The organism is Streptomyces sp. PA03-3a (assembly GCF_033792735.1).
Taxonomy (GTDB): Bacteria; Actinomycetota; Actinomycetes; order Streptomycetales; family Streptomycetaceae; genus Actinacidiphila.
Map to the genome: position 1 here is coordinate 1 of NZ_JARAVM010000010.1, position 229577 is coordinate 229577.

The 229577-nt window shown below is 72.5% G+C and carries 193 protein-coding genes, 6 tRNA genes, 2 rRNA genes, 1 other RNA gene and 5 pseudogenes; 108 read left to right on the forward strand and 99 right to left on the reverse strand.

From position 1 onward, the window contains the following. Window positions 1-94: 94 nt before the first annotated feature. From PV342_RS14250 to PV342_RS14265, 4 genes are all read right to left on the reverse strand, one after another. Complete coding sequence (locus PV342_RS14250) at window positions 95-3871, reverse strand: ABC transporter ATP-binding protein (protein ID WP_400805560.1); 3777 nt, start codon at window positions 3869-3871, stop codon at window positions 95-97. A gap of 255 nt (window positions 3872-4126) precedes the next feature. Beyond that, window positions 4127-5734 carry a thiamine pyrophosphate-binding protein gene (locus tag PV342_RS14255; protein ID WP_500317344.1) on the reverse strand — a complete coding sequence of 536 codons (1608 nt, stop codon included), beginning with the start codon at window positions 5732-5734 and terminating at the stop codon, window positions 4127-4129. After that, entirely contained in the window at window positions 5731-6693 is a 963-nt protein-coding gene (speB, locus tag PV342_RS14260; protein WP_018563937.1) for an agmatinase, read from the reverse strand. The genes PV342_RS14255 and speB overlap by 4 nt, the downstream gene beginning before the upstream one ends. 52 nt (window positions 6694-6745) lie before the next feature. Next, complete coding sequence (locus PV342_RS14265) at window positions 6746-8215, reverse strand: sodium:solute symporter family protein (RefSeq protein ID WP_500317346.1); 1470 nt, start codon at window positions 8213-8215, stop codon at window positions 6746-6748. 126 nt (window positions 8216-8341) lie between these two features. Here PV342_RS14265 and PV342_RS14270 point away from each other — a divergent pair, with 126 nt between their 5' ends. From PV342_RS14270 to PV342_RS14280, 3 genes are all read left to right on the forward strand, one after another. Beyond that, the gene (locus PV342_RS14270) at window positions 8342-9847 is read left to right on the forward strand and encodes a PucR family transcriptional regulator ligand-binding domain-containing protein (RefSeq protein WP_400805416.1); all 1506 of its coding nucleotides are present in this window, start codon (window positions 8342-8344) and stop codon (window positions 9845-9847) included. A gap of 103 nt (window positions 9848-9950) precedes the next feature. Beyond that, window positions 9951-10760: a phosphatase gene (locus PV342_RS14275; RefSeq protein WP_018563940.1), complete on the forward strand. Its 810-nt coding sequence runs from the start codon at window positions 9951-9953 to the stop codon at window positions 10758-10760. A 26-nt stretch (window positions 10761-10786) separates the two neighbouring features. Beyond that, a complete protein-coding gene (locus PV342_RS14280; RefSeq protein ID WP_391578509.1) occupies window positions 10787-10993 on the forward strand; it encodes an ATP-binding protein in 207 nt (68 codons plus the stop codon). 28 nt (window positions 10994-11021) lie between these two features. Here PV342_RS14280 and PV342_RS14285 read toward each other — a convergent pair whose 3' ends face one another. The 3 genes from PV342_RS14285 to PV342_RS14295 are packed head-to-tail and all read right to left on the reverse strand — an operon-like array spanning window position 11022 to window position 13753. After that, entirely contained in the window at window positions 11022-11903 is an 882-nt protein-coding gene (locus PV342_RS14285; protein ID WP_329187759.1) for an acyl-CoA thioesterase, read from the reverse strand. A gap of 31 nt (window positions 11904-11934) precedes the next feature. Further along, window positions 11935-13092, reverse strand: a complete 1158-nt coding sequence (locus tag PV342_RS14290) for an acyl-CoA dehydrogenase family protein (RefSeq protein WP_018563943.1) — start codon at window positions 13090-13092, stop codon at window positions 11935-11937. 37 nt (window positions 13093-13129) lie between these two features. After that, window positions 13130-13753 (reverse strand): SACE_7040 family transcriptional regulator, encoded by a 624-nt coding sequence (locus PV342_RS14295; RefSeq protein WP_018563944.1) that lies wholly within the window; start codon window positions 13751-13753, stop codon window positions 13130-13132. A 141-nt stretch (window positions 13754-13894) separates the two neighbouring features. Here PV342_RS14295 and PV342_RS14300 point away from each other — a divergent pair, with 141 nt between their 5' ends. The 6 genes from PV342_RS14300 (at window position 13895) to glmS (ending at window position 21874) form a co-directional block, all read left to right on the forward strand. Then, window positions 13895-15523: a carboxyl transferase domain-containing protein gene (locus PV342_RS14300; RefSeq protein ID WP_375819761.1), complete on the forward strand. Its 1629-nt coding sequence runs from the start codon at window positions 13895-13897 to the stop codon at window positions 15521-15523. Between the two features lie 21 nt (window positions 15524-15544). Then, entirely contained in the window at window positions 15545-17539 is a 1995-nt protein-coding gene (locus PV342_RS14305) for an acetyl/propionyl/methylcrotonyl-CoA carboxylase subunit alpha (RefSeq protein WP_500317347.1), read from the forward strand. Beyond that, entirely contained in the window at window positions 17536-18492 is a 957-nt protein-coding gene (locus tag PV342_RS14310; RefSeq protein WP_018563947.1) for a hydroxymethylglutaryl-CoA lyase, read from the forward strand. Before PV342_RS14305 ends, PV342_RS14310 begins: the two co-directional genes overlap by 4 nt. Window positions 18493-18500: 8 nt before the next feature. Continuing rightward, on the forward strand, window positions 18501-19667 hold the full coding sequence (locus PV342_RS14315; RefSeq protein ID WP_386990969.1) for an acyl-CoA dehydrogenase family protein: 1167 nt from the start codon (window positions 18501-18503) through the stop codon (window positions 19665-19667). Between the two features lie 73 nt (window positions 19668-19740). Then, window positions 19741-20016, forward strand: coding sequence for a hypothetical protein (locus PV342_RS14320; RefSeq protein WP_386990967.1), 276 nt, complete (start codon window positions 19741-19743; stop codon window positions 20014-20016). Window positions 20017-20059: 43 nt separating this feature from the next. Continuing rightward, on the forward strand, window positions 20060-21874 hold the full coding sequence (gene glmS, locus PV342_RS14325) for a glutamine--fructose-6-phosphate transaminase (isomerizing) (RefSeq protein WP_018563950.1): 1815 nt from the start codon (window positions 20060-20062) through the stop codon (window positions 21872-21874). Window positions 21875-21956: 82 nt separating this feature from the next. Here glmS and PV342_RS14330 read toward each other — a convergent pair whose 3' ends face one another. Then, window positions 21957-22553, reverse strand: coding sequence for an acetate uptake transporter (locus PV342_RS14330; RefSeq protein ID WP_018563951.1), 597 nt, complete (start codon window positions 22551-22553; stop codon window positions 21957-21959). 107 nt (window positions 22554-22660) lie between these two features. Continuing rightward, window positions 22661-23182 (reverse strand): universal stress protein, encoded by a 522-nt coding sequence (locus PV342_RS14335; RefSeq protein ID WP_018563952.1) that lies wholly within the window; start codon window positions 23180-23182, stop codon window positions 22661-22663. A 714-nt stretch (window positions 23183-23896) separates the two neighbouring features. Between PV342_RS14335 and PV342_RS14340 the strand changes: the two genes are divergently transcribed. The 3 genes from PV342_RS14340 to PV342_RS14350 all read left to right on the forward strand — a co-directional run bounded on the left by PV342_RS14340 (window position 23897) and on the right by PV342_RS14350 (window position 26180). After that, the gene (locus PV342_RS14340; RefSeq protein WP_386990964.1) at window positions 23897-25399 is read left to right on the forward strand and encodes a helix-turn-helix domain-containing protein; all 1503 of its coding nucleotides are present in this window, start codon (window positions 23897-23899) and stop codon (window positions 25397-25399) included. A 5-nt stretch (window positions 25400-25404) separates the two neighbouring features. Next, on the forward strand, window positions 25405-26016 hold the full coding sequence (gene orn / locus PV342_RS14345) for an oligoribonuclease (protein ID WP_018563954.1): 612 nt from the start codon (window positions 25405-25407) through the stop codon (window positions 26014-26016). 91 nt (window positions 26017-26107) lie between these two features. Next, a tRNA-His gene (locus tag PV342_RS14350) sits at window positions 26108-26180 on the forward strand. Between the two features lie 99 nt (window positions 26181-26279). Here PV342_RS14350 and PV342_RS14355 read toward each other — a convergent pair. Next, window positions 26280-26789 carry a flavoprotein gene (locus tag PV342_RS14355; protein WP_386990962.1) on the reverse strand — a complete coding sequence of 170 codons (510 nt, stop codon included), beginning with the start codon at window positions 26787-26789 and terminating at the stop codon, window positions 26280-26282. Between the two features lie 67 nt (window positions 26790-26856). Further along, complete coding sequence (locus PV342_RS14360; protein ID WP_018563956.1) at window positions 26857-27066, reverse strand: hypothetical protein; 210 nt, start codon at window positions 27064-27066, stop codon at window positions 26857-26859. A gap of 108 nt (window positions 27067-27174) precedes the next feature. On the opposite strand from PV342_RS14360, the gene PV342_RS14365 reads away from it, so the two are divergent. Continuing rightward, window positions 27175-27951, forward strand: coding sequence for an isocitrate lyase/PEP mutase family protein (locus PV342_RS14365; RefSeq protein WP_400805434.1), 777 nt, complete (start codon window positions 27175-27177; stop codon window positions 27949-27951). Window positions 27952-27958: 7 nt separating this feature from the next. On the opposite strand, the gene PV342_RS14370 is transcribed toward PV342_RS14365, so the two are convergent. From PV342_RS14370 to PV342_RS14380, 3 genes are all read right to left on the reverse strand, one after another. Further along, a complete protein-coding gene (locus PV342_RS14370) occupies window positions 27959-28462 on the reverse strand; it encodes a pyridoxamine 5'-phosphate oxidase family protein (RefSeq protein WP_400805435.1) in 504 nt (167 codons plus the stop codon). Window positions 28463-28517: 55 nt separating this feature from the next. Continuing rightward, on the reverse strand, window positions 28518-28706 hold the full coding sequence (locus PV342_RS14375; protein WP_018563959.1) for a hypothetical protein: 189 nt from the start codon (window positions 28704-28706) through the stop codon (window positions 28518-28520). Window positions 28707-28833: 127 nt separating this feature from the next. After that, complete coding sequence (locus PV342_RS14380; protein ID WP_500317351.1) at window positions 28834-29862, reverse strand: LacI family DNA-binding transcriptional regulator; 1029 nt, start codon at window positions 29860-29862, stop codon at window positions 28834-28836. A 158-nt stretch (window positions 29863-30020) separates the two neighbouring features. Here PV342_RS14380 and PV342_RS14385 point away from each other — a divergent pair, with 158 nt between their 5' ends. The 4 genes from PV342_RS14385 (at window position 30021) to PV342_RS14400 (ending at window position 34870) form a co-directional block, all read left to right on the forward strand. Then, window positions 30021-31367 (forward strand): ABC transporter substrate-binding protein, encoded by a 1347-nt coding sequence (locus PV342_RS14385; RefSeq protein WP_400805437.1) that lies wholly within the window; start codon window positions 30021-30023, stop codon window positions 31365-31367. Between the two features lie 5 nt (window positions 31368-31372). Beyond that, the gene (locus PV342_RS14390; RefSeq protein ID WP_386990956.1) at window positions 31373-32404 is read left to right on the forward strand and encodes a carbohydrate ABC transporter permease; all 1032 of its coding nucleotides are present in this window, start codon (window positions 31373-31375) and stop codon (window positions 32402-32404) included. A 5-nt stretch (window positions 32405-32409) separates the two neighbouring features. Beyond that, a complete protein-coding gene (locus PV342_RS14395) occupies window positions 32410-33327 on the forward strand; it encodes a carbohydrate ABC transporter permease (protein ID WP_386990954.1) in 918 nt (305 codons plus the stop codon). Window positions 33328-33397: 70 nt separating this feature from the next. Next, on the forward strand, window positions 33398-34870 hold the full coding sequence (locus PV342_RS14400) for a GH1 family beta-glucosidase (protein ID WP_386990952.1): 1473 nt from the start codon (window positions 33398-33400) through the stop codon (window positions 34868-34870). A gap of 22 nt (window positions 34871-34892) precedes the next feature. Here PV342_RS14400 and PV342_RS14405 read toward each other — a convergent pair whose 3' ends face one another. The 3 genes from PV342_RS14405 to PV342_RS14415 are packed head-to-tail and all read right to left on the reverse strand — an operon-like array spanning window position 34893 to window position 36718. After that, complete coding sequence (locus tag PV342_RS14405; protein WP_396346506.1) at window positions 34893-35093, reverse strand: DUF397 domain-containing protein; 201 nt, start codon at window positions 35091-35093, stop codon at window positions 34893-34895. Further along, window positions 35090-35905 carry a helix-turn-helix domain-containing protein gene (locus tag PV342_RS14410; RefSeq protein ID WP_400805439.1) on the reverse strand — a complete coding sequence of 272 codons (816 nt, stop codon included), beginning with the start codon at window positions 35903-35905 and terminating at the stop codon, window positions 35090-35092. Before PV342_RS14410 ends, PV342_RS14405 begins: the two co-directional genes overlap by 4 nt. Window positions 35906-35956: 51 nt before the next feature. Beyond that, entirely contained in the window at window positions 35957-36718 is a 762-nt protein-coding gene (locus PV342_RS14415) for a GNAT family N-acetyltransferase (protein ID WP_500317354.1), read from the reverse strand. Between the two features lie 36 nt (window positions 36719-36754). On the opposite strand from PV342_RS14415, the gene PV342_RS14420 reads away from it, so the two are divergent. The 6 genes and pseudogenes from PV342_RS14420 (at window position 36755) to PV342_RS14445 (ending at window position 44429) form a co-directional block, all read left to right on the forward strand. After that, window positions 36755-37375 carry a hypothetical protein gene (locus tag PV342_RS14420; protein ID WP_400805443.1) on the forward strand — a complete coding sequence of 207 codons (621 nt, stop codon included), beginning with the start codon at window positions 36755-36757 and terminating at the stop codon, window positions 37373-37375. A gap of 116 nt (window positions 37376-37491) precedes the next feature. Beyond that, a pseudogene (locus tag PV342_RS14425) lies at window positions 37492-37692 on the forward strand (SUKH-3 domain-containing protein); the annotation flags it as partial. 5 nt (window positions 37693-37697) lie between these two features. After that, window positions 37698-37955, forward strand: a complete 258-nt coding sequence (locus PV342_RS14430) for an SUKH-3 domain-containing protein (protein WP_500317462.1) — start codon at window positions 37698-37700, stop codon at window positions 37953-37955. Between the two features lie 171 nt (window positions 37956-38126). Next, window positions 38127-42944, forward strand: a complete 4818-nt coding sequence (locus PV342_RS14435; protein ID WP_500317356.1) for an RHS repeat-associated core domain-containing protein — start codon at window positions 38127-38129, stop codon at window positions 42942-42944. Between the two features lie 5 nt (window positions 42945-42949). Then, window positions 42950-43444 (forward strand): hypothetical protein, encoded by a 495-nt coding sequence (locus PV342_RS14440; protein ID WP_361003847.1) that lies wholly within the window; start codon window positions 42950-42952, stop codon window positions 43442-43444. A 53-nt stretch (window positions 43445-43497) separates the two neighbouring features. Further along, window positions 43498-44429 (forward strand): IS5 family transposase gene (locus PV342_RS14445; RefSeq protein WP_500317357.1). Its coding sequence is split into 2 segments (ribosomal slippage): window positions 43498-43911 and window positions 43914-44429, totalling 930 coding nucleotides; the frame shifts between segments, so codons are not numbered across the junction. A gap of 96 nt (window positions 44430-44525) precedes the next feature. Here the strand turns inward: PV342_RS14445 and PV342_RS14450 are convergent. Continuing rightward, on the reverse strand, window positions 44526-45872 hold the full coding sequence (locus PV342_RS14450) for an NsdA family TPR-like regulatory protein (RefSeq protein ID WP_500317359.1): 1347 nt from the start codon (window positions 45870-45872) through the stop codon (window positions 44526-44528). Between the two features lie 198 nt (window positions 45873-46070). On the opposite strand from PV342_RS14450, the gene PV342_RS14455 reads away from it, so the two are divergent. After that, window positions 46071-46460: a hypothetical protein gene (locus tag PV342_RS14455; RefSeq protein ID WP_400805446.1), complete on the forward strand. Its 390-nt coding sequence runs from the start codon at window positions 46071-46073 to the stop codon at window positions 46458-46460. 34 nt (window positions 46461-46494) lie between these two features. Next, window positions 46495-47358 carry a spermidine synthase gene (locus tag PV342_RS14460; RefSeq protein WP_391578396.1) on the forward strand — a complete coding sequence of 288 codons (864 nt, stop codon included), beginning with the start codon at window positions 46495-46497 and terminating at the stop codon, window positions 47356-47358. Here PV342_RS14460 and PV342_RS14465 read toward each other — a convergent pair. Beyond that, window positions 47355-47915 (reverse strand): hypothetical protein, encoded by a 561-nt coding sequence (locus PV342_RS14465; protein ID WP_400805448.1) that lies wholly within the window; start codon window positions 47913-47915, stop codon window positions 47355-47357. The two genes, PV342_RS14460 and PV342_RS14465, sit on opposite strands and share 4 nt — an antisense overlap. A gap of 107 nt (window positions 47916-48022) precedes the next feature. Between PV342_RS14465 and PV342_RS14470 the strand changes: the two genes are divergently transcribed. Both PV342_RS14470 and PV342_RS14475 read left to right on the forward strand, forming a co-directional pair. Beyond that, on the forward strand, window positions 48023-48700 hold the full coding sequence (locus PV342_RS14470) for a response regulator transcription factor (RefSeq protein ID WP_361003858.1): 678 nt from the start codon (window positions 48023-48025) through the stop codon (window positions 48698-48700). Next, on the forward strand, window positions 48697-50085 hold the full coding sequence (locus tag PV342_RS14475) for a sensor histidine kinase (RefSeq protein WP_400805450.1): 1389 nt from the start codon (window positions 48697-48699) through the stop codon (window positions 50083-50085). The genes PV342_RS14470 and PV342_RS14475 overlap by 4 nt, the downstream gene beginning before the upstream one ends. A gap of 76 nt (window positions 50086-50161) precedes the next feature. On the opposite strand, the gene PV342_RS14480 is transcribed toward PV342_RS14475, so the two are convergent. Together PV342_RS14480 and PV342_RS14485 are read right to left on the reverse strand one after the other, a co-directional pair. After that, a complete protein-coding gene (locus PV342_RS14480) occupies window positions 50162-50401 on the reverse strand; it encodes a hypothetical protein (RefSeq protein WP_386990929.1) in 240 nt (79 codons plus the stop codon). Window positions 50402-50905: 504 nt separating this feature from the next. After that, window positions 50906-51589 (reverse strand): TetR/AcrR family transcriptional regulator, encoded by a 684-nt coding sequence (locus tag PV342_RS14485; protein ID WP_500317363.1) that lies wholly within the window; start codon window positions 51587-51589, stop codon window positions 50906-50908. A 260-nt stretch (window positions 51590-51849) separates the two neighbouring features. Here PV342_RS14485 and PV342_RS14490 point away from each other — a divergent pair, with 260 nt between their 5' ends. The 7 genes and pseudogenes from PV342_RS14490 (at window position 51850) to PV342_RS14520 (ending at window position 57988) form a co-directional block, all read left to right on the forward strand. Further along, on the forward strand, window positions 51850-52734 hold the full coding sequence (locus tag PV342_RS14490; protein WP_386990927.1) for a phosphatase PAP2 family protein: 885 nt from the start codon (window positions 51850-51852) through the stop codon (window positions 52732-52734). A 147-nt stretch (window positions 52735-52881) separates the two neighbouring features. Beyond that, complete coding sequence (locus PV342_RS14495) at window positions 52882-53907, forward strand: hypothetical protein (protein WP_329191164.1); 1026 nt, start codon at window positions 52882-52884, stop codon at window positions 53905-53907. Continuing rightward, window positions 53898-55430: a hypothetical protein gene (locus tag PV342_RS14500; protein WP_400805456.1), complete on the forward strand. Its 1533-nt coding sequence runs from the start codon at window positions 53898-53900 to the stop codon at window positions 55428-55430. Before PV342_RS14495 ends, PV342_RS14500 begins: the two co-directional genes overlap by 10 nt. Continuing rightward, window positions 55427-56752 (forward strand): AAA domain-containing protein, encoded by a 1326-nt coding sequence (locus tag PV342_RS14505; RefSeq protein WP_329187718.1) that lies wholly within the window; start codon window positions 55427-55429, stop codon window positions 56750-56752. The genes PV342_RS14500 and PV342_RS14505 overlap by 4 nt, the downstream gene beginning before the upstream one ends. A 77-nt stretch (window positions 56753-56829) precedes the next feature. After that, the gene (locus PV342_RS14510; protein ID WP_018563981.1) at window positions 56830-57201 is read left to right on the forward strand and encodes a DUF8844 domain-containing protein; all 372 of its coding nucleotides are present in this window, start codon (window positions 56830-56832) and stop codon (window positions 57199-57201) included. 112 nt (window positions 57202-57313) lie between these two features. After that, window positions 57314-57859 (forward strand): annotated as a pseudogene (locus tag PV342_RS14515) (bifunctional DNA primase/polymerase); the annotation flags it as partial. A 56-nt stretch (window positions 57860-57915) separates the two neighbouring features. Continuing rightward, window positions 57916-57988 (forward strand) — tRNA-Lys (locus tag PV342_RS14520). Window positions 57989-58092: 104 nt separating this feature from the next. On the opposite strand, the gene PV342_RS14525 is transcribed toward PV342_RS14520, so the two are convergent. Both PV342_RS14525 and PV342_RS14530 read right to left on the reverse strand, forming a co-directional pair. Next, window positions 58093-59322 (reverse strand): M6 family metalloprotease domain-containing protein, encoded by a 1230-nt coding sequence (locus PV342_RS14525; RefSeq protein WP_400805459.1) that lies wholly within the window; start codon window positions 59320-59322, stop codon window positions 58093-58095. A 4-nt stretch (window positions 59323-59326) separates the two neighbouring features. Beyond that, window positions 59327-60466, reverse strand: a complete 1140-nt coding sequence (locus PV342_RS14530) for a M6 family metalloprotease domain-containing protein (protein WP_018563984.1) — start codon at window positions 60464-60466, stop codon at window positions 59327-59329. A 426-nt stretch (window positions 60467-60892) separates the two neighbouring features. Here PV342_RS14530 and PV342_RS14535 point away from each other — a divergent pair, with 426 nt between their 5' ends. Next, window positions 60893-62743, forward strand: a complete 1851-nt coding sequence (locus PV342_RS14535; protein ID WP_400805461.1) for a putative bifunctional diguanylate cyclase/phosphodiesterase — start codon at window positions 60893-60895, stop codon at window positions 62741-62743. 83 nt (window positions 62744-62826) lie between these two features. Further along, complete coding sequence (locus PV342_RS14540) at window positions 62827-63921, forward strand: LLM class flavin-dependent oxidoreductase (RefSeq protein ID WP_500317366.1); 1095 nt, start codon at window positions 62827-62829, stop codon at window positions 63919-63921. Between the two features lie 150 nt (window positions 63922-64071). Here PV342_RS14540 and PV342_RS14545 read toward each other — a convergent pair whose 3' ends face one another. Continuing rightward, window positions 64072-65556 carry an NAD-dependent succinate-semialdehyde dehydrogenase gene (locus tag PV342_RS14545; RefSeq protein WP_386990916.1) on the reverse strand — a complete coding sequence of 495 codons (1485 nt, stop codon included), beginning with the start codon at window positions 65554-65556 and terminating at the stop codon, window positions 64072-64074. A gap of 141 nt (window positions 65557-65697) precedes the next feature. On the opposite strand from PV342_RS14545, the gene ehuB reads away from it, so the two are divergent. From ehuB to PV342_RS14570, 5 genes are all read left to right on the forward strand, one after another. Beyond that, entirely contained in the window at window positions 65698-66615 is a 918-nt protein-coding gene (gene ehuB / locus PV342_RS14550) for an ectoine/hydroxyectoine ABC transporter substrate-binding protein EhuB (protein WP_500317367.1), read from the forward strand. A 48-nt stretch (window positions 66616-66663) separates the two neighbouring features. After that, window positions 66664-67341 carry an ectoine/hydroxyectoine ABC transporter permease subunit EhuC gene (gene ehuC / locus PV342_RS14555; RefSeq protein ID WP_329191163.1) on the forward strand — a complete coding sequence of 226 codons (678 nt, stop codon included), beginning with the start codon at window positions 66664-66666 and terminating at the stop codon, window positions 67339-67341. After that, entirely contained in the window at window positions 67341-67976 is a 636-nt protein-coding gene (ehuD, locus tag PV342_RS14560) for an ectoine/hydroxyectoine ABC transporter permease subunit EhuD (protein WP_500317369.1), read from the forward strand. The genes ehuC and ehuD overlap by 1 nt, the downstream gene beginning before the upstream one ends. Continuing rightward, a complete protein-coding gene (ehuA, locus tag PV342_RS14565; RefSeq protein WP_500317371.1) occupies window positions 67966-68775 on the forward strand; it encodes an ectoine/hydroxyectoine ABC transporter ATP-binding protein EhuA in 810 nt (269 codons plus the stop codon). Before ehuD ends, ehuA begins: the two co-directional genes overlap by 11 nt. 216 nt (window positions 68776-68991) lie before the next feature. Further along, window positions 68992-69747 carry an IclR family transcriptional regulator gene (locus PV342_RS14570; protein WP_329187706.1) on the forward strand — a complete coding sequence of 252 codons (756 nt, stop codon included), beginning with the start codon at window positions 68992-68994 and terminating at the stop codon, window positions 69745-69747. A gap of 74 nt (window positions 69748-69821) precedes the next feature. Here PV342_RS14570 and PV342_RS14575 read toward each other — a convergent pair. The 3 genes from PV342_RS14575 to PV342_RS14585 all read right to left on the reverse strand — a co-directional run bounded on the left by PV342_RS14575 (window position 69822) and on the right by PV342_RS14585 (window position 70987). Continuing rightward, window positions 69822-69894 (reverse strand) — tRNA-Lys (locus PV342_RS14575). 223 nt (window positions 69895-70117) lie between these two features. Beyond that, complete coding sequence (locus PV342_RS14580) at window positions 70118-70267, reverse strand: hypothetical protein (protein ID WP_400805469.1); 150 nt, start codon at window positions 70265-70267, stop codon at window positions 70118-70120. A 528-nt stretch (window positions 70268-70795) separates the two neighbouring features. Beyond that, on the reverse strand, window positions 70796-70987 hold the full coding sequence (locus tag PV342_RS14585) for a hypothetical protein (RefSeq protein ID WP_400805471.1): 192 nt from the start codon (window positions 70985-70987) through the stop codon (window positions 70796-70798). 283 nt (window positions 70988-71270) lie between these two features. Here PV342_RS14585 and PV342_RS14590 point away from each other — a divergent pair, with 283 nt between their 5' ends. From PV342_RS14590 to glxA, 5 genes are all read left to right on the forward strand, one after another. Beyond that, entirely contained in the window at window positions 71271-71627 is a 357-nt protein-coding gene (locus PV342_RS14590; RefSeq protein WP_392614640.1) for a LuxR C-terminal-related transcriptional regulator, read from the forward strand. Further along, window positions 71590-71662, forward strand: a tRNA-Lys gene (locus PV342_RS14595). The genes PV342_RS14590 and PV342_RS14595 overlap by 38 nt, the downstream gene beginning before the upstream one ends. A gap of 135 nt (window positions 71663-71797) precedes the next feature. Further along, entirely contained in the window at window positions 71798-73912 is a 2115-nt protein-coding gene (locus tag PV342_RS14600) for a SpoIIE family protein phosphatase (protein ID WP_500317373.1), read from the forward strand. Window positions 73913-74343: 431 nt separating this feature from the next. Continuing rightward, complete coding sequence (locus tag PV342_RS14605) at window positions 74344-76146, forward strand: glycosyltransferase family 2 protein (protein ID WP_400805475.1); 1803 nt, start codon at window positions 74344-74346, stop codon at window positions 76144-76146. Then, window positions 76143-78071, forward strand: a complete 1929-nt coding sequence (gene glxA, locus PV342_RS14610) for a radical copper oxidase GlxA (RefSeq protein ID WP_400805477.1) — start codon at window positions 76143-76145, stop codon at window positions 78069-78071. Before PV342_RS14605 ends, glxA begins: the two co-directional genes overlap by 4 nt. A 21-nt stretch (window positions 78072-78092) precedes the next feature. On the opposite strand, the gene PV342_RS14615 is transcribed toward glxA, so the two are convergent. Beyond that, a complete protein-coding gene (locus tag PV342_RS14615) occupies window positions 78093-79130 on the reverse strand; it encodes a glycoside hydrolase family 6 protein (protein WP_400805479.1) in 1038 nt (345 codons plus the stop codon). Window positions 79131-79302: 172 nt separating this feature from the next. Between PV342_RS14615 and PV342_RS14620 the strand changes: the two genes are divergently transcribed. The 3 genes from PV342_RS14620 (at window position 79303) to PV342_RS14630 (ending at window position 81226) form a co-directional block, all read left to right on the forward strand. Then, a complete protein-coding gene (locus PV342_RS14620; protein ID WP_400805481.1) occupies window positions 79303-80043 on the forward strand; it encodes a GAF and ANTAR domain-containing protein in 741 nt (246 codons plus the stop codon). Between the two features lie 152 nt (window positions 80044-80195). Further along, complete coding sequence (locus PV342_RS14625; RefSeq protein WP_392614485.1) at window positions 80196-80549, forward strand: STAS domain-containing protein; 354 nt, start codon at window positions 80196-80198, stop codon at window positions 80547-80549. Between the two features lie 128 nt (window positions 80550-80677). Beyond that, on the forward strand, window positions 80678-81226 hold the full coding sequence (locus PV342_RS14630; protein WP_400805483.1) for a hypothetical protein: 549 nt from the start codon (window positions 80678-80680) through the stop codon (window positions 81224-81226). Between the two features lie 73 nt (window positions 81227-81299). Here the strand turns inward: PV342_RS14630 and PV342_RS14635 are convergent, their stop codons facing one another. After that, window positions 81300-82370 (reverse strand): Gfo/Idh/MocA family oxidoreductase, encoded by a 1071-nt coding sequence (locus PV342_RS14635; protein WP_500317377.1) that lies wholly within the window; start codon window positions 82368-82370, stop codon window positions 81300-81302. 47 nt (window positions 82371-82417) lie between these two features. Between PV342_RS14635 and PV342_RS14640 the strand changes: the two genes are divergently transcribed. Together PV342_RS14640 and PV342_RS14645 are read left to right on the forward strand one after the other, a co-directional pair. Further along, window positions 82418-83617 carry an ROK family transcriptional regulator gene (locus tag PV342_RS14640; RefSeq protein ID WP_400805487.1) on the forward strand — a complete coding sequence of 400 codons (1200 nt, stop codon included), beginning with the start codon at window positions 82418-82420 and terminating at the stop codon, window positions 83615-83617. 33 nt (window positions 83618-83650) lie between these two features. Continuing rightward, window positions 83651-84598 carry a hypothetical protein gene (locus tag PV342_RS14645; RefSeq protein WP_500317379.1) on the forward strand — a complete coding sequence of 316 codons (948 nt, stop codon included), beginning with the start codon at window positions 83651-83653 and terminating at the stop codon, window positions 84596-84598. Here PV342_RS14645 and PV342_RS14650 read toward each other — a convergent pair. Both PV342_RS14650 and PV342_RS14655 read right to left on the reverse strand, forming a co-directional pair. Next, window positions 84582-85988: a hypothetical protein gene (locus tag PV342_RS14650; RefSeq protein WP_400805491.1), complete on the reverse strand. Its 1407-nt coding sequence runs from the start codon at window positions 85986-85988 to the stop codon at window positions 84582-84584. The two genes, PV342_RS14645 and PV342_RS14650, sit on opposite strands and share 17 nt — an antisense overlap. A 165-nt stretch (window positions 85989-86153) precedes the next feature. After that, window positions 86154-86933: an HAD-IIA family hydrolase gene (locus PV342_RS14655; RefSeq protein WP_018564002.1), complete on the reverse strand. Its 780-nt coding sequence runs from the start codon at window positions 86931-86933 to the stop codon at window positions 86154-86156. A gap of 193 nt (window positions 86934-87126) precedes the next feature. Between PV342_RS14655 and PV342_RS14660 the strand changes: the two genes are divergently transcribed. Both PV342_RS14660 and PV342_RS14665 read left to right on the forward strand, forming a co-directional pair. Then, window positions 87127-88131, forward strand: a complete 1005-nt coding sequence (locus tag PV342_RS14660; RefSeq protein WP_500317382.1) for a hypothetical protein — start codon at window positions 87127-87129, stop codon at window positions 88129-88131. Between the two features lie 4 nt (window positions 88132-88135). After that, complete coding sequence (locus tag PV342_RS14665) at window positions 88136-88777, forward strand: class F sortase (protein ID WP_400805494.1); 642 nt, start codon at window positions 88136-88138, stop codon at window positions 88775-88777. A gap of 20 nt (window positions 88778-88797) precedes the next feature. On the opposite strand, the gene bcp is transcribed toward PV342_RS14665, so the two are convergent. Beyond that, window positions 88798-89265 (reverse strand): thioredoxin-dependent thiol peroxidase, encoded by a 468-nt coding sequence (bcp, locus tag PV342_RS14670; protein ID WP_500317384.1) that lies wholly within the window; start codon window positions 89263-89265, stop codon window positions 88798-88800. A 100-nt stretch (window positions 89266-89365) separates the two neighbouring features. On the opposite strand from bcp, the gene PV342_RS14675 reads away from it, so the two are divergent. The 3 genes from PV342_RS14675 to PV342_RS14685 all read left to right on the forward strand — a co-directional run bounded on the left by PV342_RS14675 (window position 89366) and on the right by PV342_RS14685 (window position 90462). After that, complete coding sequence (locus tag PV342_RS14675) at window positions 89366-89689, forward strand: DUF3618 domain-containing protein (RefSeq protein WP_018564005.1); 324 nt, start codon at window positions 89366-89368, stop codon at window positions 89687-89689. 10 nt (window positions 89690-89699) lie between these two features. Next, window positions 89700-90038, forward strand: coding sequence for a GroES family chaperonin (locus PV342_RS14680; protein WP_026251892.1), 339 nt, complete (start codon window positions 89700-89702; stop codon window positions 90036-90038). Between the two features lie 103 nt (window positions 90039-90141). Continuing rightward, on the forward strand, window positions 90142-90462 hold the full coding sequence (locus PV342_RS14685) for a DMT family transporter (RefSeq protein ID WP_361002094.1): 321 nt from the start codon (window positions 90142-90144) through the stop codon (window positions 90460-90462). An 84-nt stretch (window positions 90463-90546) separates the two neighbouring features. Here the strand turns inward: PV342_RS14685 and PV342_RS14690 are convergent, their stop codons facing one another. After that, window positions 90547-92778 carry a transglycosylase domain-containing protein gene (locus tag PV342_RS14690; protein ID WP_400805498.1) on the reverse strand — a complete coding sequence of 744 codons (2232 nt, stop codon included), beginning with the start codon at window positions 92776-92778 and terminating at the stop codon, window positions 90547-90549. A gap of 272 nt (window positions 92779-93050) precedes the next feature. Between PV342_RS14690 and PV342_RS14695 the strand changes: the two genes are divergently transcribed. Genes PV342_RS14695 through PV342_RS14705 form a run of 3 tightly spaced genes read left to right on the forward strand, consistent with a single transcriptional unit; the run spans window position 93051 to window position 95624 of the window. After that, the gene (locus PV342_RS14695) at window positions 93051-93851 is read left to right on the forward strand and encodes an ABC transporter permease (protein ID WP_018564009.1); all 801 of its coding nucleotides are present in this window, start codon (window positions 93051-93053) and stop codon (window positions 93849-93851) included. Then, a complete protein-coding gene (locus PV342_RS14700) occupies window positions 93844-94647 on the forward strand; it encodes an ABC transporter permease (RefSeq protein ID WP_500317385.1) in 804 nt (267 codons plus the stop codon). Before PV342_RS14695 ends, PV342_RS14700 begins: the two co-directional genes overlap by 8 nt. Continuing rightward, window positions 94647-95624, forward strand: coding sequence for an ABC transporter ATP-binding protein (locus tag PV342_RS14705; protein WP_386990879.1), 978 nt, complete (start codon window positions 94647-94649; stop codon window positions 95622-95624). Before PV342_RS14700 ends, PV342_RS14705 begins: the two co-directional genes overlap by 1 nt. 259 nt (window positions 95625-95883) lie before the next feature. Here PV342_RS14705 and PV342_RS14710 read toward each other — a convergent pair whose 3' ends face one another. Then, on the reverse strand, window positions 95884-96996 hold the full coding sequence (locus PV342_RS14710; protein ID WP_391578426.1) for an aminotransferase class V-fold PLP-dependent enzyme: 1113 nt from the start codon (window positions 96994-96996) through the stop codon (window positions 95884-95886). A gap of 25 nt (window positions 96997-97021) precedes the next feature. Further along, complete coding sequence (locus PV342_RS14715) at window positions 97022-98347, reverse strand: SGNH/GDSL hydrolase family protein (protein WP_400805504.1); 1326 nt, start codon at window positions 98345-98347, stop codon at window positions 97022-97024. A gap of 173 nt (window positions 98348-98520) precedes the next feature. Here PV342_RS14715 and PV342_RS14720 point away from each other — a divergent pair, with 173 nt between their 5' ends. The 8 genes from PV342_RS14720 (at window position 98521) to PV342_RS14755 (ending at window position 104310) form a co-directional block, all read left to right on the forward strand. Further along, complete coding sequence (locus PV342_RS14720; RefSeq protein WP_500317388.1) at window positions 98521-99828, forward strand: DUF445 domain-containing protein; 1308 nt, start codon at window positions 98521-98523, stop codon at window positions 99826-99828. 227 nt (window positions 99829-100055) lie between these two features. Continuing rightward, window positions 100056-100556 (forward strand): sortase domain-containing protein, encoded by a 501-nt coding sequence (locus PV342_RS14725; RefSeq protein ID WP_500317465.1) that lies wholly within the window; start codon window positions 100056-100058, stop codon window positions 100554-100556. Between the two features lie 149 nt (window positions 100557-100705). Further along, complete coding sequence (locus tag PV342_RS14730; protein ID WP_386990867.1) at window positions 100706-101029, forward strand: DUF6412 domain-containing protein; 324 nt, start codon at window positions 100706-100708, stop codon at window positions 101027-101029. Between the two features lie 107 nt (window positions 101030-101136). Then, window positions 101137-101808: a YidC/Oxa1 family membrane protein insertase gene (locus PV342_RS14735; RefSeq protein ID WP_500317390.1), complete on the forward strand. Its 672-nt coding sequence runs from the start codon at window positions 101137-101139 to the stop codon at window positions 101806-101808. Between the two features lie 58 nt (window positions 101809-101866). Beyond that, complete coding sequence (locus tag PV342_RS14740; RefSeq protein ID WP_400805508.1) at window positions 101867-102724, forward strand: fumarylacetoacetate hydrolase family protein; 858 nt, start codon at window positions 101867-101869, stop codon at window positions 102722-102724. A 138-nt stretch (window positions 102725-102862) separates the two neighbouring features. Next, the gene (locus tag PV342_RS14745; RefSeq protein WP_400805510.1) at window positions 102863-103507 is read left to right on the forward strand and encodes an HNH endonuclease signature motif containing protein; all 645 of its coding nucleotides are present in this window, start codon (window positions 102863-102865) and stop codon (window positions 103505-103507) included. Then, entirely contained in the window at window positions 103504-104175 is a 672-nt protein-coding gene (locus PV342_RS14750) for an HNH endonuclease signature motif containing protein (protein WP_500317393.1), read from the forward strand. The genes PV342_RS14745 and PV342_RS14750 overlap by 4 nt, the downstream gene beginning before the upstream one ends. A gap of 48 nt (window positions 104176-104223) precedes the next feature. Then, a tRNA-Leu gene (locus PV342_RS14755) sits at window positions 104224-104310 on the forward strand. A 52-nt stretch (window positions 104311-104362) separates the two neighbouring features. Here the strand turns inward: PV342_RS14755 and rdgB are convergent. The 4 genes from rdgB to PV342_RS14775 all read right to left on the reverse strand — a co-directional run bounded on the left by rdgB (window position 104363) and on the right by PV342_RS14775 (window position 106517). After that, complete coding sequence (gene rdgB / locus PV342_RS14760) at window positions 104363-104971, reverse strand: RdgB/HAM1 family non-canonical purine NTP pyrophosphatase (protein ID WP_361798530.1); 609 nt, start codon at window positions 104969-104971, stop codon at window positions 104363-104365. A gap of 15 nt (window positions 104972-104986) precedes the next feature. Next, a complete protein-coding gene (locus PV342_RS14765) occupies window positions 104987-105382 on the reverse strand; it encodes a hypothetical protein (protein WP_018564024.1) in 396 nt (131 codons plus the stop codon). Window positions 105383-105438: 56 nt separating this feature from the next. Then, on the reverse strand, window positions 105439-106185 hold the full coding sequence (gene rph / locus PV342_RS14770; protein ID WP_386990854.1) for a ribonuclease PH: 747 nt from the start codon (window positions 106183-106185) through the stop codon (window positions 105439-105441). Between the two features lie 98 nt (window positions 106186-106283). Further along, the gene (locus PV342_RS14775; RefSeq protein ID WP_018564026.1) at window positions 106284-106517 is read right to left on the reverse strand and encodes a PTS sugar transporter subunit IIB; all 234 of its coding nucleotides are present in this window, start codon (window positions 106515-106517) and stop codon (window positions 106284-106286) included. 139 nt (window positions 106518-106656) lie between these two features. Between PV342_RS14775 and PV342_RS14780 the strand changes: the two genes are divergently transcribed. Both PV342_RS14780 and PV342_RS14785 read left to right on the forward strand, forming a co-directional pair. Then, window positions 106657-107985, forward strand: a complete 1329-nt coding sequence (locus tag PV342_RS14780) for a PTS transporter subunit EIIC (protein WP_400805515.1) — start codon at window positions 106657-106659, stop codon at window positions 107983-107985. A gap of 120 nt (window positions 107986-108105) precedes the next feature. Continuing rightward, window positions 108106-109359, forward strand: coding sequence for a PTS transporter subunit EIIC (locus PV342_RS14785; RefSeq protein ID WP_500317397.1), 1254 nt, complete (start codon window positions 108106-108108; stop codon window positions 109357-109359). An 87-nt stretch (window positions 109360-109446) separates the two neighbouring features. On the opposite strand, the gene PV342_RS14790 is transcribed toward PV342_RS14785, so the two are convergent. The 8 genes from PV342_RS14790 to clpS form a co-directional block, all read right to left on the reverse strand. After that, on the reverse strand, window positions 109447-110199 hold the full coding sequence (locus PV342_RS14790; protein WP_018564029.1) for an MBL fold metallo-hydrolase: 753 nt from the start codon (window positions 110197-110199) through the stop codon (window positions 109447-109449). Between the two features lie 227 nt (window positions 110200-110426). Beyond that, a complete protein-coding gene (locus PV342_RS14795; protein ID WP_386990850.1) occupies window positions 110427-111377 on the reverse strand; it encodes a PLP-dependent cysteine synthase family protein in 951 nt (316 codons plus the stop codon). Next, window positions 111377-111682, reverse strand: a complete 306-nt coding sequence (locus PV342_RS14800; RefSeq protein ID WP_386990849.1) for a MoaD/ThiS family protein — start codon at window positions 111680-111682, stop codon at window positions 111377-111379. The genes PV342_RS14795 and PV342_RS14800 overlap by 1 nt, the downstream gene beginning before the upstream one ends. 62 nt (window positions 111683-111744) lie before the next feature. Continuing rightward, window positions 111745-111849 carry a putative leader peptide gene (locus PV342_RS14805; protein WP_322975702.1) on the reverse strand — a complete coding sequence of 35 codons (105 nt, stop codon included), beginning with the start codon at window positions 111847-111849 and terminating at the stop codon, window positions 111745-111747. 66 nt (window positions 111850-111915) lie between these two features. Further along, entirely contained in the window at window positions 111916-112341 is a 426-nt protein-coding gene (locus PV342_RS14810; protein WP_018564033.1) for a M67 family metallopeptidase, read from the reverse strand. Window positions 112342-112444: 103 nt separating this feature from the next. Further along, window positions 112445-113881, reverse strand: a complete 1437-nt coding sequence (locus PV342_RS14815) for an amino acid permease (protein ID WP_386990847.1) — start codon at window positions 113879-113881, stop codon at window positions 112445-112447. Window positions 113882-114185: 304 nt separating this feature from the next. Continuing rightward, on the reverse strand, window positions 114186-114752 hold the full coding sequence (locus PV342_RS14820; protein WP_400805521.1) for a DUF2017 domain-containing protein: 567 nt from the start codon (window positions 114750-114752) through the stop codon (window positions 114186-114188). A 52-nt stretch (window positions 114753-114804) separates the two neighbouring features. Continuing rightward, the gene (gene clpS / locus PV342_RS14825; protein ID WP_018564036.1) at window positions 114805-115116 is read right to left on the reverse strand and encodes an ATP-dependent Clp protease adapter ClpS; all 312 of its coding nucleotides are present in this window, start codon (window positions 115114-115116) and stop codon (window positions 114805-114807) included. An 83-nt stretch (window positions 115117-115199) separates the two neighbouring features. On the opposite strand from clpS, the gene PV342_RS14830 reads away from it, so the two are divergent. Together PV342_RS14830 and PV342_RS14835 are read left to right on the forward strand one after the other, a co-directional pair. Then, complete coding sequence (locus PV342_RS14830; RefSeq protein ID WP_500317401.1) at window positions 115200-116534, forward strand: nicotinate phosphoribosyltransferase; 1335 nt, start codon at window positions 115200-115202, stop codon at window positions 116532-116534. Window positions 116535-116612: 78 nt separating this feature from the next. Then, on the forward strand, window positions 116613-117209 hold the full coding sequence (locus tag PV342_RS14835; RefSeq protein WP_329187658.1) for an isochorismatase family protein: 597 nt from the start codon (window positions 116613-116615) through the stop codon (window positions 117207-117209). A gap of 19 nt (window positions 117210-117228) precedes the next feature. On the opposite strand, the gene PV342_RS14840 is transcribed toward PV342_RS14835, so the two are convergent. After that, window positions 117229-117546, reverse strand: a complete 318-nt coding sequence (locus PV342_RS14840) for a hypothetical protein (RefSeq protein ID WP_329187657.1) — start codon at window positions 117544-117546, stop codon at window positions 117229-117231. A 75-nt stretch (window positions 117547-117621) separates the two neighbouring features. Then, on the reverse strand, window positions 117622-119943 hold the full coding sequence (locus PV342_RS14845; RefSeq protein WP_500317404.1) for an immune inhibitor A domain-containing protein: 2322 nt from the start codon (window positions 119941-119943) through the stop codon (window positions 117622-117624). A 353-nt stretch (window positions 119944-120296) separates the two neighbouring features. On the opposite strand from PV342_RS14845, the gene PV342_RS14850 reads away from it, so the two are divergent. Continuing rightward, window positions 120297-120578: a hypothetical protein gene (locus tag PV342_RS14850; protein WP_433420367.1), complete on the forward strand. Its 282-nt coding sequence runs from the start codon at window positions 120297-120299 to the stop codon at window positions 120576-120578. A gap of 72 nt (window positions 120579-120650) precedes the next feature. Here PV342_RS14850 and PV342_RS14855 read toward each other — a convergent pair whose 3' ends face one another. The 3 genes from PV342_RS14855 to PV342_RS14865 form a co-directional block, all read right to left on the reverse strand. Beyond that, window positions 120651-121307: an RDD family protein gene (locus PV342_RS14855; protein ID WP_386990837.1), complete on the reverse strand. Its 657-nt coding sequence runs from the start codon at window positions 121305-121307 to the stop codon at window positions 120651-120653. A gap of 80 nt (window positions 121308-121387) precedes the next feature. Continuing rightward, complete coding sequence (locus PV342_RS14860) at window positions 121388-122095, reverse strand: RDD family protein (RefSeq protein ID WP_500317405.1); 708 nt, start codon at window positions 122093-122095, stop codon at window positions 121388-121390. Window positions 122096-122151: 56 nt separating this feature from the next. Next, entirely contained in the window at window positions 122152-123459 is a 1308-nt protein-coding gene (locus PV342_RS14865) for an RDD family protein (RefSeq protein WP_500317406.1), read from the reverse strand. 464 nt (window positions 123460-123923) lie between these two features. On the opposite strand from PV342_RS14865, the gene PV342_RS14870 reads away from it, so the two are divergent. Beyond that, window positions 123924-124409: an SsgA family sporulation/cell division regulator gene (locus PV342_RS14870; protein WP_400805534.1), complete on the forward strand. Its 486-nt coding sequence runs from the start codon at window positions 123924-123926 to the stop codon at window positions 124407-124409. 38 nt (window positions 124410-124447) lie between these two features. On the opposite strand, the gene PV342_RS14875 is transcribed toward PV342_RS14870, so the two are convergent. Next, a complete protein-coding gene (locus PV342_RS14875; RefSeq protein ID WP_386990829.1) occupies window positions 124448-125815 on the reverse strand; it encodes an FAD-binding oxidoreductase in 1368 nt (455 codons plus the stop codon). 117 nt (window positions 125816-125932) lie between these two features. Here PV342_RS14875 and PV342_RS14880 point away from each other — a divergent pair, with 117 nt between their 5' ends. Beyond that, window positions 125933-126319: a hypothetical protein gene (locus PV342_RS14880; protein ID WP_400805536.1), complete on the forward strand. Its 387-nt coding sequence runs from the start codon at window positions 125933-125935 to the stop codon at window positions 126317-126319. A gap of 74 nt (window positions 126320-126393) precedes the next feature. Here PV342_RS14880 and hppD read toward each other — a convergent pair whose 3' ends face one another. Continuing rightward, window positions 126394-127539 carry a 4-hydroxyphenylpyruvate dioxygenase gene (gene hppD / locus PV342_RS14885; protein ID WP_326575744.1) on the reverse strand — a complete coding sequence of 382 codons (1146 nt, stop codon included), beginning with the start codon at window positions 127537-127539 and terminating at the stop codon, window positions 126394-126396. A 133-nt stretch (window positions 127540-127672) separates the two neighbouring features. Between hppD and PV342_RS14890 the strand changes: the two genes are divergently transcribed. The 7 genes from PV342_RS14890 (at window position 127673) to PV342_RS14920 (ending at window position 133955) form a co-directional block, all read left to right on the forward strand. Next, window positions 127673-128149: an Lrp/AsnC family transcriptional regulator gene (locus PV342_RS14890; RefSeq protein WP_329187643.1), complete on the forward strand. Its 477-nt coding sequence runs from the start codon at window positions 127673-127675 to the stop codon at window positions 128147-128149. A gap of 26 nt (window positions 128150-128175) precedes the next feature. Beyond that, window positions 128176-128823 carry an ABC transporter permease gene (locus PV342_RS14895; protein ID WP_500317409.1) on the forward strand — a complete coding sequence of 216 codons (648 nt, stop codon included), beginning with the start codon at window positions 128176-128178 and terminating at the stop codon, window positions 128821-128823. Beyond that, on the forward strand, window positions 128816-130057 hold the full coding sequence (locus tag PV342_RS14900) for a betaine/proline/choline family ABC transporter ATP-binding protein (RefSeq protein WP_400805539.1): 1242 nt from the start codon (window positions 128816-128818) through the stop codon (window positions 130055-130057). Before PV342_RS14895 ends, PV342_RS14900 begins: the two co-directional genes overlap by 8 nt. Continuing rightward, window positions 130054-130956: an ABC transporter permease gene (locus PV342_RS14905; RefSeq protein WP_400805540.1), complete on the forward strand. Its 903-nt coding sequence runs from the start codon at window positions 130054-130056 to the stop codon at window positions 130954-130956. Before PV342_RS14900 ends, PV342_RS14905 begins: the two co-directional genes overlap by 4 nt. Further along, window positions 130956-131927: a glycine betaine ABC transporter substrate-binding protein gene (locus PV342_RS14910; protein WP_500317412.1), complete on the forward strand. Its 972-nt coding sequence runs from the start codon at window positions 130956-130958 to the stop codon at window positions 131925-131927. Before PV342_RS14905 ends, PV342_RS14910 begins: the two co-directional genes overlap by 1 nt. Window positions 131928-132014: 87 nt before the next feature. Then, entirely contained in the window at window positions 132015-132641 is a 627-nt protein-coding gene (locus PV342_RS14915) for a helix-turn-helix domain-containing protein (protein WP_400805544.1), read from the forward strand. A 24-nt stretch (window positions 132642-132665) separates the two neighbouring features. Next, complete coding sequence (locus tag PV342_RS14920; RefSeq protein ID WP_386990816.1) at window positions 132666-133955, forward strand: MFS transporter; 1290 nt, start codon at window positions 132666-132668, stop codon at window positions 133953-133955. Between the two features lie 7 nt (window positions 133956-133962). Here the strand turns inward: PV342_RS14920 and PV342_RS14925 are convergent, their stop codons facing one another. The 6 genes from PV342_RS14925 to PV342_RS14950 all read right to left on the reverse strand — a co-directional run bounded on the left by PV342_RS14925 (window position 133963) and on the right by PV342_RS14950 (window position 140133). Next, window positions 133963-134751, reverse strand: coding sequence for a S16 family serine protease (locus PV342_RS14925; RefSeq protein ID WP_400805545.1), 789 nt, complete (start codon window positions 134749-134751; stop codon window positions 133963-133965). Between the two features lie 71 nt (window positions 134752-134822). Continuing rightward, on the reverse strand, window positions 134823-135488 hold the full coding sequence (locus PV342_RS14930) for an IclR family transcriptional regulator (RefSeq protein ID WP_018564058.1): 666 nt from the start codon (window positions 135486-135488) through the stop codon (window positions 134823-134825). Between the two features lie 326 nt (window positions 135489-135814). Then, a complete protein-coding gene (locus PV342_RS14935) occupies window positions 135815-137623 on the reverse strand; it encodes a DEAD/DEAH box helicase (protein ID WP_329187632.1) in 1809 nt (602 codons plus the stop codon). A 519-nt stretch (window positions 137624-138142) separates the two neighbouring features. Beyond that, complete coding sequence (locus tag PV342_RS14940; protein WP_500317415.1) at window positions 138143-138532, reverse strand: type II toxin-antitoxin system death-on-curing family toxin; 390 nt, start codon at window positions 138530-138532, stop codon at window positions 138143-138145. A 1-nt stretch (window position 138533) separates the two neighbouring features. Next, entirely contained in the window at window positions 138534-138734 is a 201-nt protein-coding gene (locus PV342_RS14945) for a hypothetical protein (protein WP_018564061.1), read from the reverse strand. Between the two features lie 31 nt (window positions 138735-138765). After that, a complete protein-coding gene (locus PV342_RS14950) occupies window positions 138766-140133 on the reverse strand; it encodes an MFS transporter (protein WP_400805563.1) in 1368 nt (455 codons plus the stop codon). 145 nt (window positions 140134-140278) lie between these two features. On the opposite strand from PV342_RS14950, the gene PV342_RS14955 reads away from it, so the two are divergent. Further along, entirely contained in the window at window positions 140279-141148 is an 870-nt protein-coding gene (locus PV342_RS14955) for an alpha/beta fold hydrolase (RefSeq protein WP_018564063.1), read from the forward strand. Between the two features lie 91 nt (window positions 141149-141239). Next, window positions 141240-141311: transfer RNA gene (locus PV342_RS14960), tRNA-Cys, on the forward strand. 199 nt (window positions 141312-141510) lie between these two features. Here the strand turns inward: PV342_RS14960 and PV342_RS14965 are convergent. Continuing rightward, the gene (locus PV342_RS14965) at window positions 141511-142293 is read right to left on the reverse strand and encodes a phosphotransferase (RefSeq protein ID WP_500317418.1); all 783 of its coding nucleotides are present in this window, start codon (window positions 142291-142293) and stop codon (window positions 141511-141513) included. A gap of 273 nt (window positions 142294-142566) precedes the next feature. Between PV342_RS14965 and PV342_RS14970 the strand changes: the two genes are divergently transcribed. Then, entirely contained in the window at window positions 142567-143778 is a 1212-nt protein-coding gene (locus tag PV342_RS14970) for a S8 family peptidase (protein ID WP_400808934.1), read from the forward strand. A 300-nt stretch (window positions 143779-144078) separates the two neighbouring features. Here the strand turns inward: PV342_RS14970 and PV342_RS14975 are convergent, their stop codons facing one another. The 7 genes from PV342_RS14975 to PV342_RS15005 all read right to left on the reverse strand — a co-directional run bounded on the left by PV342_RS14975 (window position 144079) and on the right by PV342_RS15005 (window position 152816). Next, the gene (locus PV342_RS14975) at window positions 144079-146415 is read right to left on the reverse strand and encodes a xanthine dehydrogenase family protein molybdopterin-binding subunit (RefSeq protein WP_361012458.1); all 2337 of its coding nucleotides are present in this window, start codon (window positions 146413-146415) and stop codon (window positions 144079-144081) included. A gap of 61 nt (window positions 146416-146476) precedes the next feature. Beyond that, window positions 146477-147823, reverse strand: coding sequence for a (2Fe-2S)-binding protein (locus tag PV342_RS14980; RefSeq protein ID WP_500317420.1), 1347 nt, complete (start codon window positions 147821-147823; stop codon window positions 146477-146479). After that, on the reverse strand, window positions 147820-148731 hold the full coding sequence (locus PV342_RS14985) for an FAD binding domain-containing protein (RefSeq protein ID WP_361012452.1): 912 nt from the start codon (window positions 148729-148731) through the stop codon (window positions 147820-147822). The genes PV342_RS14980 and PV342_RS14985 overlap by 4 nt, the downstream gene beginning before the upstream one ends. Before the next feature lie 261 nt (window positions 148732-148992). Next, window positions 148993-150624: a beta-N-acetylhexosaminidase gene (locus PV342_RS14990; RefSeq protein WP_500317422.1), complete on the reverse strand. Its 1632-nt coding sequence runs from the start codon at window positions 150622-150624 to the stop codon at window positions 148993-148995. An 89-nt stretch (window positions 150625-150713) separates the two neighbouring features. Further along, window positions 150714-151877 carry a hypothetical protein gene (locus PV342_RS14995; protein WP_500317424.1) on the reverse strand — a complete coding sequence of 388 codons (1164 nt, stop codon included), beginning with the start codon at window positions 151875-151877 and terminating at the stop codon, window positions 150714-150716. Window positions 151878-151944: 67 nt separating this feature from the next. Then, on the reverse strand, window positions 151945-152226 hold the full coding sequence (locus tag PV342_RS15000) for a DUF3039 domain-containing protein (protein WP_018564078.1): 282 nt from the start codon (window positions 152224-152226) through the stop codon (window positions 151945-151947). Window positions 152227-152237: 11 nt separating this feature from the next. Then, a complete protein-coding gene (locus PV342_RS15005) occupies window positions 152238-152816 on the reverse strand; it encodes a YqgE/AlgH family protein (protein WP_386990802.1) in 579 nt (192 codons plus the stop codon). A gap of 252 nt (window positions 152817-153068) precedes the next feature. On the opposite strand from PV342_RS15005, the gene murA reads away from it, so the two are divergent. Next, entirely contained in the window at window positions 153069-154403 is a 1335-nt protein-coding gene (gene murA / locus PV342_RS15010; protein ID WP_361012446.1) for a UDP-N-acetylglucosamine 1-carboxyvinyltransferase, read from the forward strand. 81 nt (window positions 154404-154484) lie between these two features. Here murA and PV342_RS15015 read toward each other — a convergent pair whose 3' ends face one another. The 6 genes from PV342_RS15015 to PV342_RS15040 form a co-directional block, all read right to left on the reverse strand. Next, complete coding sequence (locus PV342_RS15015) at window positions 154485-154766, reverse strand: HU family DNA-binding protein (RefSeq protein ID WP_018564081.1); 282 nt, start codon at window positions 154764-154766, stop codon at window positions 154485-154487. Between the two features lie 198 nt (window positions 154767-154964). After that, complete coding sequence (locus PV342_RS15020) at window positions 154965-156386, reverse strand: NAD-dependent malic enzyme (RefSeq protein ID WP_018564082.1); 1422 nt, start codon at window positions 156384-156386, stop codon at window positions 154965-154967. 353 nt (window positions 156387-156739) lie between these two features. Next, entirely contained in the window at window positions 156740-159013 is a 2274-nt protein-coding gene (locus PV342_RS15025; protein ID WP_392617111.1) for a HelD family protein, read from the reverse strand. Window positions 159014-159712: 699 nt separating this feature from the next. Further along, on the reverse strand, window positions 159713-160858 hold the full coding sequence (locus PV342_RS15030) for a uroporphyrinogen-III synthase (RefSeq protein ID WP_500317427.1): 1146 nt from the start codon (window positions 160856-160858) through the stop codon (window positions 159713-159715). Between the two features lie 154 nt (window positions 160859-161012). Next, window positions 161013-162404: a nitrate/nitrite transporter gene (locus tag PV342_RS15035; protein WP_361012439.1), complete on the reverse strand. Its 1392-nt coding sequence runs from the start codon at window positions 162402-162404 to the stop codon at window positions 161013-161015. Window positions 162405-162507: 103 nt separating this feature from the next. Further along, window positions 162508-163497: a LysR family transcriptional regulator gene (locus PV342_RS15040; RefSeq protein WP_500317429.1), complete on the reverse strand. Its 990-nt coding sequence runs from the start codon at window positions 163495-163497 to the stop codon at window positions 162508-162510. 98 nt (window positions 163498-163595) lie between these two features. On the opposite strand from PV342_RS15040, the gene PV342_RS15045 reads away from it, so the two are divergent. Then, entirely contained in the window at window positions 163596-164816 is a 1221-nt protein-coding gene (locus PV342_RS15045) for an MFS transporter (RefSeq protein WP_500317431.1), read from the forward strand. 107 nt (window positions 164817-164923) lie between these two features. Here the strand turns inward: PV342_RS15045 and ssrA are convergent. The 5 genes from ssrA to ftsE form a co-directional block, all read right to left on the reverse strand. Next, window positions 164924-165311, reverse strand: a transfer-messenger RNA (tmRNA) gene (gene ssrA / locus PV342_RS15050). Between the two features lie 117 nt (window positions 165312-165428). Further along, complete coding sequence (gene smpB / locus PV342_RS15055; protein WP_386990789.1) at window positions 165429-165911, reverse strand: SsrA-binding protein SmpB; 483 nt, start codon at window positions 165909-165911, stop codon at window positions 165429-165431. A gap of 54 nt (window positions 165912-165965) precedes the next feature. Beyond that, window positions 165966-167129 (reverse strand): S41 family peptidase, encoded by a 1164-nt coding sequence (locus tag PV342_RS15060; RefSeq protein ID WP_500317432.1) that lies wholly within the window; start codon window positions 167127-167129, stop codon window positions 165966-165968. A gap of 67 nt (window positions 167130-167196) precedes the next feature. Further along, on the reverse strand, window positions 167197-168114 hold the full coding sequence (gene ftsX / locus PV342_RS15065; protein ID WP_018564090.1) for a permease-like cell division protein FtsX: 918 nt from the start codon (window positions 168112-168114) through the stop codon (window positions 167197-167199). Window positions 168115-168158: 44 nt separating this feature from the next. Then, window positions 168159-168848 carry a cell division ATP-binding protein FtsE gene (gene ftsE, locus PV342_RS15070; protein ID WP_018564091.1) on the reverse strand — a complete coding sequence of 230 codons (690 nt, stop codon included), beginning with the start codon at window positions 168846-168848 and terminating at the stop codon, window positions 168159-168161. 275 nt (window positions 168849-169123) lie between these two features. On the opposite strand from ftsE, the gene PV342_RS15075 reads away from it, so the two are divergent. After that, window positions 169124-169315 carry a hypothetical protein gene (locus PV342_RS15075; RefSeq protein ID WP_400808954.1) on the forward strand — a complete coding sequence of 64 codons (192 nt, stop codon included), beginning with the start codon at window positions 169124-169126 and terminating at the stop codon, window positions 169313-169315. A 157-nt stretch (window positions 169316-169472) separates the two neighbouring features. On the opposite strand, the gene PV342_RS15080 is transcribed toward PV342_RS15075, so the two are convergent. From PV342_RS15080 to PV342_RS15100, 5 genes and pseudogenes are all read right to left on the reverse strand, one after another. Then, complete coding sequence (locus PV342_RS15080; protein WP_500317434.1) at window positions 169473-170396, reverse strand: hypothetical protein; 924 nt, start codon at window positions 170394-170396, stop codon at window positions 169473-169475. A gap of 309 nt (window positions 170397-170705) precedes the next feature. Further along, window positions 170706-171824 carry a peptide chain release factor 2 gene (gene prfB, locus PV342_RS15085; RefSeq protein ID WP_386990784.1) on the reverse strand — a complete coding sequence of 373 codons (1119 nt, stop codon included), beginning with the start codon at window positions 171822-171824 and terminating at the stop codon, window positions 170706-170708. Between the two features lie 84 nt (window positions 171825-171908). Further along, window positions 171909-172655 carry a DUF8189 domain-containing protein gene (locus tag PV342_RS15090; RefSeq protein WP_500317467.1) on the reverse strand — a complete coding sequence of 249 codons (747 nt, stop codon included), beginning with the start codon at window positions 172653-172655 and terminating at the stop codon, window positions 171909-171911. Between the two features lie 150 nt (window positions 172656-172805). Then, window positions 172806-174059, reverse strand: a pseudogene (locus PV342_RS15095) (serine/threonine-protein kinase); the annotation flags it as partial. A 257-nt stretch (window positions 174060-174316) separates the two neighbouring features. Next, window positions 174317-176107 (reverse strand): serine/threonine-protein kinase, encoded by a 1791-nt coding sequence (locus PV342_RS15100; protein WP_500317435.1) that lies wholly within the window; start codon window positions 176105-176107, stop codon window positions 174317-174319. A gap of 367 nt (window positions 176108-176474) precedes the next feature. Between PV342_RS15100 and PV342_RS15105 the strand changes: the two genes are divergently transcribed. The 5 genes from PV342_RS15105 to PV342_RS15125 all read left to right on the forward strand — a co-directional run bounded on the left by PV342_RS15105 (window position 176475) and on the right by PV342_RS15125 (window position 185784). Further along, a complete protein-coding gene (locus tag PV342_RS15105) occupies window positions 176475-179558 on the forward strand; it encodes an FtsK/SpoIIIE domain-containing protein (protein ID WP_500317437.1) in 3084 nt (1027 codons plus the stop codon). Window positions 179559-179778: 220 nt separating this feature from the next. Then, entirely contained in the window at window positions 179779-181164 is a 1386-nt protein-coding gene (locus PV342_RS15110; protein ID WP_400808693.1) for an ABC transporter substrate-binding protein, read from the forward strand. An 81-nt stretch (window positions 181165-181245) separates the two neighbouring features. Then, on the forward strand, window positions 181246-182523 hold the full coding sequence (locus PV342_RS15115) for a carbohydrate ABC transporter permease (RefSeq protein ID WP_329187595.1): 1278 nt from the start codon (window positions 181246-181248) through the stop codon (window positions 182521-182523). Further along, window positions 182520-183449, forward strand: a complete 930-nt coding sequence (locus tag PV342_RS15120) for a carbohydrate ABC transporter permease (protein ID WP_361007140.1) — start codon at window positions 182520-182522, stop codon at window positions 183447-183449. The genes PV342_RS15115 and PV342_RS15120 overlap by 4 nt, the downstream gene beginning before the upstream one ends. Window positions 183450-183570: 121 nt before the next feature. Then, window positions 183571-185784, forward strand: coding sequence for a bifunctional glycosyltransferase/CDP-glycerol:glycerophosphate glycerophosphotransferase (locus PV342_RS15125; RefSeq protein WP_400808699.1), 2214 nt, complete (start codon window positions 183571-183573; stop codon window positions 185782-185784). A 4-nt stretch (window positions 185785-185788) separates the two neighbouring features. On the opposite strand, the gene PV342_RS15130 is transcribed toward PV342_RS15125, so the two are convergent. Beyond that, the gene (locus PV342_RS15130) at window positions 185789-187888 is read right to left on the reverse strand and encodes a bifunctional glycosyltransferase/CDP-glycerol:glycerophosphate glycerophosphotransferase (RefSeq protein ID WP_400808702.1); all 2100 of its coding nucleotides are present in this window, start codon (window positions 187886-187888) and stop codon (window positions 185789-185791) included. A gap of 136 nt (window positions 187889-188024) precedes the next feature. Between PV342_RS15130 and PV342_RS15135 the strand changes: the two genes are divergently transcribed. The 3 genes from PV342_RS15135 to PV342_RS15145 all read left to right on the forward strand — a co-directional run bounded on the left by PV342_RS15135 (window position 188025) and on the right by PV342_RS15145 (window position 195651). Beyond that, window positions 188025-191711 (forward strand): bifunctional glycosyltransferase/CDP-glycerol:glycerophosphate glycerophosphotransferase, encoded by a 3687-nt coding sequence (locus PV342_RS15135; RefSeq protein WP_500317440.1) that lies wholly within the window; start codon window positions 188025-188027, stop codon window positions 191709-191711. Between the two features lie 17 nt (window positions 191712-191728). Further along, on the forward strand, window positions 191729-194014 hold the full coding sequence (locus tag PV342_RS15140) for a bifunctional glycosyltransferase/CDP-glycerol:glycerophosphate glycerophosphotransferase (protein ID WP_400808707.1): 2286 nt from the start codon (window positions 191729-191731) through the stop codon (window positions 194012-194014). A 113-nt stretch (window positions 194015-194127) separates the two neighbouring features. Further along, entirely contained in the window at window positions 194128-195651 is a 1524-nt protein-coding gene (locus PV342_RS15145; protein ID WP_400808709.1) for a hypothetical protein, read from the forward strand. Window positions 195652-195723: 72 nt separating this feature from the next. Here the strand turns inward: PV342_RS15145 and PV342_RS15150 are convergent, their stop codons facing one another. Continuing rightward, window positions 195724-200652, reverse strand: a complete 4929-nt coding sequence (locus PV342_RS15150; protein WP_400808711.1) for an NAD-glutamate dehydrogenase — start codon at window positions 200650-200652, stop codon at window positions 195724-195726. Between the two features lie 307 nt (window positions 200653-200959). Between PV342_RS15150 and PV342_RS15155 the strand changes: the two genes are divergently transcribed. After that, the gene (locus tag PV342_RS15155) at window positions 200960-201526 is read left to right on the forward strand and encodes a DJ-1/PfpI family protein (protein ID WP_361007127.1); all 567 of its coding nucleotides are present in this window, start codon (window positions 200960-200962) and stop codon (window positions 201524-201526) included. A 79-nt stretch (window positions 201527-201605) separates the two neighbouring features. Here the strand turns inward: PV342_RS15155 and PV342_RS15160 are convergent, their stop codons facing one another. After that, window positions 201606-202262: an HAD family hydrolase gene (locus PV342_RS15160; protein ID WP_018564108.1), complete on the reverse strand. Its 657-nt coding sequence runs from the start codon at window positions 202260-202262 to the stop codon at window positions 201606-201608. A gap of 81 nt (window positions 202263-202343) precedes the next feature. After that, window positions 202344-202850, reverse strand: a complete 507-nt coding sequence (locus tag PV342_RS15165; protein WP_018564109.1) for a DUF6912 family protein — start codon at window positions 202848-202850, stop codon at window positions 202344-202346. A gap of 156 nt (window positions 202851-203006) precedes the next feature. Here PV342_RS15165 and PV342_RS15170 point away from each other — a divergent pair, with 156 nt between their 5' ends. Beyond that, window positions 203007-203432, forward strand: coding sequence for an Rv3235 family protein (locus PV342_RS15170; RefSeq protein ID WP_361007123.1), 426 nt, complete (start codon window positions 203007-203009; stop codon window positions 203430-203432). A 105-nt stretch (window positions 203433-203537) separates the two neighbouring features. On the opposite strand, the gene secA is transcribed toward PV342_RS15170, so the two are convergent. Next, window positions 203538-206330, reverse strand: a complete 2793-nt coding sequence (secA, locus tag PV342_RS15175) for a preprotein translocase subunit SecA (protein ID WP_329187572.1) — start codon at window positions 206328-206330, stop codon at window positions 203538-203540. A 207-nt stretch (window positions 206331-206537) separates the two neighbouring features. On the opposite strand from secA, the gene PV342_RS15180 reads away from it, so the two are divergent. Together PV342_RS15180 and PV342_RS15185 are read left to right on the forward strand one after the other, a co-directional pair. Continuing rightward, window positions 206538-207128 carry a GNAT family N-acetyltransferase gene (locus tag PV342_RS15180; RefSeq protein WP_392617048.1) on the forward strand — a complete coding sequence of 197 codons (591 nt, stop codon included), beginning with the start codon at window positions 206538-206540 and terminating at the stop codon, window positions 207126-207128. 101 nt (window positions 207129-207229) lie between these two features. Continuing rightward, the gene (locus PV342_RS15185; protein WP_500317443.1) at window positions 207230-208402 is read left to right on the forward strand and encodes a winged helix-turn-helix domain-containing protein; all 1173 of its coding nucleotides are present in this window, start codon (window positions 207230-207232) and stop codon (window positions 208400-208402) included. 15 nt (window positions 208403-208417) lie between these two features. Here PV342_RS15185 and PV342_RS15190 read toward each other — a convergent pair whose 3' ends face one another. The 6 genes from PV342_RS15190 to mtrA all read right to left on the reverse strand — a co-directional run bounded on the left by PV342_RS15190 (window position 208418) and on the right by mtrA (window position 215976). Then, the gene (locus PV342_RS15190) at window positions 208418-209170 is read right to left on the reverse strand and encodes a response regulator (RefSeq protein ID WP_018564114.1); all 753 of its coding nucleotides are present in this window, start codon (window positions 209168-209170) and stop codon (window positions 208418-208420) included. A gap of 171 nt (window positions 209171-209341) precedes the next feature. Next, window positions 209342-210025: a ribosome hibernation-promoting factor, HPF/YfiA family gene (hpf, locus tag PV342_RS15195; protein ID WP_361007117.1), complete on the reverse strand. Its 684-nt coding sequence runs from the start codon at window positions 210023-210025 to the stop codon at window positions 209342-209344. 423 nt (window positions 210026-210448) lie between these two features. Beyond that, window positions 210449-211237, reverse strand: coding sequence for a ComF family protein (locus PV342_RS15200; protein WP_400808742.1), 789 nt, complete (start codon window positions 211235-211237; stop codon window positions 210449-210451). A gap of 233 nt (window positions 211238-211470) precedes the next feature. Then, window positions 211471-213297: an LpqB family beta-propeller domain-containing protein gene (locus tag PV342_RS15205; RefSeq protein ID WP_400808718.1), complete on the reverse strand. Its 1827-nt coding sequence runs from the start codon at window positions 213295-213297 to the stop codon at window positions 211471-211473. Further along, window positions 213297-215285: an MtrAB system histidine kinase MtrB gene (gene mtrB / locus PV342_RS15210; RefSeq protein ID WP_386990746.1), complete on the reverse strand. Its 1989-nt coding sequence runs from the start codon at window positions 215283-215285 to the stop codon at window positions 213297-213299. Before mtrB ends, PV342_RS15205 begins: the two co-directional genes overlap by 1 nt. Window position 215286: 1 nt before the next feature. After that, a complete protein-coding gene (gene mtrA / locus PV342_RS15215) occupies window positions 215287-215976 on the reverse strand; it encodes a two-component system response regulator MtrA (protein ID WP_078620260.1) in 690 nt (229 codons plus the stop codon). 1103 nt (window positions 215977-217079) lie between these two features. Between mtrA and PV342_RS15220 the strand changes: the two genes are divergently transcribed. The 3 genes from PV342_RS15220 to PV342_RS15230 all read left to right on the forward strand — a co-directional run bounded on the left by PV342_RS15220 (window position 217080) and on the right by PV342_RS15230 (window position 220415). Further along, window positions 217080-218429 carry an ice-binding family protein gene (locus PV342_RS15220; protein WP_500317448.1) on the forward strand — a complete coding sequence of 450 codons (1350 nt, stop codon included), beginning with the start codon at window positions 217080-217082 and terminating at the stop codon, window positions 218427-218429. Window positions 218430-219210: 781 nt separating this feature from the next. Continuing rightward, window positions 219211-219615 (forward strand): hypothetical protein, encoded by a 405-nt coding sequence (locus tag PV342_RS15225; protein WP_500317450.1) that lies wholly within the window; start codon window positions 219211-219213, stop codon window positions 219613-219615. Window positions 219616-219800: 185 nt separating this feature from the next. Then, complete coding sequence (locus PV342_RS15230; RefSeq protein WP_500317452.1) at window positions 219801-220415, forward strand: GNAT family N-acetyltransferase; 615 nt, start codon at window positions 219801-219803, stop codon at window positions 220413-220415. 31 nt (window positions 220416-220446) lie between these two features. Here PV342_RS15230 and PV342_RS15235 read toward each other — a convergent pair. Next, window positions 220447-220677, reverse strand: a pseudogene (locus tag PV342_RS15235) (IS630 family transposase); the annotation flags it as partial. A gap of 22 nt (window positions 220678-220699) precedes the next feature. On the opposite strand from PV342_RS15235, the pseudogene PV342_RS15240 reads away from it, so the two are divergent. Beyond that, a pseudogene (locus tag PV342_RS15240) lies at window positions 220700-221023 on the forward strand (tyrosine-type recombinase/integrase); the annotation flags it as partial. Window positions 221024-221102: 79 nt separating this feature from the next. Here the strand turns inward: PV342_RS15240 and mtnA are convergent. Then, entirely contained in the window at window positions 221103-222239 is a 1137-nt protein-coding gene (gene mtnA, locus PV342_RS15245; RefSeq protein ID WP_400808731.1) for an S-methyl-5-thioribose-1-phosphate isomerase, read from the reverse strand. A gap of 143 nt (window positions 222240-222382) precedes the next feature. On the opposite strand from mtnA, the gene PV342_RS15250 reads away from it, so the two are divergent. From PV342_RS15250 to PV342_RS15270, 5 genes are read left to right on the forward strand one after another with little or no spacing between them, the layout of a single operon-like run. Continuing rightward, window positions 222383-223636 (forward strand): DUF7847 domain-containing protein, encoded by a 1254-nt coding sequence (locus PV342_RS15250; RefSeq protein WP_500317454.1) that lies wholly within the window; start codon window positions 222383-222385, stop codon window positions 223634-223636. A gap of 5 nt (window positions 223637-223641) precedes the next feature. Continuing rightward, window positions 223642-224301 (forward strand): DUF4129 domain-containing protein, encoded by a 660-nt coding sequence (locus tag PV342_RS15255; protein ID WP_433420511.1) that lies wholly within the window; start codon window positions 223642-223644, stop codon window positions 224299-224301. After that, complete coding sequence (locus PV342_RS15260) at window positions 224298-225524, forward strand: DUF4350 domain-containing protein (protein WP_500317456.1); 1227 nt, start codon at window positions 224298-224300, stop codon at window positions 225522-225524. The genes PV342_RS15255 and PV342_RS15260 overlap by 4 nt, the downstream gene beginning before the upstream one ends. Beyond that, on the forward strand, window positions 225521-226489 hold the full coding sequence (locus PV342_RS15265) for an AAA family ATPase (protein ID WP_500317458.1): 969 nt from the start codon (window positions 225521-225523) through the stop codon (window positions 226487-226489). The genes PV342_RS15260 and PV342_RS15265 overlap by 4 nt, the downstream gene beginning before the upstream one ends. An 18-nt stretch (window positions 226490-226507) precedes the next feature. After that, window positions 226508-227818 carry a DUF58 domain-containing protein gene (locus PV342_RS15270; protein WP_500317460.1) on the forward strand — a complete coding sequence of 437 codons (1311 nt, stop codon included), beginning with the start codon at window positions 226508-226510 and terminating at the stop codon, window positions 227816-227818. A gap of 150 nt (window positions 227819-227968) precedes the next feature. On the opposite strand, the gene rrf is transcribed toward PV342_RS15270, so the two are convergent. Both rrf and PV342_RS15280 read right to left on the reverse strand, forming a co-directional pair. Continuing rightward, a 5S ribosomal RNA gene (gene rrf / locus PV342_RS15275) occupies window positions 227969-228085 on the reverse strand. Between the two features lie 95 nt (window positions 228086-228180). Further along, a 23S ribosomal RNA gene (locus tag PV342_RS15280) occupies window positions 228181-229577 on the reverse strand; the annotation flags it as partial.

Sequence of the window (229577 nt, forward strand, 5' to 3'; positions counted from 1 at the left end):
CCTGGCTGCACACCTACAATCACCACCGCGGACACACCGCGCTGAAGGGCCAACCACCCGCCAGCCGCGTTCCTAACCTCACGGGGCAATACACCTAGGCGACGGCCTCGCTGCTCTCGTCCTCGCCGACGAAGGTGCGCCACAGCCCGGCGTACCGGCCGTCGGCGGCGAGGAGTTGCTCGTGCGTGCCGTCCTCCACGACCCGGCCGTGGTCGAGGACGACGACCCGGTCGGCGCGGGCGGCGGTGGTCAGCCGGTGGGCGACGACCAGGGTGGTGCGGCGTACGGCGAGCCGGTCGGCGGCGTGGTTGACCAGTGCCTCGGTGGCCAGGTCCAGGGCGGCCGTCGCCTCGTCGAGCAGCAGGACGTCCGGGTCGACCAGTTCGGCGCGGGCCAGGGCGATCAACTGGCGCTGTCCGGCGGAGAGATTGCGGCCGCGCTCGGAGACGGAGTGCAGGTAGCCGCCGTCCAGCGTGGCGATCATGTCGTGGGCGCCGACGGCGCGCGCCGCGGCCTCCACCTCGGCGTCGGTGGCGTCCATCCGCCCGTAGGCGATGGCGTCGCGGACCGTCCCCTCGAAGAGGTAGGCCTCCTGCGGGACGACGCCGAGCCGCTGCCGGTAGGCGGTCAGGTCGAGTTCGCGGATGTCCTGGCCGTCGACGAGGACGGCGCCCGAGGTCGGGTCGTAGAACCGGGCGACCATCTTGACCAGGGTCGACTTGCCCGCGCCCGTCTCACCGACGAAGGCCACCGTCTGGCCCGCGGGGATCCGCAGGTCGATCCCGGAGAGCGCCTCGGTGCCCTCCTCGATGTAGCGGAAGTGCACGTCGCGGAAGGTGATCTCGCCCCGCAGCCGGTCGACGCCCCGCGGGGACTCGGCGGGCGGGGTGGCGGTCGGCGTGCGCAGCAACTCGCGGATACGGCCCAGGGAGACGGACGCCTGCTGGTAGCCGTCGAAGACCTGCGAGAGCTGCTGGACGGGCGAGAAGAACAGGTCGATGTAGAGCAGGTACGCCACCAGGGCGCCGGCGGTGAGCGTGCCCGCCCCGACCCGCTGGGCGCCGACGATCAGCACCAGTGCGGCGGCGACGCTGGACAGCAGCTGCACGAACGGGAAGTAGACCGAGATCAGCCACTGGCCGCGCACGCGCGCCTGCCGGTAGGCGTCGCTGCGGTCGGCGAAGCGCACGGCGCCGCCGCGCTCGCCGCGGAAGGCCTGTACGACGCGGAGCCCGGCGACGTGCTCCTGCAGGTCGGCGTTGACGACGCTGACGCGCTCCCGGGCCAGCTCGTAGGCCTTGACGGACTTGCGGCGGAAGACCCAGGTGGCGACGAAGAGCACCGGCAGGGTGGCGAAGACGATCAGCGCCAGCTGCACGTCGATCACCAGCAGCGCCACCAGGATGCCGAGGAAGGTGAGCACGCTGACCAGCGCGGTGACCAGACCCGTCTGCAGGAACGTCGACAGCGCGTCGACGTCGGTCGTCATCCGGGTCATGATGCGGCCGCTCAGTTCGCGCTCGTAGTAGTCGAGCCCGAGCCGGTGCAGGTGGGAGAAGATCTTCACCCGGAGCGTGTAGAGCACACGCTCGCCGGTCCGGCCGGTCAGCCGCGTGGAGCCCCACTGCGCCGCCCACTGCGCGACGACCACCGCGAGGCCCAGCAGCGCGGCCGCCCAGACGGCGCCGAGCGCGGCCTGCCGCACTCCGGAGTCGATGCCGTGCCGGATCAGGACGGGCAGCAGCAGCCCGGCCAGTGCGTCCACCGCGACGAACACCAGGCTCAGCAGCAGGGGGCCGCGGAAGCCGCGCAGCAGACTGCGCAGGCCGAAGTCCTTCTCGACGGAGGCCGCCGCATGCTCGTCGACGTCCGGGGTGTCCAGGGCCGGGGGCAGCGCCGCCACCTGCGCCAGCAGCTCGGGGGTCGCGGGCATCCCGGCCATGGCCGAGGCCATGCCGCCCGGGCCGCCGCGCACGGCGGCCGGGGAGGGTGCCGCCTGCGACCGCCCGGTGTCCTCGTCGCGGTGCCGGCGGTCCTGCGGCCACAGGGCCGCGGTCACGCCGCCGTCCGCGGGCGCCGTGGCGGCGGGACGTGCCGCCGGGTCCGCGACCGCGCCGTCGCCGGGCCACTCGGTGAGCGGCACGACCTCGCCCGCCGGATCGTGCGTGACGACGTCCGAGCCGAGCTCGTCGGGGTCGGTGAGCAGCCGCCGGTACAGCGGGCAGCGCGCCTCCAGTTCCTCGTGGGTGCCCACGTCGACCAGCCGGCCGGCCTCCAGCACGGCGATCCGGTCGGCGAGGGCGAGGGTGGAGCGGCGGTGGGCGATGAGCAGGGTCGTTCGGCCCGCCATCACCTCGCGCAGCGCGTCGTGGATCTCCGCCTCGACGCGGGCGTCGACGGCGGAGGTCGCGTCGTCGAGGACGAGCAGCCGCGGGTCGGTGAGGATCGCGCGGGCCAGAGCGACGCGCTGGCGCTGGCCGCCGGAGAGGGTCAGCCCCTGCTCGCCGACGACGGTGTCGTACCCCTCGGGCAGGGCGCTGATGAACTCGTGCGCCTGGGCGTGCCGGGTCGCGGTGAGGATCTGCTCGTCGGTGGCGTCGGGGTGGCCGTAGGCGATGTTGGCGCGGATGCTGTCGGAGAACAGGAAGCTGTCCTCCGGCACCAGCCCTATGGCGTCGCGCAGGGAGTCGAAGGTGAGGTCGCGCACATCGCTGCCGCCGACGCGGACGGCGCCGCCGGTCACGTCGTAGAAGCGCGGCAGCAGCAGCGAGACGGTCGACTTGCCGCTGCCGGAGGCGCCGACGACGGCGACGGTCTCGCCGGGCTCGACGGTGAGCGAGAAGTCGTCCAGCACGGGGCGGGTGCGGTCGTAGCCGAAGCTGACGTGGTCGAACTCGACCGTGGCCGCGGCCTCGCGGGGCAGTTGCCCCGCGCCCTCCTCCAGGCTGGGGCGGGTGTCGATGAGTTCGGTGACGCGCTCGACGCCGGCCCGGGCCTGCTGGCCGACGGTGAGCATCATCGTGAGCATGCGCACCGGGCCGGTCAGCTGGGCGAGGTAGGTCGAGAACGCGACGAAGGTTCCCAGGGTGATCTGGCCCCGCACGGCCATCCAGCCGCCGAGCGCCAGCATGCCGACCTGCCCGAGCGAGGGCACGGCCTGCAGGGCGGGGCTGTAGCGGGCGTTGAGCCTGATGGTGCGCAGCCGGCCGGCGAAGAGCCGCTCGCTGACCGAGCGCAGCTTGGACATCTCCTGCTGCTCCTGGCCGAAGCCCTTCACGACGCGGACGCCGGTCACCGAGCCGTCCACGATCCCGGCGACGGCCGCGGCCTGGCCCTGCGCGTACCAGGTGGCGGGGAAGAGCCGCTTGCGGCTGCGGTCGGCGAGGAACCACAGGGCGGGCGCGACGGCGAGGGCGATCAGGGTCAGCATCGGCGAGAGCACGAACATCACGACGATCGACAGGACGAACAGCAGGACGTTGCCGATCATCATGGGCGCCATGAAGAGCAGGCCCTGGATGAGCTGCAGGTCACTGGTGGCCCGGCCGACGACCTGGCCGGTGTTGAGCTCGTCCTGGCGCGCGCCGTCCAGCCGGGTGAGCGAGTGGAACATGTCGGTGCGCAGGTCGTGCTGCACGTCGAGGGCGAGCCGGCCGCCGTAGAAGCGCCGCAGGAACGTCATCAGGTAGACCACGCCCGCGGCGGCGATCAGCACGGCCGCCCAGGGGCCGAGCGGCTTGTCGTGCTTGACGATGACGTCGTCGATGATCAGCTTGGGGACGAGCGGCACGAGCGCCATCACGGCCATGCCGGCGAGCGAGGAACCGAGCGCGAGGCCCACGTTCCCCCGGTAGCGCCAGCAGTAGCGCATGAGCCGCCGGAGCCAGCCCTCGGCCGCCGCCGCCTGCCCGGCCTTCGCTTCGTCGTCCTTCGCCGCCACCCGGTGTCCTTCCGTCCGTCCTTCTCGCCGGAGGATCACAACGCGCTGGAGTGCGTATTTCATCCTCCCGCAACAAAACTACGACGAGGGTCCGACAGCGCTCGGGCGGAGGTCCTACGACAAAGCACACCGAAACGTTTCGCCCGGTGGGACGGGCGGGCGCGGCCGGGGCCGGGCCGCGCCCGATCACCCCAGGTGGGTCGGCGCGAACATCCGCAGGTGCGCGGGGAGCACGACCACGGAGGGGCCGGGCGCCGCGAGGGCGTCCGCGAGGTCGTCGCGCAGCCGCTCGGGACCGGTCCGGATCGCCGGGACGCCGAAGGCCCCGGCGAGTGCCACGAAGTCCGGCCGGGCCAGCTCGGTACCGGTGGCCTCTCCGAAGGCGTCCGTCATGTACTCGCGCAGGATGCCGTAGCCGCCGTCGTCGACGATCAGCCAGGTGACGGGCAGGCCGTACTGCCGGGCCGTGGCGAGCTCGGCGATCGAGTACATCGCGCCGCCGTCGCCCGACACGGCCAGCACGGGCCGGGTGCGGTCCGCGGCCGCCGCGCCGAGCGCCGCCGGGAAGCCGTAGCCGAGGCCGCCGGCGCCCTGGGCGGAGTGCATCGGGCCGGGCCACGCGGACCAGGCCCAGTAAGCCAGGATCGTCATGTCCCAGAAGCTGGGGGCGTCCTCGGGGAGGGCGTCCCGCACGGCGGCGAGTACGCCCTGTTCCAGGCCGAGGTCCTGGCCGTCGATCCGCTCCCGGACCCGCTCCAGCAGGGCCGCCACCGCCGCGGGCGCCGCTGGGTCGCGGCGTTCGCCGACGGCCGCGGCGATCGCGCCGAGGGCGTGCCGGGCGTCGGCGTGGATGCCGAGCGCCGGGTGGTTGGACTCCAGCTTGCCGAGGTCGGCCTCGACCTGGATCACCCGGCCGCGGGGGCGGAAGGTGTGGTAGTTCGAGGAGAGCTCGCCCAGCCCGGAACCGACGACCAGCAGGACGTCGGCATCCTCCAGGAAGCCGGTGGTGTGCCGGTCCTCCAGCCAGCTCCGCAGCGACAGCGGGTGCTCCCAGGGAAACGCTCCCTTGCCGCCGAAGGTGCAGGCCACCGGCGCGTCGAGCCGCTCGGCGAGAGTGCGCAGCTCGGCCTCGGCCCCCGCGCGCACGACCCCGCCGCCGGCCAGCACGACCGGCCGCTCGGCGCGGGACAGCAGCGCCGCCGCCTCGGCGACCAGCTCGGCACGCGGGGGCAGTGGCCGGGGCTCGGCGCTCAGCTCCCCGACCGGCGGGACGGTGACGGGGGCGAGCAGCACGTCCTGCGGGATCTCCACCCAGACCGGCCCGTACGGCGCGGTCAGGGCCGACTCCCAGGCGGCGGCGAGGGCCGAGGGGATCTGGGAGGCGGTGCGGACGGTGTGCACCGACTTGACGATGTCGCGGAACGACGCCTTCTGGTCGGCGAGTTCGTGCAGGTAGCCGTGGCGGCCCCCGCCGAGGCCGGCGACCGGCACCTGGCTGCCGATGGCCACGACCGGCGCCGAGGCGGCAGCCGACTCCTGGAGCGCGGCGAGCGTCATCAGCGCGCCGGGGCCGGTGGAGACCAGCAGCGGCGCGGCGCCGCCCGTGACGCGGGCGTACGCGTCCGCGGCGAAACCCGCGTTGTTCTCCACGCGCAGGCCCACGTACTCCAGCTTCGAGCGCCGCAGCGCGTCGAAGGCGCCCAGCGCGTGCTGCCCGGGCAGCCCGAAGACGGTCGTCGCGCCGAGCGCCGCCAGGGACTCGACGACCAGGTCGCCGCCGCTCCGCTCACTCATGCGCGGCCCGCCGCGATCTGCCGGGTCATGATCGTGGTCAGCTCGTACGCGGTGTGGGAGGCCGCGACGCTGGTGATCTCGGCGTGGTCGTAGGCGGGGGCGACCTCGACGACGTCGGCGGAGACCAGGTTGCAGGAGGCCAGGCCCCGCAGGATCTCCAGCAGCTCGCGGGAGGTGATGCCGCCGGCCTCGGGGGTGCCGGTGCCGGGGGCGTGCGCCGGGTCGAGGACGTCGATGTCGATGGAGATGTAGAGCGGGCGGTCGCCGATGCGCTCGCGCAGCTGCTGGGCGACCTCGTCGGCGCCGCGCCGGTAGACGTCGGCGGAGGTGACGATGCCGAAGCCCATCTTCTCGTCGTCGGTGAGGTCCTGCTTGCCGTACAGCGGGCCGCGGGTGCCGACGTGGGAGAGCGCGGAGGTGTCGAGGACGCCCTCCTCCACGGCCCGGCGGAACGGGGTGCCGTGGGTGTACTCGGCCCCGAAGTAGGTGTCCCAGGTGTCGAGGTGGGCGTCGAAGTGCAGCAGGGCGACCGGTCCGTGCTTGCGGGCCATGGCCCGCAGCAGGGGCAGCGAGATGGTGTGGTCGCCGCCGAGGGTCATCAGGCGGGCGCCGGTGTCGAGCAGGTCGTCGGCGGCGGCCTGGATGGTCTCGACGGCCTCGTTGATGTCGAACGGGTTGGCGGCGATGTCACCGGCGTCCGCGACCTGGGCGAGCGCGAAGGGCGAGGCGTCCTGCGCCGGGTTGTAGGGGCGCAGGAGGCGGGAGGCCTCGCGGATCGCGTTGCCGCCGAAGCGGGCGCCGGGGCGGTAGGAGACGCCGGCGTCGAAGGGCACACCGACCACGGCGACGTCGGTGGTGCCGACCTCGTCGAGGCGCGGGAGCCGCGCGAACGTGGCGGGACCGGCGTACCGCGGGGTGCGGGAGGAGTCGATGGGGCCGCGCGGCTCGGTACTGCTCATGGGTAACTGCCTTCTTTCGTACGCTTCGTTACGCTCTGCTCGCTTTGTGACTTTATCCGACCGGAACGGTTCCCTCGGAGGCCGGGACGGGGGTCCGTCCGGCCAGCCGCTCCCGCCAGGCCGCCAGCACGGCGGCGTCGGTCGGCTTGGTGGCGAGGCTCACCGCGACGTAGGCGACCAGGGAGGCCAGCAGGCCGTAGTAGACGGGCTCGTTGGCGAGGATGCCCTTCCAGGCCATCAGGCCGACGACGGCCACGCCTCCGACGACGACCGAGGACAGGGCGCCCGGTGCGGTACCGCGCCTCCAGAGCAGTCCGCCGAGGATCGGCACCAGCAGCCCGCCGACGAGCAGGTTGTAGGCCACGGTCAGCGCCTCGACGACGTTGTTGAGCGCGATGGCGATGCCGATGACGGCCACACCCATGATCAGGATGAAGGCGCGGTTGCCCGCCACCTCGTCGTGGGCACCCTCGTCGTCCCGCCCGCGGCCGACCACGCCGCGCAGCCGCGACCAGATGTCGTTGTTGGCCACCGTGGCGCAGGCGATCAGCGCACCGGAGGAGGTGGACATCACCGCGGAGAGCGCGGCGGCCAGCACCAGGCCGCGCACGCCCACCGGCAGCGCGTCCTTGACGACGGTGGCGAAGGCGTCGTCGGCCGCGGCCAGGTCGGGGTACAGCACCTTGGCGGCGGTGCCGATGACGGCGCCGGCGATGGCGTACACCAGGCAGTAGACACCGGCGACGGTGCCGCCGAGCTTGGCGACCCTGTCGCTGCGGGCGGTGAACACCCGCTGCCAGATGTCCTGTCCGATGAGCATGCCGAAGGTGTAGATCAGCACATAGGTGAAGATCGTCTGTCCGCCGATGCCCAGGGGGGCGAAGTACTCGGTCGGCAGCTGCGCCTTCATCTCCGCGAAGCCGCCCGCCTTGACCACCGCGATCGGCAGCAGCAGCACCAGCACGCCGAGGGTCTTGACCACGAACTGCACCATGTCGGTGAGCGTGATCGACCACATGCCGCCCAGCGTGGAGTACGCCACGACGACGGCGCCGCCCAGGGTGATCGCCAGGGTGCGGTCCAGGCCGAACAGGACGTCGAAGATCGTCGCGTAGGCGATGGTCGAGGTGACGGCGAGCATCAGCGTGTACGCCCACATGACGACGCCGGAGATGACTCCGGCCGAGCCGCCGTAGCGCAGGTCGAGCATCTCGGAGACGGTGTAGACCTTCAGGCGGGCGATGCGGGCCGAGAAGAAGACGCTCAGCGCCAGCAGGCCGAGGCCGATGGTGAAGACCATCCAGGCGCCGGACAGGCCGTACTGGTAGCCGAGGCCGACGCCGCCGATGGTGGAGGCACCGCCGAGGACGATCGCCGCCATGGTGCCGGAGTACATCGACGGGCCCAGTCTGCGGCCGGCGACCAGGAACTCGCTCTTGGACCTGGCGCGGCGCATGCCCCACCAGCCCACGGCGAGCATGCCGGCCAGATAGGCGATGATCACGGCGTAGTCGACGGCCATGAGCCCTCCTCCATCGGTAGCGCGGCGCAGCCGCTGGCTTCCTCTGCGGTGACGATAGGTGGCCGGGAGGAGGCGCTGAAGTGTACGTTTCCTCCATTGCCGCAGGCCTGGATGGAGGAATCGCACATGACTCCCCCGCGTCAGGACCCCCCTTCGGCCACCCCGCCCACCCCGCCGATCCCCCTTGCCGCCCTGCTCGCCCTGCCCGACCTCGGGCTGCGCCAGGTCGCGGGGCCGTCAGCGGCCGAGAGGGACGTCCGCGTCCAGTGGGTGCACACCAGCGAGATGGAGGACCCCTTCCCCTATCTGCTCGGCGGGGAGCTGCTGCTGACCGCGGGGGTGCACTTCGCGTCGGCGGAGGGCGCCGGCGCCTATCTGGACCGCTACGTGGCGCGCACGGTCGAGGCGGGGGCGTCGGCGCTCGGCTTCGGCCTCGCCCCGGTGCACGACGAGACTCCGGCGGCGCTGCTCGCCGCCTGTGACCGGCACGGCCTGCCGCTGGTGGAGGTGCCGCCGCGCACGCCGTTCACCGCCGTCGCGCGGGCGGTCTGGCAGGCCATGGGCGAGGCCAGGGTCCGCGAGCTACGGCACGTCACCGAGGCGCAGCAGGCCCTCGCCGCGGCCGCCGCGCGCCCCGATCCCGTCCCCTCGGTGCTGCGCAGGCTCGCCGGCCGGCTGGGCGCCTGGGCCGCGCTGATCGCCGCGGACGGCTCCGAGGTGTACGCGGCGGGCGCCGCCCCGGACCCCGGGGCGCGTGCGGCGGCGGTCCGGCTCGCCCGGGTGGTCCGCCCGGCTCCGGACGCGCACAGGCCGTCGTCGGCGACCGACTCCCACGCCGGGACGCGGCTGTCGGCGTACGCCCTCGCCGGGGGAGCACCGAGTGAGCGGCCGGCGCTCGTCCTGGCGACGGGCCGTCCCGATCCGGGCGACCACGCGGTCGCCAACGTCGCGGCCGTGCTGCTCTCCCTGCTCACCGGGCCGCACCTGGGCAGCGCGGAGGCGGGCCGGTCCGCGGCACTGGTCCGGTTGCTGCTGGGCGCGCCCCCGGAGGAGGCCGCCCCGCTGCTGGGACCCGGATCCCGGTGGGCCGTCGTCCACGCCCGCAGACGCGGCGGCCCGGCCGGACCCCTGGCGGCCGCCGCCCTCGGTACGGCGCTGGGCACCGCGCTGGTCGAGCCGGGTGACGCGGTCGTACGCCTGCTGCTGCCGGCCGGCCGCGAGGTGACCGCCCAGCCGGGGTGGACCCTCGGGGTGAGCGGCCCCGTGGCGGTGGCCGCCCTCGTCACCGGGGACGCACAGGCCGCGGCCGCGCTGCGCCGGGCGATCGGCACCCGTGCGCCGCTGACGGTCCACCGCGGAGCCGGTCCCGGCATGACCGCGCTGGTCACCCCGGACGACGCCCGGGCGAGCGCGGAGGAACTGCTGGCGCCGGTGAAGGACTCGCCCGCCCTGGTGGAGACGCTGCGCACCTGGATCGGTCTGCACGGCAGCTGGGACCGTACGGCCGTCGCGCTGGAGGTGCACCGCAACACCGTGCGCCAGCGCATCGGGCGGGCGGCGGCGCTGCTGGAGGCGGACCTGGACGACCCGGACGTACGCATGGAACTGTGGTTCGCGCTGCGCTGGCTGTGAACCCGTACGCCCCGCCGCGGCGGGCGTCCTGACGCCCCGGCAGGAGGTAACGGACCGGCGTCGATCGGCGGCCGCCCGCACGCACGTCCGACAGGAGGCGACAATGGGGGTCATGCTGCCCCATGTCACCGCGCCGTCCCGCAAGGCCCTCGCCGACCACCTCGTCCGCACGCGCATCGCGGGCGACGTCGCCACTCCCCGTGAGAACAACCGCTCGCACTACCGCAGACTCGCCGAGGGCGACCGCCACTACTGGTTCGGCCTGGAGTTCGGCGACCGCTGGACGGACGAGGAGGCGGTGCTGGCGGTCATGGCCGAGCGCTGCGGGGTCGTGGCCGACCCCGCGCACCTCCGGGGGCAGGACACCATCGACCCCGAGCTGACGATCAGCGCCCTGGACCGCGCCGCCCGGATGCTCTGCAAGGCCGTGGAGGGCGGGCAGCGGGTGCTGTTCGCCACCGGCCACCCCGGCGGTCTGCTGGACGTCCACCGGACCCTCGCGGCGGCCGTGGGGGCCGCCGGGGCCGAGGTCGTGGCGATCCCCGGCGGACTGTCCACCGACGAGGGCGGCGTCTTCCAGTTCTGCGACGTGGCCATGCTGGAGCGCGGCGCCACGCTGTGGCACACCCACTCCCCGAACCCGATGGCGGCGGTCCTGGACGGGCTGGCCGCGCAGGGGCGGCCGCTGCCCGACCTGGTCGTCGCCGACCACGGCTGGGCGGGGTGCGCCGGACAGCGCGGCATCGACGCGATCGGCTTCGCCGACTGCAACGACCCGGCGCTCTTCCTCGCCGAGGCGGAGGGCACCGTCTCGGTGACCGTCCCGCTCGACGACCACGTCACCGACCCGCGCCACTACGACCCGATGACCGCCTACCTGCTGGAGGCGGCGGGCCTGACCGGCTCCGCGTGACAGCGGGGCCCCGCCCCCGAGGAGGCGTGGCCCACCGTTTCCCGGCGGGCTCCGGGGCCGCCGTCCTGCCGGCGTCCCGGGGCCCGATGCCGTGGGGCCGGGCCTGCGCCCCGCCCGGCCTGACCGGGCTGCGCGAGCGCGCCGCCGCGCTGGGCGGCACCCTGGACGCGGGCCCCGAGCCGGACGGCGGCTTCCTGGTGCGGGCGACACTGCCGCCGGACGCCTGCCGGTGACCGCCCCGGCGACCTGTGACCCGGTGGATCAGCCCCGCGGTACGCGGACCACGCCTTCCTGGATGACGGAGACGGCGAGCCGCCCGTCCTGGGTGTAGATCCGCGCGGTGCCGAGCCCGCGCCCGCCGGAGGCGGAGGGGCTCTGCTGGTCGTACAGCAGCCATTCGTCGGCGCGGAACGGCCGGTGGAACCACATGGCGTGGTCCAGGCTGGCGCCCACCACGTCGCCGACCGCCCAGCCGCCGCGACCGTGGGCCAGCAGCACGGAGTCCAGCAGCGTCATGTCCGACACATAGGTGGCGAGGCAGACGTGGAGCAGCGGATCGTCGGCGAGCTTGCCGTTGGTGCGGAACCACACCTGGGAGCGCGGCTCACGCGGCCCGTCCCCGGCGGCGAGGAACGGCGGGGCGTCGGCGTAGCGCAGGTCGACGGCGGCCCTGGCCTCCAGGAGGCGGTCCACGACCGAGGGGTCGGGGAACCGGTCCCGGTGCGGGAGCAGCAGGTCCTCGCCCGTGGGCAGGGTCTCCGGGTCCGGCGCCGGCGGCATCGGCTCCTGGTGTTCCAGTCCGTCCTCGTACGTCTGGAAGGACGCCGAGAGGTGGAAGATCGGCTGCCCGTGCTGCACCGCGACCACCCGGCGGGTGGTGAAGGAGCGGCCGTCACGGATGCGGTCGACCTGGTAGACGATCGGCGCGCCCGGGTCGCCCATGCGCAGGAAGTAGGCGTGCAGGGAGTGGGCGTCGCGTCCTTCGGGGACCGTGCGCCCCGCCGCGACCAGCGCCTGTGCGGCGACCTGGCCCCCGAAGACGCGGGGGACGACGGCGGGGCGGCTGGCGCCGCGGAAGATGTCCTGCTCGATCCGCTCGAGGTCGAGCAGGTCGAGCAGGGACTGCAGTGCGTGGTTGGTCACGTGCGTCTCTCGGGGTCGGCGGACCGTCCGGTCACAGCCCCATCGACTTGGCGATGATCGACTTCATGACCTCGCTGGTGCCGCCGTAGATGCGGTGCACGCGGTTGTCCGCGTACAGGCGGGCGATCGGGTACTCCAGCATGTAGCCGTAACCGCCGTGCAGCTGGAGGCAGCGGTCGATGACCTTGGCCGCGGTCTCGGTGCAGAACAGCTTGGCGCGAGCGGCGTCGGCGGCGGTGAAGTCGCCGTGCTCGTGGGCCTCCAGGCCGCGGTCGACGACGGCCTGCATGGCGTCGACGTCGGAGGCGCACTCGGCGAGCACGAACTTGGTGTTCTGGAACTCTGCGACGCTCTTGCCGAAGACCTTGCGGTCGCGCACGTACTGGGTGGCGAAGCGGACGGCGGCGTCGGCCTGGGCGTAGGAGCCGACGGCGATCGCGAGGCGCTCGACCGGCAGGTTGTGGGCCAGGTAGGAGAAGGCCTTGCCCTCCTCGCCGAGCAGGTCCTCGACGGGGACCTTGACGTCGGTGAAGGACAGCTCCGCGGTGTCGGAGGTGCGCAGGCCGATCTTCTCCAGCTTGCGGCCGACGGCGTAGCCCTCGCTCTTGGTGTCGACCACGAGGATCGACAGGCCGCGGCGGCGGTCCTCCGGGGTGGCGGGCGAGGTGCGGCAGACGACCAGCACGCGGTCGGCGACCACGCCGCCGGTGATGAAGGTCTTGGCGCCGTTGAGGACGTAGTGGGTGCCGTCCTCGGAGAGCCTGGCGGTGGTGGTCATACCGGCCAGGTCCGAGCCGGTGCCGGGCTCGGTCATGGCGATGGCGGTCATCATGTCGCCGCTGATGAAGTCCGGCAGCCAGCGCTTCTTCTGCTCGTCGCCGGCGAACTCGAGGAGGTACGGGAGCACCAGGCCGGTGTGCACGCCGCTGCTGCCGAAGCTGACGCCCGCGCGGGCGCACTCCTCCGTCACCACCGCGCTGAACTTCCAGCCCGTGATGCCCGCGCCGCCGTACTCCTCGGGCACCTCGATGCCGAAGATGCCCAGCTCGCCCAGGCGCCGGTAGAAGTCGCGGGGCGGGTACCCCGCCTCCTCCCACTCGGGGTAGACGGGCACGACCTCGTTGGCGATGAAGTCCCGGATGGTCTCCCGGAAGGCCTCGTGGTCCTCGTTGAATACCGTGCGACGCACTTGGCGCCTCCTCTGCACCCGAGCGATAAGCAAGCGCTCAGTAAGTTACTTCCCGGTTGTGCGTGCTGTCCAGAGCGGCGAAGGCGCCCAGGGCCAGCCGGTGCAGCAGCACGGCGGTCGCCGCGCGGCCGGGCAGTCCCCCGTGCGGGCCCAGGTGCGGGGTGGAGTTGAGCAGGCCGAAGACGGCGTGCACGGCCGCGCGGGCCTCGGACTCGGCCGCCCCGGGATGGACCTCGCGGACGACCGCGACCCACTGCTCGACGTACTGGCGCTGCAGCTGGCGCACGAGCTTGCGGTCGGAGTCGCGGAGCCGGTCCAGCTCGCGGTCGTGCAGGATGATCAGCGCCCGGTCGTCGAGGGCGAAGTCGATGTGCCCGCGGACCAGGGCGTCCAGCGCCGCGGCCGCGCCGTCGGCCTCCGCGACGCGCATGCGGCCCGCGGAGTGCAGCCGGCCACTGATCCCGACGAGCAGCTCGGCGAGCATCGCGTCCTTGCCCGCGAAGTGCCGGTACAGCCCCGGGCCGCTGATGCCGACCGCCGCCCCTATCTCGTCCACGCCGACCCCGTGGAACCCGCGCTCGGCGAAGAGCCGCGCGGCCTCCCTCAGGATCTGGTCGCGCCTGCCGCTGGCCGCCCTGGCAGCCGTCCTCGTGGGCTCCACACCGCACCTTTCCGCGAGGCGCCCAGCCTGTGGACGCCCCCCGCGATCTCATCGTCCTACCATTCTAGACAGCCGTGTTAACGACCGCTAACGTGGTCGACAACACGTTAACGACCGCTAACTCCTCCGGGGGCCCGTGACATGGAAGCACCCGTCCTCGCCAGCGCCGCGGATCCGGCGGGCGAGGCCTACCGCGCCAACGAGAAGGCGCACGCCGAGCTGTCCGCGCGGCTGCGCGAGAAGCTCGCCGCCGCCGCGCTCGGCGGCGGCGAGAAGGCCCGCGCCCGGCACACCGCGCGCGGCAAGCTGCTCCCCCGCGACCGGGTGGACGGGCTGCTCGACCCCGGATCCCCCTTCCTGGAGCTCGCCCCGCTGGCCGCCGACGGCATGTACGACGGCCAGGCCCCGGCCGCCGGCGTCGTCGCCGGGATCGGCCGGGTCTCCGGCCGCGAGGTCGTGATCGTCGCCAACGACGCCACCGTCAAGGGCGGCACGTACTACCCGATGACGGTCAAGAAGCACCTGCGCGCCCAGGAGATCGCCCTGGACAACCGGCTGCCGTGCGTCTACCTGGTCGACTCCGGCGGCGCCTTCCTGCCGAAACAGGACGAGGTCTTCCCCGACCGCGACCACTTCGGGCGGATCTTCTTCAACCAGGCCACCATGTCCGCGCGCGGCATCCCGCAGATCGCCGCCGTCCTCGGCTCCTGCACGGCGGGCGGCGCCTACGTCCCCGCGATGAGCGACGAGGCGGTGATCGTCCGCGGCCAGGGCACGATCTTCCTCGGCGGCCCGCCGCTGGTGAAGGCCGCCACCGGCGAGGTGGTCACCGCGGAGGAGCTCGGCGGCGGCGAGGTGCACTCCCGCACCTCCGGCGTCACCGACCACCTCGCCGAGGACGACGCCCACGCGCTGCGCATCGTGCGGAACATCGTGGCGACCCTGCCCGCCCGCGGCGAACTGCCCTGGACGGTCGGGCCCGTCGAGGAGCCCGCCGTCGATCCGGCCGGGCTCTACGGCGCGGTCCCGGTGGACTCGCGCACCCCCTACGACGTCCGCGAGGTGATCGCCCGCCTCGTCGACGGCAGCCGCTTCGCGGAGTTCAAGGCCGAGTACGGCACGACCCTGGTCACCGGCTTCGCGCGGATCCACGGCCATCCGGTGGGGATCGTCGCCAACAACGGCATCCTGTTCTCCGAATCGGCCCAGAAGGGCGCCCACTTCATCGAGCTGTGCGACCAGCGGGGCATCCCGCTGCTCTTCCTGCAGAACATCTCGGGCTTCATGGTGGGCCGCCAGTACGAGGCGGGCGGCATCGCCAAGCACGGCGCCAAGATGGTCACCGCCGTGGCCACGACCCGGGTGCCCAAGCTGACCGTCGTCATCGGCGGCTCCTACGGCGCGGGCAACTACTCGATGTGCGGCCGCGCCTATTCGCCGCGCTTCCTGTGGATGTGGCCCAACGCCAAGATCTCCGTCATGGGCGGCGAGCAGGCCGCCTCCGTGCTGGCCACCGTCAAGCGCGACCAGATCGAGGGCGCCGGCGACACCTGGGCGGCGGAGGACGAGGAGGGCTTCAAGGCCCCCATCCGCGCCCAGTACGAGGAGCAGGGCAACGCCTACTACGCGACGGCCCGGCTGTGGGACGACGGGGTCATCGACCCCCTGCAGACCCGTCAGGTGCTGGGACTGGCCCTGACCGCCTGCGCCAACGCGCCGATTCCGCAACGCGATCCGCAGGCGCCGGGCTTCGGCGTCTTCCGGATGTAGGGGAGCACTGTGATGTCAGCGATGTTCGACACCGTCCTGGTGGCCAACCGCGGCGAGATCGCCGTCCGCGTCATCCGCACCCTGCGGCGGCTCGGGATCCGTTCCGTGGCCGTCTTCAGCGACGCCGACGCCGGTGCCCGCCATGTGCGCGAGGCCGACACCGCCGTGCGCATCGGCCCCGCGGCCGCCACCGAGAGCTATCTGTCGATCGAGCGGCTGCTGGAGGCGGCCGCCCGCACCGGCGCCCAGGCCGTCCACCCCGGCTACGGGTTCCTCGCCGAGAACGCCGCCTTCTCCCGCGCCTGCACGGACGCGGGGCTCGCCTTCATCGGGCCGCCCGCCCGGGCCATCGAGCTCATGGGCGACAAGATCCGCGCCAAGGAGACCGTCCGCGAGGCCGGGGTCCCGGTGGTGCCGGGCAGCAGTGGCAGCGGCCTCACCGACGAGCAGCTGACGGCCGCCGCCCTGGAGATCGGCACCCCGGTGCTGCTGAAGCCGTCGGCGGGCGGCGGCGGCAAGGGCATGCGCCTGGTGCGCGACACGGCTCTGCTCGCCGAGGAGATCGCCGCCGCCCGCCGCGAGGCGCGCGGCTCCTTCGGGGACGACACCCTGCTGGTGGAACGGTGGATCGACCGCCCCCGGCACATCGAGATCCAGGTGCTGGCCGACGACCACGGCAACGTGGTGCACCTCGGCGAGCGCGAGTGCTCGCTGCAGCGCCGCCACCAGAAGGTGATCGAGGAGGCCCCCTCGGTCCTGCTGGACGAGGCGACCCGGGCCGCCATGGGCGCCGCCGCCGTGCAGGCCGCGCTGTCCTGCGGCTACGTCGGCGCGGGCACGGTGGAGTTCATCGTCCCGGGCGCCGACCCGTCCGCCTACTGCTTCATGGAGATGAACACCCGCCTCCAGGTCGAGCACCCCGTCACCGAACTGGTCACCGGGCTGGACCTGGTGGAGTGGCAGCTGCGGATCGCCGCGGGCGAGCGGCTGTCGTTCGGGCAGGAGGAGGTCGCCCTGACCGGGCACGCCGTCGAGGCCCGGATCTGCGCCGAGGTGCCCTCGCGGGGCTTCCTGCCGTCGGCGGGCACCGTGCTGGCGCTGGACGAACCGGCCGGCGAGGGCGTGCGCGTCGACTCCGGGCTCAGCGCCGGCAGTGAGATCGGCACGTCCTACGACCCCATGCTCGCCAAGGTCATCGCGTACGGTCCCGACCGCCCGACGGCGCTGCGCCGGCTGCGGGCCGCCCTCGCCGGGACGACCGTGCTGGGCCTGGAGACCAACACCGGGTTCCTGCGCCGCCTCCTGGCCCACCCCGACGTCGTCTCCGGCGAGATGGACACCGGCCTGATCGACCGGGAGCTGGCGGGCCTGGTGCCCTCCGAGGTGCCCGCCGAGGTGTACGCGGCAGCCGCGCTGCTGCGCCAGGCCGCCCTGGAGCCGGCGGCCGGCGGCTGGACCGATCCCTTCTCCGTGCCGAGCGGCTGGCGGCTCGGCGGGGAGCCCGCCTGGACCGACCACTGGCTGCGCGTCCCCGGTGCCGACGCCGTACGGGTGCGCACCCGCGGCCCCGCGGGCGATGCCGAGGTCCGGGTCGGCGACGGCGCACCGCTGCGGGCCCGGCTGCTGCCAGAGACCGGGCAGCGGATCACCGTCGAGTGGGACGGCGTCACGCACTCCTTCGACCACGCCGGCGACTGGCTCGGCAGGGACGGCGACGGCTGGCACCTGCAGCCGTACGACCCGGTCGAGGCCGCGCTGCGCGGCGGCGCCGGAGCGGGCGGGGTCGACACCCTGGCCGCGCCCATGCCGGGCACGGTGACCGTGGTCAAGGTCGCCAAGGGCGACGAGGTCACCGCGGGCCAGAGCCTGCTGGTGGTGGAGGCCATGAAGATGGAGCACGTCATCACGGCCCCGCACGACGGCACCGTCACCGAGATCGACGTGACCCCGGGGAGCACGGTCGCCATGGACCAGGTGCTCGCCGTCGTCACCCCGCACCAGGAGGAGGCGGAATGACGGCCGTCGAGCGAACCCCTGGACTGCCCATGTCCGTGCCCCTGGACGGGCTGCCGCAGCGGGTGCGCATCCACGAGGTCGGCGCACGCGACGGGCTGCAGAACGAGAAGGCCACGGTGCCCACCGAGGTCAAGGCGGAGTTCGTGCACCGCCTGGCGGACGCCGGGCTGACCACCGTCGAGGCGACCAGCTTCGTGCGCCCCGAGTGGGTGCCCCAGCTCGCCGACGCCGAGCAGCTCATGCCGCTGCTGGACGACCTGGGCGACGGCATCCGGCTGCCCGTGCTGGTGCCCAACCGCCGCGGGCTGGAGCGGGCGCTTGCTTTGGGGGTGCGCGAGGTCGCCGTCTTCGGCAGCGCGACCGAGTCCTTCGCGAAGGCCAACCTCAACCGCACGGTCGAGGAGTCCCTGGAGATGTTCGCGCCGGTCGTCACCGCCGCCAAGGAGGCGGGGACGAGGGTGCGCGGCTATCTGTCGATGTGCTTCGGCGACCCCTGGGAGGGCGCGGTGCCCGTTCCGCAGGTCGCCGCCGTGGCCCGCCGGCTGTACGACCTGGGCTGCGACGAGCTCAGCCTCGGCGACACCATCGGCGTCGCCACCCCCGGCCACGTCGTGGCGCTGCTGGACGCCCTCGGCGGCCTGGACGTGCCCGTCGAGCGGCTCGCCGTCCACTTCCACGACACCTACGGCCAGGCGCTGTCCAACACCCTGGCCGCCCTCCGGCACGGCGTGACCGTCGTCGACGCCTCCGCCGGCGGCCTCGGCGGGTGCCCCTACGCCAAGAGCGCCACCGGGAACCTCGCCACCGAGGACCTGGTCTGGATGCTCGACGGCCTCGGCGTCGAGACCGGGGTCGACCTCAGCCGCCTCACCGCCACCAGCGTGTGGATGGCGGAGCAATTGGGCCGACCGAGCCCGTCCCGTACCGTCCGCGCCCTCTCCCACCAGGAGTGACCACAGCCATGACGACCGCCCACCGGCTCCCCGCCGAGTACGAGGAACTCCGCCGCACGGTGGAGGAGTTCGCGCACGACGTCGTCGCGCCGAAGATCGGCGAGTTCTACGAGCACGACGAGTTCCCCTACGAGATCATCCGCGAGATGGGCCGCATGGGCCTGTTCGGGCTGCCCTTCCCCGAGGAGTACGGCGGCATGGGCGGCGACTACTTCGCCCTCTGCATCGCCCTGGAGGAGCTCGCCCGGGTGGACTCCTCCGTGGCGATCACCCTGGAGGCGGGGGTCTCGCTCGGCGCCATGCCGGTCTTCCGCTTCGGCACCGAGGAGCAGAAGCGCGCCTGGTTGCCGCAGTTGACCTCGGGCGAGCAGCTGGGCGCCTTCGGGCTGACCGAGCCGGACTGCGGCTCCGACGCCGGCGGCACCCGCACCACGGCCCGTCTGGACGAGGCGGCGAACGAGTGGGTGATCAACGGCACCAAGAGCTTCATCACCAACTCGGGCACCGACATCACCGCGCTGGTCACGGTCACGGCCGTCACCGGACGGAAGGAGGACGGCCGCCCGGAGATCTCCTCCATCATCGTGCCGTCCGGCACCCCGGGCTTCACGGTCTCGAAGAAGTACAGCAAGGTCGGCTGGAACGCCTCCGACACCCGGGAGCTGTCCTTCTCCGACTGCCGCGTGCCGGCCGCCAACCTGCTCGGTGAGCAGGGCCGGGGCTACGCCCAGTTCCTGCGCATCCTGGACGAGGGCCGGATCGCCATCGCGGCACTGGCCACCGGGCTGGCGCAGGGCTGTGTGGACGAGTCGGTCGCCTACGCCAAGGAGCGCACGGCCTTCGGCCGCCCGATCGGCGGCAACCAGGCGATCGCCTTCAAGCTCGCCGACATGGAGATGCGCGCCCACACCGCCCGGCTGGCCTGGCGCGACGCGGCGTCCCGGCTGGTCGCCGGCGAGCCCTTCAAGAAGGAGGCGGCGATGGCCAAGCTCTACTCCTCGGAGATCGCGGTCACCAACGCCCGCGAGGCCACCCAGGTGCACGGCGGATACGGTTTCATGAACGAGTACCCGGTCGCCCGCATGTGGCGGGACTCCAAGATCCTGGAGATCGGCGAGGGCACCAGCGAGGTGCAGCGCATGCTGATCGCGCGCGAGCTCGGCCTTCCGGCGTAGTTTTCGCCGCTTCCCTGCCCGAAATCGGGCAGAGATCTTGCGATCAGCCTCCTCCGTCCCTCAGTATCGACCGGTGCTCGAACGCCGGACGACCCACGACGACCTTGTCGACCACCTGGTGCGGACCACGCCGCTGCAACGCGGCGAGGCCGCCCGGGTGGTCCTCGACGTCCTGGCGTACTTCGACGAGACAGCCGAGGACTTCGTACGGCGCCGCCACCGCGAGCTGCAGGCCAAGGGTCTGCAGAACGTGGAGATCTTCGAACGGATCACGGCCGAGCTGCCGCACCGGGCGGTCACCCCGCCCGCGTACTCACTGCGGCAGCTGCGCCGCATCGTCTACGGCTGACAGTGAGACCGGGCCGCCTCGAGCGACCGGGAGGGACGGAAACATGTGTGGAATCGTCGGCTACATCGGGAAGCGTGATGTCGCCCCGCTGCTGCTGGAGGGCCTGCAGCGACTGGAGTACCGCGGCTACGACTCCGCGGGCATCGTGATCGCCGGCAAGTCCGGCGGGCTCAAGGCCGTCAAGGCCAAGGGCCGGGTCCGTGAGCTGGAGGCACGGGTCCCCAAGCGCTTCGCCGGTACGACCGGCATAGCCCACACCCGCTGGGCCACCCACGGCGCCCCCAGCGACGTGAACGCGCACCCGCACCTCGACACCGAAGGCAAGGTCGCCGTCGTCCACAACGGCATCGTGGACAACGCCTCCGAACTGCGCGCCAAGCTGGAGGCCGACGGCGTGGTCTTCGCCTCGGAGACCGACTCCGAGGTCATCACCCACCTCATCGCCCGCTCCCAGGCCGCGTCCCTGGAGGAGAAGGTCCGCGAGGCGCTGAAGGTCATCGAGGGCACGTACGGCATCGCCGTCATGCACGCCGACTTCCCCGACCGGATCGTCGCGGCCCGCAACGGCTCGCCGGTGGTCCTCGGCATCGGCGAGAAGGAGATGTTCGTCGCCTCCGACGTCGCCGCACTGATCTCGCACACCCGCCAGGTCGTCACCCTCGACGACGGCGAGATGGCCACCCTGAAGGCCGACGACTTCCGCACGTACACCACCTCGGGCACTCGCACCACCGCCACCCCCGAGACCGTGGAGTGGGAGGCCGCCTCCTACGACATGGGCGGTCACGACACGTACATGCACAAGGAGATCTGCGAGCAGCCCGACGCGGTCGACCGCGTGCTGCGCGGCCGGATCGACGACAAGTTCTCCACCGTGCACCTGGGCGGCCTGAACCTCGACGCCCGCGAGGCCCGCGGCATCCGCCGTGTGAAGATCCTCGGCTGCGGGACCTCCTACCACGCCGGGATGATCGGCGCCTCGCTGGTCGAGGGCCTGGCGCGCATCCCGGCCGACTCGGAGCCCGCTTCCGAGTTCCGCTACCGCAATCCGGTCGTGGACCCCGACACCCTCTACATCGCCGTCTCGCAGTCCGGAGAGACGTACGACGTGCTCGCGGCGGTGCAGGAGCTCAAGCGCAAGGGCGCCCGCGTCCTCGGCGTGGTGAACGTGGTGGGTTCCGCGATCGCCCGGGAGACCGACGGCGGCGTGTACGTGCACGCCGGCCCGGAGGTCTGCGTCGTCTCCACCAAGTGCTTCACCAACACCGTCGTCGCCTTCGCGCTGCTCGCCCTGCACCTGGGCCGCATCCGCGACCTGTCGGTGGCCGACGGCAAGCGGATCATCGAGGGCCTGCGCGCGCTGCCCGAGCAGATCCAGGAGATCCTGGCGCAGGAGGAGGACATCAAGAAGCTGGCCGCCGAATACGCGGAGGCCAAGTCGATGATGTTCATCGGCCGGGTGCGCGGCTACCCGGTCGCGCTGGAGGCGTCCCTGAAGCTGAAGGAGATCTCCTACATCCACGCCGAGGCGTACCCGGCCTCCGAGCTCAAGCACGGCCCGCTGGCCCTGATCGAGCCCGCGATGCCGACGGTCGCGATCGTCCCGGACGACTCGCTGCTGGAGAAGAACCGCGCCGCGATGGAGGAGATCAAGGCCCGCAGCGGCCGCATCCTGGCGGTCGCGCACCGGGAGCAGGAGAAGGCCGACCACACGATCCTCGTCCCGAAGAACGAGGACGAGCTCGACCCGATCCTGATGGGCATCCCGCTCCAGCTGCTGGCGTACCACACGGCGCTGGCGCTGGGCCGGGACATCGACAAGCCGCGCAACCTGGCGAAGTCCGTGACCGTCGAGTAGCCCCCTCGGGGATCCGTGGACGGACGACGAGGCCCCCCGCGCCCGAAGGGGCGGGGGGCCTCGCTGCCGTGTTCCCCGCCGGTCAGGCGGCGTGCCCGCGGTGCGGCATGGACAGCCGCCAGCCGTCGGCGAGGGCGCGCCGGCCCCAGGCGGCGTTGGTGAGCAGTGCGGTCCCGCCGTACCAGGCCACCGCGCCGGCCGCGAGGCCGACCCAGCCGCCCACCTTGCCGAGGCCGCCGTTGGAGGCGAGTGCCGCGACGCCGGACAGGGCCGTGGACACGGTCAGCAGCCCGAAGACGGCCTGCGCCACGCCGCCCATCTGCCAGGCGGCCATCGTCAGGCTGAGCGCCAGCAGCGCCCACAGGAGCATGAAGAGCCCGGCGGCCTCCTTGCTCGCACTCACACCGGACCCCGCCGACCAGGTCACCCAGAAGGCGCCCAGTGAGGCGAAGGCGGTGCCGGTGAAGCCGTTGCCGCCGTAGAACTCCCACATGCCGGCGACGAATTGCGTGACGCCGCCGACGACCAGTGCGAGCCGGGCGGCGTCCGCCGCCGCGGTGCCGTCGAATACGCCGGTGCTGAGCAGCCCGTAGGCGATCAGCGTCAGGCCGAGTGTCAGATATCCCAGAGCCGTTGCGCCGGCTCCTGCGGTGCGTGCCGTGGAGACGTCGTTGTCCACCGCGGGCCCCCTTCGGGTACGAGGGAAGAAACTGCAGATGAGATACCCTTCACAAGGGCACAAGCAATCCCGTGGAGGCCGGATTCACGGCGTCGTGCACCGAATCGTTATGGAATGACCACGACAGGCCGCTGAGCGCGGCGCGCAAGGCGCCCGGCGACCGACCCGAAGATCTTGCCGATGATCCCGTGCGTCCCGCCCACCACGATGGCGTCGGCCTCGTACTCCCGGCCGACCTCCTCCAGCTCGTGGCAGATGTCGCCCCCGCGCTCGACCAGGATCCACGGCACCTCCGACAGGTGGTCGGCGCAGGCGAGTTCCAGGCCGAGCACCTCGGTCCGGTGGTCGGGGACGTCGACGAAGACGGGCGGCTCGCAGCCCGCCCACACGGTCGCCGGCAGCCGGTTCGCGACGTGCACGATGATCAGTGCGGAACCGGAACGGCGTGCCATGCCGATGGCGTAGGACAGGGCCCGTTCACTCGACACGGAGCCGTCGAAACCGACGACCACGCCGTGCCGGAAGGCGGGATCACAGGAAGTGCGCGCCTCGCAGTCCGCCTCCGGCACCGCCGCCGGTTCGGCGAGCGGCTTTCCGTCGGCGGGCTCGGGGAGCTCGTAACCGGCCATGATGCGGTTTCTCGGCAAGGTCGGCGCCGGGAGCGCCGAGTGGGCGGACAACAACAGTGCGGGGGCCGCGGGACCGGCCTGATTTCGACCGGTAAGGGGCTGCCCTTCCCGCTGACTCCAGAGTACGGCGAGTGTGGGCCCCTGCACAGATGCGCAGGCGCCCTCACAGCGTCCCCCTACCCCGGAGTTTCCAGGAGAATGCCGGAGCCGGCGGCCGAGCGCAACGCCCCGCCGCCAATCGGACAAGTCACCCCGCGCCCGGCCCACTCCCGCTGTCCGCCTCCGGCCATATCCGGAATCGTCCTCCCGGCCGCACGGGGCAACGGGGGCGCACTCGTTCCCCGGCCACTCAGGGGGCGTACGACGGAGCGCTGACCAGGGGTGCGTACCATACGTCCCATCAATTTCGGCCAACTTCCCGTAGTGCGGCGGGACTTGGGATCATGTCCCACAACCCCCGCAGCCACCGGGGCGGAAGCGGAATGAGGGGGCGCACGGACGCTGTGCGCCGGTTCCACTCCCGGAAGGCACACTTCACGAAGGGAACGCTTCGTGATCGAATGCTTCACGCCACGTGGTCATGTCGACATACCGGCAGGTGGTGAACTTGCCACTGCGGGTACAGCGGAACCAGTAGATTCGATCTTGAGCGACAACGGCGGGGGACCCGTGCAGGACCGAGAGGACCAGACGACCGAGGGGGGCTTGAGCTCCATGACACAGGAGTCCAGGACCGGCACCATGGCGGAGATCCAGTCGGCCGCCGGCATGTCCACCGCACCGTCCGCGCCGGCGGGGACACCGTCAGTCCCGCACGTCCCGGGAGCGTCCGGCGCCCCGGTGAGCACCTCCGTTCCGTCAGGCCCGGCCGCCACCGCCCAACAGGGGCGCGGGCCGCGCAAGTTGTCGGCACGACGCCGTCAGGAGGTCGTCGCCGTGCTGCTGTTCAGCGGCGGCCCCATCTTCGAGAGCTCCATCCCGCTCTCCGTCTTCGGCATCGACCGCCAGGACGCGGGCGTGCCCCGATACCGGCTGCTGGTCTGCGCCGGCGAGGACGGCCCGCTGCGCACCACCGGCGGGCTGGAGCTGTCGGCCCCGTACGGGCTGGAGGCGCTGTCGCGGGCCGGCACGGTCGTCGTCCCCGCCTGGCGCTCGATCTCGCAGCCCCCGCCCGCCGAGGCGCTGGACGCGCTGCGCCGCGCCCACGAGGAGGGCGCCCGCATCATCGGGCTGTGCACCGGCGCCTTCGTGCTCGCCGCCGCGGGACTGCTGGACGGCCGCCCCGCCACCACGCACTGGATGTACGCGCCGACGCTCGCCAAGCGCTACCCGTCCGTGCACGTCGACCCGCGCGAGCTGTTCGTCGACGACGGCGACGTCCTCACCAGCGCCGGCACCGCCGCCGGCATCGACCTGTGCCTGCACGTCGTACGGAGCGACCACGGCGGCGAGGCCGCCAACGCGCTCGCCCGCCGGCTGGTCGTGCCGCCGCGGCGCGGGGACTGGGGCGGCCAGCCACGGCACCTCGACCGCTCTTTACCCGAGGAGATCGGCGGCGATCCGCTCGCCGAGGTCGTCGCCTGGGCGCTGGAGCACCTGCACGAGCAGTTCGACGTGGAGACCCTCGCCGCCCGCGCCTACATGAGCCGCCGCACGTTCGACCGCCGGTTCCGCACGCTGACCGGCAGCGCGCCCCTGCAGTGGCTGATCACCCAGCGCGTCCTGCAGGCCCAGCGGCTGCTGGAGACCTCCGACTACTCGGTCGACGAGGTCGCCGCGCGCTGCGGATTCCGCTCGCCCGTCGCCCTGCGCGGCCACTTCCGCCGCCAGCTCGGCTCCTCCCCGGCCTCGTACCGGGCCGCCTACCGGGCCCGGCGCCCGCAGGACGAGCCGGACTCCGGCGCGCTCGCCGCCACCCGCGAACCGCGCGGCGCCGAGGCGGGCGGCGTCCCGGTCCCGCGCCGCGGCCCGGCGGCTGCGGCGGACCGCGGTCACGGCGGGGTGCTGCAGATCCCCGGCCAGCCAGGGGCAGGGGCGGCCCCGCTCAAGACCGACGGCGAACCGCCCTACGCGGCGCGCATCCCGGAGCAGGCGGGCAGCCGTTTCGAGCCCCGTGAGCCGCACGGCTCCCGGCGTCCGCGGGGTGATCGGGACGCCCGTGAGGGGCGCAGCCGCAGCGCGACCATGCCTGCTCCACGGGATCGCCCCGTAGGGTGAGACGTATGAACGACCGGATGGTGTGGATCGACTGCGAGATGACCGGGCTCTCCCTGGCCCAGGACGCTCTGATCGAGGTGGCGGCGCTCGTCACCGACTCGGAGCTCAATGTGCTCGGTGAGGGGGTGGACATCGTCGTCCGTCCGCCGGCCGAGGCCCTGGAGAGCATGCCGGAGATCGTCCGCACGATGCACACCAACTCCGGCCTGCTGGAGGAACTCGACGGCGGCGTGACCCTGGAGGAGGCGGAGAAGCTCGTCCTGGACTACATCCGCCAGTACGTGGCCGAACCCCGCAAGGCGCCGCTGTGCGGCAACTCGGTCTCCACCGACCGCGGCTTCCTCGCCCGGGACATGCCCACGCTCGAACAGCACCTGCACTACCGGATCGTCGACGTCTCCTCCGTCAAGGAGCTGGCCCGGCGCTGGTATCCGCGCGCCTACTTCGCCAGCCCGGAGAAGAACGGCAACCACCGCGCCCTCGCCGACATCCGGGAGTCCATCGCGGAGCTGCGCTACTACCGCGAGGCCGTCTTCGTGCCGCAGCCCGGACCCGACACCGACACGGCGCGCTCGATCGCCGCGAAGTACGTCCTGCCTGCGGAAACGGTGGAGTGAGAGACCCACGGAAAACGTGGCAGCGAGCACCCCTCCGGACCCTGTACACTTTTTCTCGGCCGGTGGGAAGCAGTAGCAAGCACCGGTCATGGTGGGTGTAGCTCAGCTGGTAGAGCACCTGGTTGTGGTCCAGGATGCCGCGGGTTCGAGTCCCGTCACTCACCCTGATCGACGAGGGGCCGGTCCGTGAAAACGGACCGGCCCCTCGTCGTGTGCCCGGGGGCCACCGGGCACACGGGCCCCCGTCCCGGGCGTGGGCACCTCTAGCCCGCGACCGCCTCGGCCGCCGCGAGCGCCGGCTGCCAGGGGTACTCGGGCCCGGCCCCGGCGTCCGCGAACAGCACCGTGACCCCGGCGGTGCGCAGGATCTCCAGCGAGCGCTCGAACTGCGGGTGCTGCATGAGCGCGGCGTTCACGGACGGCATCGCCACCATCGGGACGCGCTTGCCGATGCCCTCGGCGAGGGTGCCGGTCACGAACGTCTCCGTGAGGCCCAGCGCCCATCCGTTGATCGTGTTGAAGGTGGCCGGGGCCACCAGGATCACGTCGGCCGGGGGCCAGACCTCGGGATGGCCGGGCAGCGGGTACTGGTGCCGCACGGGGTGGCCGGTCAGCGCCGCCAGTCCGTCCAGACTCGGCTCCAGCCAGCGTGCCGCGGTGGGCGTCAGACCGAGGCAGACGTTCCAGCCGCGCACCTGGGCGTCCTCGATGACCCGCGCGACGTCGAAGACGGGAGGGGCGGCGCCGGCGAAGAGGTAGAGGGTCCGAGTCATGCGGACCACCCAACCGTGGGAAGTGGATCTTACGCAACCGTATGCGGGACCGGAGGTCCCGCGGTCCTCACGGGGACCAGTGGTACTTGCCCCCGCCGAGCCAGCGCACGGCCTGCGGATCGTCGAAGTCGACGTGCTTCCGGCCGGCGTCGTGAGCGATCCGGACGACGTCGAGCAGGTCATGGGCGATGCCGACGGGCTGCCCGTCGATCTGCACGATGCGGAAGGGCGGGTCCCCGGCCTGGACGGGGGACACGACGATCGGGGTGGTGCTCACCCGTCCAGCTTGCGGCACCCCGGCGCACCGCGCACCCGAAGTGGCCCCGCCTCGCGGGCGGTGAATGGCCCTCGGCGGGCCCGTGCCCGCGCTCGTAGCGTGGAGTGCATGAGCACCGAGCCTTCCCGCACCGCCCTCGCCGCCCGGCTGCGCGCCCTGCACGTGCCGGGCGACCCGCTGGTCCTGCCGAACGTCTGGGACTGCGCCTCGGCCCGCGCCGTGGCCGACGCGGGCTTCCCGGCGGTCGCCACCGGGAGCGCGGCCGTGGCGCCCGCCCTGGGGTACGAGGACCGGGAGGGGACGCCCGCGGACGAGATGCTCGCCGCGGTCGCCCGCATCGCCCGGGCCGTCCCCGTACCGGTGACGGCCGACATGGAGCGGGGCTACGGGATGAAGCCCGCGGAGCTGGCGGAGCGGCTGGCCGCGACCGGTGCCGTGGGCTGCAACCTGGAGGACACCGACCACCGCACGGGGGCGCCGGCCGACGCCGGGGAGCAGGCGGAGTACCTCGCGGGCCTGCGCGCGGCGGACCCCGATCTGGTGATCAACGCCCGGACGGACCGCTTCGTCCGAGGCGCGGGCGGCCCGGCGGAGCGGCTGGCGGACGCGGCGGACCGGATGCGGGCGTACCTGGAGGCCGGCGCGGACTGCGTCTATCCCATCGGGGCGCTGGACGAGACGGCCGTCAGGGCCGTCGTCGAGGCCGTGGACGGCCGCCCGGTGAACGTGCTGTCCTGGCCCGGCGGCCCCTCGCCGGCGCGTCTGGCGGAGCTGGGGGTGGCGCGGATCAGCTTCGGCCACCAGCTCCACCAGCTGGTGCAGGAGTACTTCACCGGGCTCGTCGCGGCCGTGGCGCGCGGGGACAGCCCCTTCCCCAAGGCCTGACGATGCGTCAGCCGTCCGTGCGCGGGGGCGACTCGTCGTTGCCGCGGCGGATCGTGCGCAACGGGGCGCCGGGCCGCCACACCTGCAGGACGAGGTCGGGGTCCTCGACATAGGTGCGCACGACCTCGGCGATCTCGGCGCGGAAGAGGTGGAAGGGCCCCTCGGGCACCGTCACCTCGCCGGTGAAGCGGGCGATCGCCGCCGGGTCGGTGACCTCGACGGCGCGTCCGGAGATCCGCACGTCGCCGCCGTCCATGGAGGTGCCGGGGCCGGGGTTGACGTGGAGCGCGAAGCGCGGGTCGCGCCGCAGGTCGAGGGCCTTGCGGGAGCCGGGCATCATGCCGAGCCACAGTTCGCCGAACCGGAACTCGGCCTCGATGCCGCTGAGTCTCGGTGAGCCGTCGGCACGGAGGGTGCCGAGGACGTGGTGCTTGTAGCCGCCGAATCGGGTGCGCACGGCCTCGGCGAATCCGGGCTGTGCTTCTTCGAGGTCTGTCCAGCTGGTCGTCATGCCGCCATGCTCCCCGGCATACCCGACATCTTCTGTCGGCATTGCCGGGGCGGGATCACTCCTCGCCCGGAAGGCGGCCGGCCGGGGCGTCGCCCTGGCCCTGGCGGGCGGCCTGCCAGATCCCGCGGAGGCGGTCCAGCTCGGCCAGTTCGGCGCGCGACCAGGTGCGCCGGCCCGCGACGTACCGCCGTATGGCCTCATTGGCGGCTTCGACGGATCGACGGTCCAGAACGGTCGGTGGCATGCCTTGATTTTAGGAGAGGGGTGTGACAAAGAGCCCTGGTTGACGCCCTCGTGGGCCCATGTCACACCGTGAGCCTCCTCACGTGACGGGGCTCACTCCCCCATGGGGCGCTCCGGCCGCGCGGCGGTCAGGCGGACTCGCGGCGCACGAGCTCGGTCGACAGCACGACGTGCCGGCGGGTGGCGGTGCTCGCCGCGATCTCCTCCAGCAGCACCCGCGCCATGGTGCGGCCCATCTCCTCGATCGGCTGCCGCACGCTGGTGAGCGGCGGGTCGGTGTGGCGGGCGACGGCGGAGTCGTCGAAGCCGATCAGCGCCACGTCGTCGGGCACGCGCCGGCCCTTCTCGCGCAGCACCTGCAGCGCGCCGCCGGCCATGACGTCGGAGGCCGCGAAGACGGCGTCGACGCCGGGGCGGCGCTCCAGCAGCGCCCGCATCGCGGCGCGGCCGCCCTCCTCGGTGAAGTCACCGGCCGCGACGAGCGCGTTGTCGTGGAGCAGCCCCGCACCCTCGACCGCCTGGCGGTAGCCGTCGAGACGGCAGCGGGCGACGTACATGTCCAGGGGGCCGGTGATGGTCGCGACGCTCCTGCGCCCGAGCCCCAGCAGGTGCGCGACCGCCGAGCGGGCGCCGCCGACGTTGTCGGAGTCGACGTAGGACACCGACTCCAGGTCGGAGCGGCGGCCGCTCAGCACCGTCGGCATCTCCAGCTGCTCCAGCAGGTCGGGCAGCGGGTCGTCCTCGTGCACCGAGGCCAGCAGGACGCCGTCGACGCGGTGGGCGGTGAGGTACTGGGCGAAGCGCTGCCGCTCCTTGGGCGTCCGCAGCAGTGTGAGCAGCAGCTGCATGTCGGTGTCGGCGAGCTCGGCGCCCACGCCCCGGATGATGTCCGAGAAGTACGGCTCGGCGAAGAGCCTGGTCTCGGCCTCCGGGATGACCAGGGCGATCGCGTCCGTACGGTTGCCCGCCAGGGCGCGCGCCGCGCGGTTGGGGACGTAGCCGAGTTCGGCGATGGCGGCCTCGACCGCGGCCTTGGCATGGTCGCTCACCCGAGGTGATCCGTTGATCACCCGGGAGACGGTGCCCCGGCCCACTCCGGCCCGCGCGGCGACCTCCTCGAGCGTCGGCCTTCCGCTGCGCCGTCCGCCGATCACCATTACGGCCTCCCAATCACGAGGTGGTAACTGCGCCAACTTAGAGCGTCTGCTCCCTTGACACCTCATCGGGGAACGGAGACTCTTCAACACATCACATGTGGGAGCGCTCCCACACTAGCGAACACGTACACTTCCCGCACGTATCCCGGAGGACCCGAATGCGCACGACAAGGACGTCGTCCCGGCCACGAGGCCGTACCGCGGCCGTAGCGATAACCGCAGTGGCGGCGCTCGGAGTGAGCCTGCTCGCCGGCTGCTCCAAGGACAGCGGCGAGCCCGCGAAGGCGGGTGGCTCGGAGGGCGACGGCAAGGGCAAGATCACCCTCACGGTCGGCACCTTCGGTGTCTTCGGCTACAAGCAGGCCGGTCTGTACGAGGAGTACGAGAAGGCGCACCCGAACATCACGATCAAGGAGAACGTGATCGAGCGGAACGACGCCTACTACCCGCAGCTCCTCACCCACCTCGCCGCCGGCAGCGGCCTGAGCGACATCCAGGCCATCGAGGTCGGCAACATCAACGAGATCGTCTCCACCCAGGCGGCGAAGTTCGAGGACCTCTCCAAGGCCGCGGGTGTCGAGAAGTCGAACTACCTCGACTGGAAGTGGGCCCAGGCCAGCACCCCCGACGGCAAGACCGTCGGCCTCGGCACCGACATCGGCCCGATGGCCATCTGCTACCGCACCGACCTGTTCAAGAAGGCGGGTCTGCCCACCGACCGCGCCGAGGTCGGCAAGCTGTGGGCCGGTGACTGGAGCAAGTACCTGGACGCGGGCAAGACCTACACCGAGAACGCGCCCAAGGGCACCACGTTCCTGGACTCCTCCGCCGGTCTCTACCAGGCGATCAGCAACTCCGCCTCCGAGCGCTACTACGACAGCAGCGGCAAGGTCATCTACAAGACCAGCCCCTCCGTGAAGGAGGCCTGGAACCTGGCCATGGAGGCCACCACCGGCAAGATGACCGCCAAGCTGAAGCTGTTCGACAAGGCCTGGGACCAGGGCTTCGCCAACGGCCGCTTCGCGTCGCTCCCCTGCCCGTCGTGGATGCTCGGCTACATCCAGGAGAAGGCCGGCGACGCGGGCAAGGGCAAGTGGGACGTCGCCGCCGCGCCGAAGCCCGCCAACTGGGGCGGCTCCTTCATCGGCGTGCCCTCGGCCGGCAAGAACAAGGAAGAGGCCGTCAAGCTGGCCGCGTGGCTGACCGCCCCCGCCCAGCAGGCCAAGGTCTTCGCCAAGCAGGCGAGCTTCCCGAGCGCCCCGGGTGCCTATGACCTGCCCGAGGTCAAGGACGCCAAGCACGAGTACTTCAACAACGCGCCGATCGGCCAGATCTTCGCCGACGCCGCCAAGAGCATCCCGACCCTGGTGATCGGCCCGAAGGACCAGCAGATCTACACGGCCATCACCGACGTCGGCATCCTGCAGGTCGAGCAGCAGGGCAAGACCCCTGCTCAGGGCTGGGCGGCTGCCGAGAAGGAAATCGACAACGCACTGGACCAGTGACACGCATGGCTTCGGATGTCTCCGACAAGACCGCAGTGACCGCGCCCCCCTCCGAGGGGGGCGCGGCCCCGCGCGGCGGCTCCGGCCGTCCGCGCGACGCACGTGACGAGCGACGCGGCCGCTGGCGCAGCCGCCGCTACCGGTGGGACGTCAAGGCGATGCCGTACGCCTTCGTCTCGCCCTTCTTCCTGTTCTTCGCAGCCTTCGGCCTCTTCCCGCTGATCTACACGGGCTGGTCCTCCTTCTACCGGGTGGAGCTGACCAACCTCGACGCGCGCGAGTTCGTCGGCTTCCACAACTACACCCGTCTGCTGGAGGACGAGTTCTTCTGGAACGCCCTGAAGAACACGTTCACCATCGGTGTGATCTCGACCGTCCCGCAGCTGCTGATCGCGCTGGGCCTGGCCCACCTGCTCAACTACAAGCTGCGCGGCTCGACCTTCTTCCGGGTCGCGATGCTCACCCCGTACGCCACCTCGGTCGCCGCCGCGACGCTGGTCTTCACGCTGATGTTCGGCACCGACTACGGCATGATCAACTGGGTGCTGGAGCACCTCGGGTTCGGCCACCACATCGACTGGCGGGCGGGCACCTGGTCCTCGCAGATCGCCGTGTCGTCGATCGTGATCTGGCGCTGGACCGGTTACAACACCTTGATCTACCTGGCCGCCATGCAGGCCGTACCGCACGACCTGTACGAGTCCGCCGCGCTGGACGGCGCCTCGCGCTGGCAGCAGTTCCGCCACGTGACCATCCCGATGCTGCGGCCGACGATCCTCTTCACGATCGTCGTCTCGACGATCGGCGCCACGCAGCTGTTCGGCGAGCCGTTCCTCTTCGGCGGCCCCGGCGGTGAGAAGGGCGGCTCCTCCCACCAGTTCCAGACGCTGGGCCTCTACCTGTACGAGCAGGGCTGGACGAACTACCACCTCGGGCGGGCCTCGGCCATCGCCTGGGCCATGTTCCTGCTCCTGCTGCTGATCGCCGCCGTCAACGGGCTGGTCGCCCGCTGGCTGCGCAAGAACCACGAGGGGTGACGACGATGGCCACCATCTCGACCAACCCGACGGATCAGGCGGCCGAACCGGCGGACGCGCCCCCCAAGCCCAAGCGCCGCACCCCTGGGGCGCCCAAGGCCGGACGGCAGCTGCACGCGGGCCCGTTCACCTACATCGTGCTGATCGTCTTCACGGCGATATCGCTCTTCCCCCTGGTGTGGACCGCGATCGCCGCCTCCCGGACGAACTCGCGGCTGGCGCAGACCCCGCCGCCGTTCTGGTTCGGCTCGAACCTCTTCAGCAACCTGCAGACCGCGTGGACCGAGGCCAACCTCAGCACGGCGCTGCTGAACACGGCCATCGTCGCGGGCAGCATCACCCTCGGCACGGTGCTGTTCTCGACGATCGCCGGCTTCGCCTTCGCCAAGCTGCAGTTCAAGATGAAGAACTTCCTGCTGATGCTGACCATCGGCACCATGATGGTGCCGCCGCAGCTGAGCGTGGTGCCGCTGTTCCTGTGGATCGCGGACCTCGACTGGACGAACCACCTCCAGGCGGTCATCCTGCCGACCTTCGTCAGCGCCTTCGGTGTCTTCTTCATGCGGCAGTACCTCTCCCAGGCGCTGCCCACCGAGATCATCGAGGCCGCCCGCGTCGACGGCGCCAGCAGCCTGCGGATCGTCTGGCACGTGGTCTTCCCGGCCGCCCGGCCCGCGATGGCGGTCCTGGGCATGCTGACCTTCGTCGCGGCCTGGAACGACTTCTTCTGGCCGATCATCGCGCTGACCCAGGAGAACCCGACCGTGCAGGTCGCGCTCACCAGCCTAGGCCGCGGCTACATCCCCGACGAGTCCGTCATCATGGCCGGCGCGCTGCTCGGCACGCTCCCCCTGCTGCTGGTCTTCGTGATCTTCGGCAAGCAGATCGTCGGCGGCATCATGCAGGGCGCGGTCAAGGGCTGACCCCCTCGCCCGGCCGCAGCCCTCCCCCCTTACTCCTCTTGTTCACTCGTTCCGATGGGAGCGCTCCCGTATGACAGCGTCCGACATTCGTCCCGCAGCGAGCGGCACCGCCGCGGTAGGCGGCCACCAGTTCCCGCCCGGCTTCCTGTGGGGTGCGGCCACCGCCGCGTACCAGATCGAGGGCGCCGCTGCCGAGGACGGGCGCACCCCGTCGATCTGGGACACCTTCAGCCACACCCCCGGCAAGGTCTTCGAGGGCCACACCGGCGACGTCGCCGCGGACCACTACCACCGGTTCCGTGACGACGTGCGCCTCATGGCCGACCTCGGCCTGAGCGCCTACCGGTTCTCGGTCTCGTGGTCCCGCGTCCAGCCCACCGGCCGCGGTCCCGCGGTGGAGCGCGGCCTCGACTTCTACCGCGCGCTCACCGACGAGCTGCTGGAACACGGCATCCAGCCGGCCGTCACCCTGTACCACTGGGACCTGCCGCAGGAGCTCGAGGACGCCGGGGGCTGGCCCGCCCGCGACACCGCGGAGCGCTTCGGCGAGTACGCCCGGATCGTCGGCGAGGCACTCGGCGACCGCGTCCAGCTGTGGACCACCCTCAACGAGCCCTGGTGCAGCGCCTTCCTCGGCTACAGCTCCGGCGTCCACGCCCCGGGCCGCACCGACCCGGTCGCCGCCCTGCGCGCCGCCCACCACCTCAACCTGGGCCACGGCCGCGCCGCCGAGGCCCTGCGCTCGGTCCTCCCGGCCCGTGCCCAGCTCGGCATCACGCTCAACCTGCACCAGGTCCGCGCGCTCACCGGCTCCCCCGCCGACGTGGACGCCGCGCGCCGCATCGACGCCGTCGGCAACCGGGTCTTCACCGGCCCCCTGCTGGGGGGCGCGTACCCGCAGGACCTGCTGGAGGACACCCGCGGCCTGACCGACTGGTCCTTCGTCCAGGACGGCGACCTCGCCGCGATCAAGCGCCACCCGCTGGACGTGCTCGGCATCAACTACTACACGCCCACGCTGGTGTCCGACGGCGCCTCCGTCGACGGGCCGCGCAGCGACGGCCACGGCTCCAGCGAGTTCTCCCCCTGGCCGGGCGCGGACGACGTCGCCTTCCACCAGCCCCCGGGCGAGCGGACCGCGATGGGCTGGTCCGTCGACCCCACGGGCCTGTACGACCTGCTGATGCGGATGAACCGCGAGTTCCCCGACCTGCCGCTGCTCATCACCGAGAACGGCGCGGCCTACGAGGACTCCGTGGGCCCCGACGGCGCCGTGCACGACCCGGAGCGGGTGGAGTACCTGCGCGTCCATCTGGAGGCGGTCCACCGCGCCATGCGCAACGGCGCCGACGTGCGGGGCTACTTCCTGTGGTCGCTGATGGACAACTTCGAGTGGGCGTACGGGTACGACAAGCGCTTCGGCGCGGTCTACGTCGACTACGAGACGCAGGAGCGCATCCCGAAGTCCAGCGCCCTGTGGTACGCGGGCGTCGCCCGCACGGGCGCGCTCCCCGACGCGGCGGAGGCTGACACCGCGTCCTGACGGACCGGCGGGACGCGGCGCACTATTCGGAGGGGGGCGCCGCGTCCCGTCCCACGTCGCGGAGGAACTCCGCCCAGGCCGCGGGGGTGAAGGAGAGGGCGGGGCCGTCCGGGTCCTTGCTGTCCCGGACGTGCACGCGGTGCGGGGTGGTGGCGACCTCGACACAGTTGCTGCCTTCCGTGTCGCTGTACGTCGACTTGCGCCAGGACAGTCTGCCGCTCATGCCTCACCCGCCATCCGCTTGATGAATCGCGCCGACTCATCGGCGCCGAGGGCCTCCGTCCGGATCATGCCATGTCGTTGCGTCAGCGCACCCACCTGTTCCGGGTCCGCGGTCAGCAGGCTGAGTGACTGCCCTTCCGTGAGGGCCAGTCGTTCGTGCTCGCGGGTCTCCAGCAGCACGATGGGCCCGTTGAGTCCAGGGTGCGCGCCGGCAGCGAACGGCAGTACCTGCAAGGAGACATTGCGCAGGCCGGCCACGTCCAGCAGGTGTACAAGCTGCCGCCTCGCCGTGTCAGAGCCGCCCACCGGACAGCGCAGAGCCGCCTCGTACACCACGAAGCTGAACTCCACGGGTGGACTGCGCCGCAGCAGGGCCTGACGTTCCAGCCGTGCCCGGACCCGCTCTTCGAGAACCTCGTCGTCGAGCGGCGGCCGGTGCGCGCCGAGCAGGGCGCGCACGGTGGCTTCGATCTGGAGCAGGCCCGGGATCAACAGCGGTTCGTACGACCAGAGGCTGACCGCCTCCGCCTCGTAGCGGAAGAAGTCCTGCGACCTCGCCGGGAACCTCTCCGGCTTGAGGTACGCCTCCGCTGCGGCAAGCTTCCCCTGGGCACCGCACAGCTGATCCGCGATCTGCAGGAAACGGGAACTGGGCCGGCGGCGGCCCTGCTCCATGGACTTCACCGTCTCGTAGCCGTACGCCGCCTCGCGGGCCAACTGCTCGCGTGTGACGCCCGCTTGCTCACGCCAGAGCTTGACCTGGTTGCCGCAGTACCGCCACGCCATCGGCGGCCGGGTCGCCTCGCCGTTCATCCGCACCCACCCCCGCACTCTCCGTGTCCACAAGACTACGGAAGGGCACCGTCAGCCGCGTCCGAAGCTGTGGAAGCGGCCCACGACGGTGAAGCCGCGGCGGCCGTACCAGAGCCGGGGCCAGTCGTCCGCGTCGGCGACCAGGAAGCGGGTGGCGCAGCCGGCGTCGACGGCCTGGCGCAGGGCCGTGGCCAGGACGGCGTCCGCGTAGCCGTGCCCGAGGTGGGCCTCGGCGGTGATGAGGTCCTCGACCTGGGCGGTGCGCGACGCGCGGTCCATGTAGAGGTCCGCCCAGGACGCGACGTCGCCCTCGGGCGTTCGCGCACCGATGAAACGGACGACGTCCGCGCCGCGGTGACGGATCTCGCGGCGGTCGACGAGCTGGCGGACGACGTCCTCACCCGCCTCCGGGAGGAAGCCGCGCCAGCGCCGGGCGAGGGGTTCGCGGAAGGCGTCGAGGTCCACTTCCTCCGCGGGACCGCCGTCCGGGACCGGGCCGGTGTGCAGCATGACGAGCTCGGCGGAGTGGTGGTAGCCGGCGCGGATCAGGGGCCCGGCGCAGGCGGTGCCCGTCGTGTCGTCCAGGACGGTGATCGCGCGGTGCTTCAGGTGGCCCAGCGCCTCGTCGGCGAGGACGGGCAGCGCCTCGGGGTCGACGTCGCCGTCCACGACCACGTGGTTGTTGCCGTGCGAGTGCGCGTAGGCGTCGTCGAGGACGGCGAAGCCGCCGGGGAGCTCGACGGTGCGCGCGGCCTGGCGGCGGGCGAAGGCGACGACGAAGGCGCGGATCCCCCGCAGTTCCGGTCCGGTCATGAGGGCAGCCTAGGCGGGACGCTAGGGTCGTGAGCCATGGCGATGCAACTCCTCAAGGCCGACGACGACTTCGCCGACCGGATGGTCGCGCTGGCCGGCCTGCCGTGGAGCCGCCGGGCGGTCGAGGACGCGTTCGTGGCCAACGGCTGGGAGATCCCGGAGGACGAGGAGGAGGGGCCCGACATCGGCTGGTGGGAGATCCAGTTCCTCCCCGGGCGCGAGGAAGACGTCGACGAGTGGTGGCTGGAGCTCGGCGGTCCTCCCGGCTGCGTGGACGACGGCTCCCCCGACGCCGTGTGCGCCCACACCGGGTGCCGTGCGGGCAGCTACGTCCTGCACCCCTTCGCGTACTTCGCCGACCCCGAGGACCCGGTCGAGTGGGACAACGAGTTCGGGCCCTGGCACAGCCGCCCGGACGTACGGGGCGAGGCGACGGCGGCGGACTACGACGCCGAGTACCTGCGGGTGGCGGCGCTGCTGCGCGAGCGCCTCGGGGAGCCGGAAGCCGCGGGCCCCTGGCCGTACGAGGACATCGACGCCACACGGCACGTCCGCTGGGCGCGGGGCGACGCGTACGTGATCCTGCTCGACGGGAGCGACGCCACGTCGTACGGCGCCTACCGCCGCGCGGGCGTCGCCGTCCGGCCGCGGCGGTAGGGGACGGCGGTGGCCGTGCACCGCCGTCCGTCGACGACGAGCACGGCCCCGACGCGTTACGAGCGCCGGGAGGAGCAGGAGACCGACCTGCTCGCGGTCACGAGGGCGTCGCCGGTATGGCGCACGCGACGACGGTCCGGCGGTGGCTGGAGGAGCACGGCTGGTACGCCGGGCGGGACGTCCGGGAACGGATCGACGAGCACCTCGCCTTCCGGCCGCGCGACGCCGCGCGCCAGGGCTTCCCGCTCACGCCGCCGGCCGCGGCCCTGGACTTCCTGCGCACGTACGGGCTGCTGCGTCTGCCGTACCCGAAGGCCCCGAGATCGCCCTCGCCGTCCGGCCCGTCGGCTGCCCGGGCGACGCCGAGGACTTCGCCGAGCCGGCGGCCGGCCTCGGCCGGCCGGTGTTCCCCGTCGCCCACGAGCCCTCGGAGGGCGGGATCGTGCAGCTGGACGACCTTGGGCGGGTGTCCTACCTGCACGGCACCGGCCCGTACTTCCTCGGCCACGACGCGCACGAGGCCTTCGCCCGGCGCCTGTCCGGGAGGACTCTGCGGGACGCGGCGGATCTCTACGCCTGACCGTGCGCGCGGCGCGGCGCCGCGCCCGGCCGGCGGCCCGGGGAGTGGAGCGTCCTGATCACCGACCGCCGAGGCTCGATCAAGGCCGGTTGAAATCGGCGGGATCGTGGAGCTGGATATGCTCACGAACCGTCAATACTTCTGCTGCCGAAGACCAGTAGAGACACGGGGGTGTCCGTTGTGGGCGTCGTGCTGCCCGACGAGCTGGCGTACGTACTCGACCTGATCGGCGTCGCCTGGCCGAATGTCGACGAGGACGACTACCGCGAAATGGCGACGTCTCTAAGGGACTTCGCCGACGACATCGACGGCGGCGCCATGGACGCCCACACCGCCGTGCAGGAGCTGCTCGGCGCGAACGCGGGCGCCGCCATGGACGCCTTCGAAGCCCACTGGGGCAAGGTCAGGGGCACGCATCTGGCCAATCTCGCAGAGGCCGCGCGGATGGGTGCCGTCGCGCTGGACGGAGTGGCGATAGCCATCGAGGTCGCCAAGGGCGCCGCGATCGTGCAACTGGGCATCCTGGCCGTGGAGATAGCCGCGACGATCGCCTCCGCCCCCGTCACGCTCGGGCTGTCCAGCTTCGCCGGGGCCGCCGCCACCCAGGCGACCCGGATGATCGTGAAGAAGATCTTCCGCGAGGTCATCAACCAGGTCGTCGACCAGCTGATGTCAATCGCCACCGCCCCGATCTACGCCGCCTTGGAGTCGATGGCGGCCGACCTGGTCATCCAGGTCGGCTCGAACGCCCTCGGCCTGCAGAAGGGCGTCGACCTGGGCCGGACGGCCGACGCCGGCAAGGAGGGCTTCGGCGAAGGCGTCGACGGCGCCAGGAAGCAGGCCGACGGCTTCACCCTCGCCAGCGCCGGAGGCGGCGGAGGCGGAGGCGGCGGGGGCGGGGGCGGGGGCGGCGGCGGGGGCGGAGCCGGGGGCGGCAGTCACTTCCAGAGCGACGGCGACAGCTTTGACCGGATCGACACCCGGCTCGACGGCATCACCGGCTCCCTGCAGAGCAGGTCGAAGGGACACATGGGCCGCGCCCGCACCGCCAAGGGGCGGACCGGCGGCCGCGGCGAGCTCGCGGAGCACATCATGCCGATCGCCACAAAGATCGTGGACGGCATCGGTGAGGCCGCGGAGAAGGCCGTGGCCCATGTGCGCGGCGACATGCGCAAGGGCCTCCAGCAGATGCACCGCAACCACCGCGACAACGACGACAGGATCGCCGGCGACCTGGACCGCATCGCCAAGGGCGGCAGGAACGACCCCAAGGGCCCCGACGCCGGCACCACCCTCGACTCCACCAGAGGCGGCCCCGGCGGCCGGGGAAGGCCGGGCAAGGGGGATCCGTCCCTGGCCGGGGCCGGCAGGGGAGGCCAGTCCACGGGCGGCAACGGCAGTTGCCGGACCGCCGGCGACCCGGTGGACGTCGTCTCGGGCCAGATGATCACCTCCACCACGGACCTGGTGATGCGCGGGCTGCTGCCGCTGGTCCTGCGCCGCGCGTACGCGTCCGGCTACGTCGGAGGGCAGCTGTACGGTCCGGGCTGGTCGTCCACACTCGACCAGCGCGTCGAGATCGACGTGACGGGCGTCCACTACGCGGGGGACGACGCGCAGATACTGCACTACCCGTTCCCGGCGGAATCCGGGCAGGCCGTGTACCCCGAGTCCGGGGCACGCTGGCCGCTGACGTGGGACCACGAGACCGACACCGTGCGGATCGAGGACCCGGACCGGGGCTGGACGCGGCATTTCGACGGTTCACCGGTCACGCCGGGGCTGATCGGCGGCACCCGGCCGGTCTCCGCCCTCTCGGACCGGAACGGCCATCGCGTGGTCTTCGTCCGCGACGAGGACGGCGTGCCCACCGAGGTGCGCCACACCTGCGGCTACAGGGTCGCCGTCGACACGGTGGCCACGGCGGCGGGACCGCGTGTCGAAGGGCTGCGCCTGCTCGACGGCCCGGGACTCGGTCCGGGGACCGCCGTCGTCGGCTACCGGTACTACCCCGACGGCCGGCTGGCCGGCATCACCGACTCGTCGGGCCTGCCCTATGTCTACGAGTACGACGACGCCGGGCGGATCACCCGGTGGATCGACCGCAACGGCGAGAGCTACGAGTACCTCTACGACGACGACGGACGCGTCGTACGAGGCGTGGGCGACGGCGGGAACCTCTCCGCCGTCTTCACCTACGACACCGCGCGCCGGATCACCACGGTCACCGACAGCCTCGGCCATGCGACCGAGTACCACTACGACGAGCGGGAACGGGTCTTGCGGACCGTGGATCCGCTCGGAAACGCGAGGATCACCGGGTACGACGCCCTCGGCCGGGTCACCGCTCGCACCGACGAGATAAACCGGACCACCACCTTCGACCTCGACGGCCACGGCGACCCCGTGCGGATCACCGAGCCGGACGGCAGCACGGTCGAGATGCAGTACACCGAACTCCGTCAGATCGCCGCCGTGCGCCGGGGCGCCACGCTCGTCGCCGCGTTCACCTACGACGGGAACGGCAACCTGCTCACGACGACCGACGCGGCGGGCTCCCGCACCGTCCGGGAGTACGACGCACAGGGCCGCCTGAGGTCCGTGACCGATCCCCTGGGTCAGACACGGCACATGGAGACCGACGCCGCGGGCCTGATCACCGCCGTGACGGACGGACTCGGGCAGACGGCCAGGGTGATGTACGACGCCTTCGGGCGCAGACTCGCCTTCACCGACCCGCTCGGCGCGACGACCCGGTTCGTCCGCCGGCTCGAAGGCGAGATCACCGAACGCGTCCACCCCGACGGTTCACGGGAGCGCTGGACCTACGACGCCGAGGGCAACGTCGTGGGCCACGAGGACCAGGCGGGGGCGGTCACGCGCTTCAGGATCGGCCCCTTCGGGCGCCTGGCCGGGCTGGTCACGCCCGACGGGGAGGAACAACGGTTCGCCTACGACACGGAGTTGCGGCTGCTCTCCGTCTCCACCAACGGTGCCGCCTGGCACTACGGCTACGACGCGGCGGGCCACATCGTCAGCGAGACCGACCTCAACGGAAGGCGCCTGTCCTACGTGCACGACGGCGCCGACCAGTTGCTGGAGATCACCGACTCGGCCGGCCGCACCACCGGTTTCTCCTACGACGCGCTCGGTCAGCTGACCGAGCGCCGGAACCACGACGGATCGACGACCAGGCTCGGCTACGACGCGCGCGGTCTGCTGACACGCGTCGACGGCCGGGACAGCCTGGTGGAGTACGCCCATGACGCCGTGGGGCGCGTCGTCAGCGACACCGTCGACGGCCGGACCACGAGGTACACGTACGACGCCCTCGGGCGGTGCACGAGCCGTACCACTCCGTCCGGCATCACCTCGACGTGGACGTACGACGCCAACAACCAGCACACCGGCCTCGCCGGCCCCCTCGGCGCCCTGACCTTCACCTATGACGCGAGCGGACGCGAGACCGCGCGCTTCCTCGGTGCGGGCGCCGCGCTGACCCAGGCCTGGGACGTGTGCAACCGGCTGAGCGCCCAGTCCATATGGTCGTACGACGCGACGGCCGACCCCGGCGACGCCTACGCCAACCTGCAGGAACGCACCTACGGATACCGCGCCGACGGGATGCCAGCCGTCGTGGAGGACAAGCTGCGCGGCAGGCGCGAGTACGAGTTGTCCCCGGCCGGGCGGGTCACCCGTGTCAGCGGCCGGTCGTGGACCGAGCGCTACGCCTACGACCCGCTCGGCAACATCACCTACGCCGAGGACTCCCGGGTGCCCGACGGCGCGACCGCCGGCGAACGGGCCTACACGGGTTCCCTGCTGCGCAGCGCGGGGCGCACGCACTACGAGTACGACGACCGGGGCCGCGTCGTCCGGACCCTGGCGCGTACGCTCTCCGGCCGGCGTCGGGAGTGGAGGTACAGGTGGGACGAGGAGGACCGCCTGATCGGCGTCGCCACCCCGGATCGCGGCTCCTGGACCTACCGTTACGATCCGCTCGGCCGTCGTGTCGCCAAGCAGCGGGTCGAGGAACGGGACGGCGGGCAGGCCGTCGTCGTGGAGGAGAGCCTGTTCGTCTGGGAGGGCGCGCGGATCGTCGAGCAGCACAGCTCGCTCGCCGACGGCAGCCGCCGCACGCTCACCTGGGACTGGGAGCCGGGCACATGGAAGCCCCTGTCCCAGACGGAGCGCGCGTGGCGCCCCGATGACGGGGCGCAGGGCCCCGTCGACGAACGCTTCTTCGCCATCGTCACCGACCTGGTCGACACACCGAGCGAGATGGTGGACCCCGGGGGCGCGGTCGTGTGGTCCTCGGGCACCGACCTGTGGGGCCGCCGGCTACGGCACACCGCGGACGACCCCGAGTCCTGCCCTCTCGGGAGGCCCGGGCAGTACCACGACGAGGAGTCCGGACTCGAGTACAACCACTTCCGCTACTACGACCCCGCCACGGGCCGCTATCTGAGCAGCGACCCGCTGGGCCTCAACGCCGGCCCGAACCCGCACGCGTACGTACCCAACCCGCTGTACTGGATCGACCCGTTCGGCCTCGCGAAGCAGCCCTCGGGCTGGGGCGGCTGGTACGGGAAACTGACCCCGGCCAACTGGACGGACGGCAGCGACGACACGCGGTACGAGGTCAACCACATCCCGGCCAAGGCGACCTACCTGGACCTCGGGCTGACCACCGACCTCAAGGAATCGACGGGCCCGGCGATCCGGATGGAGTACGAGGACCACCGCAACTTCATCAGCACGGGTTCCAGCGCCGAGGCCGACGCCTGGCGCGCCGCGCAGAAGAGCCTCATCCGGCAGGGCAAGTTCGACGAGGCGATGAAGATGGACATCGACGAGATCCGTCGCCTCCACGGGACGAAGTACGACGCGGCCATCAAGGAGATGGTCGACTCCCTGCCGAACAACAGGAAGTTCCAGAAGTACCTGAAAGACAACGGATGGACCGTCCGGACCTGCCTCCTACAATGACGCGCATGGACATCGAACTGGACCCGCCGAACGGCATTACCGGATTTCCGCTGGGCATGCCGGCGGCGGATGTCAAGGAAGCGGCCGCCGGACTCGGAAGAATCCAGGTGCAGGACGAGGACGCTCCGAGCGTCTTCCGCCCCATGAAGGTGCTGGCCGTCCATCCGCAGTTCGAGATCACCTTCACTCTGAGGGACGGCAAGGCCCTCACCTCCGCGGAGGTGTGGATCCCGCGGCCGGGCCCCGAGGAGGTGAACGTCACCTTCCGGGGTCTCGACGTCTTCCGCACCCCGGCACGGCAGTTGCTCGAACGGCTCGAGGGCATGGGACTCACGGTGCTGGACGAGCGGCTCTACGCTTTCGTACCCGGGCTGTCCCTGGGGTTCACGCGGGTTGCCGGGCACGAAGTCCCTCTCGACACGGACGGCGAACCGCTGTACTTCCAGGCCGTCCTCACCGGGCCCGCGGATTACTACGACTACAAACTCGCCGACGGCTAGGACTTGTCCGGACGATCATGTGACTACTCGCCGTCCGCGTCGTTGATGTGGACATGGGGCGGGGTGACCTGAGCGATGCTGAATGGGAACGACTGCGGCCGTTCCTGCCGGTCAGTAACCGGCGTTGTGGCCGGTGGCGCGATCACCGGCAGGTGATCGACGGGATTCTGCACCGAGTGCGGACCGGGGTGCAGTGGCGTGACCTGCCGGAACGCTTCGGGCCGTGGAAGACCGTGTATGAACGGCACCGGCTGTGGTCGGCGGACGGGACGTGGGAACGTTTGCTGCAGCAGGTCCAGGCCGCGGCGGACGCAGCCGGTGAGATCGACTGGGACATCTCGGTGGACTCCACCATCGTCCGCGCTCATCAGCACGCGGCCGGCGCCCGCAACGACCCACCGCCGGCCCCCGCGCAAAAGGGGGACGAACAGCCAGAACACCAGGGCGAAACAGCGTGGCAGAGCCTGCACGCCCGCCTGGTGGAGGTGGTGCAGGAAGTGAGGGCCTGGGCCGCTCGCGGGGCGGGTTCACCAGCAAACTCCACCTGAGCGCCGACGGCCGATGCCGCCCGCTGTCCCTGATCGTCACACCAGGCCAGCGGGCGGACTGCACCCAGTTCAAGCAGGTGCTGGACAAAATCCGCATTCCTCAGCTCGGCCCGGGCAGGCCCCGCAAGAAGCCCGACAGCCTCGCCGCGGACAAGGCATACAGCAACGGAATCATCCGCAAGTACCTGCGACGCCGGGGCATCCGGCACACCATCCCGGAGAAGGCTGACACTCAGGCCGCCCGCCTGCGCAAAGGCTCACGCGGCGGACGGCCGCCCGGCTTCGACGACGAGCGGTACAAGAAACGCAACACCATCGAACGGGCCATCAACCGACTCAAGCAGCACCGGGCCGTGGCCACCCGCTACGACAAGCGCGGCTACGTCTACCTCGGCACCGCCACCGCAGCGACACTCGTCATCTGGCTCCGCACATGATCGGCCGGACAAGTCCTAGACGGGCCGGCGGCCTGTTCCGGTAATGGGCCGGTCGGCGCGAGTCCGCACACATGCCGCCCGCGCGGGCTCGCCGGGTCAGGCGCTGCGCGACTCCGCCTGCCGGCGCAGGAACTCCGCGACGTCCGGGCGCCGGGAGTACGGCTGGAGGGTCTGCGCGGCGGAGGCGAGCATGCCCCGCACGCGCGGGGACTGGACGCCGCCCAGGAGGTCGAGGACGCGGATGCCCGCGTCGGTGGCCTCGTCGACCCGGCGGGCCGAGGCGAGGTTGTTGGCGAGTTCCGCGGTGTACAGCGCGGCGTTGCGCGTGAAGTGCGGGGCCTGCAGGCCGACCGCGCGCCGCGCGTGCTCGGCGGCACGGTGGTGGTCGCCGAGGGCGGACCAGGACTGGGCCTCCAGGCCGGAGAGTTCGGCCTCGCCGTAGAAGGTCATCCACTCCGGGTCCGCGGCGCTGGGACCGCGGCCGAAGAGAGTGTGGGCGCGGGCGAGGGCGCGTTCACAGCCGGGGCGGTCGCCGAGGCCGGCCCAGCCGCCCGCCTCGCGGAGGGCGAGCAGCGAGAGCAGGCGGGGTGAGCCGAGGTGGCGGGCGGCCTGCTGGGCGGCCTGGGCGGCGCGGACCGCCTCGCGGGAGCGGCCGGCGTCGCGGGCGAGGAAGGAGGCGTTGCAGAAGGCGTGCGCCTCCAGGGCGCGGTCGCCGGCCATGCGGGCGGTGGCGAGTGCCTCGCCGTAGAAGGAGCGCGCGTCGGCCAGGCGCCCGGAGTCGTGGGCCAGCCAGCCGACGGAGATGGCCAGTTCACCGGCGCCGCCCATCAGGTCCTCGGCGACGGCCTGGCTGTAGGTGCCCTCGTCGAGGAGGCGGTACGCGGCGCCGAGGGAGTGGCCGGCCTGGCGGTAGAGCGCGCCGGCGCCGTGCCGGTCGTCGTGCAGGCGGATCTCGCGGACGGCCGCGCGGACGGCCCGGGCCTGGGGTCTGCCGACCTTGTGCACCGTCTGCGCCACGGCGGCGGGCCCCAGCACGAGGGTGGTGGCGATGGCGGCCGGGCCGCCGGTCATGAACGCGCGACGCAGCACGTCGCTCTCCTCGTCGGTCTCGGTCTCGTACGGGCTCGGCCGCGGGGCCGGCCGCGGGACCGGCCGGGGGGCCGCGGCCGCCGGGACCCGCCGGCCGCGGACCAGTTCACGCGGTTCGAAGCCCATGTCGGCGAGGTCGCGCCCGGGGAACATGTGCCGGAAGACCCGCTCGTAGGCGTAGTTGGGGCAGCGGATCTCACCCGACTCGACGCGGCCGATGTAGCGCGCGTCGCAGCTGACCTGCTCGCCGATGTCCCGCCCCGCGCGGCGTACGGCGGCGGCGAACTCACCGGGGGACCGGTCTCCGCGCAGGCGCCGGAAGGCTGTGTTGGGGGTGGAAGGTGACGAGTCCATCGCCGGGCTCCCGTTGGACGGTCGGTGCGGTGCCGGGTGGCGGCGCGACGACCGTACTCGCTGAGAGGGTCCGCGTACCGGGGGTTTGGCTACAAAAGGGATATCTCACCCTCCATTCGCCATGAAACGCCACCCCTGACGGCGTCAGGGAGGCGTAGCTGTTGACGTCCGCGCGCGTTGGACACGGTGCAATCCACCGTGCAACCCACCGTCCGACCCCAAGGAGGATTCGCCTTGTTGGACGAGCCATGGGACCTGGTCACCGTCCCCTCCCGGCAGGGACTGGAGGCCGTGGACATCCTGCGCATGCGGACCGGCCTCGGGCCCGTGCTGCACGACAGCTCGGGTGACAGCCTCGGCTTCCTGGTGCCGCCCGGCACGGCCGACGGCTGGGACCTGCCGGGCAGCGCCTGCACGCAGACCGCGGGCGGCGGCTTCACCGTCCCCGGCGAGCTGCGGGAGCCGCCGGGGGCGGGCACCGGCTGGCTCGTGCCGCCGCGCAACGACACCGCCGTGACGGACCCGGCGGTGCTGCGTGACGCCCTCGGCGAGGCGGCCCGGATGATCGAGCTGGCCGACCGGCTCTGAGCCGGCCCTGCGCCCGCCGCCCATACTGGGTGGCATGGCACCGCGCAGGACGAGGACGACGAAGGCACCCGAAGGCATACGCGAGCAGGTCGGCGGAGGCCTCGCCGAGCTCGTGCCGGACCGGGACCGGCCACGGGGCTGGTCGCTGCTGATCGACGGGGCACCGCAGTCGCACGTCGACCTCGACGACCCGGAGCACCTGGACTTCTCCTACCAGCGCAGGCTCGGCCACGTCGTCGACCTCGCCGCCCCGCCCGGCCGCCCGTTGCGCGTGCTGCACCTCGGCGGCGGCGCGCTGACCCTGGCCCGCTACACCGCGGCGACCCGGCCGCGCTCGACGCAGCAGGTGGTGGAGCTGGACACCGCGCTGGTCGAGCTGGTGCGGCGGGAGCTGCCCTGGGACCGCACCTGGCGCATCAAGGTGCGCGGCGGCGACGCCCGCGAGGGCCTGGGCAAGGTCCCGGAGGCCTGGGCGGACCTGGTGATCACGGACGTCTTCGGCGGGGCCCGCACTCCCGCCCACCTGACCAGCACGGAGTTCCTCGCGCAGGTGCGGCACGCGCTGGCACCCGGCGGGCTCTACGCCGCCAATGTGGCGGACGGCGGACGGCTGGAGTTCCTGCGGGCGCAGATCGCGACGGTGCGGGCGTGCTTCCCGCACGCGTGCCTGGCGGCGGATCCCGCCGTGCTGCGGGGACGCCGCTTCGGCAACGTGATCCTGGTGGCCGCGGACGGCGAGCTGCCCGTCGCGGAGTTCACCCGGCGCGTGGCCTCCGACCCGCACCCGGGGCGGGTGGAGCACGGCAGGGAGCTGGAGGCCTTCGCGGGCGGCGCGGCTGCGGTCACGGACGCCACGGCGGCGGCCTCCCCCGTCCCCCCGGAGTCGGTGTTCCGCTAACCGCCCGTGTTCTGCGCCTTGTAGGTGTCGACCGTGGGCGGGTGCCCGTTCCAGGTGCAGAAGAGCGAGGAGGTCGTCGTGGCCGAGACGAAGTCGACCCGGATCCACTCCGGTTGCTTCCAGACCTTCATCTCCCAGCCGGAGTCGGGCGTCGCCGAGACCAGGGTCGCGGAGGTCTCGCCGAGGTCGAGCACGACCCGTCCGCCCTCGACCGTGTAACCGTGCACGTTGCCGGTGTCGGCGGAGGAGGTCCTGGCGGGGGTGGCCGAACCGCGCGGGCGGGCCGGGGCGGTGGAGGGGCTGGTGCGGGGCGTGGCCCGGGCGCCCCCGTCCGGGCCGCCCGCGGCCCGGGGTCCGGCGGCCCGGTCCGAGGCGGCGCCGTCCGGGGACCGCGTGGGGGCGGGGACCTTCTCGGCGACCGGCTCGGAGATCGGCAGGGCCCGGGGCGGGTCGTAGGCCGTGCCCGCCAGCACGTGGTGGACGCCGAACCACGACAGCGCGACGGCGGCGCTCGTGGCGAGCGTCCACGCTCCGGCGTGCGCCAGTCCTTTTCGCATCCGCCCATGGTGCCGGACGCACCCCCGGAACGGAGCCGGGGGTTGCGCTTCCCGTCCTGACGTGCTCGCGCCCACCGGCATCCCCCTGATGGGCTAGGTTGCGGGCCATGGCAAGTGTGCTCGTGGTCGAGGACGACCAGTTCGTGCGCTCCGCCCTCATCCGGCACCTCACCGAGGCCGCGCACACCGTACGGAGCGTGGGCACCGCCCTGGAGGCGTTGCGGGAGGTCGCGCAGGTCGGTTTCGACGTGGTGATCCTGGACCTCGGCCTGCCGGACCTGGACGGGGCCGAGGCGCTGAAGATGCTGCGCGGCATCACGGACGTGCCGGTCATCATCGCGACGGCGCGGGACGACGAGTCGGAGATCGTGCGGCTGCTCAACGCGGGCGCCGACGACTACCTCATCAAGCCGTTCTCGGTCGAGCACCTGTCGGCCCGCATGACGGCGGTGCTGCGCCGCTCCCGCACCCACGAGGCGGACCGGGTGCTGCGGGTGGGCGGGCTGCAGATCGACGTCCTGCGCCGCCAGGCCGTCCTGGACGGAGCCCCGCTGGACCTGACCCGCCGTGAGTTCGACCTGCTGTCCTTCCTGGCGGCCCGGCCGGGCGTGGTGGTGGCGCGGCGCGAGCTGCTGTCCGAGGTGTGGCAGCAGTCGTACGGCGACGACCAGACCATCGACGTCCATCTGTCGTGGCTGCGCCGCAAGTTGGGCGAGACGGCGGCCCGGCCGCGCTACCTGCACACGCTGCGCGGGGTGGGAGTGAAGCTGGAGCCACCGCGGTGAGGTGGGCGCTGGTCAAGGTCTGCGTCGCGGTGACGGCCATGGTCGTCGTCGCCTTCGCGGTGCCGCTGGCGCTCACCGTCAAGGAGATGGCCCGTGACCGGGCGATCGGCAACGCCGAACGGCAGGCCGCGGCGATAGGCCCGGCGCTGGCGATCACCACCGACCGCATCCAGCTGGAGCGGGCGGTGGCCTCCACCCAGGCGGGCGCCGACGGGCGGATCGCGGTGCGGGTGCCGGCGACCGAGGGCACGGCCGGGGTGCGGATCGGCGACCCGCACGCGCCGGACGCCGACCTGGAACGCGCCTCGGAGCTGGGCCGGGCCTCCACCGTCCCGGTGGCCGGGGGCTACGCCCTGCTGCAGCCGACCGCGGTCAGCTCGGGGTCGGTGGCGGTGGTCGAGGTGTTCGTGCCGGACGGCGAGGTCAGCCGCGGGGTCACCGCCGCATGGGCGGTGCTGGCGCTGGTCGGCGTTGCCCTGATCGTCGGTGCGGTGGCCGTGGCGGACCGGCTGGGCACCCGCATGGTGCGCCCCGCCAAGCGGCTCGCGGAGGCCGCGCACGGCCTGGGCCGCGGGGACCTGACCGTACGCGTCCCGGAGGACGGCCCGGCCGAACTGCGCTCCGCCGCCATGGCGTTCAACGCGATGGCGGACCAGGTGGTGCAACTGCTCGCCAACGAGCGGGAGCTGGCCGCCGACCTGTCGCACCGGCTGCGCACCCCGCTGACGGTGCTGCGGCTCAACGCCGCCTCGCTCGGCGACGGTCCGGCCGGGGAGCAGACCCGGCACGCGGTGGCCCAGTTGGAGCGCGAGGTGGACCAGATCATCCGCACCGCGCGGGCCCAGCAGGCGCAGAGCCAGCCGGTCGCGGTGGGCTGCGACGCGGCCGAGGTGATCCGGGAGCGGATGGCCTTCTGGTCGGCGCTCGCCGAGGACCAGGGGCGCGAGGTGAGCACCGCCGGCGTCGAACACCCCGTGCGGGTACCGGTGTTCCGGAGCGACCTGGTGGCGTCGCTGGACGCGATGCTCGGCAACGTCTTCCGGCACACCCCGGAGGGCACGGCCTTCGCGGTGGACGTGCACAGCAGCCAGGAGGCGGTGATCGTGCTGGTCTCCGACGCCGGCCCGGGCATCTCCGACCCGGCGGCCGCGATGCGGCGCGGCCAGGGCGCGGGCGGGGACGGTTCGACGGGCCTCGGGCTCGACATCGTACGGCGCCTCGCGGAATCGACCGGGGGCGACGTACGCCTGGGCGCCTCGGTGCTGGGAGGCGCGGAGATCCGGGTGTGGATCGCGCTGCGTCCGCTCGCGACGGGCGGCAAGCGCAACCACCGGGTGGTGCGCCGCAGGCGGCTGAGGCGCCCCGCCGCGACCACGGAGGCCTGAACCGCGGCGGGCTCCGGTGGGCCACTCCGGTGGGCCACCGCCGCTCGGGACCCGGCCGGATCCCGCGACCGGCGGGTCAACCCCGGTAGACGTCGCAGTAGTCGTAATAGACGTAATAGGCGTCCTCCCCGGCGTAGCAGTAGTCCTCGGTGACGTATCCGTTCACGGCGCCGGCACGCACCGGCGCCGACGCCGGAGGCGATGCCGGAGCCGCGAAGGCGGTGGTGGGGATCAGCGCGCCTCCCGCGGCCAGGGCGGCGGACGCGGCGAGGACCAGCAGGCGGCGGGGACGCGGTGTGCGAGGTGTGCGCGTCATGGGAAGTCTCCTTCGGTGTGCGGTTGCGGTGAGAGGAAGGGGCCGGTCGGTCGGGTCCGGGGCGGTTCCCCCGGGTCGTCCGTTCCGCGTGAACCCGTACCTCCATTGACCCCGGCCCGCCGCGCCGCGTCACCTCCCGGGAATTCGGGGCTTGACATGCGCCGACACCGCCGGATGCGCATCGGGCGACGCAGAGGTCCGAACCATTAACCGGCCCCGATGGCTCCCTTAAGCGCGCCATAAGAATCCGAACGCCCGCACAGCTCTGGGCATTTGTCCGAATCGGCATCGCTAGCGTGCGGCTCATGAGGAACTCGCACCGCCGCCGCCCCACCCTGGGGGTCGCCTTCCTCCGGGAGGTGACCGGGGAGGCGGGCGCCCGCTCCAAGGCCTTCGCGGCCCACGGCGGCTGAGGCCGCACGCGACCATTTCCGCCCCCCACACGGGCGCCCCGGCCGGCAGTTCAGCACCCCGCCCCGGCCGGGGCGTTCCCGTGTGCGCGGGCTATGTGCGGATCAGGCCGTCCAGCAGCGCGGACAGCCCGGCCTCGTACTGCGCCTGGCCCGACTGCTGGGCCGCGACGAGTTCGGGGGCCAGGCCCACGAGCGAGGGGTAGCTGTCCGGCGACAGGTCGGCGAGCCGGCTGCGGATCTTCTCGCGCAGCCCGGCCTCGGCCTCCTCGCACTCCGCGCGCTTGCGGCGCACCACCCACAGGGCGGCGCCGACCGTGTACTGCATCAGCGCCACTTGGGCGCGCGCGGCGGCGGACGGGTCCAGTCCCGCGGTGATCAGCATGCAGAGCATGCGGTCGATGACGGCGATGGGCTCGTCTCCGCGCAGCGGGCGGCTCGTGAGCAGCTGGAGCGCGGACGGATGCTCGCTGAAAAGCCGATACATGCCGACACAGAGTTCAATAAGCTGCCCGCGCGGCTGGCCGGTGCCCGAGGGCAGCTCGATCTCGCCGAGCAGTCGCTCGTTGACCGCGTCGATGATCTCGTCCTTGCCCTTGAAGTGGGAGTAGACGGCCATGGTGCCGACGCCGAGCTCCTGGGCGAGCGCGCGCATGGTGAAGGCCTCGGGCCCGTGGCGGTCGAGGAGCGCTACGGCGGCGTCGAGGATGCGGTCCGGGTTCAGGGTGTTGCGGGGGACGCGGCGCCGTGGGGAGCGGGCCGGCGGAGTGACAGTCATGAGGGATGTGTGTCCGGTCGGGGGGAATCGTGGGTGAGCGGTCGGGAGGTTGAGCGGTTTCCTTGATTCTCCCGCGTTCCGGGGCAACCCGGGGAGGTGGCGGGGCGTCTTTTCGCACGTCTTCCCGAGCACGGTTGTTTGAATCCAGGACGAATCGGGGGTGAAGGGAATAGTCGGGGGCGGTGCCCGGGTTGCTTAGCGTACGTCGTACGGTAAACCGATGTGACTCTCAAAGGGAGAGATGGGGGGAGAACGGCCGGATGACCATGAGCATGACCGCCCCGCGGGCGTCCGCCTACCGGGGCGGGCTCCGCTGGTGGACCGAGCTGCCGCTGATCGCTGTGGTCTACGGCCTCTACACCGCGGGCCGCCTCCTCGTACGCGGCGACGTGGGCCGGGCAGTCGACCACGGCATCGCCATACTCCACCTGGAAAGCGCGCTGAGCGTCGACCCGGAACGCTGGCTCAACTCCCTCTTCAGCCGCTACCGGGCGCTCGGCGTTCCCGCCGACTTCTGGTACGCCTCACTCCACTACCTGGTCACCCCGCTGGTGCTGGTCTGGCTGTGGCGCCGGCGGCCCACCGTCTACCGCCTCGCCCGCACCTGGCTGCTGGTGTCCACCCTGATCGGGCTGATCGGCTTCACGCTCATGCCCACCGCCCCGCCGCGGCTGCTGGCCGCCGGACACGGCTTCGTCGACACCATGGCGCAGTACGGCTCGTACGGCTGGTGGGGCGCGGAGGCGAGCGCGCCGCGCGGGCTGGGCGCGATGACCAACCAGTACGCCGCCATGCCGAGCCTGCACGTCGGCTGGTCCCTGTGGTGCGGCATCATGCTCTGGCGCCACGGGCGCACGCCCTTCGTGCGCGCCCTGGGCGTCCTCTACCCCCTCGGCACGACCCTGGTGGTCATGGGCACCGCCAACCACTACCTGCTGGACGCCCTGGCCGGCGTCGCCGTGATGGGCGTCGGACTCCTTCTGGCGCGCCCCGCGCTGCGTGTGGTGGACCTCACACGGGGCGCCGCGCGCACCCGGTTCGCGACACCGCGGCACGCCTCCTCCACGGTCGTCGCGACCTCCCGCGACGTCGCCCCGGCGGACGTGGGGATCCTGCCGGCACCTGCGGTCGAACCGCGGCGCTGACACCGGGTCCTGGGCCGCGGACCGGCGGCGTCCGCATTGTGGCCCACGTTGTCGGTGGGTGGTGCGAGACTTGCGCGGGTGAGCACTACGCACGATCTGCGAGAGCGGCTGGCCGCGCTGCGTGGCCCGACGACCGTGCCGCGCCCCATGGACGCGCGCGCCCTGGCGGCGCTCGCCGCGAACCCCGGGTGCCGGCGCCGGGCGCTGATGGACGCCGCGGGGGTGGACAAGGCGGCGGTGGCCCGCGTGCTGGGCAACCCCGCGCCCTTCGGGCAGTCCCAGTTCGCTTTCGTACGGGGCCATGCCTTCGAGGCACGGGTGAAGGCCGAGGGGTGCGCCGAACTGCTGCGCCTGCTGGGCGCGCCCGAGAGCACGGAGGCCGCGCTGCCCGACCTGTCCGCACCGGGCCCCGAGGGCCGGGTGGCCCGTACCCGCCTCGCGCTCAAGGAGGCGACGGCGGCGGGCCGGTGGACGCTGCTCGACCACCCCCTGCTGGTGCTCGAGGTCGCGGACTCCCCCGTCTACCTCGAACCGGACGCCATCGCCGTGCGGCCGGACGGCTCGTGGACGGTGGTGGAGGTCAAGTCCTTCCCGATCCTCGACGGTTCCGCGGACGCGGTGAAGGTCGGCGCCGCCGCCCGGCAGGCCGCGGTGTACGTCCTGGCGCTGGAGCGGCTGGGGTTCGGCACCCCGGAGCACCGGGTGCTGCTGGTGTGCCCCAAGGACTTCTCCAACCTGCCCGCCGCGGAGTTCGTCGACGTCCGCAAGCAGCTGTCGGTCACCCGGCGGCAGCTGACCCGGCTGACGCGGATCGAGGAGATCGCCGCTTCCCTGCCCGAGGGCACGACCTTCGACCTGCGGCTCGCCGACGACGGACGGACGGCGACCCGCCCCGCCGCGGAGCTCTCCGACGCGGTCGACCAGCTTCCCGCGGCGTACGCGCCCGAGTGCCTGGCCAGTTGCGAGCTGTCCTTCCACTGCCGCGAACAGGCCCGGGCCTGCGGCGCGGTGGAGGTCCTCGGCCGCGGCGTGCGCGGTGAACTGGGCGCGCTGACCGAGGTGGAGCAGGTGCTGGCGGCCGCGCTGGGCACCGAGGGCGATCCCGACGACCCCGCGGTCGCCGCGCTGCGCCGGGCGCACGCCCTGCGGGCGGAGGCGCTGGGATGTCGCTGATCTCCGTGCTGGCCCGGGCGGAGGCCATGGCGACCGGCCGGGCGACCCCGCTCGCGACGGTACGCCACCGCCATCTCTCGGACCGGCCGCTGGTCCTCGTCCCGCTGACCACCGCGGGCGAGGTGGGCGCCCCGCTGGGCGCCCTGGTCGGCACGGACCGGGACGAGCCCCGGCTGCTGGCGGTGCCGCAGCCACGCGACCGCGATCTGCGCTTCGCCTTCCTGGCCGAGCTGGCGCAGGTGGTGCTGCCCTATCTGGAGTCCTACGCGGACGACACGGAGACCGAGCCGGCGACCCGCAACCGGGAAGAGTCGGAGGTCTGCGCGGACGCGCCCCAGATCGTGGTCGCGAACACCCCCGCCATGGAGTACGTGCGTCTGCTCGGGCGCTCGACCCGCTTCCGCCGCACCGCCGAGGACGACCCCGACGAGCCGCATCCGGTGCCCGCCCGGGTGCCCCTGCTCGGCCGCTGGCTCACCCACTACGGGGAACGCGCGCGCACCCCCGGCTCCGCGCTGCTGCTGTCCGCGACCGAACTGCTCTCCCGGCACTGGGCGACCGGCCAGAGCAACCTCGAGGACCAGCACCTGGGCGCCCTGCTGGCCTGGATCGAGCCTCCGGAGGGCATGACGGGCATCGAGGCCGCCCGCCGGGCGGAGTCCCACCGGGGCCCGGACGGCATGCTGGTGTTCCCGCCGGCCGGCCCCGCGACCGACCCCGTCTTCGACAACACGGTGCTCGCCCCGGCCACCGCCCGCCACGACGCCGGGATCACCGGGGCCGGGGAGGAGATCGCCCGCCTACTGGCCGGCCAGATGCGCCCGACCTGGGACGCGGTGTGGCGCTCGATGGACCTGCTGCGCGAGCTGCCCGAGGGCTCCCATGTCGCGGACCGCTGGAAGCGGGACCGCTGGTCGTACACCTCCCACCGCGACCGGGTGCGCGCCGGGGAGCCGCCGCAGCCCCGCCGTGACGACGCGGTGTCGGCGGCGCAGAAGCTCGCCGGACGGGAGACCGCGCAGGTGCGGCTGGAGGCCCAGGAGGCACTGGACGACCCGCTGGTGATGGCCGGGCGGCGGCTGGCCGGGGAGGCCTTCGCGGGCCGGGTGGACCGGGTGGAGATGGCGATGAGCGAGGGCAAGGTGCCCAAGCCGCGTCCGCTGGTGACGGTCCTCACACAGGACCGGCCGCATCTGGACGAGGACGCGAAGCTCTACCGCGCGCTGCCGGACGGCCGTACCCAGCAGGCCCGGTTCGTGGAATGGGCCGGATCCGGGGCGCTGCTCCTGCGGGTGGTCAACGGCATGGGCCGCGGCAAGGTCCCCGATCCCGGCACGGTGCCGGAGGAAGGGGACGAGGTGTGCTGGACCTTGTTCGAGCACGCGCCGCGCGGCGGCGCCGGGCTGCCGGAGCCGGAGGACACCCCCTGGACCCACGGCGGGCCCCCGGGCGCCGCCGCGGCGGCGACCGTCGTCCCCGCCGCCGAGAGCCCCGACCCCGCGACCACGGAGGACTATCTGTGAGCCCGGTGAGCGACGCCGCCCGCGCGGCCGGCACCGCGACCGAGCGGATCCTGCACGACACCCTGCACGGGACGCACCGCGGCGTCGTCGTGGACTCCCCGCCCGGCGCGGGCAAGTCGACGCTGGTGGTGCGCGCCGCGCAGGAGCTGGTCGCGGCCGGCGAGTCCCTGATGGTGGTCGCCCAGACCAACGCTCAGGTGGACGACCTGGTGGACCGGCTGGCGACCGCCGACCCCGGGCTGCCGATCGGCCGGCTGCACGGCAGCGACTCGCTGCCGGACCCGGTGCTCGACCGTCACGAGGCGGTGCTGAAGTCGGCCAAGGCGGCCGACCTCGCCGGGGCCAAGGTGGTGATCGCGACCGCCGCGAAGTGGGCCTTCGTCAAGGACGTGGAGCCCTGGCGGCACGCCATCGTCGACGAGGCGTACCAGATGCGCTCGGACGCGCTGCTGCAGGTGGCCGGGTTGTTCGAGCGGGCGCTGTTCGTCGGCGACCCCGGCCAGCTGGACCCGTTCAGCGTGGTCGGCGCCGAGCAGTGGGCGGGGCTGAGCTACGACCCGTCGGCGAGTGCGGTGGTCACCCTGCTGGCCCACAACCCGGGGCTGCCGCAGCACCGGTTGCCGGTGTCCTGGCGGCTGCCCGCCTCCGCCGCACCCCTGGTCTCGGACGCCTTCTACCCCTACACCCCGTTCCGCAGCGGCACCGGCCACGGGGACCGGCGGCTGTCCTTCGGCGTGCCGGGTGACGGCTCGGGCCCGGACCGGGTGGTCGACGAGGCCGCCGCCTCGGGCTGGGGGCTGCTGGAGCTGCCCGCCCGGCGCACCCCGCGGACCGACCCCGAGGCGGTGCGCGCGATCGCGCTGGTCGTCCGGCGGCTGCTGGACCGCGGAGGCGTCGCCGTCTCCGAACGGGGCACCGCCCCGGTGGGCCCGGACCGGATCGCGGTGGGCACGGCCCACCGCGACCAGGCGGCGGCGGTGCGCGCGGCGCTGGCCGACCTGGGTGTGACAGGAGTCACCGTCGACACCGCCAACCGGCTGCAGGGCCGGGAGTTCGACGTCACCGTGGTGCTGCACCCACTGTCGGGGCGCCCCGACGCCACCGCGTTCCATCTGGAGACCGGACGCCTGTGCGTGCTGGCCTCCCGTCACCGGCACGCCTGCATCGTGGTGTGCCGGGCGGGGGTCTCGGAGCTGCTGGACGAGCACCCCTCGACGGAGCCGGTGCAGCTGGGCGTGACGGTGAAGTTCCCGGACGGCTGGGAGGCCAACCACGCCGTGCTGGCCCACCTGTCCGAGCACCGCGTGACCTGGCGGCCGTAGCGCGCCCGCCGTCCGCCCGGGGCACTCTTGCGCGGGGCGGGACAATGGAAGGCGCCGACGATCCTGGAGGTACGTTCATGTCCGAGCCGCAGTCGGCTCACAGCGCGGCGGGAAAGCAGCCCGCCCCTCGCCTGAAACCCGCCCAGCTGCTGTTCGAGCCCGCCGCCCTGGCCGAGGACGAGGAGCACTTCTTCGACCTGGAGTCCATCGAGGACCCCCGTGAGCTCCTGGGCCGCGCGTCGGAGCTCACCCTCGCCTTCCGCGCGGCCGCGGACCGGGCGACGGAGTTCCAGGCCATGGCCGCCGCCCAGCTGGCCGACCCCAAGCGTTTCGACCGGCTGACCCCCGCCGCCATCGGTGAGCAGGCGGGCTGGTCGGAGGACTACGCCAAGCGGATGATCGAGTTCGGCGAGGGCCTGATGCGGGGCGGGGACGCGGCGCTGTCCTGACGGCGCACCTGGCATATGCGTTCGGGGCAAGGTACCCGACACATGGCGGGCGTGTCCGGCCTTCGGGCGATGTCGTGTAGCGAAACGTTCACTCACGGTAGTTGTATGGGTCATGAGTGATTGGCAGTGGCACACATGGCCGGGGGGCGTGCCGGAGTCCGCCTCCCACCCATATCCGTACGCGCAGTACCCCACCCCCGACGGGGCCGACTGGCTCGCCTCCGCCAGCGCCTTCCCGCGCAGCGTGCGCGCCCTGTGGTCCGCGCGGCCCTCGGCGCCCAGCGTGCTGCCGTGCGGGACGGCCTTCGACGCGGTGAACCTCCCGGCCCTGTTCGGACGCCGGGTCCTGGAGCACCTGTGGTCCGCGGGTCCGGGCTCCGGACCGGCCGCCACACTGCGCGGCCGGCTGCTGCTGCTCGCCGAGCCGGGCACCGCCGGACGCCTCCCCTCGCTGCTGACCTGGGAGGAGTGGGGGCCGGCGGTGCCACCGGTGCTGTGCCACGGCGCCGGGGACTCGGTGGCGCTGCCCCCGCCGTACAGCGAGACCGGCCACGGCCGCTCGCGCTGGCTGGTGGCCCCCGACACCCGCCGTCCCTGGCTCCCCGGGGCCGACGTCCTGCTGTGGGCCTGCGTCCGCGCGGCCCGCGCGGAGGCCGGTTGATTATCGATTTTCACCCGCCCGCAAGCGGATGCTAATGTCTACGACGTCAGCGAGCGCCGCTAGCTCAACTGGCAGAGCAGCTGACTCTTAATCAGCGGGTTCGGGGTTCGAGTCCCTGGCGGCGCACTCACGGCAAGGCCGTTGACCTGGGCGCTCTCCCATCGGGAGGGCGCCTTTCGTCATGCCCGGCCACCTCTTCGGCCGCCGGCCGCGCAGCCCGAACACCGGCCCTAGGGGCCGTCCCACAGCGGGCGCGAGGTGGTGATCCGCACGGTCCAGCCCTCGTCGTCCGGGTCGCGGCCGAGGACCTCGACGGTGAGGCCGCGGGCGCGGTCGGTGAAGCGTCCCCCGGAGGAGAAAGGGGCGTCGTTGAGGGCGTTGAAGGTGGCGCTGCTGTACTCGCAGGCGGTCGTGCGCGGGTGGGCGTCCTCGACGGTGACGGGCCCGCGCCCCGAGTCGACGTCGGTGCGCACCTGGTAGACCAGCACCCCCTCGCGGCAGGCCTCGCTGTCGTTGCCGCGGGCGGCGCGCGCCTCGACCACGTACGCCCGGGTCCGGCCGAGGGGGATGACGGCCGCCTTGCGGCCGCCGGGCACCTCGACCGGCGTGAGGTGCACCGAGCGGGCGCCCGGGTCGCGGACGCAGACGACCTGCCAGTCGTCGAGCCAGCCCAGCCGCCACTTGTGCCAGGCGAGGAGGTCGCCCTGCAGCCCCCAGTCCAGGGACATGCTGTCCCACTGGCCGGCCAGGGTGTCGGTGTGCCCGAAGTCCTCGACGGAGTACAGGTCGGGCAGCCCGAAGGCGTGGCCGTTCTCGTGGCTGAGCACCCGCGCGCCCGACTGGTCGTGGCCGTAGACCAGCGAGACCCGGTCTAGGCCCGTGCCGTCGTCGGTGGTGACGGCCGAGGCACCGGTCCAGGTCACCGAGAGGACGGCCTGTTCGGCGGGCGGCCCGGCGTTGGGCGTCACCAGGACGTTGACCAGGTCGTACCCGGAGAAGTCGATCTGCCGGTCGGCGACGCGCAGCAGGTCCCGCATCATGGCCGTGTGCGTGCGCCAGCCGTAGCCGCGCCCTATCCCGTACGAGTGGAAGGGCTTGGGCATGCGGATGTAGCGCAGCACCGGCGTGGAGACGTAGCGCAGCTTCCCGTACGAGGCGCGGTAGAACCAGTGCCGCACGGCGGGGAAGAACTCGCTGTAGCGCTCGGCGGCGCTGTACGGGGCGTGCTTGTCGGGGAAGTCGACGAGCAGGGTGAGGGCCCGCACCTCGCCGGTGGCGCGGGCGAACTGGCGGCCGTCCGCGCCGCCGAACCCCTCGGACATCGTGACGCCCGGCGCGGCGCGCAGCGCGCAGGGGCGGTCGGCCGGCGGGGCCGCGGCGGGCACGCCCTCGGTGACGGCGGTGCTGCCGGCCGCGAGCAGGAGCGTCGCCACGACCGCGAGTGCCCGGGGACCGCGCATCGCCTCAGCCCTGGGTGACCTGGACGGTCCAGGACCCGTCGGAGTGGCGGTCGGCGACGTGGACGCGCGCCGACCGGCCGAGGGCGTACGTCTCCCCCGTCCGCAGCGGCGCGTCGGCCAGCGGCGGGTACACCGAGGACTCCCGGCAGCCGTCGCTGGCGGGGTGGGCGTCGACGACGTCCACGGGGCCGTCGCCTGACGACACGTCGGCCCGGACGCGGTACATCAGCACGCCCTGGCTGCAGGTGAGGCGGTCGTTGCCGAGGGCGGCGCGGGCCTCGATGGCGACGGCGCCCTCCAGGCCCGCGGGCAGCACCAGCAGTTTGGTGCCGCCGGGCTGCTCCACGGGGCTCAGGCGGAAGGTGTGCGTGCCCCCCTCGGTGACGCAGCGGACCTGCGACTGCCGGAGCCAGCCCAGTTTCCACTTGTGCCAGGCGAAGAAGTCGGGGGACAGCCCGAACTGACTGCCCATGAGGTCCCAGTCGCCGACATGGGTGTCCCAGTCGGCGTTGCTGCCCGCGGGCGGCCGGTAGTAGAGGTCGGGCAGGTCGAAGGCGTGCCCGGTCTCGTGGGCCAGCACGTTGATGTCCGGCGGGTGGCCCTCGAAGACGGTGACGAAGCGGTGCAGGTCCGCGCCGTCGACCTGGACCGGCCGGCCCAGGTTGACCACCTTGGTGGCGTCCGGGTCGACGCCCGGCGCGTCGGGGTCGGCGACCAGGTAGACGACCCCGTACCGGGAGAAGTCCACCTGCCCGTCGGCCGCCACCACGGCGTCGCGCAGGTAGCGGGCGCGCAGGGCGGGGCTCCAGTCACGGCCGATGCCGTACGCGGTGGACGGCGCGGGCATGCGCAGCCAGTGCGGCAGCAGGCGCGGCCGCAGCCGGAAGGTGCCGTACGAGGCCCGCGCGAAGAAGTCGGCGGTGGCCGGGAAGTGATCGGCCGCCAGTTCGCCCGGGCTGATGGTGGGGGCGGCGTCGGGGAACGCCAGGAACACCATCAGCGCGTCAACGTCGCCACGGGCCCTCGGGTAGGCGGCGTTCCAGGCGCTGACGCCCTCGGAGTGGTGGGCCCGGGTCCGCGACAGGGCGCACAGCGAGGAGTCCGAGCCCCCCGCCGCGGGGCCGGTGACCAGCGTCCACGCCACGACGGCCGCGAAGACGCTGACGGCGGCGACGACCGCCCGGAGCCCACCGTGGGCATGCCCGCGGACGCTCCGGCGGAATCGCCGATGCGCACGTATGGGTAGCCCTGACAGCGGCACGTGGACCTCCCGTACGGGGTCGGGACACCCACATCACGCTGCTACGGTTTGCTATGTTTTGCCCCGTTGTGCTGCGCCGCCCGGGTTACGGTCCGATCACTACAGTGCGTAATGAGTGACGAAAACCGATCAATGGAATTCAGTGGCCAATCACAAATGATCAAGATCGTCTGCCACGTGCCGAGAATCACCACGACGGCGGTGGCCGCGCCAATTCCCCAACGTCTATGATCGGCACATTTCCAGCATGAACGCCGCCTCTTGGCGGTCATTCGATTCCTCCACGACCATGTGTGCGAGACGACAGATATGCGGGAGCCAGCGGTGGGCGGACCCTCGGGAGGCCCGGACCTCGAACCCGAGGCGACGGCCACGACGGTCACTCAGCGTCACGCTTCGGCCCCGGAACGGTCAGCCCGGGAACGGTCGGCCCCGGAGGTGCGCGACTACCGCGCCGCCTTCAACGTGGCGCGGCTGCCGATGGCGCTGGTCGACTCCGACGGCCGGGTGCGCGAGGCCAATCCGGCGTTCGGCGAGCTGCTCGGCGCGGACCCGGTGCTGCTCGCCACCCGCACCGCGGCCGAGCTGGTCGGCCTCACCGGCGCCGGCGGCGAGGCGACCCCGCTCGGGGAGAGCCCGGAGTACGCCGAGTACGAGGACGTGCTGACCGGGCGGCGCGGGGAGTTGCGCCGTACCAGACCCGTGTGCGGACCGGACGGGCGCACGGTCTGGGCCGAGGTCGTCGTGGTGCCCGTACCCGGCGGAGCGCTGATGTCCGTGGAGGACCTGGGCGAGACCCGCGAACTGCGGGAGCAGCTGCGCCACTTGCGGATGCACGACCCGGTCACCCGGCTCCCGAACCGGCAGTTGTTCTTCGAGCGCCTCGCCACCGCGCTGCAGGGCGCCGACAGCCGCACCGGCCGGATCGGCCTGTGCTATCTCGACCTCGACGGCTTCAAGGCCATCAACGACACCCTCGGCCACCGGGTCGGCGACCGGCTGCTCGAAGCCGTCGCCGGCCGGCTGTCGGACTGCGCGGCCCGCCTCGCGCGGAGCGGGACCCTTGTCGCCCGGCTGGGCGGGGACGAGTTCGCCGTCCTCGTCGAGGACTCCACCGGCACCGGGCAGGCCACCGGCCTCGCCGATTCCGTACTGACGGCGCTGCAACTGCCGTTCGACCTCGCCGGACAGCGCCTGGCGGTCTCGGCGAGCATCGGCGTCGTCGAGCGCGAGGCCGCGGGGGCCACCGCCACGGGCATCATGCAGGCCGCCGACACCACGCTGTACTGGGCCAAGGCCGACGGCAAGGCCCGCTGGACGCTCTTCGACCCCGAGCGCAACGCCCACCGGATGACCAAGCAGGCGCTGTCCAGCACCCTGCGACAGGCCGTGGAGCGCGGGGAGTTCGCGCTGGAGTACCAGCCGCTGGTCGAGCTGGGCAGCGGCAGCCTGCGCGGGGTCGAGGCGCTGGTGCGCTGGCAGCACCCGCACTTCGGGCTGCTCGGGCCGAACCGGTTCATCCCGCTGGCGGAGGAGAACGGCTCCATCGTCCAGCTCGGCCGCTGGGTGCTCGCCGAGTCGTGCCGCCAGGCCCGGCAGTGGCAGAAGGACTGGCCGGACGACCCGATCTTCGTCAGCGTCAACGTCGCCGTGCGCCAGGTCTGGGACTCCGACCTGGTCGCCGACGTCGCGGAGATCCTCGACGACACCGGGTTGCCGGCCGGGCTGCTGCAACTGGAACTCACCGAGTCGGCGGTGATGGGCTCGGCCGGCCGGCCGCTGCAGGCGCTGCACGCCCTGCAGGAGATGGGCGTGCGCATCGCCATCGACGACTTCGGCACCGGCTACTCGAACCTGGCCTACCTCAGCCGGCTGCCGGTCTCCGCGCTCAAGCTCGACGGCAGCTTCGTACACGGCTTCCGCGACGGCCTGCACCCCAACCCGGCCGACGAGACGATCGTCGAGGCGCTGGTGCAGCTCGCCCACCGACTCGGGCTGACCGTGACCGCCGAATGCGTGGAGAACGCCGAGCAGGCGGAGCGGCTGCGCCGGATCGGCTGCGACACCGGGCAGGGGTGGCTCTACTCGCGTCCCGTGCCGCCCGAGGACATCGCCGCGCTGCGCGGCGACGGGCCGGGCCGGGGACCGGTCCCCGGCTGAAGAACCCGGGGAATAGCCGGAGCCGCTGCCCGGTTTCTCGTTGCCGTAGGCAAGGAACCGGCCGCAGGAGGCGACACAGGCACGTGGACACGAACGACCCGGTACGAGGCACCACCCTCGGCAGCGCAGCCGTCCCGCTCTCCGTCCTCGACCTTGCGGGCGTCGGCAGCGGCCTGACCGCGAGGGACGCCCTCGTCGCCGGGGTCGCACTGGCCCGGCTCGCCGAGGCCCGCGGCTATCACCGCTACTGGGTCGCCGAGCACCACTCGATGCCCGGGGTCGCGTCCTCCTCCCCCGCCGTGATCCTCGCCCACCTCGCCGCCCACACCGAGCGCATACGCCTCGGCTCCGGCGGGGTCATGCTGCCCAACCACGCGCCGCTGGTCATCGCCGAGCAGTTCGGGACCCTGGAGGCCCTTGCACCGGGCCGGATCGACCTCGGCCTCGGTCGTGCCCCCGGCACCGACGGCGCCACCGCCGCCGCGCTGCGCCGCACCGACCGGCTGAACGAGGGCGCCGACGAGTTCCCGCAGCAGTTGTCCGAGCTGATCCGCTTCCTGGACGACGACTTCCCCGACGGCCACCCCTACGCCCGCATCCACGCCATCCCCGGTCCCGTGCAGGGCACCGTGCCGGGCGGCGTGCAGTCGTCCGCGCGCCCGCCGATCTGGCTGCTCGGCTCCAGCACCTTCAGCGCCCGGCTGGCCGCGGTCCTGGGCCTGCCCTTCGCCTTCGCCCACCACTTCTCCGCGGCGAACACCGAACCGGCGCTGGAGATGTACCGCAGGTCCTTCCGGCCCTCCGAGGTGCTGGACGAGCCGTACGCGCTGATCGGCGTCGCCGCACTGGCGGCGGAGGAGGAGAAGGACGCCCGCCGGCAGGTGTTCAGCGGCGCCCTGGCCATGCTGCGGCTGCGCACGGGACGCCCGGGCCTGGTGCCCTCCCCGGAGGAGGCGGAGGCGTACGAGTTCGGCCCGGCCGAGCGGGACTTCGTCGACGCGTGGCTCGGCAACGTGGTGCACGGCACGCCGGACGCGGTCCGCGAGGGCCTGGACGCGCTGGTGCGCCGTACGGGCGCCCAGGAGCTGATGATCACGGCCAACGCCCACACGCCTTCCGCGCGGCTGCGTTCCTACGAGCTGATCGCCGACGCGTACGGCCTGCCCGGCGGCGCCTGACCGGCCGCGTGCGGCGGCCGGTGCGGGGCACCGGCCGCCGGTGCGACCGGGCGGCGCGGGGATCAGCCGTCCTGGTAGCCCGCCACGAGGACGATCCTCCGCCATCCGGACCGGCGGGTGCCGTGGGGGGCGGCGGGCGCCGGTCGCCCGTCAGACGTCCACCGCCACGTACTTGATCTCCAGGTACTCGTCGATCCCCACGGATCCGCCCTCGCGCCCGGTCCCGGACTGCTTGACCCCGCCGAAGGGCGCCGCCGGCGTGGAGACCACGCCCTTGTTGAGGCCGAGCATGCCCGTCTCCAGCTCCTCGGCGTAGCGGATCCCGCGCCGCAGGCTCTCCGTGAAGACGTAGCCGACCAGGCCGAACTCGGTGTCGTTGGCCAGCCGGAGGGCCTCGTCGTCGTCCTCGAAGGTGACGACCGGCGCGACCGGGCCGAAGATCTCCTCGCGGAGCATCGCCGCGTCCGTCGGCACGTCGGCCAGTACGGTCGGCGGGTAGAAGTACCCGGGGCGGTCCGAGAGCGGGGCGCCGCCGGTGACCGCGCGGGCCCCGGCCGAGACGGCGTCCCGCACCAGGCGGTCCACCTTGTCCAGGCCCGCGCCGTCGATGAGCGGGCCGACCTGGGTGCCGGGCTCGGTGCCGCGGCCGACGACCATGGAGCCCAGCTTCTCGGCGAGCCGCCCGGTGAAGGCCTCCGCCAGCTCGCGGTGGACGTAGATCCGGTTGGCGGCGGTGCAGGCCTCGCCGATGTTGCGCATCTTGGCGATGGCCGCGCCCTCCACGGCCTTCTCCAGGTCGGCGTCCCGGCACACGATGAGCGGGGCGTTGCCGCCCAGCTCCATGGAGGTCCGCAGCACCTGCCGCGCGCTGAGTTCGATGAGCTTGCGGCCGACTCCCGTGGAGCCGGTGAAGGAGAGCTTGCGCAGCCGCGGGTCGTCGGTCAAAGGGTCGCTGATCTCCGCGGGGCGTGAGGTGGTGAGGACGTTGAGGACGCCGTCCGGCAGCCCTGCCTGCCCGAGGATCTCGGCGAGGGCGAGCATCGACAGCGGCGTCTGGTGGGCCGGCTTGACGATCATGGTGCAGCCCGCGGCGACGGCGGGGCCGATCTTGCGGGTGCCCATCGCCATGGGGAAGTTCCACGGCGTGATCAGCAGCGCAGGGCCCACGGGGCGGCGCATCACCCAGATCCGGCCGTTGCCGTCGGGCGCGGTGCGCCAGCCGCCCTCGATCCGCACCGCCTCCTCGGAGAACCAGCGGAAGAACTCGGCGGCGTACAGGACCTCGCTGCGGGACTCGGCGACCGGCTTGCCCATCTCCAGCGTCATCAGCAGGGCGAGTTCCTGCTGCCGCTCCACGATGAGCTCGAAGGCCCGGCGCAGGATCTCGCCGCGCTCACGCGGCGCCGTGGCCGCCCATCCGTCCTGCGCCGCGGCCGCGGCGTCCATCGCGGCCCTGGCGTCCTCGGCCCCGGCGTCCGGCACGGCGCACAGCGGCCGCGCGGTCGACGGGTCCTCCACCTCGTACTCGCGCCCGTCGCTCGCCGGCCGCCAGCGGCCGCCGACGAGCAGTGCCTTCGGCACCCGCTCCACGACCAGCTGCTCGCGCTTGCCGTTCCCTTCGGTGCTGTCGCTCATGGCAGCTCCCTGCCTCTCGCGGACGTTCCGGACATCGGGTACCCCACCAGATTCGCATGAATGCCCCCCGTACGCCGGGGTAGGCGCGGCCCTCGTGCGGTCACCGCGCCGCGCGGAAGCGAACTACCGGAGGTCTGGTTCATGTCGGAGCGCAGTTCACTGTCCCGCAGGGGTTTCCTCTCCCGCACCGCGGCCGTCGGCGGTCTCGCGGCGGTCCCGGGGCTGCTTTCGGCGTGCAGCCGTACGCAGGCCGGCACCGGTGCGCCCACCGGCGACGGGGATCTGCTGGCCAGGCTGAGGAAGCAGGGGTACGTCCGGGTCGGCTTCGCGGGCGAGGCACCCTACGGGTACCGGGACGGCAACGACCTGGCCGGCGAGGCGCCCACCCTCCACCGGGAGATCTTCACGGCCCTCGGCGTGCCGGAACTGCGGCCCACGCTCACCGACTTCGGCGCACTCATACCGGGCCTGACGGCCGACCGCTTCGACGTGGTCAGCGCCGGGATGGCGATCACCCCCGACCGCTGCCGGAAGGTGATCTTCTCGGAGCCCGAGTTCGTCTCGCCGACCGCCCTGATGGTCCGCGAGGGCAACCCCAAGGGCCTGAGCGACCTGGTGTCCTGCGCCCGCGAGAAGGCCACCGTCGGCGTGCTGAGCGCGGCGGTCGAGGCGGGCTACGCGGACGCCGCCGGGGTGCCGCTGACCTCGGTGAAGTCCCTGGCCAAGCAGCAGGACGGGGTGGACGCGCTGCTCGCCGGCCGGATCGACGCCTTCGCGCTGACCGGGATCTCGCTGCGGTGGCTGGCCCGCACCAACGAGGGCGCCGCGGTGGAGGTGCTCGACCCCTTCCTGCCGGTGGTCGGCGGCCGCAAGCAGTACAGCCCGGGCGGCGCGGTGTTCCGGCCCGGCGCGAAGGGCCTGCGCGACGCCTTCAACAAGGAGCTGGGGAAGATCACCGCCGACCCGGGCCGCTACACCTCCCTCATCGGCAAGTACGGCTTCACCAAGGCCGAGGTCCCGCCGGCGACGCTGCGCACCGCCCAGCTGTGCCAGGCCTGAGGCGGCGCCTTGTCCTCGTATCCGTACGCCTTCCACGCCGGTGAACCCCTGTCCGGCCTCACGGAGTTCACTCACTCGCTGCCGAGTGTCGGGGCGGGTCTGTGGGTCACCGTCCAGGCCACCGTCCTGGGCGCGGCGCTCGCGCTGCTGCTCGCCTTCGTCCTCGGCTTCATGGCACGCTCGCGGCGGCTGCTGGTGCGCGGGAGCTCCCGGGTGGTCGTGGAGTTCTTCCGCGGCACCTCGCTGTACGTCCAGATGTTCTGGCTCTTCTTCGCGCTGCCGATCCTCGGCTTCAAGCTCGTGCCGCTCGCCTGCGCCGTGGTCGCCTTCGGGCTCAACTACGGGGCGTACGGCTCGGAGGTCGTCCGCGGTGCCCTGGACGCCGTGCCCCGCGGGCAGCGGGAGGCCGCGGTGGCGCTCAGCATGACGCCGTGGCAGCGGATGCGCCTGGTGGTCCTGCCGCAGGCCTGGCCGCAGATGATCCCGCCCTTCAACAACCTGCTGATCCAGCTGCTGAAGTGCACCCCGCTGATGTCGCTGATCACCATCTCGGACGTCACCTTCCAGATGGACCAGCTCCGTTCGACCACCGGTGACACCGCGACGGCGTACCTGCTGCTGCTGGTGATCTACTTCGTCCTCGCGTACGCGCTCACGCTGGCCATGAACGGCCTGGAGTCCGTGGCCAAGGCGCGGCTCGGACAGCCGGCGGGAGGTCGGGCCTGATGTGGAGCTGGGAGACGGCCCGCGAGGGCCTGCCGCTGATCCTGCACGGCTTCGGGATCACCCTGCTGGCCACGGTGTTCGGTTCGCTGCTCGCCATCGTGCTGGGCCTGGTCATCGCGGTGCTGCGGCGCGCGGCCGGCCGCTGGGTGACGCTGCCGCTGCGGGCGGCCGTGGAATTCGTGCGCTCGACGCCGGTGATGATCCAGCTGTTCGCGGTGTGGGTGCTGGTCCCGGGGCTGGACCCGCTCGTGATCGGGACAGCCGTGCTGGGCGTGCACTATGCGACGTACACCTCGGAGGTGTACCGGTCGGGCATCGAGGCGGTGCCGAAGGGGCAGTGGGAGGCGGCCGTCGCGCTGTCCCTGCCGCCCGTGCGCACGTGGTTCGCCGTGGTGCTGCCGCAGGCGGTGCGGAAGATCGTGCCCGCCCTCGGCAACTACGTGATCTCGATGTTCAAGGAGACGCCGTTCCTGTCGGTCATCACCGTCAACGAGATGGTGCACGAGGCGAACCGCTTCGGCAGTGACCACTTCGCCTACCTGGAGGCGTTCACCCTCGCCGCCCTGGTCTTCCTGGTCGCGAGCTGCCCCACCTCGATCCTCATGCGGAAGCTGGAGAAGCGCCTTGCTCACTGACGAGTCCCCCGCCCCCACCGAGTCCGGCGCCGCGGCGCCGGCCGTCCGCTTCGACCAGGTGGTCAAGCGGTACGGCGACAACACCGTGCTCGACCACCTCGACCTGGAGGTCGGCCGCGGCGAGCGCGTCACCCTGATCGGCCCGAGCGGTTCGGGCAAGACGACCATCCTGCGGCTGCTGATGACCCTGGAGCGGGTCACCGAGGGCGTCGTCCATGTGGACGGGGAGCCCTTCTCGCACATGCCGGGCCGCGGCGGCCGGCTCGTGCCGGCCGACGAGCGGCACCTGCGCGCCAGACGTCGGCGGATCGGCATGGTGTTCCAGCACTTCAACCTCTTCCCGAACATGAAGGTGCTGGACAACATCACCGAGGCCCCGGTGCACGTCCTCGGCATGGACCGCGACGAGGCCGCCGAGCGCGCCCGCGGGCTGCTGGAACTGGTGGGACTCGCCGACAAGCAGGACGCCCACCCCACCCGGCTCTCCGGTGGCCAGCAGCAGCGGGTGGCCATCGCCCGGGCGCTCGCGATGCGGCCCGACATCCTGCTGCTGGACGAGGTCACGTCGGCGCTCGACCCCGAACTGGTGGCCGGCGTACTGGACGTGCTGAGGGACATCGCCCGCGGCACGGACATCACCCTGCTGTGCGTCACCCACGAGATGAGGTTCGCCCGGGACGTCTCGGACCGCGTACTGATGTTCGACGGCGGACGGGTCGTCGAGTCCGGCCCGCCGGAGCGGATTTTCGGCTCTCCGGAGCACGGCAGGACCCGGGAATTCCTCGGTGCGGTGCTCTGACGAAAAATTGGTCCGTGCCCTTGGCATATGCCAGAGTGGCGCGTTCCTGCGTATACGCCTGCGGCCCGCCACATAAAGCTCCAACGGGCGTTACTGCAAACCACATTGAGGCTATCGTGGAATACGGCCCGGCTGCCGGGCCCGGCTGTCATGACCGGCAGCCGTGACCAGCAGCTACAGCAAGGACGCAAACGGTCACACCTGTAGGGGGACACCGTGGCGCTTGAGCACCGACAGGTCGCGCCGGTCTACGCGGTCCAGCACGCACTGCGCGTGCTCGAGACCGTGGACAAGCACAGGAACGGCGTCACCGCCGAGCAGCTCGCCCGCGAGATCGGGGTACCCATCGGTTATCTCGGCCAACTCCTCGCCATGCTCAACCGCGAGCGCTATCTCAACGCCCTGCCCGGCGGCGGCTACGCGGTCGGCGAGTCGCTGGTCCTGCTGGGCAGCGCCAGCCGCGACCTGGCGCTCGGCGAGAAGATCAAGAAGATCCTGATGACACTGCGCGACGAGGTCGGCGCCGCCGTCTACTTCAGCCGCTACGACGACGGCGAGGTGAAGATCGTCGACTTCGCGGACGGCCCGGAAGCACCCAAGGTCAACGAGTGGGTGGACTTCCGCTTCGCCGCCCACGCCAGCGCGGTCGGCAAGTGCCTGCTCACCCAACTCGACCTCAACGGGCGCCGCGACCACCTGTCCCGGCACAAGACCGTGCGGCTCACCTCCAAGACCACGATCAGCGAGAAGCTGCTGCTGACCAAGCTGGAGAGCCAGCCGGCCAGCACGCCCACCCTGGACCTCCAGGAGTACGCGATCGGCACGGTCTGCGCCGCCATCCCGATCACCGTCGGCAAGACGGTCGGCTGCCTCGCCCTCTCCCTGCCCGTCACCCAGGCACACCGCCTCAAGGGCGCGGCCGACACCCTCAACGAGCGCGCGGCGCCGGTGCTGCTCTCGCTGACCCTCTGACGCCGTACGGCACGCCGCACGCACCGGAACACGACGAAGGGCGCCCCTCCCGGAGGAGGGGCGCCCTGTCGCTGTGCGCCGCCAGGGACTCGAACCCCGAACCCGCTGATTAAGAGTCAGCTGCTCTGCCAGTTGAGCTAGCGGCGCGTGCAGGACAATCATACGGGGTCGGAGGGGGTGCTCATGACCACCGCCGCCGGCCCTGGCGCCGCTCCTGACCGGCACGGGCCGAACCCGCGGACACCCGCCCGCACGCGGGCATGCTGAAGGGCCCGGCAAGAGGGGGGAGGTATGCCGGGCCCATCAGCGTGGGGGGAGGGGGTGTGGCTTTGGGGGGTGTTGTTGTCTTTGGGGTCTGCCCGGGGGTCGACTACCAGATGATGTCGTTGGGAGCCGCCGACCGGTTGATGTCGCCGGGCGCCGGCTGCGCGGACGCAGTCGTCGCACCGACCAACCCCAACGAGAGGGCGGCGACGACGCCCAGTACTGCACGGAGGGCGTAGCGGCGAATCGAAGTCATGGCAGACCTGTCCTGGGGGTTCGTGCTCGGGTGATGCGGATCCAGATGCCGGTCCGGTTTGGGGGAACCGTACGGCTGACTGAATTCTGTCGGACTGTGAGCCACTGGTCTGTAGTTTTCGCGTTCCGGAATCGGACATGGCCCTATGCGGACACATGGGACCGGATGGCCCCCGATGGGTCCATACACGCGTCCTGACACGTACCCTGAGCGCAGCCGGGGGTGATGTGAAGCATTGGGGGTGCGGGCAGTGACCGACGACGACCTTATGCGCGCCCGGGCGCAGGAACTCTACGCACTGGCGCTCGCCGAGGCGGATTGGTCTCCGGAAAGCGTCTGCGCGCGCACGGGCTGGACGCACGACGAGCTGGACGAAACGCTCCTCTGCCTGTCCGAGCTGGGTCTGGCGGCGCATTTCCCCTCGTCGCGGAGCGGCTGGGCCGTGCACTCGCCCGCCACCGCCATGGCCCAGCTTATCGAGGGCAGCCGCCGGCGGACCGAGGAACTCATCCAGACGATCACCACCGCTCACACCGCGCTCAGCAAGGTGGCGTCCGAGTTCCAGCCGGTGCACATGCGGCAGCTCGCGGAGGCGCGCATCGAGGTTGCCGCCCAGCCCTCCCAGATAGCGGCGATCCTCGACGAGGCCGCCAGCACCGTGACGACCGAGATCCTTTCGATGCACCCCAGCGTGCCACCCGAGCTGGTGCACCTCTTCAAGGCGGACGACCGCAATCGTGAGGCACTGAGCCGCGGCGTGCGGCAGCGCTCCATCTACCTGGCCACCGCAGCCGCAGTGCCGAATGTCCGCGCCCATCTGCGGACTTTCGTCAACGACGGCGGCGAGATACGTACCGCCGCGACGATCCCCATGAAGATGATCATCGTCGACCACACTCTCGCCGTCGTGCCGGCGTTCGGACTCGACGAGGGCGCCGGCGACGGCATGTCGGGCTCCGCCATGGTCCTGCGCAGCCCCGCCATGGTGGCCGTGCTGCGGCAGATGTTCGAGCACTGCTGGGCCGCGGCCTCGGACCTGTTCACCGACGACGTCGGCGCCGCCCCCGCCGCGCGCCACCGCGAGGTCGTCCGGCTGCTCGCCTCGGGGCTGACGGACGAGGCGATCGGCCGGAAGCTGGGGCTGTCGGACCGGACGGTGCGGCGGATAGTGGCCGAGCTGATGCAGCAGATAGGGGCCGACAGCCGGTTCCAGGCCGGGGTGAAGATGGTCCGCCTCGGCTGGCTGGACGACGACCCCGCGCTCCTGGACGACGTGGTCGGAAGCACCTCCACAGGTCGGGTAGGATCCTCTCTGTCGGTGAGCGCCGCTAGCTCAACTGGCAGAGCAGCTGACTCTTAATCAGCGGGTTCGGGGTTCGAGTCCCTGGCGGCGCACAGCGAGAGGGCGTCCTTCCTTCGGGAAGGGCGCCCTCGCTCATTTGTGCGACAAGGGCGGCGCCCCGGTTGACTCGGTGCGAAAATATCCCGTAACGACGATGTGAGAGCTCTACGGGGGCTCACGAGGAGGCCATGCGCGCGCACGATCCGCCGCCGCCCGGCACGGGCAGGGAGGCCCGGCCGAGTCCAGCGGCCGCCTCGCCCGGGGGCCTGCTCGACCTCCTGCAGGTCGCGGCGATGGTGCTGGACCGCACCGGTCACATCGTGCTGTGGAGCCCGGAGGCCGAACGGCTGTTCGGTTACTCGGCGGCCGAGGCCCTCGGCCAGAACGCGGGCCTGCTGCTGGTGGCGCCGGACAAGCTGGAGCTGGTCACCGAGCTGTTCAAGCAGGTCAGGGCGGGTGCCATCTGGCAGGGCGTGTTCCCGATCGTGCACGCCGACGGCACGACCCGCGACGTCGAGTTCCGCAACATGCGGATGCACGACGTGGACGGCGGCGTCTACGCGCTGGGCCTGGGCGCCGACCTCTCCACGGTGCGCCGCGTGGAGACGGACATGGCGCTGTCCAGCAGCCTCGTCGACCAGTCCCCGATCGGGCTCGCCGTCTTCGACACCGACCTGCGGATCGTCCGGGTCAACCGGGCCATGGAGGAGCTGCACGGCCTGCCCGCCGCCGCGATGCTGGGGCGCCGGGTGCGCGAGATCTCGCGGGGATCGGAGTTCCGGGCGATCGAGGCCCGGATGCGGGAGGTGCTGGAGACCGGGGAACCGCTGCTGGACCACGACACGGTGGTCAGGACCTACGCCGACCAGGAGCACGACCACGCCTGGTCGATCTCGTACTACCGGATCCAGGACGCCACCGGTCGGGTGCTGGGCCTGGCCGCCTCGATCGCGGACTTCACCGAGCGCCATCAGGCGGCCGAGGAGATCGCCGAGGCCCGTGGCCGGCTCGCGGTGATCGCCGAGGCCGGGACCCGGATCGGCACCACGCTGGACCTGCAGCAGACCGCGCAGGAGCTGGCCTCGGTGGTGGTGCCGACGCTCGCCGACATCGCCACCGTCGACGTGCTGGACGAGGTGCTGCGCGGCGGCCCGGTGCCGAAGGTGCGCGCCCAGCAGTCCGCCGAGTTCCGGGCGCTGGCCGTCGCGGCCGCCGACTCCGGCGAGGCGATCGGCGCCGTCGACCCGGTCGGCGAGCTGGCCCGGTACACCGACGACCGGCTGATCACCAAGACCGTGCGGGAGGGACTGCCGGTGGTCGTGCACCGGGTGAGCAGCCGCATGCTGCGCCGCATAGCCCGCGACGACCGGGCCGCCGCCCAGCTGAGACGGGCGGGGGCGCACTCCTACCTCGCCGCGCCGCTCATCGCCCGCGGCGAGGTGCTGGGGGTGGTCGGGATGTTCCGCACCCGCAACCAGAAGCCCTTCGACGACGAGGACCGGACCCTGGCGCTGGAGCTGGCCGCCCGGGCCGCGATCTCCATCGACAACGCGCGGCTGTACGCGGGCGAGCGCAACGCCGCCCTCACCCTCCAGCGCAGTCTGCTGCCGCACGAGCCGCCGCGCGTGGACGGGATGGAGATCTCCGCCCGCTACATCCCCGCCGTCCGCGAGGTCGGCGGGGACTGGTACGACGTCCTGCAGCTGCGGGACGGCAAGGTCGGGCTGATCGTCGGGGACGTGATGGGCAAGGGCCTGCACGCGGCGGCGATCATGGGCCAGCTGCGCACGGCGACCCGGGCGCTCTCCCGGCTCGACCTGCCGCCGCACGAGGTGCTTGCGCACCTCGACAACATCACCGGCAGCGCCGAGGGCGACTTCATCGCCACCTGCGTCTACGCCGTCTGCGACCCCGCGACGGGCCGCTGCCAGTTCTCGACCGCCGGGCACCTGCCGCCGGTGCTGGTGCCGCCGGGCGGCCGCGCCGAGCTGATCGACCTGCCCAGCGCGGTGCCGCTGGGCGTCGGCGGGATCCGGTTCCGCACGGTGGAGCGCAAGCTCTCCGAGGGCACCTTGCTGGCGCTGTTCACCGACGGGCTGGTCGAGGACCGGCGGCAGTCCATCGACGTGGGACTGCGTACGCTGATGCGCGTCCTCAAGCTCAAGAGCCGCCGCCGCACGCTGGAGGACACCTGCGACGTCGTCCTGGGCGCCGGGCTGCAGTCACCCGACGACGACGTCGCCCTGCTGCTGGCCCGGATGGGGGCGCCGGCGGCCGAGGACGAGGCGGCCGACGAGTCCTGAGCCGCCGGCCGGGGCGAGCGCCGCGCGGCCGTACGGCCCTGCCGCCGGCCAACCACCCACAACGGGACTAAATCGCTCATACGACCGGTTAACAACTCGTTTCACACCTTGCGATCAAGACGGGCATTCAGGGACGCTTGGACCGCAGGACATGTATGCGCCAAACGGACCTATGCGCCCTTACCGGTGAACGAACGGGTCCGTTTCGGCGGCATTTTCGGGTGGGCCCGGGGGGCGGCCCTCAGGGGGGCGAGGGGGGTGAATTCAGGCGTTACCTCTCGGTCGTCCGGTCGTTGACGAGTCATAGCCAGCCTCACGCGACCCGGAGGCCACAGAACGCCCACGCATGCCCCGGGGGCGGGGGGCCGCAGCGCCCGGGGCACCAACACCGCCGCGACAGCGGCGCGACATGCTTCGGGGGGAGCATCCACATGCCGCCGACACCCGGCGCCCAGCAGTACACGACCGACCCTCGGGCCGGAACACCCGTGCCCGTCATACCCCAGCAGTCCCGCTCCGGCCCGTCCCGGCCGGACCCCGGCGCGGTCGCGCCCCGTTACGACTACGAGCACTACAGCAGACTCGCGGGCCCGCTCACCGAACCGGAGCCCGGCGTCCCGTACCGGGTGAAGTACCGCAGCCTGCTCTCGGAGGAGCCCCACCGGATACGCGCGGCACTGCTGCTCGGCGCGGCCCCGGTGCTCTCGGCGGTGCTGCTCGTCTGGCTGATGCAGCCGGCCCACTGGACCCGCCGGGAGAACGCGCCGGGCTGGATGGTCGCCTGCGACGCCGTGATGCTGATATCCATCGGCCTGATCGAGCTCTTCCGGCTGATCAACGTGACGTCCAACGCCCATGCGACGCTCGTCGCGCGCGATCCGGTACCCGTGGTCCCCGAGAAGGGCAGCAAGGTCGCCTTCGTGACCACCTTCGTCCCGGGCAAGGAACCGCTGGCGATGGTGCGGGCGACCCTGGAGGCCGCGGTCCGCCTGCGCCACCGCGGCACCCTGCACATCTGGCTCCTGGACGAGGGCGACGACCCCGACGTCAAGCGCCTGTGCGAGCGCCTGAACGTACGCCACTTCACCCGCAAGGGCGTCGAACGCTGGAACCGGCCCAGCGGCGCCTTCCGCGCCCGCACCAAGCACGGCAACTACAACGCCTGGCTCGACGCCCACGGCGACGACTACGACTTCTTCGCCTCCGTCGACACCGACCACGTCCCGCTCCCCAACTTCCTGGAGCGGATGCTCGGTTACTTCCGCGACCCGGACGTCGCCTTCGTCGTCGGGCCGCAGGTCTACGGCAACTACGACAGCGCGGTCACCAAGGCCGCCGAGAGCCAGCAGTTCCTCTTCCACGCGCTCATCCAGCGGGCCGGCAACCGCTACGGATCCCCCATGTTCGTCGGGACCAACAACGCGGTGCGCATCAGCGCCGTCAAGAGCGTGGGCGGGCTGTACGACTCCATCACCGAGGACATGGCCACCGGCCTGGAACTGCACCGGCACCGCAACCCCTCCACGGGCCGCAAGTGGAGCTCGGTCTACACCCCGGACGTCCTCGCCGTCGGCGAGGGGCCGTCCTCCTGGACCGACTTCTTCACCCAGCAGCTGCGCTGGAGCCGCGGCACCTACGAGACGCTCATCAAGCAGTTCTGGAAGGTGCCGTTCACCCTCTCCCCCGGGCGCCTGCTCAACTACTCGCTGATGGTCGTCTACTACCCCATGACGGCGGTCAACTGGGTGCTGGGCGGTCTCAGCTGCGCGCTCTTCCTCGGTCTCGGCGCCTCCGGCATCCAGATCGACTCCGAGGTCTGGATGATGCTGTACAGCGACGCCGCGGCACTGCAGATCGGCCTGTACGTCTGGAACCGGCGGCACAACGTCAGCCCCCACGAACCGGAGGGCTCCTCGGGCGCGGCGGGCATGGTGATGTCGGCGCTGTCCGCGCCGATCTACGCCCGTTCGCTGATGGACGCGGTGCTGCGGCGCAAGAGCAGATTCGTGGTCACCCCCAAGGGGGACTCCGCGAGCCCGGACCGGCTGCTGTCGACCTTCCGCATCCACCTGTTCTGGCTGCTCGTCTTCGGCGGCTCGCTCGCCGCCAGCTTCCTCAACGGCCACACCCACGTGGCGATGCGCACGTGGGCCACGCTGGCGTTCCTCCTGGCGCTGGCACCGGTCGCCGTCTGGTCCCTGTCCCTCGTACGTTCCAGGAGTGCCGCCCGATGAGCTACCGACCCGGCCGCAGACTGCGGAAGATGGCCGTCGGCGGTGCGGCCGTGGGTGTGCTCGCGGGCATGAACGCGCCCGCGATCTACGGCTACTCCACCGCGAAGTACCACGACTACAAGATCAACCAGCCCGGGTACAAGGCCGAGTTCGGCCACTGGGACCTGGTCGAGGTCCCGGAGGAGTTCCGCGTCAACGCCATCCACGCGGCGCTGCTGCGCACCGGCAAGGTGCTGCTGATCGCCGGTTCAGGCAACGACGAGCGGAACTTCAAGGCCAAGTCGTTCAAGAGCGTGCTCTGGGACCCGGCCGAGAACACCTTCAGGGAGATCGACACCCCCAAGGACATGTTCTGCGCCGGGCACACGCAACTGGCTGACGGGACACTGCTGGTGGCCGGCGGCACCGCCCGCTACGAGAAGCTCAAGGAGGCCGTGGACCGGGCGGGCGGCGCGATGCTCATCAAGAACGAGGACCCGGACAAGCCGCGGAACTTCCCGAAGGGCACGGTCTTCGTCAACAACGAGAACGGCCGCTCCTTCCGGTCGGAGTTCCCCGTCAACGTGCCCCGCGCCAAGAAGACCGTCGACGCCCGGACCGGCAAGGTCACCGTGACGGCGAGCGAGGCTCGGGTGTTCGTGCAGTCGCTGGTCAAGGGCGAGAAGGGCATCGTCAACACCGCGGCGCAGTACACGATCCAGGGGCTGCCGGGCGAGGACGGGGAGAACTTCTACGGGCTGGCCACCAAGCTCGGCCTCGACAAGAAGGACTTCCAGGGGATCAGGCAGGCCTACGAATTCGACCCGGTCGCCGAGCGCTACGTCCCGGTCGACCCGATGAACGAGGCCCGCTGGTACCCGACGCTGGTCACCCTCGCCGACGGCCGGGTGCTCTCGGTCTCCGGGCTGGACGACATCGGCCAGGTCGTCCCCGGCAAGAACGAGATCTACGACCCGGGGACCCGGAGGTGGACGTACACCACCGAGCGCTACTTCCCCACCTACCCGGCGCTCTTCCTGATGAAGGGCGGGAAGGTCTTCTACTCGGGCGCCAACGCGGGGTACGGGCCGGCCGACGAGGGCCGGGTCCCGGGCGTGTGGGACCTGCGCACCAACCGCTTCACCGAGGTCCACGGGCTGAAGGACGCCAAGGACCTGGAGACGGCCGGCTCGGTGCTGCTGCCGCCCGCGCAGGACCAGAAGGTGATGGTGCTGGGCGGCGGCGGGGTCGGCGAGTCGCGCTCCTCCACCACCCGCACCGCCGTGGTGGACCTGGACGCCGCGGACCCGCGGTACACGCGGGGTCCCGATCTGCCCGAGCCCACCCGCTACCTGAACACGGTGATCCTGCCGGACGACACCCTGTTCACCACCGGCGGCTCCCGCGACTACCGGGGCCGCGGCGGCAGCGACATCCTGCGGGCGCAGATCTACGACCCGGCGGACAACGCCTTCCGCGAGGCCGCCGCCCCGTCCGTGGGCCGCAACTACCACTCCGAGGCGCTGCTGCTGCCCGACGGCCGGGTCGCGGTCTTCGGCTCCAACCCGCTCTTCGGCGACGCGGCCGACACCAAGCCCGGCTTCTTCGAGCAGCGGATCGAGGTCTACACCCCGCCGTACCACTACCGGGACTCCCGGCCCTCGCTCGGCGCGGGCCCGGTGGCCGTCCGGCGCGGCGGTACGGCCACCTACGCGACCGCGTACGCGGAGCACATCGAGACGGCGCGGCTGATGCGGCCGAGCGCGGTCACCCACGCCACCGACGTGGAGCAGCGGTCAATCGCGCTGGACGTGGAGCACGGCGAGGAGTCGGTGAGCGTGACGGTCCCCGAGGACCCGTCGATCGTGCCGCCGGGCTGGTACATGCTGGTCGTCACCGACGAGGAGGGCACGCCCTCCGAGGCGCGCTGGGTGCGGGTGACCTGACGGGAGGGGCCCGGCGCGCGGTCAGGAGGCCGCGCGCCGGGCCAGTCCCAGGGCGTACTCGGGCCACCAGTCACCGGCCTGCGGCCCGCCCTTGCAGGTGCCGTCGGAGTCGCCGGGGCGCTTGATCCACAGGTAGGCGTCGACGAGTTCGTCACCGGTGTCGGTGGTGGGCGGGGTGCCCAGTCCCCGGCCGGGCGGGTTGCACCAGGCCTCGTCGTGGGCGCCGTCGAGGGGGCCGCGGCCGTTGCGGCTGGTGTCGATGACGAAGTGCTCGCCGCCGAGCCGCGCCGACAGCTTCCTGCCGTACGCGGTGTTCGCGGCGGTGGTGTAGAAGTTCGAGGTGTTGAGGGCGAAGCCGTCGGCCCCGGCGATGCCGGCCGCCCGCAACGGGCCCGCCAGGCGCGCGGGATCACTGACCCAGCCGGCGTTGCCGGCGTCGAGGTAGACGCGCACGCGCGGCAACGCGCCCAGGGCGTCCACGGCGTGGGTCAGCAGGGCGTAGCGCTCGTCGTGGAACTCCGCCGGTGTGCAGCCGTCGACGATGTGGGTGAGGGCGTCGGGTTCGAGCACCACCAGCGCCTCGCGGTCGCCGATGCCGGCCGCGACCTCGTCCACCCAGGCGCGGTACGCGGCGCCGTCGGCGGCGCCGCCCTGGGAGTACTGGCCGCAGTCGCGGTGCGGGATGTTGTACAGCACGAGCACGGGGACCCGGCCGTCGCGCGCGGCGGCCTCGGTGTAGCGCCGGGCCCGCTGTCCGGCGTCGTCCTGGCCGATCCACTCGGCGACGGGCCGGCCGGCGATGCGTTCCAGCAGCTCGGCGTCGCCCTCCCGGCCGTTCTTGCGCCACTGCGCCGTCTGACGGGCCGCGGGCGTGTCGGGGTTGACCCAGAACGGCGCGCCCGCGGTGCTGATGGTGTCGGGGCTGCCGCCGCCGCCCTTGCCCTGGCTCCCCCCGGGCTTGCCGGTGCCGAAGCAGCCGCCGAGCGCCGCGGAGAGCAGTCCGGCGGCGGACACGGCGCAGGCCGCTCTGCGCAGCTGGCCGGTGTTGGTGCCGAACATCCACTCCCCCTTGGATGGCGGGACGAGACCGGTCGCCGCCAATCCTGACATACCGAACCCTCAACAGGCCCTCGTATCGGGTCAGTCGGCGTCTTTGAGGTCGAATGCCGCGCCTTGTTCCCATGGCAGAATCCCCCGGCGAAACCGTGGCCGCCGAGGGCTGGAGCCGGACGTGACAGAGCACCCGACGCACAGGGCGCGCGAGCTGCGGCTCGCCGAGGTCTTCGTGGAGCTTGCCGACACCCTGGACGTTGACTTCGACGTGGGGGTCTTCCTGGAGCGGGTCGCCGACCGCTGCGTGGAACTGCTGGACGTGACGGCGGCTGGGCTGCTGCTGGACGACGGGCGCGGCGAGCTGCGGACCGCGGCCGGCTGCGGCGGGGCGGGCGAACTCCTGGTGCGTCAGCGGGAGGAGGGACCCTGCCTGGACTGCTACCGCGGCCGCGACGTGGTCACGGCCCCCGACCTGGCACGCTGCGACGACCGCTGGCCGCGCTTCGCCCCGCTCGCCCGCGACCGCGGCTTCCACGCCACGTACGCCGTACCGCTGCGGCGCCGGGCGGAGGTGATCGGCGCGCTGAACCTGTTCCGAGGGGCGCCCGGGGATCCTCCGGGCTCCGACGTGGCACTGGCCCGGGCGTTCGCGGACGCCGCCGCCATCGGGATACTCCAGGAGCGGACCCGGCAGCGCCAGGAGTCGCTGGCCGCCCAGTTGCAGGCCGCGCTGGACAGCCGGGTCGTGCTGGAGCAGGCCAAGGGCGTGCTGGCGGAACGCTGGGGCGTCGGCGTGGACGAGGCGTTCACGGCGCTGCGGCGGAACGCGCGCACCCGCCGGGTACGGCTGGCAAAACTGGCCCTGGGCGTCGTGGACGGCACGGTCGACACCGACGCCCTTCGGGGGCGCGGCAGTTGATCCGCGGGCGGGGACGTCCGGTATTCGTCCTCGGCCGGGCCGGTGCCCGCGCGCCGGGCATAGGCTGGACCCACCACCCCGGACCCCGGTGGCGTCCCGTCCCGTTCCCGTCCCTGCCGCACTCGCCAGGCTCCCGTTCCCGGAGACGTCCCATGTCCGACGACGCCACAGACACCACGCCCCGGATCCACCGGCGCACCGACGGGTCCAGCACCCTCGTGACGCTCGGCGGCGAGGTGGACGTGCTCACCGCGCCGGGGGTGTCCGCCGCCCTGGACGCGCTGACCGGGGCCGACCGCCCGGACATCGTGGTGGACCTGCGGCCGGTGGAGTTCATCGACTGCAGCGGCCTGTCGGCGCTGGTGCGCGCCCGGCGCCGCGCCGAGGAGCACTCCGGGCGCGTACGGCTGGTGTGCCGGGACGAGTTCACCCTGCGCACGCTGCGGGCTACGCGGCTGACCCGGTGCTTCACGATCCTGCCGGACTGGCCGGAGCCCGCGGCCTGACGCGCGCGCCGCACACGCGCCCCCGACACGGCCTAGCCCGGCCGCGTTCAGGTGTTCTAGCCTGACAGGGCGGCCCAGGACCCCGGTCGCCGGAAGTGCCTCCTACGCCTTCAGGACGTGGTCCGGCCATGGCCAAGCTCGCGGCCTCCTCACGACTGTCCCTGTCCGATCCGCGCAGATCCGCACTCGACGTCTCCTGGACCTTCTCGCTGCAACGCGCCCCCGGCAGCGACGCCCTGGCCGCCCGGATGAGCGGGGCGGCGCTGGAGACCCTGGCGTACGGTTCCGCGGCGACGCGGGTGGCCGAGGCCGTCGCGGTCGCCTGCGGCTATGTCGTCGCGTACGGGCAGGCGCGCCGGTTCCGCGTCACCTTGGGCGTGGACGGCGCCCGTTGCTCGGTGTGCGTGACGGACGCCGGCTACCAGCGGCCGCCCGGCGGGCTCGTCGGCGTACCGCCGCAGCCGCCGGCCCCGGACGGCCCCACCCGCCTCTGCCGCGCGCTGACCGGCTCCGGGACGGGCGAGCCGCTGGACGGGGTGCGGGTGCACCACACCGCGGACGGCGCGGTGCTGGTGCGCTTCCGCGCCCGGCTGCCCGAACCGGACGGTCCGGGGCGACCCCACCGCCCCTCCCCTGACGCGTCGGACCACTCCCGCGGTCCCGGCGCCCGAGGGTGAGAAGCGCCCGGCCGGCGGCTCCGGGAGGAGCGGACCGCGGGCCGGGCGCTGTACACCTCGAAAGGCGCGGGGGTCAGACCTTCGGCGTGAGCGTCACGGTCCGTCCCTCGCGGGCCGAGACGGCGGCCGCCTCGATGACCGTGAGCGCGTCGGCGGCCTCGCGGGCGGTGACCGGCGGCGCGGTGCCCTCGCGCAGCGCGGCGGCGACGGCGGCGTAGTACGCGGGGTACCCGCCCGGCAGGGTGGGTACGGGGCGCACGTCGTCGCCGGCGCCCAGCAGGCCCCATTCGGCCTCCGGTTCGGTGCCCCACACGGCGCCGGGCGCGGGACGGGCGCCGTCGCGCAGCGCGGCCTCCTGCGGGTCCAGGCCGTGCTTGACGTAACCGGCGGCGCTGCCGAGCACCCGGAAGCGGGGGCCGAGCTGCGCGGTGGTGGCGCTCATCCACAGGTGGGAGCGCACTCCCCCGGCATGGGTGACGGCCACGAAGGCGTCGTCGTCCACCTGGGCGCCGGGCCGGCGCACGTCCAGCTCGCCGTACACGCTGACGGCGGGGCCGAAGAGGGTGAGCGCCTGGTTGACGAGGTGGCTGCCCAGGTCGTAGAGCAGGCCGCCGACCTCGGCGGGGTCGCCGGACTCGCGCCAGCCGCCCTTCAGGCTCGGCCGCCACCGCTCGAAGCGGGACTCGAAGCGCCACACGTCGCCCAGTTCGCCGCGCTCCAGCAGCCCGCGCAGGGTGAGGAAGTCGTTGTCCCAGCGGCGGTTCTGGAAGACCGAGAGCAGCAGGCCGCGCTCGTCGGCGAGGTCGGCGAGGGCGTGCGCCTCGGCCGCGGTGCCGGCGACCGGCTTGTCGACGACGACCGCGAGCCCGGCCTCCAGCGCGGCGGTCGCCAGCGGGACGTGGGTCCTGTTCGGCGAGGCCACGACGATCAGGTCGAGCTCGCCGGCCCGCTTCCACAGCTCGTCCGGGTGGTCGGCCAGACGGGTGTCCGGGTACTCGGCGCGGGCCTGCGCCTGGCGCTCCGGGTTGCTGGTGACAACGGTGTCAAGGACGAGGCCGTCGGTGGTGGCGATCAGCGGGGCATGGAAGACCGAACCGGCCAGACCGTAGCCGACCAGCCCGACGCGAAGGGGTGCGGGAGACATGCGACCACTTAAGCAACGCTGTTGCCAAAGTGCAAGGGAGCCCGACAATGGGGGACGTGAACAGGGGAATCTCCGGGGCCAACCTGCCCGCGCTGCGCAGCCACAACACCGCCCTCGTCCTGGGCCTGCTGCGGACGGCGACGGTCGGCGCGGGGACCGGCATCAGCCGTCTCGAACTGGCCGAGCGCACCGGGCTCACCCCGCAGGCCGTCAGCAAGATCACCGCACGGCTGCGGGCGGACGGGCTGGTCGACGAGGCGGGACGCGGCGCCCCCACCGGCGGCAAGCCGCGCACCCTGCTGCGGCTGGCGCGCCGCGCCCGGTACGCCGCCGGGGTGCACCTCGACCGCGACGAACTGACGGTGGTGCTCGCCGACCTGGCGGGCGGCGTGGCGGACGCCAGGACCCTGCCGCTGGACCTCGGCCGCCCGGCCGGGGAAGTGCTGGAGGCGGTGGCGGGGCTGGTCCGGAAGACCGTTCGGGCCACGCCCGGCGCCGACGGGGCGGTGCTGGGCGCGGGGCTCGCCTGCCCGGGCCCGCTCGACCACGCCGCGGGGGTGCTGCACCGCGTCACGGGCCTGCCGGGCTGGGACGGCTACCCGCTGCGCGACGCGCTGGCCGAACGGCTCGGGCTGCCGGTCGTGCTGGACAAGGACACCAACGCGGCGGCGCTCGCCGTGCTCCCGCCCGGCGGGGACGCGGCCGCCGGCGCCGGGCCGGGCCAGGGCGCCGGGGACTCGTTCGGCTATCTGCACCTGGGGACGGGGCTCGGCGCGGGCCTCGTGCTCGACGGCGCCCTGCACCGCGGCGCCCGCACCGGCGCCGGTGAGTTCGGTCACCAGGCGGTCGCCCCGGACGGCCCGGTGTGCGCCTGCGGCAACCGGGGCTGCCTGGAGGCGCTGTGCCTGGCCGCCGTCGGCCGCGGGGACGCGGCGGAGGCGGCGCGGCTGCTCGGCGTCGGCGCCGCCAATCTGGTCTCCCTGCTGGACCTCGACAGGGTGGTGCTGGGCGGCCGTACGGTGCTGGCGGACCCCGGGCTGTTCGCGCGCGAGGTGGCCGCCGCCATGGACCCTCGGACCCTGCGCGCGGCCGGACGCACGGTGCCGGTCACCGTCGCCCCGGCCGGGCGGCGCGTGGTCGCCGAGGGGGCCGCGCTGCTGGCGCTCGCGCCGCTCTTCGGCCAGACGGCGGTGGGCCGGCCGCCCGTACGGGTGCGGGGGGCGGGCCGCCACGGCGTCGCGCGGTGATATCAGCGGATGACCGTGAGAGCTTCACTGCCCATGAGGTGGTGCAGCGCTCTGGCCGTCGCGACGGCCGCGATCGTGGCGGCGGCCCCCCAGGCGGCCGCGGAGGCCTTCCCGGTGACCGCCCGGCTGCTGGGCGGCCCCCACACCTACACGGCGGGGGCCGGACCCCGGGAGTTCCGGGTGGAACTGGAGAACACCTCGCGCGAGCGACTGCGCGACGTCCACCCGGTGCTCGTCTTCGTCGACCGGGGAAGGCGGCTGACGGCCGACCAGATCCTCCTGGAGTACCGGGTGGCGGACCCCGTCGCGAAAGCCGGGAACGCACGCGACGGCTCCTGGCGGCCGGTGGCCGTCCAGCACACGGACAACGACGAGAACATCGCCGTGGTGGGCGGTGAGAACGGGCCGGGCACCACACTGCCGTCGCGCCGGAAGGTGTCGATCGCGCTGCGGCTGCGCTTCACCGCGCCGGCGCCCGCCGGACGGGTCACGGCGTCGGCCACGATCATGGAGCGCCGCGGTGAGGACGGCGAATGGGTCGGGGAGTCCGAGGGCTACGACTTCGACGTCGTGCCGTCCCGGGACGCCACAACCGGGCCGCAGTCCCCGCGCCCCGGCCGGACCGGCGAGGAGGGCCTGCCGGACGGCGGGGACGGGGGCACCGGCACCGGACCCGGGCAGGGGCCGGACACGCTGCCGGGCGGCTCGCCGGCACCGGAGCCCCCGTCGGGGACAGGGCCGGAGCCCTCGTCGGGGACAGGGCCGGAGGCCGGACCGGGGACAGGGCCAGGGACCGGACCGGGGTCGGACGACCCTGGGGGCGCCCCCGTCCCGGGCAAGGGCGGTGAGACCGCCCCCCGCGCCGCCCCGGGCCTCGCCGCCACCGGCGACCCGCACCGGGCGCCCGCGCTGATGCTCACGGGCGCCGGGGTGCTCATGGTCGTGGGCGGTGCGGCCCTGAGGTTCAGCCGCCGAGGGTGAACCAGGTGCTGCGGGACTTCTGCCACTCGGGGCGGCCGAGGTCCTTGGCCTCCTCGCCGTCCCCGTACAGGTCGGCGGCGCCGTTGTCGGTCATCAGCTGCGCCCGGGCACCGGCCGCGGTGAGGTCCGGGACGTCCACGATGGCCTCCCAGGCGCCGGGGTCGGCGGTGGGCAGGTCGAGCAGCCTGACGGGGGCGCTGCCGGCGGTGCCGTCCCAGGAGTACAGGGCGTACGGGTCGCTGTTGTCGTCGGCGGCCCAGGAGCCGGCCAGGATCAGGTACTGCCCGGCGGCGTTGCGGCGGATGTCGCGGACGCTGAGGCCGCCGAGGTCGAGGGTGACCGGGGTGCCGAAGGTGGCGTGCACGGAGGTGTTGGGCCTGCCGCCGACCAGCTTGTCGAGGTTGGTGACCGGCACCAGCAGGGCCTTGCCGCCGGAGGCCGGGGGCACCAGCGGGGCGCGGAAGCCGATGTAGGCGGTGCTGGTGGACCCGGGGGCGAACTCCATGCCCTCGGCGTTGAAACCGTCGACGGCCTTGGGTATCTCGCCGGAGGCGGCGCCCGCGGCGAAGCCGTAGCGGTTGCCGTTGGCCTTGTCCCAGGCGATCAGGTCGGCGCGCAGGCCCTCGTAGTAACCGGAGACGGTCAGCTGGGTGTCGGCGCCGCTGCCGGTGACGGTGGTGGCGAAGAGCGTGGAGCGGTCGGCCTTGACCTCGCCGTCCTTGTTGTTGCCCATGGAGCCGGTCCAGTAGATGGTGTCGCCCGCCCGGGTGCCGGCCTCGATGTCGATCTCGGAGGAGGCGCCGGCCTTGGAGCCGATGTCCCAGGTGCGCACGGGGGCGCCGGAGCCGTCGCGCCGGTACAGCCGCAGCACGTTGCTCTCGTCGTCGGCGACGACCATGTAGCCGCCGCCGGCGTCCACGGCCGCGGAGGCGTCGCTGGAGCCGGTGGTGTAGCGGGTGTCGGCGGCGTGGGTGACGGCGGCGGAGGCGGCGAAGTGCAGCGTCTTGGTGGCGGTCTTGCCGCCGAGGCCGGTCACCTTGACCGTCAGGTCGGCGTAGCCGCGGGCGCGGGGGACGACCGTGAGGATGCGGGTGCCGCCGGTGCCGGTGACGGTCACGTCGCCGGTGCCGGCGACCGAGGCCCTGGTGCTGGCGGAGGCGGCCACGGTGAGCGCCGAGGCGTCCGCGCCGCTCTGCGCGACGGTGACCGTGACGGCCGGGTCGCCGGTGGCGCCGACGGCGCCCGACAGGTAGGCGGCGGACAGGGAGATCGTCGGGGTGCCGTACGAGGCGGCACCCGCCGGGGTGCCGAGGAGCGGCACCAGGGCGGCGGCGAGCACGGTGGCGACCGCGCCGGGGACGAGGGTGGCCGTGCGGGTGCGGGACAGCATCGGTGGAGGCCCTTCCAAGATCGCTGCGGAAATGCGGGGAGAGCCTGCTCCGCCGTACCCAACTCCCGCCGCCCGTCCGGTGATCGACCGGTGAACGTCTCACGTCCTGGAGGCCTCGCACCGCCCCGCCGCCCCCGGCCGGTCGCGGCCGGGGGCACGCCGTCGTCAGACGAGGTCGACGAGGTCCGCGATGGAGTCCACGACGGTGGTCGGCCGGTACGGGAAGCGGTCGATGTCGCCCGACCTGGTCAGGCCCGTCAGCACCAGGAAGGTCTGCATCCCGGCCTCCAGGCCCGCCAGTACGTCGGTGTCCATGCGGTCGCCGATCATCGCGGAGGTCTCGGAGTGCGCGCCGATGGTGTTGAGGCCGGTGCGCATCATGAGCGGGTTCGGCTTGCCGACGAAGTACGGGTCCTTCCCGGTCGCCTTCGTGATCAGCGCGGCCACCGAGCCGGTGGCGGGCAGCGCCCCCTCGGGCGAGGGACCGGTGTTGTCCGGGTTGGTGGCGATGAACCGGGACCCCGCGTTGATCAGGCGGATGGCCTTGGTCAGGGCCTCGAAGGAGTAGGTCCGCGTCTCGCCCAGGATCACGAAGTCGGGCTCGTGGTCGGTCAGCACGTACCCCGCGTCGTGCAGGGCCGTGGTGAGGCCGGCCTCGCCGATGACGTACGCCGTCCCGCCGGGGTGCTGGTCGTCCAGGAAGCGGGCCGTGGCCAGCGCCGAGGTCCAGATGTTCTCGGCCGGCACGTCCAGGCCGATACGGCTGAGCCGCGCCGCCAGGTCGCGGGGGGTGTAGATCGAGTTGTTCGTCAGGACGAGGAACGGGCGGCCCGAGTCCCGCAGCCGCTTGATAAAGGCGTCCGCGCCGGGCACCGGGATGCCCTCGTGCATGAGGACGCCGTCCATGTCGGTGAGCCAGGATTCGATGGGCTTGCGCGCTGTCATGGCTGCGGACTCTAGTCCGGCCGGGTGACCTGTGCACATGCGCGCGGTGTCCGCCCCGGGTTCGCCGGTCCGGGCGACCCCCCGACCCGTCCGGAGCACCACCGCATGCGAAGGCCCGCCCGGGAAGGGACCTTCGAAACACCGGGGCCGACCAATCCGACGGCATGAGCCCGGGTGAGTGGAGGTTGTGATCATGGGCTCTGTCTTGGGGGCCGCCCGCGTTCCCTTGTGTGCCGCCGCCGCGGCGACGCTGATCGTGTTGTGCGGTCCCGCGGCCGTGGCGGACGACGGGCCGGACGACGACTCCAGCGGGACCAGTTTCCAGTTCGGCGGGGGCGGTGGAGGGGGCGGCGGGGACGACGACGGCGGAAGCGGCAATCCCCTCCTGCAGTTCGGCACGAACGGCGACGACGACCGGGACAACGGCCGCCAGAACAGCAACAACGACGATGACGACGACGATGACTCGGGCCGCGACAACGGCCGCCAGAACAGCAACAACGACGATGACGACGACTCCGGCCGCGACAATGACGGCGGCGACGGCTCCGGACGGGACGACGACGGCCGCCAGGACAACGGCTCGGGCAGCGGTCCGGACGACGGCGGCACGGGCGGGGTCGGCGGCGTGGGAGGCGCCGGCGGCGTTGGCGGCGTGGGAGGCACCGGCGGCGTGGGAGGCACCGGCGGCGTGGGAGGCACCGGCGGCGTGGGAGGCACCGGCGGCGTGGGAGGCGTCGGCGGCGTAGGGGGCGTCGGGGGCGTCGGCAGCGGCCCGGTGAGGATCACCCCGGGCACGGCCGGCCCCGGCGCCGACGTCGACGTCCGCACCGACCAGTGCGACCGTGCCAAGACCGGCACCGTCAGCTCCTCCGCGTTCGTCACCCCGGTCACCCTGGCCCCGGCGAGCGACGGCGGGATGTACGCCTCCGCGGTGGTCCGTTCCGGGCTGACCCCGGGCTCCTACCGGGTCTCCATCACCTGTGACGGGAAGTCCCACGAAGGCACGCTCGCGGTCACCGAGGCCGCCTCCGGCTTCCCGTCCGCTCCCGTCCCCGCGGGCGGCGGCGCCATGGCGGCCCATCAGGCCGCCGCGGAGCAGCAGCCCGCGGGCGTACCCGGCGTCGTGGCGGCCGGCGTGCTGGCCGTGGCAGGGGCCGCGGGGCTGGTCGTGCACCGCCGCCGCACCCGGGACTGACCCGGTGCAGGCGCGTACCGTCGCGGCCCTCGCGGCCGCCGTGGTGCTCTCCGCGGCGTGGCTGAACGGATACGTCCACCCCGGCCTGCCGGGCTCCGCGGTCGGCGCCCCCGCGCCGGCCGCGACAGCGGGGGCCGCCGGGCGGCCCGCCCAGGTGTACGCGGCGCACACGCCGCTGCCCCCGGCGCGCCCGCTGCGGATCGACATCCGCTCGGCGGGCATCCACGCCAAGCTGGTGGAGCGCGGGCTCACCGCCGACGGCGCGGTGGACCCGCCGCCGTTCAGCACGCCGGACGTCGCGGGCTGGTACGGGCGCGGTCCCGCCCCCGGGGACGCGGGGGCGGCGCTGATCGTCGGCCACGTCGACACCCGCAGCAAGGCGGCGGTCTTCTACGCCCTGAGCACGGTCACGCAGGGCGACCTGGTGGAGGTCACCCGCTCGGACGGCTCGGTCGCCGAGTTCGCCGTCGAGGGCGTGGAGATCGTCGACAAGACGGGCTTCCGCCCGGACCGGGTGTACGGCTCGGGCGTCCGCCCGGAGCTGCGGCTGATCACCTGCGGCGGCACCTTCGACCACGCCACCCAGTCCTACTCGGCGAACGTCGTGGTGTACGCGGCGCTGACCGGCTCGCACACCCGGGCGTGACCGTTTCGGCCGACGGGGCGTCAGACCCCGAGGTCGCGGATGAGCTTGGCGACGTGCCCGGTGGCCTTGACGTTGTACCAGGCGTGCTCGACCCTGCCCTGCTCGTCGACGACGACGGTGGAGCGGATCACGCCGGTGACGACCTTGCCGTACAGCTTCTTCTCGCCGAAGGCGCCGTACGCGGTCAGCACCGACTTGTCGGGGTCGGCGAGCAGGGTGACCTTCAGGGACTCCTTCTCGCGGAACTTGGCCAGCTTCTCCGGCTTGTCGGGCGAGACCCCGATGACGTCGTAGCCGGCGCCCGCGAGCACGTCGAGGTTGTCGGTGAAGTCGCAGGCCTGCTTGGTGCAGCCGGGCGTGAGGGCGGCCGGGTAGAAGTACACGATGACCTTGCGGCCCGCGTGGCCGGCGAGGGAGACCTCGTTGCCGTCGGCGTCGGAAAGGGTGAAGGCGGGGGCGGTGTCGCCGGGCTGGAGGCGCTCGCTCATGGTGCAGTTCTCCGGTTCGGGGTGCCGACGGGCATCGGCACGGGCGGGCTGACAGACTGTCTGCACGGTACCGGTCGACAAGGATGATGGAGGCGGAGCAGTGTCGGATGGCAGGAGCCCTGCTCAGATCGAGGCGGACATCGCCCTCAAGCGGCAGGCGCTGGCCGCGACGCTGGACGAGATCGCGGTGCGGGTGCATCCCAGCACGATCGCAGCGGACGCCAAGGCGAAGGTCAGCTCGGCGGTGGACCGCACCGCGGGCCGCGCTTACGTGGCGGTGAACCGGGGTGTGACCGAGTTGCGGGGCCACTTCGTGGCGGAGGACGGCGCGCCCCGCGTGGAGCGCATCGTGCCGGTCGCGGTGGCGGCGGTGGCACTGGTCGCGGTGGTGGCCGGGCTCTCGCTGCGCCGGCGCCGCCGGTAACGTCGTACCTGTGAGTTCGAATACGCATGACAAGCTTCCCATCCGCATGCTGCACGACCGCGTGCTGGTGCGCTCCGACGTCCCCGAGGGCGAGCGGCGCTCCGGCGGCGGCATCCTGATCCCCGCCACGGCGGCCGTCGGCAAGCGGCTCGCCTGGGCCGAGGTGGTCGCGGTGGGGCAGAACGTACGGACCGTGGAGGTCGGTGACCGGGTGCTCTTCGACCCGGAGGACCGGGCCGAGGTCGAGGTGCGCGGTACGGCGTACGTACTGATGCGGGAGCGGGACCTGCACGCGGTGGCGGCGGAGCGGCTGCAGGGCTCGGAGGACTCCACCGGCCTGTACCTCTGAATTTGTTATCGTCGGGTCCGTACCCTGACGAGACGCGCCGTACCAGGGCCCATGCAAAGACGACGCACCCCCTGACCCCCCGAGGATCGTGGAGGTGCCCGTCATGGCATGGGTCCTGTTGTGTGCCGCCGGCCTGCTCGAGGTCGGCTGGTCGGTCGGCATGAAGTACACCGACGGCTTCACCCGGCTGTGGCCCAGCGTCGGCACGGGGCTCGGCATCGTGGCCAGCATGCTGCTGCTGTCGTACGCGGCCCGGACGCTGCCGATCGGCACCGCCTACGGGGTGTGGGTCGGGATCGGCGCGGCCGGCGCGGCCGTGCTCGGCATCGTGGTGCTGGGCGAGCCGGCGACCGCCGCCCGGATCTTCTTCATCTGCCTGCTGCTGGTGTCCGTGGTCGGCCTGAAGGCGACCTCGGGGCACTGAGCGGCGCCGCACCGCGTCGCAGCGCAACGCAACGCACCGGGCGCCGCCGGGGAGGTCCCCGGCGGCGCCCGGTGCGGTCCATTGCTACGGGAAGTCGTCCCCGCCGCCGGGGTCGCCGTCCAGGCCGCCGATGGGCAGTCCGCCGTCGTCGGTGCCGCCGTCCTCGCCGGGACTGGTCGGACCGCCGGGCTCGCTCGGCTCCTCGCTGGTGGGCGGTTCCTCCGTGCCCGGCGGCTCGGAGGACGCCGGCGGGGCGGTGATGGTCGGCGGGGCGGTGGTGGTCGGCGGGGCCGTGGTGGTGGGCGGGGCGGTGGTCGGCGGGGCCTGCGCACCCGGCTCCAGCCGCAGCTTGAAGTTCTTCGCCGGCTTCCCCTTCAGCGCGTCGGCCGTGTACTGGGCCCAGATCTGCGTGGGATACCCGCCGCCGTTGACGCGGGCCAGCCCCGTGGTGCCGTACAGCTTCTTCTGCGCGCCGGTCTGGGAGTCCTGGCCCATGACGGCGACGACGGTCGCCAGGTCCGGGGTGTAGCCGGCGAACCAGGCGGCCTTGTCCTCCTCCGCCGTGCCGGTCTTGCCCGCGGCGGGCCGGCCCGCCGCCTGCGCGGCGGTGGCGGTGCCGCCCCGGACCACCGAACGCAGGATCGAGGTCGTGGTGTCGGCGGCCTCGCGGTGCACGGCCTGCGTGGGCCGGCGGGTGGGCAGCTGCACGTCCTGCCCGTTCTTGGTGATCTTCACGACCATGGTGTACGGAACGTACCGGCCGTGGTTGGCGAGCGTCGCGTAGGTCTGCGCCATGTCCAGCGGGCTCGCCGTCATCGTGCCCAGCGCCATCGCCGGGCTGGTCACCAGCTTCACCTTCTCCGGCATGCCCAGCGCCCGCACCGTGTCGTTGACCTTGCCCGGGCCGACGTCCTGCGCCATCTGGGCGTAGACCGAGTTCACGGACTTGTCCATGGCGTTGGTGGCCGTGATCGACCCGTAGGAGACGTCGTCCTCGTTCGCCGGGGCGTAGCCGGTGGGGCCGTCGGGCCCGATCACCTCGCGCTTGTTGCGGCCGTCGTAGACGGTGTACGGGGTGATGCGCCGGCCGCTCTGGGTGGTGGAGTCGTTCTGCACGGCGGAGGCGAAGATGAACGGCTTGAAGGTGGAGCCCACCTGGTAGTCCGAGCGGGTCGCGTTGTTGACGAACTGCTTGGTGAAGTCGACGCCGCCGTACATCGCGACGACCTTGCCCGTGGCCGGGTCGATGGACGCCCCGCCGACCCGCACGTACTTGTCGGCCTTGCGCACCTTCGGCTTGAGCTTGTCCAGCAGCTGCTCCTCGGCCGCCTTGACGAAGGCCTTCTCCTTCTTGCGGTCGATGGTGGTGGTGATGCGGTACCCGCCGGAGCGCAGCGTCTCCTCGTCCAGGATCTTCGCCTCGTACAGGTAGTCCTTGACGGCCTCGAGCAGGTAGCCCCGCTGGCCGGACATCCCGGTGGCGGCCTTGGCCTTGTGCGGCTTCGGGAACTGCAGCCCGGCGCGCTCGCCCTCGCTCAGCCAGCCCTCCTTGACCATGCCGTCCAGCACGTAGTCCCAGCGGGCCTCCGCCTTGGCCTTGTTCTGCGGGTGGGCCACGATGTCGTACTCGCTGGGCGCGTTGAGCAGGGTCGCCAGGTACGCGCCCTCGGCGGCGTCGAGTTCGTCCGCGTCCTTGCCGAAGTAGGCCTGGGCGGCGGCCTGGATACCGTAGGCGTTGCGGCCGTAGTAGCTGGTGTTGAGGTACCCCTCGAGGATCTCCTCCTTGGTCTTCTCGCGGTCCAGCTTGATCGCGATGAAGAACTCCTTGGCCTTGCGGACCGCCGTCTGCTCCTGGTTGAGGTAGTAGTTCTTGACGTACTGCTGGGTGATGGTCGAACCGGACTGCTTGCCCTTGCCGGTGACCGTGTTCCACCCCGCGCGCAGCATCGCCTTCGGGCTGACCGCGGACTCGTGGTAGAAGTTGCGGTCCTCGGCGGCGAGGGTGGCGTGCTGGGCGACCTCGGACACCTGGTCCAGGCCCACGTTCTCGCGGTTGACCGCGCCGTCGCGGACCAGCTGGGTGCCGTCGGAGTACAGGTAGACGTTGCTCTGCGCGACCGCGCCCGCGTTCGCCTTGGGGATGTCGACCAGCTGGTAGCCGATGATGAACGCCCCCGCGCACGCCAGCACGACCAGCAGGAACGCGCCGAGCACCGCACGCCAGCTCGGGATCAGCCTGCGGGCACCGGTGCGCTTCGGCTTCTTGCCGGAGGGCTGGTTCTCCCAGCCGCCGGGGGAAGCGTTGCTGCTGCTCATGTCTGTACTGACTCCTCCGCGGCCGCCGAGGGTTGTGCCGCGGCGGGAACATCTTGGGTCAATCGTGCCGTACGACCCGGCGGACACTTTCCCACCATCAGGACAAAATGGGTCATCGCCGTGCATCCGTGACAAGCCTGTGACAGGCCGAAAGCGTGACGCCCTCCACCCCGCCGGGTGAAAACTCCGTGGCAGACGGCGGTCACCGCGAGTAAGGTCGGGCGCTTGCGCGCGGACGGGCGAACCCGTTCCCCACACCGGAAGGAGGGACCATGCGCCTGTACGCGACCGTGGCGGCGAGCGGCTTCCGGCGCCACGCCACGTACCGGGTGGCCACCGCGGCCGGCGTCTTCACCAACACCGTCTTCGGCTTCATCACCGCATACACCTATATCGCCCTGTGGCACGAACGGCCCCACCTCGGGGGCTACGACCAGTCCATGGCGTTGACGTACGTCTGGATCGGCCAGGCGCTGTTCGCGACGTCCTCCCTCATGGGCGGCGGCTTCCAGGACGAACTGATCGAGCGGGTCCGCAGCGGCGACATCGCCGTCGACCTGCACCGCCCCGCCGACCTGCAGGCCTGGTGGCTCGCCGCCGACCTCGGCCGGGCCGGCTACCAGCTGCTCGCCCGCGGCGCGGTGCCCATGGCCTGCGGCGCCCTCGCCTTCGACCTCGCCCTCCCCGCCTCCCCCGCCACCTGGGCGTTCTTCCTGCTGTCGGTCGCCCTCGGCGTCCTCGTCAGCTTCGCCCTGCGCTACCTCGTCGTCCTCAGCGTCTTCTGGCTCATGGACGGCACCGGGATCGTCGCCGTCTCCGGCCTGTCCACCCTCTTCTTCTCCGGCATGCTGCTTCCCCTCAACGCCTTCCCCGGCGGCCTCTCCTCGATCGCCCTGCTGCTGCCCTGGTCGGCGCTGCTGCAGGTGCCCGCCGACATCCTGCTCGGCCGGCACACCGGCGGCGCCCTCGCCGCCGCCCTGGCCTTCCAGGCCACCTGGGCGGTCCTCCTGCTCGGCGCGGGGCGGCTGCTGCAGTCCGCGGCCACCCGCAAGGTGGTGGTCCAGGGTGGCTGAGGCACTGCGCGCCTACGGGCTGATCGTGTGGATGTGGACCCGCTCGGCCCTGGCGTACCGGGCGTCGTTCGTGATGAGCGCGGCCGTCAACTTCGCCGCCACCGGCCTGGACTTCCTCGCGATCCTGCTGATGTTCTCCCAGGTCGACCGGCTCGGCGGCTTCTCCCTTGCCGAGGTCGCCTTCCTCTACGGCACCGCGGGCACCGCCTTCGGTCTCGCCGACCTCGCCCTGGGCAGCATGGAACGGCTCGGCGGCCGGGTCCGCGACGGCACGCTCGACACCCTCCTGGTACGGCCCGTGCCCGTCCTCGCCCAGGTCGCCGCCGACCGCTTCGCGCTGCGCCGGATCGGCCGGATCGTCCAGGGACTGCTCGTCCTGGGCTGGTCGGTGACCCGTCTGGAACTGCACTGGACCGCCCTGGACCTGGTGCTGCTGCCGATGATGCTGCTCAGCGGCGCCGGGATCTTCGGCGCGGTCTTCGTCGCCGGCGCGGCCTTCCAGTTCTGGGCCGGCGACGCCTCGGAGGTGCAGAACTCCTTCACCTACGGCGGCGCCACCCTGCTGCAGTACCCGCCGTCGGTGTTCGCGAAGGAACTCGTGCGCGGCGTCACCTTCGTGGTGCCCCTCGCCTTCGTCAACTGGCTGCCCGCGCTGCGCATCCTGGGCCGCCAGGACCCCCTGGGCCTGCCCGGCTGGGTGGACTTCACCCCGCCCCTGGTCGCCGTCACCTGCTGCGCCCTGTCCGGCGCCGCCTGGCGGGCGGGCCTTCGTTCGTACCGGAGCACCGGGAGCTGATGCCCGACATGACCGCCCTCATCGAACTCGACCGCGTCGAGAAGGTCTTCGACGTACGCCGCCGCACCGGCCTGCTGCGCAGGGAGCGCCGGCAGGTGCGCGCCGTGGACGGCATCTCCTTCACCGTCCCCGCCGGCCAGGTGGTCGGCTACATCGGGCCCAACGGCGCCGGCAAGTCCACCACCGTCAAGATGCTCACCGGCATCCTCACCCCCAGCGGCGGCCGCCTGCGCGTCGCCGGCATCGACCCCTCCCGCGAACGGACCCGGCTCGCCCGCCGCATCGGCGTCGTCTTCGGCCAGCGCACCACCTTGTGGTGGGACCTGCCGCTGCGCGACTCCTACGAACTCGTGCGCCGCATGTACCGCATCGACGCCGCCCGCTACCGCCGCAACCTCGACCGCTGCGTCGGCCTGCTCGACCTCGCGCCGCTCCTGGACGTCCCCGTACGGCAGCTCTCGCTCGGCCAGCGCATGCGCGGCGACATCGCCGCGGCGCTGCTGCACGACCCCGAGGTGCTCTACCTCGACGAGCCGACCATCGGGCTGGACGTCGTCAGCAAGGCGAAGGTCCGCGCGTTCCTGCGGACCGTCAACACCGAGCAGGGCACCACCGTGCTGCTCACCACCCACGACCTCACCGACATCGAGCAGTTGTGCGGCCGCGTCATGGTCATCGACCACGGCCGCCTGGTGTACGACGGCGGCCTCGACGGGCTGCACGCCGCCGGCGACAGCGAGCGCACCCTCGTCGTCGACTTCGAACGGGAGCTGCCGCCGGTGGAACTGCCGGGCGCGCGCTGCGAACGCGTCGAAGGCCCCCGGCAGTGGATCGCCTTCCCCGCGGCCGCCAGCGCGGCACCGCTGGTCGCCGAACTCGCCGCGCGGCACGGCGTCGTCGACCTGTCGGTACGCGAACCCGCCATCGAGGACGTCATCGCCCGCATGTACGCGGCGAGCAGCGCCGCCCCCGCCTGAGGCCGCCGGCCGCGGGCAGCCCCGGCGGCTGCCGCGGCCACGATCGTCGCGGGCCCGGCAGGCTCGCCTGCCCCTCCACGCGGCGCCCGGGTGCCCCGTGCCGGCAAGGGCGACGGGACGGGCGCCGCGACCTGCGGGGCGCGGGGCCCTTCGGCGGCGGCCGCCCGTCGTCCGGAGGAGCCTCCCCCGGCACCGGGGCGTTCCCGGCCGGAGCCGCCCGGCAGACCGGGGCGGGCCGGGCGGGGTCCCGCGCGGCGGGTCAGCGCAGCGAGGCCAGCGCCGCGCGCACCCGCTCGACCGCGCCCGCCGTGGTCGACGCGTGCGCCGACAGCCGCACGGAGTCCGCCCGCACCGACGGGGTCACCCCGTGCTCGTGCAGCGCCTTGGCGACCTGGGCCGGGTCCACGTCGGGCACCGCGAAGGACACGATGCCCGCCCGCTCGGCACGGGCCACCGGGGACAGCACCTGCCCGCCGGCCGAGCGGACCACGTCGATCAGCTCGTCGACCCGGCGTGCCACATGCCCCTCGATCGCGGCGACCCCGACGCCCTCGACCAGTTCCAGTGCCGCCGCGAAGGCCGCCGCCGTCACCGGGCTCAGATTGGTGATGCTCCAGCGCAGCGCGTCCGGCGCCACCGGGTGCTCGGTGTCGTCGAAGACGGCGACGTCCTCGACCCCGGTCCACCCCGTCAGCGTGGGCTCAAGCCGCTCCAGGGCCCGGTCCGACAGCGCCGCGAAACCGGTCGCCCAGCTGGCCCGCAGCCACTTCTGGCCGCCCGCCACGACCACGTCCGCCGCCTGCCACGGCAGCTCGACGACGCCGAACGCCTGCATCGCGTCCACCACGAGCAGCCGGTCGCCGATCACCTCGCGCAGCGCCGCCAGATCGGCCCGGTAGCCGGTGCGGAAGTCCACGGCGCTGACCGAGACCGCCACCACCTCGTCCGTCAGCGCCCCGCGCACCGCGTCCGGGGTCGGCGCGCCGTCCAGCCAGCGCGGCACCGCCCGGCCCAGGGCGGCCGCACGCCGCCACGGGTAGTGGTTGGCCGGGAAGTCGGCCGACGGCACCAGGACGGCGCCGCCGGGCACGCCGAAGGCGGCGTGGAAGATCCCGGTGGAGGCGTTGGGCAGCAGCGCCACGTGCCCGGTGTCCGTGCCCGCCAGCCGTGCCGCCGCGGCCCGGGCCCGGGGCTCGGCCCGCATCAGGTCGTTGACGGTGGTGTGGTCGGCCTCCGCCGACGCCGCCAGGGCGGCCGCCGTCGCGTCCAGCACGTCCCGCGAGGGCGGACCGTAGCGGGCGAAGTCCAGGTAGCCCTCGGGCTCGCCGAAGTGCTCGGCGTAGCCGGTCAGCCCGCCCGCGTGGTCCGTCATGGGTGTCGCCGTCCGTCCGTACTCGTCACACCTTGGCCGCCGCGCCGCCCTTGAGCAGCGACAACTGCACAGTCTCCGCCATGCGCAGGAAACCGGCGTCACTGGGGTGCAGGTGGTCGCCGGAGTCGTAGGCGGGCAGCAGCGCGGAGGGGCGGTTCGGGTCGCGCAGCGCCCGGTCGAAGTCGATCACCTCGTCGAACACCGTGCCCGCCCGGATCGCGGCGTTCACCTGCTGCCGCACCGCCTCGGTGTGCGCGTTGTATCCGGCGTGGCCCCCGCACGGGGCCAGCGTGGCGCCCAGCACCCGCAGCCCGCGCTCGCGACCGCGCGCCACGATCTCCCGCAGCCCGGAGACGATCTCCCGCGCGCCGGTCCGCTGCGGCGGCCGCAGCACGTCGTTGATGCCCAGCTCCACGACGAGCGTACGGACACCGGTCTGGGACAGCGCGTCACGTTCGAGGCGGCTCAGGCCGCTGGGATTGCCGCCGTTCTCGCCGTCGCGCAGCACCCGGTTGCCGCTGATCCCCTGGTTGAGGACGCCGAGCCGCAGCCCCCGGTCCCCGGAACCGCGCAGCCGCGTCGCCAGACGGTCCGGCCAGCGGTGGTTCGCGCCCGGGGTGGACGTGATGCCGTCGGTGATCGAGTCGCCGAACAGCACCACCGACCCGGCCGCCTGCCGCGTGAAGACGTCCACGCCCGTGACGTAACGCCAGTACGGGGTCCGCGTGGTGTACGCGGCGCCGTCGGTGCGCGCGGCGCGCTCGCCGAACGCCATGAACGAGGTCTGCTGCGCCCGCGGGTGGTACGTCACCGGGCCCGAGACCTGCGGGGTGTACGTCGTCACCAGCAGGTCCGCCGACTGCGGAACGGCCAGGCGCACGGGATCGCTGACGACGCTGCCGCCCGCGGGGATCCGCACCTGCGTCCCCCCGCCGAAGGTCAGCGACCGCATCGTGCCGCGCGCCGCCGCCGGCGACCCCGGGGCCGCCGCGACGGCGACCGTCGCCCGGCCGATCTGCAGCGGGGTGCGGCCGAAGAGGTTGGAGAGGTGGATGCGTGCCGAGGTGCCGCCGACACTGGTGTGCACCACGTTGCGGATCGACCACCCCGCGTAGCCGTCCGGCACGTTCGGCTCGCCGCCCACCGGGGACGTCGACCAGGTGCCCACCCACGAACCGGACGCCGCGGGCGCCGCCTGGTTGGGTACGCCGGGCATTCCGGCCGCCGCGAGGGGCCCGCCGGAGCGGCCGGAGGCGTCGGTACGGCCGGCGGTGACGAGGATCGCGGCGGAGATGACCGCGGCCAGCGCGACAATTCCGGCGAGCAGTGCATAACCCGTCGATCTGGCCATGCGGTGCTTCACTCCTGGGATCAAAGGGCGGGAAACCGGCGCGATCCGCTGCCGCCATGATCCCATGGAGGCGTCGGGCCTGCCCGTCTGCATTGTCGGACGCCGGGAACTCGTTGTTCGTTCCACTCGAAGAGTGTGGTGTGGACGATACGCGGAAGGAGTGGATGCGGCGGATGAAAACGGCTCCGGTGACCGGATCGGACCAAGACCCGACTCCGGCGTTCTCGTACAGCCCCGCCGACGAGGGCCGGCGGCGCGGCGTACGACGTATGAAGGTGATCGCCACCGGCCTGCTGCTGGTGGCCACCGCGGTCTACGCGCTGGCCAGATGGGCCGAGTCGGCGGGGGCCGGCGCGTGGTCCGGCTATGTCGCGGCGGCCGCCGAGGCGGGCATGGTCGGCGCGCTCGCCGACTGGTTCGCGGTGACCGCGCTCTTCCGCAGGCCCCTCGGCCTGCCCATCCCGCACACCGCGATCATCCCCACGAAGAAGGACGCGCTCGGCCGCACCCTCGGCGACTTCGTCGGCGAGAACTTCCTGTCCCCGCAGGTCGTCCGCACCCGGCTGCGCAAGGTCGGCATCGCCCGGCGCCTCGGCACCTGGCTGGAACACCCCGAGCACGCCGACCGCGTCACCGAACAGGGCGCCGCGGCGCTGCGCGGCGCCCTGACCGTGCTGCGCGACTCGGACGTCCAGGCGGTGGTCGGCGAGGCCATCACCCGGCGCGCCGACGCCCAGGAGATCGCCCCCGGCATTGGGAAGATGCTGGAGCGCGTCGTCGCCGACGGCGGGCACCGGCGGGTGGTCGACCTGGTCTGCATCCGCGCCCACGACTGGCTGGTCGAGCACTCCGACTCGGTGATGCACGCCGTCCAGGGCGGCGCTCCCGGCTGGACCCCGCGCTTCGTGGACCGCCGGGTCGGCGAACGCGTCTACAAGGAACTCGTGCGCTTCACCGCGGAGATGCGGGACATGCCGGAGCACCCCGCCCGCGAGGCGATCGACCGCTTCCTGGCCGACTTCGCCGACGAGCTGCAGTCCGACCCCGACACCCGGGCCCGCGTCGAGCGGCTCAAGAAGGACCTGATCGCCCGCAACGAGGTCCAGGATCTCATCGAGTCCGCGTGGGGATCGGTCCGCGGCATGATCGTCGCCGCGGCCGAGGACGAGCGCAGCGAACTGCGGCTGCGCGCCCGGGCCTCACTGCTGTCCCTGGGCGCGCGGATGACGGAGGACCCCCGGTTGACCGCCAAGATCGACGGCTGGCTGGAGGACGCCGCCGTCTACGTGGTCTCCACCTACCGGGACGAGATCACCGCGCTGATCACCGACACCATCGCCGGCTGGGACCCGGAGCAGACCACCCGCAAGATCGAGGCCAACGTCGGACGCGACCTGCAGTTCATCCGGATCAACGGCACCGTCGTCGGCGCCCTGGCGGGTCTGGTCATCTACTCCGTGTCCCGGCTCTTCGCGGGGTAGCGGGGCCGCGGCGCGATGCGGGCGGGGTCGGGGCCCGGGGATCTGACGCTGCGCCATCTACCGTGCCGGCATGCCCGCCCCCACCCCGCCCCGCCGCGCCGGCATGGACGCGCGCGCCGTGGGGCGTCGGCGAAGCCGCCCTCACCCTCGGCGCCGTCCTGCTGCTGCTCGTCGCCCATCAGCTGCGGTGGACCGACCTGAGGGCACACGCCGCCGCCACGGACCGCGTGACCACCCTGGAACGCCGATGGGGCCGCCCCGGCACCCACGCCACCCCCACCCCAGAGACATCGGACCAATCCTCGGGTCGGCAACCGCGCCGCCCCCGACGACCACACCCGCACCACCGGCCGCACACGCACCGGCACCGGCACCGGCACCCCGCGGCCCTCCCGCCGTCCTCCGCATCCCCCGCATCGGCGTCACCGCCCCCCATCGCCGAGGGCATCAGCCGCGCCAAGGTCCTCGACCACGGATACGCCGGCCACTATCCGCACACCACCCAGCCCGGACAACCCGGCGACTTCGCCCTCGCCGGCCACCGCAACACCCACGGCGAACCCTTCCGCCGCATCGACGCCTCCGCCCCGGCGACACCCTCGTCGTCGAAACCGCCACCACGCGCTACACCTACGTCGTCCGGCCGACCATCCCCCGCACCACCGCCGCCGGCGGCACCGTCATCGCCCCCGTCCCCCACAGCACCGTCCACCCCCGCCGCCACATGACCGGCCGCGGCCACTACATCCCCTCGCCACCTGCACCCCGAACTCACCTCCACCCACCGCCTCGTCGTCCGGGGCGGACTCGCCGCCGCGGAACCACGCTGACCCCCCGTACGTCATCCCCAGCGGAACGAACGAAAGGAGCAGCCCGAGTGATCCGCAGCACCGCACGCAGCACCGCCGCTGCCGCACGCCTGCACGGCAGCGCGCTCCTGCTCCTGCTCACCGGCCTCCTGCTCACCCACACCGGGCTCACCGCCACCGTCGCCGCCGCCGCGACCACCGCCGCCGTCGCCCTCCTGCTCGGCAGCGCCCTCCGCCTCGCGGCCACCGCAGCCCCCGTACCCCGCGGACGCGTCCGCACCGCGCTGCGCGACCGCGAACACCGCACCGCCTTCCTCCCCCAGCGCGACCCCGACGCCTCCGGCCGCCCACGCCCCAGGGCCCCCGGCCGCCCCCTCCCGACGGCCGCCTAGGGGCAACACCACCGCCACCGCACCACGGCACCCGCTGCCCCACCGCGCCCCGTCACGCCGCGCCCATTCCGACCGGCACGACGACACCCGCGGAGGGTCCCACCCCCATGTCCGTGTTCACGCACGCCCTGCTCGGCCTCACCCACGCCCTCACCCCCCTCACCGGACACGCCGCGGCACCCGCCGCCGCGATCGTCCTCGTCACCCTCCTCGTACGCCTCGCCCTCCACCCCCTCGCCCGCGCCGCCGCCCGCGGCGAGAAGGCCCGCGCCGCCCTCGCCCCACGCGTCGCCGAACTGCGCCGCAAGCACGCGCACGACCCCCGGGAACTCCAGCGCGCCCTCACCGCCCTCCACACCCGGGAAGACTCCTCCCCCTTCGCCGGCATCCTGCCGACCCTCCTGCAACTCCCCGCCTTCTTCGTGCTCTACCACGCCTCCTCCACCGCCCGGATCGCCGCCACCGAGGGCGGTGCCCTGCACGCCGCCGTCCTCGTCGCGGTCGCCGCCGTCGCCTGCTGGACCTACCGCCGCGCCCGCAAGGCCGCCCCCGACGCCGAAGGCCTCGCCAAGCACCTCCCGCTGCTCTCCTTCGGCACCCTCGTCACCGCCGCGCTCGTCCCCCCGGCCGCCGGGCTCTACATCGCCACCTCCACCGCCTGGACCGCCGCCGAACGCGCCTGGCTCCACCGTCCACACCATGGCCAAGGGGTTGCGGACGCCACCCCCGCCGCTGGAGGATCAACCAAGACCTCCGATGACCGCCCCCATCGGACATGACCCCCCACACGGCCAAGGCCCTGACCACCGCCACCCCCGACCACACCCGGAGAGTCTTGTGAAGCTGCTGCGAGTCGGCCCCGCCGGAGCCGAACGCCCGGCCCTGCTCGACCAGGACGGCACCCTGCGCGACCTGTCCGCCCTCACCCCCGACATCGACGGCCCCCTGCTCGCCGACACGGACGCCCTCACCCGCATCCGCACCGCGGCCGCCGACGGCACCCTCCCCGCCCTCGACCCCGCGGACCTGCGCGTCGGCCCCCCGCTCGGCCGCATCGGCAAGATCGTCTGCATCGGCCTCAACTACCACGACCACGCCCGCGAGACCGGCGCCGCCGTCCCCGACGAGCCCATCCTGTTCATGAAGGCCCCCGACACCGTCGTCGGCCCCGACGACACCGTCCTCGTCCCCCGCGGCAGCCTCAAGACCGACTGGGAGGTCGAACTCGCCGTCGTCATCGGCCGCGAACTGCGCTACGCCGCCGACGACGCGGAGGCCCTCGCCGCCGTGGCAGGCTACGCCGTCTCCCACGACGTGTCCGAACGCGCCTTCCAGATCGAGCGCGGCGGCCAGTGGGACAAGGGCAAGAACTGCGAGACCTTCAATCCCCTCGGCCCCTGGTTGGTCACCGCCGACGAGATCCCCGACCCCCAGGCGCTGGGCCTGCGGCTGTGGGTCAACGGCGACCTCAAGCAGGACGGCACCACGGCCGAGCAGATCTTCCCGGTCGCCGAAGTCGTCCGCTACGTCAGCCAGTTCATGACCCTCTACCCCGGCGACGTCATCAACACCGGCACCCCGGCCGGCGTCGCCCTCGGCCGCCCCGAGCCCAAGCCCTACCTCCGGGCCGGTGACGTCGTCGAGCTCGAGATCGACGGCCTCGGGCACCAGCGCCAGGCCCTCAAGGACGCGTAGCCTCCCCCACCCACACCGAAGGGCGCCCGGCACGACACGCCGGGCGCCCTTCGCCGTATCCCGGTCGGCGTAACCGTCGTACAAGCGGGTCGTTAAAACGTGCGAAAGTGCAACACATAATCGCATGGAGGGATATCAATGCCCGCAAGCCCCTACACCCGTGAGCTGCTGGCCGAAGCGGCGGCGTCGTCACGGACGCTGTCCGAGATGCTGAGAAGACTGGGCGTGGACCCCAGAAGCCCGACGCGCGGTTACCTGCGGGAGCGGATGAGACGCATGGGCGTGGACACCTCGCACTTCGAGCGGGAAGGCGGTCGCTGGACACGTGAGCTCCTCGCCGAAGCAGTCGCCGCATCGGCCAACATGTACGAAGTGCTGCACCGTCTGGGAGTGGAGGTCGTAGGGGGCCAGCACACCCACATCAGCCGGCGCATTCGCGGATTCGGCATCGACACCTCGCATTTCGTCACCAGACCGCGTGGGCCGGGTCGGCGGTCACACGACGAGATCCTGGTCCGGCAGGAAGCGGCCACGGCCCGGCGTGTGCACAGTGACCGGCTCAAGCGGGCGATGCTGGCCCGGGGCCTCGCCGAGCGCTGCGCCCTCTGCGGAACCGAGCCCATGTGGTGCGGTCGGCCACTGCCCCTGGAGGTCGATCACCTGGACGGCAACTGGCGGGACAACCGCCTGGCCAATCTCCGCCTGCTCTGTCCCAACTGCCATGCGACGACGGACACCTACCGGGGCCGGGGCAAACGGCGCGACCGGCGCGTGGTCCGGTGAACGTCGGGGCCCCGTACACGCGCGAACTGCTCGAGTCGGCTGCCGCACGATGCCGCTCCATGAAGGAGGTCGTGGCGTTCCTCGGCAGGACCCCGTACGGAAAGCTGCACCGCTACCTGGAGAAGCGATTTGCGGACTTCGGCATCGACATCTCCCATTTCGGCACGCCCACTTCCGGCAGAGGCCGCAAGCGCCCCCGCCCCACGCCCGAGGAGCTCCGCGCGGCGGCAGTGGCACATTCCATCTCCGTGGCCGAAACCCTCCGCCGGCTCGGCAGGCCCGACAACACCCGAACACGCGCCATGCTGCGCACATGGCTGGCCGCGGACGGACTGGACACCGACCACTTCCTCGGGCAGGCGCACGGAAACAAGAACGGCCCCAACGCCAGGAAGCCCGCGTCCGCCATCCTGGTCGCCCGCACCGACGGCTACCGCACCAAAGCCGTGCTGCTGCGAAGGGCCCTCGCGGACATCGGCACGCCCTCCCGGTGCGCGCAATGCGGCACCGGTGAAAGCTGGCTCGGCAGACCGATGACCTTGGAAGTGGATCACATCAACGGCGACCGGCTGGACGACCGGGCCGAGAACCTGCGTCTGCTGTGCCCGAACTGCCATGCCGTCACCGACACATGGTGCCGAGGGGGCCGACGCACTACGAGCCCGTAAACCGTATGCGATCCCGCAGCCGCCACCCGTTACCATGGGTGGCGGCTAGCGGCGGTGGCGCAGAGGCGACGCAGCAGACTTAGGATCTGTGGCCCTTGATCGGGCTTGAGGGTTCGAATCCCTTCCGCCGCACCATTCGTGGCCTGCGAATCCAAGAAATGGATACGCAGGCCACGTCTGTGGACACTCACCCCACCAGTTCCCGCACCACCGGCACCAGCGCCCGGAAGGCCTGGCCGCGGTGGCTGATGGCGTTCTTCTCCTCCGCGGTGAGTTCGGCGCAGGTCCGGGACTCCCCCAGCGGCTGGAGGATCGGGTCGTAGCCGAAGCCGTTCGTGCCGTGCGGTTCGAAGCGCAGCGTGCCCAGGAGGCGGCCCTCGACGACGCGTTCGGTGCCGTCGGGGAGGGCGAGGGCGGCGGCGCACATGAAGTGGGCGGCGCGGTGCGGGGTGTCGATGTCGGAGAGCTGGGCGAGGAGGAGTTCGAGGTTGGCGCGGTCGTCGCCGTGCTTGCCGGCCCAGCGGGCGGAGAAGATGCCGGGGGCGCCGCCGAGGACGTCGACGCAGAGGCCGGAGTCGTCTGCGACGGCGGGGAGGCCGGTGGCCTGGGCGAGGGCGTGGGCCTTGAGGAGGGCGTTCTCGGCGAAGGTGACTCCGGTCTCGCGGACGTCGGGGATTTCGGGGTAGGCGTCGGCGCCGACGAGCTCCACGCCGAGTCCGGCGTCGGCCAGGATGGCGTGGAGTTCGGCGACCTTGTGGGCGTTGCGGGTGGCGAGGACCAGGCGGGTGTGCGGCATGGTCCGATTATCCCGTCAGCCGGGGGTGCAGACCTTGGAGAGTTCGGATGCGGCGTCTGCGACGGGGGTGATGTCGGGGACGTCGCCGTTCTCGGCGGCCTTCTGTGCGTTCTCGACGGCCTGCTGGAGGTTGTCGACGGCGGTGTTGACGTCGGCGTTGCCGGTCTTGTCGCCGAGGTCGGCGAGGTGGTCGGCGATCTGGTCGAGGGCGTTGGCGGCGTCCTGTGGGCTGTTGCCGGCGTTGCTGACGGCGTTCTGCAGGTTCTGGACGTCGGTGGCGACCTGGGCTGCGACGTTGGCGCAGTCGAGGGCTTTGTCGACGGCGTCGACGGCGCTGCAGCCGATGAGGGCGGTGGTGCCGAGGGCGGCCGCGATGGCGAGCGCCGCGAGACGGCGGGTGCGTGGGTGCATACCTTTACTTACGCACCACGCCGTCCTGAAGTTGCGCTTTGCAGACCTTTTCTTTGTCAGCCCTTGGTGATCTGTTCGAGTTCGACGAGGGCGGCGCGCTGAAGTGCGTCGAGTTCGGCGCAGCCGGCGACGGCGAGGTCGAGGAGGTTGTTGAGTTCCTTGCGGTCGAAGGGCTGACCCTCGGCGGTGCCCTGGACCTCGACGAAGCGGCCGTCGCCGGTGCAGACGACGTTCATGTCGGTCTCCGCGCGGACGTCCTCCTCGTAGCAGAGGTCGAGCATGGGGATGCCGTCGATGATGCCGACGCTGACGGCGCTGACGGTGTCGCTGAGGGGCTGGGCCTTGGCACGGACGAGTTTGCGGCCGTGCATCCAGGTGACGGCGTCGGCGAGGGCGACGTAGGCGCCGGTGATGGCGGCGGTGCGGGTGCCGCCGTCGGCCTGGAGGACGTCGCAGTCGAGGACGACGGTGTTCTCGCCGAGCGCCTTGTAGTCGATGACGGCGCGCAGGGAGCGGCCGATAAGGCGGCTGATCTCGTGGGTGCGGCCGCCGATCTTGCCGCGGACGGACTCGCGGTCGCCGCGGGTGTTGGTGGAGCGGGGCAGCATGGCGTACTCGGCGGTGACCCAGCCTTCGCCGCTGCCCTTGCGCCAGCGGGGGACGCCCTCGGTGACGGAGGCGGTGCAGAGGACTTTGGTGTCGCCGAAGGAGACGAGGACGGATCCCTCGGCGTGCTTGCTCCAGCCGCGCTGGATGGTGACGGGGCGGAGCTCTTCGGGGGTGCGGCCGTCGATACGAGACATGGCATCGAGCCTAGTCGTAGCGCGGCCCGGGGCCCGTGCCGGTCCGGGAACGGGCCCCTTGCGGGTGAGGTGGGGGTGGTCCGGCGGTCAGTGCCGGGTCACATCATGTCCTCGATGTCGGCGGCGATGGGGTCGGCGTCGGTGCCGATGACGACCTGGATGGCGGTGCCCATCTTGACGACGCCGTGGGCTCCGGCGGCCTTGAGCGCGGCCTCGTCGACGAGCGAGGCGTCCTTGACCTCGGTGCGGAGACGGGTGATGCAGCCCTCGACCTCTTCGATGTTGTCGAGCCCGCCGAGCCCGGCGACGATCTTCTCTGCCTTGCTGGCCATCTGTACTCCTGGTTGGTCTCGGCCGTTCGGTCCGATTTCACACCGTAATGCAGTGGTGGACCGGTTTTGCGGGGATGCATGAGTGTCCCAGCCGCGCCGCAACTGGTCTACACCACATTACCTGCCGGGAGGTGCTCCCATGGGTTCGGACGCTGCCGCGGCCGCCCCGCGTCCGAGCCGGACGCGGGGTTCCGTGCTGTTCCAGGGGCTGCAGAAGATGGGGCGCAGTCTGCAGTTGCCGATCGCGGTGCTGCCGGCGGCGGGCATCTTGAACCGGCTGGGCCAGGACGACGTCTTCGGCCCCCAGGGCCTGGGCTGGAACGCGGTGGCCGATGTCTTCGACGGCGCGGGCGGCGCCCTGCTGGACGGTTCGCTGGGGCTGCCGCTGCTGTTCGCGGTGGGTGTCGCGATCGGCATGGCGAAGAAGGCCGACGGCTCGACGGCGCTGGCCGCGGTCGCGGGTTTCCTCGTCTACTACGGGGTGCTGCACCAGTTCCCGCAGGACTGCCCGAAGGGGACGGTCTTCCTGGCGACGAGCACCATCAGCGGGGCCTGCATCCCGCCGGGGACGCCGGCGCAGGCGGCGCCCGCGGCGTACCAGAACCCGGGGGTGTTCGGCGGGATCGTGATCGGGCTGCTGACCGCCTTCTTCTGGCAGCGCTACCACCGCACGAAGCTGGTGGACTGGCTGGGCTTCTTCAACGGGCGCCGGCTCGTGCCGATCGTCATGGCGTTCGTCGCGATCGTCTTCGCGGTGATGTGCGTGTTCGTCTGGCCGCCGATCGGCGCCGGGCTCACGGCGTTCAGCCAGTGGCTCACGGACCTGGGCTCGTACGGGGCGGGGATCTTCGGGGTGGCGAACCGGGCGCTGCTGACGGTGGGGCTGCACCAGTTCCTCAATGTCTTCGTGTGGTTCCAGTTCGGCAGTTTCACCAAGCCGGACGGGACGGTGGTGCACGGGGACATCAACCGCTTCCTGCAGGGTGACCCGACGGCCGGGCAGTTCACCTCGGGGTTCTTCCCGATCATGATGTTCGCCCTGCCGGCCGCGGCCCTGGCGATCACGCACTGCGCGCGTCCGTCCCGCCGCAAGGAGGTCGGGGGGCTGATGCTGTCGGTGGCGCTGACCTCGTTCGTGACGGGCATCACCGAGCCGATCGAGTACTCGTTCCTCTTCATCGCGCCGGCGCTGTACGCGATCCACGCGGTGCTGACCGGGGTTTCCATGGCGGTGACGTGGGGCCTGGGCGTGCACGACGGGTTCACGTTCTCGGCGGGGCTGATCGACTACGTCATCAACTGGAACCTTGCGACGAAGCCGTGGCTGATCGTCCCGATCGGGCTGGTCTTCGCGGCGGTGTACTACGCGCTGTTCCGCTTCGTGATCACCAGGTTCGACCTGGCGACGCCGGGGCGTGAGCCGGAGGAGGTCGCGGAGGGGATGGAACGGGACAACGTCAAGGCGTAGCCGGGGGGCCACGCTCGGGATTGTGGTCTAGACCACACCGGAGGAAGCTTTCCTTGACGCGTTGCTTACATGTTAATACTGGTCTACACCACTCGGTGGTTTAGACCAGGAGGACCCCCCATGACAACCGCCACCGCATCGGCGGCCCCCGCAGCGAAGAAGCGGGGCTCCGGCCTTTTCCAGGGCCTGCAGAAGGTCGGCCGCAGCCTGCAGCTGCCGATCGCCGTCCTGCCCGCGGCGGGCCTCATGGTCCGGCTGGGCCAGCCCGACGTATTCGGCGCGGAGGGCCTCGGCTGGGACAAGGTCGCGTCCGTCTTCGACAAGGCGGGCGGTGCCCTCACCGGCGCGCTGCCGCTGCTCTTCTGCGTGGGCGTGGCCATCGGCTTCGCCAAGAAGGCCGACGGCTCGACGGCACTGGCGGCCGTCGTCGGATTCCTGGTCTACAGCAAGGTGCTGGAAGCCTTCCCGGTCACCGAGGCCAAGGTCCAGGCCGGCGCGGACATAGCAGCGACGTACAACAATCCCGGCGTCCTCGGCGGCATCATCATGGGCCTGCTGTCCGCCGTCCTGTGGCAGCGGTACCACCGCACCAAACTGGTCGACTGGCTCGGCTTCTTCAACGGCCGCCGCCTGGTGCCGATCATCATGGCGTTCGTCGGCATCATCGTCGGCGTCTTCTTCGGCCTGGTCTGGGAGCCAATCGGCGACGGCATCGGCAACTTCGGCGAGTGGATGACGAGCCTCGGCGCGACCGGCGCCGGTCTGTTCGGACTGGTCAACCGCGCTCTGATCCCGATCGGCATGCACCAGTTCGTCAACACCGTCGCGTGGTTCCAGCTGGGCGACTTCACCGACGCCGCCGGCCAGGTCGCGCACGGCGACTACGGCAGGTTCCTCGCGGGCGACCCCAGCGCGGGCATGTACATGTCCGGCTTCTTCCCGATCATGATGTTCGCCCTCCCGGCGGCCGCCCTCGCGATCGCGCACTCCGCCCGCCCCGAGCGCCGCAAGGCGGTGCTGGGCATGATGACCTCGCTCGCGCTGACCTCCTTCGTCACGGGTGTCACCGAGCCCATCGAGTTCTCGTTCATGTTCGTCGCGCCACTGCTGTACGTGGTGCACGCCGTCCTGACGGCCGTCTCCCTCGCCGTCACCTGGGCGCTGGGTGTGCACGCGGGCTTCAACTTCTCGGCGGGTCTGATCGACTACGCCCTCTACTGGAAGCTCGACACGAAACCCTGGCTGATCATCCCCATCGGCCTGGTGTTCGCGGCGATCTACTACGTGGTCTTCCGCTTCGCGATCACCAGGTTCAACCTCCCCACCCCGGGCCGCGAGTCCGATGAGGAGATCGAGGACCTCATCAAGGCGTAGCGCCGGGCGGAGCACACGTCGAAGCCCCCGGAACCGTCTGGTTCCGGGGGCTTCGTGCTGCTCGGGGAGGGCGTGGGAGCGGGACGCTCAGACCTCGTAGACCGCGCCGGCCTTCGCCACCTCGACCGGGCCGTCGTAGACCTCGCGGGCGTGTTCGAGGGCGATCCGCGGGTCGGTCCACGGCGGGATGTGGGTGAGCACCAGGCGCCCGGCGCCCGCCCGGTCCGCGTACTGGCCGGCCTCGCGGCCGTTGAGGTGCAGATCGGGGATGTCCTCCTTGCCGTACGTGAAGGAGGACTCGCACAGGAAGAGGTCGGTGCCCTCGGTGAGGGTCTGCAGCGCGTCGCAGGGACCGGTGTCACCCGAATAGGTGATGGCGCGACCGGCGTGCTCGACACGGAAGCCGTACGCCTCGACGGGGTGGCTGACGACGTCCGCCGTGATGGTGAAGGGGCCGAGGCGGAAGGTGCCGGGTTCGAGGGTACGGAAGTCGAAGACCTCGCTCATGCACTTCTCGTCGGGCACGTCCCCGTACGCGCCGGCCAGCCGCCGCTCGGTGCCCTCGGGCCCGTAGACGGGGATGGCGTGGGCGGGACCGCCCTCGTGCCGGTAGTAGCGGGCGACGAAGTACACGCACATGTCGATGCAGTGGTCGGCGTGCAGATGGCTGAGCAGGATGGCGTCGAGGTCGTAGAGACCGCAGTGGCGCTGCAGCTCGCCGAGGGCACCGTTGCCCATGTCGAGGAGCAGCCTGAAGCCGTCGGCCTCGATGAGGTAGCTCGAGCAGGCCGATTCCGCGGACGGGAACGAACCCGAGCAGCCGACGACGGTGAGCTTCATGTGCAGAAACCTCCGTGGATTGTTCCGGGGGTCTTGCGGTGGCGCGCCACGACGCCCCCGCTCCGCAGGGGGAGGGGGGAGGGGCGGGAGCGACCCGCCATGTGCCTTGAGCGTAAGGCGCACGGCGTGCGCCTGCTCCTCCGCTGAGCCCCGTTGTGGGCGGAATCACCAGTACGGCGCCCTCGTCGCCGGAAGTCCGACGGGTCGAGGGCGCCGTGGGGGGAGGGTCAGGCCCAGAGCTGGCCGTGCAGGGCGGCGACGGCCGCCTCGGTCGACTCGGCGGTGTAGATTCCGGTCGACAGGTACTTCCAGCCGCCGTCGGCGACGACGAACACGATGTCGGCGTGTTCTCCGGCGCGTTCGGCCTTGCGGGCCACGCCGAGGGCGGCGTGCAGGGCGGCTCCGGTGGAGACGCCCGCGAAGATGCCCTCCTGCTGGAGCAGTTCGCGGGTGCGGCGGACGGCGTCCTCGGAGCCGACGGAGAAGCGGGTGGTGAGGACGGACTCGTCGTAGAGCTCGGGGATGAAACCCTCGTCGAGGTTGCGCAGTCCGTAGACGAGGTCGTCGTAGCGGGGCTCGGCGGCGACGATCCGCACGCCGGGGACCTTCTCGCGCAGGTAGCGGCCGACGCCCATGAGGGTGCCGGTGGTGCCGAGTCCGGCGACGAAATGGGTGACGGAGGGGAGGTCGGCGAGGATCTCGGGACCGGTGCCGGCGTAGTGGGCGCCGGCGTTGTCCGGGTTGCCGTACTGGTAGAGCATCACCCAGTCGGGGTGCTCGGCGGCGAGTTCCTTGGCGACGCGGACGGCGGTGTTGGAGCCGCCCGCGGCCGGGGAGGGGATGATCTCGGCGCCCCACATCGTGAGCAGCTCGCGCCGCTCGGACGAGGTGTTCTCGGGCATGACGCAGACCATGCGGTAGCCCTTGAGCCTGGCCGCCATGGCGAGGGAGATGCCGGTGTTGCCGGAGGTGGGTTCCAGGATGGTGCAGCCGGGGGTGAGGCGCCCGGCGCGCTCGGCCTGCTCGATCATGTGCAGGGCCGGGCGGTCCTTGACGGAGCCTGTGGGGTTGCGGTCCTCCAGCTTGGCCCAGACGGAGACCTCGGCGGACGGGGACAGGCGCGGCAGCCGTACCAGCGGGGTGTTGCCGACGGCTGCCAGCGGGCTGTCGTACCGCATCAGCGCCCGCCGACGCGGTCGGCCGGCAGGCCGCTGCCGCCCGCGACGGCCGGGAGGATGGTGACGCTGTCGCCGTCGGTGAGCTTGGTGGCGATGCCGTCGAGGAAGCGGACGTCCTCGTCGTTGAGGTAGACGTTCACGAAGCGCCGCAGTTCGCCCGCGTCGACGATCCGCTCGCGGATGCCGGCGTGGCGGATGTCGAGGTCGGCGAGGAGTTCGTCGAGGGTGCTGCCGCTGCCTTCGACGGCCTTGGCGCCGCCGGTGTAGGTGCGGAGGATGGTCGGGATGCGGACCTCGATGGCCATGCGTCGGCTCCAAGGGGTGCGTGAGTACGGCGGGAAGGCGGGGATGCGCGGGCTGGCGGTGCTCAGGCGCACGGACATGCCGCGCTGGCGAGGCGGCACAGGTCGACGTGCAGCCGCGCCACGAGCAGCGTGCCCGGCGCCTTGTCGCTCACGTCGAGGGAAACCATGGGGTCATCGTATCGATTCCCCCGGGGCTCCAGAGATGGGCGTCCCACGATACGGACCGTGACGTCTCAGATGTAGGAGTCGACGATCTCGACGGGCTCCTCGGTGACCTCGCCGTCCAGGATGCGGAACGAGCGGAACTGGAAGGGGCCGGCGTCGTCGGTGTCGGCGGTGGAGACCAGCACGTAGTGGGCGCCGGGCTCGTTGGCGTAGGAGATGTCGGTGCGCGAGGGGTAGGCCTCGGTGGCGGTGTGGGAGTGGTAGATGACCACCGGCTCCTCGTCGCGGTCGTCGAGTTCGCGGTAGAGCCTCAGCAGGTCGGTGGAGTCGAACTCGTAGAACGTGGGCGAGCGGGCCGCGTTGAGCATCGGGATGTGCCGTTCGGGCCGGCCGGCGCCGGCCGGTCCCGCGATCACTCCGCAGGCCTCGTCCGGGTGGTCGGCGCGCGCGTGGGCGACGAGTGCGTCGTGCAGGGCACGGGTGATGGTCAGCATGGTCGTCAGGATAAAGGGGTGCGCGTTCGGGCCCCGGTGCGAGGGCGGCGGCCGCCGTACGGGGGTGTACGGCGGCCGCCGGCTCGGACGGGGTCCCCCGGGGCTATCCCCGGGCGGGGGCCGCGGCGGCGTCGCCGGGGGTGCGGCGCCTGAGGACCAGGTAGCCGGTGCAGAGCACGGCGGACCAGACGAGCCACACGTACAGGCCGAGGCGGGTGTCGGCGTCGGTCGCCATCAGGACGACGACGGACAGCAGCGCCACGATGGCGATCCAGTTGGTGACCGGTGCGCCCGGCATGCGGAAGTCGGAGGCGGGCAGCAGGCCGGCGCGGACCTTGGCGCGGTAGCGCAGGTGCGCGGCGAGGATCATGATCCAGGTCCACAGGCCGGCGCAGGTCGCGACGGAGGTGATGTAGACGAACGCCTTGCCCGGGGAGACGACGTTGACGATCACCCCGACGCCCATGACGAGGGTGGACATGACCAGGGCGGGCAGCGGGAGTTGCCGGTCGCTGAGTTTCGCCACGGCCTTGGGGGCCTCGCCGTTGACGGCCAGGCCGCGCAGCATGCGGCCGGTGGAGTAGATGCCGGAGTTGCAGGAGGACAGGGCGGCGGTGAGGACCACGAAGTTCATGATCCCGGCGGCGCCGGGGATGCCGACCTGGACGAAGACCTGGACGAAGGGGCTGACGCCCGGGGTGTACCTGGTCCAGGAGAAGACCGACAGCAGGACGATCAGCGTGCCGACGTAGAAGACGCCGATGCGGACCGGGAGCGTGTTGATCGCCTTGCGCAGGGTCTGCTTGGGGTTCTCCGCCTCGCCGGCGGTGATGCCGACGAGTTCGACGCCGAGGTAGGCGAAGATCACGCCCTGCATGGCGAGCATGGCCTGCCAGGCGCCGCTGGGGGCGAAGCCGCCGTCGGCCCACAGGTGGGTGACGGAGGCGGTGTCGCCGGCGGAGGAGAAGCCGAAGGTCAGGATGCCGACACCGATGACGATCATCGCGATGATCGCGGTGACCTTGATCGTGGAGAACCAGAACTCCAGCTCGCCGAAGATCTTGACGGAGACGAGGTTGGCGACGAACAGCACCACGAGGGCGGCCGCGGCGGTGGACCAGACCGGGACCGACGGCCACCAGAAGTTGATGTAGGCGCCCGCGACGGTGACCTCGGACATGCAGGCGGTGACCCACAGGGCCCAGTACGACCAGCCCGTGGCGAAGCCCGCGAACGGCCCGAAGAACTCGCGGGCGTAGTCGGCGAAGCTGCCGGAGGTGGGGCGGTAGGTGAGGAGCTCGCCGAGGGCCCGCATGATGAAGAAGATGACGATGCCGGCGCCCGCGTAGCAGGCGATCAGGCTGGGCCCGATGGCGGCGATGCCGGTGCTGGAGCCGTAGAACAGGCCGGTGCCGATGGCGCCGCCGATCGCGATCATCTGGACCTGACGGGCGCTGAGTCCGCGCTTGTAGCCCTCTTCCGGCGCGGTCCCCGTGGCGCCGCCGCCGGATTCGTACTGCTCGACCTGCGTCGAGGTCATGGTGCTGTGCCTTTCTCCATGCCCGTCCGGCCGTGACGGCCCGGATCGGGTTCCGATCCCCCCGGATGGTGGAGGTGCACGCCGGGGTCAGCCGGCCACGCGACCGACCGCGACAGGGGTGGCGTCACGGCCGGTGGTCGAGGATTCGTATCACGGGGTGTGCGCCGGGCACGCAGCGCAAATGTGGCACACGGCACAAGGAGAGGCAGACAAAAGGTGCGCCGAATGGGAATGCGGTCGGGTGGGGTGATGTGATCGTTATCCGGAATTGAGCGTCGTCTGAGCGAACGGACGCCCTCGCGGATCACGGCATGAGGGTCTCCACGAGGCTCTCCTGGAGCGCTCCGAGCCAGAGGTAGGCCATGACGAGCGGCTTGCGCGGGTCGGAGTCCGGCAGCCGGTACAGCTCGCTGTCCTCGTCGTCGCTGACCTCGAGGCGGGTCCCCATGGTCAGCCGCAGGTCGTTGAGGGTGCCGAGCCACTGGCGCGCCTGCGCGGTGTCGAGGGTCAGCACCGCTCCCCCGTCGCCGCCGGGGGTGAGCGCGTCGAGGCTGCGGACGACGGCGAGGGCGTCGTCGCGCTTGCGGGCGCGCAGGTCGATCTCGGTGTAGCGGCGGAAGTCCGAGGAGTCCGCCTCCTCCTCGTAGGCGTCCGGGAACAGCCGCGCGAGCGCCGGGTCCTGCGGGGGTTGGGTGGGGCCCTCGGCGAACAGTTCGGCCAGCGGGTCGGCCGGCTCGGCGCCGCCGGCGGGTTCGCCGGGGCCGATCAGTTCCAGGAGCTGCACGGCCAGGCTGCGCAGGATGGAGATCTCGACCTCGTCGAGCGCGACGGCGGCGCCGCCTGCGGCAGCGGTCTGGAAGTACCCGGGCATGTCTGTATCAGCCGTCCCTCAGGGGCTCGGTGGTCTCGGTGGTCTCGCGGCCTCAGCGGTCCTGCGTCAGAGTGGCCCACAGCCCGTAACCGTGCATGGCCTGCACGTCGCGCTCCATCTCCTCGCGCGTGCCGCTGGACACCACGGCACGGCCCTTGTGGTGCACGTCGAGCATGAGCTTGGTGGCCTTGTCCTTCGGGTAGCCGAAGTACGCCTGGAAGACATAGGTCACGTAGCTCATCAGATTGACCGGGTCGTTGTGGACGACAGTCACCCAGGGAACGTCCGGTGACGGCGCCTCGAAGGGGGCCTCGCGCGACTCGGTCCGTTCGATCTCTGCGGGGGCGACACTCACGTGACCCATGCTGTCACCAGACGGTGCCCGCAGGGAAACCGGCCCCCGAGAAATCGTCACTCTGACGAGAGTTGGGGGTAGCATCCTCAGACATGAGCACTGCAGACCTGGGGCTGCCCGTCATGGTCCCCTCCACCGCGCTGTTCACCGACCGGTACGAGCTGACGATGCTGCAGGCCGCGCTGCGCAGCGGCGCCGCCCACCGCCGTTCGGTGTTCGAGGTGTTCACCCGCCGGCTGCCCGAGGGGCGACGGTACGGGGTCGTGTGCGGCACCGGCCGGGTGCTGGACGCGGTGGAGAACTTCCGCTTCGACAACCGCATCCTGTCCTTCCTGGAGCGGGAGCGCGTGGTGGACGGTCCCACCCTGGAGTGGCTGGCCGACTACCGCTTCCGCGGCGACATCCTCGGCTATCCCGAGGGGGAGGTGTACTTCCCCGGTTCGCCGATCATGCGGATCGAGGGAACCTTCGCCGAGGCGGTGCTGCTGGAGACGGTGGTGCTGTCGATCCTCAACCACGACTCGGCGATCGCGGCCGCCGCCTCCCGGATGGCCGTGGCCGCGGCGGGCCGGCCGCTGATGGAGATGGGTGCCCGCCGCACCCACGAGCTGGCCGCGGTGGCGGCCTCCCGCGCCGCCTACGTCGGTGGCTTCGCCTCCTCCAGCAACCTGGCCGCCGGGTTCCGCTACGGCCTGCCGACCATCGGCACCAGCGCGCACGCCTTCACCCTGCTCCACGACGACGAGCGGGACGCCTTCACCGCCCAGGTCGAGTCGCTCGGCCGCGGCACCACCCTGCTGGTCGACACCTTCGACGTGGCGTCGGCCGTCCGCGCCGCCGTGGAGATCGCCGGACCGGAGCTCGGGGCGGTGCGCATCGACTCCGGGGACCTGCTGCTGCTCGCCCACCGGGTCCGGCAGCAGCTGGACGACCTGGGGGCGAAGAACACCCGGATCGTGGTGACCTCCGACCTGGACGAGTACGCGATCGCCTCACTGGCCGCGGCGCCGGTCGACGCGTACGGGGTCGGCACCTCCCTGGTGACCGGCAGCGGGCAGCCGACCTGCTCGATGGTCTACAAGCTGGTCGCCCGCGCCACCTCCGACGACCCCGACGCGCCGCTGGTGCCGGTCGCCAAGAAGTCCATGGGCGGCAAGACCAGCATCGGGGGGCGCAAGTGGGCGGCCCGGCGGCTGGACGCCGACGGGGTCGCCGAGGCCGAGGTGATCGGCACCGGGCCGGTGCCGGGGCCGCTGGCGGACCGGCAGCTGCTGGTGCCGCTGGTGCTGGGCGGCGACACCGTGCACCGGGAGCCGCTGGACGCCGCCCGCACCCGCCACATCGAGACCCGCGCCGGACTGCCGCTGTCCGCGACCCAGCTGTCGCGCGGCGAGCCGGTGCTGCACACCGAGTACATCACCCACTGACCCGCGGCGGCGTCCGCCGTCGCGGGGCGCCGCTCACCGCGGTCGCCAAGCGACATCGACGGGAAAGGACCGAAGGCCATGCACCGCGCACTGATCGTCGTGGACGTGCAGAACGACTTCTGCGAGGGCGGCAGCCTGGCGGTCGCCGGCGGCGCCGAGGTCGCCGCCGCCATCACCGACCTCGTCGGGGACGCCGCGGCCGGCTACCGGCACGTCGTGGCCACCCGCGACCACCACGTCTCCCCCGGCGGCCACTTCGCCGAGCGCCCCGACTTCGTCCACACCTGGCCGCGGCACTGCGTCGCGGGCACCGAGGGGGTCGGTTTCCACCCCAACTTCGCGCCGGCGGTCGCCTCCGGCGCGGTGGAGGCGGTCTTCGACAAGGGCGCGTACGCGGGTGCGTACAGCGGTTTCGAGGGCGCCGACGAGAACGGCACCGGGCTGGCCCAGTGGCTGCGCGAACGCCACGTGGCCGAGGTCGACGTGGTCGGCATCGCCACCGACCACTGCGTACGGGCGACCGCGCTGGACGCCGTGCGGGAGGGCTTCCGCACCCGGGTGCTGCTCGACCTGACCGCCGGTGTCATGGCGGCGACGACCGAGCGGGCGCTGGAGGAGCTGCGCGCGGCCGGCGCCGAACTGTCCGGGGAGCCGGTCGTCCGCGAACAGGCCTGACACCCGGGACTCCCCGGGTTCAGCGGCGGACGGTCGGGCCCAGCAGTGCCGCGATCGACTGCCAGGCGGCGGCGGGGGCCGAGGGGATGCGGCGCCAGACGAGGCCGTCGGGGTGGTGGAGGACGGCGTTGATCTCGTCGGACGTCGGGGGCTCCATGTTGCCGACGAGGCGGGCGGTGCGAAAGCCCAGGTTGCGCAGGCGGGTCAGCGCGCGCTGCCGGTTGACCGCGACGACGAGGACCCTTATGTACTCGTCCGGGGCCCCGCCGGGCGAGGGCAACCTGAGGGCCACGACGACGACGCCGCTGGGAAGCCTGGTGAAACCGCCGCTGGCCATACGCACATGGTGAGCGGATCGGCCCCCGTCCACCAGGGGACGGGGGCCGATCAGGTCACTTCGGGTGGCGCGTGATCACTTCTTGGAGGGGCTGACCAGGAGGGTGACGGTGCTGCCGTCCTTGGCCTCGTGAAGGATCGTGATGCGCGTGTTGGTCGGGGAGACCTTCACGCTGCCGGTGGGGTTCGCCGACGACCAGTAGGAGTTCTTGTCGTCGAAGACCGAGACACCCGGCTGGCTCGCGATCTTGGTGGCGACACCGTTCTTGTGCAGGGTGATCGCGTCGGTGCCGGCCTTGGTGAACGTGGAGTCGTAGGCCTGGATGCGGTTGCGCATGACCGTGCCGTCCGACCACTTCAGCGCCTTGGGGTGGGCGTCGATCGGGAGGATCCGGCCGGAACCGGCGTGCTCGCTGACGTTGTTGTCGTCCTGCGAGGTGTCCCACAGCCAGATCAGCAGGCCGTTCTGGTACGCGTAGTGCTCGACCCAGTTGTCCTTGGGGGCGGCCCAGCCGAAGTTGTACGGGCCGACCTTCAGGGTCTTGTCGTAGGAGACGTACTGCCGGTTCTCCGCGATGTAGTACTGCGCGTAGTCCTCGGAGAACGTGGCGCCCTTGGCCGAGAAGCCCTTCGCGGTCCAGCCGTTGTCACCGGACTCGGCGCCGTCGCTGAACACGGTCGCGCCGTCGGCGGTCAGGGTGATCGCGTCGGCGAGGAAGCCCTTCTGGGCCACGCCGCCGTCGGACTGGTAGCGGAAGCGCAGCTTGACCGACTGGCCCGCGTACGCGTCCAGCGGGAGCACCATGTCCTGGTAGGAGGCCGCGGTGCCGGTCAGGGCGGGCTTGTCGCTGGCGTCGCGCGGGAGCGGGGCGCCGCCGATGGTGCCGTCGAGGGCGGTCCAGGTGGAGCCGCCGTCGGTGGATACCTCGGTGTAGAGGTAGTCGTAGTTCTCCTCGATGTCGTACCAGCCCTTGAGGGACAGGCTCGCCGAGGTCTTTCCGGTGAGGTCGACGTCGCGGGTGAGCGTGTTGCTCAGGTCGTTGCCCTTGCCGCTCCACCACTGCTTCGCGCCCTCGGCCGGGGCCGCCAGCGCGGTGGTCACGGTCTTCTTCGGGAGCGTGACGACCAGGCCCTGCTTCTTCGCGGTGTTGTACTCCGCGACACCCAGGGTGGTGGCCGAGATCTTGCCGGCCTTGGCGGTGGCGTAGTTCAGCCAGCCCAGCTGCAGCTTGTCCCAGGCCGTCATGTCGCCGGGCAGGTCGCCGATGGCGTCCTTGCCGGTGCCCAGCCACGAACCGGACGACATCAGCGTCCAGAAGCCCGTGGAGTTCTCGGCGGTGTTGGTGGTGTCGTAGTGGTCCGGCAGACCGAGGTCGTGGCCGTACTCGTGGGCGAAGACGCCGAGGCCGCCGTTCTCCGGCTGGACGGTGTAGTCGCCGACCCAGACGCCGGTGTCGCCGATCTGGGTGCCGCCGAGCAGGTTGCCCTGGGGGCCGGTGGCGCCGGCGTCGGTGCCGAAGGCGTACCAGCGGTGGGCCCAGATCGCGTCCTCGCCCTGGGCGCCGCCGCCGGCGGACTCGTCCTCGCCGGCGTGCACGATCTGGAAGTGGTCGATGTAGCCGTCGGACTCGTTGAAGTTGCCGTCGCCGTCGTAGTCGTAGCGGTCCCACTGGTCGTACTCGGCCAGCTTCGCCTTGATCGTGGCGGGGCTGTCACCGGCGGCCTCGCGCGCGGCGACCCACTTGTTCACGGCGTCCGCGACGAGGTTCCAGGTGCAGGTGTCGCACTTGTTGCTGCCGTACCGGGCCTCGTTCCAGTCGACCTTGACCCAGTCGGCGACCTCGCCGGCGACCGAGTAGCGGCCGGAGGACTGCCTCTCGTAGTACTTGGCCATGGACTCCGTGTCCTTGGCCTTCGAGAAGTACATGTCCTGGAAGTGCTGCCGGTTGTAGTCGGCCTGCCACTCCGTGCTGTTGTCCGTGCGCGGGTCGGGCTTGGCTATCTCGTTGTGCGCGGGACCGGGCGTGCCGCCGTACGCGGAGTCGGTCTTGGTGCCGAACTCCGCGAGGATCACGAAGATCTTGTCGGTCTTCTCGCGCGCGAGCTCGACGTACTTGTTCTTGCCCAGCTTGACCACGTCCGAGGAGCCGCGCTCCTCGACCTTGGACTTGCCGGTGATGACCTGCTCGATCGCCTGCTGGCGCTGAGCCGCCTGACGCTCGCTCAGCGGGCCCTTCAGATCGTGCTCGACACGCTCCGCCTTGGCCGGGTCGTGGCGCACGACGCGATCGGCCTGCGAGTCGGCCTGGGCTGCCGCGACGGGGAAGGCGGTGGCGCCTATCGCGGCGATCGCCACGGCCAGAGCGGCGGATCTGATGGTCCGTCGTTGGCTTTTCACGATGTAATGACCTCCCTAGGGTGAAGCCATTGCACCGGAGTGACGCGGGAAAAGACAGATCTTGACTTGGCCATGACCGACAAGTACGGTGAGCGACCGGTCCGTTGCACATAGCGGACACTGCGGCCTGAGCAAGTACCTTTTGCCGCGTCATCGTTGGGCCCGGGAAGATCGCGATGCGACCCCGTGCGCCCCCCGTGCTTCCGCACCGTGGGTTAGGTCACGCTTACCAGGCGTTCCGTACGGGCATCTCGCACCGTAGGGTCGGTGGTTGGCGTGCCGCGTCCGAACCACCGGAAGACGGCCCTGGCCGACGCTCCGCCACAACCGACGCATATGAGGACGGATCAGCCATGCCACGTCCCACCCCCGCCCAGCTGACCTACGGTTCCGCGACCGTGGTGCTCTCCACGCTCGCGATGCTGCTGCTCTCCGAGGCGAGATCGGGCGTCGCGGTGGCGGTCATCGCCGCGGCGGGACTGGCGCTCGGCGTCCTGGTCGCCGTGACGGCGGCGATCCCGGCCGGCACGCGCCGCACGAAGAGCGAACTTCCCGTCGAGCGGCACCCGGTCCCGCGCCCCCGCGTCCGCGGCGCCGCCGAGGCGCGGCTGGGCGAGCACTCGCTGCGGCGCTGAGCGCCGCACCCCGGAACACACCGACGGCCCCGGAGCGTCCGCTCCGGGGCCGTCGTGTGTTCGACGTGCGCGTCAGACCTTGACGACGACGGTCTTGGCCGCCTTGTCGTGCAGCGCCTGCTGGTACGGCTTGTCCCACAGCGGCCACAGCACATTCAGCAGCCAGAACAGGAAGCCGACACAGAAGCCGGTCAGGATGCCCGGAAGAACGTAGATCGCAGACCGAGTCCAACCCGCGCTGCCGGGAACACTGCCGTCAGCAAGCCGTGCCACCCGGATCTTCATGGCCATCTTGCCCGGCGTCTGCCCGCTGCGGGAGAGCAGCACGCCCTCCAGCACGAAGTATGCGCCCCAACCGACCAGACCCCCCGCAATCTGGCTGCCCATGCTCAGCGATCCAGGGTCACTCATCCAGTCTCGCGGGTAGAACAGCAGCCCGGCGACAACGAGGAAGACAAAAAGGATCACCGTGTCGATCAGCCGAGCCACGAACCGCTGGCCGGTACTGGCCAGCGGGGGCATGCCCGCCAGGGCCGGGTCCACGGGCATCTGGCCGTAGCCGGGCCCCTGCTGCGGATAGGCGTAGGGCTGCTGCTGCGGGAACGGCTGCTGGTCGTAAGGGTTCTGGCCCTGGGGCTGCTGCTGCCCGTACGGCTGCTGGCCGTACGGGTTCTGATCCCCCGAGCCGCCCTGCGGGTAACCGTAGCCAGGCGGTTGATTCGAACTCATGGGGTGAGTAAATCAGCCGGGCATGACGGCGCATAGACGAAGATGGTCACGGCCCTGCGACGATCACCCCACAGTGTGCCTTACTCCACCGAAACCACCACGGTTTGCCCCGCTTTGTCGTGTAGGCACTGGCGGTACGGCTTGTCCCAGGTGCACCAGAGGACCTCGATGATCCAGAAGATCTCACCGCAGCACGGGATGATCGGGACCAGCGAGTAGACCGACTCCCGCTTCAGTGCCGCCGGGGTCGTCGGGTTGGTGCCGTCGGTGAGCATGCCGACGCGCACCCTGAGGAGCTTCTTGCCGAGGCTCTGCCCGTACCGGGTGAGCATGAACACCTGGTAGGCCAGGTAGATCACGGCGTAGATCACGCCCTGGGAGAACAGCGCGCCCGTGGCGTTGTAGTCGTAGTTCCAGATCAGCCCGGTGAGGCCGTAGACCGGGATGCCGATGATCAGCCCGTCGACGATGCGCGCGACCAGCCGGCGCCCCCGGTTCGCCAACGGGGGCATCCCCGCCAAGGGGTCGGGCTCGCCCGCCCCGTAGGGGCCGCTCGCGTACGGGTCGCCCGGGTACGGACCGCTCGCGTACGGGTCGCCGCCGCCGTAGCCCGGGGGCGGCCGGTCGTAGGGCGAACCGCCGGGCGGGTACGGCTGCCCGCCGGGCGGGGGCTGCTGACCCGGTGGCTGCCCGCCGGGCGGCGGTGACTGCCCGGCCGGCGGCTGCGCGGGCCCGGACGGCTCCCGGGGCGGCTTGGCGAACGGGTCCTCGGGCTGGTCGGTGCTCATGCCCCGAGTGAAACCCGGACGATTCGGCCGCGCCTCCGGCGGGGGCCGTTCGGGTGTCAGCGCTCGCGGGCCACGAAGGTGCGCGCCGCCTTGTCGTGCCAGCACTGCCGCCACGGCCTGTCGAAGAGGCACCACATCAGCCCGAGGACGCCGATCACGAGCGCGTCCAGCACCGTGTGGGTGAGCCAGCGGCGCAGTGCCTGACCGAAGCCGGGCTCGTACTGGCTCTCGATGTCCAGCACGCGCAGGCGGAGCAGCTTCTTGCCCAGGGTGCGGCCCCACTTGGCGGTGGGCAGGACCTCGTACAGCAGTCCGGTGACGAGCACGACGGCCGCCACGATGCCCAGTTGCACCCCTGTCGTGCCGTCGAGCAGCCAGACCGTCACCTCCTCGCCGGTCAGCCGGGCGGCGTCCACCTTGTCGCGCAGGTGCTCGTACGCCGCCGTACCCAGCGGCACCGCGGCCGCCGCGACGAGCGCGCCCATGACGACGGTGTCGATCAGCCGGGCCGCCAGCCGCTTGCCCGGCGAGGCGGGACGCGCCTGCTCCTGCGCGGAGGCGAAGGGGTCGTCGGCGACCGGCCGCCACGGAGCGGGCGCGGCGCCCTCCCCGCCCTGCGACGGGACCTGACGGGCCAGGTCGTGCACCTGCTGCGCCCACGGGACGGGCGCGGACGGCTGCCCGGGCACGGCGCTCTCGGTCGGCGCGGACGCGGTGGCCGCGGCCGCCGGCGCGGTGACCGCCCGGGCGGGAGCGGGGGCCGGCGAGGGGGCGGGGGTCTGTGCCGGGGCCGGCGAGGGGGCGGGGACCGCGGCCTGCGCCGGTGCGGGGGCCGCGGCCTGCGCCGGTGCGGCGGGCTGCCCCGCGCGCTCGGGGGTGCCCCATGACACGCGGGGAGAGGGGTCCTGCCGGGCAGGGTCGGCGGCCCACGCCCGCTCCGGGGCGGGCTCCGCACGGAACTCCTGACGGGGCTGCTCCGCGGGACGCGGCTGCTGCGCCTGCTGCGGTCGGTCCTGCTGCGCCTGCGGCCCGGTGACGGTCTCGGGTCCGCGCTCGGCCCGCGGCGCCAGCGGGTCCTCGTCCAGGAACATCGGCCCCGACTCCTCCAGCGCCGGGGTCCGCGGTGTCGCGGCCGCCTCCGGGGCCTCCGGCACGGGGGGCGCGGGCGGCGGCGCCAGCGCGGGCCCGGCGGCGGCCACGGCGGCACCGGACGGCGGCGCGAGGTCCTCCCCGGGCTGCGGTGCGGGACGGCTCGTGCCGGGCACCCACGAGGAGCCGTTCCAGTACCGGATGTAGCCCGGGATGGACGGGTCCGGGTAGTACCCGGGACCGGGCAGACTCCCGCCGCTGCTACCGGAGGTCATCCGTGACAACTCCCCTCACGACCGACACGCTCGACCAGCCCGCCGTCCCCCGGCGTGCAAGGAGGACACTAACGAAGAACGCGTCGGGCGGACGAAAGAAACGATCCATGGGCGAGGATCGGCATTCCGGGGCAAATCCCGGCTACCGAACCGATACGCTTCCGAACTGACACCGCCTCGGACGGACGGGGACGTGCGCGCCGCGGAGCCGTGGGCGCGGCGGGGGCGGGAACGGGAAGGGGAGGACCGTCGCACGACCGGACGCACCCCAGTCGGGGCGGACGGCGACGTTCCGTGTGTACCGCATCCATCTCGCGTGTGCCGGGCCTTCGGTGAAAGTCCTCCCGATCCCCGGAACCCGCGTAATGGTGAAGGCCGTATGCGCTCTCTCCCGGTGCGGGCCCCACGCAGCACCCGCCGCGCAGCACCACCAGGGGCCTTCGCGCCGAGGAAAGGACGACGAGATGCACACCGTGGTCGAACGCGAGCTGGAGATGCACCTGGTGCTGTCGCCCGAGCGCAGCGTCGCCGTCCCGGCCAGGCTGGTCTACCGGGCCGAGGATCCCTTCGCCGTGCACATCACCTTCCACATCGGCTCCAACTGCCCCGTCAACTGGACCTTCGCCCGGGAGTTGCTGGTCGAGGGCGTGTTCCGGCCGAGCGGGCACGGTGACGTGCGGATCTGGCCGACCAAGACGGACGGGCGGAGCGTGCTCTGCATGGCCCTCAGCTCGCCGGACGGCACCGCCCTGCTGGAGGCGTCCTCGCACCCGGTGGCGGCGTGGCTGGAGCGCACGCTGCGGGCGGTTCCGCCGGGGACGGAGCTGGACCACCTGTCGATGGACGAGCGGCTGGACGAACTGCTGGCCCCGGCCGCCGGCGAGGGCGCGCGCGACGAGCGCCGCACGCGCGAGACCTGGCACGGCTCCGACGAGCCGCCGGACGCCTGAGGCGACGGCCCGCGGGGCCCGGCGACCGGAGCCGGGGCTCAGAACACCTTGCCCGGGTTGAGGATGCCGAGCGGGTCGAAGACGGCCTTGATGCCGCGCTGCATCTCCACGCCCACCGGGCCGAGTTCGCGCGCCAGCCACTCCTTCTTCAGGACCCCCACGCCGTGCTCCCCGGTGATCGTGCCGCCCAGTTCCAGGCCGAGCGCCATGATCTCGTCGAAGGACTCGCGGGCCCGTCCGGACTCCTCGGGGTCGGCGGCGTCGAAGCACACCACGGGGTGGGTGTTGCCGTCCCCGGCGTGCGCGCACACCCCGATCGTCAGATCGTGCTTGCGGGCGATCGCCGCGACCCCGTCGAGCATCGCGGCGAGCCTGCCGCGCGGCACGCACACGTCGTCGATCATCGTGGCGCTGGAGACCCGCTCCAGTGCGGGCAGCGCCATCCGCCGTGCCTGCAGCAGCATTTCGGACTCCGCCGCGTCCTCGGCGGGCACCACCTGCGTCGCCCCGGCGGCGGTGCACAGCTCCCCCACGGCGGCCAGGTCGGCGGCCGGGCCGGGGGTGTCGAAGGCCGCGAGCAGCAGCGCCTCGGTGGACTCGGGCAGTCCCATGCTGGTCATCTCGTTGACCGCGCGCACGGTGGTGCCGTCCATCAGTTCCAGCAGCGAGGGCACATGGCCGCCGGCCATGATGTCGCAGACCGCCGCGCAGGCCGCCTCGGCCGAGCCGAACTCCGCCACCAGCGCGAGCTGCGCGGGCGGCGCGGGCTTGAGCGCCAGCACGGCACGCACCACGATGCCGAGGCTGCCCTCGGAGCCGACGAACAGCCGGGTCAGGTCGTAGCCGGCGACGCCCTTGGCGGTGCGGCGGCCGGTGCGCAGCAGCCGCCCGTCGGCCAGGACGACCTCCAGGCCGAGCACGTACTCGGCGGTGACCCCGTACTTGACGCAGCACAGGCCGCCGGAGCCGGTGCCGATGTTGCCGCCGATGGTGCACTGCTCCCAGCTGGAGGGGTCCGGCGGGTAGTACAGGCCCCGCTCGGCGACGGCTCGGGACAGGGCGGCGTTGACGACGCCCGGCTCGACGACGGCGACGCGGTCGACGGGGTCGATCTCCAGGATGCGGTCCATCTTGGTCAGGGAGAGCACGATGCAGCCGTCGGAGGCGTTGGCGGCGCCCGACAGGCCGGTACGGGCCCCTTGCGGCACGACGGGCACCCGCAGCGCCGTGGCGGTCCGCATGACGTGCCGGACCTGCTCCACGGTGCGCGGCAGGACGACCACCGCGGGCGCTCCTGCCGGGCAGAAGCTGGCCATGTCGTTGGCGTAGGAGGCGGTGACGTCGGGATCGGCGAGGATGGCCTCGTCGGGGAGTCCGGCGCGCAGCCGGTCGATGAGATCGCCCATGGGTCCAGCTTCGCACCGCGCCGCCGCCCGGGGAAGATCACGTCACCGCGCGGCTCGCGGCGTTCTGAGTATCCGTACGGATGGTGGAGCGGGCGCGGCGCGGCGAGGATGACCGCCGTGACGGACACGACGGACACCGGGGGCACGGCGCGGGCGCGGCGGCGTGGGCGCAGGATCGCCGTGCGCTGCGTGTGGGCGGTCGTGCTGCTCGCCCCGCCGGTGGTGCTGTGGGTGATGGGCGCGGCGGACGCGGCGCAGCACAAGAGCCCCACGGACTGGGTGGGCAACCACCGGGCCAAGGTGGCGCTGGAGAACGCCGCCCTGCTGATCGCGGGCCTGCCGGCGGCGGGTGCGGTGGCCGGCGCGCTCGCCGGGGCTCTGCGGCGGCCGCCGCGCACGGGGCTGTGGGCCGCGACGGGGGCGGTGCTGGGCGCGCTGGCGCTGTGGGCCTTCGGGGCCTGGACGGTGGTGACGGCCCTCCGGAACTTCCGGATCGTCTTCTGACGCGCGGCCGGCACCGGTCCACGCCCCTCCCCCGTGGAGGCATGGTCCGGCGCCGGAGTCCGCGGCGGTGGCGATCAGAGGTTGCCGCGACGCTCCTGCTCGCGCTCGATCGCTTCGAAGAGCGCCTTGAAGTTGCCCTTGCCGAAGCCCATCGAACCGTGTCGCTCGATCATTTCGAAGAAGACGGTCGGGCGATCCTGGACAGGCTTGGTGAAGATCTGCAGCAGGTAGCCGTCTTCGTCCCGGTCTGCCAGGATCTTCAACTCGCGCAGGGTGTCGATCGGGACACGGGTGTCGCCGACCCACTCGCCGAGGGTGTCGTAGTAGGAGTCGGGGGTGTCGAGGAACTCGACTCCCGCGGCGCGCATGGCGCGGACCGAGGCGACGATGTCGTTGGTGGCGAGGGCGATGTGCTGGACGCCCGGGCCGCCGTAGAACTCCAGGTACTCGTCGATCTGGGACTTCTTCTTGGCGATCGCGGGCTCGTTGATGGGGAACTTGACCTTCAGCGTGCCGTCCGCGACGACCTTGGACATCAGGGCCGAGTACTCGGTGGCGATGTCGTCACCGACGAACTCCTTCATGTTGGTGAAGCCCATGACGCGGTTGTAGAAGGTCACCCAGTCGTTCATCCTGCCGAGTTCGACGTTGCCGACGCAGTGGTCGATCGCCTGGAAGAACCGCTTGGCCGGCGGCTCCACGATCGGCTCGGCGGCGACGTAGCCGGGCAGGTAGGGGCCCTTGTAGGCACCGCGCTCGACCAGGGTGTGGCGGGTCTGGCCGTAGGTGGCGATGGCGGCCAGCACGACGGTGCCGTACTCGTCACCGGCCTCGTGGGGCTCCTCCAGGCCGGTGGCGCCGTGCGCGAGGGCGTAGTCGTAGGCGGCGCGGACGTCCGGCACCTCCAGGGCCAGGTCCACGACGCCGTCGCCGTGGGCGGCGACGTGCTCCTCCAGGAAGCGGCCGTGGTCGGTGGCGGCCCTGACGACGGAGGTGAAGACGAAGCGGGCGCTTCCGGACTCCAGGACGTAGGACGCGGTCTCGCGGCTGCCGTTCTCCGGTCCGGAGTAGGCCACGCGCTTCATGCCGAACGCCGTCGAGTAGTAGTGGGCGGCCTGCTTGGCGTTGCCCACCGCGAAGACGACCGCGTCCATCCCCTTGACCGGGAACGGGTCCGCGTCGCCGGGGGTCGGGGAAGTGTGATCCAGGGTCTCAGTCATGGCAGCAGCCTCGCCCGGCACCTCAAGGTGCGCAATAGTTTCCTGATCGACTGGGCACTCTGTACAGCGATACCGCGAAAACAGGCGGCATTCTGTACACGGTGACCACCGTCACAGGAGGGACTGGGGTGCCATGGGGATCGACCGGCTGGACGGACGGCTGATCAAGCTGCTCGCCGAGGAGCCGCGCATCGGCGTGCTGGAGGCCTCGCGCCGCCTGGGGGTGGCGCGCGGGACGGTGCAGGCACGGCTGGACCGGCTTCAGGCCAATGGGGTGATCCGCGGCTTCGGTCCGCAGGTGGACCCGGCCGCGCTGGGCTACCCGGTGACGGCCTTCGCGACGCTGGAGATCAAGCAGGGACAAGGACAGGACGTGCGCGCGCACTTGGCGGGCGTCCCGGAGGTGCTGGAGCTGCACACCACGACCGGGCAGGGGGACATGCTGTGCCGGCTGGTGGCCCGCTCGAACGCCGATCTCCAACGTGTGATCGACCGGGTTGTGGGCTTTGATGGCATCGTGCGGGCCTCCACGGCGATCGTCATGGAGAACCCGGTCCCGTTGCGGATCATCCCGCTGGTCGGACAGGCGGCACAGGACGCGGACACATAGCCGAGGGACGGCAGGGGTGATGCCGGGTGAGCTTCTGGGAGTACCTCGCCAGCCGGCACGAGCAGTTGCTGATCGACACGTACCAGCAGGCCAGCCTGGTCTTCCAGTGCATGGTGCTGGCGACCGCGGTCGGGGTGGCGATCGGGGTGCTCTCCTACCGGCGCGACTGGGCCGCCGCGCTGGCCGTCACCTCCACCGCGACGGTCCTCACCATCCCCTCCCTGGCCCTGATCGGCCTGCTCATCCCGTGGCTCGGGCTCGGTGTTCCCCCGACCGTGACGGCGCTGACGCTGTACGGGCTGCTGCCGGTGGTCCGCAACGCGATCGTGGGGCTGCGCGGGGTGGACCCGGCGCTGGTCGACGCGGCCCGCGGCATCGGCATGTCCCGGACGGCGGCCCTGGCGCGGGTCGAGCTGCCGCTGGCGTGGCCCCCGATCCTGACCGGCATCCGGGTCGCGACGCAGATGCTCATGGGCATCGCGGCGATCGCGGCGTACGCCTCCGGGCCGGGGCTCGGCAACGAGATCTTCCGCGGGATCGCCTCGCTGGGCAGCGCCAACGCGCTCAACCAGGTGCTCGCCGGGACGATCGGCATCGTCGTCCTGGCGCTGCTCTTCGACGCCTGCTACGTGCTGCTCGGGCAGCTCACCATCCCCCGGGGGATCCGTGGCTGAGGCGTCGGGCGCGACCATCGAACTGGAGCAGCTGACCAAGCGCTACCCCGGCAGCGCGGAGCCGGCCGTGGACGGCGTGAGCATGGAGATCGGGGCCGGCGAGACGGTGATCTTCGTCGGGCCCTCCGGGTGCGGGAAGTCGACCACGCTGAAGATGATCAACCGGCTGATCGAGCCGACCTCGGGCCGCATCCGCATCGGCGGCGAGGACGTCACCGACATGGACCCGGTCAGGCTGCGCCGCCGGATCGGCTACGCGATCCAGTCCTCCGGGCTGTTCCCGCACATGACGGTGGCCGAGAACATCGCCCTCGTCCCCCGGATGGTGGGCTGGTCCAAGGCGCGGGTCCGGGACCGCGTCGAGGAGATGCTGGACCTGGTGGGGCTGGACCCGCGGGAGTTCCGGGGCCGCTACCCGCGCCAGTTGTCGGGCGGTCAGCAGCAGCGGGTCGGGGTGGCACGGGCGCTGGCGGCCGACCCCCCGGTGCTGCTGATGGACGAGCCCTTCGGCGCCGTCGACCCGATCACCCGTGACCACCTCCAGGACGAACTGATCAGGCTGCAGCACGAACTGCACAAGACGATCGTCTTCGTCACCCATGACTTCGACGAGGCGATCAAGCTCGGGGACCGCATCGCGGTGCTGCGGGAGCGCTCGCACATCGCCCAGTTCGACACTCCCGAGGCGATCCTGACCAATCCGGCCGACGACTTCGTCTCCGGTTTCGTGGGCGCCGGGGCCGCGCTGAAGCGGCTCAACCTGACCCGGGTACGGGACGTGGGGGTCGCCGACTTCCCGACGGTGCGCCTGGACGACCCGCTGCAGTCGATCTTCGACCGGCTGCGGGAGGCGACCACGACCAACGAACTGCTGCTGCTCGACCGCAGGGGCCGCCCCTACAAGTGGCTGCGGCGCGGCGACCTGATGCGCGCCAAGGGCTCGCTCGCCCGCGCCGGGACGCTGGTGGGCGACACCGTGACCCGGGACGCGACCCTGCGGGACGCCCTGGAGGCGGTCCTCACCGACAGCAGTGGACGGGTCGCGGTGACCGGCCGGCGCGGTGAGTTCACCGGGGTGGTGGACATGGAGACGCTGCTCAACTCGGTGCACGAACTGCTGGAGGAGGACCGGCTGGCGGCCCTGGAGCACCGGCACGACCTGGAGGAGTCGCGCGCGCCGCAGACCAGGGCCGAGCAGGAGGGCTCCGACCACGAACCGGGGGAGCGGGCATGAGCACCGGCGCCGGACCGCCGGGCGGGACGGGCGGGACGGGCGACCCCGGCGGTCCCGCGGCGGCTCCCGGGGCCGGGCACGTCCCGGCCGGCCCGGAGGAGCCCGCGGACGGCGGGGGCCCCGGCGACCGGCCCGCCGCGGGGCCGCCCTCCGGAGCACCGGTACGGCGGCTGACCTGGCGGCGGTTGCTGGTCACCCCGGTCGCGCTCGCCCTCGTCCTGCTCGCCACCTACCTGTGGATCACCGGCATCACCCTCGACTCCATCGCCGAGAACGCCCTTGTCGGCGACACCGTCCGGGTGCGGCTGTGGCAGCACGTCAAGCTCACCGCGATCTCGACGTTCTGGGTGCTGGTCATCGCCGTCCCGCTCGGCGTCGCGCTGACCCGGCGGCGGCTGCGTCCGGCCGCGCCGGTGGTCACGGCGATCGCCAACATCGGGCAGGCCACGCCCGCCATCGGGATGCTGGCGCTGCTGGTCGTCTGGCTGGGCATCGGACCCGGTACGGCGCTGGTCGGCATGGTGGTCTACGCGGTGCTGCCGGTGCTGTCCAACACCATGGCGGGACTGCGGGCCATCGACCCCACCCTGATCGAGGCCTCGCGCGGCATCGGGATGTCGGCGGCCGGGACGCTGTCGCGGATCGAACTGCCGCTGGCCGTACCGCTGATCCTGGCGGGCGTGCGGACCGCGCTCGTGCTGAACGTGGGCACCGCCACACTCGCCACCTTCGTCGGCGGCGGCGGGCTCGGCGACGTCATCACCACCGGGATCGTCACGCAGCGGATGCCGGTGCTCGTGCTGGGTTCGGTGCTCACCGTGGTGCTGGCCCTGCTGGTGGACTGGCTGGCGTCGCTGGCCGAGCAGTTGCTGCGTCCGCACGGCCTGGAGACGGGCTGATGCGCCGCCGGGCCCTGGCGGCGGGCCTCCTCGTGCTGCTCGCCTGCGCGGCGGGCTGCGGGCTCAAGAGCGGCAGCCCGCTCGTCGGCGACGTACGCCCCGGCTCCCTCGGGCAGGGCCTGCCGCTGAAGGGCGCCTCGCTCACGGTGACGTCCAAGAGCTTCAGCGAGCAGATCATCCTGGGCTCGATGATCGGCCTGGTCTTCAAGGCGGCCGGCGCCGAAGTGCTGGACCGCACCAACATCCAGGGCTCCATCGGCGCGCGTGAGGCGATCAAGTCCGGTGCGGCGGACGCCATGTACGAGTACACGGGCACCGCCTGGATCACCTATCTGGGCAACGACGAGCCCATCGCCGACCCGGCGCAGCAGTGGCGGGCCGTCCGCGACGCCGACCGCCGCAACGGCATCATCTGGCTGCGGCCGTCCACCCTGGACAACACCTACGCCCTGGCCGTCAGCCCGGAGAAGAACCGCCCGTACGGGCTGCGGACGCTGTCCGACGTGGCCGCCCTGTCGAGGAAGGACCCCAAGGCCGTCACCCTCTGCGTGGAGAACGAGTTCGCCTCGCGGGACGACGGCCTGCCCGGCATGGCGAAGGCGTACGGCATGGACCTGCCCTCCTCCGCCATCCGCAAGATGGACACCGGGATCATCTACACCCAGATCGCCAAGCCGGGTTCCTGCCTGCTGGGCGAGGTCTACACGACCGACGGCCGGATCGCCTCCCTCGGCCTGGAGGTGATGGAGGACGACAAGCACTTCTTCCCGAACTACGACGCCGCCCCCGTCGTCAACAGCGAGGCGCTGAAGCGGTGGCCGGCCATCCGCGGACTGCTCGACCCGCTGTCCGCGAAGCTGACCACCGAGGTCGGCCGGGAACTCAACGCGAAGGTGGACGTGAAGGGCGAGGACCCGCACGAGGTCGCCAAGGAGTGGCTGGTCAAGGAGGGCTTCATCACGGAGGGCTGAGTGGCGCGGGGGTCCCGCCGGAGTGTCGCCGTGTTCCATGCAAAGAAAGCATTGCAAAGAAGCCTTTGCACACTCTACGGTGAACCCGTGCCTGACGAACCCACCGCCGGCGCCCCCGACCCCGGCGTCATCAGCCTCGACCCGCGCACCCTGCGCGGCCTCGCCCACCCCCTGCGCATCCGGCTGCTCGCCGCCCTGCGCGAGTACGGGCCGGCCACCGCCTCGGGACTGGCGGCCAGGCTCGGCGAGTCCAGCGGCGCCACCAGCTACCACCTGCGGCAGCTGGCGGCGTACGGGTTCGTGGAGGAGGACACGGGGCGCGGCACCGCCCGCGAGCGCTGGTGGAAGGCCGCACACAGCGGCACGCACTTCGACGCCGCGGGCTTCCTCGGCCATGCCGACCCCGAAGTGCGCGCCGCCATCGGCCTGTTCGGCAGGGAGGTCGCCGCGGTCCACGCGGCGGAGCTGGAGACCTGGCTCGCCACCGTCGGCGACTGGCCCGAGGAGTGGCGCCGCAGCTTCGACCTCAGCGACTTCGCCCTGCGGCTCACCCCGGCCGGGGCCCGCGCCCTGCGCGAGGAGCTCCACGCGGTGGTGGAGCGCTACCGGACCCAGGCGGGCGCGGACCCGGAGAACGCCGGGGACACGGCGCAGCCCGAGGAGGCCGAGCACGTCCGCGTCCACCTGCACACCTTTCCGCGCGCCGCGGACTGACCGCACCGACCACGGGGGACACGCATGGAGAGCGGAACCGGCATATCCGGCGGCACCGAGCGGGCCACGAAGCCCGTCCCGGCACCCGACCCACGGCCGCTGCGGCTGGTACTGGCCGCCAACGTGGTCTCGATCAGCGGCAATTCGCTCACCGTGCTCGCCGTCCCGTGGTTCGTGCTGCAGACCACCGGCAGCGCCGCCCGCGCGGGTCTGGCGGCCTTCTGCGCCACCCTGCCGGTCGTGGTCTCCGCGCTCTTCGGCGGTCCGGTCATCGACCGCTTCGGCCGGCGCAGGTCCTCGGTCCTGTCGGACGCGGTGTGCGCGGTGGCCGTCGTGGCGATCCCGCTGCTCCACTTCGCGGGCGTCCTGCGGTTCTGGCAGCTGTGCGCGCTGATGGCCGTCAGCGGGCTCTTCCACGGCCCCGGCGAGACGGCGCGCGAGGTACTGCTGCCCGTACTGGCCGAGCGGGCGGGGACACCGCTGGCACGCGCCGCGGGCTACTTCGACGGCGCCTCGCGCGGCGCCCGGATGCTCGGCGCCTCGGCCGCCGGCGTGCTCATCGCCGTCCTGGGCGCGGAAACGGTGCTGCTGCTGGACGCCGCGACCTTCGCCGTCTCCGCGCTGCTGATCGCCTTCGGCGTCCGCGGGCTGGCGGGCGCCGAACCCGCCAAGAACGCGGCGCCGGTCTCCCTGCGCACCTACCGGGCCGAACTGCGCGAGGGCTACGCCTTCCTGATCCGCTCCCGGCTGCTGCTCGCCATCACCTTGATGGTCATGGTCACCAACGGCCTGGACGCGGGCTGGAGTTCGGTGCTGCTGCCCGTGCACGCCGAGCGGGAGCTCGGCGGCTCCGTCCAACTCGGTCTGCTGTCGGGCCTCTTCGGGGCGGGCGCGCTCGCCGGGGCGCTGCTGTACGGGGCGCTGGGCCACCGCCTGCCGCGGTGGCCGGTCTACACGCTGTGCTTCCTGCTGTGCGGCGCGCCCCGGTTCCTGGTCGCCGCGTGGGTGCCCGGGTGGGGTGCCCTGGCGGTCACCATGGTGGCGGGCGGCATCGCGGCGGGGGCGCTCAACCCCATCCTGTCGACGGTGACCTTCGAGCACGTACCGGACGAGCTGCGCAGCCGCGTCCTGGGCACCCTGGGGGCGGGAGTCCTGCTGACCACCCCGGTGGGCGGCCTCGCCGCGGGCTACCTGGTGGACGGCGCGGGGCTGACCACGGCTCTGCTGGCGACGGGCGGGGCTTACCTCCTGGCGACGCTGTGCCCGCTGGTCTTCCCCTCCTGGCGCCGCATGGACGAACGGCGGGTCACCTGACCGGCTGCTAGCAGCTGGGGACCTTGCCGCCGCTGTCGAGGGCGACGAGGGCGTCGATCGCCCCGTCGAGGGTGGTGACGGGCACCAGCCGCAGCCCCTTGGGGAGTTCGGCCCTCGCGTCGGCGCACTCCGCCTTCGGGACGAGGAAGACCGTCGCGCCGTCGCGCCGGGCGGCCTGCTCCTTGAGCGGGACGCCGCCGACCGGGCCGACCTTGCCGCCGGCGGTGATCGTCCCCGTACCGGCGATCCTGCGGCCGCCGGTGAGGTCGCCGCCGCGACCGTTGCCCTCGATCTTGTCGACGATGCCCAGGCTGAACATCAGGCCCGCGCTGGGGCCGCCCACGTCGGCGAGGTGCAGGGTGACCTTGACGTCCGAGGGGGACAGCCGCAGCTGCCGCAGGGCCGCGGCGGTGGCGTCCTGCTGGGACTCGGTCATCTCCGCCTGGTTGTGCCGCTCGATCTCCTTGACGGTGCCGCCCGTCGGGTAGACCGCGTCGCGCGGCATCACGGCCTGGTCCATGGCGAACCAGGCCTTCAGGACGTCACCGAAGCGGACCGCCGCGTCCGGGTTGGTCGCCGCGATGGTCGTCATCCGCAGCTGCCCCGAGGTGTCACGGGTCTCCGTGCCGGTGACCGTGATCACCGGCTTTCCCTGGTCGTCGCCGAGGACGTCGGCCGTCAGCCCGGGCACGACGATCGAGATCGGCAGCGGCGCGAACAGGGCCACCGCCAGCAGCGCGGCCACGAGCGCGGCGCAGACGACGAGGATCCGGTTCCGGGCGGAGGCGAAAGGCATGGAGTGAATGTAGTTCACGGCGGCGGCCCGGCGTGCCGGGGCCCGGGGCACCCCGGCCCGGCACCCTGCCCTCACCGCAGGGCGTCGGCGACCTCCAGCGCCGCCTCGACGACCCGGGGACCCACCCGTTCGGGTATCGCGTCGGCGAGCATCACCACGCCGACGCTGCCCTCGATGCCCGGCACGCCCACCAGCGGGGCCGCCGCGCCGCTCGCCCCGGCCTCCAGCTCGCCGTGGGTGAGCACGTAGCCGGGGCCCTCGGAGCACCGCGCATCGGGCTCGTACGGCTGCACGCTGCGTCCCGCGAGGATCGCCCGGCCCGCGGCGCCGCGGTCGAGGGAGTGCCGGAAGCCGGTGCGGTAGGCGACGTGGTAGTCGGTCCAGCTCGGCTCGACGACCGCCACGGCCAGCGCCTCGGTGCCGTCGACCAGGGTGAGGTGGGCGGTGGCGCCGATGTCCTCGGCGAGGGAGCGCAGGGCGGGGAGCGCGGCCTCGCGCAGCAGCGGGTGCACCTGGTGCGCCAGCCGCAGCACGCCGAGGCCGACCCGGGCGCGGCCGCCGAGGTCCCGGCGGACCAGGGAGTGCTGTTCCAGTGTCGCCAGAAGGCGGTAGACCACCGTACGGTTGACGCCCAGCTTCGCCGCCAGCTCCGTGACGGTCAGTCCGTGGTCGGTGTCGGCCAACAGCTTCAGGACCCGCAGGCCCCGATCGAGCGTCTGAGAGGTCTCCGCGGTCACGACGCCCCCTTCTCGTGAGTGGCGGCTCATCTCTCACGGCGGGAGCACTGCCGGTCCCGCGGCAGAGCGCGGAGAGGCCACCGGTCTGGCGGTACCGGCTGGCGCCCCGAGGCTGCTCTGCCACGGCGCGTTGCGTGAGCGGAACGGTAGCGATGCGTACCGCTCAGCGGAAGACTTCGTCCACAATCCGGTCACGCGACCGGGGTAGTGGAGGCGCCGGACGTAAATCTTCCGCCGAACCACCCCTCTCGCCACAAGATTCACATCACCGCTGACGGACCATCAGCACCCGGCCCGGGCACCGCCCATGGGGGCGCGACCGCCGCTCAGCGCATCCGGGTCGCCCACTCCTGGATCTTCTTGATGCGCTCGTTGAGCTGCCCCGCCGTCGCCTCCGCGCTCGGCGGACCACCGCACACCCGGCGCAGCTCGTTGTGGATGACGCCGTGCGGCTTGCCGCTCTGGTGGTTGTACGCGGAGACCATCGTGTTGAGCCGCTTGCGCAGCTCCAGCAGCTCCTTGTGCGTGACGATCGGCCGCCGCTCGGCGGGGAGTTCCAGCAGGTCCGCCTCCTCGTCCGGCTTCTTCCGGCTGTGCGCGATCTGCCGGGCCTGCCGCTTCTGCAGCAGCAACTGCACCTGGTCCGGCTCCAGAAGGCCCGGAATGCCCAGGTAGTCCTGCTCCTCCGCGCTCCCCGGGTGCGCCTGCATGCCGAACTCGGCGCCGTCGTACAGCACCCGGTCGAAGACGGCGTCGGACTCCAGCGCCTCGAAGGGCAGCATGTCCTGCTCGCCGGTGTCCTCGTCCTGCTGCTTCTCGGCCTCCTCCAGTTCCTTCTCGGACTCCGCGTACGGGTCCTCCTCGCCCTCCTTCTTGGGCTTGTCGAGGGCGTGGTCGCGCTCCACCTCCATCTCGCCGGCGAATTCCAGCAGCGTGGGGATCGTCGGCAGGAAGACCGAGGCCGTCTCGCCGCGCCTGCGGGACCGCACGAAGCGGCCGACCGCCTGCGCGAAGAACAGCGGCGTGGAGATCGTCGTCGCGTAGACCCCGACGGCCAGCCGCGGGACGTCCACGCCCTCCGACACCATGCGGACCGCGACCATCCAGCGGTCGTCGCTCGCGCTGAACTCCTCGATCCGCGAGGACGCCCCGGTGTCGTCGGAGAGCACCACGGTCGCCTTGTGCCCCGTGATCTCCCGGATCAGCTTGGCGTACGCCCGGGCCGTGTCCTGGTCGGTGGCGATCACCAGGGCACCGGCGTCCGGGATGGACTTGCGGACCTCCGTCAGCCGCTGGTCGGCGGCGCGCAGCACGTTCGGGATCCACTCGCCGGTCGGCGCCAGCGCGGTCCGCCAGGCCTGGCCGATCGCGTCCTTGGTCATCGGCTCGCCGAGCCGCGCGGAGATCTCGTCGCCGGCCTTCGTGCGCCAGCGCATGTTGCCGCTGTAGGAGAGGAAGATCACAGGGCGCACGACGTGGTCGGCGAGCGCGTTGCCGTAGCCGTAGGTGTAGTCGGCGGAGGACCGGCGGATGCCGTCGTTGCCCTCCTCGTACGTCACGAACGGGATCGGGTTGGTGTCCGACCGGAACGGCGTCCCGGTCAGCGCCAGCCGCCTGGTCGCCGGCTCGAACGCCTCCAGGCACGCCTCGCCCCAGGAGCGGCTGTCGCCCGCGTGGTGGATCTCGTCCAGGATCACCAGCGTCTTGCGCTGCTCGCAGCGGTTGCGGTGCAGCATCGGGCGTACGCCGACGCCCGCGTAGGTCACCGCGACCCCGTGGTAGTCCTTCCCGACCGGCCCCGCGCTGTACTCGGGGTCCAGCTTGATGCCTATCCGGGCCGCGGCCTCCGCCCACTGCTTCTTCAGGTGCTCGGTGGGGGCGACGACGGTGATCTGCTGCACGAGGTGGTTGTGGAGCAGGTACGAGGCCAGGGTGAGCGCGAACGTCGTCTTGCCGGCGCCGGGCGTCGCGACGGCGAGGAAGTCACGTGGCTGCGTGGCGATGTACCGGTCCAGGGCACCCTGCTGCCAGGCACGCAGCTTGCCGGCCGTGCCCCAGGGGGCGCGGCCGGGGAAGGCGGGCGACAGGTGGTGCGAGTGCGAGTTGCTGGCGCTGTGCGGGGCGGTGGTAGTCACGGTCTCCGGTGACGGGTCGGGTACGACAACCGTCACAGCCTACTGGCGCGCGGCGGGGGGTCGTGGTTGCGGCCCGTTGTCGTGTGCGGCGCCGCGGTGGTTGCGGTTGCGGTTTCTCCCCCGCCCTCCCTCCCGATTGCCCGGCGCGGTCAGTGCGGGCCTGCGCAACGTGTGCCTGGGTCGGGGCCGCGCCGGCGCACGTCCTCAGCGCTCGCGGTTTACGACCACATCATTCGGCGCCGGGTTCCCCGCTCGTCGCTTCCGGGCGCACCCCGCCACACCCCCTCCCGCTGTGTGGGCGCATGACGGCCGGTGGAGGGTCAGTAAGGCACCTGCGGCAACCCCGGACCGCTCTCCGAACCCCGTCCGGCCACTAGTCGCCTAGACGACCGGAGGGGGTGTGGCGGGGTGCCCCCATGGGGGCCCCCGACCGAAGGCTGGGGGGAGGGAGGGCGGGCGGGGGATGCCTGCCGCAGGCGCAAACAACCCGCACACAACAACGGGCCGCGAGGGACCGCGTCAGGGGGCGGCCAGGCGGGCCAGGGCGTGACCGATCACCGCGGGGGCGGAGACCTCCCCCGCCGCGACCGACACGACCAGGTCGTACGCCGCGTCCTGGTCGGCCGATCGCAGGTCGACCCCGTTCAGCCCCAGGAACACCGCCGCCGCCAGCCACGCCGTCCGCTTGTTCCCGTCGACCAGGGGGTGGTTGGCCGCGATCCCGTGCAGCAGCGCCCCCGCCGCCGCGAAGACGTCGTCCCCGTACGCCTCGACGCCGAACATCCGGGCCCGCGGACGGTGCACGGCCGACGCGAGCAGCCCGGGCTCGCGCATGGCGGGCGGCTCGCCGCCGCAGGCGAGGCGGGCGAGGTCGGTGACCTCGGCGAGGGTGAGGTGGCGCACGGTCACGTCACTCCCCCAGCCTGCGCAGCAGGTCCGCGTGGACGGCGGCGTACGCCTCCCCCGCGGCGCGGACGCGCGCGGCCTCGGCCGCCTCGTGGGCCCGCACCGCCGTGCGCACGAACTCCGCCGCGGGCACGCCGTGCGCGTCCGCGAGGTCCGCCAGGGACTCCCACTCGGCGTCGGTGAAGACGATGGTCAGCTCTTTCACACTCGGACGGTAGCCCCCCGGCGCGCCCGCCTCACCCGGTTTTCGGGCGGAGCCGTGCCGCGACGCCGACGCCCGCGAGGGCGAGGACGGCCAGGGGGAGGAGGACGGCCGTGAAGGCGCCCGACGCCCCGCCGAGGGCGGCGAAGACGGTGCCCGCGGCGGCGACGAGGACGACGCTGGACAGGGCGTCGGAGACCTGCAGGGCGGCGGAGTTGGCACCGGCCTCGGAGGGGGCCGAGAGCTTGAAGAGGATGACGCTCAGGGAGGAGATGACCAGGCCCGCGCCGAGGCCGCCCACGGCCCACGCGGCGGCCGCGCTCCACGCGGGGGCGGCGTCCAGGAGCGGCAGGGCGGCGCCGGCGATCGCGGCGGCCATGAGGAACATCCCGAGGACGACGAGGCGTTCGCGGTGGGGCTCGAGGCCGGGGCGGCCCTGGATCCAGGAGCCGATGCCCCAGGTGACGCCGCCGGCGGCCAGGGAGAGCCCGGCGAGCGTCGGCGACATGTGCCGCTGGGTGACGAGCATCAGCGGGACGAAACTCTCGGCGCCGAGGAACGTGCCGGAGGCCACACCGCGGAGCAGCACCACCGACGGCAGTCCGCGGGCCGCGCGGAAGGTGCCGCGGGGCAGCAGCCGCAGCGCGGCCGGGACGACGAGCACGGCGCCCGCCACCGCGAAGACCAGGGACAGTGGCCGCAGGTCCTGCCCGGCGTACTGGAGCAGCCCGGCGCCGGCGGAGACGGCGAGCGCCAGGCCGAGCCGGCGCCGGTCGGGAGCCCTGCGGTCGTCCGGGGGCCGCTGCAGGGAGGTGCGGCGCAGGGCGGGCATGCCGATGAGGAGCGGGAGCACGACGAGCGCCGGGATGGCGAGGAAGACCCAGCGCCAGCCGAACTGCTCGGTGACCGTGCCGGCCACGAGCGGGCCGACGATGGAGGGCAGCACCCAGGACGCGGCGAAGGCGGCCATCACCGCGGGCCGCAGGCGTTCGGGGTAGGCGAGGCCGACGACGACGTACAGGGCCACGATGACGAGCCCGCCGCCGATGCCCTGCACGGCGCGGCCCAGCACGAACGGCCACATGGACTGGGCGGTGCCGGAGACGACCAGACCGGCCGCGAAGGCGCCGATGCCGGCGACGAGCGGCGCCAGCGGGCCGGTGCGGTCGCACCACTGGCCGCTGACGACCATCGCGAAGAGCGAGGTGGTGAAGTAGCCGGAGAAGGCGAAGGCGTACAGCTGCAGCCCGTCCAGCTCGCGCGCGGCGATGGGCATGGCCGTGCCGACGGCGGTGGCCTCGAAGGCGATGAGCAGGACGACGGAGACCATCGCGAGGGTCAGCGCGCGGTAGCGGCTGCCCAGAACGGTGTCGGTGCCGGTGTCCGGCGCGGCGAGGAGCATGCCTGCATGGCCGGATACCGGCTCGGTGTCTGCGGTGGTCACCACGACAGGGTAAGGGGTCAATCGGCTCCTTGCCCCTGGCACCCCGGTCGGCCTTTCGGCCTAGGGCCGGGAGAAGGCGGCCGAGGCAGGGAAGGTGTAGGCCATGCCGCACTACACCTCGTACGACGGAAGCCGGCTCGCCTACACGGATCGGGGCGAGGGGCCCGTGCTGCTCGCGCTCGCAGGCGGCCCGGGGCGTGACGCCGCATACCTGGGCGACCTGGGCGGCCTGGACCGGGGCCGGCGCCTGGTGGTCCCGGACAGCCGGGGCACCGGAGGCAGCCCGCCGGCCGACGACCCGCTCGCCTACTCCTTCCCGCGGCTCGCCCAGGACCTGGAGGCGCTGCGCAGGCACCTGGGCCTGGAGCGCTTCGCACTGCTCGCGCACGACGCGGCCGCCGCGACCGCGCAGGCGTACGCCGCCGCCTACCCGGAGCGGCTGACCCACCTCGTGCTGGTCACCCCGGGCTCCCGGCTGCAGGGCGAGCTGCCCGACGACGCCCGGGAGATCTTCGAGAGCCGGGTCGCCGAACCCTGGTGGCCGGAGGCGGTCGCCTCCCTCGCCGAGCTGGAGACCGCCGACGACCTCGACCGGGTCCGTACGCTGCTGCTCCACGTCGCGCCGATGGCGTACGGCCACTGGGGCGAGGCCCAGCGCGCCCACGCCGCCGCCGAGGGCGGCCAGTTGCACCCGGTCCCCCGCGCCGGCTTCTGGCAGGGCCTGGACGAGCCGGCCCGGCTCGCCGTGCTGGCCCGGCTGCGCGAGGTGACCTGCCCGGTCCTGGTCGTCACCGGCGACCGCGACGCCGTCACCGGCATGCGCGCGGGCGAGGTCGTCGCGGCCTGCTTCCCGCACGCCCGCCTGCGCCCGCTGCACGCCGTCGGGCACTTCCCGTGGGTGGACGAACCCGAGCTGTTCCGCCCGGTGGTGGAGGAGTTCCTGTCGGGCGCGGCCTCACCCGGCGGTTCGTGAACGGCGTATGGCAGTCCTGTTGCGGGCTCCCGGGAGGCGTTGACCCCCTCCCGGGGGCCGCGTCTATGGTCGGGGTACGTCGACGACGCCAGGCCGTGTGCCCGAGTGGTTCAGGGGCTCGACTGCAAATCGAGTTACGTGGGTTCGATTCCCGCCACGGCCTCTACCGTCTTGACCAGGCAAGGCAAAGGGGTGGCCCCCTCGGGGGTGCCACCCCTTTTGGTCGTCCGTCTCAGTTCCCGTCTCAGTAGCGGCGTGTCAGGGCCACTGCCGCGAACCCACCCTCGGTGATCACCGAGTGAGCAGCCCTTCGGCTGAGGCGACGTATAGAGAGCATGGGCGGGCGCTCCGGCCAGGTCCCGTCAAACGCGTCCGAGGAGTTCCTCGCGCCGAGCCAGCGCCCACGCGCGCTCTTCCTCGATGTCCGGGATGAAGTTCTGCCGCAGGAATGCCGCCCAGGGGTCCGCGCCGAGCGGGCCCAGGCGCTCTATCCGCTCGGTCTCGTCGCTTTGCAACCGCGCCAGCGCGTCCAGCACGTCGGCCGGGTCCGCGCCGTAGGCATCGCACAGTAGCCGCAGCCGTCGCGCCAACGGCGCGCCGGCTGCGCCGTAGCCGACTCTGCGCTGACGGTCGGGAAGCCGCAAAGGCACGCTGTACCAGGCCAACTGTGCGAGGTCGTCCAACGCCTCGCCGGGGATGGCCAGGTCCCAGTCAATAACGCCCACCAGGCGGTCGTCCGCCCAGACCGAGTTCCAGCTGGTGAGGTCGCCGTGGCGCATGATCAGCCCAGGACGCCAACGGGCGTCGGGATCGCACCAGACAACCTGTGACGAGGGCCGGAAGCCGCGTACGGCCTCGTGGTAGTCGCGCAGCCATCGACCGAGCGCGGTGACACCCTCGTCCGCGAGGAGCGCCCGTGGCCACGGGTACAGCCCGACTTCGCCGCGCAGCAGGGACACCACCTCGTGGCCGTCCACGGGACCGTCACCCAGAGCGCGCGGTGCGCCAGCGAATCCCACCTGCTCCAGGTGGCGCAGCAGTTCCCGCACGGCGGGGGTCCACACGCGCCAGGGCCTGAGGATGGTCTCGCCCACACGGCGCACCGTCGACAGGCCGCCGCGCATCGATTCACCGTCCCGGATCACGGTGGAATCCTAGTGAGCTGGCGGGCTTCAAGCGCGGGGACCTGGGTCGGGGCGGGCGGCTGAACGGGACCGCGTCCGAGGACCGCACCGTAATCGTCCGGACAGAACCTAGCGACACGGGCGAATCGCGAGGAGGCAGCACCCGGCTCGAACCGACGGGCCCACACAGGCGAGGCAGACCTCCCCGAGGCGCTCTTGTAGTGAACGCGTCAGGTACATCACGATGTCGGTCGTCCCGTAACGCACCAGCGATTGCAGGAGGACTCCCCCGCGATGGCAGTGACGCACAGAACCCAGCGGCGGATCGCCGCAGCGTTCTCGGCGGTGGTGACCGCCGCCGCCCTCGGTCTGACCGCGGTAACCCCCGCACAGGCTGCACCGACCGAAGGCCGCATCATCGGCGCCGACGTCAAGGGCGCCGTGAAGGACAGCTACATCGTCATCCTCAAGAAGAGTTCCGGACTCACATCGACCTCGGCCGGGGGCCGGAGCGTGGTGACCCGCCACGGCGGCGTGGTCGAGCACACCTACCGCGCCGCCCTCAACGGCTACGCGGCCCACATGACCGCGACCGAGGCCGGGCGGCTCGCCGCGGACCCCGCCGTCGCCCAGGTCATCCAGGACGCCACGGTCAGCATCGAGGCCACGCAGACCAATCCGCCCTCGTGGGGACTGGACCGCATCGACCAGGCGGCGCTCCCCCTGAACAACAGCTATACGTACCCCGACACGGCCGGAGCCGGCGTGACGGCGTACATCATCGACACCGGAGTGCGCATCACGCACACCGACTTCGGCGGCCGCGCCTCCTACGGCTACGACGCGGTCCAGAACGACTTCGTCGCCCAGGACGGCAACGGACACGGCACCCATGTCGCGGGCACCGTCGCCGGCACCTCGTACGGCGTCGCCAAGAAGGCGAAGATCGTCGCTGTACGTGTCCTGAACAACGCCGGATCGGGCACGACCGCCCAGGTCGTGGCCGGCATCGACTGGGTCACCGCCAACGCCGTGAAGCCGGCCGTGGCCAACATGAGCCTGGGCGGCGGCGCCAACACCGCGATCGACACCGCCGTCCGCAACTCGATCGCCTCCGGGGTCACCTACGCCGTCGCTGCGGGCAACGACGGGGCGAACGCCTCCTCCTACTCGCCCGCGCGCGTGAGCGAGGCGATCACCGTCGGCGCCACGACCAGCACCGACGCCAGGGCCAGCTACTCCAACTACGGCTCTGGGCTGGACCTGTTCGCGCCCGGATCGTCCATCACCTCCGCGTGGAAGAACAGCGACACCGCCGCCAACACCATCTCCGGCACCTCGATGGCGACCCCGCACGTCACGGGCGCGGCCGCCGTCTATCTCGCCGGACATCCGTCGGCCTCGCCCTCCCAGGTGGCGAGCGCCCTGACCTCGGCGGCCACCTCCGGAGTGGTCGCCGGCCCCGGCAGCGGATCACCCAACCTGCTGCTGCGCGTCACCCCGTAGCACCCGTACCGGTTTCCCGGGGTCGGCCGTACCGGCCGACCCCGGGAAGTTCGGCCCGCCGCTCGGCCGCTGCGGACGTCACTGCCACCGCGCGCTGGTTGCGATGGCCCGCAGCTAAGACGCCGCGGCCACAGGGTTACGTCCCACCCCGGGGGGAAGATCTTCCCGCCTCGGGCGCACTTCGCTTCGGCGACCTTCGCGTCCTGCCCGAGCGAAGTCGGGACGGGGAACCGCGTACCGCCTTCCGCACGAAGGGCCCGGTCCGCACGGACCGGGCCCTTCGTCGTGCGTGGCGGTGGGTCAGCCCTGGGGGCGGACGACCGCGTGCTGGGGGCGGATGGGCAGCCGGCTGACGGGGCGGCCGGTGGCCGCGCGGACGGCGGAGGCGACGGCGGCCGGGGAGACGACCACGGGGACCGCGCTGGCGGCCTTGGCGCCGAAGGGTGCGAGCACGTCGCGTTCCTCGATGAGCCGGACCACGCGGATCGCGGGCGCGTCGAGCGCCGTGGGCAGCGAATAGCCGGTCAGGTTGGGCCGCTTGATGATGCCGCGCGGCGCGCGAAGGTCCTCCATGAGGGCCATGCCGACGCCCTGGCCGACCCCGGCCTCGATGCGGGCGCGCAGCTGCGCGGGGTTGAGGATCCGGCCGACGTCCTGGGCGACGGCCATCTCCACGACCCGGATCGCGCCGAGTTCGATGTCGACGTCCACCACGGCGCGTACGGCGCAGAAGGCGAGACCGACGAAGGCGTCGCCCTGGCCGGTGTCGTCGAGCTTCTCGGTGGGGTGCGGACGGCACTGGGCGGTCGCCCACAGCTCCTTGCCGGCCAGCTCCTCCTCGACGGTGGTGGAGAGCACGCCGTCGTAGCTGGTGATCTTTCCGTCGGCGATGGTGAGCAGCTCCGCCGACATGCCGAACTTCCCGGCGAGCGGCTGCAGCAGCTGGGTGCGCACCATCTTGGCGGCGCGTTCGACGGCGCCGCCGGAGACCCAGGTGTGACGGCCGCGGGCGGCGGCGCCGGCCGGGGGCTGGTCGGTGTCGGAGGGCAGCACGCGGACGTCCTCGACGCCGAGGACCTCCTGCACGATCTGCCGGGCGAGGGTGGCGAAGCCCTGGCCGGTGTCGACGGCGGCGCAGATGACGGTGGCGGCGCCGTCGTGGACGCGGACGGTGGCGGTGGAGACCTCGTCGGTGCCCTCCGCGCCGAGCATGTGGACCATGCCGAGCGCGTAGCCCACGCCGCGGCGCACCGCGCCCGGCTCGCCCGCGCCCTCCAGGCCGCCCGGGAGCAGCCATTCGGACTCGTCGTCGTCGACGGGCAGCGGGGGCAGGTCGGTGTCGCGTACGGCCTTGAGCAGTTCACCGACGGGTGCCGGGCAGGTGACCGTCTGGCCGGTGGGCAGCAGGTCGCCGGTGGCCATGACGTTGCGCATGCGGATCTCGGCCGGGTCCAGGCCGAGTTTGGCGGCGAGCTTGTCCATCTGGCCCTCGTAGGCCGCGCAGACCTGCATCGCGCCCTCGCCCCGGACATGGCCGGAGGGCGGGTTGTTGGTGCGCACCGCCCAGCCCTCGACGAAGACGTGCGGGACGACGTAGGGGCCCGCGGCGAAGGCCACGGCCGCGGCCAGCGCGTCGGCGGAGGTGTCGGCGTACGCGCCGGCGTCCAGCAGCACCTGGGCCTCGACCTTGACCAGGCGGCCCTCGGCGTCCGCGTGGTGGCGGTAGCGCAGCAGGGTCGGGTGGCGGTGGCTGTGGCTGAGGAAGGACTCCTCGCGGGTGGCCACGAACTTGACCGGGCAGCCGGTCTTCAGCGCGAGCAGCCCGAGGGGGATCTGCACCCCGGAGTCCTCGCGGTCGCCCATCGCGCCGGGCACTCCGGTGACGACGACCTTGACCCGGTCCTGTTCCAGCCCGAAGCAGGCGGCGGCCAGGTCGCGGTCGGTGTGCGGGTCGGTGGAGGCGACGTAGAGCTCCACGCCGCCGTCGGGGCGGGGCACGGCGAGGCCGGCCTCGGCGCCCACGGGGGCCGGGTCCTGGCGGCCCACCCGGTACAGGCCCTCGACGATGACCTCGCCGACCGCGTCCGGATCGCCGAACTGCAGTGGGATGTGCCGGATCAGGTTGCCGTCGGGGTGCAGCGGGGGCGCCGAGAAGGCCCGCTCCGGGTCGATGACGGGCTCCAGGACCTCGTACTCGACGTGGATGGCGGCGGCGGCGAGCCGGGCCGTGTCGGGGTGGTCGGCGGCCACGGCGGCGATGGCCTCGCCGTGGTGCCGGACGGTGTCCTTGGCGAAGACGGGGCGGTCGGCGACGCGGCGCCCGTGCATGGCGTCGCCCGGGACGTCCTCGTGGGTCACCACGGCCCGAACGCCGGGCAGCGCGACGGCCTCCGTGGTGTCGACGGACAGGATCCGGGCGTGCGGGTGCGGGGAGCGCAGGACGGCCGCCCACAGCAGGCCCTCGGCCCACAGGTCGGCGGCGTACGGGTACGTGCCCTGGGCCTTGGCGAGGCTGTCGGGGGCGGGCAGGGAGGCGCCGATGCCGTGCGGCGCGGCCTGCTGCTCGTCGGCGCCGGTCGCGACCGGCGGGGGGGTGCCCACGGCCGGGGTGGCCGTCGCGGCGTCGGGGCCCGTCATCGCGCGTACCTTTCGCTGCCGCGAGGGGGGAGGTGGTGCCGGGTCAGGAGGTTCGGGGTGCTCACGCCGGGCCTCCGGAGGAGGGGCGCGGGTGCGGGACGCGGACGCCTTCCGCCGGGTCGCCCGCGGTGTCGTCCGCGGCGCTCTCGGCGCTCTCCTCGCGCTCGGCCACGACCTGGCGGACGGCCTCCAGGACGCCCTGGTAGCCGGAGCAGCGGCAGAGGTTGCCGCTGATGGCCTGCCGGGTCTCCAGCTCGGTCGGGCTGTGGTTCCCCTCGAGCAGGTCGTGCACGGTCATCGCCATGCCGGGGATGCAGAAACCGCACTGCACCGCCCCGCACTCGGCGAGCGCGCGCTGGACGTCCGAGGGGCTCCCGCCGGCGGACAGCCCCTCGACGGTGCGGATGTCGCTGCCCGCGGCGGTCGCCGCGGGCACCAGGCAGGAGGCGACGAGACGGCCGTCGACCTTGACCGAGCAGGCCCCGCACTCGCCCTGCTCGCAGCCGTCCTTGGCGCCGGCGAGGCCGAGGCGCTCGCGCAGCACGTAGAGCAGGGACTCGCCGAGCCAGGCGTCGGTGACGGGCCGGTCGGTGCCGTTGACGTTGAGGACGTAGGAGTCCACCGGGTGCTCGCTGTGCGCGTCCGCGCCGGGCTCGTCACCGGGTTCCCCGGCGGCCTCCTCCGGGGCGGGGGGCTCCTCCGCCGCGGGGTCCGCCACGAGGTCCTCGGCGGGCTCCGCCGCCGGCTCCTGCGGGTGCGCGAGGTCGTCGCCGGGGGCCTGCCCGGGCCGGGGCTCCCCGAAGGCGTCGGCCGGCGCGTAGGCGGGGGTGGGGGCGGGCGGGAAGCCGTACTCGCCGGACTCCCCGGCGACGCCGTCCGGGGCCAGCGGCAGCTTCCACTGGCCGGTGGCGTCCGCGGGCAGGGACCAGCCGCCGTCGGCCGGGCCCGCGTGGGGCGCCGGGGGCGCCTGCGGGGCGGCGGGGGCGGTCCAGGGCTGCTGCACCGGGTCGGGGGCGGGCATGAAGGCGCCCACCGAGTACTCGCCGGAGTCGTCGGCGGCGACGTCCTCGCGCACGACGGGGATCGCCCACGTGGTGGCCGCGTCCTCGCCGGCGGCCGGGGCGGCGGGCGCCTCGGTGTGGGCGACCGTCATCGGCGCGGCGGGCGGCTCGGGGGCGTAGCCGTGGCCCGGGGCGGCGAGCGGGTCGGCGCCCGGCTCGGTCATGGACAACTGCGCCGCGAAGGAGACGTGCATGGTCTGGTCGGGGTCGTACTCGCCGTGGGGCACGGGCTCCCACACCCCGTGCCCCGGGGTGAATCCCCCGCCGTGCGGCTGGGGGGACCCCGCCTGCGGCTGGTCGGTCATGCGCCCGTCCGGTGTCCTGTCGTCGTACACGTCGTCACTCATGCCAGTGCCCTCCCCAGCGCGCGGCGGGCCAGTGCGGCCACCGTACGCCGCAGCTGGACGGCCGCGGGGGGCAGTTCGGGGACCGCGGGTGGGGTTCCCCCCATGCCGTCGTCCGCGGCCGGCAGCGGGTCGGGGATGCAGGCGGCGGCGACGTACTCGCCGAAGGCCGTGAGGGCCTCCGGTGCCAGCGTGCGCTCGCCGTCCCAGTCGATCAGCCCGGCGACCCAGCGTTCGGCCTCGAGCGGCCGCAGCGGCACCGGTGCGACGGCTCCCACCGCGCAGCGTACGCCCCGGCGCGCGGGATCGAGGACGACGGCCACGGACGCGATCGCGCGGCCGGGGCCGGTGCGGCCGGTGGCCTTGAGGAAGGTCTGCGGCGCGTGCAGCAGCGGGACCCTGACGTACGCCAGGACCTCGCCCGGCCGCAGCGGGTCCATGCCGGTGAGCAGGTGGCTGACCGGCAGCTCGCGGTTGCCGTCCGGGCCGGCGACGAGGACGGACGCCTCCAGGGCGGCCAGCACGGGCAGCGAGTCGCCGGTGGGGGCGGCGCCGGCGATGTTGCCGCCGAGCGTGCCCGCGTTGCGGATCTGCGGGGGCCCGGCGGCGCGCGCGGCGGCGGCCAGCGCGGGGATGAGCGCGGCGAAGTCGGGGCGGCCCATGCGGGCGTGGGTGAGGCCGGCGCCGAGCAGCGCCGCGCCGTCGGCGTACTGCCAGCCGCGGATCTCGCTGATCCGCCCGAGGCCGACCAGTCCCGCGGGGCGCAGCAGCCCGGAGTTCACGGCCGCCATGAGGTCGGTGCCTCCGGCGACGGGCACGGCGGTGGGCGCGGCGGCCAAGGCCGCCACGGCCTCGTCGAGCGAGGTCGGCAACGCCACATTGCGCGCTGCCTGCCGTGCGTACGTGCTCACGCAGCTGCCCCTTCCCCGGCTGTCCGCGGTGCGGTAGCCGTACGGTACGTGCTGACAGCCCGGACGTGGCAACTCTGGCACATCTTCCGGGGCGATCAACGCGAGGGTCGCAAAGGAGAACCCGTCTTCCGGATGGAACTCCGTCCGGTTCGCGGCTTTCTCCAGGTTGCGACGGGAATGGCCTCCTTCATGCGCCTTGCCGTGATCGGCCCCACCACCCTGCCATCTCCCGCACCGGCCGGCCCCGGGTTGTGGCTGGCCTCACACGATCGGGGGCGGCCCCTCGATCGGGCGTCCGATGACGCCCGGCCGCCGCTGCCACGGCAGCGGACCGCCCGGCGGCCGGTATTCGACCCCCAGTGCGTCAAGTCGCCCGTAGTGGGTGGACATTCGGGCGGCGAAGCCCTCGTGGTCACGGGCTGCGGGCGCGGGCAGCCGGCTCCAGACCGTCTCGGCGAAGGCGGCGAGCCGCGGGAAGGCCATGTAGTCCACCGCGCGGACCGAATCCATCGTCTCCGTCCAGATGTTGGCCTGCGCGCCGATGACGTGGGCGGCCTCCTTCGCGGTGAGGTCGTCCGGAACGGGCTCGAAGCGGTAGACGTCCTCCAGGGTGCGGACGTGTGCGATCGGCACGGGCTCGTCCTCGCCGTCCGACTGCCGCCAGTCCAGGTAGACCTGGCTCTCCGGGCACATCACGACGTCGTGCCCGGCCCGGGCCGCGGCGATCCCGCCCGCGTAGCCGCGCCAGGAGGAGACGGCGGCGCCCTCGGCCAGTCCGCCCTCCAGGATCTCGTCCCAGCCGATGAGCCGGCGGCCCCGGCCGCTCAGCCAGGTGTCGAAGTGCCGGACGAACCAGCTCTGCAACTCGTCCTCGTCGCGCAGCCCCAGCTCCTTGATGCGGGCCTGGACGGTGGCCGAGGCGCGCCACTGGTCCTTGGGGCACTCGTCGCCGCCGATGTGGACGAACTCCGAGGGGAAGACCTCCAGGAGCTCGGCGAGGACGTTCTCGTAGAAGCGCACGGTGGCCTCGGTGGGCGCCAGTACGTTCGGGTTGATGCCCCAACCGGTGAGCACCGGCAGGGCTCCGGTGTCCACCACGTCCGCGTTGCCCAGTTCCGGATAGGCGGCGATGGCGGCCTGCGAATGGCCGGGGACGTCGATCTCGGGCACGACCGTGACGTGCCGCTCGGCCGCGTACGCCACGATCTCGCGGAGGTCGTCCTGGGTGTAGTAGCCGCCGTGCGGGCGCTCGTCCCACAGCGGGGACTCCAGCAGCCCGACCTTGGTGCGGGTGCGCCACGCGCCGACCTCGGTCAGGCGCGGATAGCGGCGGATCTCCACCCGCCAGCCCTGGTCGTCGGTCAGGTGCAGGTGGAGCACGTTCAGTTTGTGCGCGGCCAGCAGGTCGACGTAGCGCAGGACGACGTCCTTGGGCATGAAGTGCCGTGCCACGTCCAGCAGTACGCCGCGCCAGCCGAAGCGCGGGGCGTCCTCGACGGAGAAGTGCGGCAGGCGCCAGGCGCGTTCCGGCAGCGGCGCGCGGCGGAAGGCGTCGGCGCCGAGCAACTGCCGTACGGTCTGGGCGCCCCAGAACACCCCCGCCGCTCCCCCGCCCTCGATGCGCACGCCGTCCGCGGCCGACACCGTCACACGGTGGCCCTCGGCTCCGAGGCGCTCGGCCACGTCCGGGTCGAGGCGGAGCGTGATCGTGCCGGGCGTGCCCGCGGGGGGCGGGAGCAGCGGGAGCCCGGTGGCGGCGCCGACCGTGGCGCGCAGCCAGCGCGCGGTCCCTTCGGTGCCGGGGCCGGCGTCCAGGGTGGTGCCGGGGCCGAGGTCCACATGACCGCCGTCGGCGTGCCGGTGCGCCTCGACGGGCGCCGGGATGAGGTCCATGGCGACCATCCTGCCGCCCTCGCGGCAATTGGAATAGACCAATCGCCGCCTCTTTCCGGCCCGTTCCGGCCGCCCCCAGCCGTCCGCCCTCAGCCGGCCGCCCGGCGGGCCCGGTTCAGCGCGAGGGCGGGGATCAGCACGCCGACGACGCACCACAGGACGTGCGCCACGGTCACGGCGGACCACAGCGCCGTGGAGGCGGTTCCGGCCGCGTACAGCGCCACGACGGTCCCGACGAGGCCGACGACGGCGGTCAGTTGGAGGACGGCGTGCCGGCTGGGCAGGAAGTCGCGCTGCAGGAAGGCGTCGCCGTACCACCAGCGCACCGCGCTGGCGGCCGCGAGCAGCACCGCGACGGCGGCCGCCGCGACGCCCAGGACGGCCGGAAGCGGCCAGGGGGTGCCGTCGGCGGCGGAGGCGGCCGCCAGGCCGGTGGCGGCGAACGGGAGCACGGGCAGCCAGGCCCCCGCGGTGAGGGCCACGGCCCGGGCACGCACCGGGTCCCCGTTCAGTTCGGCCCGGGCCAGGGCGCGCACGGTCTGCAGCCGCCCCCGGCCCGTGCTGCCCGAGCGGCGGGCCTGCAGCAGCCACAGCGCGCCCGCCAGCACCGTCAGGACGGCCATCCCGCCGGCCAGCACCCAGGGGTCGGCGACCAGCACCAGCACGGCCACGAGCAGCGCGGGCACGACCCGCGGCCACCGGCGCCGCCCCGCCACGTCGCCGGGTGAGGCGCCGAGGGTTAGCGCCCGGGCGACGACCGTGCGGCGTTCGGCCCGGGCGGCCGGCCGGAACGACAGGTCCAGCGCCCGGGCGAGCGCGACCTGCGCCTCGGCCTCGCGCGGCGCGATCAGGACCGCCCGCCGGGCTGCGGCGACCGCCTCGGGACGGCGGGAGAGCATCCGGCAGGAGTCGGCGACCAGCACCTGCGCGCGCCACTCGCGGGGATCGGCGGCGACGACCCGCCGCCCGAGCCCGAGGGCGGCGTGCGCGTCACCGAGCATCAGCAGGACGAGCCCGGCCAGCAGCGGCGGGTCGGGGTCGCCGGGCTCCGCGTGCGCCAGCGCCCAGTCGACGGCCTCCCGGGCCCGGTCGGCCCGCTGCTCGTACGCGAAGACCCTGGCCCGTACGAGGTAGCCGAAGCTGCCGTTGCGGGCGACGAAGGCGTCGTCGACGAGCGAGTGCGCCATCTCGAAGCGCCCCCGCTCGCACAGCCCGAAGACCCGGTCCGCCGTGACGGCGTCGTCCTGCGCCATGTCCCCCCGAACGCGCGAGGTACGGCCGCCGTGCCGCGGCCGTACCTGCCGGGTGCCGTGGCGGCCGCTACTTGCCGCCCTTGTCCTTGTCCCCGCCACCGACGGGCATGGATTCGAAGATCTCCTTGCACATCGGGCAGACGGGGTACTTCTTGGGGTCCCGTCCGGGCACCCAGACCTTGCCGCACAGCGCGACCACCGGCGATCCGGAGAGCGCGCTCTCCATGATCTTGTCCTTCTGAACGTAGTGCGCGAAGCGCTCGTGGTCGCCATCGCCGTTCGACACCTGCGGGGTCGGCTCGACGAGGGTGCCGGTGCCCGCCCCGCGCTCGGGCTCGAGAGTGCTCATGGCACGCAAGCCTAATTCAGAGACGGATCGTCCGGATACGTCGCGACCATCGCGAGTTCGCTGCGCTGCCTGCGCAGCACGGACCGCCACAGCCGGTCCGGGTCCGGGGAGAAGACGTCCCCCGGTTCGGACTCCACCACGTACCAGGCACCCTCGACGAGCTCGTCCTCCAGCTGGCCGGGCCCCCATCCGGCGTACCCGGCGAAGATGCGCAGGGAGCCCATCTCGGCCGCGAGCAGCTCCGGAGGCGCCTCCAGGTCCACCAGGCCGATCGCGCCGAACACCCGGCGCCAGCCGAGCGGCTCCGCGTCCTCGCCGTCCCGCGGCTCACCGGGCACCACGGCCAGGCCCAGCGCGGAGTCCAGGGAGACGGGACCGCCCTGGAAGACGACCTGCGGCGAGCCCGCCAGACCGGCCCAGGGCTCCAGGACGTCGCCGACCCCGACGGGCGTGGGACGGTTGAGGACGACGCCGAGCGACCCCTCCTCGTCGTGGTCGAGGAGGAGCACCACCGCCCGGTCGAAGTTCGGGTCCGCGAGCGCGGGCGTCGCGACGAGCAGTCTGCCGGTGAGCGATGACACTTCGGTCATGGTCAACATGATCCCGCATTCCGCCGCCGCGCGGGGTGGCAACTACGCCCTTTCCGCGCCGGGGGCCGTGCGCGGGCCGCCGCGACGGCCACCGTCCGGAATCGCGCGAACGCACAGGGTGCTGTAGCGAAGCCATTACATGAGTGGGACCTCACAGGCCTCTTCCTGTCGCCGGAAGGCCGAATACCATTTCTTCTTGGTGCCTGCGGGGACCGAGCTTCCTTTCTGCCCGTCTCCAGGATCGCGAGAGCAATGACCGGCCTTAACGACGTACTGCTTGTCCACGGTGGCACCCCTCTCGAGGGGGAGATCCACGTCCGCGGCGCGAAGAACCTCGTGCCCAAGGCGATGGTGGCCGCGCTGCTGGGCAGCGAACCCAGCCGGCTGCGCAACGTGCCCGACATCCGCGACGTGCGAGTGGTGCGGGGTCTTCTGCAGCTGCACGGGGTGACGGTGCAGGCCGGCGACGAGTCCGGGGAACTGGTGCTCGACCCGTCCAAGGTGGAGAGCGCGAACGTCGCCGACATCGACGCGCACGCCGGCTCCTCACGGATCCCGATCCTGTTCTGCGGCCCGCTGCTGCACCGCCTCGGCCACGCCTTCATCCCGGGCCTGGGCGGCTGCGACATCGGCGGCCGCCCGATCGACTTCCACTTCGACGTGCTGCGCAAGTTCGGCGCGGTGATCGAGAAGCGTCCCGAGGGCCAGTACCTCGAGGCCCCGCAGCGCCTGCGCGGCTGCAAGATCGAGCTCCCGTACCCGTCGGTCGGCGCGACCGAGCAGGTGCTGCTGACGGCCGTCCTGGCCGAGGGCGTCACCGAGCTGAGCAACGCCGCGATCGAGCCGGAGATCGAGGACCTCATCTGCGTCCTGCAGAAGATGGGCGCCATCATCACGATGGGCACCAACCGCACCATCCACATCACCGGCGTGGACAAGCTCGGCGGCTACAACCACCGCGCCCTCCCGGACCGCCTGGAGTCCGCCTCCTGGGCCTGCGCGGCCCTGGCCACCGAGGGCAACGTCTACGTCCGCGGCGCCAGCCAGCGCGAGATGATGACCTTCCTCAACGTCTTCCGCAAGGTGGGCGGCGCGTTCGAGGTCGACGAGGACGGCATCCGCTTCTGGCACCCCGGCGGCCCCCTGAACGCCATCGCCCTGGAGACGGACGTCCACCCCGGCTTCCAGACCGACTGGCAGCAGCCCCTGGTCGTGGCGCTCACGCAGGCCTCGGGCCTGTCCATCGTCCACGAGACGGTCTACGAGTCGCGGCTGGGCTTCACCTCGGCGCTCAACCAGATGGGCGCCCACATCCAGCTCTACCGCGAGTGCCTGGGCGGCACCCCCTGCCGCTTCGGCCAGCGCAACTTCCTGCACTCGGCGGTCGTCAGCGGCCCCACCAGGCTGCAGGGCGCCGACCTGGTCATCCCCGACCTGCGCGGCGGCTTCTCGTACCTCATCGCGGCGCTGGCGGCGCAGGGCACCTCCCGGGTGCACGGCATCGACCTGATCAACCGCGGCTACGAGAACTTCATGCAGAAGCTGGAGAAGCTCGGCGCCAAGGTCGAGCTGCCCAGCTCGGACTGACCGGCACCCGCCCCGGAGCACACGGAAGGGCGGCCTCCCCGCGGGGAGGCCGCCCTTTCACATGTCGCGGTAGTCGCGGAATTACTTGCCCTTGGCGGCTTCCTTGAGCTTCGAGCCCGCGGAGACCTTCACGCTGTAACCGGCCGGGATCTGGATCGGGTCGCCGGTCTGCGGGTTGCGCGCGGTGCGCGCGGCACGGTGGCTGCGCTCGAAGGTGAGGAAGCCGGGGATGGTGACCTTCTCGTCGCCCTTGGCGACGATCTCGCCGACGACCTCGGCGAACGCGGCCAGAACGGCGTCGGCGTCCTTGCGGGTCACCTCGGCGCGCTCGGACAGCGCGGCCACCAGCTCACTGCGGTTCATCTAAGTACTCCTTGCATGGAAACCCCCAACGTCGACCGTCGGGGAAGACGCATTGTGAAGACGCTCATCGCGCTTCTGCGGTGCGGCCCTCACCGCCCAGGTACGCATCCTGCCCCTATTTCTGGGGGAAACGCCAATCCGGCACCCGGGAGAGTCACACAAAAAGCGGGTCGTGCACGGCCCGATGACGCTCCGTCGTCACGACGTCGCGGTGAGGCCCTGCGCCTTCGCGGCTTCGCGGACGGCACCGGCGACGGCGCCCGCGACCTTGTCGTTGAAGACGCTCGGGATGATGTAGTTCGGGTTGAGTTCGTCCTCGGTGACGACGTCCGCGAGGGCGGTCGCCGCCGCGAGCATCATCTCGGTGTTCACCGTCCGGCTCTGGGCGTCCAGCAGGCCGCGGAAGACGCCCGGGAAGACGAGCACGTTGTTGATCTGGTTCGGGAAGTCGCTGCGGCCCGTGGCGACCACCGCGGCGGTCTCCCGGGCGACCGCCGGGTCCACCTCGGGGTCGGGGTTGGCCAGGGCGAAGACGATGGCGCCGTCGGCCATGGCCGCGACGTCCGCGCCGTCCAGGACGTTGGGGGCGGAGACGCCGATGAAGACGTCCGCGCCGCGCACCGCGTCCTTGAGGGTCCCGGTGATCTCCTCCGGGTTGGTGTTGTCGGCGATCCAGCGCAGCGCCGACTCGGGACCGGCCGCGACCAGGTCCTCCCGGCCGCTGTGCACGACACCGTGGATGTCGGCCACGACCGCGTGCTTGACGCCCGCCGCGAGCAGCAGCTTGAGGATGGCCGTGCCGGCCGCGCCCGCGCCCGACATGACGACCCGGACGTCGCCGACCTGCTTGCCGACCACGCGCAGCGCGTTGGTCAGCGCCGCGAGCACCACGATGGCGGTGCCGTGCTGGTCGTCGTGGAAGACCGGGATGTCCAGGGCCTCGCGCAGCCGGGCCTCGATCTCGAAGCACCGCGGCGCCGAGATGTCCTCCAGGTTGATCCCGGCGAAGCCGGGGGCGATCGCCTTGACGATCTCCACGATCGCGTCGGTGTCCTGGGTGTCCAGGCAGATCGGCCAGGCGTCGATGCCCGCGAAGCGCTTGAAGAGCGCCGCCTTGCCCTCCATGACCGGCAGCGCGGCCTTCGGCCCGATGTTGCCGAGGCCCAGCACCGCGGAGCCGTCGGTGACCACCGCGACGCTGTTGCGCTTGATGGTCAGCCGGCGGGCGTCCTCGGGGTTCTTGGCGATCGCCATGCAGACCCGGGCCACACCGGGGGTGTAGACCATGGAGAGGTCGTCGCGGTTGCGGATGGGGTGCTTGGACGCCATCTCGATCTTGCCGCCGAGGTGCATCAGGAACGTGCGGTCGGAGACCTTGCCGATCGCGACGCCCTCGATCTGCGCCAGCTTGGCGACGATCTCGTCCGCGTGCGCGGTGGACGTGGCCGCGATCGTCACGTCGATTCGCAGCTTCTCGTGGCCGGAAGCGGTCACGTCGAGGCCGTGGACCGCGCCACCGGAGGCCTCCACGGCCGTGGTGAGCTGGCTGACCGCGGATCCGCTCGCGGGCACCTCCAGCCGCACCGTGATTGAGTACGAGACGCTCGGCGCCGTTGCCATGGCCGCTGTTCCTCCGCTGTCGCTGCTTTGTGCGCCCTCGATGCTGCCACCTACCGGTGGGTACGCGTAAACCCGGGGGCCTACAACAGAATGTCGAGTAGCGATGCGGGACAACGGAAGCTTGCGTGCTTAATGTTCCCCCGACCGCCACCGGAACGGCGCACACAGACGGAATGACAATCCCGGATCGTTTGTTAGCCTGGGTGAGGCACCGGCTCGATCCAAGCCCCCGGGCCCAACCTTAGGCGCTTCGAGCGCCCACTTGCCGCGAGGCGAGCATGGCGGGTCGGTGTCGTAGACGTCCGGCGGGGCGCCCCTCCCAGAGGGGCGCCCCGCCGTCGTCATGGGACGGGTCAGTCCCGCAGCAGGTCCGGGACGCCGGCGCCGTCCGGCAGGTCGCGCGCGCCGGAGAGCACCGTCAGCCGCTGGGTGGCCCGGGTCAGCGCCACGTACAGCACCCGCAGCCCCGCCGGGGACTCGTCCGCGATCTCCGCGGGCGACACGACCAGCGTCGCGTCGTACTCCAGGCCCTTGGCCTCCAGGCTGCCCAGCGCCACCACGCGCTCGCCCAGCCCCGCCAGCCAGCCCCTGGCCTCCTCCCGGCGGCCCATGGCCACGACCACACCCACCGTGCCCTCGACCTCGTCCAGCAGCCGCTCCGCCTCCGCGCGGACCGCCTCGCCGGGACTCCCGTCGGCGGCCGCCACGAACCGCGGCACCAGCCCCGTGGAGCGCACCGCGCGCGGCGCCTCGCTGCCCGGCATGGCGAGCGCCAGCACCTTCGCCGCCAGGTCGGCGATCTCGGCGGGGTTGCGGTAGTTCACGGTGAGCGTGAAGCGGCGGCGCGGACGCGTGCCCAGGGCCTCGTCACGGGCCAGGGCCGCCTCGTCGGGGTCGGTCCACGAGCTCTGCGCGGGGTCGCCGACCACCGTCCAGGTCGCGGCACGGCCGCGGCGGCCCACCATGCGCCACTGCATCGGGGTGAGGTCCTGCGCCTCGTCGACGATCACGTGCGCGTACTCGGTGCGCTCCGCGTCCAGCCGGTCCTGCCGGCTGCGCCGACCGCCCGCCATCCGGTCGGCGAAGGTGGTGACCTCCTCCAGTCCGGTCAGCTGGTCCAGCGGATCGGCCTCGCGGCTGCGCACCTTCGGCGGCGGGCCCAGCAGGGCCTCGAGCTCGTCGAGCATCGCCACGTCGTGCACGGACAGCGCGCCGTTGCCCCCGACGTCCAGCCGGCGCAGCGAGCGCGCCACCCGGCGCACCTCGGGCGGTGACAGGACCCGCCGCGACCAGCGCCCCAGCCGCTTCTCGTCGGAGAGCGCCGCCAGCACCCCGCGCGGGGTCAGCACCGGCCACCACGCGGCCAGGAAGTCCACGAACTCCTGCTCGGTGGAGATGTCCTCGTCGAAGCCCTGCCGCTCCTCCGCGGCCAGCTCCGGATCGTCGAAGCGGCGCCCGGCCTTGCGCCACAGGGCGTCCAGCAGCAGACGGCGGGCCCGGGGCCGCAGCAGGTTCACCGGCGTCGTCCCGCCCAGCACGGCGTGCCGGATCCCCGACAGCTCCTCGGCGTCCAGTTCCAGCCGCCGTCCGAACGCCACGACCCGCAGCCGGTCCGGACACCGCGCCGGACCGGCCCCGTACTCCAGCACCCCGCGGGCGGCCCTCCGCAGCACCTTCAGCATCCGCAGCGAGCCCTTGATCCGGGCGACCGCCGGATCGTCGTAGGTCGTCGCCTCGGCGCCGTCCACGAGCGAGCCCACGGCGCGGATCGCGACCTGGCCCTCCTCGCCCAGCGAGGGCAGCACGCCCTCGGTGTACGCGACCAGCAACGGCGTCGGGCTGACCACCAGGATCCCGCCCGCGTACCGGCGCCGGTCCTGGTACAGCAGGTACGCCGCCCGGTGCAGGGCCACGGCCGTCTTCCCCGTGCCGGGCCCGCCGGCCACCTCGGTGACCGAGGCCGCGGGGGCCCGGATCACCTCGTCCTGCTCGGCCTGGATGCTGGAGACGATGTCCCGCATCGTGTGGCTGCGCGCCTGGCCCAGGGCGGCCATCAGCGCGCCGTCCCCCACCACGGGCAGGCCCGTCGTCAGCTCCGGGCGCAGCAGGTCGTCCTCGACGCCCAGCACCTTGCGGCCCTTGGAGCGGATGACGCGCCGCCGCACGACCCGGCCGGGCGCGACCGGGGTCGCCCGGTAGAACGGCGCCGCCGCCGGGGCCCGCCAGTCGATCACCAGCGGCGCGTAGTCCGCGTCCAGCACGCCGAGCCGGCCGATGTGCAGGGTCTCGGCGATCGCCGCCGTCCCGTCGGGCCGGATCGCGTCCTCGGCGGGCTCCACGGAGGTGTACGCGCCGTCCGGGCCCTTCTTGCCGTCCTCGCCCAGGAGCAGATCGATCCGGCCGAAGAGGAAGTCCTCGAACTCCGAGTTCAGCCGGTTCAGATGCAGCCCCGCACGGAACACCTGTGCGTCGCGCTCCGCGAGCGCGCCCGGCGTCCCGACCTGGCCGCGTTTGACTGCGTCGTCCATCAGGAACTCGGCTTCGTGGATCTTCTCCTCGAGCCGGTCGTACACCCGGTCCAGATGCGTCTGCTCGACCGCGATCTCCGTGTCCCGGACCGCTGCCACGCAGGACCCCCTTCTTGTTCTTCGGTACGTCACGCGCAGCGCGCGCCGCCCCGGCGAACGGGGCAGCCTGTCACCGTACGCCAACCGGGCGTGTCCCGCCCACTCGGCGCGTGCCTTCCCGAAGGGTCCGGGGTGCCCCGTGTCGCCGTGTGCGGGCCGTTCGTGCTCGCGGTCGTCGTGGGGTCGGTGCCGCGCCGGGGTACGCCTCCGGCTTTCGGCCGGGAGTGCCCCCACCTCCCGACTCGCGCTTCACTCTGCGTCGTTCGGCGCCGGGTTCGCCGCTCGTCCCCTGCGGAGGCACCGCGCCACACCCCCTCCCGCCGGGTGGGCGACCGACGGCCGGTGGGGGTTCGGCCAGGCACGTGCGGCAACCCCGGACCGCCTCCTCACCCCCCACCGGCCGCCACCGCTCGATGGGAAGGGGCGGGGGAGGTGGGGGCACCCCCGGCCGAAGGCTGGGGGAGGGTGGGCGTTCTGGACGCCGACGTGTATGGCTTGTGCGTCCGGGATGCGAGCTGGACCGGAATGCCCAGCCCCAAAGACCCCGACCCCGGCCCACCACGAACCCCGCGAGGCCCGGACCAACCGTCCGGGACGGGGGTCCCCCCGGCCGAAGGCTGGGAGAGGGCGGGCGGGGAAACCGCCCGCCGCAGGCGCGAACAACCCGCACACGACAACCGGCCGCGCCCACGACCCGGGTCACGCGGAGGCGTACTTGGCGTCCGCGGCCGGATCGAGCGCAAGCCGGTACCCCCGCTTCACCACCGTCTGGATGAGCTTCGGCGTCCCCAGCGCCACCCTCAACCGCGCCATCGCCGTCTCGACGGCGTGCTCGTCGCGCCCCGCCCCCGGCAGCACCCGGAGCAGGTCGGCCCGGGAGACGACCCACCCCGGGCGCCGGGCGAGGGCGCGGAGCAGGGCCATCCCGGCCGGGGGAACGGCGCGCAGCTCGCCGTCAACGAGGGCCGCGTGGCCGCGGATCTCCAGGCGCCGTCCGGCGACGGGCAGGGGACGCGCCCGCTGCGGGAGCTCCGCGGCGAGCAGTTGGACGAGCGGTCCGAGGCGGAAGCGCTCGGGCTGGGCGGTGGGGACGTCGTGGGCCTCCAGGGGGAGCGCGGTGACGGGGCCCACGCAGGCCGGGAGGATGTCGTGGCGCAGGGCGTCGAGGAACTCACCGCGCAGGCCCCGGCGTTCGGCCCGGTCCAGCAGGGAGGCCGCCGCTGGGGCGCTGGTGAACGTGACCGCGTCCAGCCCGCGTACGAGGGCCGCGTCGATGAGCCGGTCGAGCGGGCCGATGTCCTGCGGCGGCATCCAGCGGTAGACGGGCACGCCGACGACCTCGGCGCCTGCCGCGCGCAGGGCCTCGCTGAAGCCGGGCACCGGCTCCCCGTGCAGCTGGACGACGACGCGCCGGCCGGCGACGCCCTCGTCCAGCAGGCGGTCGAGGACCTCCGCCATCGACTCGGACGCCGGTGACCAGGACTCCCTGAGCCCTGCGGCGCGGATCGCGCCGCGCACCTTGGGGCCGCGGGCGAGCAGTTCGACGTGCCGCAGCCGTTCCAGCAGGGCCTCGCCGAGGCCCCAGCCGTCGGCGGCCTCGATCCAGCCGCGGAAGCCGATCGCCGTGGTGGCGACCACGACGTCGGGGCCGCGGTCGAGCAGCCGCTTGGTCGCCGCGAGCAGTTCGGTGTCGTCCGGCAGCGGGACGATCCGCAGCGCGGGGGCCCGCATGACGACGGCGCCGCGCCGTTCGAGGAGGGCGCACAGTTCGTCGGCGCGGCGGGCCGCGGTGACGCCGACCGTGAAGCCCGCCAGGGGGAGGACGTCTGGGTGTCGCACTTGCATGGCTCTGCCTCGCTCCGCCGGAGGTACACGTGCAACGGAGGCCGGGGACCGTCCCGGGTCCCGGAGTCGTGCGCCCCGTTGCGCGCATGGTTCCAAGCCCCGGTGACGGGCCGGGTTCGCGTTCATTTCCCCGTTGTTACGCGGTTCGCCGGGGCTACACCTCCGCGTAGGAGAGCCGCGGCTCCGGCTCGGCCACGGCACCGGGCCCGACGGCCGGGGCGGGGGCGGGCGCCGGCCTGCGCAGGTATACGGCCCAGGTGACCACGAAGCAGGCCGCGTACACGGCCAGGAAGGTGACGAAGGCCGGGGTGCCGGTGCCCCCGGTGAGGAAGGACTGCCGGAAGGCGAGGTTGATGCCGAGGCCGCCGAGCGCGCCGACCGCGCCGATCAGGCCCATCGCGGCGCCGGACAGCCGCCGTCCGTAGGAGGCCGCGGCCTCGCCGGTCAGCCCCATCGCGGCGGCCTTCGCGGCGTAGATGCCCGGGATCATCTTGTAGGTCGAGCCGTTGCCGAGGCCGGTCAGGATGAACAGGGCGACGAAGGCGACGGAGAACAGCGCCAGGGACTTCTGCGCCGAGGCGAGGACGATCACGGCGGTGGCGGCGGCCATCGCCAGGAAGTTCCACAGGGTGATCCGCGCGCCGCCGAAGCGGTCCGCGAGACGTCCGCCGACCGGGCGGACCAGCGAGCCGAGCAGGGGGCCGACGAAGGTGACGGACGCGGCCTGCAGCGGGGTGCGGGCGAACTGGTTCTGCAGGACGAGCCCGAAGGCGAAGCTGTAGCCGATGAAGGACCCGAAGGTGCCGATGTAGAGGAAGGACATGATCCAGGTGTGGCCGTCCTTCACCGCCAGCGCGGCCGCCCCCGTGTCGTTGCGCACGGGCGCCAGGTTGTCCATGGACAGGGCGGCGAGCGTGGCGGCGACCACGATGAGCGGGATGTAGACGGCGAGCAGCAGCCGGGGGTGGCCGGCGCCCGCGGTGCCGATGACCAGCAGGCCCACCAACTGGACGACGGGCACGCCGATGTTGCCGCCGCCCGCGTTGAGGCCGAGCGCCCAGCCCTTCTTCCGGAGCGGGAAGAAGGAGTTGATGTTGGTCATGGAGGAGGCGAAGTTGCCGCCGCCGACCCCGGTCAGCGCGGCGACGGCGAGGAACGTGCCGTAGGAGGTGCCGGGCTCCATGACGACGGCCGCGGCGATCGTCGGCAGCAGCAGCATGAGCGCGCTGACGACGGTCCAGTTGCGGCCGCCGAAACGCGCGACGGCGAAGGTGTACGGGACGCGGACCAGGGCGCCGACCGCCGTGGCCATGGCGACGAGGAAGAACTTCCCGGCGGGGTCGATGCCGTACTCCGGGCCCATGAAGAGCACCATGACCGACCAGAGCGTCCAGATCGAGAAGCCGACGTGCTCGGACAGGACGGAGAAGAGCAGGTTCCGGTGGGCGACCCGGCGGCCGTCGGACTCCCAGAACTCCTCGTCCTCCGGATCCCACCGCTCGATCCAGCGGCCGCCCTTGCGTGCTGTGGTGCTCGCGGCAGTCATGACGCCTCCAGGCCCTGATGTCGCTCGTCGGGTGATGTCCACGACGGTAGGAACACCGCGTTTCCGCCCGATGGCCCGAGGTGACCGTCACGCAACCTTGCTCTCACCCGGTGCCCGGGCCCCCTGTGAGCGCCGGGGACGCCATGACGCGCGCGTCCGGCTCCGGCAGCCAGGCGCCATCGGGCGGATCGAGCCAGTCCTCCTCCGCGCCGAGCCGCCGCGCGGCGCCGAGCAGGGCGTCCAGTCCCGGGTGGCGCAGTCCGCGCCGCCACACCATGGAGACCGGGGCCAGCGGCACGGGACCGGTGAGCGGGCGCAGGACGAAGCCGGGCAGGTCGATGAACTCGGTGCTGGCCAGCACGGGCCAGCGGTGCTTGCGCACCAGGCGGACGAACTCCTCCGGGCCGTCGATGGCGGGGAAGGGCGCGGCGACGAGGATGCCCCGGCCCCGGAAGAGGCGCCGGGCGAGGTCCGTCCACTCGGCGGTGTCCGGGTTCCCGGCGGCGGCGTAGAGGGACTCCCCGGCGAGCCCGTCGAGCGGCACCTCGGCGAGCGGGGCCAGCCGGTGGTCGGCGGGGAGCAGGACGGCCATCCGCTCGTGGCGGACCGGCCGGTGCTCCAGCCGGTCCAGCACCTCGGGTGCCAGGCCCGCCGCGCGGCCGAAGGAGACGTCCAGGCGGCCCGCGAGGATCCCGGCGGCGGCGCCGGTGAGCCCGCTGTGGAAGCGCGCGGTCAGTTCGAGTTCGGGTGCGGCGGCGCGGGCGGCGGCCAGCACGCGGTGGCCGGTGCCCACGGGCGCGCCGATGTCGACGAGCAGCGGACGGCCGGCGGGGGCGAAGGCGGCGGCCAGTTCGTCGTGGGCGGCGAGGACCCGCCGGGCGTACGGCAGCAGCCGCTCCCCCTCGGCGGTCAGCCGCACCGAGCGGGTCGTACGGACGAACAGCGCGGCCCGCAGTTCGCGCTCCAGCCGCCGGACGTCCCGGCTCAGCGCCTGCTGGGCGACGTGCAGCCGGGCGGCGGCCTGGGTGAAGTGCAGTTCCTCCGCGACGGCGGTGAACGCCCTGAGCAGGCGCGGGTCGATGGCGTGCGGCATCCGCCCATTGAACACGTCCGCGATTCACATCCGGAACGCGTCAGTGGGCGCTGATCAGGTGTTGGACCGCACCGGGGGCGTCCCGGGAGGGTGATCGCATGACCGCGCCCGCCCTCGCCGCCCCCTACCGGCGGCTCTTCGCCCTGCCCGGCACCCGGGCCTTCACCACCGGGAACCTCCTGGCCCGGCTTCCGATGGGGATGTTCGGCGTCAGCGCGGTCGTCATGATCGCCGCGGCGTACGGCTCGTACGCGCTGGCCGGGGCGGTCACCGCCACCGGGCTCGCCGCGACGGCGGTGGTGGCCCCCTGGACCGCCCGGCTGACCGACCGGCTCGGCCAGGCCCGGGTGGCCGTGCCGGCCGCGGGGCTCGCCGCGCTGGGCTCGCTCGCGCTGGTGGTGTGCGTACGGCTGCACGCCCCGGTCTGGACGCTGTTCGCCGCCTACGCCGCCACCGCGACGACGCCGAACACCGGCGGCATGGCGCGGGCGCGCTGGGCGCACCTGTACCGGGACGACGAGCGGGCCCGGCACGTCGCCAACTCCTTCGAGCAGGCGGCGGACGAGGTCTGCTTCATGCTCGGCCCGGTCCTCGCGGCCTTCCTGTGCACCGCGCTGTTCCCCGAGGCCGGCACGCTGGCGGGGGCGCTGCTGCTGTTCGGCGGCATCCTGCTCTTCGCCGCGCAGCGCGGCACCGAACCGCCGCCGGTGCCGCGGCCCGGGTCAGGGTCAGCCGCGGGGACGGGTGCGGGGCGGGCCGCGGTGCCGGCCGTCCTGCTGACGTTCCTGGCGACGGGAGCCGTCTTCGGGGCCCTGGAGGTCACCACGATCGCCTTCGCCGACTCCCAGGGGCACCGCGGCGCCGCCGGGGCGGTGCTCGCCCTCCAGGCGGCGGGTTCCTGCGCGGCGGGCCTGCTCTACGGGCTGCGCCGGCCCCGCGGCACCGACGGCGGCCGCTTCGCGGCGAGCGTCGCCCTGATGGCCGTCCTGATGCTCGGCCCGCTGCCCGCCGCGGCCCTCGGCGGCCTGTGGCTGCTCGCCCCCGCGCTGCTCCTGGCGGGCATGGCCACCGCGCCCACGATGATCAACGGGATGGCCCTGATCCAGCGCCGGGTCCCGCCGGGCCGCCTCAACGAGGGGATGACGCTCGCCGTCACGGCCCTGCTGGGCGGCATCGCCGCGGGCTCCTTCGCGGCGGGGTCCGTCGTGGAGCACCGGGGCGCGGTGCCCGCGTACGCGATACCGGCGGTCGCGGCCGGCCACCGCCGCGCTGGTCGCGGCGCTCTCCCTGCGCGCGGCCCGGCGCCGGGACTGACGTGACCGGTGGCTTCCACGGGCCGTCCGAAGACCGTTGCCGGAGCCACCCGGAAACGACGGAAGGCGATGCCTCCCGCGCGGAGCGCGGCAGGCATCGCCTTCCGTTGGGTCAGTGGAGATGGCGGGAATCGAACCCGCGTCCTGTGGTGCGGAACCAGGGCTTCTCCGAGCGCAGTCCGCTGTGCTTTTCTCGGCCCCGGCAGTCACGCGGACAAGCCGCCGACGGGCCCAGCCACTGTTTGATTTCCCACCGAGCCCCGTGGCCGGACTCAGTGGTTTAGTCCCCTAGCTGATGCCAGGATCCGGGTCGGGAACAGCCCCGGGCTGACACTCCGCGGAGTCTTCGGCTAGCTGCTAATTAGGCAGCGAGCGCGAAGGCGGAGGAATCGCTCTTGTTATTGGCGATTATTGTTTTCGGCATATGGTTTACGAGATCATTGCCGCTTCCTCGGCTCGCTTCCCCTGCTTCGACATCCCCAGTCGAAACCGATCATCCCCATGTTGATTTTTCAAGCTGCACACCGGGCGGTCACCGTCCGGTGGTGCTGATGCCATCGTACGTGACCAACGCGCACGGTGGCCAGCGCATTCCCGCGCCCGCGGCGCGGGCGGCGTTCACTGCCCGCGCTGCCGGCGGCGTGCCGCCGAGATGGCCCGGTCGGCCTCGCGGCGGTCCTGCTGCTCGCGCAGGGTCTGCCGCTTGTCGTACTCCTTCTTGCCCTTGGCCAGCGCGATCTCGACCTTCGCCCGGCCGTCCTTGAAGTACAGGGCGAGCGGGACGATCGTGTGACCGGTCTCCTGCGACTTCTGGAAGAGCTTCTCGATCTCCGCCCGGTGCAGCAGCATTTTGCGCTTGCGCCGCGCCGAGTGGTTCGTCCACGTCCCCTGGGTGTACTCGGGGATGTGCACGTTGTGCAGCCACGCCTCGCCCCCGTCGAGCTGGCCGAAGCCGTCGACCAGGGAGGCGCGTCCCTGGCGCAGCGACTTCACCTCGGTGCCGGTGAGCACCAGGCCCGCCTCGTAGGTGTCGAGGATGTGGTAGTCGTGCCGCGCCTTCTTGTTCTGCGCGATCAGCTTGCGACCCGTTTCCTTTGCCATAGCGCGGCTATTGTCGCACCTCGGCGGGGCGGGGGGTACCGGTTTGCGCACCGGTCAGCGGGTCGGCGTGCCCAGGCCGTCCAGTACCTCGAGGGCCTCGGACTCGGCGTCCGCGCCGCCGGTGACCGACAGATCGGGCTCGACCCCGCGGCCGTCCACCCTGCGGCCCGCGGGCAGCCGGTAGTGGCCGACGGTGAGTTCGGCGACCGAGCCGTCCGACAGCCGGCTGGGCATCTGCACGGAGCCCTTGCCGAAGGTGCGGGAGCCCACGACGACGGCGCGCCCGCGGTCCTGGAGCGCGCCGGCGAGCAGTTCGGCCGCGCTCATCGTGCCGCCGTCGACGAGCACCACGAGCGGGGTGTCGGTGTCGCCGCCGTCGGCGGCGTACAGCGCCTGCTGCCTGCCGTGGACGTCGTACGTGGCGACCAGGCCGCCGTCCAGGAGCGCGGAGGCCACACCGACGGCCTCGGTGACCAGGCCGCCGGAGTTGCCGCGCAGGTCCAGGAGTATGCCCTCGTGACCCGGCCGGCCGGCCAGCGCACGGCCGACCTGCTCGGCGACGCCCTTGGTGAAGGCGTCCACCGTGACGACGGTGACGCCGCCGGGGACGTGCCGGACCCGCACGGACTCCGTCGGAAGCAGCGCGCGCCGCGGGGAGATCTCCCAGGAGCGTGTCCCGCGCCGCAGGCCCAGCGAGACGGGCGTCCCGGCGGAGTCGGAACCGCGCAGCCGGGCGACCACCTCGGTGACGGGACGGCCGGTGACCTCGGTGCCGTCGATGCTCGTCAGCCGGTCGCCGGCGTGCACACCGGACCGGGCGGCGGGGCTGCCGGACTGGACGCGGTCGATCCCGATGCGGCCGTCCTCGGTGCGCCGCACCCACAGGCCGACCCCGACGTACCGGCCGTCCAGGGACTGCTGGAAGCCCTCGTACTCCTGGGCCGTGTAGAAGGAGGACCAGCGGTCGCCGCTCCGGCTGACCAGGGCCTCCGCGGCCTGCGGGCCGACCTTGCCCTCCGCGATCGCCTCGGCGATCTCGTCGGTGTCGGCGACCGTGCCGGCCAGGATGCGGGAGGGGGGCGGCGTCCGCCACCCCCTGCCGAGGTCCCCGAAGGAGCCCGCCGCGGCACCGGTCGCCAGGACCGCGCCGAAGACCAACGTCAGCGCCGCGGCGCGGCACAGGCGACGTGGTCTCCCGGGCGGACAGTGGCTCAGCACGTCGGGCAGTCTAGGCGAGAAGCGGGCGCTGTACGGAAAGTTGGCCGTACAGCGCCCTTGGCGCGCATCAGACCTTGAGGTATTTGCGCAGCGCGATCAGGGCCGCAAGCGCGGGCATCAGCATGCCCACCACCAGCACCAGCGGCAGCACCTGGGCCACCTCGCCCCAGCCGAGGAAGTTGATCAGCGGCACCTTGGTCTGCAGCGACAGGCCGTGGTCGATCAGGAAGTAGCGGCCGACGAGGAGCATCAGACAGGCCAGGCCACCGCCGACCAGACCGGCGAAGGCGGCCTCCATGATGAACGGCATCTGGATGTAGAAGCTGGACGCGCCGACGAGCCGCATGATCCCGGTCTCGCGGCGGCGGCTGAAGGCCGACACCCGCACCGTGTTGACGATCAGCATCATCGCCACCGCGAGCATGAACGCCAGCACCACCAGCGCGGCCAGCGTCATGCCGTTGAGCAGGCCGAACAGGTTGTCCAGCAGGGCCTTCTGGTCCTGCACCTCCTGGACGCCGGGGCGGCCCTGGAAGGCGCTCGCGACGACCTGGAACTTCGTCGGATCCTTGAGCTTGACCCGGAACGACTCCTGCATCTGGTCTGGGGTGAGCGAGTCGGCCAGCGGCGAGTCGGAGAACTGCTCCTTGTAGTGCTTGTAGGCGTCCTCCGCGCTCTCGTGGAAGTACTTGTCCACCAGCGGCAGCGCCTTGAGCTGCTTCTCGACGTCCTGCTTCTGCTCCTCGGTGACGGCGCCCTTGGTGCAGTTGGGGTCGGTCTTGGCGTCGTTCTTGTTGCAGAGGAAGATCGACACCTGGACCTTGTCGTACCAGTAGCCCTTCATCGAGTCGACCTGCTCGCGGGCGAGCCACGAGCCGCCGGCGAGCGCGAGCGAGAGGGCCACGGAGACGATGACCGCGAAGGTCATGGTGAGGTTGCGCCGGAGGCCGACGCCGATCTCCGAGAGCACGAACTGGGCGCGCATGTTGTCCTTTCAGAAGGCTGCGGTGTGCAGGGCGGGGCCCCGGCTCAGTGCTGGTAGCCGTAGACGCCGCGGGACTGGTCGCGGACCAGTCGCCCCTTCTCGAGCTCGATGACGCGCTTGCGCATCTGGTCGACGATGTTCTGGTCGTGGGTGGCCATCACCACGGTGGTGCCGGTGCGGTTGATGCGGTCCAGCAGCCGCATGATGCCCACGGAGGTCTGCGGGTCGAGGTTTCCCGTGGGCTCGTCCGCGATCAGCAGCATGGGGCGGTTGACGAACGCCCGGGCGATCGCCACGCGCTGCTGCTCGCCGCCGGACAGCTCGCCCGGCATGCGGTCCTCCTTGCCGCCGAGGCCGACGAGGTCCAGCACCTCGGGGACCGTCTTGCGGATGGTGCCGCGCGGCTTGCCGATCACCTCGAGGGCGAAGGCCACGTTCTCGGCAACCGTCTTGTTGGGCAGCAGCCGGAAGTCCTGGAAGACGGTGCCCAGTTGGCGGCGCATCTGCGGCACCTTCCAGTTGGACAGCCGCGCCAGGTCCTTGCCGAGCACGTGCACCATGCCGGTGTCGGTGCGCTCCTCGCGCAGGATCAGCCGCAGGAAGGTCGACTTCCCGGAGCCGGAGGAGCCCACCAGGAAGACGAACTCACCCTTCTCGATTTCCAGCGACACGTCCCGAAGTGCAGGACGGTTCTGCCTGGGGTAAGTCTTGGTGACGTTGTCGAATCGGATCACGGTCGCACTCCGGATACAGGGGATCGGAGGCGACCTTACGCGAATGGCCGCGGCCCGCGCAGTCCGCGGTCCGGGATGACGGGTTTATTCACAGACCACCGGGGGACAAAGCAGGCATTGGCCACATCTGTCACTCTTCGGAGTCGCGGGAATCGCGCGGGACGCGCCGGGCGTCCCGGGAACTGGCACAGTGGTCGGGGGGTTCGGGAACGTACCGCCCCTGTCGCGCGTTGTTCATCGAGCGGCCGCCGGGCCGCCTGGGAGGAGGCGACGGCATGACAGTCGACCGACTGGTGTGCGCCAACTGCGCCGGCCCCGTCAGCGAGGGCCGCTGCGCGGTCTGCCGCGCCAACCGCGCCCGCATGCAGCAGGAGAACCCCTTCGCGGGCGTCTCCCCGGCGGCCCTGATCGCTCTGCTGGTCGCCCTGCTCGCGGTGGCGTGGGTGGTGCACGAGGCCGCCGTGTAGCGCGGCACACACATACGGCATGCAGCAGGGGCCCGCGGCGCTCGGCGCTACGGGCCCCTGCGGCGTTCCCGGGCCTCCCTGGACATGCGGGGGCCCGCACCGCATGTGGCGCATGCGGTGCGGGCCTCTGGTGCTCGCTGCCGTCCGGGTTTGGGCCTCAGACGGCGGTGTTGCGGCCGCCGCCGACCAGGCGCGGCATCAGGCGGAAGCCGACACCGCCCGCGATCATCGTGGCGGCACCGACCAGCAGGAACAGGCTGTCGCCGGCACCCGTCTCGGCCAGCTCCTCCGTGGTGTCACCCTGGGTGACGACCTCGCTGCTGCCGGCGTTGTCGGTGTTGGTGTTGTCGGCGCAGGTCACGCTGTCCCCGTCGAGGGTGCAGGTGGTGCCGTCGCCGTCGGAACCGCCGGTCCCGGAACCGCCGGCGCCGTTGCCGCCGCCGTTCCCGTTGCCGCCGTTCCCGTTGCCGCCGTTCCCGTTGCCGCCGTTGTCACCCGTGCCCGCGTCGGCACCGGCGTCGGCGCCCGCGTCCGCACCGGCATCGGCACCGGCGTCGGCGCCCGCGTCCGCACCGGCATCGGCACCGGCATCCGCACCAGCGTCCGCACCGGCGTCAGCGCCCGCGTCCGCACCGGCATCCGCACCAGCGTCCGCACCGGCGTCAGCGCCCGCGTCCGCACCGGCATCCGCACCAGCGTCCGCACCGGCGTCAGCGCCCGCATCCGCACCGGCATCCGCACCAGCGTCCGCACCGGCGTCAGCGCCCGCATCCGCACCGGCATCCGCACCAGCGTCCGCACCGGCGTCAGCGCCCGCATCGGCACCGGCGTCGGTACCGGCGTCGACGCCAGAGATGCTGTTGCCCGCGTCGGCGCCCGCATCGGTACCGGCGTCGGTGCCGCCGTCGGTCTCCTCGCCACCAAGGTTGACGCCGACACTGACCTCGGTCTCGCCGGCGTTCAGGCCGATGTCCAGGCCGACGGCCTGGGCGGCGCCCGCGGCGGTCAGCGAGGCACCGCTCGCGATCACCGCGGCGGCGGCTATACGTGCCACGCGCAGCCGTGTGTTCTTCATGCTCATCTGGCAACTACCCCCAGTAGCTTCTCGTCAATGGAGCAGCGTCACAGGGGGAGCGTCCTGCGGGGCGGTGCACGTTCAAGGCCGGAGCCTGAGCCACCGGCCGCGCTCGCCCCCGTTCGCTCGCGCCCCAGTCATACGCATGCCACGCATCACGATTCCCAGATTTCACAGCGTCGTCAAGGCCGTTCCAAGCGCAATGCCGGGATTGGCCGACTATGCCACCCGGTTGCTTATGGGGCTGTGACCCAAAGCGCACAACTGCCACCCATCGGGCGGCAGTTGTGATGATCCCTGGGAGATGACGGAGCGTCAGACCCCGGCGCCCTGCTCCTGCTGCTTGCGCCAGCGGATGCCGGCCTCGAGGAAGCCGTCGATGTCGCCGTCGAGGACGCCCTGGGGGTTGCCGACCTCGAACTCCGTCCGCAGGTCCTTGACCATCTGGTACGGGTGGAGAACGTAGGAACGCATCTGGTTGCCCCAGGAGTTGCCGCCGTCGCCCTTGAGGGCGTCCATCTTGGCCTGCTCCTCCTGGCGTCGCCGCTCCAGCAGCTTGGCCTGCAGGACGTTCATCGCGCTCGCCTTGTTCTGGATCTGGGAGCGCTCGTTCTGGCAGGAGACCACGATGCCGGTCGGGATGTGCGTGATCCGGACCGCGGAGTCGGTGGTGTTGACGCCCTGGCCGCCGGGGCCGGAGGCGCGGTAGACGTCGATGCGCAGTTCGGTCTCGTCGATCTCGACGTGGTCGCTCTGCTCGACGACCGGCAGCACCTCGACGCCCGCGAAGGACGTCTGGCGCCGGCCCTGGTTGTCGAAGGGCGAGATGCGCACCAGGCGGTGCGTGCCCTGCTCGACCGAGAGGGTGCCGTAGGCGTAGGGCGCCTTCACCACGAAGGTCGTGGACTTGATGCCGGCCTCTTCCGCGAACGAGGTCTCGTAGACCTCCGTCGGGTAACCGTGCCGCTCGGACCAGCGCAGGTACATGCGCTGCAGCTGCTCCGCGAAGTCGGCGGCGTCGACGCCGCCCGCCTCGGCGCGGATGTTGACCAGCGCCTCACGGGCGTCGTACTCGCCGGACAGGAGGGTGCGGACCTCCATCTCGTCCAGCGCCTTGCGCACCGACTCCAGCTCGGTCTCGGCCTCGGCGCGGGTGTCCGCGTCGTCCTCGGCCTCGGCGAGCTCGAAGAGCACTGCAAGGTCGTCGATGCGGCCGCGCAGCGCCTCGGCCTTGCGGACCTCGGCCTGCAGGTGCGACAGCTTGCTGGTGATCTTCTGCGCCGCTTCCGGGTCGTCCCACAGCGACGGCGCCGCCGCCTGCTCCTCGAGCACGGCGATGTCGGCCCTCAGCTTGTCGAGGTCCAGAACGGCCTCGATCGAGGCCATGGTCGACGAGAGGGACTTGAGCTCTTCGGATACATCCAGGACTGCCACGTCCCCCAGCGTACCGGCACGCCGCGCGTTGCCGCTCCGGTGCGCCGGGGCGGGCCGGGCCGACGGGCCTGAGCCCCTCGCCGTTCAGGCCCGGACGGGGGCCGAGGCGTGGGCGAGCGTGCCGTCGGCGCGCCGGAGGTAGAGGGTCAGGGTGTCGTCCGCCGTGGTCAGCCCGGGGTGGGAGGGGGTGCTGGCGGACAGCGGCACCGCCGCCCACGTGTCTCCGTCGGAGACGGCGGCCGCCAGGGCCCCGTCGTCGGCGGGGGCGAGGACGAAGAGCCGGCCGCCGGAGACGGCGGGCTCGGGGCGGCCCGTGGCGTCGAGGCCGGTGACGATCTCGGAGGGGCGCCAGGCGCCGTTCACGTACGGCAGGCGCAGCACGGCGCCGTCGGCCTTGCGGACGGCGAAGGCGTCGAGGGTGCCGGGTGCGGCCGAGACCAGGCCGGGGGCGGCGGTGACCCGGCCCGCGGTGGGGACCAGCGCCCAGGCGTTCCAGCGGCCCTCGACCCAGGAGGAGGTGACGAGGTCGCCGCCGGAGCAGCCGACCAGGTCGATCCGGCCGGGCGCGGAGGACGCGGCGGCGGGGGTCGTGGTGAAGCGGGCGGGCTGGTCGACCTGGTACCAGTCGCTCCAGGCGCCGCCGCTCAGGGTCCGCCGGTACACCCGGTGGTCGGTGCCGAGGGCGAAGACGTCCAGCTGCCCGGCGCGCGACGAGACGACCGAGGGGTCGTCGGCGACGCTTATCCCGGTGAGCCGGTGCCAGGTGCCGGAGGCCAGGTACCAGACGTTCTTGTCGCTGCCCCGGGTGAAGACGTGCGTCGTCCCGGACACGGAGATCGCGCGGGGGCCGCCGACCGGGTGGACGCCGCGGTCCGGGAAGCGGGGCAGGGCCGTGTAGCCGGACCAGCTCAGCGCGGCCTGCTCGGCGGTGGTGCCCGCCGGGGTGCTGACGGCGCCCTGCGGGGAGGCGGCGGCGCCGGTGGGCGCGGTCGGGGTGGTCGAGGCCTGTCCGGAAGGCTTGTCCTCGCGGCTGTTGGAGCCGCCGCCGTCGTCGGAGCCGGAGGACGCGATCGCCCAGCCGCCGAGCCCGACGACCAGCGCGGCGGCCGCAGCGGCGCCGATCTTGACGCGGCGGCGCTGCAGCGCGTCGGGGACGGCGCGGTGGCGGTGCCTCGCGTGCTGGCCGGGCACCGCGGCGGGCCGGCCGCCGGCCAGTTCCTCCGCGGAGGGCAGCTTGATGCTGGTGTGGGTGTCGCGTGTCGAGTCGGGTGCTGAGCCGCGGACCAGGGGCACGGCGCCGCGCGGCTGGTCGGCCGGCGGGTCGTAGGGCTCGGCGAGCGAACCGGACTCCCGGTCGTACACCTCCTCGCCGTGGTGGTCCCCGGGCGCGTCCACCTCCAGCGGGGGCAGCCCGGCGAGGGCGGGCAGCAGCTCGCGCAGCCGCGCGCCGACCTCGGCCGCCCTCAGCCGCGAGGCCGGGGCCTTGGCGAGGCACTGGGAGAGCAGCTGCCACAACTCGTCGGGCAGGTCCGGCAGGGGGGCGACCGACTCGGTGACGTGCCGGCGCAGTACCGCGCCCGGGTGGCCGCCGCCGAACGGAGTGAAGCCGGCGAGCAGTTCGTACAGGACGGTGGCGAGGGCGTAGATGTCGACGGAGGCGCGCGGCGGCAGGCCCTCGATGATCTCCGGGGCCAGGTAGTCGGGGGTTCCGATGATCCGGGTGGCCCGGGTGCGGCGCGGGGAGTCGACCAGCCGCGCGATGCCGAAGTCGGTGAGGAGCGCCGGAGGCGCGCCGCCCGGTCCGGGCGGCGCGGCGGAGTCCAGCAGGACGTTCTCCGGCTTGACGTCGCGGTGGACGACGCCCGCGGCGTGGGCCGCGGCCAGCCCGTCCGCGACGTCCGCGGTGATGGAGACGGCCGCCTCGGGGGTGAGCCTGCGTTCGCGCTCCAGCCGGGAGCGCAGGTCGGTGCCGCGGACGAGGTCCATGACGAGCGCGAGGTCGGAGCCGTCGACCACCAGGTCGCGGATGCCGACGATGTGCGGGTGATGGAGCGCCAGCAGGGCCGTGCGCTCCTGGACGAAGCGGCCGACGAGGTCCTGGTCGGAGGCGAGGTCCTCGCGCAGCAGCTTGATGGCGACCGGACCCTCGGGGCCCTCGCCCAGCCACACGGTGCCGGCGGAACCCCGCCCCAGCACCTGGTGCGCGGTGTAGCGGCTGCCGATCTTCCGTCCCAAGGCTGCTCCGACTCCTCCGACGTGCCGTCGTGTTGGCGACAAAGCTACGCGGATGCGAGCCGGTTGGGGGAACCTGCCGGGGGTGAGTGCGGCTTCTCCGGGAGAAATCACCCTCCAGAAGTCGACAAATCACCAACACCGGCCCCGCGGGGAGGTGACGGTGGGCCGGTTGGCGTTGACGGCACCGGCCCAGCGGGACGGCACGGCGCGGGCGGTGCCCGGCGCCGTGCCCGACCCCGAAGGGGTGCGCGGCGGTCCTACGGAGTGCCGCCGGAGGTCCCCGAGCCGCCCGAGGAGCCGCCGAGGCCCGAGACCCAGTCCCAGAAGTTCCCGACGCCGTCGCTCACGGTGCCCCACAGGCTTTTCCCGGTGTCCAGCCACTCCGGGACGGGGGTGAGGTACCAGACCAGCACGACGATCACGATCAGCACGATGATCATCGTGAAACAGCCCTTGAGGCACCCGAGGCCCGGGATCTTCATCGGGTTGGCGCTGCGCTGCCGCGGCTCGCGATACGGGGCGGGCTCCGGCGCGGACGGGCGCTGGGGCTCGTACCGCTGGTGCTGCGGCTGCTCGTAGCGCGGCGCGGGCTGCTGCTGCGGCCGCGGCGCGTACTGCTGGGGCTGCGGCTGCGGGGCCCGCTGGGCGTACTGCTGCGGATGCGGCTGCGGCGCGTAGCCGGGCTGCGCCGGCTGCCGGTACTGGGGCTGCTGCGGCCGCTGCTGCTGGTACCCCTGCGGGGACTGCGGCGACTGCGACTGCGGCTGCGGCTGCTGGGAGGCCTGCCGGCGCGGCCTGCGGCGCAGCGGGTCCTGCTCCGGGTCCAGGTACTGGATCTCGGTCTGCTCGGCGCGCGCACGGGCGCGGTTGAGCTGCGACTCCCACGGGTGCGGGCCCTGCGGGGCACCGGAGTCCGGCGGCCCGCCCGGCACCGGCGGCATCACGCGGGTGCCGTCGCCGGCCCCGGCCGATGCCGAGCCGCCCGGGATCACCCGGGTCGCGTCGGCCGCGCCCGCGGCGGATGCGGGCAGGACGCTGGTGGCGGCATTGGGGTCGTACGGGTCGTACCCGCCGACGGGCGACCGGTGAGGCAGCACCTGCGTGGGGTCGGCGGCGTCCGGCGGGACGAGCGGGGTGTCCGGGACGGTGGCCGGGGACGGGTCCGGCGCGAGCAGCGCGGCGACGCCGAGCGCCGCCTCGGACTGCGCCGGGGACGAGTGCACGCCGACGCCCGCCGCGACGACCCGCAGGGCGCGCGCCAGGTTCTCCGCGCTGGGCCGCTCCCCGGGCTCCTTGCGCAGGCAGCGCTCGATGACCGTCCACAGCGGCTCGGGCACGGTGGAGGGCCGGCGCGGCTCCTCGCTCAGGTGCTGGTGCAGCACCTCGAGCGCGCTCTCGCCCCTGAAGGGCGGGCGTCCGGTGACCAGTTCGTATAGGAGGATGCCGGCGCCGTAGATGTCCACGGCCGAGGTCTGCGGACGGCCCTGGGCCGACTCCGGCGCTATGTAGGCGGGCGTGCCGACGAACTCGTGGGTGCGGGTGACGCCGGGTGAGTCCGCCAGCCGCGCGATGCCGAAGTCGGTCAGCATCGGGTGCATCTGCTGGGTGCCGTCCGGGCCCGCGACGGTGGCGAGCAGGACGTTGGCCGGCTTCAGGTCGCGGTGCACCACGCCGTCGGCGTGGCTGGCGGCCAGCGCGTCGGCCACGGCGGCGGTCAGCAGGGCGGCGCCGACCGGTGAGAACGGGCCGTTCTCGCGCAGATGGCGGTAGAGGTCGGGGCCCTCGATCAGGTCCATCACCAGGGCGAGCAACTCACCCTCCACGACCAGGTCGCGGACCCGGACGATGTGCGGATGGCGCAGCCGCAGCAGGACCGAACGCTCCCGCAGGAAGCGCATGACGATGTCGGGGTCGCTCGCCAGCTCTTCCTTGAGCACCTTGATCGCGACGGTTTCGCCGGTGTCCCGCACCTGGGACCGCCACACGGTGCCCGTGGCTCCGCGCCCGAGCGGCTCCACCAGTTCGTATCTGCTGCCTACCGGCCGCACGTTCGCGCTCCCTGGATCTTGGCCTGGTCCGTGGCCTGTCTCGCCCACTGTAGTGCCGCCACGTGGGAGCGGGGCTGCGTTCCGGTACGGGGCGTGTGTGGGCTTAGGACGCGGGGTACGGTCGTTTGGTTGCTTTTTCTGCCCAATGCTGACCATTCAAGATCGCAAAAAGGGGCACCGGCGGCGAGCTGTCGGCGGCGGGTGGGAGGATGCGTGTCGCGGATCGCGTATCGCCGAGCAAGCTGGTCCAGCTGAGCAAGGGGAGCCCGCCGGTCCGCTCTTGTACGTGTCGACGTCCCGGGCAGGGCGGGGTGGGGTCGGGGGCCCGCTCCGCGGTGGATCCGGGCAGAAGGGACCGTGGACGGAGATGCAGATCCGGCTGACCGTTCTCGGGCCGCGCGGCGGCCGCACGGCGCGCTCCTGCGACGTGCTCGTCACCGCGCCGGCGGGCACACCGCTCGGTGCGGTGGCCGGGGCCCTGGCGTCCGGCTCGGGTGGCTCCGGCCAGCCCGCGCGGGCCGGGAAGTCCACGCCCCCGCTCTACGCGGGCGCCGAGCGACTGGACCCGGCGACCGCCGTCCTCGGGGTGCCGCCGCTGCTCGACGGCGCGGTCCTGTCGCTGCACGCGCCCGCCGACGGGCACGACGGCGGCCGGCCGGCGGCCGCCGCCCGGCTGCACGTCGTGGGCGGGCCCGACGCGGGCGGCGTCCACCTGCTGCAGGGCGGCCGGATCCGGGTCGGCCGGTCCGTGGACGCGGACGTGCCGCTGGACGACCCCGACGTCTCCCGGCTGCACTGCGCCGTCACGGTCGACGGCGAGGGCCGGGTCACCGTCGCCGACCTCGGCTCCACCAACGGCACCGCCCTGGACGGCGCTCCCGTGGGCGAGCGCGCGGTCCCCTTCCCCGCCGGCGCGCTGCTGCGGATCGGCGAGTCGACCCTCCGCCTGGAGCCGGCGCCCCCGGGCTCGACCGTCCCTCCGCCGCCCGCCTCCATCCCCGCCATCCCGGACGCCGAGGGGCACCTCCAGGTGACCCTCCCCCCGACCTCCTGGCCGGACACCGGCCGCGTGGCGACCTGGCAGCCCGCGCGCCCCGCCGACGGCGCCGCCGAGCGGCCCGGCCCGCGCGCCGCCGCGCCCTCCGACGGCCCGACGACCACCGGCACCGGGTCCGGGAGCGTCGGCGCGGACACCCGCGCCGCGCCCGCGCCCGGTGAGGACCGGGCGGAGGCCGCGCCGGGCGACCCGGTCCGGCGGGACACCCCGCAGCGCGGCCTGTCCGAGCAGACCCGCGCCGTCGCGCTGCCCCAGGGCCGCCGCGGCGGCGGGCGGGCCGCGGAGGCCGGCAGCCGTATGGCCGGGGCGATAGGGAGCTGGGCCAGGCGCCTGACCGCCGGCCGCGGCGCCCCGGGCGCCGACGGCCACGAGGGCGGCGGGACGACGTACGACCGGGCCGACGCCGCGGCGCTGCGCGAGCGCTGGCCCGATCCGGCGGCCGTGCTGCTCACCGCGCTCGGGCCGGGACCGCGGCTGTGGGAGCGCGCCCTCGGCCATCCCGACCTGCTCACGGTCCGGCTCGGCACCGCGGACCTGACCGCCGAGGACGGCTTCAGGACCCTGCCCGCCGTACCGTTCACCGTCGACCTGCGCGACCCGCACACCCATGTGCTGGGCCTCGCCGGACCGCGTCCCCGGCTGTCCGGGCTGGCCCGCTCGGTGATCGCCCAGTTGTGCGCCCTGCATCCGCCCGGCGCGCTGGAGGTCGTCCTGATCAGCGCCGACCGCTCCCGTCCCGCCGAACAGCGGGCCGAGGAGTGGGGGTGGCTGTACTGGCTGCCGCATCTGCGCCCGGCGCACGGCCAGGACTGCCGGCTGCTCGCGGCCTCGGACCGGGAGCAGGCCGAGGCCCGTGTCGCCGAGGTCGTCCGGCGCATCGAGGAGGGCCCGCTCGGCACGGGCTGGGCGACGGCCACCCCCGAGGAGGTGGCCGAGGCCGCGGCGCGCCGCGAGGGCCCGTACACGCTGCTGGTGGTGGACGGCGACCCGGGCTCGGCCTACCTGCGCGAGGCCGCCGGCCGTATCGCGGCCGCCGGGCCGTCGGTCGGGGTGCACCTGCTGTGCCTGGCCGAGAGCCCGGAGCGGCTGGCCGCCCGCTGCGGCGCCGTCGCCGTGCTGGAGGGCGACGTCGCGACGTCGCTGCGGATGGAGCCGCACGGCCCCGAGCACATGACGATGGAGGCGGTGTCGGCGGCCTGGGCCGAGCGCTTCGCCCGGGCCCTCGCCCCGCTGCGCGAGGGCGACGCCACTCCGAGCCGTACACGTTCCGCCCTGCCGCCCACGGCACGGCTCCTGGACGAGCTGGACCTGGCGCTCGCCACCCCCGCGAAGATCACCACCCGCTGGGCCGGACCCGCCCCCTCGGGCGGCTCCGCCGCGGCGGTCCTCGGCGCCGGGCCGGAGGGCCGGGTCCTGGTCGACCTGGTCGCCGAGGGACCGCATCTGCTGGTCGGCGGCGCGGCGGGCTCCGGCAAGACCGAGTTGCTGCGTTCGGTGGCCGCCGCCCTGTCCGCCGGCGAGCGGCCGGACCGGCTGGCCCTCGTCCTCGTCGACGGCGCCGGGACGGAACGCGGCGAGGGGCTGCGCACCTGCACCGACCTGCCGCACGTCTCCACCTATCTGTCCGCCTGCGACCCGGTGCGGATGCGCGAGTTCGCGCAGGCGCTCACGGCCGAGCTGAAGCGCCGTGACGAGCTGCTGGACGGGGCCGACTTCGGGCAGTGGCACGAGCGCCGCCGGCTGCCCGTGGTGCCGCGCCAGGCGGAGCCGGGCCACGCCCCGGCCGCCGCGGCGGACCCCCAGGTGCGCGGCGCGGTGCGGGTGCGGACCCGCACCACCGAGCCGCTGCCCCGGCTGGTCGTCGTGGTGGACGACTTCGACGTACTGGTCGCCCCCGCTCTCGGCAGCCCCGGCCGGCCGGCCGCGGGCTCGGTGGTCCGCGCCCTGGAGAGCGTGGCGCGCGACGGCGAGCGCCTGGGCGTCCACCTGGTCGCCGCGACCGGCCGCCCCGAGCGCACCGCGGGCACCCACACCGACGACTCGGCGCGGCTGCGCATCGCGCTGCGTACCGAGGAGCCGGAGTCGGCCGCGCTGCTGGTCGCCGTCGAGGATCCGGCGACGGTGGACGACGGCCTGCCCGGCCGCGGTTACCTGCGCCGGCCGGACGGCGGCGTCACCGCCTTCCAGGCAGGCCGGGTCACTGGCCGGATCCCGCGGACGGCGACCCTGCGGCCCACGGTGGTCCCGGTGGAGTGGGACCGCATGGGCGATCCGCCGACCCGCCGCCCGGTCCGCGAACTGGGCAACGGCCCGACCGACCTCGCCCTGCTGGCCAGTGCCCTGCAGCGGGCCGCGGAGTCCGCGGCGGCCGATCCGGTGCCGCCGCTGCTCTGATCCGCCCCGGTCCCCCGCCCCCGTCCGAACGGCCGGTCACATGACGGTCACGATCCAACCGCCGTGCGCTGAGGCGCTATTGCGGCGGTTATCAGACAGGGCGTAGGACTGAACGCGGAACAGCGGATGACGCGGGGACGGGACGCCCGGCGCAGCTGCCACGGCCATCCGGCGGGCTGCCACCGCGGCGCGGGTCCGCGCTGAGGGGATGGGCAGGCAGATGCGGACATCCAGCAGGCGCACGCGAGGTACACGCCGGACGGTCATCGCCGTCGTGGCGACGGCCGCCCTGGCGCTGACGGCCGCCGGGTGCGGCGGAGGCGACGACGACAAGGGCACCCCCGACGGCGGAGGGAGCAGTTCCGGCGGGAGCGGGAGCGTCTCGCTGCCGGACCTCAAGGGCCAGAAGCTCGAGGTCGCGGCGGTGTGGACCGGGCCGGAGCAGAAGAACTTCCAGAAGGTGCTGGACGAGTTCACCAAACGCACCGGGGCCGAGGTCGGCTTCGTGCCGACCGGCGACAACGTCTCCACCTTCCTCGGCACGAAGATCGAGGGCGGCCAGCCGCCGGACGTGGCGTTCCTGCCGCAGGTCGGCGTGTTGCGGCAGTTCGCCCAGAAGGGCTGGCTGAAGCCGCTCTCCTCCGACGTCCAGGCGCAGCTCGACAAGAACTTCAGCGCGGGCTGGAAGGACCTCGGCGCGTACGAGGGCAAGCAGTACGGCGTCTACGCCAAGGCCGCCAACAAGTCGCTGGTCTGGTACAACACAGCGGCCTTCGAGAACGCCGGGATCTCCGAACCGCCGGGGACCTGGGAGGACTTCCTCCAGACCGCCGAGACCCTCTTCGAGTCGGGCACTCCCCCGGTATCGGTCGGCGGCGCGGACGGCTGGACCCTCACCGACTGGTTCGAGAACGTCTATCTCTCCCAGGCCGGTCCGGAGCAGTACGACCAGCTGGCCGAGCACAAGATCAAGTGGACCGACCCCTCGGTGAAGGACGCGCTCACCACCCTCGCCCAGCTCTTCGGCAAGAAGGACCTGATCGCGGGCGGGCAGAGCGGCGCGCTCAAGACCGACTTCCCGAAGTCGGTGACGCAGACCTTCACCGGCAACCCGCCGAAGGCCGCCATGGTCTACGAGGGCGACTTCGTCGGCGCGTTCATCGGGGACAACACCAAGGCGAAGGTCGGCGAGGACGCCAAGGTCTTCCCCTTCCCCGCGGTGGGCTCCGGCAAGGCGCCGGTGGTCAGCGGCGGTGACGTCGGCGTGGCGCTGAAGGACACCAAGGGCGCGCAGGCGCTGCTGACCTTCCTCGCCTCCACCGACGCGGCGAAGGTGTGGGCCTCCTCGGGCGGCTTCGTCTCGCCGAACAAGTCGCTGGACCTGTCGGCCTACCCGGACGAGGTCTCCCGCTCGATCGCGGAGGGACTGGTCGCGGCGGGCGACGACTTCCGCTTCGACATGTCCGACCAGGCCCCGGCGGCCTTCGGCGGGACCGCGGGCAAGGGCGAGTGGAAGGACCTGCAGGACTTCCTGCGCAATCCCTCCGACGTCGCCGGCGCGCAGGCCAAGCTGGAAGCGGACGCCGCCAAGGCGTACGCCGGCTAGGCGGCCGCGATGGCGACGGCGGCCACGGCGAAGGGGCCGGCCGCTCCCGGCGGCACGCCCTCCGCCGGGGGCAGGAGCGTCATGGGCACCCGGCGCTGGGTGGCGGGACTGTTCCTGCTGCCCGCGCTGGTGCTGCTGGGCGCGCTGGTGGTGTACCCCATCGGGTACACCACCTGGCGCAGCCTGTTCGACAAGGCGGGTTCGGGTTTCGTGGGCCTGCACAACTACGCCTCGGTCTTCAGCGACGACAGCACCCTGACGGCGCTGCGGAACACCGCGGTCTGGGTGGTCGTGGCGCCGGTGCTGGCCACGGCCCTCGGGCTGGTCTTCGCGGTGCTGACCGAACGGGTGAGCTGGGGCACCGCCTTCAAGCTGGTCGTCTTCATGCCGATGGCGATCTCGATGCTGGCGGCCGGGATCATCTTCCGGCTGGTGTACGAGCAGGACCCGGCGCGCGGCGCGGCCAACGCCGTCGTGGTCGGCGTCCACGACACCTTCGCCGAGTCCTCGGCGTACCCGGGGGCCCGGCCGCGGCCGAACGGCGCTCTGGCGGCGTCCGGCGGCGGCTCGTACACCACCCGGGACGCCGCCGGGGACGGGACAGCGGTGGGCCTGCCGCTGATCGGGGTCCCCGCCGCGAAGCTGCCCGCGGGCACCGCCGACGCCCGGCAGGCCGCCGCCGGGCCCGGGGTGACCGGCACCGTGTGGCTGGACTTCAAGCCGGGCGGGGGCGGCGAGCCCGGGGTGATCGACGCCGGCGAGAAGGCGCTGGAGGGGGTGCGGGTCGAGGCCGTACGGGACGGACGGGTGGTGGCCTCCGCCACCTCCGGCGCCGACGGCACCTTCTCGCTGCCCGCCTCGGCGGACGGCGCCCGGCTGCGGCTTCCGGCCTCGAACTTCGCGGAGCCGTACAACGGTGTCGACTGGCTCGGCCCCACCCTGGTGACGCCCGCCATCATCGGGGCCTATCTGTGGATGTGGGCGGGCTTCGCCATGGTGCTCATCGCGGCGGGGCTGGCCGGGGTGCCGCGGGAGCTGATGGAGGCGGCGCGCATCGACGGCGCCAACGAGTGGCAGGTCTTCCGCAGGATCACCGTGCCGCTGCTGGCTCCGGTGCTGGTCGTGGTCGTCGTGACACTGATGATCAACGTGATGAAGATCTTCGACCTGGTCTACATCGTCGCCCCCGACACCTCGAAGGACGAGGCCAACGTGCTGGCCCTGCAGCTGTACCTGTCCTCCTTCGGGGCCGGCAACGACCAGGGCGTGGGCAGCGCGATCGGTGTGATCCTGCTGCTGCTGGTCGTCCCGGTCATGGTCTTCAACATCCGCCGACTGCGCAGGGAGGCCCGACGATGACGACCGTCGCAGGCACAGCGGAACCGGCGGAACCGGCGGGCCCGGCCGAGGCGCGGGCCGTTCCGGCCGCCGCCCGGCAGTCCCTCGCCTCGCGGGTCGTGGCCCGCACCGGCGGCGGGGTGCTGAGGGTCCTCCTCGTGCTGGTGGCCCTGTTCTGGCTGATGCCGACCGTGGGGCTGCTGATCTCCTCCTTCCGGGGGCCGGTGGACATCGCCGACTCCGGCTGGTGGAAGGTGTTCACCGCGCCCTCGCAGCTGACCGTCACCAACTACCGGGAGCTGCTCGGCAACGACGCCGTCACCTCCTCGCTGGTCAACACCGCGCTGATCACGGTGCCGGCCACGGTGCTGGTGGTGGTGATCGGGGCGCTGGCGGGCTACGCCTTCGCCTGGATGGAGTTCCCTGGGCGGGACTGGCTGTTCCTCCTGGTGGTCGGGCTGCTGGTGGTGCCGGTGCAGATCGCGCTCATCCCGGTGGCGAAGCTGTTCGGGGAGATCGGGATCTTCGGCGACATCATCGGCGTGGTGCTCTTCCACGTCGGTTTCGGCCTGCCGTTCGCCGTCTTCCTGCTGCGCAACTTCTTCGCGGAGATCCCGCGGGAGCTGCTGGAGGCGGCGCGGCTGGACGGCGCGGGCGAGCTGCGGCTGTTCGCCCGCGTGATCATGCCCCTGGGCGGCCCGGCGATCGCCTCGCTGGGCATCTTCCAGTTCCTGTGGGTGTGGAACGACATGCTGGTGGCGCTGATCTTCTCCAACACCGGCTCCCAGCCGGTCACGGTCGCGCTGCAGCAGCAGGTCCGGCAGTTCGGCAACAACATCGACGTCCTGGCGCCGGGGGCCTTCGTGTCGATGGTGGTCCCGCTGGTCGTCTTCTTCGCCTTCCAGCGCCAGTTCGTCTCCGGCGTCATGGCGGGCGCCGTGAAGTAGCCCCGCAGAGCACCGCAGGTCAGGGGGCAACACTCCGTCGCCGGATGGGTCGCCGTACGCGGCGCATGCCCGGGATATAACGGGCATACGCCGCGTAAGCCGACATTACGGATGTGCTGCCTTGCCCCGGTTCAGCGTCATCGTGCCCGCCCACAAGGTGCAGGCCTACCTGCACGAGTGCCTGGAGTCCGTGCTCGGGCAGAGCTTCTCGGACTTCGAGGTGATCGCCGTCGACGACCGCTCCCCCGACGCCAGCGGTGCCATCCTCGACGCCTTCGCGGCCCGCGACCGCCGGGTGACCGTCCTGCACCTGAAGGAGAACGTGGGCCTCGGCCCGGCCCGCAACGCCGGAACGGCCCGGGCCACCGGGGACTACCTGCTCTTCCTCGACAGCGACGACACCCTCGCCCCCGGTTCCCTGCAGGCGCTCGCCGACCGCCTGAAGGAGACCGCCGAGCCGGACGTGCTGGTCTACGACTACGCCCGCACGTACTGGGACGGCCGCGTCGTACGCAACCAGCGTGCCGCGCTGCTCGCCCAGGACGGCCGCCCCGCCGGGCCCCTCGACGACCGCCCCGAACTGCTGCGGCTGCTGCCGGTCGCCTGGAACAAGGCCTACCGGCGCGAGTTCGTCCAGCGCTGCGACGCCGCCTTCCCGCCCGGCTGGTACGAGGACGTCGCCTGGACCTACCCCCTGCTGCTCGCCGCCCGCAGCATCGCGGTGCTCGACCGGGTCTGCGTGCTCTACCGGCAGCGCCGCCGGGGCAGCATCCTGCGCACCACCAGCAGCAGGCACTTCGACGTCTTCGACCAGTACGACCGGGTCTTCGCCTTCCTCGACCGCAACCCCGCCCTCGACGGCTGGCGGCCCGCCCTCTTCGGCCGGATGACCGACCACCTGCTGGCGGTCTACAACACACCGGGCCGGCTGCCCCGCTCGTCCCGCGGCCTGTACTTCCAGCGCTGCAGCCTCCACTTCCGCCGCTACCAGCCCCAGGAGCCCGGCCCCCGCCCGCACGGCGTCCCCGGCCGCACCCGGCGGCTGCTCGTACGGCTCGGCGCGCGGCAGGTCTTCGACGCCGTGCGCGCCGCCAACACGCTGCGCAGGAGGCTCCGGCGACTGGCGAAGGACACCGCCCGGGCGGCCCGGGAGGCGGGCCTGCGGCTGCACTACCGGATCCAGCGGCACCGCCCCCTCGACCCGGACCTCGCGGTCTTCGCGGCCTGCCGCTACGGCGGCTACGGCGGCGACCCCGCCGCCCTGGAGGCCGCCGTCCGCGACCTGGCGCCGCACCTGCGCACCGCGTGGATCACGACCCCGGCGTACGCGCACACCCTGCCGCGCGGCGTACGCCGGCTCCAGCCCGGCTCACCCGCCTACTGGACGGCGCTGGCGCGCGCCGCCTACCTGGTCAACGACGTCAACTTCCCGCACGCCTACCGCAAGCGGCGCGGCCAGGTGAACCTCCACACCCACCAGGGCACCCCGCTCGGCCGCACGGGCCTGGACCTCCAGGGGCACCCGGCCGCCTCGGCGGGCCGGGACTTCGCCCGGATGCTCGCCCACACCGACCGCTGGGACTTCTGCCTGTCCGCCAACCGGCACTCGACGGTCGTATGGGAACGGGCCTACCCCGCCGGCTACACCACCCTGGAGCACGGCCGGCCCGGCAACGACGTCCTGCTGCGCGCCGACGCCGACGACGTACGGCGGATCCGCGCCGACCTCGGCATCCCGGCGGAGTCCACCGCGATCCTCTACGCCCCCGCCCACCGCGACTACCGGCGGGGCTTCCACCCGCCCGTCGACCTGGTCCGCCTCGCCCGCGAACTCGGCCCCGGCCATGTGGTGCTGTACCGCGCGCCGGACGGCCACGCCGGTACGGCCACACTGCCCGAGGGCCTGCCGGACACCGTGCTGGACGTCTCCGCCCACCCCTCGGTCCAGGAGCTGTGCCTGGCCGCGGACGCCCTGGTGACCGACTACTCCCCCCTGATGTTCGACTACGCCGGTCTCGACCGCCCCATCGTGGTCCACGCCGGGGACTGGACGGCCTACCGGGCCGCCCGCGGCACCTACTTCGACATCACCGCCGAAGCCCCCGGGCCGGTCGCCCGCAGCGAGGACGAGCTCCTGTCGATCCTCACCACCGACACCTGGCGCGGCCCCCGTTCCGCCCAGTTGCGGGCCGCGTTCCGGGCCCACTTCTGCCCGTACGACGACGGCCACGCCGCCGAGCGGGTCGTACGCCGCGTCTTCCTCGGCGAGGACGGCGGGGAGCCCGCCGTCCTCCCCCTGGAGCGCCGCACCCCCGCCCCGCCGGCCCGCCCCTGAGCCCTCAGCCCGGCGGCGGGGCGGGGGTGCGCTCGTCCGGCTTGAGGACGGGCAGCAGGTCGGGCTCGCCCAGCAGCACCCGCCGTACGACGCGTTCGGCGGCGCGGCCGTCGTCCCAGGGACAGAAGCGGGCCCGGAAGGCCGCCCGCAGCTCGGCGGCCCCGGGCGAGGACCACGCCCCGGATCGGAAGGCGGTGGCGATCGCGGCCTCGTCGCGGGCGACGACGCCCGGGGTGTCGCCGGGGCGCCCGGAGACCAGGTCGAAGTAGACCCCGCGGGCGGCCCGGTAGACCTCCCAGTCGGCGCAGTGCACCACGATCGGGCGGTCCAGGCTCGCGTAGTCGAACATCAGCGACGAGTAGTCGGTGAGCAGGGCGTCGGAGGCCAGGCACAGCTCCTCCAGCGGCGTGTGCGCGGAGACGTCCAGGGCCCCCTCCGGCAGCGCCGCGGGGCCGGCCCCGGAGTGGAAGTAGTGCGCGCGGACCAGCACCAGGTACTCCCGCCCCAGTGCCCGGCACAGCCTGGCGAGGTCCAGCTGCGGGACGAACTCCCGCTGGTAGTCGCGGTGCGTGGGGGCGTACAGGATCGCCCTGACCCCGTCCGGGATGCCCAGCCGGGCCCGGATCCGCCGGACGTCGTCGGCGCCGGCCGTGAAGTAGGCGTCGTTGCGGGGGTATCCGGTGGGCAGCGTCAGGTAGCCGCCGGGGTAGACCCGCTCCCAGATCTCGCTGGAGTGGGGGTTGGAGGACAGCGAGTAGTCCCACTGGTCCGCATGGTCCAGCAGCCGGCGGAAGCTCATGCCCTTGGCCACCGCCGGATGGGCGCGCAGGTCCATGCCCATGTGCTTGAGCGGGGTGCCGTGATGCGTCTGCAGGTAGACCTGGCCGGGGCGCTTGACGACCTCACCGGTGAAGTTGGCGTTGTTCACCAGGAAGCGGGCGCGGGCCAGCAGCTCCCAGTAGCGGCGCGAGTTCGCCTCCACCCGGTCGACGCCCTCGGGGACCGCGTCCTGCGCGCCGCGCCGGACCACCCACACCCCGTGCAGGTGCGGGGCCAGCTCGCGGGCCTTGCGGTAGATCGCGGCGGGGCTGCACAGCACCCCCCGGTTCCAGTACGCCGCGTACACCACCAGGTGGTCGTCGAGCGGGCGCCGGCGCTCCAGGGCGTACCAGCGTCGGTACACCTCGCGGGCGGCGGCGTTGCGGCGGGCGCGCAGCCGCCGGGCGGCGTGGGCGCGCAGCTCCGCGGCGCGGTGGGCGGCGAAGGTGCCGGGCAGCCCGGCGCGGCGGAAGAAGGCGGCGCGGTCCTGCGGGCGCAGCCGCCCGGGGTCGTCCAGGACGGCCGTGAGCCGCCGGTCCCGCTCGGCGCGCAGCACCGGCAGGTCGTGCCGGGCCAGCAGGGTGTCGTACCGGTCGGCCAGGGCGAGGTGCTGCGGGCCCGGCGTGCTGGAGAAGCTGCCGTGGCGGCGTCTGCGCCAGGTGACGCAGATCCGGTCCAGGCAGGCGATGCGCGGGGCGGCGAGCAGCATCTCGTACGCCACCGGGACGTCCTCGTACGGCCCGGAGCCGAAACCGAAGCCGGCCCAGTAGTCGCGCCGCACCACCCGGTTCCAGGCGGCGGGCAGGACCGTCAGGCACTCGGGTCGCTCGGTGGCCCGGAAGACGGCGTGCCCGGCGAGGGCGGCGGCGTGCAGGAAGGGCCCGTCCCCGCTCTCCGTGCGGTGCTCCCACACGTCGAGCCGGTCGTGGTCGAAGAGCAGGACCTCGGGGTCGCCGGTGGACCGCAGCCGTGCGTCCAGGGCGGCCAGGGCGCCGGGCGCGAGGAGGTCGTCGGCGTCGAGGAAGAGCAGGTAGTCGCCGCTGGCGCGGGCCGCGCCGGCGTCCCGGGCCGGGCCCGCGCCGGCGTTGCGGGGCTGCCGCAGCGGGAGCACCCTGGGGTCGGCGGCGGCGACCTCCTCGACGACGGCGGCCGAGCCGTCGGGCGAGCAGTCGTCGACCGCGATGAGCTCCAGGTCCGCGTACCGCTGCCCGAGCACCGACTCCAGGCACGCGCGGACGTAGCCCTGTGCCTTCCATACCGGGACGATCACGCTGAACCGAGGCATAGGGCCGAGGGTAAGCAGGACCGTCCCCCTGCGCCCGGTGGATCACCCGAAAGGCGCAGGCGAGGTGACCGAGGAGGCGGTCGCGAGTTGAACCGCACGCCCCCTGTCGCCCTCGTCCGGAAAGGGCCACGTCACCATGGTGTCGCTCACGCCCCGCCTCACGGTCGTCGTTCCGGTCCACAACGTCGAGAGCTGGCTGGAGGAATGCCTGCGCTCGGTGGCCGCGCAGACCTTCGACGCGCTCGACGTGGTCATGGTCGACGACGGCTCCACCGACTCCGGTCCGCGGATCGCCCAGGACTTCGCCGACCGCGACCCCCGCTTCCGCCTCGTCCGGCAGGACAACGGCGGACTGGGCCACGCCCGCAACACCGGCACCCGGCACGCCGATCCGCGCACCGAGTACCTGTGCTTCCTGGACAGCGACGACATCGTGCCGCCGCGCGCCTACGAGAACCTGGTGGGGCTGCTGGACGGCTCCGGCTCGGACTTCGCGACCGGCAACGTGTGGCGGCTGACCGCCGACGGCCGCAGCCAGGCCTGGCAGCACCGGGACATGACCCGCACCGTCACCGGCACCCACATCACCCGGGACCTGAGCCTGCTGTCGGACCGGGTCGCCTGGAACAAGGTCTTCCGCCGCTCCTTCTGGGATCGGCACCGCCTCGCCTTCCCCGAGGGCGTGCTCTACGAGGACACCCCGCTCACCATCCCCGCGCACTTCCTCGCCGACGCCGTCGACGTGGCCCACGAGCACGTGTACTACTGGCGGATCCGCGAGGGCTCCATCACCCGGCGCCGCACCGACGTCAAGGGCGTACGCGACCGGATCGCCGCCGTCGACCACGTCAGCCGCTTCCTCGGCGACCCGGCCCGCACCCGCTGGACCTCCTTCAAGCGGGCCTACGACCGCTCGGTCCTCACCGACGACCTGCTCTACTTCATCGACGCCCTCCCGATGGCCGGCCCCGAGTACCGGCGGGTCTTCATGGAGCGCTGCCGGGACTGGCTCACCCGGGTCGACCCCACCCTCTTCCCGGAACTGCCCGCCGGGCTGCGCATCAAGTGGCACCTGATCCTCAAGGACCGCCTCGACGACCTGCTGGCGGTGCTCGAGCACGAGCAGCGCAACTCCGCCGGCTTCGGCGTGGCCGGCCCGCCGCTGCGCAAGCGGGCGGTGCTGCGCCGGGCGGACGGCGGCCGGATCGCCCTGCCGGCCGCGGCGGCCCGGCTGCGGCGCGCGGACTTCCCCGTGCGGGCGCGGGTGCGCGAGGTGGTGCGGGAGAACGGCCGGCTCGTCCTGCGCGGCTACGCCTACCTGCGCAACATCGACGCGGACCGCAAGGGTGCCGCGCACATCACCGCCGTCGCCGTCCACGGCCACGGCCGCCGGGCGAAGGTGGTGCTGCTGCCCGTCAGGATCCGGCAGGAGCCGGCCGCGACCCTCAACTCGCGCCAGGAGGAACACTGCTACGACTGGTCGGGCTTCGAGATCACGATCGACCCGGCGCGGCTGACCACCGGCCGCCGCCAGGGCGAACCCCGGGCCGGCGGCCGCTGGCGGCTCGGGGTGGTCGTCGCGGCGAAGGGGGTCATCCGCAGGGCGGGGCTGCGGGCCGCGGACGCCGGCTCGGGGGCGTCCCCGCCGTCGTACGCGGCCGGCGGCGGCATGCGGCTCGTGCCGTACTACCGGCAGGGCCGGCTGCACCTGTCGGTGGAGCCGGAGGTGCGGCGGCTGTCCGCGCACCGGCCGTCCGCCGACGGCACCTCGGTGGAGCTGGACTTCACGGGCGCGCCCCAGGCCACGGCGGTACGGCTGACCCACTCCGCGACGCCCACCGTTCTGGAGTACCCGCTGGAGCCCCTGGCCTCCGGGGAGGCGGACGACGGCGTCCGCCGGGCCCGCGTGCCCCTCGCCGACCTGGCGGGCGCCCGGCCCGCGCTGGACGCCGGGCCGAAGGAGATCCGTCCCGAGGACACCGACAGCTGGGACGTCGCCCTGCTGCGCCCCGGGCACGCCGACCCCGTCCACCTCGACGGGGCGCTGCCCGCCGGGCACTACGACCTGGGCACCGACCCCCGCCTCGGGGGGACGCCGCGGCGGCTGCTCGTGGAGGCGAAGGCGTCGGGGAAGCTGGTGCTGCGCGACCGCACCCCGCAGCCGGTGGCCGACGCCATCGGCTGGACCGCCGAGGGCGCCCTGGTCGTCGCCGGCCGCCTCGCCCCCGGCTCCGCGCCCGGCCCGGCCGAACTGGTGCTGCGGCACGGCACCCACCGCGTGGAGCACGCCGTCGCCGTCCAGGCCGACGGCGTACCGGGACGGCGGCCCGGCCTCCCGCCGCCGTCCAGCGCCATCCCGCCGCTGCCGCGTCCACCGGAGGAGGGGCCGGGCCCGCACGGGGGGCGCCGGTTCACCGCCACCCTGCGGCCCGGGACGCTGGAGTCCCTCGCCGGCACCGTCCCGCTGCCCGCCGGCCGCTGGTACCTGCACCTGCGCGACGGGGCCGGCACGGAAGCGGCGGTGCGGGTCGCGCCCGGGGTCTTCGAGGCGCTGCCGATGGCGGCGGAAGCGGGCGGCAAGTCCTTCTCCGTGGACCGCCGCTTCCACGACCGGCTGTTCCTCGACGCCCGGCCCACGGTGCCCGAGCCGCAGCGCGGCCCGTACCGGCAGCGGGTGCTGCGCGAGAACCACCACCCCCGCACCCGAGGCCTGCCGCGCCGCGAGGCGGTGCTCTACAGCGCCTTCGACGGGCGGGCGTACGGGGACTCGCCGCGCGCCGTCCACGAGGAACTGCTGCGCCGCCGCGCGGCGGACGGCCTGGAGCACCTGTGGGTGGTCAGGGACGGCCAGGCTCCCCCGCCGGCGACCGCACGGCCCGTCGTGCTGCACAGCGCGGCCTGGTACGAGGCGCTCGCCCGCTGCCGCTACGTCGTCACCAACACGCACCTGCCGGCGTGGTTCGTGCGCCGTCCGGACCAGACCGTGCTGCAGACCTGGCACGGCACCCCCCTCAAGCGGACCGGCCGGGACCTCGCCGGGACCCTGTGCGCGGACCTGGTGCACCTGCCCCGCCCGCCGCGCGACCCGGGCGCCCAGTGGAGCCTGCTGCTGTCGCCGAACGCCCAGAGCACCCCGCTGCTGCGCGCCGCGCTCGGCTACGACGGCCCGGTCGCCGAGACGGGACTGCCCCGTACCGACGTGCTCTTCGCCGACGACCGCGACAAGGTCGCCGCCGCGCTGCGCGACCGGCTGCGGATCCCCAGGGACCGCACCGTCGTGCTGTACGCGCCGACGCGCCGCGACGACCTGGCGTACGACGCCGAGCACTACCGCATGTCGCCGTACCTGGACCTGGAGGAGGCCGAACGCGCCCTGGGCGCCGACCATGTGCTGCTCTTCCGCTCGCACCCCCTGGTCGCCGACCGCGTCCGCACCCCGCGCTCCGGGTTCGTGCGCGACGTGTCCTCCCACCCGGACGTGGCGGAGCTGCTGCTGGCCACCGACGTCCTGGTCACCGACTACGCGTCACCGGCGGCCGACTTCGCCAACACCGGCCGCCCGATGCTCTTCCTCGTCCCCGACCTGGAGCACTTCCGCGACACCCTGCGCGGCTTCTACCCCGACTTCGAGGCCCAGGCCCCCGGCCCGCTGCTGCAGTCGACCGCCGAACTGGCGGGCGCGCTGCGCGACCTCGGCACCGTGGCACGGCACAGCGCCGACGCGTACGCCCACTTCCGCGCGACCTTCTGCCACCTCGACGACGGCGGTGCGGCGGCCCGCGCCGTCGACCGGCTGCTCGAACCCGACCGTCACCGCCCCTGAGGGAACCCAGGATCCACATGCCCCGCTTCTCCGTCATCGTCCCGGTCCACCAGGTGCAGGGCTATCTGCGTGCCTGCCTCGACTCGGTGCTGTCGCAGTCACTGCCCGACCTCGAGGTGATCGCGGTCGACGACCGCTCGCCGGACCACTGCGGCCGCATCCTCGACGAGTACGCGGCACGCGACTCGCGGGTGATCGCGCTGCACCACGAGGAGAACCAGGGCGTGGGGCGGGCCCGCAACACCGGCGCGGAGCGCGCCACCGGCGACTACCTGCTCTTCCTCGACGGCGACGACACCCTCGCCCCCGGCTCCCTGGAGGCGGTCGCCGAGCGGCTGAAGCAGGACGGCGACCCGGACATCCTGTACTTCGACCATGTGCGCACCTACTGGTGGGAGGCCGCCGAGAAGAGCGTCTTCGGGGGACTGCTCGCCTCGGCCGGCACCGATGTCTTCCGGATCATCGAACGCCCCGAGTTCCTGCGGCTGTTCGCGATCACCTCCAACCGCGTCTACCGCCGCGCCTTCTACGGGGAGCACGGCTTCTCCTTCAGCGACGGCATCTACGAGGACGCCCTCGTCTCCTACAAGACGATGCTCAGCGCCGAGCGGATCTCCTGCCTGGCCCGGGTGGTGCTGGAGTACCGGCAGCGGCGCAGCGGCGCCAGCACCCGCAGCCCGGGCCGCAACCACTTCGTCATCCTCGACCAGTACACCCGGCTCTTCGACTTCCTCGACGCGCCCGGCCGCGAGCACCTCGCGCCACTGCGGCCGATGCTGTTCGAACGGGCCGTCAGCCACTTCCTGTTCTGCCTCGGCAACCCCGACCGGATCCCGCCGCGGCTGCGCCGCGAGTTCTTCCGGCTCGCGGCCCGCTGGTACGCCCGCCACGTCCCGGAGGGCTTCGCACCACCCGCCGACAAGGCCCTCGGCTACGCGCGGCTGGCCCGCGGCAGCTGGCTGCTGGCCCGGCTGGGAGACGTACCGCGCGGGGCCCGCAAGGAACTGACCCGGCGCAGGCGGTCGCTGCGCCGGCAGGTCGCGCAGCGGGCCAAGGCCGCCCTGTACGCCTACCACCTGCGGCGGCCGCTCGACCCCAACCTCGCGGTGTACTCGGCGTACTGGGACCGCGGGGTGTTCTGCAACCCGGCCGCGATCTACCACAAGGCGCGGGAGATCGCCCCGGGCGTCCACGGGGTGTGGCTGGTCCGCAAGTCCGACGTGCCGCGGGTGCCCAAGGGCGTGGACTACGTGGTACCGCGCACCCGGCGCTACTGGCGGCTGATGGCCCGGGCCACGTACCTGATCAGCAACGTCAACTTCCCCAACGACGTCCGCAAGCGGCCCGGCAGCGTCCACCTGCAGACCCACCACGGCACCCCGCTGAAGAAGATGGGCATCGACCAGCAGCGCTACCCCGCCTCGGCCAAGGGCATGAGCTTCCGCCGGCTGCTGGAACGGGTGGACCGCTGGGACTACAGCCTGTCCTCCAACCCGCACTCCAGCGAGATCTGGGAGCGCGTCTACCCCTCCTCCTGGCAGCACCTGGAGACCGGCTACCCGCGCAACGACGTCTTCCTGACGGCCGGCGCCGCCGAGGTCGCCCACGCCCGCGCGGCCCTGGGCATCGCCCCCGGGCGCACCGCGGTCCTGTACGCGCCGACGACCCGCGACTACCAGCGGAACTTCGTGCCGCGGCTGGACGTGGAGCGGGTGTGCCGGGCGCTCGGCGAGGACTTCGTCCTGCTGACCCGCATCCACTACTTCCACGGCGAGGACGCCCGGCTGAAGGCGCTGCACGAGGAGGGGCTGCTGGTCGACGTGTCCCGGCACCCGTCGGTCGAGCAGCTGTGCCTGGCGGCCGACGCCCTCGTCACCGACTACTCGTCGATCATGTTCGACTACGCGCTCCTCGACCGTCCCATCGTCGTCCACGCCGACGACTGGCCGGTCTACCGGGCCAGCCGCGGCGTCTACTTCGACCTGCTGTCCGGCGCCCCGGGCGACACCCCCGGCGCGGTCTCCACCAGCGACGACGAGCTGATCGCGGCCTTCCGCGACGGCACCTGGAACAGCCCGGAGGCGGCCCGGCTGCGAGCCGCGTTCCGCCGCCGCTTCTGCGCCTTCGACGACGGCCGGGCCGCCGAGCGGGTCGTACGGCGGGTCTTCCTCGGCGAGACCGAGCCGCTGCCCCTCGTGCCCCTGGATGCCCGCACCCCCGCACCGGCGCCGGCGCTCCTGGTCGGCGCCGCCCCGCCCGCGGAGCCGCGCTCCGGGCCGCAGGAGGCCGCCGCGCAGCCGTAGCGCAGCCGTAGCGACGCCGTGGCGACGCCCCGTACGGGCCCCGCCGGGATGCAGCGGCGCCCCTCACGATCAAGCATCGAGGTGACGAGCGGACGAGGGCCGGGAGGGCTGCGGTGACCGGCGTGCTGACCCAGCGGGACTGGCGGACCCAGGCGTACGAGTTGCGGGACGCGCGCCGGCCCACGCCGTACCTGATCCTCGGCACCCTCTTCTGGGCGGTGGTGGCCTACCGCACCTGGCAGTCCCCCCTCGCCTCCGACTTCGGCCAGCACGCCGCCGCGATCGAGCGGATCGCCGCCGACTGGCTGCACCCGGCCAACCCGCTGCTCGACGTGCCGGGCACCGGCAGCCCCTACTTCACCCCGTACACCGTGGTGCTGGGGCTGCTGTCGAAGCTGACCGGCGTACCGGGCTGGCAACTGCTCAAGGGGTGCGGCCCGGTCAACCTGGCGCTGATCGTCACCGGCATCGGCGCCTTCACCCGGGAACTGAGCCGCCGGCGCTGGGCGCCGGTGCTGGCGCTCGCCGCGTTCGTGCTGCTGTGGGGGCCGCAGTACAAGGAGTGGAGCGGCTTCCTCGGCCTGCAGTCGATGATCAGGGGGCTGACCTACCCCAGCGCCTTCGCCGTCGGCGTGACGTTCTGGGTGTGGGCGCTCACCGCGCGGGCGGCCCGGCGCGGCGTCGCGGGGACCTGGCTGCACGCCTGGCTCGGGCTGCTCGTCGGGACCGTGCTGCTGGTGCACCCCTTCACGGCGATGGGCACCGTCATCGGCGTGCTCGCCATCGTCATCGGCATGCAGCGCATGCCGGTCGCCGCCGGGGTCCTCGGCCGCTGGGCGCTGACCGGCGCGGTCGCCTTCGCCGTCGCCGCCTGGTGGCCCTACTTCAGCCTCTCCTCCCTCCTCGGCGACCCCACCGTCGACGACGTCCACCAGCGGCTGTACGCGAACCTGTGGCAGTGGTACGGCCTGGCCCTGGCCGGGCTGCCGGCCCTGCTGTACCGGCTGCGCGTCAACCGCTTCGACCCGCTGGTGCTGATGTTCGCCGCGGACTGCGCCGTCGCCGCGTACGGCTGGCTCAGCGGCTCCTACTCCTTCGGTCGGATCTTCGGGCTGCTGCTGGTGCCGCTGCAGTTCGCGCTGGCGATCGAGCTGGCCGAGGCCCCGCCGTGGACCGGGCTGCGCCGCGTGCTGGCGCCGCTGACGGCGGTCGCGGCCTGCGCGGGACTGCTCGCGCAGGCGGGCGCGGTCGTCCCGGCACGCTACGTCCCGCCCGCGCTGCACCTGCAGCGGCTGAGCACCTGGCCCAGCTACCTGTGGGCGCAGGAGCACATCGCCGCCGGCGACGTGCTCCTAACCGACGGGTACAACCCGACGCACGTCATGCCGGCCTACGGCGCGTTCCTCGTCTCACCGGCCTGGCCGGACCCGTCGACCACGGCGGCCGACCGCGAGCGCCGCGCGGCCGACGTACGCGCCTACCTGGCCCCCTCCACGCCCGTGGACCAGCGCCTGGACATCGCCCGCCGCTACCACGTGAAGTGGGTGATGACCGAGCCCGGCGAGCCCGCCCCGCCGGGAGGCGTCCAGGTCGCCCAGGGCCCGCGCACCGGTGAACGGCTCTACCGGGTCGGCTGAGCCCCGCCACGCGGCAGGGGCCGGGGAGCGTGCTCCCCGGCCCCTGCCGTCGTCGTGTCGCGGTCGTACGCGTCAGCGGCGGGCGCGCAGCAGCGAGCGGATCGTCCGCATCGCCACCGACAGGTTCGCCAGGTCGAAGGTCTCCGAGCCCTGGATCTCGTCCAGGGTCGTCCTGGCACGCCCGATCAGCGCGCTGTTGGACTCCTCCCACGCCTGGTAGCGCTGCTCCGGGGTGGAGGAGCCGTTGCCGACGGACAGCACGTCCTGGGTGAGTGCCGCGTGCGCCGCGAACAGGTCCTCGCGGATCGACGCACGGGCCATGGAGTGCCAGCGGTCGGCGCGCGGCAGCTCGATGATCCGGTCGAGCAGCTGCGTGATCTGCAGCCGGTCGGCGAGGTCGTAGTAGACCTCGGCGACCGCCAGCGGGTCCTTGCCGGTCCGGTCGGCGACGTCGACGATGTCGAGCGTCGGGAAGGCCGAGGAGAGCCCGGCGACCCGCGTCGCCAGCTCCTCCGGCACGCCCGCGCCGGTCAGCTCGTCGTGGATCGACTCGTACCACTCCAGATCCGCGCCGCGCAGCAGCTTCGGCAGCACCGCCCACACCGTGGCGACGCCCTCGCGGAAGAAGTCGATCGTCTCGGCGATCGCCAGCGGCTGCGGCCGGTTGTTCAGCAGCCAGCGGGTGCCCCGCTCGACCAGCCGCCGCGAGTGCAGCCGGATCCGGGTCTGGACGTCGGCCGGCACGACCGTGTCGAGCGCCTCCACCTCGTCCCAGATGCCGCCCAGGGCGAAGATGGCGCGGGCGGCGGTGTGCGCCCGCACGATCTCCTCGGTGGTGGCCCCGGTCTCCTCCTTGAAGCGGTGCAGGAAGGTGGTGCCGCCGGTGTTGACGGTGTCGTTGACCAGCACCGTCGTCACGATCTCGCGCCGCAGCGCGTGCCCGTCGATCTGCCCCTGGAACCGCTCGTGCAGCGCCTTGGGGAAGTACGCGTCGAGCAGCTGCCGCAGGTACGGGTCGTCGGGCAGGCCGGTGCCGAGCAGCTCCTCCGCCACGGTGATCTTCGTGTAGGCCAGGAGGACGGCCATCTCCGGCAGGGTCAGGCCGTGACCGGCGTTCAGCCGCTCGCGGATCTGCCGGTCGGAGGGCAGGAACTCCAGGGCCCGGTCCAGCTTGCCCTCGCGGACCAGCTTGCGCAGGTAGCGCTGATGGGCGTGGAGCAGGCTGGCGGACTGGGCCATGCCGTTGGCCAGGGCCACGTTCTGCGCGTAGTTGTTGCGCAGCACCAGGGAGCCGACCTCGTCGGTCATCTCGGCCAGCAGCGAGTTGCGCTGCTTGACCGTCATGTCGCCGTCGGCGACGACCGCGTTGACCAGGATCTTGATGTTGACCTCGTGGTCGGAGGCGTCCACACCGGCGCTGTTGTCGATCGCGTCGGTGTTGACCCGGCCGCCGGACTGGGCGAACTCGATCCGGCCGAGCTGGGTCAGGCCCAGGTTGCCGCCCTCGCCGACGACCTTGACGCGCAGCTCGCCGCCGTCCACGCGGATCGCGTCATTGGCCTTGTCGCCGACGTCCGGGTGGGTCTCGGTGGCGGCCTTCACATAGGTGCCGATGCCGCCGTTCCACAGCAGGTCCACCGGGGCCTTGAGGATCGCCCTCATCAGGTCGGCCGGGGTCATCTTCGCCACCGGCTGGTCGATGCCGAGCGCCTTGCGGATCTGCGGGGTCAGCGCGATCGCCTTGGCGCTGCGCGGGAAGACCCCGCCGCCGTGCGAGATCAGCTTGGTGTCGTAGTCCGCCCACGAGGAGCGCGGCAGCTCGAACATCCGGCGGCGCTCGGCGTACGAGGTCGCCGCGTCCGGCACGGGGTCGATGAAGATGTGCCGGTGGTCGAAGGCGGCGACCAGCCGAATGTGCTCGCTGAGCAGCATGCCGTTGCCGAAGACGTCACCGGACATGTCGCCGACGCCGACGACGGTGAAGTCCTCGCTCTGGGTGTCGTGGCCCATCTCGCGGAAGTGCCGCTTGACCGACTCCCACGCGCCGCGGGCGGTGATCCCCATCTTCTTGTGGTCGTAGCCGACCGAGCCGCCGGAGGCGAAGGCGTCGCCGAGCCAGAAGCCGTAGGAGGTGGCGACCTCGTTGGCGATGTCCGAGAAGGACGCGGTGCCCTTGTCCGCGGCGACCACCAGGTAGGTGTCGTCGCCGTCGTGGCGGACCACGTCGGCCGGCGGCACGACCTGGCCCCCGACCAGGTTGTCGGTGACGTCGAGCAGACCGGAGATGAACGTCTTGTAGGACGCGATGCCCTCCGCCAGCCACGCCTCGCGGTCGGCGGACGGGTCCGGCAGCTGCTTGGCGACGAAGCCGCCCTTGGCGCCGACCGGCACGATGACGGTGTTCTTCACCATCTGCGCCTTGACCAGGCCGAGGATCTCGGTACGGAAGTCCTCGCGCCGGTCGGACCAGCGCAGGCCGCCGCGGGCGACCTTGCCGAAGCGCAGGTGCACGCCCTCCACGCGCGGCGAGTACACCCAGATCTCGTACGCCGGGCGCGGCGCGGGCAGGTCCGGGATGGCCTGCGGGTCGAACTTCATCGACACGTAGGAGTGCGGCCTGCCGCCGTCGGCGCGCTGGAAGTAGTTGGTGCGCAGCGTCGCCTTGATCAGGGTCAGGAAGGAGCGCAGGATGCGGTCCTCGTCCAGGCTGGCGACCTGCTCCAAGGCGGCGTCCACCTCCTCCAGCAGGGCGTCGGTCAGCTCGCTGCCGGCCCGCTGGTGGTCCGGGGAGAGCCGGGCCTGGAAGAGGTTGACCAGCAGCCGGGTGGTGTGGACGTTGTTGCGGAGGGTGTCCTCCATGTAGTCCTGGGAGAAGGCCGTGCCGGCCTGCCGCAGGTACTTGGCGTACGCCCGCAGCACCATCGCCTGGCGCCAGGACAGGCCGGCGCGCAGCACCAGCGAGTTGAAGCCGTCGTTCTCGGCCTGCCCGGTCCAGGTCGCGGTGAAGGCGTCCTGGAAGCGCTCACGGGCGTCGTCGCCGAGGTCGCCGAGCGAGGGGTCGATGCGCAGCCCGAAGTCGTAGATCCAGGCGCGGGTGCCGTCGGCGCGGCGCATCTCGTACGGGCGCTCGTCGATGACCTCGACGCCCAGGCGCTGCAGCACGGGCAGCACCGCGGACAGCGAGACGGGGGCGCCGGTGCGGTAGATCTTGAAGCGGCGCTCGTCGGGTGCGGCGCCGACCGGCTCGTACAGGCTGAGGCAGAAGTCCTCGCCGTTGAGCCGCTCCAGGTGCTGCAGGTCCGCGACGGCCGCGCGGGGCGTGAAGTCGGCGCGGTAGCCGTCGGGGAAGGCGTGCGCGTAGCGGCGGGTCAGCTCGGCCGCGCGCTCCTCGCCGCACTCCGAGGTCAGCGCCTCGGCGAAGCCGTCCGCCCAGGAGCGGGCCGCGTCGGCGAGCCGGTTCTCGATCCGCTCGACGTCGCGCTCGGTCAGGTGCGGCAGCGCGGTGCCGGACGCGACGCGGACCACGAAGTGCAGCCGGGAGAGCACCGACTCGGTGTTCCAGGCGGTGAAGTCGGCGGTGACGCCGTTCAGCTCCTCCTTGAGGATGTCCGTCAGCCGCAGCCGCACGCCCGTGGTGTAGCGGTCGCGGGGCAGGTAGACCAGCGCCGAGAAGTAGCGGCCGTACTCGTCCTGGCGCAGGAACAGCCGCAGCCGGCGGCGCTCCTGCAGGTAGAGCACGCTGGTGACGATCTCGCGCAGCTCGTCCGGCCCGGTCTGGAAGAGCTCGTCGCGCGGGTAGGTCTCCAGGATCTGCAGCAGGTCACGGCCGTCGTGGCTGTCCGGCGAGAAGCCCGCGCCGTCCAGCACCTCCTGCACCTTGCGGCGGATCACCGGCACGCGGCGCACGGACTCGGTGTAGGCGGCCGAGGAGAACAGGCCGAGGAAGCGGCGCTCGCCGACGACGTTGCCGTCGGCGTCGAACTTCTTCACCCCGATGTAGTCGAGGTAGGACGGGCGGTGCACGGTGGAACGGCTGTTGGCCTTGGTGAGGATCAGCAGCTTGTGCTCGCGGGCCTTCTTGCGGGCGTCCGCGGGCAGCCGGTTGAAGGACGGCGAGACCGCCTGGCCGCTCTCGGACTCCTCCACGCGGTGCTGCGGGTCGGAGCGCAGGATGCCCAGGCCGGTGCCGGGGACGGCGGTGAGCACGTCCTCCTCGCCCTCGGGGGTGGTCTCCGTGGTCAGCGCGTACTCACGGTAGCCGAGGAAGGTGAAGTGGTCCTCGGAGAGCCAGCGCAGCAGCTCCCAGGCCTCGCCGACCTCCTGCTCGGGCAGCGCGGGCGGGGTCGCGGCCAGCTCGTCGGCGATGCGCAGCGCGGCGTCGCGCATCTTCTGCCAGTCCTCGACGGTCTCGCGGACGTCGGACAGGACCCGGCGCAGGTCCGCGGTGATCTGCTTCAGGTCGTCGCGGTCGGTCTCGCGGTCGATCTCCACATGGATCCAGGACTCGACCAGCACGTCGTGCGGCACACCGGAGGCGTCGCCCGGCGCGGCGTCCAGCACCTCCAGCAGCTTCCCGGTCACGTCACGGCGCACCAGCATCTGCGGGTGGACGACGACGTGGATCGCGCGGTCCTGACGGGACAGCTCGTTGGTGACGGAGTCGACCAGGAACGGCATGTCGTCGGTGACCACCTCGACGACGGTGTGGCTGCACGTCCAGCCGTTCTCCTCCACCGAGGGGGTGTGCACGCGGACGTTGGCCGTCCCCTGCGGGCGCACCTCGGCGAGACGGTGGTGGGACACGGCTGCGCCGAAGACGTCCACCGGGTCGCGGTCGAGCAGGTCCTCCGGGGCGCTGTGCAGGTAGTAGCGCTGAAGGAAGGCTCCCAGCGCCTCCTTCTCGAGGCCCTGGCCAGGTTGTCCCCCCGCCGGGCTGTTCTCAGCTACCCGGGCCGCCCGTGCGAGCAGCTCGGCCTTTGCTTCGTCCAGCTTGGTCTGCATGTCCTCATGCTCCTGTCGCGCGCCATTGCGTGACGTAGGTGATGGTGATCGATGGATCAGCGCTGATCACGCTGTAAGGCTATCGCTACGGCCGGGGGGGCTGTCAGGGGCTCTTTGTGTACAAAACCACGAACCAATCTTTGACGAACTGGACAGTCCGGCCGGCCGGGTGCAGGTTGAGGAGGGGAGCGTCACGGAGATGTACCAGGACGTTCACACGGCATCGGCGCGGAACGGCGGACGGCAGCAGCACGCAGCGGACGGACAGCAGACGGACAACAGACGGCGAGAGGCGGGACACCCAGCCATGGCCACCAAGATCCTGATCGTGACCGGCGACGCGGCGGAATCGCTGGAAGTCATGTACCCCTACCAACGGCTCCTCGAAGAGGGGTACGAGGTGCACATCGCGGCCCCCAGCCGCAAGAAGCTCAGGTTCGTCGTCCACGACTTCGAGGACGGCTTCGACACCTACACCGAGAAGCCCGGCTACACCTGGCCGGCCGACCTGTCCTTCGCGGACGTCGAACCCGGCGAGTACGCGGCCCTGGTCATCCCCGGCGGGCGCGCTCCCGAGTACCTGCGCAACGACCCGGAGCTGCGCAAGGTCCTCAAGGCGTTCTTCGACGCCGACAAGCCCGTCGCGCAGATCTGCCACGGCCCCCTGCTGACGGCCGCCGTGGGCGCCCTCAGCGGGCGCCGCGTCACCGCCTACCCGGCGCTGGAGATGGACATGGAGGCGGCCGGCGCGAGCTTCCAGGACTCCGAGGCCGTCGTCGACGGCGTCGTGGTCTCCTCGCGTGCCTGGCCGGACCACCCGGCGTGGATGCGCGAGTTCCTCACCGTGCTGCGCTCCAAGGCGCCGGTGGCCTGACGGCCGGTGCCCGGGTCCCCGGCGGGGCCCGGGCAGCCGGGCAAACGGCGATCGGTCGGACGGCCGCCGTGGGCCGGGCTCAGGCGGCGACCAGGGCCTCGGCGGTCTCCACGGCCTGCTCCAGGGTGTCCACCACGGGCACCCCCGCGGTCTCCAGGCTGGCCCGGCTGTGCGAGCCGCCGGTGTAGAGCACCGCCATGGCCCCGACGTGGCGGGCGGCCACGGCGTCGTCGACGGCGTCGCCGATGACCACCATGCGGTCCGCCGCTATGCCCTCCATCGCCGCGACGTGCCGCGCCATCTGCTCGGACTTGCCGCTGTGGCTGCCCTGGGTGCGGCCGTCCACCCGAAGGAAGTGGTTCTCGATGCCGTGCGTGCGCAGGATCGGTATCAGCCGATCGTGGGGCGCCAGGGAGCACAGCGACTGCGTCAGCCCCTCGTAGCGGCGCCGCGCCAGGATCTCCGCCGCCCCCTCGGCGAGGCCGCACGTACCGGCGAGGGTCCAGTAGTGGCGATGGAAGATGTCGTCCATCACCTCCCACTCCTCGTCGGTGGGCAGCCGGCCCATGAGCCGCTCGTAGAACAGGGGCACCGGCACGCAGTACAGCTCGCGGTAACGCTCCAGCGTGATCCGCGGCAGCCCGATCTCGGCGAAGGAGGCGTTGGTCGCCTCGATCACCGCGTCGATGTCATGGAGCAGCGTGCCGTTCCAGTCCCACACGAGATGCGCGTTCACACCCGAAACCGTACCCAGACCCCATGTCCTCAAGGCAAGTGCCCAGGTCAAATCCACTCACGGCGTGTTCGCGCGGTCACCTCACGCAATGAGCGAGGTGATCTCCTGAGTGGCGTACCAGAGCAGCTCGTGGTCCTCGGCTCCGTCGACGGTGAAGCGGGCGTCGTCGTCGCCCGCGTCGGCAGCGCCGAGGGCGTCGGCGGCCGCCGTGACGTCCTGCTCGGCGTCGTCGGCGTCGGCGTGGACGGCGGCCGCCCTCGTCATCGGCACGGGTGCGGCCAGCCGCACCGCGCCCAGCGCCGAGGGGTCCAGGCCGCGGTCGGGGTCGAAGGCGACGGCGGCGTCGGCGACGTCCACCGCGACCACCACGCGGCGCCTGGGCGCGTCCGGGGTGGCGGCCAGCTGGCGCAGGGAGGCCTGGGCGGCGCGCGTCAGCGCGGCGTACTCCAGTTCCTCGATGTCGTCGGAGACGTACCACTCGCGCAGGCTCGGGGTGACGGCGAAGGCGTCCAGCGGGGCGGGGCCCAGCTCACCCGCCTTGTGCGCCTCGGCCAGGCCTGGGAGGGTCGTGGGGATGTAGACGCGCATGGCGTCAGCATACGGGCGCACCACCCCTGATAGGTGAATCCCGCACCGCCTCCCGGACATCGCCGGCCCGGCTTCCCCCGGCCGCACCCGTCCCCGTAGAACCCGGTTACCAGTCGGTAGACCACGGGGGTCCACACCATGCCTGTCCTCACGCCCATGCCCGCGTCCGCGCCGGCGCCCTCACCGGCGCGGCACGTCACCGCCCTGCCGCCGCACGTCTGGTTCGCCGGGCGGCTGCTGGAGGTCCTCACCGGACGACGGCCCATCACCAGCCTCGCCGGACGGATGCGGCCCGAGGCCTACGACCGGCTCTGGGACCTGGTGGGAGCCCGCGCCGACTGGCGCTACGTCTCCCGCGGCCACCTGCCGCGGCTGCTGGGGCCGCCGCACGTCTCCCCCGTCCTCGACGGCGCGGCCGTCGAGGTCAGCGCCGTCGTCCTGCTCACCCCGCACGTCGCACGCGCCCTCGCCTTCCGGCTGGAGCGCGCGGGCCGCGAGGCACCGGCAGCGGCACCGGGACGTGAGGGGCCGGCACGCGCCGGCACCGCCGGCTGGCGCTGCGCCGCCGTCGAGGCGCACTGACCCCGCCGGAGCGCGAGCCGGGGCCGGCGCCGGGACACGCGCCGGGGCCTGGACACGCGCCGGGGCCGGACCCCGTCAGGAGTCCGGCCCCGGAACGCGTGACCGCTACTTCTTGCGGCGCCGGCCGCCCTTGGCCGCGCGGCGGCGCTCCGCCCGCGTCAGGCCGTCCGACTCCGCGCCCGCGTCGCTCTCGAAGTCGCCCTCGACGACACCGCCCTCGCCGTCCACCGTGGGAGCGGAGAAGTGCAGCCGGTCGGCCCGCTTCGGGGCCTCCAGCCCCTTGGCCCGGATCTCCGGACGGGCGTCCTGCTTGACCAGCGTCGGAGCCGCGTCCTGCGGGCCGCCGGCGTCCACCGGCACCTCCTCGACCTGCTGCTCGACCTGGACCTCCAGGTTGAACAGGTAGCCGACGGACTCCTCCTTGATGCCGTCCATCATGGCCTTGAACATGTCGTAGCCCTCGCGCTGGTACTCCACCAGCGGGTCGCGCTGCGCCATCGCCCGCAGGCCGATGCCCTCCTGCAGGTAGTCCATCTCGTACAGGTGCTCACGCCACTTGCGGTCCAGCACCGACAGCACCACGCGCCGCTCCAGCTCGCGCATGATCTCCGAGCCGAGCTGCTGCTCCCGCCCGTCGTACTGCTCGTGGATGTCGTCCTTGACCATCTCCGCGATGAAGTCCGCGGTGATGCCCGCCCGGTCGCCCGCGGCGTCCTCCAGGTCCTCCACGGTCACCGTGACCGGGTAGAGCTGCTTGAAGGCACCCCACAGCCGGTCCAGGTCCCAGTCCTCGGCGAAGCCCTCGGCGGTCTCGATCGCGATGTAGTCGTCGATCGTGTCGTCCATGAAGTGCTGCACCTGCTCGTGCAGGTCCTCGCCCTCCAGGACGCGGCGGCGCTCGCCGTAGATGACCTCGCGCTGCCGGTTGAGCACCTCGTCGTACTTCAGGACGTTCTTGCGGATCTCGAAGTTCTGCTGCTCGACCTGCGACTGGGCGGAGGCGATGGCGCGGGTCACCATCTTGTTCTCGATCGGCACGTCGTCGGGAACGTTGGCCATCGCCATCACGCGCTCCACCATCTGCGCCTTGAACAGGCGCATCAGGTCGTCACCGAGGGAGAGGTAGAAGCGGGACTCGCCCGGGTCGCCCTGACGGCCGCTGCGGCCGCGCAGCTGGTTGTCGATGCGCCGCGACTCGTGGCGCTCGGTGCCCAGCACATAAAGGCCGCCGAGCTCCTTGACCTCCTCGAACTCGGCCTTGACCGCCGCCTCGGCGCGCTCCAGCGCCTCCGGCAGGGCCGCCGCCCATTCCTCGACGTGCTCCACCGGGTCCAGGCCGCGCTGCCGCAGCTCCGCCTCGGCCAGGTCGTCCGGGTTGCCGCCCAGCTTGATGTCCGTACCACGGCCGGCCATGTTGGTGGCCACCGTGACGGCGCCCTTGCGGCCGGCCTGCGCGACGATCGAGGCCTCGCGCTCGTGCTGCTTGGCGTTCAGCACCTCGTGCGGGACGCCGCGCTTGTTCAGCTGCTGCGACAGGTACTCGGACTTCTCGACCGAGGTGGTGCCGACCAGGACCGGCTGGCCCTTCTCGTGCTTCTCGACGATGTCGTCGACGACCGCGGCGAACTTCGCCTCCTCGGTGCGGTAGATCAGGTCCGCCCGGTCCTTGCGCTGCACGGACCGGTTGGTCGGGATCGGGACCACGCCGAGCTTGTAGATCTGGTGGAACTCCGCGGCCTCGGTCATCGCCGTACCGGTCATGCCCGAGAGCTTGGAGTACAGGCGGAAGAAGTTCTGGAGGGTGATCGTGGCGAGCGTCTGGTTCTCGTCCTTGATGTCCACCCCCTCCTTCGCCTCGATCGCCTGGTGCATGCCCTCGTTGTAGCGGCGGCCGGCCAGGATACGGCCGGTGTGCTCGTCGACGATCATGACTTCGCCGTCCATGACGACGTAGTCCTTGTCCTTCTTGTAGAGCTCCTTGGCCTTGATGGCGTTGTTCAGGTAGCCCACCAGCGGGGTGTTCACCGACTCGTAGAGGTTGTCGATGCCCAGCCAGTCCTCGACCTTGGACACGCCGGCCTCGTGGATGGCGACGGTGCGCTTCTTCTCGTCGAAGTCGTAGTCGCCGGTCTCGGCCTTGCCCATGCTGCCGGCCTCGCCGGCCTTCAGGCGGGTCACCAGGCGGGCGAAGTCCGAGTACCACTTCGTGGCCTGGTCCGCCGGGCCCGAGATGATCAGCGGGGTACGGGCCTCGTCGATGAGGATCGAGTCCACCTCGTCCACCACCGCGAAGTTGTGACCGCGCTGCACCAGTTCGTCCTTCGACCACGCCATGTTGTCGCGCAGGTAGTCGAAGCCGAACTCGTTGTTCGTGCCGTAGGTGATGTCACAGGCGTACTGCTCGCGGCGCTGCGCCGGGGTCATGTTCGCCAGGATGCAACCGACCTCCAGGCCCAGGAAGCGGTGCACCCGGCCCATCCACTCCGAGTCGCGCTCGGCGAGGTAGTCGTTGGTGGTGATCAGGTGCACGCCCTTGCCGGACAGCGCGTTCAGATACGTCGGCAGCGTACCGACCAGGGTCTTGCCCTCGCCGGTGCGCATCTCGGCGACATAACCGAGGTGCAGCGCCGCACCACCCATGATCTGGACGTCGTAATGCCGCTGACCCAGGACGCGCTTGGCTGCCTCGCGGACGGTGGCGAACGCCTCGGGGAGCAGGTCGTCCAGGCTCTCGCCGTCGGCGTAGCGCTCCTTGTACTCGTCCGTGAGGGCCCTCAGCTCGGCGTCCGTCAGATTGACGAAGTCCTCTTCAATGGAATTGACCTGGTCCGCGATGCGGTGCAGCTTGCGCAGGATCTTGCCTTCGCCTGCACGCAGGATCTTGTTGAGGACGGACACGTAGGCTGGCTCCTTGCCGGTCGGGCCTGGCACGGTTTCTCGCGCTGGCACAGCAGGTCACACCCCGCTGCAACGGCCATCGTAAGCGAGGACCCCAGCGGGCCGGGAGGTCCGTCGCCAAGCCGGGCGGTTCTCCCTGTCGATCGCGGCCCCGATCCGGTCTTTTCCGGTCGAGACCGCACCCCCCGCTCGGGGATACTCCGACCCATGGAGCCGATAACCCTCACCACCGACCGTCTCGTCCTGCGCCCCTTCGGACCGGACGACGCCGAGGCCGTCCGCATCGCCTGCCAGGACCCGGAGATCCCCCGCTGGACACCCGTGCCCTCCCCGTACACCCACGAGCACGCGCACGAGTTCGTCGCCCGGACCTGCCCCGACGGCTGGCGCGACGACACCGTCTACAACTTCGCCGTCACCACGCGCGACGAGGGACGCCTGGTGGGTGCCATGGGGCTGGTGCGGCTCGCCCAGCTGAACACCGCCGAACGGCAGGCCGAACTCGGCTACTGGACCGCCAAGGAACAGCGCGGCCGCGGCCTCACCGCCGAGGCCGCCCGCGCCGTCGCCCACTGGGCCTTCGAGGGACTCGGCGTGGAACGCCTGGAGTGGTACGCCGAGGCCGGCAACGCCGGCTCCCGCGCCGTCGCCCTCAAGGCCGGCTTCCGGATGGAGGGCACCATGCGCGGCAAGATCGTCCACCAGGGCACCCGCCGCGACGCGTGGATCGGCTCCCTGCTCCCCTCCGACCTCGGCCTGACCGGCGGGGCCGCCTACCTCCCGTACCAGGGCGCATGACCGGGCCGGCCGGCCGGGCCACGGACCCCGCGCGCCCGCCGGGCGGGCACCGCGGACCCGGCCAGGACCGGATTGTCGGTGGCGCCTTCTAGGGTGGGCGCATGACGAAGCCCGTGGCCCTCTCCGCCGACGACGCCCGCCGGACCGCCCTGCGCGCCCAGGGCTTCCTCGGCGCCCCCGACCGCCGCGGCGGCGTCCGCGGCGTCCTGCGGCGGCTGGGCGCGGTGCAGCTGGACACCATCTCCGTGCTCGCCCGCTCCCACGAGCTCATCCCGTACGCCCGCCTCGGCGCCGTCGGCCGCGCCGCCGTCGAGGACGCGTACTGGACGGAGAACCACGCCTTCGAGTACTGGTCGCACGCCGCCTGCATCCTCCCCATCGAGGAATGGCCGCACTTCTCCTTCCGCCGCCGCGCCCGGCGGGCCCGCGGCCACCGCTGGCACGTACTGCAGGACGCCGACCGCTCCACCGCCGCCGTCCTGGACCGGCTCAAGACCGACGGCCCCCTGACCTCGACCGAACTCGGCGGCGCCAAGAACGGCGGCCCCTGGTGGGACTGGTCCGAGACGAAGATCGCGGTGGAGTGGCTGCTCGACACCGGCGAGGTCGTCTGCACCCGGCGGCGCGGCTGGAAGCGCGTCTACGACCTCGCCGAGCGGGCCGTACCCGACGCCCTCTTCCACGACGACATCGACGACACCGAATGCCTGCGCCGCCTGGTCGCCCAGGCCGGCGCGGCACTGGGCGTCGCCACCCGGGCCGACCTCGCCGACTACCACCGCCTCAAGGGCGAGCAGGTCGACTCGGTCGTCGCCGACACCGGCCTCGTCCCCGTGCAGGTCGGGGGCTGGGGCGGCAAGCCCGCCTGGGCCGACCCCACCGCCCTGGCCGAGGCCTCCCGCGGCGGCGGCCGGCACCGCACGACCCTGCTCTCCCCCTTCGACTCACTGATCTGGGACCGGCCCCGCACCGAGCGCGTCTTCGGCTTCACCCACCGCCTGGAGGCGTACGTCCCCAAGCCCCGGCGCATACACGGCTACTTCGCGATGCCGCTGCTGGCCGGCGGCCGGCTGGTCGGCCGCGCCGACCCGGCCCGCGAGGGAACCACCCTGATCGCCCGTCAGGTCTCACTCGAATCCGCGCGCGCCGTCGAGCCCATGGCGCAGGCGCTGCGCGAGGCCGCCACATGGGTCGGCTGCGACGACATCCGCATCGAACGCCTCGACGACCCCGAACTCGCCGCGGCCCTCACCACAGCCGTCGCCGCCTCCTGACCGCAGGAACCCGGCTCAGCGGATCTCGAGGATCTTCTCCCGCATCGCGTACACCACGGCTTCCATCCGCGAGTGCAGCTGCAACTTCTCCAGGATGTTCCGCACGTGGTTCTTCACCGTGTTCTCGCTGATGAAGAGCTCCTTGGCGATGTCCCGGTTGTTCATGCCGGTGGCGACCAGCTTCAGCACCTCCAGCTCACGGTCCGTCAGCCGGGGGGCGGGCACCAGCCGTCGCTCGTCCGTGCGCTGGATCATCGACTTGAACTCGGTGAGCAGCTTCGACGCCATCGACGGGCTGATCTGCGACTGGCCGTCCGCCACCGCGCGGATCGCCGTGGCCACCTCGTCCGTGGAGATCTCCTTGAGGAGGTAGCCGGTCGCCCCGGCCTTGATGGCCTCGTAGAGGTCCGCCTCCTCGTCGCTCATCGTCAGCATGATGATCTTCGCGCTGGGGGCCACCTCCTTGATGGAGGTGCACGCCTCGATACCGCCCCGCCTCGGCATCCGCACGTCCATCAGCACGATGTCCGGCAGCAGATCCGCGGCCTTCTCCGTCGCCTCCGCGCCGTCCCCCGCCTCGCCGACGACCTGGATGTCCTCCTCCTGCGCGAGCACGATCTCCAGACCGCGGCGGAAGAGGGCGTGGTCGTCCACCACGAGCACCCTGATCGGCTCCTTGCGCGGCGCGCCGGCGACGCCCGTGTCCCCCGCGGCGCCCGTACCGGGCTCCGCGCCACCGGCCGGCGCGGGCTCGAAGCTGTCCGCCATCGGTTCCTCCCCCTCGGGCCGGCGCCCGTGGTAGTCGCACTTTCCGTGCCAGTCCAACCGGGCGGTACCGCCCGCACATTGGCTGTCCGGCCATGATTCCACGCCCGAGCACGGCGACGCTCCCAGGCGATGGTCGTTTCCCGCCCGGGAGCGCCGCCACTGACCCCTAGTTCACCGGCGGAGCGCTCCGCCCGCGCCGGCCGGCGCATCCTCGACGGAAGGGTCCTCCTTGAGGTGGATGACGCCATAGTCGTAGCCGTGCCGCCGGTAGACGACACTCGGTTGTTCCGTGTCGGAGTCGATGAACAGATAGAAGTCGTGCCCGATCAGTTCCATCTCGTAGAGGGCCTGGTCGAGCGTCATCGGTGCTGCCGCATGCGTCTTCTCGCGAACCACCAGCGGTCCTTCACCCTGGACCTCGAGACGACCGCCGATCTTGGTGGTGGGCACGCCCGTGGGGGTCTCCCCGCCGGTCGGGGTGCCGTTGAACTCGGTCGTGGCCAGTCCGGCCGTCGCCTCCGCCACGCTCATGGGTGTCCGGCTGCCGCCGCGATGCACCCGGCGCTTGTCGGCCGCCTTGCGCAGCCGCGCCTCGAGCTTGTTCGCCGCGACGTCGAGCGCCGCGTACGGGTCGGTCGCGGCGGCCTCGGCCCGGATCACCGGGCCACGGGTGCGCAGCGTGATCTCCACCCGGTCGGAACGGTCTGCCTGCCGGGGGTTCGGTTCCTTGGACACCTCGACCTCGAGGCTCATCACCTTGCCGTCGAGCTTCTGGATCTTCTCCAGCTTCTCGTTCGCGTGCTTCCGGAACCGCTCGGGCACCTCGGTCTTGCGGCCCTTGACGACGATGTCCACGCAGAACTCCGTTCCCGGATCGCCTCGGTCTCACGGGGCGATCCCTTGCGCTGAGGCCGGCGGGCACCAGGTCCCGGCCGGCGTCGACGTTCGTTGCCGCTCCGCACGCTCGGAGGCTCCCGGGCGGCGAAGCCGCGACTCTCACCTCCTCCTCCCCCGCAAGACAGAACTTCACCCACTGAACCTTGGGTGAACCGCGTCTCGCGGTCCGTGAAACGGCGGCCCACACGGGCACCGCCGCCCCTCACCACCGAACATAGACCCGCGGACCCGGGGTCGGCACCCCCAGAAGCGCTATACCTCCCTTCGGGTGAAATGCCCGTCGCGCCACCTGCGAGATCGCTCCTGACCTTCGGATTCGGCTCGCCTTTCGGGCGCCTGTTCGGGGCCGGGTGGGGGCCTCCCCTTCCCCCCGGCCCCGGCTCACCGGGGCGGGGCCGCCGGCCGGGGTGCCCGTCCTCGCCGGCCGCTCCGGCCGCTCGTGGGGTGGCGCAGCGGTGCCGGGCCCGCGACGACCGCCGCGGCCAGGACCCGGCCTCCGGCCTCCTCGACGGCGCGGGTCGCGGCTGCGAGTGAGGCGCCGGTGGTCATCAGGTCGTCCACCAGCACCACCGGGGCGCTCCTCAGGAGCCGATCGGCGCCGCGGACGGCGGTGAGGGCGCCGGAGAGGTTGGCGGGCCTGTCACGGGCGCCGAGGCCCGCCTGGTCGGCCACCTCGCGGCGCTGGCGCAGCACCGCGGCCACCCGGACGGTCAGCCCGTCGCGTCGCAGGTCCGTGGCGGAGGCGAGGGCGAGGCGCCGGGTCGCGTCGTGGCCGCGGGCGGCGACCGCCCGCCGGGAGGAGGGGACGGGGACGAGGAGGAACGGGGGGAGGGCGGGCGGGGGGAGGGGAGGGCCGGCTTCCCGGCGCCGCGTCTCGGGGGCCCCACCCCCTCCCCCTCCCCGCACCGCCGCGTAGACCGCGCCCGCCAGGGCCTCGCCCAGCGGCCGGGCCAGGCCCAGCGCGCCGCGCTCCTTGTGTGCCAGGAGCACCGCGCGCGGCTGGTCCGTGTAGACGGTCGCCGCCCACACGGCGGGCAGCCCGTCGGGCGGCGCGTCCGGCCGGACCTCGCGCGCCCCGGGCTCATGCAGCGCAGCGCCGCACTCCTCGCACAGCACGGTCCGCGGCGCCCCGCACCCCGCGCACTCGGCCGGCAGCAGCAGCCCGGACATCTCCCGCCACCATGACCGCACGACGCGACCGCCCCGCAGGCCCCGCCGTCCCCGTGCTCCCCGCATGACTCAACGATGGCGGGAACGGGCGATCACCACCAGCCCCGTCCCCAGCCTGTGGATAACTTTCCCCGCCCCACGAACGACCTTGCGCTCACCCACGCGTCGGCGCGCGATCACCACGCACCGCGAGCGTGTGAAGAGCCGAAGGGGCCGAAGGGCCGAGAGGGTCGTCAGCCCGGGTAGACGGGCGAGCCGGCCTTCGGCGCGACTTCCTTCCAGTTGGAGTCGGACGGCAGCCGGAAGACGCCGCCGTCGAGCTCCGCGAGCAGCGGTTTGTCCTGGCGCTCCGAGGCCGCCACCGACACCACGCCGCTGATGCCCGGCAGGCTCGACGAGGACGTGCCGGAGCCGTCCGCGTCCACGTACTGGATCTGCGGCACTCCCCCGGCCTCGCGTCCCACCACGACGAGCCGGCTGAACCCGGCCCAGGACGCCGCTATGACGTCCTCGAGTTGCGGTGCGACGCTGCGCAGTTCCGCCACCGTGATCTTCTGGTCGGCGGCCGTCCCTGTGCGCTCGATCCTCCCGAGCCGCAAGGTGGTGTGGTCGCCGTCGCGGACCAGCAAGGCGATGCGCACGCCGTCGGCCGCGACCCTCAGCGACTCGATGCGCCCGTCACCGAGGTCCGGCACGTCGACGGGCACCGGGTTGCCGGCACCGTCGGGCAGCATCAGCAGTCGCGGCCGGTCGGGGTCCCGGTCGGCGATCCAGAGGTCGCCGTAGCCGTCCCAGCTGGGGGTCGTGAAGCGGTTCTTCGGGTCGACGGCCTGGCTGCGCAGGACGACGGGGCCCAGTTGGGCGTCGGCGTTCAGGCCGGTCACGTAGAGGCTCGCGTCGTCCTCGGTGAGGGCCGCGGCGTACTGCTCGTCGCGCCGTACGGCGGCCGAGCCCACCTTGAACGTTCCCGTCCCGAGGGGGCCCGCGACCGCGGTGGGCGGGGCGGTGCCCGTACCGCTGAGGCTGACGAGGTGGTGCTCCGCGTCGATGAAGTACTGCTCGTTGCTCTCCCCGACGAGCTTGTCCGGCGCGTATGCGCCGGCGTCGCCGCGCTGCAGTGTGCACAGAGTGCGACCGGAGGGGCCCTGGAGTTCGACCGAGGGTACGGGCGTGGACGACATGCCCTGGATGGTCTGGATCAGCTGGGCGGCCATCCGTTCGCAGCGCGCGCCGTCGCCGCCGGGAGACCCCTTGAGCTTCACCGTGACGCGCTGGGAGTCGTCGAGCTCGACCTCCTCGGCCCGTATGCCCGTGGGGAACGCCGAGGTGACGACGGGTTCCAGCCACTCGGTGGGCCCGGCGAGGAGGGCGTTGACGGCGTTGCTGAGCGCGTTGATGCGCTTGCGCAGGTAGATCGGGTCGGCGACGAGGGCGTCCCGGCCGGCGGCCGCGTCCTTGGGGCCGGGCCCGGGGGAGGCGAAGTAGAACGTGTCGACGGATCGGTAGAAGCGCTGGAAGTCGGCCTCGCTGAGCACCAGGCCGTCGGCGACACCGGCGATGCGCCATTCGCCGTCTTCCTTGGTGAGGCGCAGCCCGCTGCTGAAGGTGCCGTTCTCGGCGGTGTAGGCGTGCCGCTCGTCGACGGTGGCGACCTTGGTCCCGGAGAGGGTGATCTGGGTGCTGTCGCCATCCTTGCCGTCGGCGGTCGTGCCCGGTTCCTGCGCCTGGGCGATGCCTCCGGCGAGGACGGTTATCCCCGATTCGGGTTTCCAGCGCTTTCCCTGGTCCTTGGTCAGGTAGAGCTTGGCGGTGGCGTAGTCGGCCTCGTCGCTGGTGATGGCCTCGAGGAAGCCGCTGACGATGTCGCTGGGGGTCTCGCCGCCCTGCGGTTTGACGCCGAAGACCCGGACCTGGGGATCGGTGTCGGCGTGCTTCTCACCTCCGACCTTGTGCACTTCGCCGCTGTTGGGCATGGACGCACAGCCCGTGAGCAGCACGAGTCCGCTCAGGAGCACGCCCGCAACGGCCGGCCTCGGGAGGCCGCCCCCCTTCGCGCGCATCAGTCGTCGTCCTCCCGCGCTTCGTCCGCTGTCGTGGGGTGGGTGGCCGTGCCGCCGCCCGCACGGTGTCCTACGACCCGTGCGCCGTTGCCGGGCAGGGCCGCCGGGTCGGCGGCGGGTGGCCGCGGCGGGGTGAACGGCATGGAGGGGATGGCGGGCGCGGCGAACCGCGGCGCCGGGAAGCTGTGCTGCGCGGAGACGGGGGGCGTGGCGGCGTCGAGTGCGGTGGCGCCGGCGGGCATGCCCCGGTGGGAGAGCGCGGTGGCGAGGTCGCGGTTGCGGCGGGAGTCCTCGGGTTCGAGGGCGATCGGGGATCCGCGCAGGCTGTCGGCGCCGGTACGGGGCAGGGTCAGCCGGAACTGGGAGCCGCCGCCGGGCTCGCCCCATGCCTGGAGCCAGCCGCCGTGCAGGCGGGCGTCCTCGAGGGCGATGGACAGCCCGAGGCCGGTGCCGCCGGTGGTGCGGGCGCGGGCGGGGTCGGCGCGCCAGAAGCGGTTGAAGACGCGGGTGGCCTCGCCGGGCTTGAGGCCGACGCCGTAGTCGCGTACGGCGACGGCGACGGCGCCGCCTGCGGAGGCCATGCGGACGTGGACGTCGAGACCCTCGCCGTGTTCGACGGCGTTGACGACGAGGTTGCGCAGGACGCGTTCGACGCGGCGGGCGTCGGCCTCGACGGTGACGGGCTGCTCGTCGCCGTGGACGACGATGCGGCTGCCCTTGCGTTCGGCGATGGGCTCGGCGCCGTCGACGACGCGTCGTACGACGTCGCGCAGGTCGATGGGCTCGGCCTCCAGGGCGGCGGCGCCCGCGTCGAAGCGGCTGATCTCCAGGAGGTCGGAGAGCATCGACTCGAAGCGGTCGAGCTGGTTCTGCAGCAGTTCGGCGGAGCGGGAGGTCGCGGGGTCGAAGTCCTCGCGGGCCTCGTGGATGACGTCGGCGGCCATGCGGACGGTGGTCAGCGGGGTGCGCAGCTCATGGGAGACGTCCGAGACGAAGCGGCGCTGCATCCGCGACAGGTCCTCCAGCTGCTGGATCTTGACCTGCAGGGTGTGGGCCATCTTGTTGAAGGACTCGCCGAGGCGGGCGATGTCGTCCTCACCGGTGACCTTCATGCGCTCCTGGAGGTGTCCGGCGGCGAGCCGCTCGGAGATCCGGGCGGCCATGCGGACGGGTGTGACGACCTGGCGCACGACGAGCCAGGCGATGGCGCCGAGCAGGACGACGACGAAGATGCCGGCGGTGGCCAGGGTGCCCTTGACCAGCCCGAGGGTCTTCTCCTCCTGGTCGAAGGGGAAGAGGTAGTAGAGCTGGAAGGGCTTGCCGTTGGGGTCGCTGAGGCGCTGGCCGACGATGAGGGCGGGCTCGCCGTCGGGGAGGCTGTCGCTCTTCATCGAGGTGTAGCGCTCGAAGACGCCGGACTCCTCGTCGAGTGCCTTGCGCAGGTCCGCGGGCACGCTCTCCTCGGGCCGGACGCCGCCGGAGCCGCGGGGGGCGTGTGTGCCGGGGCTGTCGGACCCGAGGCTGACGGGCTGCGCCTGCGCGTCGGAGCTGAGGGCGACGACGGAGTAGACGCCCTGTCCGCTGCTGGCGAGCCCTTCGACGAGGTTGTTGAGCCAGGTGGCGGTGTCGTTCCGGCTGTGCCCGTCCGAACCGGCGTCGGTGTCGCCGTTGCCGGTGACGTTGCGGGCGGTCTCCTTGGCGACGGCGAAGCCGCCGACGGCCTGGCTCTGCGCGGTCTGCCGTTTGGCGTCGAGCAGTCCGTTCTTGACCTGCCCGATGACGACGACGCCGAGGAGCAGGACGACACCGAGGGACATCAGCAGGGTGGTGGCGACCACGCGCAGCTGGATGTTGCGGCGCCAGAGCCGTACGGCGGGCTGCAGGGGTCGCCGGGCCCAGCGCACGAACGAGCGGAGCACCGGCAGCAGACCCGTCAGGGGGTCCGCGTGCCGGCTCTCCATCCGCTCACGCTCGTACGCGGTGGTCATGTCAGCCCGGCCCGGCCTTGTAGCCGACGCCGCGGACGGTCACCACGATCTCGGGGCGCTCGGGGTCCCGCTCGACCTTGGAGCGCAGGCGCTGGACGTGCACGTTGACCAGGCGGGTGTCGGCCGCGTGCCGGTAGCCCCAGACCTGCTCGAGCAGCACCTCGCGGGTGAAGACCTGCCAGGGCTTGCGGGCGAGGGCGACCAGCAGGTCGAACTCGAGGGGGGTCAGCGCGATGGGCTGACCGTCCCGCTTGACCGAGTGGCCGGCCACGTCGATGACCAGGTCACCGATGGTGAGCTGCTCGGGGGTGGGCTCCTCGGCCCGGCGCAGCCGGGCCCGCACGCGGGCGACGAGTTCCTTGGGCTTGAACGGCTTGATGACGTAGTCGTCGGCGCCGGATTCCAGGCCCACGACGACGTCGACCGTGTCGCTCTTCGCCGTGAGCATGACGATGGGGACCCCGGACTCGGCCCGGATCTGGCGGCATACGTCGATGCCGTCCCGTCCGGGGAGCATGAGGTCGAGGAGAACCAGATCAGGCTTGGTCTCTCGGAAGGCGGCGAGGGCCTTGTCACCGTCGGCCACGAACGACGGCTCAAAACCTTCTCCGCGCAGCACGATGCCGAGCATCTCTGCCAGTGCGGTGTCGTCGTCGACGACCAGGACGCGTCCCTTCATAGCGACCATCATCCCATTTTCGCATCGATAGCTTTGACCATGGTGTTTGTCGTCACTCCCCCGTGATCTCCGTCCGCTGGCATCCGCCGGTGAACTGGGATGTTCAAAGCCGTCGATGTCAGGCACAGATGTCGGCCCCGGGCACCTGGTTCCGGACAGTGAACACCCTGCCAGGCACATGCCCGGCTGCGCGATGGGTCATAGGGCCTTCTCCCCCTGCGGAAGGTCCTTTTCGGATGCTTCGATCCCATACGCGCTGAGCGGGATGCCACGCGGTGGCTAGCGAGGTGTGAGAAACGGCCTTCGGTCTCTCAGCGGCGGAACCCGGCTCCGTGAGGTGCTTCAGGGCAAAGTGGTGAACGGAGCTCCCAGGTCGACGACGTTTGCGGCGGCCAGGAACCGGCTCCGCTCTCCGCCAGGCGCAGCGTCTGCTACTACCGCCAAAGCCCCACGTATACGGCTCTGTTGCCGTCATCCCCTGCTGCCAAGGGCCACAAGGCGCCACCGATGCCGGTGGCACTACGAAGGGGTCCTTACCGTAGGCGTGCCGCGGCGGCCGAACCCGGCCGGTCGATCCCCGAGGCGCGGCTTCACTCAGTTTCGGTGTGCTTGTGCAGGCGCCGCCACGCACAGCAGAGCAGCAACTCCGATGGCGACGCGACTCGCATCGAGCTGATCTTGGCATCTGTGGCGCTGCTCTGCACCTGCAGGTACGGCGGAAGACTCGCAGGCGCCATGGATACGTGAGCAAGCTCGCACGAACCTTCGAGCCTGGCCCTCTCGACCGCTGGTGCCGTTTCCAAGGCCGGACACTCAACCAGACCGTGTTGGCATGTGCCATCGGACACCGCCAGCGGAATGAACTGGCGAGTGGCCATGCCCCTTTTGGCTTCTTATGTCTATGCGCACCATGTGTGTTCTTTACTAGGTTCTGCCCCGTGAGTGGTGGACGCGTTTGCAGCCTCGGCGGGAAAGAGCCCTGGCGTCCCCTTGGGGGTTGAGCCTTCGAAGTCTCGACACCAAACGAGAGTTGCGGCCCTTGTCCAAGCTCACTTCGGAAATCGGCGCCCCTTGCTGGGGTATTGAGCTCAAGGCGACAAGAAAGGTCTTGTGCTATGGCATTGGCTGAAACTCCGCCCTCCCATATAGGCCGGTGGCGGAGACACGGTCGGCTCAAGGCGACCCTCATCGCGATTCCTGCACTGGCATGGCTGACGGCTGCCAGCCTGTTCGCCAACGCCGCGCACGCGGCGGAAGCCCCCGTGGGGCTGGGGACGGCTACGAGCTACGCGGTGTTGGGCGGTTCGACGGTCACCAACACGGGCCCGAGCGTCATCAACGGCGACCTGGGTGTCAGCCCGGGTCTCGCGGTGGTGGGCTTTCCGCCGGGAATCGTCAACGGAGCGATTCGCACCGGCGCCGCAGCCGCCCCGGCCCAGGCGGACCTGACCACTGCGTACAACGACGCAGCGAGCCGAGGTCCTGGGGCCAACCCAGGTGTCGAGCTTGGCGGACTTATGCTGACGCCAGGCGTCTACACGAACGGGACATTCCAAATCACCGCCCCGAACGCCCTCGTTCTCGATGGCCAGAACGATCCCAACGCCGTCTTCATCTTCCAGACCGAATCGACCCTGGTCACCGGTTCGGGCAGCCGCGTCACCCTCATCAACGGTGCGAATGCCTGCAACGTGTTCTGGCAGGTGGGCAGCTCCGCCACCCTCGGGACCGCATCCGTCTTCAAGGGCAACATCCTGGCCCTGACCTCGATCACAGCGCAAACCAACGCGAATGTGGAGGGCCGGCTCCTCGCGCGTAATGGCGCGGTCACGCTGGACAGCAATGTCGTCACGCGGGCGGCCTGCGCGGTTGGCCCGCCCGGTCCTCCCGGTCCGTCCGGTCCCCCCGGACCGTCCGGTCCCCCCGGACCGTCCGGCTCTCCCGGCGCTCCTGGCGCTCCCGGCGCTCCTGGCGCTCCCGGTGCCCCCGGTGCTCCCGGTGCCCCCGGCGTCCCTGGCGCTCCCGGCGCCCCCGGCGCCCCTGGTGCCCCCGGTCCTTCCGGTGCCCCTGGCCTGCCTGGCGCTCCCGGCGCCCCCGGTGCCCCCGGTCCTTCCGGTGCCCCTGGCCTGCCTGGCGCCCCCGGTGCCCCCGGTCCTTCCGGTGCCCCTGGCCTGCCTGGCGCTCCCGGCGCCCCTGGGCCCGCTGGACCTCCTGGACCCGCCGGGCCTCCCGGGCCTCCCGGGCCCGCCGGGCCCGGATACCCGCACCACGGCGACTACCCGCATCACGGTGATTACCCGGACCACGGTGATTACCCGGACCACGGCGACCACCGGGACGACGATGATGACTCCTGTGGCCCCTGCCTTCCGGACCACGGCGTCCACGACAAGGATGACGAGGACTGGGATTGCAACTGGGAGTGGCGCGCGCCGCTCCAGCCTCGGGAAGCGTCCTGCGACTGAGCGATCAGTCCTCATCCGGCGCGCAGCTTGACGCTCGACGCCATGAGTCCATCGCAGGCGTGACCGCCCCGTACCCCCGGTCAGTCGACCTCGGGTACGGGGCGGGATCGCCACACCCCGCAAGCCACCTGACTCACCGGAATCTCTCCGGGGATTCGTAGGGACCTCCTGGCGAGCAAGCGGCGGACAGTCGCAGTCACCATGATCGGAACCTTAAGGGCTTCGTCTGCGTTGGCTCGTCAAAGGGCCCTGGACCTTGTCGGTCCGGGGCCCTTTCCCATATGCGCCAGGGGGGATTCGAACCTGCGACGCCTGCTTTCGGACGCGCCCGCACGGATGGGGCGGAGAGAGTTTGAGGTCTGGCCCTTGGGGTGAGAGATCGGGGCCCGTACGCTGGCCGCGAATCGGGCTGGCTCCTTGCCTGCCCGCAGTAGCCCGATTTGGGCCCCGATCTTCGAGGCTCGCGCCAAGGGCCAGACCTTAAAGTCTCGGAGCGCCGGCCGCCCTAGCCACCGCGGTTTCTGACCTCATGCCCTGGCCTACCTATGTGGGCGTGCGGCGGCGGATGGCCGTGCCGAGCGGGGCGGAGACTGGAGCGTGGGCACGGCCGGACGCGGGCCGCGCGCCCGGCGGAGCGTGAGCGACGCCGGGTGCCTTGAATGAGGTAGAGAAATATGTAACAGGCCTGGTCAGAGGGCCGTTGTCCGGCCCGGGTGATGCTTGACACCGCTTGCCTCGGCTGGGCCTGTCCGGCGGATCATGGGAATGGCAGAGTGTGCCCGTGAGTTACAGCATCGTTCTCCTCCGGTTCGCGGACAGCGAGGTCGTCGCCCTGGACCCCGAACGATTCCGGCAGGTGACGGAGCCGTACGTGGTAGCGGGCGGCCTGGAGGAGGGCTTCTCCCAACTCCGCGCGGAGGACGGGGGCGAGGCGGACCTCTATCACTCGTCTCAGGGCGAGGACGGAATGTCGTGCGTGACAGCGACACACTTCGCTCGCGGCGCGATGAGCGGCGTGCTCGCCCGGCTGGCGGGAGCGCTCGGGGCCTCGATTGTCCCTCAGGAGGGTCGCGCACTGATCTTTCACGAGGACGAGCGCCGTCATCTTCCTGCGGTCCTCCAGGGGGAAGCGGTTGTCATAGCCCCCACGGCGGACGCGCTCCAGGCGGAATTCGACGCGCTCTGAGCGTCTCCGCCCCCGACGAGTGCGCTAGTGCTGTGACCGCATAGGTTCGCCGGGTTGGTGGTCGTGACGAGCCAAAACGCGGTCACATCGCCAGTGGCGTCCATGTTCCGAACGCGGCGCCGCGCTGCACCACCGATCTGGTGAGCGGCGACTGGTCGGCGGAGTGGCCTGGATACAGTCGCCCGATGCTGTGTATCGACTTTCCTATCGCCACCGCCCGGCTGATACTCCGCCCGTTCCGGCCCGAGGACGCGGAGGACGTTTACGAGTACCAGCGCCGGCCCGACGTCGCCCGCTTCATGCGGTGGGAGCCGCGCGGACCGGAGGATGTCCGGGTGGCGGTGGAGCAGATGGCCCGGGAGACCAAACTGGACTCGGACGGGGACTGTCTCAGCCTGGCGGTCGTCGAGCCGGGCACGGGGACGGTCATTGGGCAGGTCGAACTGGTCCTGATCAGCGCGGAACACCGCCAGGGCGAGCTCGGCTATGTCTTCCACCCCGCCCACCAGGGCAAAGGCTTCGCCACCGAGGCCGCCTTCGCGGTCCTGCACCTGGGATTCGACGCACTGGAGCTGCACCGGGTGATCGGCCGCTGCCACGCGGACAATGCCGCCTCCGCCGGGCTCCTCGAACGGCTGGGCATGCGCCGGGAGGCCCATTTCATCGGAACGGAGTTTTTCAAGGGGGCGTGGCGCGACGACCTGGTGTACTCCATTCTCGGGCGGGAGTGGCGGGCCTCAGCCGTCCCCCGGAGCACGTCACGCACCCCTGAAGCGGCACCGACACGTGCCCTTGAGTGAGATCAACGAGCAACCCGGCGAACCTATGCGGTCACAGCACTACTGAGGATTGATGCGTGATGTCGCCGGGGCTTGTGGCGAGGCCGGTGCCGATGAGGCAGCCGGTGATGATGGTGGGTCGGTACTGGATCTGGCGTAGGCCCCGGCGGACTGCGGTGACCAGGTGCGTGTAGTCGGTGAAGGCGATGTTGGCCAGGCTGGTGCGTCGCAGGCTGGACCAGATCCCTTCCACGGGGTTGAGGTCGGGTGCATAGGCCGGCAACTGGGACGGACACGTTTTCGTAACGAATACCGGGCGGCCGGGGTCGGCAGACAACCTGTATCAGACCCTCCAGCGTGTCCGTGCGACGGCGGGCCTCGGCAAGATGAATCCCAAGGGTCTGCGGAAGTCGTGCGGCACTCTGCTGGTGCACCTCAAGGTCCATCCCCGGGTGACCAAGGCGGTGCTTCGGCACAGTCGGATCTCGACCACATTGGACATCTACGCGGAGGCGCTGGACCCCGACGTGATCGAGGCGATCGGGCAGCTGGATCGGCTCCTGCGGCAGCCGGCGCGGCTGGAGTCGCTGCGGAGTGTCACGCGTGAGGACGCCGATCAGCCCGACTGATGTCAGCTGTGGATGTCACGGCCTCCTGGCCCGCGAATCGTCGCAGGTCAGGGGGCCGTTTTCATGCGTCAGCCCGGGATCATCCCATTACCTGATCGTGACCTGGAGCACGAGACGGGCACAAAGCTGCCAGGGCATCGGGGGTGACCGGCGAAACCACGCCGTTTTCGGTGACTATTGCCGTTATCAGACCCGCGGGTGTGATGTCGAACGCAGGGTTGTACGCCTGGGTGCCGAGCGGCGCCACAGGGTTTCCGGCCGATTCGGTCACTTCGTGCCCGGGACGCTGCTCGATCTCGATGGACGTACCGTCGGCGGTCCCCTGGTCGACGGTGGTGGTGGGGGCGACGACGATGAAGGGCACGTTGTGGTACCGGGCGAGCACGGCGAGCGGATAGCTGCCGACCTTGTTGGCGACGGAGCCGTCCGCGGCGATGCGGTCGGCGCCGATCAGGACCGCGTGGACGTTGCCGGCGGCGAAGAGTGAACCGGCGGCGTTGTCGGTGAGCAGGGTGTACGCCATGCCGGAACGGGCGGCCTCGTAGGCGGTGAGACGGGCGCCCTGGAGCAGGGGGCGCGTCTCGTCGACCCACAGGCGGCGCAGCTGGCCCTGGCGGTGCGCGGCGAGGGCGACGGCGAACGCGGTGCCTTCCCCGCCGGACACGAGCGCACCGGTGTTGCAGTGGGTGAGGATCTGGTAGCCGCCGCCGGGGAGGAGCTCGGCGAGCAGCTGGAGGCCGTGCCGGGCCATGGCGGCACTGGCCTCCTTGTCCTCGGCGTGGAGGCTGCGGGCCTCGGCCAGTGCCGCCGCCGCGGCGCGTTCGGGGTCGCCGCCGGCGCTGCCGGTGAGGGCGGCCCGGTAGGCGGCGAGGGCCCGCCGGACGCCGTAGGCGAGGTTCACGGCGGTGGGCCGGGCGTGGGCGAGGGATTCAGCGGCCTCGTCCACGTCGTAGCCGCGGACGGCGGCCAGTGCGACGCCGTAGGCACCCGCTATGCCGAGCAGCGGGGCGCCGCGCACGGCGAGGCCGCAGATGGCCTCGACGAGGGCGGGGACGTCGGTGCAGACCAGCTCCACTTCCTCGCCGGGCAGCCTGGTCTGGTCGAGGAGGACGAGGACGGGACCCTCCGGCGGCTCCTCCCAGCGCAGCGCCGGCAGGGGCTCGTCGGGATTGCCCTTGGAATCGTTGGCCAGAGTTACCACGTGCTGATCACCCATCTGCTCAGTCTGCCGTGAACGGCAGCACGTTTTGAACGGTTGCGGTACTCCGCATCCGCAGGTACAAGCCCACTGCGCCCATGGCACGATGGCCACCGTCCCGCCGTTGGACGAGTAGGTAGCGCAGTAATGAAGGAGCGACGATGAACGACTCTCCGGGCTGGGCCTCGCCCGGATCCTCACCCTCCGGCGACCCGGGCCGCACCGACGGTCCCGGCGAGCCGCAGGACGCTGCGCCGCAGAACTGGTCCCAGCAGCAGCCGCCCGCCGGGCAGTGGCAGGCAACCGGCGGCTGGGGCGCCCCGCCCCCGCCCACTGGCCCCGTCTGGGGCGGCCCGGCACCCTCCGGCTGGCAGCAGCCGCACTGGGGTGTGCCGCCGTCGCCCAAGCCCGGCGTCATCCCGCTGCGGCCTCTGGGCATGGGTGAGATCCTCGACGGCGCGGTCTCGACGATGCGCGCGCACTGGCGCACCGTGCTCACCATCTCCCTCGCGGTCTCGCTGCTGACCCAGGGCGCCATGCTGCTGGTCCAGGGGCTCATGCTCGACGACAGCGCGACGATCAACTCCCTCGACGAAGGTGCCGACCCCTCGTTCGGCGACGTCATGAACGCCGTCGGAGGCACGCTGGCCGCCGGAGGTCTCGCCCTGGTCATCACCCTGCTCGGGTCGGTGATCGCCACGGCGATGCTCACCATGGTCATCAGCCGGGCCGTGCTCGGCCGCCAGGTGACCTTGAGCGAAGCATGGTCCGACGCCCGCCACCAGCTGCCGCGTCTGTTGGGGCTGACGCTGCTGCTCAGCCTGATCGGCGGCGTGATCATCGGCATCGGCATCGTCCCCGGCGTCCTCGTCGCGGTCGGCGGCTCCACAGCCGCGGGTGTGGGCCTGGCGTTCCTCGGCGGCGTGGTCGCCCTCGGCGTGGTCGTCTGGCTGATGATCCGCTTCAGCCTCGCGTCGCCCGCCCTCATGCTGGAGAAGCAGGGCGTCCTCAAGTCCATGGCCCGCTCGGTCAAGTTGGTCCGGGGTTCGTGGTGGCGCATTCTGGGCATCCAGTTGCTCACCATGATCCTCGTCTACATCGTCTCGTCGATCATCCAGATTCCCTTCGTGGTGGTGGGAATGGCCGCCGGGAGCGACGGCCTGTCGGCCTTCGCCTCGGGCAACCAGGCAGGTCTCGGCTGGACGTATCTGATCGTCATCGGGATCGGCGCCGTCATCGGATCCACCATCACCTTCCCCATCCAGGCCGGCGTTACCGCCCTGCTCTACATGGATCAGCGGATCCGCCGCGAGGCCCTGGACATCGAACTCGCCCGCGCCGCGGGCGTCCCCGGCCACTCCGACGCCCTCGGCGCCGCCGGCGCACCCGGCAACAGCTCGGCCACCGGCGGCTGACGCCGGTGTCGGGGGAGGACGTACCGGTCACCATTCCCCGCGGCCCGGCCCGCGAGGCCGCCGAGGACGAACTGTCCAAGGGGATCTACCACCGCGACGACCCGAGCCTGCTCGAACGCGCCCTGAACTGGCTCTGGGAGAAGTTCGACCATCTGCTGGACACCGCCTCCGGGGCCACCCCCGGAGGCGCCGCCGGCCTGGTGACGATCGTCGTCGTGGTCGTGCTGCTGGTCATCGCCCTGCGACTGCGGCTCGGCAAGCTGCGCGCCCAGCCCGCCACGGGCACCGGGCTGTTCGCCGACGTCCCGCGGACCGCCGCCGAACACCGCGCCGCCGCCGAGGAACACGCGCGACACAACCGGTGGAGCGAGGCCGTCCGGGAACGGATGCGCGCGATCGTGCGCTCCCTGGAGGAACGGACCCTGCTCGACCCCCGCCCCGGCCGGACCGCGGACGAGGCCGCCGCCGAAGCGGGCCGCACCCTCCCCGGCCTCGCCGCCCGCCTCGCGGACGCCGCCCGCACCTTCGACGACGTCACTTACGGGGACCGCCCGGGCACCCAGGACGCCTACGCTGCCCTGCGCGAACTCGACACCGAAGTGCAGCGCACCAAGCCCCGGTTGGCCGAGAGCGGCACGACCGCCGCCGGAGGTTCCCGCCCGTGACCGACACCCTGTCCCCGGCGCAGGCACCCGCCCCGGCCACGACCTCGGCCTCCCCGACAGCGGGCCAGTTGTGGACCCGCTCGCGCACCCTGCTCGCGGCACTCCTCACCCTGATCCTCTTCGGCGTCCTCTATGCCGCCGCACGCACCGGTGAGAACCATGACGCACTCGACCCCCGTTCTCCCGACCCGTCCGGCAGCCGGGCCGTCGCTCAACTCCTCCGCGACCAGGGTGTGACCACCGAGGTCGTCACCACGACCGACGAGGCCGTGGCCGCCGCCGGTCCCGGCGCCACCGTCCTCGTCACCGCGCCCGATCTATTGACGAAGTATCAGCAGGACGCGGTGCACAAGGCGATGGAGCGCTCGGGCGGCCGCTTCGTCCTCCTCGCCCCCGGCGAGCCCTCCATCGGGCGACTCGCTCCGGGCGTCCATTACACGGGGCCCGTCCCCGTCCGTGTCCTCGAACCCGGGTGCGGGCTGACCGCCGCCCGCACCGCCGGCTCCGCCGAGACCGGAGGCGGCAGCTACGCGACGTCCTCCGGCGACGCCGACCGCTGCTACCCGGATGCCCCGGGCGACTCCACCCTGCTGCGCCTCCCCGCAGCCAACGGCGGCGACACCGTCGTTCTCGGCACCCACACGCTCCTGCAGAACGAGAACCTCGCCGAACAGGGCAACGCCTCGCTCGCCATGCAGATCCTCGGCGCCCACCCGAAACTCGTCTGGTACCTCCCTTCACTCAGCGACGCCTCCGCCTTCGGCGGCGGCCAGGAAAGCTTCCTCGACCTCATCCCCGACGGCTGGAACTGGGCGGTGCTCCAGCTGTTCATCGCCGCCGCCCTCGCGGCTCTCTGGCGCGCCCGTCGCCTCGGCCCCGTCGTCGTCGAGCGGCTGCCCGCCACCGTCCGCGCCTCCGAAGCGACCGAAGGACGTGCCCGCCTCTACCGCCACGGCCGAGCCCGAGGCCGTGCCGCAGAGGTGCTGCGCACCGCCGCACGCGACCGCCTCGCCCCGCTGCTCGGCGTCCCCCCGGCCCAGGCACACGACCCGGACGTCCTGCCCGCCGCGGTGGCCGTCCGGCTCGACGACCCCGCCGTCGACCCGCACAGCCTGCTGCACGGTCCCCCTCCCCCCGACGACGCGGCCCTGCTGCGTCTCGCCGACGACCTCGACGCACTGGAACGCCGCGTCCTTCTCAACGAGAGGAAAGCCACCCCGTGAGCGCCGCCCCGACCGCCGACAGCGCCCGTGCCTCCTTGGAGGCCCTGCGCACCGAAATCGCCAAGGCCGTCGTCGGCCAGGACCCGGCCGTCACCGGCCTGGTCGTGGCCCTGCTCTGCCGGGGCCACGTCCTCCTCGAAGGCGTCCCCGGAGTCGCCAAGACCCTTCTCGTGCGCGCCCTGGCCGCATCCCTCCAGCTCGAGACCAAGCGGGTCCAGTTCACCCCCGACCTGATGCCCAGCGACATCACCGGCTCCCTCGTCTACGATGCCCGCACCGCCGAGTTCTCCTTCCAGGCGGGACCCGTCTTCACCAATCTGCTGCTCGCCGACGAGATCAACCGCACCCCGCCCAAGACCCAGGCATCCCTCCTGGAAGCCATGGAGGAGCGCCAGGTGTCCGTCGACGGCATCCCACGGCCGCTGCCCGAGCCGTTCCTCGTCGCGGCGACCCAGAACCCCGTCGAGTACGAGGGCACCTACCCCCTCCCCGAAGCACAGCTGGACCGCTTTCTCCTGAAGCTGGTCCTGCCGCTGCCCTCCCGTGAGACCGAGATCGACGTCCTCACCCGTCACGCCGACGGCTTCAACCCCCGGGACCTGGACTCCGCCGGTCTGCGTCCGGTCGCCGGCCCCGCCGACCTCGACGCCGCCCGGGCGGCAGTCGCCAAGACGCAGGTCTCCGCCGACATCACGGCCTACATCGTCGATATCTGCCGAGCCACCCGCGAATCCCCCTCTCTCACCCTCGGTGTCTCCCCCCGGGGAGCCACCGCCCTGCTCGCCACCGCCCGCGCCTGGGCCTGGCTGACCGGCCGCGACTACGTCATCCCCGACGACGTCAAAGCCCTCGCCCTCCCCACCCTCCGGCACCGCATCCAACTGCGGCCCGAAGCCGAGATGGAAGGCACCACACCCGACTCCGTGATCACCTCGGTCCTCGCCCGCGTCCCCGTACCGCGCTGAGACGGGCGACGACCCACCATGGCAATCACCGGACGTACCGCCCTACTGGCCGCCCTCGGCGCCCTCGCCGTCGGTCTGCTGCTCCCCGGCTGGAACGGCATCCTGCTCGTCGAAGGCGTCCTTCTGTTCGGAATTCTGTGCGATCTCGCACTCGCCGCGCCAGTACGAAAGCTCCATTTCACCCGATCTGGTGAGACATCCGTTCGACTCGGAGAGACGGCGGAGGTCGCCCTCACGGTGACCAACCCCAGCCGGCGCCCGCTTCGTGCCCGCCTCCGCGACGCCTGGCCACCCAGCAGCTGGTACCCGGGTACCGAGGTCGACGCGTCGCGTCACCGGCTGGCCATCCCGCCCGCCGAGCGCCGCCGAGTGACCACCACACTGCATCCCACCCGCCGCGGCGACCGGCACGCCGAACGCGTCACCGTCCGCTCCTACGGCCCCCTCGGCCTGGCCGCGAGGCAGGGCTCCCACCGCGTCCCCTGGACGCTCCGGGTCCTCCCGCCCTTCCACAGCCGCAAACACCTGCCGTCACGCCTGGCCCGTCTCCGGGAACTCGACGGACGCACGTCCGTGCTCATCCGGGGCCAAGGAACCGAATTCGACTCGCTCCGCGAGTACATCCCCGGAGACGACACCCGTTCCATCGACTGGCGGGCGACCGCACGCCGGGCCACCGTCGCCGTCCGCACCTGGCGCCCCGCACGCGACCGCCACATCCTCATCGTCCTCGACACCGGCCGCACCGCCGCCGGCCGCGTCGGCGACGCACCCCGCCTCGACGCCGCCATGGACGCAGCCCTGCTGCTGGCAGTCCTCGCAGGCCGGGCGGGCGACCGCGTCGACCTCCTGGCCTACGACCGCCGTGTTCGCGCATCCGTCCAGGGCAGGGCAGCCCGCGACATGCTCCCCGCTCTGGTCAACGCCATGGCTCCGCTCGAGGCCGAGCTTGTCGAGCCCGACGCCCGCGGTCTGGTCGCCACAGTCCTCCAGCGCGCCACGCAGCGCTCCCTCGTCGTCTTCCTCACGGGGCTCGACGCAGCACCCATGGGAGAGGGCCTGCTGCCCGTCCTCCCCCAGCTCACCCACCGCCACGAGGTCCTCATCGCCTCTGTGGCCGATCCCCGTATCGAGGAGATGGCCGAGGGCCGCGGCAGCGTGGACGCCGTGTACGCGGCCGCGGCCGCCGAACAGGCACGGGCTGAACGCCGCCGCGTCGCCCAGCGCCTCTCCCGGCACAACATCACCGTCGTCGATGCCCCGCCCGCCGACATCGCCCCCGCACTGGCGGATGCCTATCTCGCTCTCAAGGCCGCAGGCCGGCTGTAGAGAACGGTGCGCGAGAGGATCCTGAAAGCGGTCAGGGCGGGCAGAAGGCACTCTGCCCGCCCTGTGCTTCGGCCGGTCAACGTATGAGGGCCAACGCAAAAAAGCCCCGGCTCCCGAGTGATTAAACTCGGGAGCCGGGGCTCAATATTTGTTCGGCGGCGTCCTACTCTCCCACAGGGTCCCCCCTGCAGTACCATCGGCGCTGAAAGGCTTAGCTTCCGGGTTCGGAATGTAACCGGGCGTTTCCCTAACGCTATGACCACCGAAACACTATGAAACCATCGAACCGGCACCAACCACCCCACAAAAGCAGGGGGCCGGGGTTCGTTGTTTCAGAACTACACAGTGGACGCGAGCAACCTATGGACAAGCCCTCGGCTTATTAGTACCGGTCAGCTCCACCCATTACTGGGCTTCCACATCCGGCCTATCAACCCAGTCGTCTACTGGGAGCCTTAACCCCTCAAAGGGGGTGGGAGTCCTCATCTCGAAGCAGGCTTCCCGCTTAGATGCTTTCAGCGGTTATCCCTCCCGAACGTAGCCAACCAGCCATGCCCTTGGCAGGACAACTGGCACACCAGAGGTTCGTCCGTCCCGGTCCTCTCGTACTAGGGACAGCCCTTCTCAAGACTCCTACGCGCACAGCGGATAGGGACCGAACTGTCTCACGACGTTCTAAACCCAGCTCGCGTACCGCTTTAATGGGCGAACAGCCCAACCCTTGGGACCGACTCCAGCCCCAGGATGCGACGAGCCGACATCGAGGTGCCAAACCATCCCGTCGATATGGACTCTTGGGGAAGATCAGCCTGTTATCCCCGGGGTACCTTTTATCCGTTGAGCGACGGCGCTTCCACAAGCCACCGCCGGATCACTAGTCCCTACTTTCGTACCTGCTCGACCCGTCAGTCTCACAGTCAAGCTCCCTTGTGCACTTACACTCAACACCTGATTGCCAACCAGGCTGAGGGAACCTTTGGGCGCCTCCGTTACTCTTTAGGAGGCAACCGCCCCAGTTAAACTACCCACCAGACACTGTCCCTGATCCGGATCACGGACCGAGGTTAGACATCCAGCACGACCAGAGTGGTATTTCAACGACGACTCCACAATGGCTGGCGCCACCGCTTCACAGTCTCCCACCTATCCTACACAAGCCGAACCGAACACCAATATCAAGCTATAGTAAAGGTCCCGGGGTCTTTCCGTCCTGCTGCGCGAAACGAGCATCTTTACTCGTAGTGCAATTTCACCGGGCCTATGGTTGAGACAGTCGAGAAGTCGTTACGCCATTCGTGCAGGTCGGAACTTACCCGACAAGGAATTTCGCTACCTTAGGATGGTTATAGTTACCACCGCCGTTTACTGGCGCTTAAGTTCTCAGCTTCGCCCCACCGAAATGGAGCTAACCGGTCCCCTTAACGTTCCAGCACCGGGCAGGCGTCAGTCCGTATACATCGCCTTACGGCTTCGCACGGACCTGTGTTTTTAGTAAACAGTCGCTTCTCGCTGGTCTCTGCGGCCACCACCAGCTCAGGGAGCAAATCCCCTCACCAGCAATGGCCCCCCTTCTCCCGAAGTTACGGGGGCATTTTGCCGAGTTCCTTAACCATAGTTCACCCGAACGCCTCGGTATTCTCTACCTGACCACCTGAGTCGGTTTAGGGTACGGGCCGCCATGAAACTCGCTAGAGGCTTTTCTCGACAGCATAGGATCATCCACTTCACCACAATCGGCTCGGCATCAGGTCTCAGCCTC

Coding starts and splice junctions, on each gene's coding strand:
- PV342_RS14250 (WP_400805560.1), bottom strand. CDS start 3,871: ATGCGCTACTGCTGGCGCTACCGGGGGAACGTGGGCCTCGCGCTCGGT.
- PV342_RS14255 (WP_500317344.1), bottom strand. CDS start 5,734: ATGAGTGAGCGGAGCGGCGGCGACCTGGTCGTCGAGTCCCTGGCGGCG.
- speB (WP_018563937.1), bottom strand. CDS start 6,693: ATGAGCAGTACCGAGCCGCGCGGCCCCATCGACTCCTCCCGCACCCCG.
- PV342_RS14265 (WP_500317346.1), bottom strand. CDS start 8,215: ATGGCCGTCGACTACGCCGTGATCATCGCCTATCTGGCCGGCATGCTC.
- PV342_RS14270 (WP_400805416.1), top strand. CDS start 8,342: ATGACTCCCCCGCGTCAGGACCCCCCTTCGGCCACCCCGCCCACCCCG.
- PV342_RS14275 (WP_018563940.1), top strand. CDS start 9,951: ATGGGGGTCATGCTGCCCCATGTCACCGCGCCGTCCCGCAAGGCCCTC.
- PV342_RS14300 (WP_375819761.1), top strand. CDS start 13,895: ATGGAAGCACCCGTCCTCGCCAGCGCCGCGGATCCGGCGGGCGAGGCC.
- PV342_RS14305 (WP_500317347.1), top strand. CDS start 15,545: ATGTTCGACACCGTCCTGGTGGCCAACCGCGGCGAGATCGCCGTCCGC.
- PV342_RS14310 (WP_018563947.1), top strand. CDS start 17,536: ATGACGGCCGTCGAGCGAACCCCTGGACTGCCCATGTCCGTGCCCCTG.
- PV342_RS14315 (WP_386990969.1), top strand. CDS start 18,501: ATGACGACCGCCCACCGGCTCCCCGCCGAGTACGAGGAACTCCGCCGC.
- glmS (WP_018563950.1), top strand. CDS start 20,060: ATGTGTGGAATCGTCGGCTACATCGGGAAGCGTGATGTCGCCCCGCTG.
- PV342_RS14335 (WP_018563952.1), bottom strand. CDS start 23,182: ATGGCCGGTTACGAGCTCCCCGAGCCCGCCGACGGAAAGCCGCTCGCC.
- PV342_RS14340 (WP_386990964.1), top strand. CDS start 23,897: ATGACACAGGAGTCCAGGACCGGCACCATGGCGGAGATCCAGTCGGCC.
- orn (WP_018563954.1), top strand. CDS start 25,405: ATGAACGACCGGATGGTGTGGATCGACTGCGAGATGACCGGGCTCTCC.
- PV342_RS14355 (WP_386990962.1), bottom strand. CDS start 26,789: ATGACTCGGACCCTCTACCTCTTCGCCGGCGCCGCCCCTCCCGTCTTC.
- PV342_RS14365 (WP_400805434.1), top strand. CDS start 27,175: ATGAGCACCGAGCCTTCCCGCACCGCCCTCGCCGCCCGGCTGCGCGCC.
- PV342_RS14370 (WP_400805435.1), bottom strand. CDS start 28,462: ATGACGACCAGCTGGACAGACCTCGAAGAAGCACAGCCCGGATTCGCC.
- PV342_RS14375 (WP_018563959.1), bottom strand. CDS start 28,706: ATGCCACCGACCGTTCTGGACCGTCGATCCGTCGAAGCCGCCAATGAG.
- PV342_RS14380 (WP_500317351.1), bottom strand. CDS start 29,862: ATGGTGATCGGCGGACGGCGCAGCGGAAGGCCGACGCTCGAGGAGGTC.
- PV342_RS14385 (WP_400805437.1), top strand. CDS start 30,021: ATGCGCACGACAAGGACGTCGTCCCGGCCACGAGGCCGTACCGCGGCC.
- PV342_RS14390 (WP_386990956.1), top strand. CDS start 31,373: ATGGCTTCGGATGTCTCCGACAAGACCGCAGTGACCGCGCCCCCCTCC.
- PV342_RS14395 (WP_386990954.1), top strand. CDS start 32,410: ATGGCCACCATCTCGACCAACCCGACGGATCAGGCGGCCGAACCGGCG.
- PV342_RS14400 (WP_386990952.1), top strand. CDS start 33,398: ATGACAGCGTCCGACATTCGTCCCGCAGCGAGCGGCACCGCCGCGGTA.
- PV342_RS14405 (WP_396346506.1), bottom strand. CDS start 35,093: ATGAGCGGCAGACTGTCCTGGCGCAAGTCGACGTACAGCGACACGGAA.
- PV342_RS14410 (WP_400805439.1), bottom strand. CDS start 35,905: ATGAACGGCGAGGCGACCCGGCCGCCGATGGCGTGGCGGTACTGCGGC.
- PV342_RS14415 (WP_500317354.1), bottom strand. CDS start 36,718: ATGACCGGACCGGAACTGCGGGGGATCCGCGCCTTCGTCGTCGCCTTC.
- PV342_RS14420 (WP_400805443.1), top strand. CDS start 36,755: ATGGCGATGCAACTCCTCAAGGCCGACGACGACTTCGCCGACCGGATG.
- PV342_RS14440 (WP_361003847.1), top strand. CDS start 42,950: ATGGACATCGAACTGGACCCGCCGAACGGCATTACCGGATTTCCGCTG.
- PV342_RS14450 (WP_500317359.1), bottom strand. CDS start 45,872: ATGGACTCGTCACCTTCCACCCCCAACACAGCCTTCCGGCGCCTGCGC.
- PV342_RS14460 (WP_391578396.1), top strand. CDS start 46,495: ATGGCACCGCGCAGGACGAGGACGACGAAGGCACCCGAAGGCATACGC.
- PV342_RS14465 (WP_400805448.1), bottom strand. CDS start 47,915: ATGCGAAAAGGACTGGCGCACGCCGGAGCGTGGACGCTCGCCACGAGC.
- PV342_RS14470 (WP_361003858.1), top strand. CDS start 48,023: ATGGCAAGTGTGCTCGTGGTCGAGGACGACCAGTTCGTGCGCTCCGCC.
- PV342_RS14480 (WP_386990929.1), bottom strand. CDS start 50,401: ATGACGCGCACACCTCGCACACCGCGTCCCCGCCGCCTGCTGGTCCTC.
- PV342_RS14485 (WP_500317363.1), bottom strand. CDS start 51,589: ATGACTGTCACTCCGCCGGCCCGCTCCCCACGGCGCCGCGTCCCCCGC.
- PV342_RS14490 (WP_386990927.1), top strand. CDS start 51,850: ATGACCATGAGCATGACCGCCCCGCGGGCGTCCGCCTACCGGGGCGGG.
- PV342_RS14495 (WP_329191164.1), top strand. CDS start 52,882: ATGGACGCGCGCGCCCTGGCGGCGCTCGCCGCGAACCCCGGGTGCCGG.
- PV342_RS14500 (WP_400805456.1), top strand. CDS start 53,898: ATGTCGCTGATCTCCGTGCTGGCCCGGGCGGAGGCCATGGCGACCGGC.
- PV342_RS14510 (WP_018563981.1), top strand. CDS start 56,830: ATGTCCGAGCCGCAGTCGGCTCACAGCGCGGCGGGAAAGCAGCCCGCC.
- PV342_RS14525 (WP_400805459.1), bottom strand. CDS start 59,322: ATGCGCGGTCCCCGGGCACTCGCGGTCGTGGCGACGCTCCTGCTCGCG.
- PV342_RS14535 (WP_400805461.1), top strand. CDS start 60,893: ATGCGGGAGCCAGCGGTGGGCGGACCCTCGGGAGGCCCGGACCTCGAA.
- PV342_RS14545 (WP_386990916.1), bottom strand. CDS start 65,556: ATGAGCGACAGCACCGAAGGGAACGGCAAGCGCGAGCAGCTGGTCGTG.
- ehuB (WP_500317367.1), top strand. CDS start 65,698: ATGTCGGAGCGCAGTTCACTGTCCCGCAGGGGTTTCCTCTCCCGCACC.
- ehuD (WP_500317369.1), top strand. CDS start 67,341: ATGTGGAGCTGGGAGACGGCCCGCGAGGGCCTGCCGCTGATCCTGCAC.
- PV342_RS14580 (WP_400805469.1), bottom strand. CDS start 70,267: ATGACTTCGATTCGCCGCTACGCCCTCCGTGCAGTACTGGGCGTCGTC.
- PV342_RS14590 (WP_392614640.1), top strand. CDS start 71,271: ATGTTCGAGCACTGCTGGGCCGCGGCCTCGGACCTGTTCACCGACGAC.
- PV342_RS14600 (WP_500317373.1), top strand. CDS start 71,798: ATGCGCGCGCACGATCCGCCGCCGCCCGGCACGGGCAGGGAGGCCCGG.
- PV342_RS14605 (WP_400805475.1), top strand. CDS start 74,344: ATGCCGCCGACACCCGGCGCCCAGCAGTACACGACCGACCCTCGGGCC.
- glxA (WP_400805477.1), top strand. CDS start 76,143: ATGAGCTACCGACCCGGCCGCAGACTGCGGAAGATGGCCGTCGGCGGT.
- PV342_RS14615 (WP_400805479.1), bottom strand. CDS start 79,130: ATGTTCGGCACCAACACCGGCCAGCTGCGCAGAGCGGCCTGCGCCGTG.
- PV342_RS14625 (WP_392614485.1), top strand. CDS start 80,196: ATGTCCGACGACGCCACAGACACCACGCCCCGGATCCACCGGCGCACC.
- PV342_RS14630 (WP_400805483.1), top strand. CDS start 80,678: ATGGCCAAGCTCGCGGCCTCCTCACGACTGTCCCTGTCCGATCCGCGC.
- PV342_RS14635 (WP_500317377.1), bottom strand. CDS start 82,370: ATGTCTCCCGCACCCCTTCGCGTCGGGCTGGTCGGCTACGGTCTGGCC.
- PV342_RS14640 (WP_400805487.1), top strand. CDS start 82,418: ATGGGGGACGTGAACAGGGGAATCTCCGGGGCCAACCTGCCCGCGCTG.
- PV342_RS14645 (WP_500317379.1), top strand. CDS start 83,651: ATGAGGTGGTGCAGCGCTCTGGCCGTCGCGACGGCCGCGATCGTGGCG.
- PV342_RS14650 (WP_400805491.1), bottom strand. CDS start 85,988: ATGCTGTCCCGCACCCGCACGGCCACCCTCGTCCCCGGCGCGGTCGCC.
- PV342_RS14655 (WP_018564002.1), bottom strand. CDS start 86,933: ATGACAGCGCGCAAGCCCATCGAATCCTGGCTCACCGACATGGACGGC.
- PV342_RS14660 (WP_500317382.1), top strand. CDS start 87,127: ATGGGCTCTGTCTTGGGGGCCGCCCGCGTTCCCTTGTGTGCCGCCGCC.
- bcp (WP_500317384.1), bottom strand. CDS start 89,265: ATGAGCGAGCGCCTCCAGCCCGGCGACACCGCCCCCGCCTTCACCCTT.
- PV342_RS14685 (WP_361002094.1), top strand. CDS start 90,142: ATGGCATGGGTCCTGTTGTGTGCCGCCGGCCTGCTCGAGGTCGGCTGG.
- PV342_RS14690 (WP_400805498.1), bottom strand. CDS start 92,778: ATGAGCAGCAGCAACGCTTCCCCCGGCGGCTGGGAGAACCAGCCCTCC.
- PV342_RS14695 (WP_018564009.1), top strand. CDS start 93,051: ATGCGCCTGTACGCGACCGTGGCGGCGAGCGGCTTCCGGCGCCACGCC.
- PV342_RS14705 (WP_386990879.1), top strand. CDS start 94,647: ATGCCCGACATGACCGCCCTCATCGAACTCGACCGCGTCGAGAAGGTC.
- PV342_RS14710 (WP_391578426.1), bottom strand. CDS start 96,996: ATGACGGACCACGCGGGCGGGCTGACCGGCTACGCCGAGCACTTCGGC.
- PV342_RS14715 (WP_400805504.1), bottom strand. CDS start 98,347: ATGGCCAGATCGACGGGTTATGCACTGCTCGCCGGAATTGTCGCGCTG.
- PV342_RS14720 (WP_500317388.1), top strand. CDS start 98,521: ATGAAAACGGCTCCGGTGACCGGATCGGACCAAGACCCGACTCCGGCG.
- PV342_RS14735 (WP_500317390.1), top strand. CDS start 101,137: ATGTCCGTGTTCACGCACGCCCTGCTCGGCCTCACCCACGCCCTCACC.
- PV342_RS14745 (WP_400805510.1), top strand. CDS start 102,863: ATGCCCGCAAGCCCCTACACCCGTGAGCTGCTGGCCGAAGCGGCGGCG.
- rdgB (WP_361798530.1), bottom strand. CDS start 104,971: ATGCCGCACACCCGCCTGGTCCTCGCCACCCGCAACGCCCACAAGGTC.
- PV342_RS14765 (WP_018564024.1), bottom strand. CDS start 105,382: ATGCACCCACGCACCCGCCGTCTCGCGGCGCTCGCCATCGCGGCCGCC.
- rph (WP_386990854.1), bottom strand. CDS start 106,185: ATGTCTCGTATCGACGGCCGCACCCCCGAAGAGCTCCGCCCCGTCACC.
- PV342_RS14775 (WP_018564026.1), bottom strand. CDS start 106,517: ATGGCCAGCAAGGCAGAGAAGATCGTCGCCGGGCTCGGCGGGCTCGAC.
- PV342_RS14780 (WP_400805515.1), top strand. CDS start 106,657: ATGGGTTCGGACGCTGCCGCGGCCGCCCCGCGTCCGAGCCGGACGCGG.
- PV342_RS14785 (WP_500317397.1), top strand. CDS start 108,106: ATGACAACCGCCACCGCATCGGCGGCCCCCGCAGCGAAGAAGCGGGGC.
- PV342_RS14790 (WP_018564029.1), bottom strand. CDS start 110,199: ATGAAGCTCACCGTCGTCGGCTGCTCGGGTTCGTTCCCGTCCGCGGAA.
- PV342_RS14795 (WP_386990850.1), bottom strand. CDS start 111,377: ATGCGGTACGACAGCCCGCTGGCAGCCGTCGGCAACACCCCGCTGGTA.
- PV342_RS14800 (WP_386990849.1), bottom strand. CDS start 111,682: ATGGCCATCGAGGTCCGCATCCCGACCATCCTCCGCACCTACACCGGC.
- PV342_RS14805 (WP_322975702.1), bottom strand. CDS start 111,849: ATGGTTTCCCTCGACGTGAGCGACAAGGCGCCGGGCACGCTGCTCGTG.
- PV342_RS14810 (WP_018564033.1), bottom strand. CDS start 112,341: ATGCTGACCATCACCCGTGCCCTGCACGACGCACTCGTCGCCCACGCG.
- PV342_RS14815 (WP_386990847.1), bottom strand. CDS start 113,881: ATGACCTCGACGCAGGTCGAGCAGTACGAATCCGGCGGCGGCGCCACG.
- PV342_RS14820 (WP_400805521.1), bottom strand. CDS start 114,752: ATGCCCGGGTACTTCCAGACCGCTGCCGCAGGCGGCGCCGCCGTCGCG.
- clpS (WP_018564036.1), bottom strand. CDS start 115,116: ATGGGTCACGTGAGTGTCGCCCCCGCAGAGATCGAACGGACCGAGTCG.
- PV342_RS14830 (WP_500317401.1), top strand. CDS start 115,200: ATGAGCACTGCAGACCTGGGGCTGCCCGTCATGGTCCCCTCCACCGCG.
- PV342_RS14835 (WP_329187658.1), top strand. CDS start 116,613: ATGCACCGCGCACTGATCGTCGTGGACGTGCAGAACGACTTCTGCGAG.
- PV342_RS14840 (WP_329187657.1), bottom strand. CDS start 117,546: ATGGCCAGCGGCGGTTTCACCAGGCTTCCCAGCGGCGTCGTCGTCGTG.
- PV342_RS14850 (WP_433420367.1), top strand. CDS start 120,297: ATGCCACGTCCCACCCCCGCCCAGCTGACCTACGGTTCCGCGACCGTG.
- PV342_RS14855 (WP_386990837.1), bottom strand. CDS start 121,307: ATGAGTTCGAATCAACCGCCTGGCTACGGTTACCCGCAGGGCGGCTCG.
- PV342_RS14860 (WP_500317405.1), bottom strand. CDS start 122,095: ATGAGCACCGACCAGCCCGAGGACCCGTTCGCCAAGCCGCCCCGGGAG.
- PV342_RS14865 (WP_500317406.1), bottom strand. CDS start 123,459: ATGACCTCCGGTAGCAGCGGCGGGAGTCTGCCCGGTCCCGGGTACTAC.
- PV342_RS14870 (WP_400805534.1), top strand. CDS start 123,924: ATGCACACCGTGGTCGAACGCGAGCTGGAGATGCACCTGGTGCTGTCG.
- PV342_RS14875 (WP_386990829.1), bottom strand. CDS start 125,815: ATGGGCGATCTCATCGACCGGCTGCGCGCCGGACTCCCCGACGAGGCC.
- hppD (WP_326575744.1), bottom strand. CDS start 127,539: ATGACTGAGACCCTGGATCACACTTCCCCGACCCCCGGCGACGCGGAC.
- PV342_RS14890 (WP_329187643.1), top strand. CDS start 127,673: ATGGGGATCGACCGGCTGGACGGACGGCTGATCAAGCTGCTCGCCGAG.
- PV342_RS14905 (WP_400805540.1), top strand. CDS start 130,054: ATGAGCACCGGCGCCGGACCGCCGGGCGGGACGGGCGGGACGGGCGAC.
- PV342_RS14910 (WP_500317412.1), top strand. CDS start 130,956: ATGCGCCGCCGGGCCCTGGCGGCGGGCCTCCTCGTGCTGCTCGCCTGC.
- PV342_RS14920 (WP_386990816.1), top strand. CDS start 132,666: ATGGAGAGCGGAACCGGCATATCCGGCGGCACCGAGCGGGCCACGAAG.
- PV342_RS14925 (WP_400805545.1), bottom strand. CDS start 134,751: ATGCCTTTCGCCTCCGCCCGGAACCGGATCCTCGTCGTCTGCGCCGCG.
- PV342_RS14950 (WP_400805563.1), bottom strand. CDS start 140,133: ATGCTCCTCGCCGCGCCGGACACCGGCACCGACACCGTTCTGGGCAGC.
- PV342_RS14955 (WP_018564063.1), top strand. CDS start 140,279: ATGCCGCACTACACCTCGTACGACGGAAGCCGGCTCGCCTACACGGAT.
- PV342_RS14970 (WP_400808934.1), top strand. CDS start 142,567: ATGGCAGTGACGCACAGAACCCAGCGGCGGATCGCCGCAGCGTTCTCG.
- PV342_RS14975 (WP_361012458.1), bottom strand. CDS start 146,415: ATGACGGGCCCCGACGCCGCGACGGCCACCCCGGCCGTGGGCACCCCC.
- PV342_RS14980 (WP_500317420.1), bottom strand. CDS start 147,823: ATGAGTGACGACGTGTACGACGACAGGACACCGGACGGGCGCATGACC.
- PV342_RS14990 (WP_500317422.1), bottom strand. CDS start 150,624: ATGGACCTCATCCCGGCGCCCGTCGAGGCGCACCGGCACGCCGACGGC.
- PV342_RS14995 (WP_500317424.1), bottom strand. CDS start 151,877: ATGGCGCAGGACGACGCCGTCACGGCGGACCGGGTCTTCGGGCTGTGC.
- PV342_RS15000 (WP_018564078.1), bottom strand. CDS start 152,226: ATGAGCACTCTCGAGCCCGAGCGCGGGGCGGGCACCGGCACCCTCGTC.
- PV342_RS15005 (WP_386990802.1), bottom strand. CDS start 152,816: ATGACCGAAGTGTCATCGCTCACCGGCAGACTGCTCGTCGCGACGCCC.
- murA (WP_361012446.1), top strand. CDS start 153,069: ATGACCGGCCTTAACGACGTACTGCTTGTCCACGGTGGCACCCCTCTC.
- PV342_RS15015 (WP_018564081.1), bottom strand. CDS start 154,766: ATGAACCGCAGTGAGCTGGTGGCCGCGCTGTCCGAGCGCGCCGAGGTG.
- PV342_RS15020 (WP_018564082.1), bottom strand. CDS start 156,386: ATGGCAACGGCGCCGAGCGTCTCGTACTCAATCACGGTGCGGCTGGAG.
- PV342_RS15030 (WP_500317427.1), bottom strand. CDS start 160,858: ATGCAAGTGCGACACCCAGACGTCCTCCCCCTGGCGGGCTTCACGGTC.
- PV342_RS15035 (WP_361012439.1), bottom strand. CDS start 162,404: ATGACTGCCGCGAGCACCACAGCACGCAAGGGCGGCCGCTGGATCGAG.
- PV342_RS15040 (WP_500317429.1), bottom strand. CDS start 163,497: ATGCCGCACGCCATCGACCCGCGCCTGCTCAGGGCGTTCACCGCCGTC.
- PV342_RS15045 (WP_500317431.1), top strand. CDS start 163,596: ATGACCGCGCCCGCCCTCGCCGCCCCCTACCGGCGGCTCTTCGCCCTG.
- smpB (WP_386990789.1), bottom strand. CDS start 165,911: ATGGCAAAGGAAACGGGTCGCAAGCTGATCGCGCAGAACAAGAAGGCG.
- ftsX (WP_018564090.1), bottom strand. CDS start 168,114: ATGCGCGCCCAGTTCGTGCTCTCGGAGATCGGCGTCGGCCTCCGGCGC.
- PV342_RS15075 (WP_400808954.1), top strand. CDS start 169,124: ATGACAGTCGACCGACTGGTGTGCGCCAACTGCGCCGGCCCCGTCAGC.
- PV342_RS15080 (WP_500317434.1), bottom strand. CDS start 170,396: ATGAGCATGAAGAACACACGGCTGCGCGTGGCACGTATAGCCGCCGCC.
- PV342_RS15105 (WP_500317437.1), top strand. CDS start 176,475: ATGCAGATCCGGCTGACCGTTCTCGGGCCGCGCGGCGGCCGCACGGCG.
- PV342_RS15110 (WP_400808693.1), top strand. CDS start 179,779: ATGCGGACATCCAGCAGGCGCACGCGAGGTACACGCCGGACGGTCATC.
- PV342_RS15115 (WP_329187595.1), top strand. CDS start 181,246: ATGGGCACCCGGCGCTGGGTGGCGGGACTGTTCCTGCTGCCCGCGCTG.
- PV342_RS15120 (WP_361007140.1), top strand. CDS start 182,520: ATGACGACCGTCGCAGGCACAGCGGAACCGGCGGAACCGGCGGGCCCG.
- PV342_RS15130 (WP_400808702.1), bottom strand. CDS start 187,888: ATGCCTCGGTTCAGCGTGATCGTCCCGGTATGGAAGGCACAGGGCTAC.
- PV342_RS15135 (WP_500317440.1), top strand. CDS start 188,025: ATGGTGTCGCTCACGCCCCGCCTCACGGTCGTCGTTCCGGTCCACAAC.
- PV342_RS15140 (WP_400808707.1), top strand. CDS start 191,729: ATGCCCCGCTTCTCCGTCATCGTCCCGGTCCACCAGGTGCAGGGCTAT.
- PV342_RS15150 (WP_400808711.1), bottom strand. CDS start 200,652: ATGCAGACCAAGCTGGACGAAGCAAAGGCCGAGCTGCTCGCACGGGCG.
- PV342_RS15155 (WP_361007127.1), top strand. CDS start 200,960: ATGGCCACCAAGATCCTGATCGTGACCGGCGACGCGGCGGAATCGCTG.
- PV342_RS15165 (WP_018564109.1), bottom strand. CDS start 202,850: ATGCGCGTCTACATCCCCACGACCCTCCCAGGCCTGGCCGAGGCGCAC.
- PV342_RS15170 (WP_361007123.1), top strand. CDS start 203,007: ATGCCCGCGTCCGCGCCGGCGCCCTCACCGGCGCGGCACGTCACCGCC.
- PV342_RS15180 (WP_392617048.1), top strand. CDS start 206,538: ATGGAGCCGATAACCCTCACCACCGACCGTCTCGTCCTGCGCCCCTTC.
- PV342_RS15185 (WP_500317443.1), top strand. CDS start 207,230: ATGACGAAGCCCGTGGCCCTCTCCGCCGACGACGCCCGCCGGACCGCC.
- PV342_RS15190 (WP_018564114.1), bottom strand. CDS start 209,170: ATGGCGGACAGCTTCGAGCCCGCGCCGGCCGGTGGCGCGGAGCCCGGT.
- PV342_RS15200 (WP_400808742.1), bottom strand. CDS start 211,237: ATGTCCGGGCTGCTGCTGCCGGCCGAGTGCGCGGGGTGCGGGGCGCCG.
- PV342_RS15205 (WP_400808718.1), bottom strand. CDS start 213,297: ATGCGCGCGAAGGGGGGCGGCCTCCCGAGGCCGGCCGTTGCGGGCGTG.
- mtrB (WP_386990746.1), bottom strand. CDS start 215,285: ATGACCACCGCGTACGAGCGTGAGCGGATGGAGAGCCGGCACGCGGAC.
- mtrA (WP_078620260.1), bottom strand. CDS start 215,976: ATGATGGTCGCTATGAAGGGACGCGTCCTGGTCGTCGACGACGACACC.
- PV342_RS15220 (WP_500317448.1), top strand. CDS start 217,080: ATGGCATTGGCTGAAACTCCGCCCTCCCATATAGGCCGGTGGCGGAGA.
- PV342_RS15230 (WP_500317452.1), top strand. CDS start 219,801: ATGCTGTGTATCGACTTTCCTATCGCCACCGCCCGGCTGATACTCCGC.
- mtnA (WP_400808731.1), bottom strand. CDS start 222,239: ATGGGTGATCAGCACGTGGTAACTCTGGCCAACGATTCCAAGGGCAAT.
- PV342_RS15250 (WP_500317454.1), top strand. CDS start 222,383: ATGAACGACTCTCCGGGCTGGGCCTCGCCCGGATCCTCACCCTCCGGC.
- PV342_RS15270 (WP_500317460.1), top strand. CDS start 226,508: ATGGCAATCACCGGACGTACCGCCCTACTGGCCGCCCTCGGCGCCCTC.